The sequence below is a fragment of the Bythopirellula goksoeyrii genome (genome assembly GCF_008065115.1).
GTDB lineage: Bacteria > Planctomycetota > Planctomycetia > Pirellulales > Lacipirellulaceae > Bythopirellula > Bythopirellula goksoeyrii.
This window is the reverse complement of sequence record NZ_CP042913.1, coordinates 5,938,406-6,169,091: the sequence shown is the minus strand read 5'-3', so window position 1 is coordinate 6,169,091 and position 230,686 is coordinate 5,938,406. Positions and strand designations below refer to the sequence as shown.

Annotated in this window: 183 protein-coding genes, 1 other RNA gene and 2 pseudogenes (2 of these 186 cut by a window edge); 92 read left to right on the top strand and 94 right to left on the bottom strand. The window is 53.7% G+C overall.

The window, feature by feature from the left end; all coding sequences use genetic code 11:
- The 4 genes from Pr1d_RS24415 to Pr1d_RS24400 form a co-directional block, all read left to right on the top strand.
- Positions 1-495, top strand: partial view of a type 1 glutamine amidotransferase domain-containing protein gene (locus Pr1d_RS24415; RefSeq protein ID WP_148075971.1) — the 3' portion only. The gene continues 36 nt to the left of window position 1, outside the view; 495 of the gene's 531 nt are visible here — the last part of the coding sequence; the start codon falls outside the window, past its left edge; its stop codon occupies positions 493-495.
- Between the two features lie 103 nt (positions 496-598).
- Entirely contained in the window at positions 599-1,084 is a 486-nt protein-coding gene (locus tag Pr1d_RS24410; RefSeq protein WP_148075970.1) for an MGMT family protein, read from the top strand.
- 21 nt (positions 1,085-1,105) lie between these two features.
- Positions 1,106-1,492, top strand: coding sequence for a VOC family protein (locus tag Pr1d_RS24405; protein ID WP_148075969.1), 387 nt, complete (start codon positions 1,106-1,108; stop codon positions 1,490-1,492).
- Between the two features lie 228 nt (positions 1,493-1,720).
- Positions 1,721-3,031, top strand: coding sequence for a Gfo/Idh/MocA family protein (locus tag Pr1d_RS24400; RefSeq protein WP_148075968.1), 1,311 nt, complete (start codon positions 1,721-1,723; stop codon positions 3,029-3,031).
- A 42-nt stretch (positions 3,032-3,073) separates the two neighbouring features.
- Here Pr1d_RS24400 and Pr1d_RS24395 read toward each other — a convergent pair whose 3' ends face one another.
- Complete coding sequence (locus tag Pr1d_RS24395; RefSeq protein ID WP_210417829.1) at positions 3,074-4,267, bottom strand: CNNM domain-containing protein; 1,194 nt, start codon at positions 4,265-4,267, stop codon at positions 3,074-3,076.
- A 731-nt stretch (positions 4,268-4,998) separates the two neighbouring features.
- Between Pr1d_RS24395 and Pr1d_RS24390 the strand changes: the two genes are divergently transcribed.
- Both Pr1d_RS24390 and Pr1d_RS24385 read left to right on the top strand, forming a co-directional pair.
- A complete protein-coding gene (locus Pr1d_RS24390; RefSeq protein ID WP_238476585.1) occupies positions 4,999-7,269 on the top strand; it encodes a glutamine synthetase III family protein in 2,271 nt (756 codons plus the stop codon).
- Between the two features lie 48 nt (positions 7,270-7,317).
- Positions 7,318-8,379: a potassium channel family protein gene (locus tag Pr1d_RS24385; RefSeq protein WP_148075967.1), complete on the top strand. Its 1,062-nt coding sequence runs from the start codon at positions 7,318-7,320 to the stop codon at positions 8,377-8,379.
- A gap of 2 nt (positions 8,380-8,381) precedes the next feature.
- Here Pr1d_RS24385 and Pr1d_RS24380 read toward each other — a convergent pair whose 3' ends face one another.
- A complete protein-coding gene (locus Pr1d_RS24380) occupies positions 8,382-9,347 on the bottom strand; it encodes an alpha/beta hydrolase (protein WP_148075966.1) in 966 nt (321 codons plus the stop codon).
- A 151-nt stretch (positions 9,348-9,498) separates the two neighbouring features.
- On the opposite strand from Pr1d_RS24380, the gene Pr1d_RS24375 reads away from it, so the two are divergent.
- Positions 9,499-12,282 (top strand): hypothetical protein, encoded by a 2,784-nt coding sequence (locus Pr1d_RS24375; protein WP_148075965.1) that lies wholly within the window; start codon positions 9,499-9,501, stop codon positions 12,280-12,282.
- 44 nt (positions 12,283-12,326) lie between these two features.
- On the opposite strand, the gene Pr1d_RS24370 is transcribed toward Pr1d_RS24375, so the two are convergent.
- The 7 genes from Pr1d_RS24370 to Pr1d_RS24340 form a co-directional block, all read right to left on the bottom strand.
- Complete coding sequence (locus tag Pr1d_RS24370) at positions 12,327-12,518, bottom strand: helix-turn-helix transcriptional regulator (RefSeq protein WP_210417828.1); 192 nt, start codon at positions 12,516-12,518, stop codon at positions 12,327-12,329.
- A gap of 16 nt (positions 12,519-12,534) precedes the next feature.
- Entirely contained in the window at positions 12,535-12,945 is a 411-nt protein-coding gene (locus Pr1d_RS24365) for a DUF2178 domain-containing protein (protein WP_148075963.1), read from the bottom strand.
- 281 nt (positions 12,946-13,226) lie between these two features.
- Positions 13,227-13,469: a hypothetical protein gene (locus Pr1d_RS24360; protein WP_148075962.1), complete on the bottom strand. Its 243-nt coding sequence runs from the start codon at positions 13,467-13,469 to the stop codon at positions 13,227-13,229.
- A 655-nt stretch (positions 13,470-14,124) separates the two neighbouring features.
- Positions 14,125-14,580 carry a hypothetical protein gene (locus Pr1d_RS24355; protein ID WP_148075961.1) on the bottom strand — a complete coding sequence of 152 codons (456 nt, stop codon included), beginning with the start codon at positions 14,578-14,580 and terminating at the stop codon, positions 14,125-14,127.
- Positions 14,581-14,736: 156 nt separating this feature from the next.
- Positions 14,737-15,633: a hypothetical protein gene (locus Pr1d_RS24350; protein ID WP_148075960.1), complete on the bottom strand. Its 897-nt coding sequence runs from the start codon at positions 15,631-15,633 to the stop codon at positions 14,737-14,739.
- Between the two features lie 212 nt (positions 15,634-15,845).
- Entirely contained in the window at positions 15,846-16,976 is a 1,131-nt protein-coding gene (locus Pr1d_RS24345; protein WP_148075959.1) for a site-2 protease family protein, read from the bottom strand.
- A 65-nt stretch (positions 16,977-17,041) separates the two neighbouring features.
- On the bottom strand, positions 17,042-18,640 hold the full coding sequence (locus tag Pr1d_RS24340; protein WP_168205468.1) for an HDOD domain-containing protein: 1,599 nt from the start codon (positions 18,638-18,640) through the stop codon (positions 17,042-17,044).
- Positions 18,641-18,974: 334 nt separating this feature from the next.
- Between Pr1d_RS24340 and Pr1d_RS24335 the strand changes: the two genes are divergently transcribed.
- The 6 genes from Pr1d_RS24335 to Pr1d_RS24310 all read left to right on the top strand — a co-directional run bounded on the left by Pr1d_RS24335 (position 18,975) and on the right by Pr1d_RS24310 (position 27,266).
- Positions 18,975-21,956, top strand: coding sequence for a YCF48-related protein (locus tag Pr1d_RS24335; protein ID WP_210417827.1), 2,982 nt, complete (start codon positions 18,975-18,977; stop codon positions 21,954-21,956).
- A 59-nt stretch (positions 21,957-22,015) separates the two neighbouring features.
- Complete coding sequence (locus Pr1d_RS24330; protein ID WP_148075956.1) at positions 22,016-23,086, top strand: hypothetical protein; 1,071 nt, start codon at positions 22,016-22,018, stop codon at positions 23,084-23,086.
- Between the two features lie 44 nt (positions 23,087-23,130).
- Entirely contained in the window at positions 23,131-23,619 is a 489-nt protein-coding gene (locus Pr1d_RS24325; protein WP_148075955.1) for a SixA phosphatase family protein, read from the top strand.
- A gap of 129 nt (positions 23,620-23,748) precedes the next feature.
- The gene (locus tag Pr1d_RS24320) at positions 23,749-25,377 is read left to right on the top strand and encodes a phytoene desaturase family protein (protein ID WP_148075954.1); all 1,629 of its coding nucleotides are present in this window, start codon (positions 23,749-23,751) and stop codon (positions 25,375-25,377) included.
- Between the two features lie 210 nt (positions 25,378-25,587).
- Positions 25,588-25,986 (top strand): Fe-S cluster assembly sulfur transfer protein SufU, encoded by a 399-nt coding sequence (gene sufU / locus Pr1d_RS24315; RefSeq protein ID WP_148075953.1) that lies wholly within the window; start codon positions 25,588-25,590, stop codon positions 25,984-25,986.
- Positions 25,983-27,266: an aminotransferase class V-fold PLP-dependent enzyme gene (locus tag Pr1d_RS24310; protein ID WP_148075952.1), complete on the top strand. Its 1,284-nt coding sequence runs from the start codon at positions 25,983-25,985 to the stop codon at positions 27,264-27,266. The genes sufU and Pr1d_RS24310 overlap by 4 nt, the downstream gene beginning before the upstream one ends.
- Before the next feature lie 156 nt (positions 27,267-27,422).
- Here Pr1d_RS24310 and Pr1d_RS24305 read toward each other — a convergent pair whose 3' ends face one another.
- Positions 27,423-28,376 carry a hypothetical protein gene (locus Pr1d_RS24305; protein WP_148075951.1) on the bottom strand — a complete coding sequence of 318 codons (954 nt, stop codon included), beginning with the start codon at positions 28,374-28,376 and terminating at the stop codon, positions 27,423-27,425.
- A 287-nt stretch (positions 28,377-28,663) separates the two neighbouring features.
- Here Pr1d_RS24305 and Pr1d_RS24300 point away from each other — a divergent pair, with 287 nt between their 5' ends.
- The 4 genes from Pr1d_RS24300 (at position 28,664) to Pr1d_RS24285 (ending at position 33,142) form a co-directional block, all read left to right on the top strand.
- A complete protein-coding gene (locus Pr1d_RS24300) occupies positions 28,664-30,001 on the top strand; it encodes a prenyltransferase/squalene oxidase repeat-containing protein (RefSeq protein ID WP_148075950.1) in 1,338 nt (445 codons plus the stop codon).
- Positions 30,002-30,182: 181 nt separating this feature from the next.
- Positions 30,183-31,373, top strand: coding sequence for a prenyltransferase/squalene oxidase repeat-containing protein (locus Pr1d_RS24295; protein WP_148075949.1), 1,191 nt, complete (start codon positions 30,183-30,185; stop codon positions 31,371-31,373).
- Positions 31,374-31,686: 313 nt separating this feature from the next.
- Positions 31,687-32,643, top strand: a complete 957-nt coding sequence (locus tag Pr1d_RS24290; protein ID WP_238476584.1) for a M48 family metalloprotease — start codon at positions 31,687-31,689, stop codon at positions 32,641-32,643.
- Positions 32,615-33,142, top strand: a complete 528-nt coding sequence (locus Pr1d_RS24285) for a putative molybdenum carrier protein (protein WP_210417826.1) — start codon at positions 32,615-32,617, stop codon at positions 33,140-33,142. Before Pr1d_RS24290 ends, Pr1d_RS24285 begins: the two co-directional genes overlap by 29 nt.
- Before the next feature lie 349 nt (positions 33,143-33,491).
- Here Pr1d_RS24285 and Pr1d_RS24280 read toward each other — a convergent pair whose 3' ends face one another.
- Together Pr1d_RS24280 and Pr1d_RS24275 are read right to left on the bottom strand one after the other, a co-directional pair.
- Positions 33,492-34,583 (bottom strand): PA0069 family radical SAM protein, encoded by a 1,092-nt coding sequence (locus Pr1d_RS24280; protein WP_148075948.1) that lies wholly within the window; start codon positions 34,581-34,583, stop codon positions 33,492-33,494.
- Positions 34,584-34,650: 67 nt separating this feature from the next.
- Positions 34,651-35,073 (bottom strand): DUF805 domain-containing protein, encoded by a 423-nt coding sequence (locus Pr1d_RS24275; protein ID WP_148075947.1) that lies wholly within the window; start codon positions 35,071-35,073, stop codon positions 34,651-34,653.
- A gap of 220 nt (positions 35,074-35,293) precedes the next feature.
- On the opposite strand from Pr1d_RS24275, the gene Pr1d_RS24270 reads away from it, so the two are divergent.
- Positions 35,294-35,791, top strand: a complete 498-nt coding sequence (locus Pr1d_RS24270) for an FxsA family protein (protein WP_168205467.1) — start codon at positions 35,294-35,296, stop codon at positions 35,789-35,791.
- Between the two features lie 93 nt (positions 35,792-35,884).
- On the opposite strand, the gene Pr1d_RS24265 is transcribed toward Pr1d_RS24270, so the two are convergent.
- The 9 genes from Pr1d_RS24265 to Pr1d_RS24225 all read right to left on the bottom strand — a co-directional run bounded on the left by Pr1d_RS24265 (position 35,885) and on the right by Pr1d_RS24225 (position 46,234).
- On the bottom strand, positions 35,885-37,549 hold the full coding sequence (locus tag Pr1d_RS24265; RefSeq protein WP_238476583.1) for a cytochrome c peroxidase: 1,665 nt from the start codon (positions 37,547-37,549) through the stop codon (positions 35,885-35,887).
- Positions 37,550-37,678: 129 nt separating this feature from the next.
- Positions 37,679-38,206, bottom strand: a complete 528-nt coding sequence (tpx, locus tag Pr1d_RS24260) for a thiol peroxidase (RefSeq protein ID WP_148075945.1) — start codon at positions 38,204-38,206, stop codon at positions 37,679-37,681.
- Between the two features lie 115 nt (positions 38,207-38,321).
- Positions 38,322-38,843 carry a hypothetical protein gene (locus Pr1d_RS24255; RefSeq protein WP_148075944.1) on the bottom strand — a complete coding sequence of 174 codons (522 nt, stop codon included), beginning with the start codon at positions 38,841-38,843 and terminating at the stop codon, positions 38,322-38,324.
- Between the two features lie 158 nt (positions 38,844-39,001).
- Positions 39,002-41,413 (bottom strand): tetratricopeptide repeat protein, encoded by a 2,412-nt coding sequence (locus Pr1d_RS24250; protein WP_168205466.1) that lies wholly within the window; start codon positions 41,411-41,413, stop codon positions 39,002-39,004.
- Between the two features lie 61 nt (positions 41,414-41,474).
- Positions 41,475-42,383: a TIGR01777 family oxidoreductase gene (locus Pr1d_RS24245; RefSeq protein WP_148075942.1), complete on the bottom strand. Its 909-nt coding sequence runs from the start codon at positions 42,381-42,383 to the stop codon at positions 41,475-41,477.
- Between the two features lie 150 nt (positions 42,384-42,533).
- Positions 42,534-43,478: a formylglycine-generating enzyme family protein gene (locus tag Pr1d_RS24240; protein WP_148075941.1), complete on the bottom strand. Its 945-nt coding sequence runs from the start codon at positions 43,476-43,478 to the stop codon at positions 42,534-42,536.
- Positions 43,479-43,511: 33 nt separating this feature from the next.
- Complete coding sequence (locus Pr1d_RS24235; protein ID WP_148075940.1) at positions 43,512-44,357, bottom strand: rhomboid family intramembrane serine protease; 846 nt, start codon at positions 44,355-44,357, stop codon at positions 43,512-43,514.
- Between the two features lie 160 nt (positions 44,358-44,517).
- The gene (locus Pr1d_RS24230; RefSeq protein ID WP_148075939.1) at positions 44,518-45,774 is read right to left on the bottom strand and encodes a hypothetical protein; all 1,257 of its coding nucleotides are present in this window, start codon (positions 45,772-45,774) and stop codon (positions 44,518-44,520) included.
- A gap of 70 nt (positions 45,775-45,844) precedes the next feature.
- Complete coding sequence (locus Pr1d_RS24225) at positions 45,845-46,234, bottom strand: aminotransferase class I/II-fold pyridoxal phosphate-dependent enzyme (RefSeq protein WP_168205465.1); 390 nt, start codon at positions 46,232-46,234, stop codon at positions 45,845-45,847.
- Here Pr1d_RS24225 and Pr1d_RS26815 point away from each other — a divergent pair.
- Positions 46,147-46,416 carry a DUF4160 domain-containing protein gene (locus tag Pr1d_RS26815; RefSeq protein WP_148075937.1) on the top strand — a complete coding sequence of 90 codons (270 nt, stop codon included), beginning with the start codon at positions 46,147-46,149 and terminating at the stop codon, positions 46,414-46,416. The genes Pr1d_RS24225 and Pr1d_RS26815 overlap by 88 nt on opposite strands.
- Positions 46,417-46,434: 18 nt before the next feature.
- Positions 46,435-46,677 (top strand): DUF2442 domain-containing protein, encoded by a 243-nt coding sequence (locus Pr1d_RS24215; RefSeq protein WP_210417824.1) that lies wholly within the window; start codon positions 46,435-46,437, stop codon positions 46,675-46,677.
- 10 nt (positions 46,678-46,687) lie between these two features.
- Here the strand turns inward: Pr1d_RS24215 and Pr1d_RS24210 are convergent, their stop codons facing one another.
- Positions 46,688-47,869 carry an aminotransferase class I/II-fold pyridoxal phosphate-dependent enzyme gene (locus tag Pr1d_RS24210; protein WP_148075935.1) on the bottom strand — a complete coding sequence of 394 codons (1,182 nt, stop codon included), beginning with the start codon at positions 47,867-47,869 and terminating at the stop codon, positions 46,688-46,690.
- 78 nt (positions 47,870-47,947) lie between these two features.
- Between Pr1d_RS24210 and Pr1d_RS24205 the strand changes: the two genes are divergently transcribed.
- From Pr1d_RS24205 to Pr1d_RS24190, 4 genes are all read left to right on the top strand, one after another.
- Positions 47,948-48,526 (top strand): RNA polymerase sigma factor, encoded by a 579-nt coding sequence (locus Pr1d_RS24205; RefSeq protein WP_238476582.1) that lies wholly within the window; start codon positions 47,948-47,950, stop codon positions 48,524-48,526.
- Positions 48,514-49,887, top strand: coding sequence for an anti-sigma factor family protein (locus Pr1d_RS24200; protein ID WP_148075934.1), 1,374 nt, complete (start codon positions 48,514-48,516; stop codon positions 49,885-49,887). The genes Pr1d_RS24205 and Pr1d_RS24200 overlap by 13 nt, the downstream gene beginning before the upstream one ends.
- Positions 49,888-49,969: 82 nt before the next feature.
- The gene (locus Pr1d_RS24195; RefSeq protein ID WP_148075933.1) at positions 49,970-50,185 is read left to right on the top strand and encodes a CDGSH iron-sulfur domain-containing protein; all 216 of its coding nucleotides are present in this window, start codon (positions 49,970-49,972) and stop codon (positions 50,183-50,185) included.
- Positions 50,186-50,440: 255 nt separating this feature from the next.
- The gene (locus Pr1d_RS24190) at positions 50,441-51,271 is read left to right on the top strand and encodes a hypothetical protein (RefSeq protein ID WP_148075932.1); all 831 of its coding nucleotides are present in this window, start codon (positions 50,441-50,443) and stop codon (positions 51,269-51,271) included.
- Positions 51,272-51,314: 43 nt separating this feature from the next.
- Here the strand turns inward: Pr1d_RS24190 and Pr1d_RS24185 are convergent, their stop codons facing one another.
- The gene (locus Pr1d_RS24185) at positions 51,315-51,794 is read right to left on the bottom strand and encodes a hypothetical protein (protein ID WP_148075931.1); all 480 of its coding nucleotides are present in this window, start codon (positions 51,792-51,794) and stop codon (positions 51,315-51,317) included.
- A 360-nt stretch (positions 51,795-52,154) separates the two neighbouring features.
- Between Pr1d_RS24185 and Pr1d_RS24180 the strand changes: the two genes are divergently transcribed.
- From Pr1d_RS24180 to Pr1d_RS24170, 3 genes are all read left to right on the top strand, one after another.
- A complete protein-coding gene (locus Pr1d_RS24180; RefSeq protein ID WP_148075930.1) occupies positions 52,155-52,397 on the top strand; it encodes a hypothetical protein in 243 nt (80 codons plus the stop codon).
- A gap of 142 nt (positions 52,398-52,539) precedes the next feature.
- Positions 52,540-53,046 (top strand): DinB family protein, encoded by a 507-nt coding sequence (locus tag Pr1d_RS24175; protein ID WP_168205464.1) that lies wholly within the window; start codon positions 52,540-52,542, stop codon positions 53,044-53,046.
- Between the two features lie 108 nt (positions 53,047-53,154).
- Complete coding sequence (locus Pr1d_RS24170; RefSeq protein WP_148075928.1) at positions 53,155-53,706, top strand: MOSC domain-containing protein; 552 nt, start codon at positions 53,155-53,157, stop codon at positions 53,704-53,706.
- A gap of 33 nt (positions 53,707-53,739) precedes the next feature.
- Here the strand turns inward: Pr1d_RS24170 and Pr1d_RS24165 are convergent, their stop codons facing one another.
- Positions 53,740-55,215, bottom strand: a complete 1,476-nt coding sequence (locus Pr1d_RS24165) for a Gfo/Idh/MocA family protein (RefSeq protein ID WP_148075927.1) — start codon at positions 55,213-55,215, stop codon at positions 53,740-53,742.
- 168 nt (positions 55,216-55,383) lie between these two features.
- On the opposite strand from Pr1d_RS24165, the gene Pr1d_RS24160 reads away from it, so the two are divergent.
- Positions 55,384-56,013, top strand: a complete 630-nt coding sequence (locus tag Pr1d_RS24160) for a hypothetical protein (RefSeq protein WP_148075926.1) — start codon at positions 55,384-55,386, stop codon at positions 56,011-56,013.
- A gap of 65 nt (positions 56,014-56,078) precedes the next feature.
- Here the strand turns inward: Pr1d_RS24160 and Pr1d_RS24155 are convergent, their stop codons facing one another.
- A complete protein-coding gene (locus Pr1d_RS24155; RefSeq protein ID WP_148075925.1) occupies positions 56,079-56,615 on the bottom strand; it encodes a gamma carbonic anhydrase family protein in 537 nt (178 codons plus the stop codon).
- A 200-nt stretch (positions 56,616-56,815) separates the two neighbouring features.
- Here Pr1d_RS24155 and Pr1d_RS24150 point away from each other — a divergent pair, with 200 nt between their 5' ends.
- The 7 genes from Pr1d_RS24150 (at position 56,816) to Pr1d_RS24120 (ending at position 65,532) form a co-directional block, all read left to right on the top strand.
- Positions 56,816-57,850 (top strand): N-acetylmuramoyl-L-alanine amidase-like domain-containing protein, encoded by a 1,035-nt coding sequence (locus Pr1d_RS24150; RefSeq protein ID WP_168205463.1) that lies wholly within the window; start codon positions 56,816-56,818, stop codon positions 57,848-57,850.
- Between the two features lie 78 nt (positions 57,851-57,928).
- A complete protein-coding gene (locus Pr1d_RS24145; RefSeq protein ID WP_148075923.1) occupies positions 57,929-58,453 on the top strand; it encodes a nucleoside deaminase in 525 nt (174 codons plus the stop codon).
- Positions 58,454-58,849: 396 nt separating this feature from the next.
- Positions 58,850-60,805 carry a type IV secretory system conjugative DNA transfer family protein gene (locus Pr1d_RS24140; RefSeq protein WP_148075922.1) on the top strand — a complete coding sequence of 652 codons (1,956 nt, stop codon included), beginning with the start codon at positions 58,850-58,852 and terminating at the stop codon, positions 60,803-60,805.
- 390 nt (positions 60,806-61,195) lie between these two features.
- Entirely contained in the window at positions 61,196-61,852 is a 657-nt protein-coding gene (locus tag Pr1d_RS24135; protein WP_148075921.1) for a hypothetical protein, read from the top strand.
- 460 nt (positions 61,853-62,312) lie between these two features.
- Positions 62,313-64,430, top strand: coding sequence for a right-handed parallel beta-helix repeat-containing protein (locus Pr1d_RS24130; RefSeq protein ID WP_148075920.1), 2,118 nt, complete (start codon positions 62,313-62,315; stop codon positions 64,428-64,430).
- 437 nt (positions 64,431-64,867) lie between these two features.
- Entirely contained in the window at positions 64,868-65,113 is a 246-nt protein-coding gene (locus Pr1d_RS24125) for a type II toxin-antitoxin system Phd/YefM family antitoxin (protein ID WP_148075919.1), read from the top strand.
- Positions 65,110-65,532: a type II toxin-antitoxin system VapC family toxin gene (locus Pr1d_RS24120; RefSeq protein WP_148075918.1), complete on the top strand. Its 423-nt coding sequence runs from the start codon at positions 65,110-65,112 to the stop codon at positions 65,530-65,532. The genes Pr1d_RS24125 and Pr1d_RS24120 overlap by 4 nt, the downstream gene beginning before the upstream one ends.
- 164 nt (positions 65,533-65,696) lie before the next feature.
- Here Pr1d_RS24120 and Pr1d_RS24115 read toward each other — a convergent pair.
- Positions 65,697-66,022, bottom strand: a pseudogene (locus Pr1d_RS24115) (DUF2200 domain-containing protein).
- 801 nt (positions 66,023-66,823) lie between these two features.
- Between Pr1d_RS24115 and Pr1d_RS24110 the strand changes: the two are divergent.
- From Pr1d_RS24110 to Pr1d_RS24095, 4 genes are all read left to right on the top strand, one after another.
- Complete coding sequence (locus tag Pr1d_RS24110) at positions 66,824-67,558, top strand: helix-turn-helix domain-containing protein (protein WP_148075917.1); 735 nt, start codon at positions 66,824-66,826, stop codon at positions 67,556-67,558.
- A 926-nt stretch (positions 67,559-68,484) separates the two neighbouring features.
- Positions 68,485-69,555: a DUF3500 domain-containing protein gene (locus tag Pr1d_RS24105; RefSeq protein WP_168205461.1), complete on the top strand. Its 1,071-nt coding sequence runs from the start codon at positions 68,485-68,487 to the stop codon at positions 69,553-69,555.
- 638 nt (positions 69,556-70,193) lie between these two features.
- Positions 70,194-70,552: a transfer-messenger RNA gene (gene ssrA, locus Pr1d_RS24100) on the top strand.
- A 129-nt stretch (positions 70,553-70,681) separates the two neighbouring features.
- Positions 70,682-70,891, top strand: a complete 210-nt coding sequence (locus Pr1d_RS24095) for a hypothetical protein (protein WP_148075915.1) — start codon at positions 70,682-70,684, stop codon at positions 70,889-70,891.
- On the opposite strand, the pseudogene Pr1d_RS26810 reads toward Pr1d_RS24095, so the two are convergent.
- The 15 genes and pseudogenes from Pr1d_RS26810 to Pr1d_RS24020 form a co-directional block, all read right to left on the bottom strand.
- Positions 70,868-71,413: pseudogene (locus tag Pr1d_RS26810) on the bottom strand (tyrosine-type recombinase/integrase); the annotation flags it as partial. The gene Pr1d_RS24095 and the pseudogene Pr1d_RS26810 overlap by 24 nt on opposite strands.
- Before the next feature lie 469 nt (positions 71,414-71,882).
- Positions 71,883-72,098: a helix-turn-helix transcriptional regulator gene (locus Pr1d_RS24085; RefSeq protein ID WP_148075914.1), complete on the bottom strand. Its 216-nt coding sequence runs from the start codon at positions 72,096-72,098 to the stop codon at positions 71,883-71,885.
- Positions 72,091-72,336, bottom strand: a complete 246-nt coding sequence (locus Pr1d_RS24080) for a hypothetical protein (RefSeq protein WP_148075913.1) — start codon at positions 72,334-72,336, stop codon at positions 72,091-72,093. The genes Pr1d_RS24085 and Pr1d_RS24080 overlap by 8 nt, the downstream gene beginning before the upstream one ends.
- Positions 72,337-72,416: 80 nt before the next feature.
- Entirely contained in the window at positions 72,417-72,866 is a 450-nt protein-coding gene (locus Pr1d_RS24075; RefSeq protein WP_148075912.1) for a hypothetical protein, read from the bottom strand.
- A 252-nt stretch (positions 72,867-73,118) separates the two neighbouring features.
- The gene (locus Pr1d_RS24070) at positions 73,119-75,446 is read right to left on the bottom strand and encodes a TraM recognition domain-containing protein (protein WP_148075911.1); all 2,328 of its coding nucleotides are present in this window, start codon (positions 75,444-75,446) and stop codon (positions 73,119-73,121) included.
- A 9-nt stretch (positions 75,447-75,455) separates the two neighbouring features.
- Positions 75,456-75,938 carry a hypothetical protein gene (locus Pr1d_RS24065; protein WP_168205460.1) on the bottom strand — a complete coding sequence of 161 codons (483 nt, stop codon included), beginning with the start codon at positions 75,936-75,938 and terminating at the stop codon, positions 75,456-75,458.
- A 220-nt stretch (positions 75,939-76,158) separates the two neighbouring features.
- Complete coding sequence (locus Pr1d_RS24060) at positions 76,159-76,794, bottom strand: hypothetical protein (RefSeq protein ID WP_148075909.1); 636 nt, start codon at positions 76,792-76,794, stop codon at positions 76,159-76,161.
- A gap of 879 nt (positions 76,795-77,673) precedes the next feature.
- A complete protein-coding gene (locus Pr1d_RS24055) occupies positions 77,674-78,174 on the bottom strand; it encodes a hypothetical protein (RefSeq protein WP_148075908.1) in 501 nt (166 codons plus the stop codon).
- The gene (locus Pr1d_RS24050; protein WP_148075907.1) at positions 78,171-79,184 is read right to left on the bottom strand and encodes a phosphotransferase; all 1,014 of its coding nucleotides are present in this window, start codon (positions 79,182-79,184) and stop codon (positions 78,171-78,173) included. The genes Pr1d_RS24055 and Pr1d_RS24050 overlap by 4 nt, the downstream gene beginning before the upstream one ends.
- Entirely contained in the window at positions 79,181-80,041 is an 861-nt protein-coding gene (locus tag Pr1d_RS24045; protein ID WP_168205459.1) for a protein phosphatase 2C domain-containing protein, read from the bottom strand. The genes Pr1d_RS24050 and Pr1d_RS24045 overlap by 4 nt, the downstream gene beginning before the upstream one ends.
- Complete coding sequence (locus Pr1d_RS24040) at positions 80,041-80,934, bottom strand: VWA domain-containing protein (RefSeq protein WP_148075905.1); 894 nt, start codon at positions 80,932-80,934, stop codon at positions 80,041-80,043. Before Pr1d_RS24040 ends, Pr1d_RS24045 begins: the two co-directional genes overlap by 1 nt.
- 628 nt (positions 80,935-81,562) lie before the next feature.
- On the bottom strand, positions 81,563-82,138 hold the full coding sequence (locus Pr1d_RS24035) for a hypothetical protein (protein ID WP_210417823.1): 576 nt from the start codon (positions 82,136-82,138) through the stop codon (positions 81,563-81,565).
- 722 nt (positions 82,139-82,860) lie between these two features.
- Positions 82,861-83,760, bottom strand: a complete 900-nt coding sequence (locus Pr1d_RS24030; protein ID WP_148075904.1) for an FCD domain-containing protein — start codon at positions 83,758-83,760, stop codon at positions 82,861-82,863.
- Between the two features lie 1,224 nt (positions 83,761-84,984).
- On the bottom strand, positions 84,985-85,374 hold the full coding sequence (locus Pr1d_RS24025) for a hypothetical protein (RefSeq protein WP_148075903.1): 390 nt from the start codon (positions 85,372-85,374) through the stop codon (positions 84,985-84,987).
- 11 nt (positions 85,375-85,385) lie between these two features.
- The gene (locus Pr1d_RS24020; protein ID WP_148075902.1) at positions 85,386-86,075 is read right to left on the bottom strand and encodes a ParA family protein; all 690 of its coding nucleotides are present in this window, start codon (positions 86,073-86,075) and stop codon (positions 85,386-85,388) included.
- Between the two features lie 989 nt (positions 86,076-87,064).
- On the opposite strand from Pr1d_RS24020, the gene Pr1d_RS24015 reads away from it, so the two are divergent.
- Positions 87,065-88,537 (top strand): replication initiator protein A, encoded by a 1,473-nt coding sequence (locus Pr1d_RS24015; RefSeq protein WP_148075901.1) that lies wholly within the window; start codon positions 87,065-87,067, stop codon positions 88,535-88,537.
- Between the two features lie 528 nt (positions 88,538-89,065).
- On the opposite strand, the gene Pr1d_RS24010 is transcribed toward Pr1d_RS24015, so the two are convergent.
- Positions 89,066-89,326: a hypothetical protein gene (locus tag Pr1d_RS24010; protein WP_148075900.1), complete on the bottom strand. Its 261-nt coding sequence runs from the start codon at positions 89,324-89,326 to the stop codon at positions 89,066-89,068.
- Positions 89,327-90,341: 1,015 nt separating this feature from the next.
- On the opposite strand from Pr1d_RS24010, the gene Pr1d_RS24005 reads away from it, so the two are divergent.
- The 3 genes from Pr1d_RS24005 to Pr1d_RS23995 all read left to right on the top strand — a co-directional run bounded on the left by Pr1d_RS24005 (position 90,342) and on the right by Pr1d_RS23995 (position 94,986).
- Complete coding sequence (locus Pr1d_RS24005; RefSeq protein WP_148075899.1) at positions 90,342-91,199, top strand: hypothetical protein; 858 nt, start codon at positions 90,342-90,344, stop codon at positions 91,197-91,199.
- 322 nt (positions 91,200-91,521) lie between these two features.
- On the top strand, positions 91,522-92,508 hold the full coding sequence (locus Pr1d_RS24000; RefSeq protein WP_148075898.1) for an AAA family ATPase: 987 nt from the start codon (positions 91,522-91,524) through the stop codon (positions 92,506-92,508).
- A 15-nt stretch (positions 92,509-92,523) separates the two neighbouring features.
- Positions 92,524-94,986, top strand: coding sequence for a S8 family peptidase (locus Pr1d_RS23995; protein ID WP_148075897.1), 2,463 nt, complete (start codon positions 92,524-92,526; stop codon positions 94,984-94,986).
- Positions 94,987-95,105: 119 nt separating this feature from the next.
- Here the strand turns inward: Pr1d_RS23995 and Pr1d_RS23990 are convergent, their stop codons facing one another.
- The 3 genes from Pr1d_RS23990 to Pr1d_RS23980 all read right to left on the bottom strand — a co-directional run bounded on the left by Pr1d_RS23990 (position 95,106) and on the right by Pr1d_RS23980 (position 99,983).
- The gene (locus Pr1d_RS23990; protein WP_148075896.1) at positions 95,106-96,314 is read right to left on the bottom strand and encodes an McrC family protein; all 1,209 of its coding nucleotides are present in this window, start codon (positions 96,312-96,314) and stop codon (positions 95,106-95,108) included.
- Positions 96,311-98,941 (bottom strand): McrB family protein, encoded by a 2,631-nt coding sequence (locus Pr1d_RS26165; protein WP_210417822.1) that lies wholly within the window; start codon positions 98,939-98,941, stop codon positions 96,311-96,313. The genes Pr1d_RS23990 and Pr1d_RS26165 overlap by 4 nt, the downstream gene beginning before the upstream one ends.
- Before the next feature lie 214 nt (positions 98,942-99,155).
- Positions 99,156-99,983, bottom strand: coding sequence for an ArdC family protein (locus tag Pr1d_RS23980; protein ID WP_148075895.1), 828 nt, complete (start codon positions 99,981-99,983; stop codon positions 99,156-99,158).
- A 288-nt stretch (positions 99,984-100,271) separates the two neighbouring features.
- Between Pr1d_RS23980 and Pr1d_RS23975 the strand changes: the two genes are divergently transcribed.
- The 5 genes from Pr1d_RS23975 (at position 100,272) to Pr1d_RS23955 (ending at position 107,849) form a co-directional block, all read left to right on the top strand.
- Complete coding sequence (locus Pr1d_RS23975) at positions 100,272-100,484, top strand: helix-turn-helix domain-containing protein (RefSeq protein ID WP_148075894.1); 213 nt, start codon at positions 100,272-100,274, stop codon at positions 100,482-100,484.
- 326 nt (positions 100,485-100,810) lie between these two features.
- Entirely contained in the window at positions 100,811-102,388 is a 1,578-nt protein-coding gene (locus Pr1d_RS23970; RefSeq protein WP_148075893.1) for a type I restriction-modification system subunit M, read from the top strand.
- On the top strand, positions 102,385-103,569 hold the full coding sequence (locus tag Pr1d_RS23965) for a restriction endonuclease subunit S (RefSeq protein ID WP_148075892.1): 1,185 nt from the start codon (positions 102,385-102,387) through the stop codon (positions 103,567-103,569). Before Pr1d_RS23970 ends, Pr1d_RS23965 begins: the two co-directional genes overlap by 4 nt.
- Position 103,570: 1 nt before the next feature.
- Positions 103,571-104,755, top strand: coding sequence for an ATP-binding protein (locus tag Pr1d_RS23960; protein ID WP_148075891.1), 1,185 nt, complete (start codon positions 103,571-103,573; stop codon positions 104,753-104,755).
- Positions 104,748-107,849 carry a type I restriction endonuclease subunit R gene (locus tag Pr1d_RS23955; RefSeq protein ID WP_148075890.1) on the top strand — a complete coding sequence of 1,034 codons (3,102 nt, stop codon included), beginning with the start codon at positions 104,748-104,750 and terminating at the stop codon, positions 107,847-107,849. The genes Pr1d_RS23960 and Pr1d_RS23955 overlap by 8 nt, the downstream gene beginning before the upstream one ends.
- A 763-nt stretch (positions 107,850-108,612) precedes the next feature.
- Here the strand turns inward: Pr1d_RS23955 and Pr1d_RS23950 are convergent.
- The 3 genes from Pr1d_RS23950 to Pr1d_RS23940 form a co-directional block, all read right to left on the bottom strand.
- Positions 108,613-108,846, bottom strand: a complete 234-nt coding sequence (locus tag Pr1d_RS23950) for a hypothetical protein (protein WP_148075889.1) — start codon at positions 108,844-108,846, stop codon at positions 108,613-108,615.
- 268 nt (positions 108,847-109,114) lie between these two features.
- Positions 109,115-109,576 carry a hypothetical protein gene (locus Pr1d_RS23945; protein WP_148075888.1) on the bottom strand — a complete coding sequence of 154 codons (462 nt, stop codon included), beginning with the start codon at positions 109,574-109,576 and terminating at the stop codon, positions 109,115-109,117.
- Positions 109,577-109,620: 44 nt separating this feature from the next.
- Positions 109,621-109,986, bottom strand: a complete 366-nt coding sequence (locus Pr1d_RS23940) for a hypothetical protein (protein WP_168205458.1) — start codon at positions 109,984-109,986, stop codon at positions 109,621-109,623.
- Between the two features lie 339 nt (positions 109,987-110,325).
- Between Pr1d_RS23940 and Pr1d_RS23935 the strand changes: the two genes are divergently transcribed.
- From Pr1d_RS23935 to Pr1d_RS23925, 3 genes are all read left to right on the top strand, one after another.
- Positions 110,326-111,534, top strand: a complete 1,209-nt coding sequence (locus tag Pr1d_RS23935) for a serine hydrolase domain-containing protein (protein WP_148075886.1) — start codon at positions 110,326-110,328, stop codon at positions 111,532-111,534.
- Positions 111,535-111,866: 332 nt separating this feature from the next.
- Positions 111,867-113,189, top strand: a complete 1,323-nt coding sequence (locus Pr1d_RS23930) for a TAXI family TRAP transporter solute-binding subunit (RefSeq protein ID WP_148075885.1) — start codon at positions 111,867-111,869, stop codon at positions 113,187-113,189.
- A 56-nt stretch (positions 113,190-113,245) separates the two neighbouring features.
- A complete protein-coding gene (locus tag Pr1d_RS23925; protein WP_148075884.1) occupies positions 113,246-114,895 on the top strand; it encodes a dicarboxylate/amino acid:cation symporter in 1,650 nt (549 codons plus the stop codon).
- Positions 114,896-115,073: 178 nt separating this feature from the next.
- Here Pr1d_RS23925 and Pr1d_RS23920 read toward each other — a convergent pair whose 3' ends face one another.
- Entirely contained in the window at positions 115,074-115,877 is an 804-nt protein-coding gene (locus Pr1d_RS23920; protein ID WP_148075883.1) for a hypothetical protein, read from the bottom strand.
- A gap of 288 nt (positions 115,878-116,165) precedes the next feature.
- On the opposite strand from Pr1d_RS23920, the gene Pr1d_RS23915 reads away from it, so the two are divergent.
- Positions 116,166-118,517, top strand: a complete 2,352-nt coding sequence (locus tag Pr1d_RS23915; protein WP_148075882.1) for an arylsulfatase — start codon at positions 116,166-116,168, stop codon at positions 118,515-118,517.
- 132 nt (positions 118,518-118,649) lie between these two features.
- Complete coding sequence (locus Pr1d_RS23910) at positions 118,650-119,117, top strand: DUF1254 domain-containing protein (RefSeq protein WP_210417821.1); 468 nt, start codon at positions 118,650-118,652, stop codon at positions 119,115-119,117.
- Positions 119,118-119,140: 23 nt separating this feature from the next.
- On the opposite strand, the gene Pr1d_RS23905 is transcribed toward Pr1d_RS23910, so the two are convergent.
- The 8 genes from Pr1d_RS23905 to Pr1d_RS26805 all read right to left on the bottom strand — a co-directional run bounded on the left by Pr1d_RS23905 (position 119,141) and on the right by Pr1d_RS26805 (position 130,771).
- The gene (locus Pr1d_RS23905) at positions 119,141-120,394 is read right to left on the bottom strand and encodes an IS110 family RNA-guided transposase (protein WP_148075881.1); all 1,254 of its coding nucleotides are present in this window, start codon (positions 120,392-120,394) and stop codon (positions 119,141-119,143) included.
- Positions 120,395-120,842: 448 nt separating this feature from the next.
- Positions 120,843-121,130 carry a DUF1330 domain-containing protein gene (locus Pr1d_RS23900; RefSeq protein WP_148075880.1) on the bottom strand — a complete coding sequence of 96 codons (288 nt, stop codon included), beginning with the start codon at positions 121,128-121,130 and terminating at the stop codon, positions 120,843-120,845.
- A 46-nt stretch (positions 121,131-121,176) separates the two neighbouring features.
- Positions 121,177-121,932, bottom strand: coding sequence for an SDR family NAD(P)-dependent oxidoreductase (locus Pr1d_RS23895; RefSeq protein ID WP_148075879.1), 756 nt, complete (start codon positions 121,930-121,932; stop codon positions 121,177-121,179).
- A 97-nt stretch (positions 121,933-122,029) separates the two neighbouring features.
- Positions 122,030-122,914, bottom strand: coding sequence for an RNA polymerase sigma factor (locus Pr1d_RS23890; protein ID WP_148075878.1), 885 nt, complete (start codon positions 122,912-122,914; stop codon positions 122,030-122,032).
- Between the two features lie 535 nt (positions 122,915-123,449).
- Positions 123,450-124,427, bottom strand: a complete 978-nt coding sequence (locus tag Pr1d_RS23885; RefSeq protein ID WP_148075877.1) for a glycosyltransferase family 2 protein — start codon at positions 124,425-124,427, stop codon at positions 123,450-123,452.
- Positions 124,424-126,466 carry a tetratricopeptide repeat protein gene (locus tag Pr1d_RS23880; RefSeq protein WP_148075876.1) on the bottom strand — a complete coding sequence of 681 codons (2,043 nt, stop codon included), beginning with the start codon at positions 126,464-126,466 and terminating at the stop codon, positions 124,424-124,426. The genes Pr1d_RS23885 and Pr1d_RS23880 overlap by 4 nt, the downstream gene beginning before the upstream one ends.
- A gap of 1,275 nt (positions 126,467-127,741) precedes the next feature.
- Positions 127,742-129,526, bottom strand: a complete 1,785-nt coding sequence (locus Pr1d_RS23875) for an OPT family oligopeptide transporter (protein WP_210417820.1) — start codon at positions 129,524-129,526, stop codon at positions 127,742-127,744.
- Positions 129,527-129,574: 48 nt separating this feature from the next.
- On the bottom strand, positions 129,575-130,771 hold the full coding sequence (locus Pr1d_RS26805) for a peptidylprolyl isomerase (protein WP_238476581.1): 1,197 nt from the start codon (positions 130,769-130,771) through the stop codon (positions 129,575-129,577).
- Positions 130,772-130,966: 195 nt separating this feature from the next.
- Here Pr1d_RS26805 and Pr1d_RS26160 point away from each other — a divergent pair, with 195 nt between their 5' ends.
- Entirely contained in the window at positions 130,967-131,683 is a 717-nt protein-coding gene (locus Pr1d_RS26160) for an RsmD family RNA methyltransferase (protein WP_148075874.1), read from the top strand.
- Between the two features lie 28 nt (positions 131,684-131,711).
- Positions 131,712-132,665 (top strand): alpha/beta hydrolase, encoded by a 954-nt coding sequence (locus Pr1d_RS23860; protein WP_148075873.1) that lies wholly within the window; start codon positions 131,712-131,714, stop codon positions 132,663-132,665.
- A 68-nt stretch (positions 132,666-132,733) separates the two neighbouring features.
- On the opposite strand, the gene Pr1d_RS23855 is transcribed toward Pr1d_RS23860, so the two are convergent.
- Together Pr1d_RS23855 and Pr1d_RS23850 are read right to left on the bottom strand one after the other, a co-directional pair.
- Complete coding sequence (locus Pr1d_RS23855; protein WP_148075872.1) at positions 132,734-134,227, bottom strand: metallophosphoesterase family protein; 1,494 nt, start codon at positions 134,225-134,227, stop codon at positions 132,734-132,736.
- Between the two features lie 124 nt (positions 134,228-134,351).
- Positions 134,352-135,155 carry a DeoR/GlpR family DNA-binding transcription regulator gene (locus tag Pr1d_RS23850; protein WP_148075871.1) on the bottom strand — a complete coding sequence of 268 codons (804 nt, stop codon included), beginning with the start codon at positions 135,153-135,155 and terminating at the stop codon, positions 134,352-134,354.
- Positions 135,156-135,272: 117 nt separating this feature from the next.
- On the opposite strand from Pr1d_RS23850, the gene Pr1d_RS23845 reads away from it, so the two are divergent.
- From Pr1d_RS23845 to Pr1d_RS23810, 8 genes are all read left to right on the top strand, one after another.
- Positions 135,273-137,465, top strand: coding sequence for a bifunctional rhamnulose-1-phosphate aldolase/short-chain dehydrogenase (locus Pr1d_RS23845; RefSeq protein ID WP_148075870.1), 2,193 nt, complete (start codon positions 135,273-135,275; stop codon positions 137,463-137,465).
- Between the two features lie 15 nt (positions 137,466-137,480).
- Positions 137,481-138,995 carry a rhamnulokinase gene (locus Pr1d_RS23840; protein WP_148075869.1) on the top strand — a complete coding sequence of 505 codons (1,515 nt, stop codon included), beginning with the start codon at positions 137,481-137,483 and terminating at the stop codon, positions 138,993-138,995.
- Between the two features lie 2 nt (positions 138,996-138,997).
- A complete protein-coding gene (locus Pr1d_RS23835) occupies positions 138,998-140,254 on the top strand; it encodes an L-rhamnose isomerase (protein WP_148075868.1) in 1,257 nt (418 codons plus the stop codon).
- Between the two features lie 66 nt (positions 140,255-140,320).
- Complete coding sequence (locus Pr1d_RS23830) at positions 140,321-141,742, top strand: purine-cytosine permease family protein (RefSeq protein ID WP_148075867.1); 1,422 nt, start codon at positions 140,321-140,323, stop codon at positions 141,740-141,742.
- Positions 141,743-141,787: 45 nt separating this feature from the next.
- Complete coding sequence (locus Pr1d_RS23825; RefSeq protein ID WP_148075866.1) at positions 141,788-141,988, top strand: hypothetical protein; 201 nt, start codon at positions 141,788-141,790, stop codon at positions 141,986-141,988.
- Between the two features lie 327 nt (positions 141,989-142,315).
- Positions 142,316-142,660 carry a hypothetical protein gene (locus tag Pr1d_RS23820; protein WP_148075865.1) on the top strand — a complete coding sequence of 115 codons (345 nt, stop codon included), beginning with the start codon at positions 142,316-142,318 and terminating at the stop codon, positions 142,658-142,660.
- Between the two features lie 77 nt (positions 142,661-142,737).
- Positions 142,738-145,059: a heavy metal translocating P-type ATPase gene (locus Pr1d_RS23815; RefSeq protein ID WP_148075864.1), complete on the top strand. Its 2,322-nt coding sequence runs from the start codon at positions 142,738-142,740 to the stop codon at positions 145,057-145,059.
- Between the two features lie 106 nt (positions 145,060-145,165).
- On the top strand, positions 145,166-147,220 hold the full coding sequence (locus Pr1d_RS23810) for a PEP/pyruvate-binding domain-containing protein (protein WP_148075863.1): 2,055 nt from the start codon (positions 145,166-145,168) through the stop codon (positions 147,218-147,220).
- A gap of 44 nt (positions 147,221-147,264) precedes the next feature.
- On the opposite strand, the gene Pr1d_RS23805 is transcribed toward Pr1d_RS23810, so the two are convergent.
- Both Pr1d_RS23805 and Pr1d_RS23800 read right to left on the bottom strand, forming a co-directional pair.
- A complete protein-coding gene (locus Pr1d_RS23805) occupies positions 147,265-147,705 on the bottom strand; it encodes a ZIP family metal transporter (RefSeq protein ID WP_148075862.1) in 441 nt (146 codons plus the stop codon).
- Between the two features lie 134 nt (positions 147,706-147,839).
- A complete protein-coding gene (locus Pr1d_RS23800; RefSeq protein ID WP_168205457.1) occupies positions 147,840-148,259 on the bottom strand; it encodes an ester cyclase in 420 nt (139 codons plus the stop codon).
- A 441-nt stretch (positions 148,260-148,700) separates the two neighbouring features.
- On the opposite strand from Pr1d_RS23800, the gene Pr1d_RS23795 reads away from it, so the two are divergent.
- On the top strand, positions 148,701-149,555 hold the full coding sequence (locus Pr1d_RS23795) for a transporter (RefSeq protein WP_148075860.1): 855 nt from the start codon (positions 148,701-148,703) through the stop codon (positions 149,553-149,555).
- 628 nt (positions 149,556-150,183) lie between these two features.
- On the opposite strand, the gene Pr1d_RS23790 is transcribed toward Pr1d_RS23795, so the two are convergent.
- The 6 genes from Pr1d_RS23790 to Pr1d_RS23770 form a co-directional block, all read right to left on the bottom strand.
- Entirely contained in the window at positions 150,184-152,502 is a 2,319-nt protein-coding gene (locus Pr1d_RS23790; protein ID WP_148076514.1) for an arylsulfatase, read from the bottom strand.
- Between the two features lie 33 nt (positions 152,503-152,535).
- Complete coding sequence (locus Pr1d_RS23785) at positions 152,536-154,137, bottom strand: arylsulfatase (protein WP_148075859.1); 1,602 nt, start codon at positions 154,135-154,137, stop codon at positions 152,536-152,538.
- Positions 154,138-154,246: 109 nt separating this feature from the next.
- On the bottom strand, positions 154,247-154,369 hold the full coding sequence (locus Pr1d_RS26550; RefSeq protein WP_261343804.1) for a hypothetical protein: 123 nt from the start codon (positions 154,367-154,369) through the stop codon (positions 154,247-154,249).
- Between the two features lie 69 nt (positions 154,370-154,438).
- Positions 154,439-156,046, bottom strand: coding sequence for an arylsulfatase (locus Pr1d_RS23780; RefSeq protein WP_148075858.1), 1,608 nt, complete (start codon positions 156,044-156,046; stop codon positions 154,439-154,441).
- Between the two features lie 178 nt (positions 156,047-156,224).
- Positions 156,225-156,452, bottom strand: coding sequence for a LapA family protein (locus Pr1d_RS23775; RefSeq protein ID WP_148075857.1), 228 nt, complete (start codon positions 156,450-156,452; stop codon positions 156,225-156,227).
- A gap of 143 nt (positions 156,453-156,595) precedes the next feature.
- A complete protein-coding gene (locus tag Pr1d_RS23770; protein ID WP_148075856.1) occupies positions 156,596-158,947 on the bottom strand; it encodes an arylsulfatase in 2,352 nt (783 codons plus the stop codon).
- A gap of 458 nt (positions 158,948-159,405) precedes the next feature.
- Here Pr1d_RS23770 and Pr1d_RS23765 point away from each other — a divergent pair, with 458 nt between their 5' ends.
- The 10 genes from Pr1d_RS23765 (at position 159,406) to Pr1d_RS23720 (ending at position 175,693) form a co-directional block, all read left to right on the top strand.
- Positions 159,406-160,452 carry an acetamidase/formamidase family protein gene (locus tag Pr1d_RS23765; RefSeq protein ID WP_210417819.1) on the top strand — a complete coding sequence of 349 codons (1,047 nt, stop codon included), beginning with the start codon at positions 159,406-159,408 and terminating at the stop codon, positions 160,450-160,452.
- A gap of 26 nt (positions 160,453-160,478) precedes the next feature.
- Entirely contained in the window at positions 160,479-162,257 is a 1,779-nt protein-coding gene (locus Pr1d_RS23760; protein WP_148075855.1) for an N-acetylglutaminylglutamine amidotransferase, read from the top strand.
- 60 nt (positions 162,258-162,317) lie between these two features.
- Positions 162,318-163,985, top strand: a complete 1,668-nt coding sequence (ngg, locus tag Pr1d_RS23755; protein WP_148075854.1) for an N-acetylglutaminylglutamine synthetase — start codon at positions 162,318-162,320, stop codon at positions 163,983-163,985.
- A 24-nt stretch (positions 163,986-164,009) separates the two neighbouring features.
- Entirely contained in the window at positions 164,010-165,191 is a 1,182-nt protein-coding gene (locus Pr1d_RS23750; RefSeq protein ID WP_148075853.1) for an osmoprotectant NAGGN system M42 family peptidase, read from the top strand.
- Between the two features lie 170 nt (positions 165,192-165,361).
- On the top strand, positions 165,362-166,000 hold the full coding sequence (locus Pr1d_RS23745; RefSeq protein ID WP_148075852.1) for a Uma2 family endonuclease: 639 nt from the start codon (positions 165,362-165,364) through the stop codon (positions 165,998-166,000).
- A gap of 1,198 nt (positions 166,001-167,198) precedes the next feature.
- Entirely contained in the window at positions 167,199-168,173 is a 975-nt protein-coding gene (locus tag Pr1d_RS23740) for a LysR family transcriptional regulator (protein WP_148075851.1), read from the top strand.
- An 18-nt stretch (positions 168,174-168,191) separates the two neighbouring features.
- Positions 168,192-172,853 carry a glutamate synthase-related protein gene (locus Pr1d_RS23735; RefSeq protein WP_148075850.1) on the top strand — a complete coding sequence of 1,554 codons (4,662 nt, stop codon included), beginning with the start codon at positions 168,192-168,194 and terminating at the stop codon, positions 172,851-172,853.
- Between the two features lie 79 nt (positions 172,854-172,932).
- Positions 172,933-173,313: a GxxExxY protein gene (locus Pr1d_RS23730; protein ID WP_148075849.1), complete on the top strand. Its 381-nt coding sequence runs from the start codon at positions 172,933-172,935 to the stop codon at positions 173,311-173,313.
- Between the two features lie 79 nt (positions 173,314-173,392).
- Entirely contained in the window at positions 173,393-174,967 is a 1,575-nt protein-coding gene (locus Pr1d_RS23725; RefSeq protein ID WP_148075848.1) for a glutamate synthase subunit beta, read from the top strand.
- 78 nt (positions 174,968-175,045) lie between these two features.
- On the top strand, positions 175,046-175,693 hold the full coding sequence (locus Pr1d_RS23720) for an HAD family hydrolase (protein WP_148075847.1): 648 nt from the start codon (positions 175,046-175,048) through the stop codon (positions 175,691-175,693).
- A 34-nt stretch (positions 175,694-175,727) separates the two neighbouring features.
- Here Pr1d_RS23720 and Pr1d_RS23715 read toward each other — a convergent pair whose 3' ends face one another.
- The 3 genes from Pr1d_RS23715 to Pr1d_RS23705 all read right to left on the bottom strand — a co-directional run bounded on the left by Pr1d_RS23715 (position 175,728) and on the right by Pr1d_RS23705 (position 178,955).
- Positions 175,728-176,615 carry a PEP-CTERM sorting domain-containing protein gene (locus Pr1d_RS23715; RefSeq protein WP_168205456.1) on the bottom strand — a complete coding sequence of 296 codons (888 nt, stop codon included), beginning with the start codon at positions 176,613-176,615 and terminating at the stop codon, positions 175,728-175,730.
- Positions 176,616-177,335: 720 nt separating this feature from the next.
- A complete protein-coding gene (locus tag Pr1d_RS23710; RefSeq protein WP_148075845.1) occupies positions 177,336-178,586 on the bottom strand; it encodes a tetratricopeptide repeat protein in 1,251 nt (416 codons plus the stop codon).
- Positions 178,587-178,589: 3 nt separating this feature from the next.
- Positions 178,590-178,955, bottom strand: coding sequence for a DUF2089 domain-containing protein (locus Pr1d_RS23705; RefSeq protein WP_148075844.1), 366 nt, complete (start codon positions 178,953-178,955; stop codon positions 178,590-178,592).
- A gap of 90 nt (positions 178,956-179,045) precedes the next feature.
- Here Pr1d_RS23705 and gluQRS point away from each other — a divergent pair, with 90 nt between their 5' ends.
- Positions 179,046-179,981 carry a tRNA glutamyl-Q(34) synthetase GluQRS gene (gluQRS, locus tag Pr1d_RS23700; RefSeq protein WP_148075843.1) on the top strand — a complete coding sequence of 312 codons (936 nt, stop codon included), beginning with the start codon at positions 179,046-179,048 and terminating at the stop codon, positions 179,979-179,981.
- Positions 179,982-180,028: 47 nt separating this feature from the next.
- On the opposite strand, the gene Pr1d_RS23695 is transcribed toward gluQRS, so the two are convergent.
- From Pr1d_RS23695 to Pr1d_RS23685, 3 genes are all read right to left on the bottom strand, one after another.
- Positions 180,029-181,273: a prenyltransferase/squalene oxidase repeat-containing protein gene (locus tag Pr1d_RS23695; protein ID WP_148075842.1), complete on the bottom strand. Its 1,245-nt coding sequence runs from the start codon at positions 181,271-181,273 to the stop codon at positions 180,029-180,031.
- Between the two features lie 70 nt (positions 181,274-181,343).
- Positions 181,344-182,870: an efflux RND transporter periplasmic adaptor subunit gene (locus Pr1d_RS23690; protein ID WP_148075841.1), complete on the bottom strand. Its 1,527-nt coding sequence runs from the start codon at positions 182,868-182,870 to the stop codon at positions 181,344-181,346.
- A gap of 238 nt (positions 182,871-183,108) precedes the next feature.
- On the bottom strand, positions 183,109-183,852 hold the full coding sequence (locus Pr1d_RS23685; RefSeq protein ID WP_148075840.1) for a PEP-CTERM sorting domain-containing protein: 744 nt from the start codon (positions 183,850-183,852) through the stop codon (positions 183,109-183,111).
- A 669-nt stretch (positions 183,853-184,521) separates the two neighbouring features.
- Between Pr1d_RS23685 and Pr1d_RS23680 the strand changes: the two genes are divergently transcribed.
- The gene (locus Pr1d_RS23680; protein ID WP_148075839.1) at positions 184,522-185,526 is read left to right on the top strand and encodes a DUF2156 domain-containing protein; all 1,005 of its coding nucleotides are present in this window, start codon (positions 184,522-184,524) and stop codon (positions 185,524-185,526) included.
- On the opposite strand, the gene Pr1d_RS23675 is transcribed toward Pr1d_RS23680, so the two are convergent.
- The 3 genes from Pr1d_RS23675 to Pr1d_RS23665 form a co-directional block, all read right to left on the bottom strand.
- A complete protein-coding gene (locus Pr1d_RS23675; RefSeq protein WP_148075838.1) occupies positions 185,509-187,215 on the bottom strand; it encodes a DUF7901 domain-containing protein in 1,707 nt (568 codons plus the stop codon). The two genes, Pr1d_RS23680 and Pr1d_RS23675, sit on opposite strands and share 18 nt — an antisense overlap.
- A 173-nt stretch (positions 187,216-187,388) precedes the next feature.
- Entirely contained in the window at positions 187,389-188,147 is a 759-nt protein-coding gene (locus tag Pr1d_RS23670) for a VIT1/CCC1 transporter family protein (protein ID WP_148075837.1), read from the bottom strand.
- Positions 188,148-188,208: 61 nt separating this feature from the next.
- The gene (locus Pr1d_RS23665; protein WP_148075836.1) at positions 188,209-188,424 is read right to left on the bottom strand and encodes a hypothetical protein; all 216 of its coding nucleotides are present in this window, start codon (positions 188,422-188,424) and stop codon (positions 188,209-188,211) included.
- A gap of 237 nt (positions 188,425-188,661) precedes the next feature.
- Between Pr1d_RS23665 and lgt the strand changes: the two genes are divergently transcribed.
- Positions 188,662-189,720, top strand: coding sequence for a prolipoprotein diacylglyceryl transferase (gene lgt / locus Pr1d_RS23660; protein ID WP_148075835.1), 1,059 nt, complete (start codon positions 188,662-188,664; stop codon positions 189,718-189,720).
- A gap of 249 nt (positions 189,721-189,969) precedes the next feature.
- Entirely contained in the window at positions 189,970-190,992 is a 1,023-nt protein-coding gene (locus Pr1d_RS23655; RefSeq protein ID WP_148075834.1) for a PDZ domain-containing protein, read from the top strand.
- A 240-nt stretch (positions 190,993-191,232) separates the two neighbouring features.
- Here the strand turns inward: Pr1d_RS23655 and Pr1d_RS23650 are convergent, their stop codons facing one another.
- From Pr1d_RS23650 to sppA, 3 genes are all read right to left on the bottom strand, one after another.
- Complete coding sequence (locus tag Pr1d_RS23650) at positions 191,233-192,501, bottom strand: hypothetical protein (protein ID WP_148075833.1); 1,269 nt, start codon at positions 192,499-192,501, stop codon at positions 191,233-191,235.
- Between the two features lie 190 nt (positions 192,502-192,691).
- Complete coding sequence (gene rlmN, locus Pr1d_RS23645) at positions 192,692-193,744, bottom strand: 23S rRNA (adenine(2503)-C(2))-methyltransferase RlmN (RefSeq protein ID WP_148075832.1); 1,053 nt, start codon at positions 193,742-193,744, stop codon at positions 192,692-192,694.
- Positions 193,745-193,861: 117 nt separating this feature from the next.
- Complete coding sequence (gene sppA / locus Pr1d_RS23640) at positions 193,862-194,938, bottom strand: signal peptide peptidase SppA (protein ID WP_148075831.1); 1,077 nt, start codon at positions 194,936-194,938, stop codon at positions 193,862-193,864.
- Between the two features lie 166 nt (positions 194,939-195,104).
- Here sppA and Pr1d_RS23635 point away from each other — a divergent pair, with 166 nt between their 5' ends.
- The 8 genes from Pr1d_RS23635 to Pr1d_RS23600 all read left to right on the top strand — a co-directional run bounded on the left by Pr1d_RS23635 (position 195,105) and on the right by Pr1d_RS23600 (position 203,496).
- Positions 195,105-196,013: a sugar phosphate isomerase/epimerase family protein gene (locus Pr1d_RS23635; RefSeq protein ID WP_238476580.1), complete on the top strand. Its 909-nt coding sequence runs from the start codon at positions 195,105-195,107 to the stop codon at positions 196,011-196,013.
- A 237-nt stretch (positions 196,014-196,250) separates the two neighbouring features.
- On the top strand, positions 196,251-197,879 hold the full coding sequence (locus Pr1d_RS23630; protein ID WP_148075830.1) for a DUF7453 family protein: 1,629 nt from the start codon (positions 196,251-196,253) through the stop codon (positions 197,877-197,879).
- A 44-nt stretch (positions 197,880-197,923) separates the two neighbouring features.
- Positions 197,924-198,127, top strand: coding sequence for a hypothetical protein (locus tag Pr1d_RS23625; protein WP_148075829.1), 204 nt, complete (start codon positions 197,924-197,926; stop codon positions 198,125-198,127).
- Between the two features lie 349 nt (positions 198,128-198,476).
- The gene (locus Pr1d_RS23620) at positions 198,477-199,163 is read left to right on the top strand and encodes a PEP-CTERM sorting domain-containing protein (protein WP_148075828.1); all 687 of its coding nucleotides are present in this window, start codon (positions 198,477-198,479) and stop codon (positions 199,161-199,163) included.
- 463 nt (positions 199,164-199,626) lie between these two features.
- Positions 199,627-200,301, top strand: a complete 675-nt coding sequence (locus tag Pr1d_RS23615; protein ID WP_148075827.1) for a hypothetical protein — start codon at positions 199,627-199,629, stop codon at positions 200,299-200,301.
- Positions 200,302-200,316: 15 nt separating this feature from the next.
- Complete coding sequence (locus Pr1d_RS23610; RefSeq protein ID WP_148075826.1) at positions 200,317-201,087, top strand: Ig-like domain-containing protein; 771 nt, start codon at positions 200,317-200,319, stop codon at positions 201,085-201,087.
- Between the two features lie 124 nt (positions 201,088-201,211).
- Positions 201,212-201,865, top strand: a complete 654-nt coding sequence (locus tag Pr1d_RS23605; RefSeq protein ID WP_210417818.1) for an RNA polymerase sigma factor — start codon at positions 201,212-201,214, stop codon at positions 201,863-201,865.
- Between the two features lie 101 nt (positions 201,866-201,966).
- Positions 201,967-203,496, top strand: a complete 1,530-nt coding sequence (locus Pr1d_RS23600) for an anti-sigma factor family protein (RefSeq protein ID WP_168205455.1) — start codon at positions 201,967-201,969, stop codon at positions 203,494-203,496.
- Between the two features lie 70 nt (positions 203,497-203,566).
- Here the strand turns inward: Pr1d_RS23600 and Pr1d_RS23595 are convergent, their stop codons facing one another.
- A complete protein-coding gene (locus Pr1d_RS23595; RefSeq protein ID WP_148075824.1) occupies positions 203,567-205,051 on the bottom strand; it encodes a Gfo/Idh/MocA family protein in 1,485 nt (494 codons plus the stop codon).
- Positions 205,052-205,340: 289 nt separating this feature from the next.
- Positions 205,341-205,787, bottom strand: a complete 447-nt coding sequence (locus Pr1d_RS23590) for a hypothetical protein (protein WP_148075823.1) — start codon at positions 205,785-205,787, stop codon at positions 205,341-205,343.
- Positions 205,788-205,971: 184 nt separating this feature from the next.
- Between Pr1d_RS23590 and Pr1d_RS23585 the strand changes: the two genes are divergently transcribed.
- The 3 genes from Pr1d_RS23585 (at position 205,972) to Pr1d_RS23575 (ending at position 207,862) form a co-directional block, all read left to right on the top strand.
- On the top strand, positions 205,972-206,478 hold the full coding sequence (locus tag Pr1d_RS23585) for a hypothetical protein (RefSeq protein ID WP_148075822.1): 507 nt from the start codon (positions 205,972-205,974) through the stop codon (positions 206,476-206,478).
- Positions 206,478-206,933 carry a hypothetical protein gene (locus Pr1d_RS23580; RefSeq protein ID WP_148075821.1) on the top strand — a complete coding sequence of 152 codons (456 nt, stop codon included), beginning with the start codon at positions 206,478-206,480 and terminating at the stop codon, positions 206,931-206,933. Before Pr1d_RS23585 ends, Pr1d_RS23580 begins: the two co-directional genes overlap by 1 nt.
- Positions 206,934-207,058: 125 nt before the next feature.
- Positions 207,059-207,862: a hypothetical protein gene (locus Pr1d_RS23575; protein WP_148075820.1), complete on the top strand. Its 804-nt coding sequence runs from the start codon at positions 207,059-207,061 to the stop codon at positions 207,860-207,862.
- On the opposite strand, the gene lepB is transcribed toward Pr1d_RS23575, so the two are convergent.
- The 4 genes from lepB to Pr1d_RS23555 all read right to left on the bottom strand — a co-directional run bounded on the left by lepB (position 207,859) and on the right by Pr1d_RS23555 (position 213,854).
- On the bottom strand, positions 207,859-208,797 hold the full coding sequence (gene lepB / locus Pr1d_RS23570; RefSeq protein ID WP_148075819.1) for a signal peptidase I: 939 nt from the start codon (positions 208,795-208,797) through the stop codon (positions 207,859-207,861). The genes Pr1d_RS23575 and lepB overlap by 4 nt on opposite strands.
- A gap of 10 nt (positions 208,798-208,807) precedes the next feature.
- Positions 208,808-209,074, bottom strand: a complete 267-nt coding sequence (locus Pr1d_RS23565; RefSeq protein ID WP_148075818.1) for a hypothetical protein — start codon at positions 209,072-209,074, stop codon at positions 208,808-208,810.
- On the bottom strand, positions 209,071-209,613 hold the full coding sequence (locus Pr1d_RS23560) for an RNA polymerase sigma factor (protein ID WP_168205454.1): 543 nt from the start codon (positions 209,611-209,613) through the stop codon (positions 209,071-209,073). The genes Pr1d_RS23565 and Pr1d_RS23560 overlap by 4 nt, the downstream gene beginning before the upstream one ends.
- Before the next feature lie 425 nt (positions 209,614-210,038).
- Positions 210,039-213,854, bottom strand: coding sequence for a DUF7133 domain-containing protein (locus Pr1d_RS23555; protein WP_148075816.1), 3,816 nt, complete (start codon positions 213,852-213,854; stop codon positions 210,039-210,041).
- Positions 213,855-214,128: 274 nt separating this feature from the next.
- Here Pr1d_RS23555 and Pr1d_RS23550 point away from each other — a divergent pair, with 274 nt between their 5' ends.
- Both Pr1d_RS23550 and Pr1d_RS23545 read left to right on the top strand, forming a co-directional pair.
- The gene (locus Pr1d_RS23550) at positions 214,129-214,524 is read left to right on the top strand and encodes a GxxExxY protein (protein WP_148075815.1); all 396 of its coding nucleotides are present in this window, start codon (positions 214,129-214,131) and stop codon (positions 214,522-214,524) included.
- 43 nt (positions 214,525-214,567) lie between these two features.
- The gene (locus Pr1d_RS23545; protein ID WP_148075814.1) at positions 214,568-216,409 is read left to right on the top strand and encodes an ABC transporter ATP-binding protein; all 1,842 of its coding nucleotides are present in this window, start codon (positions 214,568-214,570) and stop codon (positions 216,407-216,409) included.
- A gap of 114 nt (positions 216,410-216,523) precedes the next feature.
- Here Pr1d_RS23545 and Pr1d_RS23540 read toward each other — a convergent pair whose 3' ends face one another.
- From Pr1d_RS23540 to Pr1d_RS23505, 8 genes are all read right to left on the bottom strand, one after another.
- Entirely contained in the window at positions 216,524-217,477 is a 954-nt protein-coding gene (locus tag Pr1d_RS23540) for a sugar phosphate isomerase/epimerase family protein (RefSeq protein ID WP_148075813.1), read from the bottom strand.
- Between the two features lie 527 nt (positions 217,478-218,004).
- Positions 218,005-219,021, bottom strand: coding sequence for a DUF1559 family PulG-like putative transporter (locus Pr1d_RS23535; RefSeq protein WP_148075812.1), 1,017 nt, complete (start codon positions 219,019-219,021; stop codon positions 218,005-218,007).
- Between the two features lie 129 nt (positions 219,022-219,150).
- Positions 219,151-219,801: an RNA polymerase sigma factor gene (locus tag Pr1d_RS23530; protein ID WP_148075811.1), complete on the bottom strand. Its 651-nt coding sequence runs from the start codon at positions 219,799-219,801 to the stop codon at positions 219,151-219,153.
- A gap of 535 nt (positions 219,802-220,336) precedes the next feature.
- Positions 220,337-221,449 (bottom strand): DNA-processing protein DprA, encoded by a 1,113-nt coding sequence (gene dprA, locus Pr1d_RS23525; protein ID WP_210417817.1) that lies wholly within the window; start codon positions 221,447-221,449, stop codon positions 220,337-220,339.
- 66 nt (positions 221,450-221,515) lie between these two features.
- Entirely contained in the window at positions 221,516-223,030 is a 1,515-nt protein-coding gene (locus tag Pr1d_RS23520) for a peptidoglycan-binding domain-containing protein (protein ID WP_148075810.1), read from the bottom strand.
- A gap of 515 nt (positions 223,031-223,545) precedes the next feature.
- A complete protein-coding gene (locus Pr1d_RS23515; RefSeq protein ID WP_148075809.1) occupies positions 223,546-226,344 on the bottom strand; it encodes a DUF2309 domain-containing protein in 2,799 nt (932 codons plus the stop codon).
- Entirely contained in the window at positions 226,341-228,926 is a 2,586-nt protein-coding gene (locus Pr1d_RS25920; protein ID WP_168205453.1) for a proton-conducting transporter transmembrane domain-containing protein, read from the bottom strand. The genes Pr1d_RS23515 and Pr1d_RS25920 overlap by 4 nt, the downstream gene beginning before the upstream one ends.
- Positions 228,927-228,990: 64 nt before the next feature.
- Complete coding sequence (locus Pr1d_RS23505) at positions 228,991-229,245, bottom strand: helix-turn-helix transcriptional regulator (protein ID WP_210417816.1); 255 nt, start codon at positions 229,243-229,245, stop codon at positions 228,991-228,993.
- Positions 229,246-229,552: 307 nt separating this feature from the next.
- On the opposite strand from Pr1d_RS23505, the gene Pr1d_RS23500 reads away from it, so the two are divergent.
- A complete protein-coding gene (locus tag Pr1d_RS23500; RefSeq protein ID WP_148075807.1) occupies positions 229,553-229,915 on the top strand; it encodes a carbonic anhydrase in 363 nt (120 codons plus the stop codon).
- Positions 229,916-230,446: 531 nt separating this feature from the next.
- On the opposite strand, the gene Pr1d_RS23495 is transcribed toward Pr1d_RS23500, so the two are convergent.
- Positions 230,447-230,686 carry the final stretch of a sigma-70 family RNA polymerase sigma factor gene (locus Pr1d_RS23495; RefSeq protein WP_148075806.1) on the bottom strand. It continues 714 nt past the right edge of the window, so 240 of the gene's 954 nt are visible here — the last part of the coding sequence; the start codon falls outside the window, past its right edge; its stop codon occupies positions 230,447-230,449.

Below are 230,686 nucleotides of genomic sequence, written 5' to 3'. Positions count from 1 at the left end.
TTCGTAGGAGATATCTATGAAGACCTCGAACTTTGGTACCCCAAGCTGCGCCTGATCGAAGCAGGGGCCGAGGTCGTGGTTGCCGGTCCGGAGGCTGGCGCGCATTATCAGGGAAAGAATGGCTACCCTTGTACGTCCGACGCCGCAATTGCCGACGTGCAGGCCGACCAGTTCGACGGTCTGTTGGTACCGGGTGGCTTCATGCCCGACAAACTGCGTCGTGACAACAAAGTACTCGACCTCGTGCGTCAATTTGACGCGGCTGGCAAACTGATCGCCGCCATCTGCCACGGTGGCTGGATCCCGATCTCCGCAGGCGTGTATCAGAGAGTGCGCGTCACAGGCTCACTCGGCATCAAGGACGATCTGGTCAACGCCGGCGCCATTTGGGAAGACGCCGCCGTAGTGGTCGACCGACACTTCGTTTCCAGCCGCAAGCCCGATGACCTGCCAGAGTTTTGTCGAGGAATGCTGGAAGTGCTGACAAAGGAGTGAGCCAAGTTAGTGTTGAGAATTTGAGACTAGTGGAAGGAAACCCATCTGGGTAGGATAAATAACACTCTTCTAACTTTTCTTCTTCTCAGGCCTGAGGTGAAACATGGCCCACAAAAAATCCTGGCGCGAAAAACTTGCTGACGACAAAGGGCTTCCCAAGGTCGTGAAGATCACCGGAAAAATGTCGCAGCGGCTCGGAACGGGGACAGTTGTTGTTCCAGCGCCATTGGAGGTCGATGCGGCGATGAAAGCGATTCGGCGGGGCAAGTTGACGACGATTGATTTGATTCGCAACTCCCTGGCAAAAAAACATCGTGCTTCCGTTGCCTGCCCCATGACGACGGGAATCTTCGCCTGGATTGCCTCTCATGCAGCGAATGAGTCAGAAGAGGAGGGACGAAAGCGGATCACGCCCTACTGGAGAACTCTCAAGAAAGATGGCGAGCTCAATCCAAAATATCCAGGGGGGATCACGAATTTGAAACGGCGGCTAGCTGCCGAAGGACATGCGATCGTCCGGCGGGGCAAACGTTACTTCGTCCAAAATTACGAACAGGCAGCAATACTTCCGAAGCTGGATTCATCTTAAAATTGAGGTATAGTGAAACTAATGGCAAGTCTATTGGCCGTGTCACCTGTGCTACTCGTGCATGATGTCGTAGCCGCTGCTGAGTACTACCGCGAGAAGCTGGGGTTTTCTTATGATCGCTTTTGGGGCGAGCCGCCGAACTTCTGTATGGTGCGGCGCGATGGCTTAACAGTAATGCTCAGCCAGGTGGGTTCTCACACAGAGATTGTTCCCCATTGGCAGATCGTCGACAAAATGTGGAACGCCAATTTTTGGGTCGACGACGTCGAGGCATTGTACACAGAGTTCCAACAGAACGACGCCAAGATCGACTATTCGCTCCATCTTAAACCTTACGGAGTGAAGGAATTCGGCATCCAGGATATCGACGGGCACGACATCGCTTTCGGCCAAATCGTTGAAGAGTGAAGTCTAGTTGGTTTGGGGAAGCTAAGGGATGAATCTAGGTTGACTGTGGCGAGCAACCTTGCCAGGCGCGACTGGCTTAGCCAGCCGCTTTTTGTAGAATGGTTTATCTACTCGCGTAATGAATGAGAGAATCATAATGTCTCACTTTACACCTCCTGCTGATCTAAGCGACTGTCGCCAGTATATTCAATATTTCAATCTGTCTGTTTGATTTCCAAGGAACACTCAATGAAAGAACTCTCACATAAAACGCGGCGTGAATTTATCCTTAATACTGCTACCACCCTGGCGACGAGTTCTTTGGCAGCGGGAATGGCAGTGGCCGAGACGACAGGCAGCAAGCCCTCGGTTGGGGCCAACGATCAAATCCGCTACGGCGTAATCGGCTACGGTTCTCGCTGCAAGTATGTACTCTCCTCGATGCTTACCCACGAAGATGCCCAGTGTGTTGCCCTGGCCGACGTCTGGAAGCAACATCGCGATGATGGCAAGGCGGCAATCGACAAACACTACGGCAACACCGAGTGTAAGACTTACACCGATTTCCGCAAATTGCTTGAGCGTCAGGACATCGACGCAGTGCTTATTGCCACCGGTGATCGTTGGCATGCTACCGCATCGATGCTCGCCGCCGAGGCTGGTAAGGATATCTATTGCGAAAAGCCATGTGGGTTGACAATGGGCTTGTGCCAACAACTCGACGATACAATCCAAAAGACCGGGCGGATCTTCCAGGCGGGTACGCAGCGCCGTAGCGTGCCGAATTTCCAAACCGCCGTGGAATTTGTGCACAACGGAAAACTCGGAAAGCTGCATACACTTCACGCCTCGGTCTATGAGCCGACACTGCAAAATACCTGGCTATCCCGAGAGGAATTTGATCCCGACTCGCTCGAATGGAATATGTGGTTGGGACCCGCGATGTGGAGGCCTTACAACCACGAATATGTCGAAGGCAAGTGGCGGAAGGTGTGGGATTTTGATGCGGGATGCAGTTTGCTCGATTGGGCTGCTCACACATTGGACCTCTGCCAATGGGCCAACGGCAGCGACGATACGGGACCCATTGAATTTGAACCACTCAGCGACAAAATCATGTGCCGCTATGCCAGCGGTGTGGAAGTATCGCTTGATTTCCTGCCAGAACCATTTGGAAAACGTGAGCCACACTTCATCACACGGCTGGGTACGTGCCCGGTGCGATTCGAAGGCGAGCGTGGCTCGGTTGAAACCGGAGATGAGGGAGAAATCGTCGCATCGACTGAAGCACTACAAGCAGAACTCCCTCCATCCCAAAAGCGCATACGGGGCATCGATGCTACGCTGCATACGCGCAACTTTCTCGACTGCATGCGTTCGCGCAAGGAACCAAACGCCAGCAACCGGATCATGCGCCACTCGCACGTAGCATCCCACGCCGCCGCGATCGCCTGGGTACTTCAGCGTAAGCTCAAGTTCGATCCACAGTCGGAGTCTTTTCCAGAGGATGCCGAAGCGAACCGCTTCCGTGAGCGGCCCATACGCGAGTGGGAGGTCTAGCATCGGAGCAGTGAGTTTAGGCAATTACTCGCAGGCCTTGACCTATTCTTCAAATTTCTCATCAAAACTGTCCACATCAATCCCGACGCGTTCCATGCGCTCGCGCCACTTCTGGCGGGCCAGGCGGCGCATATCATCGATTTGATCGGCTTCGTCGACGATCTCAATTCCGATGAGCGTTTCGACGACGTCTTCGAGTGTGACGATTCCATCCATGCCACCATGCTCGTCGACGACCAACAGAACATGTTCGCGCAAAGTGAGCATCTTATCCAGTGCGACATTCAGTGGCATTTGATCGGGCACGCTGCTGATGCCGCGCTTGAGGTCACGAAGTTGTGCCGCCCCCTCTCCGTTAACCATGTTGGCATAGAGATCGCTCTTGAGCACAAATCCTGTCACCTCATCCCGATGGGCCGCGTAGACGGGAATTCGCGAGAAAACCATGGTCGGATGCGCTGTGATGACCTCTGCTGCAGTGAGATCCTGTTGCAGAGCGAAGACGACCGTTCGAGGAGTCATGACGTCGGAGACCTGCAAGCCCGGCAGGCGAAACACGTTCTTGAGCATTCTCGATTCGCTCTCGTCAAGTTGCCCCGATGCCATGCCTAGTTCGGCCATGGCCGCAATTTCGTCACGACTAATTGTATGGACTGCTTTGCCGCGCGTGATCAGCTTGGTCAGCAAATCGGAAATCAACAACAATGGATAGAGTATCCAAGTCAGCAGTTGCACGAATCGAGCCGTCAGCGGGGCGAGCCCGCGCCAATAGAGGGCCCCAATTGTTTTGGGAATAATCTCCGAGACAAAGAGAATCAGCAGCGTGAGCACAGCCATCGCTACGCCGACGTATTCTGTGCCGAAATAAGCTGCCGCCTCGGCCCCGGCACCTCCCGCACCGACAGTGTGGGCAATGGTGTTGAGTGTGAGAATCGCCGCGAGCGAGCGGTCGATATTTCCCTTCACCTTGCCGAGACGACTGGCAGTACCGGGTGATGTCTGCTTGAGGTTCGCGATATACGATGGGGTTACGCTCAACAGAACTGCTTCAGCAACCGAACAGAGCGACGAGAAGAACAAGGCAACTGTCGCATAAACGATCATCAGCACCAGGTGTCGCGATGAATCTCCAGCTTCGTCCACCGAAGTCTCCGGCGCGATCCCTACGGCATAGACGGTCGCCGCCGTCGTAGCCATGGCAATGCAGATCAAAACAGTTGTGGCAGTGATTTTCATGAATGGTTTTGGAGTGTGGGGTTGAAAGTAAGGAAGCTAGGCAGCAAGGCTATCCGCCTTTCACTTCTGCAAAAAGCAGATAACTTGACTGGTCAACCTATCTTATTCGCAGTTGCACGACGTTCGTAGACATAGTCGGCGTGTTACATCTGAATTCCAGGCTTTTCTCCTGGGATTTTGCAGATAATGCGGCAGTTTACACTTGCCTGGTTGACGGAGCAGGCTTGATCTGAGGACTCGATCTCGGCTGGCGGCACGAGTTTTGCTTCTATTGAACTGAACTTGTTAGTTGGCTTGGTTTGGTGTTCAGAAATAATCGCGAGCTCTGAAGGAAGTCCGCCATTAATTTTTTAGACCGTGCGTGTGATATGTCTTGATTTACTGCCTACGTGAATCACTACCTCTCTCATCGCGGATTGATAGTCCTCGTGTTTTGTAAGTGAGGTCCATCAATGACGTGGAGAATGTGTGTCTGCAAAGAAAGCATAGTATGCCTATCAAAGTGGCATAAGCATAGATGTTGCTAGCTCGCAGAAATGGCAAGATCAAGACCGTTGAAAATAGATGTTGTCGTAAATAGATGAGCACGGATCTCGCTCGTCCCCGGCTTGCCACGGATTGGCGCTAATAGACTGGGGTATACCTCTGCCTAGGGGGTGGAGGTATATCCAGTCATTTTTGCACCTACGTATATGGTATAGGTAGGTCTCCTGGTAAGGAAAGGTGGTGCCATGAGCACAATGAGCTACGCTGAACCGTCTGTTGGGTCCGAAGAGAGAAAGAGCTTTGGAGCTGCCGCGGGCGGCGGTGGATTTTCCTCTGGAGGGATGTCTTCCCGGATGGCAGCAATTGCCGCGGTCACGAATTATCAGCCTTTTTCTCAGCCACTCGATTTTGCCAAGACACCTGCCCACCGACTCTTCGGCGAAAATGTGTTTAGCAAGTCGGTGATGAAAGATCGGCTACCCAAGCCAATCTACAAGTCTTTGATGAAAACCATTGAGGTGGGGGAGAAACTTGATCCGGAAATAGCTGACGTCGTGGCTTCAGCGATGAAAGATTGGGCGATCGAAAAAGGTGCCACCCACTATGCCCATGTATTCTATCCTCTAACGGGCGCCACAGCCGAGAAGCACGATAGCTTTCTCTCGCCGGATGGCAACGGTGGAGCGGTTACCGAATTTACCGGCAAGCAACTCATCCAAGGTGAGCCAGACGGTTCGAGCTTTCCTACGGGAGGCATTCGCGCTACTTTTGAAGCCCGAGGCTATACCATCTGGGACGTCACCAGCCCGGCCTATATTCTGGAAAATCCCAACGGCACAACGCTCTGCATCCCTACAGCATTTGTCTCCTGGACCGGGGAAGCACTCGACAAGAAAACACCTTTGCTACGCTCGATGCAGGCCCTCAATAGCCAGGCTCAGCGGATTCTTAGTTTGTTCGGTCACGCAGATGGGTCGTTCGTGTCATCGACTGCTGGTCCCGAACAAGAGTATTTCTTAATAGATCGCCACTTCTATTTTTCCCGCCCCGATTTATTCACCGCTGGCAGAACTCTGTTTGGAGCAACTCCCCCGAAGGGGCAGGAGTTCGATGATCATTATTTCGGTGCAATTCCCGAGCGAGTGCTCGCCTTCATGCTCGATTCAGAACGTGAACTACTCAAGCTGGGAATTCCCGTGAAGACGCGGCATAACGAAGTCGCTCCGGGGCAGTACGAGATTGCTCCGGTGTTCGAATCGGCGAACCTGGCCAACGATCATCAACATTTAGTGATGATTACACTCAAGCGTGTTGCCGAGAAATACGGCATGGCATGTCTCACCCATGAAAAACCCTTCGCAGGTGTGAACGGTTCCGGCAAGCACGTGAACTGGTCGCTCGGTAGTTCCTCCCAGGGAAATCTCTTGGATCCTGGTGAGACGCCGCATGAGAATGCCCAATTCTTGGTGTTTTGTGCTGCCGTCATCCGGGCCGTCTATCTGAATCAGGGATTGCTGCGGGCCTCGGTAGCTACGGCAGGAAACGACCATCGGTTGGGTGCCAACGAAGCACCACCGGCAATCATTTCCATCTTCCTCGGCGATCAGCTCACCGACGTCTTTGAGCAAATCAAGGCGGGTGGTGCAAAATCCTCGATTGCCAAAGGGACGCTGGGTGTAGGAGTCGATGTATTGCCTCCGCTTCCTAAGGATGCAGGGGACCGCAACCGCACGAGTCCATTTGCCTTCACTGGCAATCGCTTCGAGTTCCGCGCGGTTGGATCAAACCAATCAATCGCAGGTCCTTTGGTAGTGATGAACACAATCATTTCCGAGTCGCTCGACTATTGTGCGACCAAGCTGGAAAAGGCCATCGATGGTGATACCAGCAAACTACACGGCGCACTGCAGACTTTGCTTACCGAATTGATCACGGAGTGCGAACCTATCATTTTCAATGGCGATGGCTATTCCGATGCCTGGCACGAAGAGGCTGAGAAGCGAGGACTGTTGAATCTCAAGACGACCGTCGATGCACTTCCTGAACTCGAAGGCCCCGGGGTCAAGGAGATCTTCTCCAAGTACGGCGTTCTCAGCGAGCGAGAGCTGGAGAGCCGCTTGGAAACCTATTTGGAACAGTATTGCAATACGGTTTCTGTTGAGGCCAAGCTTACTGTGGAAATGGCCAAGACCCTGATCTTCCCCGCGGCAGTTCGCTATCAGAGTCAACTCGCCTCAGCCTGTGCGAATCTGGCTGCGGTGGGAATCGATTTTGATACCGACACGCTGGAGAAAGTCACGGAGTTAGTAAAGGCTTTGCAGGACAGCGTCTCCGTGCTGGAGGCATGTCTGGCAGATCCCATCGAGGACTCCACACAAGAGCACGCGAAATACTTCATTGAGGAGATACTCCCGGCCATGGCTGCCGTTCGGCAATATGCCGATTTGCTAGAAGGGTGGGTCGCCGACGATCTGTGGCCCCTGCCAACCTACCAAGAAATGTTGTTCATCAAGTAAAACTTGCCCATAAGATTCCAGATGGTTCTCTGAGAACGGTGCTGCGCAGTGTCCCCATCAATGCGTCGACTCGCTGAAGGCATCACGTTCTTTGTGTTGACGTGTGTGCTGGCGACCATCGGCTACATGATGGCCGGCTGGAATGTGATGGATGCCATCTATATGGTAACCATCACAATTTTCGGGGTCGGATATGGCGAGGTCCATCCCATCGAGACACCGCAACTGCGGATGATGACCATTTTACTCATCGTGTTTGGTTATGGGTCAGCCATTTATACTGGTGGAGGATTGGTACAAATGTTGATGGAAGGCGAGATCAATCGTGCGCTGAACAATCGTCGCATGACCAAAGGAATCGAAGAACTGCGAGATCACGCCATAGTATGTGGCTTTGGCAGGGCTGGCAGTATTCTGGTGAACGATCTGCAGGCTGCGGGGAAGCCTTTTGTGGTGATCGATCAAGATGATGACAAGCTTGCTGCCGCGGAGCAATTACATTGTCTTGTATTGCAAGGGAATGCTACCGAGGATGAAGTACTATTAAGTGCTGGAGTACAGAATGCATCGGTGCTGGCGACGGTTTTGCCTGATGATGCTGCGAATGTGTTTATTACACTCACAGCGCGGGTACTCAATCCTGACGTTGAGATCATCGCACGCGCTGAACATCCTGCTACCGAGAAAAAACTACTTCGCAGTGGCGCGACCCACGTCGTATCGCCCGCCGTTATTGGAGGGAAACGGATGGCCCAACTCATTACCCATCCCAGCCGCGAGGAGTTGCTGGCTGACCCCGAGCGAAATGAGCAATTGCAGCATGAGTTATCGCAGATCGGCTTGCAGATGCATGAAGTCACGGCCAATGAATTGATAGCCGGTCATCAGATTGCAGAAATCACCACGACCTCCGACCACAAGTTTCTCATTGTGGCGATCAATCGCCAGGCGGGGGAAGTCGTCGTCGATCCGGCGTTCGACTGCCAAATCGATCCAGGCGATTCGCTGGTCGTACTCTGTCGTGGAGAGCAACCTCCCCAGCTTGCCGTGAAATCAAAATCCGCCGCGGAGATTCTCTATCGCGGGGCAAAGCTGGCGGTTTCTGTGTAGTCCTAAGGTCTGTTGAAGCTCCGCTCGACGGTATCCTCCGGATCAGTACTCGCGCCGTGATCTCGCCAGAGCCAGCGCATCATTTCGGGAAGCATCGCACCACCCTGAGCGGAGCCGTGTAAGCCAATTCCCCAACAGTAATTGATATCGTAGCCTTTCTCGGTCATTGCCTCTACGAGTCGCACGTTTTGCAGAAACCAATCCCATGTGGGATCGTATTTGCCCTTGCCACGGCGCGTGCCACGAAGGTCGTTACGGCCATCCTGGAAAAACACACGGATTGGTTTTTTCTCGCTCTCCCGAACTTTTTCTGGATACACATGCCCGCCTCGAATGTTAGTAAAACTACCGACAATGCTGAGCACTTTGCTGAACTGGTCGGGCCGTTCCCAAGCGACAGTGAACGCGGCGATGGCACCGGAACTCACGCCGCCGATGCCATGCCGCTCCGCTTCCGGGGCGATGTTGTACGACTTCGTAAGCTCGGGCATCAACTCATTTATAATCACACGAGCGTAGCGGTCGTCGAGCGAGTTGTACTCCTCAGGGCGATTGGATGTCTTGTCACCCCATTCTTTCGGATTCGCTTCCGGTTGCTCCGGCATGCGGCCCGGATTGATAAACACGGCGATCATGACAGGGATTTCCCGTCGATGAATCAAGTTATCGAGCACATGCCGAGCGCGAAGTGGCCCTTTTTCATTGATGAATGCCTGCCCATCCTGAAAGATCATCAGACTGGCTGGCACCTCAGAGTCATACTGTGCAGGAACATAGACCCAATAGGTATGCTGAGTGCCGGGAAAGGCTTCACTTGCTATCACATGCGGACCGTTGATTTCTCCCTGGGGTACTCCCTCTTGTGGCAGCGAATCGGGACCAAGCTTGTAGAAATCATCGAGGCCCTGGCCGGTGGCAGAAGCGATGAAAGAAACAAAAATCCCCAGCGAACACAGGACGCGAATCATTTTGAGAACTCCTTAGTAGACCGTTGAAATACAGCGACAAGTAAGGCTGACCATTCTAGGGCCTTTGTCTCAAAGTTAAAAGCCAATACGATGAATGCCTGCCGTGGGGATTGTCCTATGGAATGATTGCTTGTCAAAGGGTCTCTAGTCTATGTCACTGCGAATCTTACTATGCTCGTTTGCGCTTGTATCAGTTGCTGCTACTGCCTTTGCTGACGGGATCACGCGATTGCCACTCGAAAATGGCAGGACCACGTTGGAGGTCCCCTCTGATGGGATCGTCTGTTTTCTCAAATTCGGTGATCACTCTTATGCACCGGATAGCGTTACGGATGACAAGGGGCTTGAAATCGCCTTCACTGAAATGACGGAGATTCCAATCGCTCCCTTTCAGGAGTTGCGAGCGGTTCAATGGCAATTGCCAGCACAATATCGCGGAAGGACTATTAATCTTAGTGTCGTCCCAAGTCGCGATTCTTTTTGGGATCAAATCCTGGTTGTTGATGAATCTTTTCTTCCAGAATCGCCGACGGTGCAGATCGATGAAGCTGGTAAGTTTGCGGAGAGCTTGCCGCCAGAGATAGGCGACATCTCGCTCAGCGAAGCAGAAATTGCCAGCCAGCAAACCAGCCTCATTGATCCGATTCTACCTGAAGGAATCTCTCAGGAATTGGCTTGGGACCAGCTCGCCGCCGCCGGCTTGCCGCTCGACTTTCAGAAAGTGTTGCTCGCCTCGCCACATGATGCGAGTCCAGCCTTTGCCTACCAGAATGGCCAGTGGTTGACCACTTGGAAGAGGCGCGATCTTAATGAGGGCGGCAAGGAAGATCACTGGTTTGCTCCGGCACTTAAGATTGGCGATCGCTTGATTCGTCCCGCACCCTTGTCGGCACGAACTAGCTTCTCGAAGACCACTGCAAGCAAGTTGCTTCCCCAATGGAACGTGGAATGGATGCATGAAGGGGCGACCGTCCATCAGTCCATGTTCTCCTTCCAATCAGCAGGAACTCCAAGTCCGATTCTCTTCGTCCGGTTCCACATCGAGAACACCTCTCCTGATACTCGATTAGCCGTTGGTATAGGGCGCCGACCAAATGCCCACTACTGGGACGATAAAACGCGCGAACGGACTCCGATTCCCTTTTTCACCTTGCAGCCAGGTTATCGCCAGCAAGGACGGAAGCTACTTGATGAATGGGATCGGGTCGTGCTCGGATCTCCACAAGACTTCTTGCTTGAGAATTGCGGACCTTTGGAGATGCTGCTGGTATTTACGCCTGACGAAAAGGGTTTCGTTGAGCTGGCTACTCCCCAGGAGGGGATACCGCATGAACAAAAATCATCTCTTCTTCCTGCTTTTGCACGTGCTGAAGCTGAGTTTCGACGTCAGTGGGATCGAATTCTGTCACTCGGCGCCCAGGTGAAACTTCCTTCGTCCCAGTGGCAGGATCGCATTGAAGCCTGGCAAGCCCAAGTCGAGTCGATTACGCGTGTGAACTACCAGGGTCGTGATCGGCTCAGTTACGGGGCGTATTTCTATCAGTACTACTTTGGCATCGAAGAGGCTTGGCCTGTAGTTGCCCTTGCCCAATGGGGCCGCGGCAAGGAAGCCCAGCGCCAAGCCAAAATCATGCTGGATCCTCAGAATTTGGATAAGTCGAATGTCCATCACCAGTCGCGAAATGGAGCCGCACCCTGGGCAGCGGCAGTCGTGGCTCGACTGACCAACGATCCCGAGTGGCTGGCCTCAGTAGCGCCAGCGATGATCGAGTGCGCGGAGTGGACCAGCCGAGTCCGCCGAGAAAATCAGCAAGAACGGTCTCCGCTAACTCGTGGCTTACTGCCACCCCATATCTATGGCGGCGATATTCGCGATCCAGCGACAAGTCTATACGCGACAGCCATCTGCTGGAAAGGCATCGTTGAGACGGCAGACGTCTTAGACCATCTAGGTGGCGAATCGTATCACGAAGTGGCTGACAAGTTGCGTCAGGAAGCAGAAGCTCTCCGCAACAGAATTGATGAGGTCATGCGCGAGGTTGCTTTAGAAGACGGTGAGGATGTTTTCCTCCCTTTGGCACTCGATTTGCCTTCGCTGGATGGAAAGCATGAGGGACCATATGAAGCCCTCACCGACACCCGACTAGGAAACTATTGGAATCTTTTCGCCCCTTCCTTGCTTCAGTTGCAATTGTGCGCTGCTGATCCCATGGCGTTTCCTGATCGTGAAGTGTACGAGTACATGCAGCACCACGGTGGACTCTGGGCGGGTCTGCCGCGATTTTACCACGGTCTCGACGTGGCCTATGCGGGGGGTACGATCGGCTATCTTCTCAACGCTTCGGCCCTCGATTTTCGGTTTCGACCCCAAGCCCTTGCATCGTTGGAAGCATTCTTTCTCCACGCCGCCAGCCGCAACGGATATACCATTCCAGAAGTGGCGAGTCTGTTTCCGGATCGTCTCGACGATGCTGCCTATGAACTACTTGTGCGAGAATCCCCCTGGAGCTTCGGCATGTACGAAGCCCAGAGATACCTCGAAGGGCATATCTCCTTCACGGAACCCCTAGGTGCCGGCGCAGGACAAGCTTTGTGGCTGATTCGAGATGCCCTGGTGACTGAAACTCGCACTGACGGGGGCATTCCCGATGGCGGGCTCGTCCTCCTGCCCACCGTCCCCAGCGCATGGTTCGAACAGGGAAAACACATCAAACTAAACAAATTCCCCACGGCTTACGGACTGCTGTCAGCGCGAATTGAGTCGCAGATCGAGCTGAAGAGAGAAATCACGATGGCCTATTCCTTCGAAAAGTTTGAAAATGGTCAAGCGTATGCTATCAAGAAATTCCGCGTCCGCTTTGCGCCGCCAGGGGAGGAGGTAGTCGAATTGAAATTCGCACCTCAAAGTACCGGTGAACTTCGGGCCAGCTTCTGACCATCGTAGTGCAAGAAGGTAGCTACTCCGAGCTTTCTTGCTCACTATTCATTGAGAGTGAATACTTGTTCGACCGACTTCCCGAAGGTGCGAGCGATTCTCAGTGCCAAGGTGAGCGAGGGGGTATAGGCCCCTCCCTCCAAGGCAATAATCGTCTGTCTGGTAACCCCGACACAATCTGCCAGATCCTGCTGAGTCATTGTTGACTCGGTGCGCAACTCGCGCACAGAATTCATTAGGTGCGGTTCCGACTTACGCGGCATGCTGCTGATCCCGATAAGATTTGACCGAGACAAAGCCTTTGATTGCGAAGCACAATGCGAATTGAATCCAAATCAGCCAATTCAAGACACCGAGAGAAACAGAGTCCCTGTCGGTAAAACTCGACCACATCACAATAGCTGCCAGTGACATAAACAGAGTCATCCAGGCGACGTTCACTCCAATTCTGGTAGCCCGCTGCTCAATATCCCGGTCACGCTCATCCACAACTACTTCTTTGCCCCTCTGACGCAGAAAGAGAACACTGAAACCAAGCAATCCCATTAGCCCAAACGCTCCAGTAGCCCCATCACCTAGCCAAGGGTACAGAAACGCAACCAGCACCAACGCAACCAGCGAGACCGACAACTCGGTCCAGGCAACCTTTTCCATTGCATTCATGAGAACCTCCGATCGCGGAAAAAAACGGGATTAAAACTCCACCAATGAATGTATGATATACTTTACATTGAAGATGTCAAGTATATTTTACATTTAATTTTGGGCAGGTCGAGCGGCGTACCTCGCCCACACGGGGCTTGTCCCCGTGGAGCGAAAGATTCGCTGGCTAGCATGGCCTCCTCACAGCTACCCTTCACGACCCCCGCGAGCTCGTCTCGTGGGAGAGGAAGATTGAAACATGCGCATGGGCCCTTTGATCCAAGGTGTTAGCCAATCGGCTCTCAGTTTCCACTTGCAATTTGTCGACCTATTCCACTGATAACATCACCAACGGTCTCCCACGAAGGATTCCAGACCCAAGAATCGCCGTATTTTTCCTTTAAGAGTTGGTAGAAGGCTTCGTCCGCGTTATCGGTCGTAGTATCCCCATCTAGCGATAGATCCTTCTTTAAACGGTCTTCCAGACGGATCTTTCCACAATCAACTTCGAGAGCTTCCTCGAATGCTCGAATGAGCGAAATCACTATATCATTCGGAACAGCTGCCTCATGGATTCCAGAGACCAATTCCGCATCGGCTAGAGTAGTGCGAGCATTTAATCGGTCTCTTCTAGCAGATTCGGCACGCGATAACAGAGAATCCGAGCGCAAAGAACGGAGAACAACTGCCAGTGATAGAACCACAACTGCAATTGGCACTGCATATGTTAGAAAGGTATTCATCTGCCCGCCGGTCTAGTTAAACACGAAGGTCGATGTGCACGCTGGTACGAACCGACATTCCAACAGTCGCGACGAACGATGAAGCTGACGCATCTTATTTCACATCGTCCTGGGGCTCTCGTTCATTGGTAAAGGGCCTATATGAGTGCGTCTTTGGAGCTAGTAGTGACCTGCGAATTTTGAGCGCAATCAAACAGCCGAGCCCAGCTCCAGCGACGAATCCAATCAAGTTAGGGAAAGTGTGTTTTGTGTGCAGTCCTTCGAGGACAAACACTATGACAACAAAAGCAACTACTCCGCCAATCAGTATTGAGACAAAGGTTGCAAGTAGAGAACGAGGCATGGTGCTATCAGCCGCTTTTCTTGAAGGCGTTCTCACGAATTGCAAAATAGTAAACTAGGAACTGGACAAAGCTCTTTTCAAGAGAAACTGTACGTTAATCACAAGGAAAATCGACTATTTGAGTTGCTGCTTGGTCAACACCCGCAACGGAAAAGCAAGAGGGTTCTGAGACCAGTCATACATGCAGATCAAGCAATCAGTCTTGTCTGTACTGTTGCAATATATTTCAGAGTGGAATCCTTGAACACATTCCCACACAGGTTCACTGCACGGCTCAAGAAGGACGATGACCTCACTACCATCCAATTTCACATTGTTGGAATTTCGAATAAATGACGAGTTAGCAAAAGTGTCGCTTTCAGGCAACAAAAAAGTGTAACCTACCGTCGCCCCTGACTTGTTGCAAAGTTCGTCCCAAAAGAAAAAGGTGTCCCCGTCCCTCAATGGCAAATACTCATTGCCGTTCATTGAAACACTTGGAGGCAACTTCTCTGTGATGCTTGTCGGTGCCTCAATGGCAACCACATTGCCAAATTCATGACGCAAAATGAAGTATCGTGATTTGAGCATTGCTGAACAACGCAGAGGATTATGGATGTATTCAATGAATAACGAGTGAGATTGATACTACCCTACGTACCTAGCTCGTGCAACAAGGTAACTGGAGTTGGCCCGTCCAATTTAGAGCCGATAGTCGACCTGCCCGACGCTAGTTGGCGTGCCTCCTTAGAACTCATCAAAGGGATCCTCTTCTGGCTTGCCAAAGTCGTATCCAGGTTTTTCAATATAGGACTTCTTGTCTCGTAAGAATCTGAGAAACTCTTTCGCGTACTTCGATTCGATCTCGTCCTCTGGCTGAGATTCAACTTTCTGTATGGCTTGTGTCAGGGCAATTTGCCGCATTTCGGTCAGCGACTTCAACGAATGATTGTTGACCCACTGAGTGATATTCGACTGGTCGAGAATGTGAAATTGAATCATTCCCTTTAGCCATCGACCCTCAATTTGTATTCGCAGGATTTCAAAACAAACTTGACCAATAGAGGGTAGATCGGTAGTAGAAACTGAACCAAGAAACTCTATATGTGTATAGGTCTGGTCGTTGAGACGATTCAATAGAACCGGAAAAGCTTGTTTACTTGCCGAAACAAGTTCACTTCGTGCGGCTAGAGCTTTCTCGATACTATGTTCTTCACTTAGAGCATCTACAAGCTTTGAGAATTCATTCATCTCTTCTCTGGATAGATCGAATGAATCTGAAGTCCGCAGGTTAGCTAGCCACGCTTCAGAATCTTCGCCAAAATCCTTGTTCGTGTATTCGCGTAATGCGGCAACGAATGCATCAATTGTATCCTGACGTTGAGATTCCAAGGCTGCCTCGATTTCGGGTGTGCTTCGATAACCTTCAGCCGGAACGTAGTAACCCTTGACATATTCGAGCATTTCAGCCGCACGGACTGCATCGTGTGATTCAATCTTACTATACTCGACTTTCCAATCTGAAAGCGATTGAGTAACGCTACGTTGGTGGACGCCAGTCATATAATCCGGAAGGGAAAACATCCCCCAGACTAGAGCGACACCAACTAGAATTAGCACAACGATGAGAATACGCCGCCACATGCCTAATCCGCTAATCGAATGAGTCGCAATCGAGAATATAGCCGATTCTTCCGATTGTACCTATTCAGCACAAAGAGAGCAAAGCTCTCCTGAATACTGCGGAGTGCTAATTACCGGCGTTGTGACTTACAATGATCTCGAATCGCAACAACGATAATCGTTTGAATCCCTCATCCCTTGCACAGATGAGACCTCTTCCATCTGCTAGCCATCTACTGCCGAAACCCTTCCAGCGGGAAACAGATCAACGGGATCGCCAGCGACGCGATACCGATTGCCCAGCGCACGGGGCCCAACGGGACGTTGTCATTGGCGGTCGGTGGATGATGGATGCCCATGAAGATTACCAGCACCAGCATCGGGGTCCACATCACGGCGTGGTTGAGATTGCTGACGACGTAAAAAATCGCCAGCGAGACGAACCATTTGGCCAGGGTGTGGGCCTTCTCCAGAAACAAAGCGTAGATCGTGTGACCACCGTCGAGTTGGCTGATCGGCATCATGTTGAGCCCCGTTATGAGCATGCCCACCCAGCCGGCCATGAAGAACGGATTGAGTTGCGAGATGGCAACCCATTCACGGCCAGCCCATTGAGGGTGTGCTCGTTCGAGCATCCATTGCGCAATCCAGGGGAGATAAAGTTGGAACTCGCCATGCTGTGGCACGCGCGTGAGATCCAAGTCAGTGATGCCCCACCATAAGACAGGGAACGCCACCACCAATCCTGCCAGCGGCCCGGCGATGCCGATATCGAAAATCTGCCGCCGATCCGCGCGCATGCCGTCCATGCCGATCACGGCTCCCATCGTACCGATGGCGTTAAAAGGAACTGGAATGCACAACGGATAACTTGCCGCGATGCGATTCTTGACCGTTTGCAAGAAGTGCCCCATCTCGTGAGTAAGCAAGATAGCCAGCACGGCGACCATATACTGTAAGCCAGTCGCCCAGTTGGTCTGAATAATACGCCCCATCGCGGCATAGGTGCCAATGTAGCGAGGCTCAAGCGGTTCCCAGTGGGTGACACCGACCCAGAAAGTCGAAGCACAGGTCGCGAGAAATAAGACGATCGGTAGCAAAACTCGCCGTTGAGGCCGAAAGTGCAGATCGGAGACCGTCAGTTCGGGTAAATGCGCAACCGACGGATCATCAAACGCATCAGTCGCCGCCACCAATTCCCCCCTAGCCGGACCGCCACGCGGTCCGGGACTCTCGGTTTGCTTAGCCACAGGGACAGCTGCCGAGGTCTTTGCCGGCGCGACTGCCGGGGGCTGCATCTCCGGCAGCGACTCTTTGGGCGGTTGGGCAGATGGGGTTCCGGGGGTGGGGGCCTCGCTCTTCATCGGGGAATCTTACACCCTTCGGAGTGCTGTGGCAAAGCCCTTTTCAGAATCCCCGTGAGCTGAAGTCAATAGATTTCCAGGCTTTTTACGCTGTTCGTTCCACAGGTGCGTGCTCCCGCCAGGCAACGATTCGCCGCTTGCAAGAGACGCGACGCATCGAAATTCCTTGAGGGCAACGCCGCACTGGCAACTCCCGCGCTGACATGGATTTGCTCTCGCCGATCAAGGGCGTTTTGCTGCTCAATGGCAGTCTCGATAGCTTGAAGTGCACCTCGTGCCGTGTGAACCGCCTCCTGACGATCGCAGCCTGGCAAGATCAAAGTTCGACGAAATGGAGTGCACTCTTGGATTTCTAACGGACAGCAGAATTCTTCTCGGCAGACGGTATCCAGTATTTCGCTCAGTATGGACTGGTGTTGTTTGTCGGATCGATTGTCTAAAGCAATTTCCAGCATCACGACACTCAGGGGCTGCCGCTGTGCACGACATTTTCCCAGAGCAACCACCAAGCGACGCTCGAAGGAATGGTCGTGGGTGCGCGTCTGCGAAGACGTTGCAACATCAATCGTAGGTGCAGATTGTCCAGCTTTTGCTGAGGGGCCTTGTAGAAATGCCTGCACGGCGAATCGAAGTCGAGCGGATTCCGCGTGAACTTGCGAGAGAACATCCCCAGTTCTCTCAGAAGCGGAGATTGATGGCAGAGGGTCTTCAATCGCGATCGCCGACATTTGCCCATGGGCGGCAATCAATATCTCGGAGTATTCCCGACCGTCTGGCAAGCGCAAAGCGAGAACCTCGGCAAGTTGCTCAACTCGCGGCTGCAGGTCGGAGACCAGTTCACACAAGCGAGATTTATCGAGGCCGCAATACTTGGCACCCAGGGTCAACAAATCAGGCAAGCTACTCAAACGATGGCGTCCCACGAGCTCACCAAGTAGCGTGGCCAATTGCAGCACGCGAGTAAGATGATCTGAGGACGTCTCACCACCTGCGTGAAATTCTCTCGTGCGAACATTCGCGATAGCCCTTCCCAGGGGGGCAGGCATGTTCCACTGCTCCAAGAGGGCGGCACTCAATTCGAGGTGGTCAAAGCCAAGTGATTCCGTTTCGAGTTCCTCTAAATTGGCTTCACTTTCGATTGCGCTTGCCAGGAAACAGGAGTACGACTCTTGAAACTGCCCCAAGAGGGCCAAGACACCAATGTCTTGCAGCAATCCAGCGAGAAAGGCTTCGTCGCCGGGACGTTCAAACAATTGTTCACTAATTTCCCGCGCGGCCACCGCACGAACTAGAGTCGTCGACCAGTACCACTCGAGTTGCTCCCGCGCAACATTCGCAAACAAGCCTTCCGGCAAACTAAATCCGAGTACCAGCAGTTTGAGCGGCTTGATACCGAGCATCGTGATCGCTTGGCTCAGATTGCTCACCGGATGACTCAATCCGAAGAGCGAACTATTCACCACACGCAGAATACGCACCGTCAGCGCAGGGTCTCGCTCGATGCACGCTTTGAGTGCCGAGGTATCAACTTGCGGGCAGGCGGTGAGTTCCAGCACTTCCGCCGCCACGACAGGCAAACTGTATAGCGATTTTACCCGACCAACGAACTGATCAATCGTTGGTGCTGTGGTCTCGAAGTTCGACGCTATGAGAGTGTCTGTCATATGGTCTAACGGGGGAGTGCAAGCAAGGAATGGGCGCAAAACGAGTGCATTCGAGAAACTCGCCCCCATACCGAAAATATAGCTCAGGAAAGGCCTTCGGGTGGGGTCGTCGGAATATCCCCTACAATGCGACACAGCATTACCAACGCGATAGAGCCATTGCGCTAGGCCAACTGAGAGAATTCAATAGAATAGGCTGTGGAAGTCCAGGAATTCACGTTCCTGTCATTTCGAGGTTCTCCGAGAAATCTGGCCAGATCTCGCCACGGCGAGTCGCCTGCGGAGACCCTCGGAGTACCTGGGGATGACATATCTCACGCGGCACAGGAAGCCCATGGTTCGCTTTAGTTTCATATTCTGGGTTACGCTTATTTGGAGCGTCGAACTACTGGCCCAAGAAGCCTTTCCTCCGGCGATCACGCCTGCTGCAGCCGAGGCGATTTCCGCTCCACTGGTCGATGATGCGTCGCTCAACGACATCTGTTTTGTTGACGCCACCTATGGCTGGGCCGTCGGAGAGCATGGTTGCATTTGGCATACCCTGGATGGTGGGGAACATTGGCACCAACAGGAGTCGCATGCAGACGTACACCTCGGCGGAGTCTATTTTCTAAATCGCGAACTTGGCTGGGCCGTGGGGGGCGCGACGCAGCCCTATCTCTGGACCAGTCAGGCAGTCGTCCTCCGCACCACCGATGGAGGGCAAACGTGGGAGAAGCAATTGGCTTTCGTTCCCGCCTTGGAGAGCGTGATATTCTTTGACCCCCATCACGGCGTGGCCTGGGGGCGCGGCTCAGAGGGCGAGCCATTGGGCGTGTTCGCTACCGATGACGGCGGTCGCAACTGGCGTGCATTGGGAGTCGCTGCACCTTCGGTATGGTGGGGCGGCGATTTTACCAGCCAGCACCGCGGGATGGTCGTTGGCCCCGGGGGCCAGATCGCTCGCATGGTGGCCGGCGATGCAGTGCCCATCAACTTAGAGAAGAATGTTCATGATGCCCATGCGGTGAAACTCGCGGACGACGGTACGGGCTGGATCGTTGGTGAGGCGGGGCTGATCGCTCACACCACCGATGACGGCGCCCATTGGGAGAGAGTGGATATGCTGCCCGAGGAAATCGTCGAATCTATCGAGTGGCGTACCGTGGCAACCAGGGGTGAAAATGTTTGGATCGCGGGATCTCCTGGCAGCGTCGTGTTGCACTCTCCAGACGCGGGTGAATCGTGGCAAGGTCTTGCCACCGGTAGTAAGACGCCGCTCAACAAGATTACGTTTATCGACGAGTCACATGGCTGGGCCGTCGGTGATCTTGGCACGATTCTGCACACCAGCAATGGTGGCCAAACTTGGCACACGCAGCGTGCTGCCGGTGACCGCATCGCAGTGTTGATGGTCTTAGAAGATGCCAGCCAACTACCGCTCGCCGCGCTGACCAAGCTCGCCAAGTGCGACGGCTATCGCACGGTCGTTCATCTGATGAATTCTTCCCAAGAAGCCTCGCAATTTGATCAGTTTTCGGCTTCGATGCGTACTAGGGAAGCGGTGCATTTTCTCGGTGGCAACACATTGACTAATGCCTGGCAGTTTCAGAATGAAATCACAGAGAATACTAACGAGCAGCTCGTTGCAGAGATCGTCCGTCAGGTCCGCACTTGGCGACCAGAGGTCCTTATAGTGCCCGAAGCCTCGGAAGAAAGTTCGGCTTTTGTCAGTCAGATTGCCACCGCAGCGGAGGAGGCCGCGTTAAAAGCTGCCGACGAAGAGCAGTTCTCGCAGCTCAGCGAGCAACTCGCCCTTTCACCCTGGCAAGTTAGCCGCGTCTATGCACTTCTCCCCCCAGGCAAGCGCGGAACCCATCGGGTGCAGTCCGAAGACAATGTGGCCGGCACGTCGCTGGCCGACTCCAGCATTGCCGCCGCCAGTCTGCTGCAGCGCCAGTTAGCTCCTCCCCGAGTTACAGACGAGTTTCGGTTGGTGGCAAGTCATGCTGGGCAGCCGACCGCTCAGGTCGACGATCTGATAGCGGGGCTGGGAGCGACTTTCGGCAGTGCCAGTCGCCGCGCGCAAGTTCCCCTGATGGATCCTCTCGCAGCACAGGCCCAGCAACATCTCGCCGAAAAACGGCGTAACTTGCGCAACATCTTCCGAGCCAGTGGTGGCAATCCCGCACTACTCGGCCAAGTGGGACAAATGCTTACCGACCTGGATCCCACCGCCGCCGCTTCGCTGCTCTATGAATTGGCGACGCATTTCCAAGAAGCCGGTCAACTCGACCTGAAGGCGGCCACGCTGGAACTCCTAGCCCGCCGGTATCCGAGCGATCCGCTGGTTGACGCAGGTTTGGTCTGGCTGGTGCAGTATTACGCCAGTGGAGAAACCGCCCAAGCCTACCGCAAGGTGACTCCGGCCGTCGCCCAGGCGATTGCCGTCGAGGTGCCGGAAGGTGATACCCCTGAAGGTTCCGTGCAACCGGCCGCTGCGACCAGTTATGAAGAGAGTATCGATTTCCAGCGATTCACCCGCGCAGTGCAAATCACCCAGCACATCGCCCACACACGGCCCCTCTTGTATGCGGAGCCGCAAGTTCGCGTTCCCTGGGCAATTGCTGAACGCAACCGTCTGGTACCCGCAGGGCATGAGAAATATCTCGAGTCGCTTTCACTTCGCTCACCAGGAGAAGCCTGGCAACGTTGCGGCAACATCGAGCGATGGCTCGCCGATGCGGGGCGAACTAAGCCCCGCGTGCCCCTGGTCGATGGCCGCTTTACTGCGGAGAAGCCCCACCTCGACGCGATTCTCGACGAGCCTATGTGGGAGCAAGAGTTCACGGGGTTGAGCCCCGACGATTCTTCCCTGTCATCCGAGTTTCTCATCTCGCGCGATGACGAATACCTTTACATTGCTATTCGTTGTGCGAAATCATCTGAGCTTGAGTATGAGGTCGACACACGGCCTCGCACTTACGACGCGGACCTGACGCCCCACGATCGAGTTCGGATTCTGTTAGACTTAGACCGCGACTACACCACCTATTTCGATCTCACAATCGACCAACGAGGTTGGACTAACGATGCCTGTTGGCAGGATCCCTCCTGGAATCCGCAGTGGTTCGTAGCAGCTGGCGGAGATGAAGAATCATGGACCATCGAAGCCGCCATCCCTTGGAGTGCGCTCTCAGACGCTCCGCCGGAAATCGGCGACACGTGGGCAATTGCCGCCGAGCGGCTCATGCCGGAGCGGGAATCGCAGAGCCTCGCCGCACCGCTGACAGGCGAGCCTAACCCCCTGAACTTCGGGTTGCTACAGTTTAAGTGAGTCCCCCTGCGATGCGTAGCATCGCGGCTAGGGGATTGTGATATATAAAAAAAGCCGCGATGCAACGCATCGCAGGGAATCCGCTTCTACGCTATACTCACCCCATGGCATGGCTCATCGGCATCGACGAAGCGGGATACGGTCCGAATCTAGGCCCCTTGGTAGTCGCGGCCTCGGCATGGTGGGTGGAGGATGAGTCGCGAGTTGCGAGTTGCGAGTCACGAGCCAATAAATCACCAAGGTCCTCAATAGCCCTCGCCGGAAGGCGGGGGTTGGCTTGCGACCTCTACACGCATCTTGCAGACATCGTCTCCCCCACGCCATCGACCACCCAGATTGCCATCGCCGACTCGAAACAACTCTACAAACCTGGCGCGGGATTGCGGCAATTGGAACGTGGAGTTTTGGTGGGATTGCGGAACGGGCTCGGGGACGAGCCGGCTCGCTGGAAGACGCTCATTGGAACTCATGCCCCGAAAGTACCCTGGTACGCAGATTACAATTGCAAGTTACCTCTCGACGCAGGCAGAGAAGAAATCACCGACCTCTCCTCTCGCTTCACAACCGCTTGCGTCTTCGCGGGCGTCCATCTACACGACCTCCGCACTCGCATGGTGTTCCCCCGAGAGTTCAACGAACTAACTACCCACTTCGGCACCAAAGGTGCCGCACTGTCCCATGTCTCAATTGGCTTGGTCCGCGACGTCTTAGAAAGTCTCCCCAGCTCCCATCCCCCAGCCCCCAGTCCCCTCTTCATCACATGCGACAAACATGGTGGCCGCAATCGCTATCTTGCACTCTTGCAACACTATTTCCCCGACCAGTGGATCGATACCCTTGCCGAGAGTGGCCCGGTAAGTCACTATGCTTGGGGGGCGAGCGACTCGCGGACCGAGATCAAGTTTCGCACCAATGGAGAAGCGGAACTCCCCGTCGCGCTCGCCTCGATGACCGCCAAGTACCACCGCGAATTGGCCATGCGGGCATTCAACGATTATTGGTGCCGCCAGATCCCCGGCCTGAAACCAACCGCCGGCTACCCCATGGATGCCAAACGCTTCAAAGCGGCAATTGCCGGTCGACAACGAGAACTTGCCATCGAAGAAGCTGATATCTGGCGTGAAAAATAATGACCACTAACCACTAACCACTGACCACTGACCACTTCCCTCCCATGCATATCTACATCGCACGACACGCCTGGGCCTATGAACACGGCGATCCCCGTTGGCCGGATGACAGCATGCGCGAACTGGAGCCGGAAGGTTCTGAGCGCTACATGCAAGTTGTGCAAGCACTCTCCGAGCGGGGATTCGCACCGGAACTGGTGGCTACAAGTCCCTATACTCGTTGCGAGCAGACAGCCGAATTGATTTCTCAGTACACCCGGCGTGAACCGGCCGTCGAGCGGTTGGAGGCCTTGGAGCCGGGCAGCGATTTCCAGGCCTTGCTCGACTGGACTCGCCAATCCGAGTGCGAATCGGTCTGCTGGGTCGGCCATGCCCCCGATGTCGGTTGGCTCACCGCGGCCCTGGTGGGGAACTCCAATGCCAACTTGCGGCTTGCCAAGGGTGCTGTCGCTTCTGTGCGAATGGACAACGAAATTGCCCCCGGCGCTGGCGAACTCATGTGGCTCGCCACGGCCAAGGTGCTGGGGATTTAGTCAAGGATCGAGAGCTAAGAGTCAAGAGCGAGATTTCTTTTCAGGCTCTTGACTCTCGACTCTTTGCTATCCGCTTCTGTACAATTCTCGTTGTACTAGTTCAATCATCGAGCATGGAAGTGAAAGACGATGGCCAAACACGGCGCGTACGATTGCATCATCATCGGCGGGGGACACAATGGATTGGTTGCAGCGGCGTATCTCGCCAAGGCAGGCCGCAAGGTGTGCGTGCTGGAGCGGCGGCATGTGCTGGGTGGTTGCGCATCAACCGAGGAACTCTGGCCCGGCTACAAAGTCTCCACCGCCGCTTATGTGATCAGCTTGTTCCAAACGCAAATCTTGCGAGAGCTGAGGCTCAAGGAATATGGACTGAAAATTCTTCCGAGGTCTCCGTCTTCGTTCACGCCGCTTCCCGACGGTCGCAGCCTGTTGATGGGTCCCGACGCATCGCTCAACCAGCGCGAGATCGGAAAATTCAGCATGCGCGACGCGGCAGCTTTTCCCCGCTACGAAGCGCTGCTGGAACGAGTTGCCGCGACGCTCGAACCGGTGCTTGGCGAAGCGGCCCCCGATCCGTTGCCGCTGCCGAAGTCATGGCGGAAGATTGGCGTGGGCAAACGGCTGCGCGACGGTAAGAAACTGCTTGACATGCACAATGCTATCAAGTCGCTTGGTGCCGACTTGCCAGAGGCAGTGGAACTCTTGACCGGTGCGGCGCGACCCATCCTCGAGCGCTGGTTTGAGTCGGACGTGTTGCGAGCCACTCTGGCCACCGATGCCATCATCGGCGCGTTCACATCGATCAGCTCCCCCGGCAGTGCGTATGTGCTGTTGCACCACGTGATGGGTGAAGCCGGCGGCGCGCGGGGTGTATGGGGTTACGTGCAGGGAGGCATGGGAGCTCTCTCCGATGCAATTGCCTCCGCTTGCACTGATCTCGGCGTCGAGATTCGTCGCGAGGCCCCCGTCCATGCCATCCATACCGACAAACATGGCACCTGTGGAGTGGGACTCGAAGACGGGTCGCAGCTTTCCTCGCGCATTGTGGCATCGAGCGTCGATGCCCACCTTACCTTCGAGCGATTGTTGTCACCTGATGCGCTGCCCGAGGAATTTCGCGAAGCGGTTGCGCGGATCGATTATTCTTCGGCCTCGGCCAAGGTGAACTTGGCGCTGAGCGAACCACCCAAGTTTTCTTGCCTACCCGGCGACGGCGTCGGTCCGCAACATCACGGCACGATGCATATCGGCCCGTCGCTCGACTATTTGGAACGCGCCTACGACGATGCCAAATATGGTCGGCCCAGTGAGAAACCGATTCTCGAATGCACGATGGCCACCAGCGTCGATTCGTCGATCGCTCCCCCCGGCAAGCATATTCTCTCGATGTTCGTACAATATGCTCCGTACAAGCTTGCCGATGGAAATTGGGACGATATCCGTGAGTCCTTCGGCGCTCGCTGTGTTGAAACCCTTGCCGAGTATGCCCCGAATGTCCCGGCTGCAATCGAACATCGCCAGGTTCTCACGCCGCTCGACTTGGAACGAACCTTCGGCATCACCGGTGGCAACATCATGCAGGGGGCCATGCCACTGCATCAGCTCTACTGCTTCCGCCCCGTCGCCGGTTGGGCTGACCATCGCACCCCTGTGCCGGGCCTCTATCTCTGCGGCGCCGCCAGCCACCCCGGCGGCGGCGTGATGGGCGCCTGCGGGAAGAATGCTGCCACCGAAATCCTGCGCGATAAGCCGTGGTAGTATTTGTCATCCCGAGGGAGCCTTGGCGACCGAGGGATCTGGCTTGCAATACCAGCCCCCATTGAGCGAGGAAAGGGATGGAACCCAGATTCCTCAGTCGCTAGGCTCCTTCGGAATGACACAACGAGGGACTAGAAGTTCCATGATAGATGTGAGAAGGTAGATATATTCCCCTTTGCCTTTCAACATTCCACACCTAACTTTCCCCCCATGCCTTCCGAAGAAGAACTCTACCAGGACCATATTCTCGATCACTACGAGGACCCGTTTCATCGCGGTTCGCTCCCTACGGCCACGCATGCCCACCAGGACAAGAATCCACTGTGTGGCGACGTGGTACGAATTGAGCTTCAACTCGACGGCGATGGCAAGATTGTCGATGCATTCTTCGATGGCGAGGGATGCGTCATCAGCCAGGCCTCTGCCTCGATGCTCCTGGAAAAACTTCAAGGCAAAACGGTTGACGATATCAAAGAATTCTCAGCTGCCGACATGCTCGAGCTTTACGGCCCGCGCCTAACTCCCAATCGGCAAAAGTGCTGCCTGCTTTCGTGGAAAGTGCTGCAATCGGCAGTGCATGCCCCCGTGGAAAGTTCGGACAAATCATGAACTCTCTGGAAACTATAGATCAGTCGGCAATGTTGCCTGAATCGCTTCGCGCTGACTTTCCGATTCTCTCTGGCGACATTATTAACGGTCACCCGCTGGTGTTTCTGGACAACGCCGCCAGTACCCAGCGCCCCCGCCAAGTGATCGACGCCATCGCGCGGGTCTACGAACGCGACTATGCCAACGTCCATCGCGGGATTCACACCCTCAGCGAACGCAGTACCGAGCAATACGAAGAAGCCCGCGAAAAAGTGGCTCGCTTCATAGGCACGGCCAACCCGCAGGAAGTTATCTTCACCCAGGGAACCACTGGTTCAATCAATCTGGTGGCGCGCAGTTGGGGGGAAACGAATCTCCGCCCCGGCGACGAAATTCTCACCACGGTCATGGAGCACCACTCCAACCTGGTACCCTGGCAACAGGTCACTGCCAAGACGGGTGCAACACTGCGGCATGTGCCCATGACTGAGGATGGCCAGCTCGACATGGAGGCGTTCGGTGAGTTGCTCAACGAGCAAACTAAACTTGTCGCCGTGACGAGCATGTCGAACACGCTCGGTACCGTGAATCCGATTGCCGAGATCATCGCCCAAGCACACGCTGTAGGAGCCTTGGTGTTGGTCGATGCCGCCCAGAGCGTACCCCACTTGCCCACGGATGTTGCCGCTTGGGACTGCGACTTCTTGGCGTTCAGCGGTCACAAAATGCTCGGCCCTTCGGGGGTCGGCATTTTGTATGGCAAGGAAGCGCTGCTCGACGCGATGCCACCATTTTTGGGTGGCGGGAGTATGATCAACGAGGTGTGCCTCGATGGGTTTACCCCTGCCGAGTTGCCCGCCAAATTCGAAGCTGGCACGCCTCCCATCGTGCCTGCCATTGCCATGTCAGCAGCCATCGACTACCTCTCGGCCATAGGTCTCGAGGAGATCCATCGCCACGAGCAGGCCCTGGTTAAGTATGCTTATGAAGGTTTGAGTCAGATCGATGGCTTGCGGATTCTTGGCCCCGCGCCAGAGTATCGCAGTAGTCTCGTGAGTTTTGCCTTCGAGAAGATCCACGCCCACGAATTCGCCCAAGTCCTCAACGACCAATTCGGCGTCGCCGTCCGCGCAGGCCACCATTGCACCCAGCCGCTGCACAAACTGCTGGGCATCTCGGCCAGCACGCGAGCAAGTTTCTATCTCTACAACCGCCCGGAGGAAGTCGACCGCCTGCTAGAAGGAATCACCGCCGTACAGAAGATGTTCGCCCCGCGGGGGCGGAAACGGCGGGCGCAATAATCGGTACCTATGCCCATAGATGGATCTGACACCCAGCGGAGCAGGTTTGTTAGCTAAGGGCGAAGGTGTGTCGTCCTACGCAGGATGGAGACCGCGTTTCGTGCGGGGGGTCGCTGTGACCGTGCTAGTTGGCAAAGAAGCATCCGAGGCTACCGATCATTCAAGGAAGTATGAATTCTTTTGCCAAGCGCCGTACGCGTCCACAGAAGCGGCCCACGTTAAGTTGCCACGGTCATCAAACAATGTCAACACATTTGTGTACAGTAATCCAGGTCGAACGTTTACCGCACTGGTTAATGGTCTGCCGAATAGCATATAAGTGCCACCTTCCACCTTGCCAGTTTTCACTGGTTCGCTGCCAAAGATGTTTTTAACTCGCTCTTCTGAAATTCCTATATTCAAGCGGGCCCCATTGAATTGCTCGCGTAATTGTGCATTCAACCGATAGTCATCTTCGGCGTTCGGGAATGGGTCAATACCAAGTGATTTCATGCCGAGGACTGCCGCGGTAAGTCCAGGATCGATTTGTGAAGGAGCAGTTCCAGCGGCTTCCGCCTTTTTTTTCAGAACATCAACTCTTGCCGGTTCGGCTTGTGATAGGAACTTGAGAAGTGCTGCATCGCCAATTCTCCTGCGCCTTATTTGCTGGTAACTTTGGCCACTCTCGTCCTCTACTTTCTCAAGAAGCTCCGCAGGAAGTCTATCTCTCACGTCCATCGTGAACGGGTTCTCCACGAACTTGACGAACTTGTCCTCTTCAAAGATAGAGTAGACCCATACACCAAGCTCGTCATTCTCGGCAGCACTAGGCACCACATTAAATAAGATTGCCGAGATATCTTTACCTTCGATTCCGGACGCCTCAAAAAACGCACCGCGCCACTGGACGTCTCGCAGAACTTCGCCCTTCGCTTTTCCCGGGATGAAATGGGGTAAGTCATCCGTCGCTATTTCGTTGTGCGCGGATGGCGTTTGCTGTGAGTCCAGATAAACTGTGACATTGTCTTTGCTTTGGAGGCCTTTTTCGCCGTCCTCGGTGCATCCCGAGGCGCAAACGATAAACATGAAGAAGCCACCAAACAGCGAAGCATTTGTCAACTCCCTGGCCATGATGAGAAACCCTTGTCATGCGTGGTAGCGATTGTGCCTAAATCATAACCAGTTGTATGTGCCGACGCTAACCAACAACGGTTTTTTGCACATCGCCGCTGGAAACGTATCCTCGCAAGACATGCTTAGGTTACATCGTTCTGTGAATTATCGTGCTTTCCAGTCTGTGGGCACATCCCAAAAAAATCCGGGGAACTCTTCCCCCCCGGCCTGCGTCCAAATTGTAGCCGCCCCACGGGTCGGCGCACTTTTCCATCCCGTAGTTCCCGATATGAGAGGAGCCCGTCATGAATGTTCCCCGTGTGTGCTGTGCTGCGCTGGCCCTGCTAGCGGTCGCCAGCTTGATTCATCCGCTGTCCGCCAAGCCCGTCGCGGACGACCCGGCAGCTGCGGCGACCAAGCAGGTCGTCGACCAGATTGTCGCTGAGAATCAGCCGAAACCTCAGCCACAACCAGTAGATCCCGGCAATCTGCCCGACTTCTTGCAGAAGGGAATCGCGTGGCTGATTGCCGCCCAGCATAACGACGGCGGCTGGGGTGGTGGCTCGCATGCCCAGCAAAGTGTTCGTGATCCCCATGCCATTCAAACTGATCCTGCTACGACCGCATTCACACTTCTGTCACTCATGAGGGCTGGCCATACTCCCGTCGAAGGTCTTTATCAGTCGCAAGCGAAACGAGGATTAGAATATCTGTTGACAGCCGTTGAGAAATCAAAAGTCGAAGGCCCACTCATCACCGACATCGAAGGGACCCAGCCACAGATCAAGCTGGGCCGCTACGTCGACACAGCGATGACGTCGCAGTATCTGTCGCGCGTGTTGCCGTTGGTCGAGAAGGATGAAGCACTGCACAAGCGTGTTGATGCGGCCATCGACAAGTGCCTTGCCAAGCTGCAAGTTTCGCAGCAGGCCGATGGCAGTTGGGGGAAGGGTGGCGGTTGGGCACCCGTGTTGCAGTCGTCGCTCTCCTGCTCGGCGCTGGAAATCGCAGCCGCCAATGGCAAAGAAATCGACAAGGACGTCCTTGAAAAGGCCCGCAATTATCAAAAAGGAAACTTCGACTCCAAGAGCGGCAAAGCCGATGCCTCGGCTGCCGCGGGAGTCGAGTTGTACGCCTTCAACGGCTCGATGCGCGCCAATGCTGCCGATGCTCAGGAAGCTCAGTCTCGAGTCGACAAGGCAAAAGCCGAAGGCAAACTCGCCGCGAGCGCTCCGGTTAGTGAAGAGTCACTCATGGTTGCTGGAGTCGGAGGTGCTGCTGCCCAGAAACTAGCCAAAGCCGCCCAGCAGAATGAGGCCCAGATGGATCGCCTCGGCGATGAGAACCTACTCAAAGGCTTTGGCAACAACGGTGGCGAGGAGTATCTCAGCTATCTGATGACCAGCGAATCACTGGTGATCGCCGGCGGCGACAAGTTCCAAAACTGGAACGGCAAGATGGCCACCCGGCTGGAAAAAGTACAAAACGGCGACGGCTCCTGGAGCGGCCACCACTGCATTACCAGCCCCGTGTTCTGCACAGCGGCAGTAGTGCAGTGTCTCACCACTGAGAACGACGCCGAGTTCCTGAGCGACATGGCTAAGCGTACGAATAGTCATCAGATGGCCGACGCAGGGAAGTAATCAAGCCCAATGCCCAGGGAAAGAATTCCACCAGAAAAAGATTCAACGCAGAGGTCTCAGAGGCGCTGAGGTTCGCAGAGATTTTATCAGAAACTCTTCTCTGCGCCTCAGCGAACTCTGCGTTGAAAGAATTACGTACGCTGATCATAGTTGAATTGTTGATAACACGGAGTTTCAAACCATGGTTCGCCCGCTGCTGCTACTGTTGTCGATTATAAATTCAAGTGCACTGCACCCTGCAGAAGCAACCTCGCCACAGCAGGCACTTACTCGCGCAGTCGACAACCTTTGGAGCCAACAACACGACGACGGCTCCTGGAGTAGTGAACAATATGCCGTGCTGCGCTCCGGGCAGGCGCTCACGCCCTTCGTGTTACACGCGTTGCTTGGGAGTACAGATTCACTCTCTACCGAAAACGCCGAGAAGGCCCAGTTGGCGATGCGATTCATCATCGAGCATCTCGATGCCGACGGCGCACTTGGTCGCAGCGATCCTGATATTCTCGAGTACCCCGTTTACAGCACGGCTTATGCGATCTTGGCGATTGAAAGATTGCGCGCACTCGATCCTAGCCTTGTTGGGATCGAATCTGAGCACGTGCTCTCAATGAGGACATTTCTACTCAACGCTCAGTTTGATGGGGACGATGGTTTTACGACAGCGATGGCTGCTTTTGGGGGTTGGGGATTCAACATCGCTCAGCAGCCGGGCGAATCTGGACATATGGACCTGGCCCATACTCGTCGTGCTCTGCAGGCATTGAGAACAATGCAAAGTGGTATCTATGCACTTGCGGATTATGATCTCATCTATAGCTACCATGCTCAACAATTCCTCCGAGTTTTGCAAAAGCAGTCCACAGCGCTTGCCGTCCAACCGTTGCCGGAGAGTGCTGAAACGATCATGTCATCACCCTTCGACGGCGGTTTCTATTTTTCGCCGGTTGTACTCGCAGCCAACAAGGGCCGCTTTGATGAAGAGGAGAACCAGTGGCGGAGCTACGCCACTGCTACGTGCGACGGTATTCTTGCACTGCTTGCTGCCGGGGTGCCGAAAGATGACGAACGCGTAACGGCAGCTGTCGGCTGGCTCAAGAAATATACCAATCTGGACTATCCCCAGGGGGTGCCGACCGACCATCCCGAACCGTGGGGCGAAGCGATCCGATTCTATCACTACGCCGCCCGGGCGGAAGTTTATCGGGCGCTCGATTTTCCTCCCGCAGAGCGTGACGCCCTCGCCGCCGCTGTGATCAAGCATCAGCGCACTGACGGTAGTTTCGTGAATACTGTCAGCCCGCTGATGAAGGAAGACGAGCCGCTGTTGGCCACAGCGCTCGCAGTGGTGGCACTCACGCATTGCCTGCCGTAATGCTCCGGTCACTTATGTTTACGGCTCGCCACGAATACGCCCAACGCCCCGGGATTCTGGTCCCGGGCAGGAGAACTGCAAAGTCATTTTTTCGCCTTGCCATCGGTGAAGCGAAGGCATTGCTGGCGTCTGGTAATTCGCGATGATTCCTTGTAACCATACCACTAGCTGGCGGCATTGAATGCTATGCCAATCGGCTAATAAACGGACTTTGCAGTTCTCCTGTGGTCCCTGGGCGTTGCCTTTTCAAGCGAGACGACCGTGTTATATTTAATGCTCGACGATATCTTCCTCTTTACGTTGAGTACCGACTATGGCACGCACAATTCCCCTGCGATTTCCATTTCCCCAGCAACAACGTCGCACTTCCAGCTACGGCCAAGAACGCCGTCCGATGTTCGGTGGTTCAGGAGGAGGTGGTGGTGCGGGCAGCGCTATCAAGATTCGGCTGCTGATCGCGCTAGCCATCGCGGCGTTTGCCTTTATTAGTTACTACACCAAGCCGGGCGATAAGAATGAAGTTACCGGTGAGACCGAGCGCGTCGCGATGACGGAAGAGGCGGAAGAAATCCAATTGGGAGTTCAAGCTGCTCCCGAGATGGTCGGCATGCATGGTGGCCCTTCCCGCAAGGTGGCCGCTCAGCAGCAGGTCCAGCAAGTCGGTTGGCGAATTCTGGAAGGTCTCGACCGTCAACTTGCCGAGTACAACAAAGAGCATCCCGACGCAAATCGCCACAATCCCTATGAGAAGGCTTTCCAGTTCACGCTTCTCGCCGACCCTCGAACAGTCAATGCTTTCGCCTTGCCAGGCGGACAGGTCTTTATCACCGAAGCACTTTATCGCGATCTAGAAACCGAGGGCCAGCTTGCCGGCGTGTTGGCGCATGAGATTGGCCATGTTCTTTCGCGACATGGCAACAAGCAGATGGCCCGCCAAGGAATGTTCCAGGGTTTAGCGGGGGCGATCGGCGTTTTGGCAGGGAGCCAGCAGGGAGCACAGATGGGACAGATGATCTCCTCGGCGATCGGCATGAAATATGGTCGCGAGGCGGAGATCGAAGCCGACGACTGGGCCGTTCGACTCACCTATCAAGCCGGCTACGATCCACGAGCCATGGAAGGGGTGATGCGAATCTTAGAGCAGGCTGGTGGCAGCGGTCCGCCGGAATTCTTGAGCACCCATCCCAAGCCGGCCAACCGCGTCGCCTACATCGAAGCCGCCATCAAGAAATATTTCCCCGATGGCATCCCCGACGGGTTGCGGCCCTAGTATGGAGTGGCCGCTCACGATTGTCTCGGGAGGCCAAACGGGCGCTGACCGTGCCGCCCTCGATTTTGCAATCCGTTTTGGATTGGATCACGCTGGTTGGTGCCCACTCGGTCGACGCGCTGAAGATGGTCCGCTCGACTTGCAATACAACTTGCAAGAGTCAAGCAGTGCAAAATACGACCAGCGTACCCGCTGGAATGTGCGAGACTCCGACGCCACTCTGGTCATTACTGCTCAAGCAAATGCCACCGGCGGTTCGGCACTCACGCTAGCCGTTGCCGAGCGTGCGGGAAAACCTTGTCTGCACCTTGCCCAAGAAGAAACCCCCTCGGTCATCGAAGCCGGAGAGCGCATCGCGGATTTTATCCTGGAGCATCGCGTCGAACGATTGAATGTGGCAGGTCCTCGCGCCTCGCAAGAGCCAGAGATCGGCACCTATGTCGCGGCAGTACTTTCCGCTGCCTTAACGTCGGAAGCGTTCTCTCAGTCCGATCAATAGACCCGCCAGACATCCGATCCCCCCTCCAATCGCGAGCGTCATTAAAGGAGGGTAGGGCGACAAGGGCTCGGTCTGCAGCAGCGTGGCATAAGAGAGAAACATGCCAACCAATAAGCCAAGCCCAGGAGCAGCCCAACTCGGATACCCAGCACGTGATGGTTTTTCGCCCATGCGTGCATTGTAGCATTACGCAGCCAAATGGGTAGTAATTCTAGAATTCAAAGATTTTAAACGCAGAGGCGCAGAGAAGAGATTTGAATTGAGATTTCTCTGCGAATCTCTGCGGCTCAGCGCACTCTGCGTTTAATCGAATTCTGAGAACTCCAGGCGCTTATGCTTCTGGCTCGCCTTAAAACAAGGACATCTGCCCGCTCTTCGCGCGTGGTGGGTGGAATTGCGAGCAGTCCAACGGCGGCAACTTGCCCGCTAGCCCGTACTTTGCCGCGAAGACACGAAACGTCTGTGCGATCTGATCGGCGATCTCTCCCGTGCCTCGCATCCGTTCACCGAAACGCGCACTATTAACGCGCCCACCGCGCGTGGAGCGAATTCGATTTTTCACCTTTTCTGCCTGGTCCGGAACCTGGCGCTCGAGCCAGTCAAAAAACACGGGACGAACGGTCGTTGGTAGTCGCAGCAGGACAAATGCCGCGCCTTGAGCACCCGCTTCGCTTGCCGCACGTAAGATGCTCGGTAGTTCGCTATCATTGAGACCGGGGATCATGGGGGCAGCCATCACAAACGTCGAAACGCCTGCTGAGGAAAGTTCTTCTACCGCAGCAAGTCGTGCCGCCGGGCTGCTAGTGCGGGGTTCCATCACGCGAGTAAGCGATTGATTTAGACTCGTGATACTCACCGCCACACGAACCAGATTCTTAGCCGCCAGTTCCCTCAATAGATCCAGGTCGCGCAGGACCAAGGCATTCTTGGTGATCAGATGCACGGGCTGATTCGCCTCCAGCACCACCTCCAGGCAAGCACGCGTCAAACGAAACTCACGCTCGGCGGGCTGATAACAGTCGGTTACACCCGAGAAGGTGATCGGCTCCGGTCGCCAGGCAGGCCGCGCCAGCCAATCGCGCAGGAGGTCACCGGCGCGATGCTTGACCATCACCTTCGTTTCAAAATCAATCCCCGCCGAGAGCCCTAGATATTCATGCGTTGGCCTCGCATAGCAATAGCTACACCCATGGGCACACCCGCGATAGGGATTCACACTATAGCGAAACGGAATGTCTGGACTGTCGTTCTCGCTAATGATCGATTGCGAATTGTCCGGCAAGTACACCGTGCGCGGCCGCCCCAATTCGGTGAGATACTCCTCGTCCTCAGCCACATGTTCCCAGTCGGCCTCCTGCAAAACGTGCAGATAGGGATTGGCCGGCTGAATACCGGAGCCGCGTCCGTGGATTTTGGGTGATTGGTTTGGTTCGTTCGCCATGATGTATAGTATACATGCGAACACATTCCCAAGGTCAAGATAGGTTTTGCAGGGTAACACCTGCTTCTCAAATGTTGTTAGGATTAGCCCCCATGAGACCAACATGGACTCCACGCCTTTGTAGATACGTGGTGGCTTTCTGATTAATCACAAGTAACGTGATAAGCCCAACAAGAGGAACCAAAATTAAGATGGCACATAATACCGCGATTCCGGTACTGAACAGTTCTCTCGCCAACTTGAAAATGGCATAGATCGAGAAGAAAAAAACGATAATCGACAAGATACGGTCCGCAAACTTAAGTGCTGGGGCTTCGTCGTTTACACTTGCAATTATGAACAGAATATACAGGGTGACATTTGCGAGTACTGCAAAGAGAACCCAGCGTTGATACTTTGCCACACGTCGCATCTCGTCGAATCGATCGCCAGTTTGCGAGGGCGTGTCCCTCTCGATGTTCTCGGGGTCGCCAGAGAATGGATAGCTCATGTTTCACTTTTTCCGATCTGTCCAATGGAAAAGAAACTTTAGCATGATTCCGACGGAGCCGGTTCGTGCGATTCTGAGCCGTAGAGTATGGGCAGACAAGAAAATCGCGTCAATTTGTATTCCAACATCAACTATCAGAAATAATCGCGAAGTCCGAAAGAAGGCTTGTCTTTCTACGGGCCTACTAATATACACCCCAACCCCGTACCATGAAGACATCATGCTACAACTCTTACTCCTATTCACGCTCCTACCCCTTACCGAGCTTTGGCTCCTGGTTCAGTTGAGCGGTGTGTTTGGCTTCTGGACAACGATAGCTGTCGTCTTGGCCACGGGAATTGCAGGCGCGGCATTGGCCCGCTGGCAGGGCTTTCAGGCGCTCAATCGCATGCAGAGTGAAATGCAGCAAGGGATGCTCCCGGCCAAAGCCTTGGGCGATGGGGCACTGATCCTGGTTGCCGGACTGCTGCTCATCACCCCCGGTGTACTCACCGACATCTTCGGACTGTCTCTGTTGATTCCACCGTTGCGTTCGCTGGTGATGAAAGGCGTACGCCACTGGTTTGCGAAGAATGTCCGAGTGCAGTCGGTCAACGTTTGGGATGGCACCGGCGAGGATACGGTGCGCGGCAATTCGACCGTGGTCGAAGGTCGCGTGATCGATGCCCATGTCGTTGATGAAAGCGAAGCCAAAGCGCCAGCGGACCAACAGCCATAATAGCCGTCGGCGGAAGCCGATGGTTTTCTTCTCTGGCATTCAACCATCGGCTTCCGCCGAAGGCTGTTAAAGAGAATAGGAAGTTTATGAGAACTACTTCGGTAGGCGACCCGTTTCCACGGGTGGCAGCGAACCGGTGAGTCCTTCTTTCATGAACGCCACGAGGTCCGCTTTGTCCTGATCGGTGAGATCGAGCTTCTTCACCTTCTCGCTCAGGTGGGGATTCGGATGTCCTCCTTTGACGTACCATTCGACTACCTCTTCGAGCGTCTCCTGCGAACCATCGTGCATGTAGGGACCCGTCTGTGCAATATTGCGAACCGTGGGTGTCTTGAACGCCCCGCGCTCGACGTCTTCTTTCGTCACTTCATACCGACCTAGATCGGGTTCGTCGGCATCCATCCCCACGCCGAGATTGTGGTATTTCTCGTCGGTGAAGTTGGCACCCACGTGGCAGGCGGTGCAGCCAGCTTTGTCGCTAAAGAAAAGTTCTCCACCGCGAACTGCCGACTCGCTGATGGGGTTGGCTTCGCTTGCCTTCTTTAGCTCCATGTAGTCGTTGTAGAGTTCTTCATCCTCTTCCTGCAGGGCATCGAGGTCTTCGATGTCAGCCGCGTAGGCCCGCTCGAAATTCTTGAGCTCCTGGTAATGGTCCCATGGCGCGGGGCCGGTCACTAGCGTTCGCTCAAAACTGGCAATCGCTTTACCCGCGTTTTCAATCGTCTCGCCATCTTCAAAAATAGCTGTAAATTGCTTTTGATAACCGGGAACCCCGGAGATTGTTTGCATTACCACTTCATGGGTATTGCCCATTTCAATGGGATTGGCCATCGGACCGATCGCCTGGTCTTCGAGCGAGGCGGCACGACCGTCCCAGAACTGCGCACTGCTCACTATGCGGTTGTAGGCGACCGGCGAGTTGCGATTCCCTTCCTGTTTTTTCACGCCCACTCCAAAACGCGTATCTTTGGCATAACCATGCTCCGGATCATGGCAACTTGCACAGCTAATGGTATCGTCAACGGATAACCGTGTGTCAAAATACAGTTGCCGACCCAGTTCGATTTTCGCCCGAGTGAGTGGATTTTCTTCAATCCCTGCAATCGCCGAGGCACCGGCCTCAAGCCCCAGGGGGAGTTCCGGTAGCAACACGGCGTGATTCTTAGGATCGCCGAGCCAGGTTTCGATTTGCTCCATCGTGAGATCTCCCTCGCCAGGAATGCCGCCTAGGAGTGCGCCGTCGCCAAGCTTTACATTCTCGGGCTCGGTACTGGGTTTAGGTGGGGCGCTGGTTTCGGGTTGAGATTTCGGTTTGGGATCGGTACTGGGTTTGGTTTCAGGTTCAGTGGAAGGGGTTGATTCCGATTTGGGTTCGGGCTTTGGGGTGGGTTTCGGGTTCGCTGAAGCGACCTCCGCCGTTGGTTCTTCTTTTACCTTGGGGGCTTCTGCTTCTGGTGACGATGGTTTCGCGTCGTCCGTCGCGAGTTCCCCCTTGGTATCCCTATTGTGCAAGAGCTTCTTGAGTTTTCCGTCCACGGTATCGAGTTTCTTTGGAGAAGCACCCTCAACTGCCGTATCCAGTTTTCCAGAATACTCGGCCAACTTCTTCGGAGAAATCTCATTGGGCGGATCTTCATTGGGAGCAACGACCGCGGCATGGTCCCCCTTCTCGGCGGCGGCCCTCCTTTTGCTCTGCCAGTTGTTGATCACCAGCGCAACGATGACCAAAGCGATAACGATCGCCAGAAATCTACCCATGGTTCTTCGTTCCCAATAAGAGTTTGTCGTCCTTAGCCGGAGGGCCACGCCCTCCGGGAGTCAAGCACGTGAGATCTCGGAGTCAGGTGTGCCTCCGGCTAAGGTTTTTCATCGTGAACACCAGCGCAATTAAGCAGCTTGCAGTTGGCCTTGCAGGGCTTCCATTGCTGCATCGTAATTGGGTTCGCTGGTTACTTCAGGCACGTACTCGGCGTAAACCACGTTGCCATCGGCATCGAGCACAAAGGTTGCCCGGCAGAGAATCTTGAGTTCCTCGATCAGAGTGCCCCAGTTGTTGCCAAAAGTGCGATCTTGGTAGTCACTGGCCGATTGGATGTTGGTGATGTTTTCGGCACCACAAAAGCGATTCATCGCAAACGGCAGATCGAGACTCACCGTGACGGCATTCACGCGGTCGCCAAGTTCTCCAAGGGTTTCGTTAAACTTCTTGGTTTGCGTCTGGCAGACAGGCGTGTCGAGCGAAGGAACCACGCTAAGAATCGTGGGCTTGCCCTTCATGTCGGCCAGCGTGAGTTCTTGCATGCCCTCCTTGAAGAAGTGCAGTTTGAAATCAGGGGCCGGCTTGCCCGTCTCGACGGCATCGCCTGCGAGAGTCATAGGATTGCCTTTGAACGTAATTGCTCCGGAACGTGACATGGTGGGACCTTTCATATGGGTAATTGGGGGTGGGAGATTCGATTTGAAACAACCCTCAGTATCGACTTTTGAGGGCTGCTTTCAAGGGCCTGCTCCCGTGGAGCGAACTCCTGTACTAACGCCCAACCGCCGCCTGGTAACAGAAATCGAACAACATCTGCCATTCCAGATGTTGCTGAGAACGCAAAGGCGAGATTTCAGCTTGATTACCGCTGCCCACGGCCCGCTCGCAGTCGTCGACAAAACTAAACGGATCCCAGTTATGTGAGTGCTCAGCCATCTCGTCAAATACCGGATGTTCGCCGACGCGGCGCATCCAGTACTTGGCATTGGAATAATCCCCTTCGCGGCGATGCATGATTCCATGCCAGTAGCTTCCCGAGGGCGTAGAGATCCCTTGGCTGATCGTGTGGGACTCATCAAGAAAATTGTGCAGCAGCCACACTCCCGACAAACAACACCGAGCCATGTCGGTGTCCACAATCGAGACATGCTCAAAAGTGCTCTCAAGCGATAAAGCGGAAAGGGCAGGGCGGTTTGCGATATCTGCGTCGCCCGCATCCAGAGACATCGGCTCGGCCGACGCGATCAGTTCTGCCAACGCCGGGCCATACTTCGTAGGATCAAAGTTCGACATGTGCTCAATGGTAACCCATTGAGCCAAGAATTTCTACACAGGCACATTCCTAGTAGCCGTTGGCGCCAGGCCTGCGGATTTCCTGCTACTTCAACCATGGGCTCCCGCCAATGGCTAGAAAAGATCAGCGAGCCCTGAGAGTAAACCTACTCACCTACTCACCTCCGCGAACTCTCCAGTCCCTCTCCGCTGCCGAGTTTGCGGGCAAGCAGCTGATAACGAGCGGCTGGTTCATCTTTGCCCAAGGCCTGATACATGGCCGAGAGATTCTCATAAGGAATGGCAAGCGACGTCGATCCGAGTAACCCGGCGTCGACTGCTTGCTCAATTAAATCGACTCCAGCAAGCGTCAGTTCTACGGCGCGCTCTCGCTCGTTAGTGCGCCAGTAGGAAACTCCCATGCTCACCAAGGCATCACCATGTTGTTGAGGCACGGCCAATGTCGTTACTGGCACAGGGTTGAGCAACAAATCAGCAGCCTGATGATACCATTTGCAGGCAGCCTCATGGTCGTCTTCATGAATCGCATAGACGGCACCGATCTGAAAGTACAGCCGTCCCATGGTGTAACCCGTATCAGGCAATTCGTCACGTTGTCGTGATAGCTCACTGAGTTTTTCTTCGGCCAGCTCACCGAATCGCTTGGCCGACGCCGCCTGGCTGCGGACATGTTCTATATCGGCAGCATGCAGATAAGCCATTCCCAATTGCCAATCGAATTGGCTACAAGTGAGTCGATCCGTGATCGCCTCTTCCAACAGGCGCACAGTCTCTTCAGATTCTTCGATCCACAATTTGGGATCGATCGGTTTATCCAAATTTGTTGCAGCCGCCAGGCCACTCACCGCGACTTGGAGTCGTCGTGGCAGATAAATAGAATCCTCAGCAATCAGGGCTTCAGCCAGTCCAGATGCCCGTTCGAGCCACTGGGGTACGGCGCGGTTCTTATCTTGGAAATTCCCTTGGGCAATCTGCATAGCAATTGCCAGATGGGCGTCAATCAACAAACATTGTGCTGCGTGGCGTGACTCCGTGTTTTCGCTATTGGCCAGTTTGTCAGCAATTTCGATCGCCTTGGTGTGCAAGGGAATTGCCTTCTGGGCAACATCATTCGAGCCAAGCGAAGCCAACTGTGCCATTTCTTCCAGGGCACGCGCCTTATCCATCGGTTTGACACCGCTCCCTTCGAGAACCTGCTTAGCTTGATCCACGGCCTGATCGTAACGCGCCAACTGGCTCAAACACTTCGCCCATTGCAGTCGGTTGGGATGGTGGTCGGGCTCCAAGTCAACAGCTTCGGCGGCATAGCGCTCCGCGGTGATGGCTTTGCCGACGGACAAGTAGTAATCCGCCAATCGTCGTCTTGCCTCGGCGGAATTGCGATCCATCATCACCACTTGTTCCAAGTCAGCAATGCTCTGGGACAAGTTCGCGCGTGCGGTCTCTTTGGCCCGCAGCAGAAACGCTGCCGGGTTGATGGTCTCTAGCAGCACATCGCTCACTTGCTCTTCGAGAGTGTCGGTCTCTTCATCCGAGGCGACCACCATGCCGGCGGTGCTGGATACCGTCAGCACGACACCCCGTTCGGGATAGACATGAGCAAATTGCGACTTCTTGGCGTCACTCACAGTCACCGGTCGGCACTCTTCCAATTCCAAGCTGGCTATCATCTCGCTCGTCGGCAGAGGTTTCTCGAGGATGATGGCGATAGATTTCACTCGGTCTTTTTCAAAAGTAGCATCCACCGAGCGCAGACCTTCGAATTGATAGTGGAGTGTTTCTCCCTGGGTATCGCCAGATTCGGGAGTTCCCCAATCGGCAAGGACCTCGCTGCGAAGTGAGACTCCAGGAGTAATACCGTGGAAAGTGACTGCCTCAAGTCCGACCAGGCCTTCAACCGAAAGTTCTTCGTCCGTGCTTTCAATAGAGAGCTCGGTTTCAATGTCTTCCGCTTCTTCCGCTAGATCAGATATCAGCGGGTGCCTATCGTTTTCGGGTTGGGAAATCCTCTCGGGGGTCAAATCGGTTTCGGTGATTCCCGTTTTGCGAGGTTCTGCCAAATCGGGTTCATACTGCGAAATATTCGCGATCGGTTCGAGCCGCCTTCGCTTGCGAGTCTTCGCAGGGGCAGCAGTAGGTTCTGCCTCGGCAATGGCGCCTTTGGCGACGAGAATGGACTTTTCGGCCTTGGGTCGTTCGGCTATTTGTTCGTAGCCTACGTCGTCCTGCTCGGCGAAAGCAGTACCAGCCAATAGCAACCCCGCGAACGATAACCCCGCTAGTCGCGTGGCTCCGTTGGCAAACATCTTTTTCGAATAGCCCCCTCGCATGGAACGCTCCTCCTCAGCGTGTAACCCTTCGCCAACCGCGTCGAATGGCGAGAGTGTTTCGTTCAACAACCTCGTAGGGTTGATTTGGTCAAAGACCACCTGCGAGTACGCCCATTGCGCACCTCCGCTTCCTCCCTTATCGACTTTGAGGATAATTGCGCCTGCAAAAAATATCGCGAATGCAGAAAAAAGTCTGCTTGCAGAGAAAGCCCCGCTGGCAATGCTAGCGCTTCGTAGCATATCCCTGGGCAGGCTTCCAGCATGTCGCTGACGCTCGGCAGGCCAGAAGCCTGCCCCACGATCATTTCAAGAGATGTTCTAGCGCTGTTTTCAATTGCGGATACTGAAAGGCAAACCCCTCCGCGACCAATCGCTGCGGAATCACGCGAGTGCTGGAGAGCAGCAACGCCTCGGCCATCTCGCCAAAGGCCAACTTCGCAGCAAAGGCGGGCATCGGCAGAACCGTCGGCCGGCCCAACACCTTGCCGAGCGTCTTGGTAAACTCGCGATTAGTTACCCACTCGGGAGAGACCAAATTCACCGGGCCGGAAAGAGTGTCATGGGCCAAGGCAAACTGCATCGCACCCACGACATCGTCAAGAGCAATCCAGCTCATCGACTGCTTGCCATCGCCGATCACCCCTCCGACTCCCATCTTGAAAGGGAGTAGCATTGTTTTCAGTGCCCCACCGTTGGGGCTAAGTACCACACCAATGCGTGTATTGACGGTGCGAATACCAGCCTCCTGGGCCGGCAGAGAAGCGCGTTCCCACTGCAAACAGACTTCGGCGAGAAAGTCACCCCCGGGGGAACTCGTTTCATCAAGCTCTGTCGTGCCGCGGTCACCGTAATACCCGATCGCCGAGGCACACACAAACGCCCGAGGTTTGCGTTGCATCTTGGCAATCGCTTCACTGATCAGGCTAGTTCCCTTTGTCCGACTTTCAAGAATCTGTTTTTTATACGACTCGGTCCACCGCTTGCCAGCGATGTTCGCGCCGGCCAGATGCACGATCGAGTCAATCCCCTCGAGTTTCTGCTGGTCGATTTCTTCTAAGACAGGGGACCAATGGATTTCTTCCTGGGGATTCTGAACATTCTCTCGAACCGCGCGCAGTACTTTGTGCCCATCGGCTTCGAGTGCCTTGGTCAAGGCAGAGCCGATGAGCCCTGAGGCACCAGTGATCAGGATCGTTTGAGATTCAGACATGTTTTCTATCCCGTTGTGTCAGGCTCCTAGTATAACCGATTTCGAGGGAGGCAATTAACCCAGGCAGAAAAACGAACTTTCATGCAATTTAGTAGCCATTGCTGGATAGCCATGGGTGCATTGAGGTGAACCACCGCCCCCCGGCGATGGCTATTCCTTCACATCCCGAGCACAGCGAAAGCCGATGTAGTCGCTGGTCGTTGTCGGAGCAGCATGTTCGCGGTCGCCAACTTGCAAGCCGTTTCCTTTCTCGCTCGTGGAGCGCCAGCTCCCGCCACGCAGCACACGTTCGGTGCCTGTCGTGGGACCATCGCCGGTATCCGCACGGCTACTTCCATAAGCATCGTCTGCGTACCAATCAGCACACCAACAGGCAGCATTGCCCGCCATGTCGAACAAGCCATAGGAGTTTGCAGAGAACGATTCTACGGGCGACACTCCATAAAAACCATCAAGCTGCAAGTTGGTAAACGGAAACTTGCCTTGCCAGTAGTTGGCTTGCAGCCGATTACTCAAAGTCAGTTCCCGACCCCATGCGTAGGCCGTGTCGCTAAGTCCCCCTCGGGATGCGAATTCAAATTCCGCCTCGGTGGGAAGACGTTTGCCTGCCCAGGCGGCGTAAGCCACCGCATCAGACCAGCTCACATGCACCACGGGGTATTCAGCTTTGCCTACCAGCGAACTATCGGCGCCCGTCGGATGACGCCAGCTTACTCCTTCGGTTTCATTCCAACGAGCCCGATTGCGATCGAACAAGAGCGACCAACCTTGTTGTTCGGCCGTGGTTGTGTAGTCCGTCGCTGCGACAAACGCCTCGAATTCCCGGTTCGTAACAGGAGTCCTGTCGAGCCAGAATGATTTCAACCGCACTCGATGCACGGGGCGTTGGTCAACCGGGCCAGGGCGTGGCGTCCCCATCAGGAAGACGCTTTCGGGCAACCGTACCATGCCGTCGGCACGGGGAAGAGGAACGATTGTGACAGCAGCAACGGACTCCGGATTCGGTTCGTTATCAACATCGCGCAGACCGTACGCAAAGGGAAGCGGCAGCAGGGCCGCTAGAAGCCAAAGCAATCTCTTTCGCTGTCGAACCATACTTGTGCGATTCCTTTCGCGCGAGCAGTTTGCCTACAAATTGCGGCGATTCTGATACTGACGACTGGCCTTTTCCAAAATTCGTCTCTCACGCCAGGTGAGACTCTCACGACCTTGCTCTTGGATCTTTTGCAGCACGCGATCGACTTCGAGGTCAGAGGCATTCTCTTCATCTGGCTCATGAACTCGCAACGAAGGACCTTTCATCTTCGGCAGGCCACCAAAAAGTCGATGGAATAGCGTAGCGGGGGTCCACTCAGTCATGAAGAATAACCAGCCATAGAGGGCTCCACCTAAATGGGCAGTGAAGGCGATATCGCCCCCGCGCGACATGGCGCCTTGCAGATCCATCAGCACCAGTCCAATTGCCAATACCCACATGGGAATCGGAATGGGAATCGGGAACACCATTCCCTTGGCGTGGGGGAACTTCAGTGCAAACAGAATCACAACGGCGACCACACCCCCCGAGGCACCCATGACGATTCCGGCAGGTCGGCCCATGCTTGCCTCAGATAGCGACCAAATTAGCCCAGCCACCACAATCGCTGTCAGATACAGCCACGTGTATCGCTCCCTGCCATAGACGCGTTCCACCTGGTTGCCAAAGCTCCACAGGGCAAACATGTTGAACCCAATGTGCCAGAGAGAATTAGGATCATGCAGGAAGCCATAGGTAAGCAGCCGATATGCATTCCATGGCCTGCTGTACCAATCAGGATACAAGACAAACTTCTCGGTAAATGGCATACCGAGGAAAAGCTGCAAGAGATAGCAGCCTATCGTGATCAGGATAATTCGGTTGGTAATCGAACCAGGCAATCGGAGTTGCACTCCCTGCTGAGGTTCATGAGCATAGTCGCGATCGTAGAGTCCCATGCAATTAATCGTAGCTTACGATGGACTCCGAGACTACGCCAAGAAATGTCAAGTCATCCTCGCGCAGGCGGGTATCTAGTAGGCGGCACGTTGCTTCTAGGTTCCCGCCTGCGCGGGAATGACACTTTGAGCCGATGGATTGTTCACTCTGCTAGCGACACTAGGGAATCCCAATCGCCGCCGTCGCCGGGACTGTCGAGTCGATGATCTGACGCAACTCTTGCACCCGTGCCGCCAGCCGATCGGCTAAAGAGGAGTTCTCAGCCAGCAGGCTGTCAATCAACTCTCGTGCGTTTTTGAGAGATTGGCTCACCGCCTTCAGATGCTCGTCAATCGCCTTGCGGTCTTTTTTCATGCCGGCTAAATCTTCCTCGAGCAGCTTGATTTCTTGCTCACGAAACTCCGAAAGCTTCTCGGCACTGGCCAGAGTAGCTGCCCATTTTGCATTGTCCTCAATGAGGGCATCTCGCTTAGCCAAGAGCACCGCCTTTTGACGTCCCAGTTCGGCAAACAGAAACGTGTAATCTCGTAGCGGCCTGTTGTAGACCTTTTTCACCGCTTTGTCCATTTCGTTGGGACCAAGCCGCACATCGTTCTCATCAAAACCAATCACATCGCTAGGGTCATCATCAGGAGTGGCTTCTTGGCCATGCCGCAGGTACTGTTCGACGACCGCAGCAGGGAGTCGTTTACGAAGTTCGGCTTCCTCTATGCCGGCAAACGTATCGTACTTATCGGAGGGCATGGACTCATAGAGACTCCACGGGCCTTCGCTCCGGGCGAGCCGTTCTCCAGTGCGTTGATCCAACAATTGCGTTGACTCGAGGACAACACCAGTTTCGCTGGACTCGACGACTTTGAATTCTCCCAGAAACTGGCGGCCATCCGCTGGGTTGGCTGGATTGGCGTTCCCAGACTCAAATAAATAAACAATGGTCTCGGCATCTAAGCCGTGAGGCTTGGGGTTGGCAATAGAGACTTCAATTTGCCCTTTTTCGTTCAAGGCACCTGCCGGTGCAACCTGTCGCCAGGCACGACCCCGATCACGGGTAAGCATCTGCAGGCGATGCTCAAGCTGAATGATCCCCTTGTCTTCTTCAATTCCTCGCAAGAGGACTTCGTTTTGTTGTTCGAGCGAGGCGAGTTGGCTTTCCATGCCTGGCAGCTTTGCGCGAAGACCACGATGAATTCGCATGGTTTCGGCGGCGAGTATGAGGAAGCCGACCGCGGTGAGCATGATAAACAAGATGAGCACGAATTGGCTCCAATGCCAATTCTTAGCACTCAAGAATACCGACACCAATCCCAGCAACAGGACGATGGCCAATACGATTTGCAGAATGAGTGCCAACAGAGTCTCCTCATCGATCTGTGTGATCGAGCGGTGTAGTTTCAGGGAGGGACGTTGGAAGTACAAAAAGTCCCCTAATATCGATCCTAAGTAGCCAAATGGCCAGCGTCAAGTTTTTACTGGCGGGGAACTTACGTCAAATCGGTATATCCCTCATATCTGGTCCAGGGTGCCGTCCAATCACCTTTAACGTCTCCAGAAGCCGCTCAACCAACTCCCCGGTATGCCCCGCAGTAAAACCAAGCCGCAGCAGCGACTCTCCCGCCGGTACCGAGGGTGGCCGAATGCTCGGTGCCCAGATTCCGCGGTCGCGGAGTTTCGAGGAGATCTCCATCGTCCGTTCAGGCGAGCCGAGAATCACGGGAACAATCTGGCTCTCACTGCGGCCTGTGTCCCAGCCCTCTGTGGCGAGACGCCCTCGCAGGTTATATTGAAATAATGCCTGTATTGTCCAGATTTTATGGAATAGTCGTCTCCATGTATTTTTTGGACAACAAACGGCACAATCTCCCCCATATCCACGCAAGATACCAAAGCGAAGAAGCAGTGTTCGCCATTCCCGATGGTGAGATACTGGAAGGCGGGCTGCCTCCTGGTAAAATTAGATTAGTACAAGCATGGATAGAAATACATCGCCAAGAGTTACTTGACGGTTGGCAGCTTGCGGTTAACGGCGAACTACCCAATAAAATTCCGCCATTGAAATAGGCCGACATGAATCCCCGCGTGAAAACCGTTGTAGCCAAGGATGATCACACACTCGAACTCCAATTCGAGAGTGGTGAAGTTGGCATCTACGATTTCAATCCTCATCTAGAGTTTGGGATTTTTCAAGAGTTGAAGGATCTTGACTATTTTCGCCAAGCGCGGGTTGAAAATGGGACAGTGGCTTGGCCCAACGAACAAGACGTTTGCCCCGACACCCTTTACGAAGGTTCGCTGAAATTAGCGAACCGTGATCAATCTTGACGTGACATCCTCATTCGCTTCGACGCACTTTCTTGAGTGTCTCCAGAAGCCGCTCAACCATCTCCCCGGTATGCCCCGCGGTAAACCCTAGCCGCAACAGCGACTCTCCCGCTGGCACCGAGGGCGGCCGAATGCCTGGTGCCCAGATTCCGCGGTCGCGGAGTTTCTCGGAGATCTCCATCGTCCGTTCAGGCGAGCCGAGAATCACTGGAATAATCTGGCTCTCACTGCGGCCGGTGTTCCAGCCGTCGGCTGTGAGCCGTTCACGCAATTCTGCGGCCCGTTCCAAGAGGCCCCGGCGACGTTCTGGTTCGCGATCTACCAGATCCAGCGCCACTAGCGCCGCGGCACTCACCGCGGCTGGGTGTGCCGTCGAGAAAACATAGGTTCGTGCGGTGTTTGCCAACCAGGAGATGAGCGCTGCCGAGCCGCAGACGTATCCCCCCGCCGCTCCCAAGGCTTTGCCGAACGATCCTACCCGGATATGAACTCTCTCCGGCAATTTAGGATGTGCCGCGGAAAAATGTTCGACCACACCCCGGCCATTCGCTCCGAACACCCCTATCGCATGGGCTTCGTCAACCATCAACATCGCATCGTGTTCGTGAGCCAACTCGGCAATCTGCGGTAGGCGTGCGAGATCGCCATCCATGCTGAACAGCGTGTCTGTCACGATCAACCGCCGCCGATATTTTTTCCCGGCCTCTAAGAGCGTTGCCAGCGCATCGATCTTCGCGTGGGGATAGATGTGACGCTCCGCCCGCGCGAGTCGGCAACCATCGATGATGCTGGCGTGATTCTTCTCATCGCCGTAGATTGCATCCCCCATACCAACCAGTGCCGGGATGATCCCCGCATTGGCGGCAAAGCTGGTTGGAAATAGCAGGGCAGCTTCAGTGCCGAAGAAAGCGGCAAGCCGCTTTTCGAGGGCCTCGTGAACCATCGAGCGACCACTCACGAGCGGACTGGCTCCGCGGCCCACTCCTTGTTGATGGAAGCTTGCGATGGCAGCCTCAGAAAGCCGCTTGTCCGCGGCGAGCCCCAGATAGTCGTTGGACGCAAAATTAATAATCGATTTTCCTGCGACCTCCACGACCGCTCCCGCCGTAGTAAGGGGAGGGGGGAGTGTGCGCAGCAACCCGGCACGTTGCCGCTCGCCAAGCTCGTCGTCTATCCACTGAAGTGGTTCCATGCTTCAATGGTAGCAGATTCGCCCCTGCGGGAACTATTCGTCGCCGTCCTACGTCAAAATAGTAGATGAGTTAAGAGTGTGACCCAGATTCGACCCAGCGACGCCGAGTTGGTGGCAGCTACCCAAGGGGGGGACCGTCAGGCCTTCGGAACGCTTGTGGAGCGGCATCAGGATAGGCTGTTCAATACCTTGCTCCGAGTGCTGGGCAATGCCGAGGATGCCAGCGAGGTGCTGCAGGATGCCTTCGTTCAGGCGTACACCAAGCTCGACACGTTCCGTGGCTCGTCCCAGTTTTATACCTGGATGTATCGTGTGGCATTGAATCTGGCCTGCTCCCATCGCCGGCGGCACAGGCGGCGCGATGAAGAACTGTCGATTGATATGATGAAAGCGAATGTTGGACAAGAGCCGATTGATAACGAAGTCGCACCCGATGAGCGATTGCTGCGAGTCGAACAGGCAGAAGTTATCCAGTCCGCTTTATTGAAGCTTAGCGACGAGCATCGCCAAATATTGGTCCTGCGCGAAATGGAAGACTGCTCCTACGATACCATTGCCGAGATCCTCCAGTTGCCAGTCGGCACCGTCCGCAGCCGCCTGTTCCGCGCTCGAATGCAAATGAAAGAGCTACTAGTTGGAAGTCCATGTCAGAACTAAACAACCAACCCGATTTCGACGACTCTTTGCTGAGCGCCTATGTTGATGGCGAACTCACCGACGAGCAGCGCGCCATGGTCGAGGCACGGTTGGCTGAGGATCCACAGGCCCGGCAGTTGGTCGCCGAATTGGAGGCCGTTTCTTCGAAAGTGCGGTCTCTGCCTCGAGTTAAAGCGACTGAGGACATGCGTGCCGCCGTTTTCCAGCAGATCGACGGGCCCTCAGTTCCCCTTCAACCGAGTGAACTAACTATGCGCAAGCGTCTACTCTGGCCCTTGCTGGCCACGGCGGCGCTATTGATGCTGATGTTCTACCAGCCAGCAGGCAACGAGAAGGAAGTCGAACTTGCCCAAATCGACAAGGCTCCAGTCGGCAAAGAACGAGCTAATGCAAAGGACGAATCCGCTCCCCAGGCATTATCAGAGTTAAAGGCGATCGAAGAGGTACCGAAAGCCGACGCATTCGGCGCGCCCCGTTTGCGAGACGAATCTTCAACGGAGGGAATTGCCGCCGCGCCGAGTGATGAACGGTCTGATATAGTACGGGAAATGGCAACCGATTCCGCTGTTGCACTCGGCGTCGACCACGTTGCAGGCAGCTTGATCGCGCCAGAATCCAACGTGGGACTCGTACATGTCACACTCAAAGACCTGCGTTCGGGCGCAGAACATTTCGATCGTCTACTTGTCGCTAATGACATCCAAATTGTTGACGAGCCCGTCGAACAGGATGCCAAAGCATCATTCCGTGGTTCAGGCTTGTATGCCGAATCTCGTGATGGCGGAGTGGCGGGAGCTGCCTCGCAGAGTGATTCGAGCAAAGATGAATCGAAATCTCTTCAGCCTAAGGGAAAGACGCAGACCCCCGCAGCAGAGATGGTTTTCGTGGAAGCCCCTCCTGAACAACTTGCCAAGTTTTTCTTCGCGTGCAGTCAAGACACCGAAGCGATCCAGTCGCTCACAATCGATGAACCCGCGAATGCGGTCAGCGGTGGAAAACCCACTGAGCAACTCGAACAGTATCGGCAATACGAAAAACCAATGCGTCAGCAAGCCGCCCCACAAAATTATGTCGTCACTCCCGAGCAGCAAGGCGTGATCGCCGCGCTCAACTCGCTTGACCTTGCCTCGGAACCTACGGCGGGCTCCGCTTCAGCGGGCCTGCAACAACAAGCCTGGGCCACCAAGCTACGAAACAATCAATCGCCCGTCGAACGAAAACAACTTGAAGAGCAAATCCAATCTAGACGCAATTTGGATTCTAGCGACAAGAAACGGAAACTTGCCAAGAAAGATGCGGACTCTCCGCCGCCGATGCGCGTACTGTTCCTCCTGCACGAGAGCGAGACGTCAGAGAAATAGTAGGTGACTACGCGCTTGCGCCGTTTTCGAGTATTCTGAACCCTCTAAGCGGTACCTCCTATCTAGAAAGGCAGAGAGTTCTATGTCTGAAGTCAAAATTCGTATGCGTCCCAATGGCCCCTTCGTCGTCGAAGGCCCGTTTCAGTTGTTCGATTCTCAGGGCCAAGCATTCACACTCAATCCCGAAAAACCGGCGATCGCCCTCTGCCGTTGCGGCCACTCAGAAAACAAGCCGTTTTGCGATGGAGCGCACAAGAACTGCGATTTCCAATCGGATGAACGACCACCAACGGTGTAAGTGTTTGCCGACAGGTTTTCCCCAGAAGACGATTGGTTCTGTTGGTGCTGTTCGTCGTGGTCAGAGCACCATCGTGTGTTAAATTCTGCTAGGCGTAGCGGTTGCATGGCTCTGTGGACAAAGTTGCCCCAGAATTCTTCTCGGTGAAGTGGCTGTTAGTGGTGGTGAGTCGGTTGGTAGCCATGCTAGAATCCGCCCCCCGGAGATCGCTTATCCTCTCCGTGCGACTCACACTTCGAAAGGAATCCGCTTCCCATGACACCAGATACCGAGAATACTTCCACAGAAACGCAGACGATTGCTCCTTCGCAAGAGGGTGGCCAGCTTGCCGAGCAGTTCGTCGGCCAGTGGAATCGCTTGGTCAGCACGACCAACTGGGAAAAGGGTCGCATCATCTGTGAATGGCGCGAAGCCCTCATGACCGAGGGCGCCGCCGTGACCGACTACTCGGATGAATCCTGGGCCCAACTCGTGGGTGGCGTCACGAGCCAACATGTTGGTCGCCTGCGGCGAGTTTCCCAGCGCTTCGGCCAAGAGTGGGAACAATACCCGGGCCTTTACTGGAGCCATTTCCAAGCCGCCCTCGACTGGGACGATGCCCCCATGTGGCTCGAAGGGGCGATTCAAAACGAGTGGTCCGTCTCGCAAATGCGCGGCAAACGTTGGGAAACTCTCGGCACCCCCGAATCCGAACAAAAAACTGAACTAGAGCAGTCTTCAGAATTCGACTCCCCGACGGCGGGACCCGCTTCAGCGGGCCTGCAAGAATCAGAACCCGCTCAAACTACCCCCGCCAAATCAACCCCCGTCAAATCCCTCTCCACACCTGATTCAACACAAGAGAAGACCGTCTCCCAAGATTCCGCTCCCGAAGAGAACGACGAACCTGCCCCCGCCACGACGCAAGCGAAACGCACACGCTTGAATGTCGACGTGGAACTGCTGCCCGACGACTTGGCCGACGCGTTCGAGCAATTCAAACTGGCAATCATCGCCCATCGCCGCGAAGGTTGGCGAGATGCTACCCCAGAAACCGTGTGCGAATGCCTCGACGCCCTCCGCGAGCTGACCCTGGCCGAAGCTTAAGCAGTAGCTTGTCGAACATCCACCGTGGCGGGTGGCTTAGCGGTCACGCACCCGCATATTGCTCGGCATACTCCAGCACCCAGTGCTCGATGAGTTGCCGGAAGTGGTCCAGGTCCACGTCCTTGAGCATTTGATAATGGCTGCGGGTGAAGCTTTCCTTGTTGCGGATTGCTCCACGGGCTTCGATCGAGAGTACATGATATTGATTGTGGGGGGCGACGGTGATTGTCAAGCGACTGAAGAGATTGTCGCGTTTCCCCTCGTTGAGCGACAAATCATCGCGACTCAGCGCAGCACCCCAACCTTTGTCGTCGGCAACCGAGGCAAAATTGAAACCCGGAAACTGATCGGCAAGTTGTTTTAGGCAGTTTTCGATGTGGTCGGTGAGTTCCAGGCGGTAGCCGCTGTGAACCCGGCGGCACTCTTCCTCGCTCATGGCCTTGGCCGCTTCCACCCGTTCCTTTTTGTCACGGGCATGTTGGCCACGTTCGGTCGCTTTTTGTAGTCGTTGTTTAAAATCCATAGTTCTCTTTGCGATGCAATCAGTGCTGGCACTGCGTGTTTGTGAACTGCCGATCTTCGCCCCGATTTGCAATCCTGACAACCCCTACATGGGGCAGCCATCTTGGACATCTAACTGAACTCTATGGCAGCCAAAACGGCTGCCCCACGAGTCGGCTATCTCCCACGCCAGCAAGCCTTTCTCAAATCTGCTAGCAGGCATTGTCGGAAAAATCGTTGTTTTCTTCAAATTGGTTCCAAGTCCATCAACCCGTGCCGCCGATACTTCGAGTACGGACCGGGGGGCGACACTGAGACGGTGCGCGGCAAGGATGCCTGCGCTCACTAATTCGCCCTTATGCGCTGGGAAGGAACCCTCGTTATGCCTACTCATCTGAAGATTTACCGTGGTCCTGTTGAGAACGACTCGCCGGTCGTTACCAAGAACGAAACCGGCGAAGACTGCGTCACAGTCTCGTTTGGCGAGGTCTTGCCCTTAATCGTTGACGCGGTGACTAGCGAGCGAACGTGGCTCAGCGATTTCGATAACGACGATATTACGATCTCACGTGACTTGTACGAAGTACTCTCCGCCTACCAATATTTCCGTCGACCAGGTGCCTGACGAGCACGAATCATATAGTAATAGTTCAACAGCCCGCTGCGTTCTTGCAGCGGGCTGTTTTGCTGCGCGGATTGCAGTTTGCCGGACAAAGGGGATAATGGCTCTACAATTCAGTGCAACTTTCGTCCATGAGGAACCTCCCATGTCCCGCGACCGCATCCAAACCGCAACCGAGCGAATCGAGTTCGCCCGTGGCTACACCAAGCAGTTTCTCACGGAACTCTCCGATGAAGAGTGGTTTTGGACTCCGCCAGGGTTTGTCACCCATGTCGCCTGGCAGGTAGCCCATCTAGCCGCCTCGCAATATAGCCTCTGCCTACTGCGAGTGCGGGGCCATCGAGACAGCGACGACGCAATCATCCCCCAGGAGTTTTTTGAAAATTTCCGCATCGGCTCAACTCCCCTGGCCGGCGCAGCGAACAATCCCCCGCTCTCCGAGATTCAACGGATCTTTGACGGCGTCCAGGCCCAGGTCCTCAGCGAAATCGCCGAGTACACGGATGCAGAATTGGATGTTCCCCTTGATAAACCGCATCCGGCATTCGACACCAAGCTGGGTGCCATCGAGTACAGCCCCCAGCACGAATTGGTTCACGCAGGCCAAATCGCACTGCTGCGCCGCCTGATGGGGAAAGAGTTCAAGCGGTGAACCCCCTTCATGGTAAACATGTCATCCTGTAAGCGAGCCGGGTCGTCCTCGACCCCGGCAATGATCGAGGGCGAGGACGCCCCGGCTCGCCTAATGGAGATTCTCACTATGCATCAAACCTTGCACCTAACCCTCGACGAAATGGAATCGCAGCTCGAGCATATCCGCCAATCCCCTTCCGACAACGGCGTGCTGGAGATGATCGTCTGCCGCCCCGATGTCGACCAGAGACAAATGCTGTTCGAAGCGAAAGTCGACCCCGAGCAAGGTTTGCTCGGCGATAGCTGGCTCACCCGCGGCGACTACCGCGGGGGACCGGCAAATGCCGACACTCAGATCAACGTCATGAACAGTCGTGTGATTTCGCTCTTGGCGCAGGACCGCGAGCGGTGGCAACTCGCTGGGGATCAACTCTATGTCGACTTCGATTTGAGCGACGAGAATCTCCCCGTTGGTTCGAAGCTCACCATCGGCTCGGCCGTGCTGGAAGTGACTGCCGAGCCCCACACCGGCTGCAAGAAATTCGCTCAGCGCTTCGGCCCCGATGCGACCAAGTTTGTAAATTCCCCTGAAGGCAAGCGGCTGCACCTCCGTGGCATCAACGCCCGCGTGGTCCAAGGGGGCACCGTGCGCACCGGCGACACCATCCGCAAGCTCTAGCCAACCGCTTGCGGCTTAGCGATCCCCTCGCGTTCAAACTTCCTTCACCACAAACTCGCCACGTCCAAGAGTACGCAAGTATTGATTCGCCACTTCGGCGTGTTCACCTGTGAACTGCTCACTTGCTGAGTCGAATGTGAGTACGGGACCCAGGGTAAGTTCGAGAGCATCAATGCCTTGTTGGTTGTTGGCTGCCACTTGGCTGAGTTGCTCTAGGATCGTAGCCGCCGCGGCAGAGAGCCTAGCGTCCGCCCCAAGTTGTTCAACCAAGACGCTAGGATCTGTTGAATCACTTGTCGCCGTTTCCTGGGCAGCGCGGTAGGCATAATTCGCTAGTGTGCACCAAGCCGTCGAGTGGTGTCCTTCGTTCACGGGCCCGTTAAGTGAGTCTGGCGAATTGTTTCGGATCGCTTCAATGAAGTTTACCTGATGGGCGCCCATGCCATCGTTCCCGGAAAACTCTTTGATCAGTTTACCTTCGGAGTCGAAGAATTGGGCTTTCCCTCGCTGGCCTTCCAGGCGTCCACCTTCGCAATACGCAATGTATCCACTGCCAGGCCCTGGGCATTTTGGCGCCGATTCGCTGCCGGGCTTGTCTGGAAGATTGGTCAAGGCAATCACCACAGGAATCGTTCCCGTGTCCAAGAGAGCAAAATGCACATTGGGCGTGTTGCCCGCATCGTGCCAGCCGAACCGGCCTCCTGCTGCAATCGCCCGTTGAGGAAAAGCAACAGAATCTTGAAACACATTGTTCCGCACATCATCCAAAATGTGGACGCCCCAGTTGCCCATCTCACCAGCACCGGTGTTCCAATCCCAGTGCCAATCATAGTGCCACTTTTCGCGATAGATTGGCTGATCTTCCGCTGGGCCGAGCCACAGGTTGTAGTCGAGCGTCGCTGGAGGCGCCAGCGGTGCCTCTCGCTTGCCAATCGATGCTCGCACTCCGAAGCGATTCACTCGGACCCACTCGATCGGTCCCAGTAGTTTCTCCTCATGCAATAATTGCTTGAGCTCACCCAGGAAAGGGGCTGAACGCTGTTGCGTGCCGATCTGGCAAATCTTTTTGTACCTGTCCGTCGCGTTGACGACCTGCACTCCTTCCCAATGGGCATTGCACAGCGGCTTCTCGACATAGACATGCTTCCCCGCTTCCATTGCCCACAGCGCTGCCAGACAGTGCCAGTGGTTGCAAGTGGCAATCGCTACGGCATCGATCTCAGCCAGATCGAGCAGACCGCGAAGATCCGAAAATGTCTGGGCATCGGGTACTTTCGCAGACCATTCATCAACGAGCGAACTATCTGGATCACAGATAGCAGCAATCTTCACCCCAGGAACTCGGCCAAAGGCATCAATAAGTTGCCCCCCGCGCCACCCCAAACCGATAACACCCAAATTCACTTGCTCATTGGCACTTGTCGCGCCAAAAGCTCGAGAGCCAAGCGCGAGCGCTCCACCAACCAAAGCCCCTTGTTGCAAAAAATATCGACGAGTAGTAGTTCGCATTAAATCAGGCTTCCCTGGGGCTAGAGGTGAAGAGTTGATTGGACGATTAGTATTGACCTCAATCATCTTACACCCTTTTCTAACGAATTCAAAACCATAAAATGTATATAGTGATCCTGGCACATGGCTGCGGGGGGGATGCCGTTGGCCGCGACAGGAGACGCTTCCATGAGCGGTTATCGATATCTACTCTTCCCTCGTGGGAATCAGCCAACCATTGGCGAAGTGGGAGAACTGCAGAATTACGCTGGCACGCTTTTGGGCCGATTCGCCTACGGCACAGATCGTAAGACCAACAGCCTCGCCATCGCCTTCGAAGCCGACGCTTTCGCACAAGCCCTCCAAACTCACAAAGGCTTTAAAGCGCTCATCCACAAATGGGAACTCCGCGGGGCAACGGTCTGCGAGCATCTTGGTTTTGTGAAAGATTCCCAAGCACTGCGACCAGCCCCCTCGAACCAGTGGTCTCCTAGTCCTCAACACTCAACTCTCTTCCCTCAAACTACTTCCACTGTCACAGCTCAGGAGAAGCTGATCGCTGCCAAAGAACTAGCCGCCCAAGAAGCCCTCGGTCGCTCCCTCTTGGGCGTTCAGCACACCAAGGAACAACACAAGCTCCTGACAAGATTCGCCGGCTGGGTGCTGTATTTCTTTATCGCGGCGGGCTCACTTATGACTATCGTCGCTGGCATCTACACCTATCAACGCTTGCAAGGTGCACCCGGTGAACGTCGCAAAGAAACAATCGAACGCGTCGCCGAAGACGCAATCAACGAACCCCTCGAAGCCCAACGATAACCGCGAGGCAGATCGAATTGTTAGCCGCGATGCGGAGCCCCAGCGCAGCAGAGTGCGTTCCTCCGCTACTCACCGCCAGCCAAATACCGATCCTTCAACCGCACATAATTCCCCGCCGAATAACTGAAGAACTCCCGCTCCACTTCCGTAATCGGTCGCAAGACTTTGCAGGGATTCCCCACATACACAAATCCGCTCTCCAACACTTTCCCCGGCGGCACCAAACACCCCGCCCCGACGATCACCTCGTCTTCAACCACCGCCCCATCATTCACAATCGCCCCAATGCCAATCAGCACCCGATCACCCACCACACAACCATGCAGCACGGCCCGATGGCCAATCACCACGTCGTCGCCAATCGTCAGCGGCCACCCGTCCGGGTTGAATTTGCTCTTGTGCGTGGTGTGTAACACAGAATTATCCTGCACGTTGGAGCGATGCCCCACCTTGATCGGCAGCAAGTCCCCCCGAATCACGGCCCCCGGCCAAACGCTCACATCGTCGCCAAGAGTGACATCGCCGATAACAGTGGCGGCTGAATCTATGTAGACCCGCTCGCCGAGTTGGGGAGAGATATTGTGAACGGAGCGAATAGTCACGGCTTTTCATTCCCAATGCAAGTAACAAGTAAGTAGTTGCTGGTCCCGACAGTATTCTATCGGTACCATAAATGGGAGAGTGAAGCTAGGAACCTCACCCGAGGGGCTCGGACGCAGTTGCGTTCGGGATCAGTAGTAGGTTGAATTGTAAACCTTTAGCAGCAAGTGCGAACTAGTTCAGGAATATCAGGATGGGACGAGTGCTAACTTTTTTAGATATCTTTGCCTTGGTCGCAGGTCTGGTCGCTCTTGTGCCGGGCAGTGAATCGGTGGCCCAGATCAACGAGCAATTCGCCGCCTGCGAGCGACTCGGCCTCGACGCTGACCAAATCGCCAGCCTCCAGGACCAGCCACTCTATGAGTTCACGGAATCTGAGGTCGACACGTATTTAAGATTCCTCAGCGCCACCGAACCTGATCTCCGCCAGCGCATTATCCACCTCGCCCGCAAAAACATCGGTCAGCCTTATGAACTCTACTTGCTTGGCGAGATGCCTTTCGAACCCTACGACCCGCAGCCCATTTACTGCCTGGGTAAAAGCGATTGCGTCGTTTTCGCCGAGCACACGTATGCAATGGCGCTCGCGCAGAACTGGCCCAGCTTCATGAAGATGCTGCAGCGCATTCGATATCGAGATGGCCAACTGGGTGTCACCACCCGCAACCACTATACCGAGGTCGACTGGAACATCTCGAATCGTTGGCTCGTGGAAGATATCACAGCACCACTGGCCGGTGACAAGGCTGTAGACTTCAGTGAAACGATCGATCGCGCCAGATTCTTCAAGAACCGCTACCAGTTGCAGGTGGATGTCCCCGTCGAAAAGCATGAAGACATTTATTTGCCGTATGTCGAGATCGACGAGGCAAAACAGGAATTACAAGACGGCGACTTCGTGAACATCGTCCGGGCGACCGTCAAACCAGACGCCCCGCCCAACGAAACCTTTGGAGGCAGCGTGTTTGTGGGCCATGTGGGACTGATTGCCCACGGCCCCAATGGCGAGGTGCATCTGATCCATTCCACACCGCCACAGGTACGCGAAGAGCCGATCGATGAGTACATTGCCCGTTCGACCGAGGATAATGCCATCAAGGATGCCGCCGGCAAACCGCGCCTCGTAGGATTCAAGTTCCTCCGCCTACGCGAGAAACCACTCGAGCACCTTCAACAAATCGACGGCCCCGCCGCCCCCCGCGTAACACTCCCCTCCGGCAACGAAGCGCAGTTTTGATTGTGTTAGCCGCGTTGCGGAGCGCAGCGCAGCAAAGCGCGAAGTCTCTCACCCCTCACCACCAACCACTATCCCCCCATGACCACGTCGGATGATCTTCAGCACCGTGAGCGGATGATTGCGCTCGTCGAGTTCACCTCGACCTCGTTGGCAACCGAGTTTCCGTCCCCCTTCGGCTCGTCGATCTACGATCTCCAGAGCGGCCAACTAGTGGCTCAGGCTTACGATACGGTCATCCAACATTCCGATCCAACCAATCACGCCGAGATGAACGCCATTCGCCTGGCCACAACCAAGCTCGGCCAACTCTCACTCCACGGCCAAATTCTCTACAGCACCTGCGAGCCGTGCCCGATGTGCATGTCCGCTTGCATCTGGGCCGAATTGGAAACGGTCGTGTTCGGTGCGTCCACCATGGAGGACGCAAACCACTACTGGCCCCAGGCCTCGGACCTCTCCCCCGCCCAACTTGTCACCCACATGCGCCGCGAGCCAAAGTGCCAGATACTCCCCCACGTCGAACGCTCCAGCTGCCAGGAATTATTCCGCCAATGCGACGAAGTCCTCCAGCAACGTAGTCTCCGGTTGCCGCCAAACCGCTAATCACCTTCCACCAACAACCAATCCACACGTTCTCCACACGAGTTGCCTCAGTCGACAATATTCAAGGGACCGATCCTGTCGCTGCGAGGATCGAAATTCTAGATACTTCGATCACCGCCGCAGAATTCGGCCAGAGTTCTGTTTTTCTCGCAGCAATTTTTGAACTCAAAAAACTTTTGGATTTCAAAAAACTATTTGCTTGCAAAAATCTCATCCTCGCTCCATGGTAGGTGATAGGGGAGAATTTCTATGGCCACTTCCTGATTTTTATCAGGGCGGTGTCCTTTTGTGACACGCATCAGTGGCGGACGGAGCTGTCTTCATTGAGTTCGCAGTCGTGGTACGGCTGCATGTTCACTCAACTTTTTGTCTTCTTTATGGAAAGCCGAGACTACAATGACCCTGTTTAGTAATGAGCCGAATTGTGAACAAGAGGATTCCAACGACGAATTTGTTTTCGACCCCACGGACCCGCATGTGATGCGGTCCCAATCACGGTCGGAGGTCCCTCCGGAGGACTATTGCGGCTATATTTCGGGAACCCGACACCCTACGCCGGCCGATATTTCGGCTTATACCTCCCCAGCAGAACCTGGTGCTATTCTGCTCCCTGCTACGATTCCCCTTCTGAATACCCAGCCCCGTGACCCCCTCTCCCGCGAGCCGATCTATGGAGTAGACCTCGTGTTACAAACGCAGGAGCGGGCAACGCATACGATGGTCTTGGGGGTCACCGGTGCGGGCAAGAATACGCAGGTAATCGACCCGTTGCGGTATTCCGCGATTTCTGACCCGCACCAGAGTGTGATCACGTTCTCCTTAAAGTCATCGGATTATGGCCCCATCGCCCAGCTGTGTCGGCAGACCAACAAGCAGCTGGTGGTGATAAATCTCAATAATTCCTGGCGAAGCGTGGGTTGGAATCCCCTTGCTACCAAAGACAAAAACGAGGCATTCGCGCGGATCAGCCGCTTTGCCGACTCGGTAAAGAACCCCCATTCCCGAGATTCCGAGTTCTGGACCCAGTGGATCAAGACGGCGCTCAAAGGGGCCTGGGATGCTGGGTACCGTTCTTTTCCTGCCATGTTCAACCTTTTTTCACTTTCCTTCCAAGAATTGCTAAGTGAGCTGCGCGGACACCAAAATCCAAGTTCTCGACAACTGGCGAATTTTCTGACCGGCAGTTCCGGCAATGCTGAGACGGTGTTGGCGTCGATTATCGGGGCCCTGAGTTCGTTTCTCTCTGAAAGCGCGATGCGAGTGATGTCGCGAGACGATTTGAAATTGGATCGACTCTTCAAGGAACCCGTCTGTCTGCTTATCGAAATGCCGGAAACGAGTCTCGAAACCCAGCGGGTGCTGTACCAGATGTTGGCGCTCAGTGTGACGGACGAACTCATCAACACGGCCGAGCGGTCGGCGAATCGAAAGGTGGATGCTACGATCTTCTACGACGACATGCCCTCCTTGGGGTATCTGCTTTCGCCGGAACGGTTGATGACCATGCGTTCCCGCGGAATCGGGATCGTAGCAGGTGTGCAGACTATCTCTTCGCTGGAACTTGCGTACGGTCCCAGTTGTCGGGCGCTGATGGACAATTTTTCCAACAAGATCGTTCTCCCGGGTGGCCCGGCTTGCGATGCCGACTACTTTTCCCACGCGAGTGGGGAACAAATGGTTTCGCTTCCTTGCTACGAAGGAGAGAATTCCTCATTCTGCACTCGACCGCTAACATCTTCGGCGTCGATTCGCTCTCCAAACTACTCGCACCCTCTCTTTGGTCGACCTGCCACATTGATGTTTGGATCGCTCTCATTTCAGGCCTATTTGCAGAAATCCTATGAGCTGCGCCCGATTGCTGCCCTCCTGCGCACTACCCGAGCAATCACGGGTCATGAACGATTACGGACTAGGCAGTTGCCTATGCCTAGGTTCAAACAGGTGAAGCCGGCTGCTAACTCAGGCGACACGGAAGAGAAAAGTTTCATGGATGTCAGCAACTGGAGTGAGCAGCGAATCCGAGTCACACTGGAAGAAGTTAGGAAAACGATCGACTGGGACAACACAACGGGTTCCGCCAGAAAATGGTGGAAGGCATTTGAGGAGGATAATGCGAATAAGTTGCCTATGGTCCTGCGCTTGGCGGAAGAGCTGAAGGCTCGCAAAGCAACGATCACGGAGTTTTTCTTGAGCTATGTCTACAGCAATACGGATAACATTCAAGCCAATTTGCACTACCTCGACTACACTCGTGTGAAGAAGAAGGATCAAGAAGCGAAGAAGCGCAAGCGGGCCGAAGAATCCACTGAAGACGTTCCGCCCCCATCGGAATCAGGGTCCGCGCTATTTTAGGGACAAGCACAATCGAAGGCGAAGCACTTGGCGAAAGGCTCCGCACTGAATTACCAACAGGCCTTTACGGCAATTGAGCCTGCGACAGCAAATCAAGTGCTCTCCGAATCGGTGGCTGTCTCAATTGCCCAATATGCTTGCGAGAGAACAGGTTGAAGGCTCACGGAGTTCTTAGCCTTAGCGAAAAATGCCTGTCCTTTCCGTCCTTTCCGTCTTCGGCCACGCACCATCCAAAAATTCCTTGCTTCCCCCTCAGCCCACCATTAGAATCGAGTCTCGCCCGTATGGATGGTTTCATCGGATGTCCAGCGATTCCCAGCAGCCGCCTGCAAATAATGATGCGTCGTTCCCCGGGGTCCCTCAGCGTAGTCCGCCACTGGAGAAAGTACCATGATTCGCATTTTGCGCCGCATCTTGCTTGTCTTCGTTAGTGTGATAGTCCTGACCATTGCAACGCCTCCCACTGCCAGCGGTGGCGTTGCCATCGATTCGGTGCTTTTGGAAAGTGAGGCGGTTGCTGGCGAGGATATGGACTCGTTCTCGGAAACGGAGTTTGGTTTTTACAACGCTATTGCGTCTTTTAGTGTTGGTATTGGGGAAGATTATCTTGCATCAGGCGTCGTGTCTGCCGATTTCTATCAAAGTCCCTTGGGCCCCACGCTGGGAGTTCAACTGGACGCACTGGCAACGGCGTTTACACGACCTGGATCGAGTTATTCTGCCAGTGTTTCGGCTTCCGCGGCCATTAGCTTTAGTACGAACATTGATTCCACACTCTTTATTCCTGAGCCGACCGTGGGAGTTATCCTCACGCGAGTGTCTGATAGTTTGCCTGTAGATTTAATCGACGGTGCGTTTCTGTCGGCGGGAAGTTATCAGCTCTTCGCAGAGATATACGCCTCCCCAAATCCAGACGGTGAAAGTACAGACTCCGCCACGGGTCTGATCACACTTCGCTTGATTCCCGAACCGAAAGCAGGGGTAATGCTGGTGCTCTTTGGAATGATATTCTTTTCCCAGCGTCCCCCCGCCGGGTGCGACTGTTGACTTGCTCAGTAGTGCTTCCCGCTCGCCCAAGCCAAGAAGTTATAGCTAGTCGCTTTATCTCTGAGAATCATCCACGCAGGCACTCGAAGAAACTACCATCAGTTTCAAACGAACCATTATTGAAACAAATTGCACTGGCACAATCGAAGTCGAAGCACTTGGACAAAGGTTCCAAAAGACTTTGGGGCAATTGAGCCTGCGACAGCAAATCAAGTGCTCTCCGAATCGTGGCTGTCTCAATTGCCCAATATGCTTGCGAAAAAATAGGTTGAAGGCTCGCTGAGATTTTTAGCCCAAGCGAAGCATGCTTAGTATCTTCCCGTCTCCTTCAATCGCGACAATCTTCTTTTTGCAATAGTCCGAGATCACACTATAATGGCTCTCAAGGCTTCTCCTCTCGACTAGTGCCTCCGATGCGTCGTGCTTCCAATTCAATAGCAATTGACTGCAAGCACATCAAATGAAACATGAAAGAATGTTCTCGCGGCCCACTTCAAACGATCTCCTTCTTCACATCGAATCGCTCGAAGACCGCCGGATGCTGGCTGTCTTGACAGTCCAGAATAATCTCGACGACTCGCTGGCCAACCTCGCAGGTGACGGACAGCTCAGCTTGCGTGAGGCGATCGAGATCGCCAACAACCCTGGCACGGTCATCGATGGCTTTGTGAGCAACGACGTTGCTGATGATATCCGGTTCGATTTCGGCCACGACGGGCCTGAAATTATTTTGCTCAAAGATGGCGAACTTGCAATCACCTCCGAGTTATCCATCACCGGCGACGGTCCACAACTGCTCACGATAAGTGCTGGTAACGGCCGCGATCAGACTTTCAACACGCAGGATGGGTCTCGTGTTCTGCAGGTCGACGATGGAAATGACGCGACTTGGATTACTGTTCAGATATCCGGTGTCACCCTGACCGGCGGTGACTTGGAGTATGGAACGGATTACCGTGATGACTCCGGAGGAGCGATTTCTAATCGCGAGCACCTGACCGTTGCGGACTGCTCACTCTTAGGCAATGCTTCCCCGAGCTACGGCGGTGCCCTTTTTAACGAGAAGGGCTCGCTGACGATCACCAACAGCACCATCACCGGCAATGTTGGAGGAGAAGGTGGAGGGATCGCGAACGAAACATCGGATGCCGCAGGCATGGCTCTTGGCTCTGTGTCGATCATTGACAGTACCGTCAGTGGAAACACGAGTTGGGGAGTTTTTAATTATGGTCTGGCATCGATCACGAACACGAATATTACCAACCATACTGAAGGAAGTGGTATCTTCAATGGCGAAGCCGCGACCCTGAATATCTTGAGCAGTACCCTCAGTGAAAATCACGCCAGCAACGGTGGCGGGCTCACCAATCGAGGCCAGGCAACGATCACCGATAGCTCAATCATCGGGAATCGAGCTGACGGTAGCGGAGGCGGGATCAACCAATTTAGTCGCAATCCGAACGTCAGCTCGTTGACGCTCCTGCGAACGACGATTGCCGAGAATCATGCCAGCTCCGGCGGAGGCATTGCCAACGACAACGGCATGGTCACGATCACTGGCAGCACGATTAGCAACAATGATGCAGATTCGGGAGGTATCGGAAACGGCGGGGGAATTTACAGCAGAGGCGACGTTGCACTGAGCATTAGCCATAGCACCATCACCGGCAATTCAGCCAATAGTGGCGGAGGAATCCACACGTTCAGTGCACAGGCGGTACAGCTTCATCATTCGATCGTGGCGCAGAATGACTCCAATTTCGGTGATATTCATGCTTATGTAAACGGATCCTTTAACCTGATTGGGGATGGCAAAGCCCTTACCGGCATTACCCATGACATGAATGGAAATCGAATCGGGACACAGGTAAATCCCATCGACGCATTACTCGGCCCACTAGCTAACAACGGCGGCCCAACGAAAACACACGCCCTGTTGCCAGATAGTCCGGCGATTGATGCGGGTGACCCGTCGATTCTCTTCGACGCGAATGAGTTCGATCAGCGTGGCGATCCTTTCACCCGAGTGGCCATTGGAGTCCTTTCAGGGGTTACACCCACGCCGCGGATCGACATCGGCAGCTACGAAGCCCAAGCCCCACCCTCGGCGGATTTCAACAACGACTTGCGGGTTGACGGCAGAGACTTCCTGAATTGGCAACGCGCGTTTGGCCAAAGCGGTGCTGCTGCAGCCGGGGGAGACAGCGACCACGACGGCGACGCCGATCTGAGCGACCTGGCTGCCTGGCAATTGAGCTACGGCGAGACAATTATCCTTCCTCCGCAAACCGCCGCCGTTGCTTCAGAAGAAGCTGAGACTTCTGCAAAAGTCAGTACGGTCGATGCGGCACTGAGCCTGGACATGTTCGAAGAAGTCACAGAAGTTGAAAGCTTGTGGCGCGACGAGTCGCTAAGGATTGAAGAGCCGCGCGACGCTGTCTTCGACCGCTACGAATCCCTCCCGAGAGAAGTGCGCCATTTCTCGGCCACCCATAACGATGCTCCGGAAGAAAGCAGCGAGGACGAAGCGACAACTGCATTGCTTTCAGCTGTTTTCACCAGGGCATTTTCAGATTAAGAGTCTAACTCAATACCCTCCCTCCGGGAGGGTCGGCCTCTCAGGGCCGGGGAGGGCAATGGAACTGGCACAATCGAAGTCAAAGTACTTGGACAATTGTTCCACACTTATCAACCAAAAGACTTTGGGGCAATCGAGCCTGCGACAGCAAATCAAGTGCTCTCCGAATCGAGACTGTCTCAATTGCCTAAAATGCTTGCCAGAGAACAGGTTGAAGACTCACTGAGATCTTACCCTAAGAGAAAAATGCGTGTTCTTTCCGCCCCAGTACCGATGGTCCTAGAATCCCTCCACGGTCGCTACCAAAGAGAGGCTGCTGCAGGTGAGAATTTACTATAAAAGCCGCGTCGAGGCCCCCTCGAAAGCAAAATGTCTTCTTGACTTCTTTCTCGACATAAGCCATAATTTGACTAGTTTAACTAGTCAAGGAGAGTTCCATGTCCCTATCCCATTGGAGCATTGCCGACGCCAAGAGCAAGCTTAGCGAGGTGCTCAATTTGGCTCAGCAGCAGCCCCAGATCATCACGCGCCGCAACCGTCAGTACGTTGTACTCGATGGCGACGAATACCAACGTCTGAAGGGAAAAACTCCGAGCCTCAAACAACTCATCTTGCACGGCCCGAGCCTCGAAGGTGTCAAACTAGAGCGAGATCAGTCGCCCGGTAGGGAGATTGAGCTTTGAGAGCCCTTGTCGATACCTGTGTCCTGTCAGAAGTGCAACGACGGCAGGGAAACCCTCAGGTTCGCAAGCGATTTGAAACGTTTGCCGACGAAAACATCTTTCTCAGTGTGCTCACACTCGGTGAGCTTAAGAAGGGGATCGATAGGCTGAAGACGAGTGCCAGGAAGCGTGCGCTCGCAGACTGGTTAAACCAACTTGCACGCTCCGCGCAACCCCGCATCCTGACTGTCGATCGAGAGACGGCCCTGATCTGGGGGGAGATTACCGCCAAGGCCGAAAAGAAAGGCAAGCCCCTCCCTGCAGTGGACGGCCTGATCGCCGCGACCGCACTGCGGCACGGACTCCATTTGATGACGCGCAACGTCGCTCATTTCGAGTCAACTGGCGTCCTCCTCATCAATCCATGGGATGACGATTGAGGTTGCAAAGCATCTTGAACCCACGATGCGAAGCGAGAACTGAGACTCGCGAGACACACATCTTATGATGCCCCTCACAGGACTGACGCAATTGCCCTTCCCAGAGCTACTAAACCAGCAGAAACGCCCATGGCAGCCCTTGCATAGGGGACTTTCATCTTCCGTCACTCGGTACGCAATATTTTTTCCATCTTGCGACCCTTGGCTAACTCGTCCACGAGCTTGTCCAGGTAGCGGACCTGCTGCGTGAGTGGATTCTCAATCTCTTCCACTCGGTAACCACAGATGACCCCAGTGATGAGGTGCGCATGGGGGTTCAATTTTGCCTGTTTGAAGAATTGCTCAAAAGTCACCTGCTTCTCAATCAATTTTTCAGTTTTGCCTCACCAAAACCCGTGAGCCACTCGATCACCTGATGGAGTTCTTCTCGGGTGCGGCCCTTCTTCTCAACCTTGGCGAGATAGTGAGGATAGACCGACGCGAAGGTCATTTTTGCAATTCGTTCATCGTGGTGGCTGGTGCTTTTCATGGTTTGTGACTCACTCCAAAAAAGATTTTAACGCAGAGGCGCCGAGTCGCAGAGAAGATATGAGAGAGGATTCTCATTCTTTCCTCTGTGCCTCTGCGTTCTCTGCGTTAAAAACCATTCTTGCGATGCCCAAAGATTCTGATCGATACTCTTGGAAGAATACCCTAAACCCCTCCCCGGCCGCTACCGCGTCCGACCCTCCCGGAGGGAGGGTGGTTTTAGATTACCTTCCCTCTGGGAGGGTCGGACGCGGTAGCGGCCGGGGAACGTAAGGAGGGTAAAGGAACTGTCACAATCGAAGTCGAAGCAATTGGCCAATTGTTCCACACTTATCAAGCAAAAGACTTTGGGGCAATCGCGCCTGCGACAGCAAATCAAGTGCTCTCCGAATCGTGGCTGTCTCAATTGCCAAAATTGCTCGCGAGAGAACAGGTTGAAGGCTCACTGAGTTCTTACCCTAAGCGAAAACGCCTAGCGAAAAATGCCTGTCCTTTCCGTCTAGTTACCTTGATTTCATACCTAGTTCAACTGTCGATGAAAAAATAGAAGCTCAGCGGGTGAGCTTCGGCACGACCACTGATAATTCGCTGGAGCAGAGGGATACTCTTCTTTCTAATCTGACTCAATATGCTTATGTTGTGATGCCAGGAGTAGCTACTTCGTCTAGGATGCGTATCCTGTTTGCCCCTAAAGAAACCGGGCATGAAATGCGATTGCGTGAGAACGAATATTATGGCACTCAGCAAGGTTTAGCGCGCCTCAATGGATGACCCAATCGGAAAAGAGATCGAGGCCGCCGCGCGAGCAATCGCGACGATGCTTCGATCAACTATTACTCAAACCATACGTGAATTTCTCGCCGAAAACGGTGCTTCGAGGTCGAACCCTCGTCAAGGCGATTTCGCGTCCGTAGACAATCACACATGCAAGCTCTACACCGGAGATGAAGTTGCAGATCTATTAGGCGTGAGTCGACGCCATGTGCACTCACTAACCAAGAACGGCAAGTTGCCGAGTGTTCGCCTTGGAACGCGGGTACGTTATCGTCAATCTACTCTCGCGGAGTGGCTGGCTCAGCAAGAAGCTACACCGCAGCAGGCACGGCATGAGCGGACCACTTCGAATGTCCGGAAGACAACCTCCGCGTCGAAAAGCCGTACGGTGAAGGAACTCGCTCGGAAAAGCAATGCGAAGGCAGACTGTTCCTCGAAGTCAAACCCGCGAGGCAAGCCGCAGCAAGCGGATAACAGCGCAAAGGAATTCGTCGGCGGCTTGCAAATATTAGCTAGGTCGCTAGGTGTTGATTACGAATCCCTTCCACGTATGACTAACGGTGACATACGGCGCATCGCCGACGTAGAAATTGCTATCCTCCATGGCTGGCAGTATCTTGGACGAGAACTGCCGCCAGAAGCCTTGGAGAACGTTACCAAGTGGTTGAGGAATCAAGGCAGCAAATCTAGCAACAAAGAACAGGGGGAGAATCCTTCTTCCTGATCCTACTTGGTTAACTCAAGTCGTTGCGATTCCAAGAGCTACCAAACCAGCAGAGACACATTTCTTCTTTGGCACTAACTTAGCCCGTGAAGGGATGGACCGGATGGCAAGCTTGCACGTCGGGACGGCATATCGAAGGTTTTGGCAGCCCGTCACTGCACACCGCTCAACTGTTAAGAATAGACGCTCGGCCCGATGCAATTTCTTCAGGTTTATACGTGGTGACTTGCACGCACCGGACAAAATCTTTGTCGTTGAATGTCACAAACTCGGATAAGCCGTAGGCTCGGAAAAGGGGCTCAAAGATTAAGCCACTGATTTCCACTGATGAGACACGGATAAAGAAACGCACGAGCATCATCCGTGCATTTCCGTGACCATCCGTGGCTAACACTCCCCCACATGCCGCCAGTACTATTCAACAGAGCGCGTAGAGCTTGTTCGCGACCTACAAACCCCGTCCCTCTTCTCACATCTCGCGCCTCGAAACTCAAAACTTCTCCTAACTTCTCCTAACTTTCCTATAGAAATTGGGCCACCCGGTTAGGTAAACTGCGAGCCGGGAGTCAAGCGCTTAGATTTCGATTGATGGCTGCAAGCACATCCGTTCCGTGAATTCCCTGTCCCCAATCCGACTGCAGCGGAGTACGATAGAGAGCCCATGCGAAGAATATTGCTTTACAAAACTCCCCCGGAAAGAAGACGTCGACAGCTTCGTAAATCTTGTCCCACCAACGAGTTGAAGCGATTCGAACCGGCGGCGAAGGAGGTAATTAAATAATAAAAAAACGAACGCGCACAAATTTTCAAAAAGGCGAAGCATCCCTGGCCCAACCTCCGCGCGCATGATCCGCCTCACCATCCAGCATCCACCAACCACCATTCCCCCCCATCCTTTCTCAACTCATTCTGTCTGGAGTCCTGCCTTGAAAACCCTCATCATGATCAGTTGTGTTTTTCTAGCGACCTGCTTTGTTGCCATCGTTGCTGATGCCCATGAGGCCCATGAGCCCGTGGTTGTGGTCGATAGCGATGCCATGCGCCAGGCCGTATTGGCGTGGCGCTCTACCTTAGGGCCCGAGTTGACCAGGCAAGCGAGCTTTGAGTTTGCGGGACCCGTGCGGACCGATTGGCATTTTGTTCCCAAGGATCGGCTAGGAGTGAATTGGCACGACATGAATCTGGAGCAGCGGCGGGCGGCACACAACTTGTTGCGAATCGCGCTCAGTAGCCAGGGTTATTTCAAAGCACTCGCGATCATGTCTTTGGACGAAGATTTGCGTCGGTTGGAAGCCAGTCGTCCCAATGCTCAAAATGTTCGCGATCCCGAGCGCTATTGGTTCGCTTTGTTTGGTGATCCGAGTTCCGACGAGCCGTGGGGCTGGCGCATTGAAGGGCACCATTTGTCGCTCAACTTTTCCTCGGTCACGGGGCAAGTCGTCTCGGTCACTCCCGCCTTCTTTGGCACGAACCCGGCAGAGCTGCGCGACGGACCCCGCGCGGGGCTGCGTGTGCTGGGCACCGAAGAAGATTTGGCCCGTGACCTGATCACCAGTTGTACCCCTGCACAACTCAAGACGGCGATGATCGCCGAAACGGCTCCAGGGGATGTGATTGCGCTGCCCGGCGTTGAAATTAACTTCGGCGAGCCCGAAGGACTCAGCGCCGAGGAAATGACCGACGCCCAGCAAGCGCTGCTGCGAAACCTTCTCGATGAAATTATCGGCAACTTCAACGCAGAATTAAGAGAGCGTGCGCTGGATGAACTGGAGGACGCCGGTTTCGACAAGTTGCACTTCGCCTGGGCGGGAAGCGTGGAAGTGGGAAAGGGCCATTATTTTCGCATTCACGGTCCGACCCTAGTCATTGAATATGACAACACCCAGAACAACGCCAATCACGCTCACTTGGTGTGGCATTCCCCGGACAACAATTTCGGCGCCGACTATCTGCAGCGGCACTACGCCGAAAGCCCGCACCATCAGTCCGCCAAGTGATGGTAATATCCCCCACCTCGCTCAAATATTTGGCCACTGATTTCCACGGATGAAACACGGATGAGAAAACCCCCGGCCCCATCCGTGCATTTCCGTGACCATCCGTGGCTAATACTTCTCTTCAACATGCCGCCAGTATTATTCAACAGAGTGCGCACGGCCTGTTCGCGGGCTACAAACCCCGTCCCCTCTCTCTTCTCGCAACTCACTACTCGCAACTTCTCCCCATTTTCTTGTAGTAATTGTGCCACCCCATTTGCTAAGGTGGGATTCAACACAACTGTTTCAGAGGAAAGTTAAGCTCAGAGAACCCAGAGGCGCGGAGAGTCGCAGAGAATAGGCAGGCACTCCATCCTCTGCGCCTCAGCGCACTCTGCGTTTCACACCATTATTCGCCGAATGTGAAAGACACAAGAGTTGCAAGTAATGGCCACAAGAAACACAAAGAATCACAAAAGGGGATAAAGTCTTGGCGATAGGTTTTCGTGCCTTCTCGTGCTTTTCGTGGCTATCTTCAATTCATCTTTCCTTTCCCACCTCCCACTCACCACTGACAACTGACCACTTCTCCCCCAATTCCCCTCACTTTCCTCCCAGCGTCTGCCGACGTATAATAGGTTCTTGCGTCTTTACCGCACGGGGGCGAACTGGGTTCGACCGGGTAGATGAAGCGTAAGTCGCGTGTCGTGGTTGATCAGTGGGCCACGTAAAAAGCTGATCACAATGTCAATTGCCAATGGCAATTACGCTTTGGCTGCCTAAATAAAGGCGCCCGGACTAAGGGCTGAAGTCGGATTGGCCCGGACGTCCGTCACCAAATCCGAACCGCTGCGAGTCACTGCCGGGTACGTTCGCAGTTAAAAAAGTTCTTGGCTAGCAAGCAGGTAACCTGGTCGACTGGGTGACCCGCAAGTGAAATTAAATCAGTCGGCTACACACGTAGAAGCTTGCGTGGAGCTATGTCGGGACGCGGGTTCAATTCCCGCCGCCTCCACTTTTGACAACTGTTGTCAGACGACGAATTTTGATGATAACCCCTGTCAGCGGCAGGGGTTTCGTCGTTTAGTGGCGAACACTTCCCATTGCCACCAGTTGCCACATTTTGACAGGCAGAGTCCACTGGCGCGTGGCCAGAACGTGGACACTTTTCTGTCGACCCATTTTGCGGGTCGCCAGAGTCCCCGGCTTCCGACTGCTCGACCGTGACCCCTTTGAGTTTCTTCAGTGCCTCTGCCTGATCGCCCAGGCCGATGTGGGTGTACTTCATCGTCATCCGAACATCACTGTGCCGGGCCAGCTCGCGGGCCTCAACCAACGAGACCCCGTTGCGAAGTAACTCGGTGATGTAGGTATGACGACCAGCAGCATGAAAGTCAGCAACTCCTTCAGCCGTGTTGTAGGGAATCCCTACCCTCTCCAGGTCGAGCTTGACCATCTTCCAGGTACGGCGTTTAGCCAAGTGCGGGAACAGTGGATCGTTCTCGTCATATTCCTGGAGCCATTCGCGAAGCATATTGACTAGGTCGGGATGTAATGGGAGTACGTCTTCGCGTCGATGCTTCGAGCAGGCAGCTTCGACTTTAAGTGTTGGCTGATCGGTATCGAGATTGAAGTTTTCACGGCTCAGACTTGCCAATTCTTGCCGACGAAGTCCGGTGAAGTACGCGAGAAGGTAAATTCGTGCTCGGGTTTCCCCGTCGTAGCATTGAATCTCAATGCCACTTTGGCGGGCAGACTCTACCAGCAAAGCTATCTCATCGGCGGTGAGCGCTCGCCGCTTCTTGCGTACGTCCACTTCTGCATTTAGACGTTCCAGTCCTAAAAGTGGATTGCTCCCAATCCGCTTCGTGAGTAGCATCCAATTGCAAAAGCTGTCGATGGCCTGCACGTAGTGATTGTACGTCTTTCGACCAAGATTCTTGCTCTTGCAGTAGTCTCGCAAAAAAACTACTACCGCATCCGGTTCAAGGTCCGCGACAGTCTCAAACTTACATCCATCGACCACGCAGCGTATCCGCGAAATGGTCAGTTTCACGTGCTTAGGCGTATTGTCACTGAGACTCTTCTCGAAGTCCTGGATATGCTTCTCAAGACTGCTCGCCTGAACTTGAAGCCTACGCTCTTTCTCCGGGTCAATCAGACCGCGTTTGCGGAGCATGACATCATGCTCCACCTTGGCAGCCATCTGCTCGGTTGCCCGTCGGTCAGTGAATCCTTTTACAGTCCGCCTCTTTCCAAGATGGTCCGTGTAATTTACGTACCAAGAGGCATTCTTCTTTCCCTTGTCGCGTTTCTTCTTATAAATGCTAGCCATTGAAAAACCTTTCTTACTTGGTGACTACCGGACATCCATTATTGATCCATTCTTGCACCTCGTCGATCCTCCAGCGGACACTACCGCCGATTCTCAAGGGCTGCACCAGCTGGCCCGTGCTCAGCAATCGCCAGACAGTTCGTGTGGAGACGTCGAGCATTTCTGCAAGCTCTTCAGCAGCAATGAGTTGGACACTCTGCTTGGGTGGGACTAAGTTCTCCTTATTCATGGGTCCTTCCTTTTTCCGAGTGTTGTTGCTCACAAATCCAGGTGTGCGCCAAATCTGATGCCTTCGACACGAGCAGCAGATCATCGCGGCCAAAGTGGGAAGACTCGACCCAACGGTCGCCGTTCTTATAGATACGACTGACGGTGATGTTGAATCGCTCTCCGTTCTTCGTCTGATTGTGCCAAATGGATGCTTTGATCATTCCAAAGCGGACTTCGTGAACTGGCGGTTTGGGCATTGCAATCTCCCTTTTCAAATAATCAATGTGATGAAAAGTGTTCCGGGCCTCGGATGAGGCCCGGAACGGGGTGTGGTTACCTAACTGATTAGTGCATCGGTGAAATGTTCATCGCTGAACAGGTCATCTTCGACAGGACGAAAACCAACAACGGTCACGAACTGTGCATCTCCTTCCGGTGAGACGAATACATCACCAGTGGAGCCGGGTGAGGCATCTGGCCGAAGCCAAATGACCCGCTTGGCCCTCTCATCACTATCCTCATTCACATTCAGGCAACCAAAGACGTCGTCCATGTCTTTGGCCACGACAAATGCGGCAAGGTTGAAGTCCTCAGCGAACCTCAAGTGATGGGTAATGCATCGCAATCCTTTCGGAGCCCTCATTTTTTCCGTGAATGCACGAAAGAAGGCTTCCTGGTTAGGTTGCCAAACCTTGTACATTCCAAATGACGATTCACTACAATCATGCTCAGGTAACACGATTTTATTGACGTCGATGTCGCGACGTGTTAGCGTTTTTTGTTCCATAACACTAACTCCTATGCTTCGTAGCCTTTCAGGGGAACGGGCTACGAAAGGTTGTAAACAGAATCCGCCAGCATGGCGGATTCTGCTTCCCCCTCGTTCAAGACCACAGTGGCCCTCAGCGAAAGGTCGCTTCATCAAAATCAAAAAAACCTTTGAGTCGAAGTCGCTACAAGCAACTGACTCGGTGTCGCACTCATCTCTGCGACGGGAGCGGTAGTCATGTTCTCCAGGGGTGGGGATGGATGCGGGAACTTATCTGGGTGGATTTAAGGGGGTCGTCTTTCGCTTCCGCGATGACGTGGGATTAGGCCTGTCGCGTCCTACCAGGTCTTTGTTGGTCGGTCCTTTCGACGGACGATGTTCACCGTTTACCAGCATGCCTGGCACGGCATCAGGCCACGGACGCGTCATGCGGTCGTTGTATTCTTGCTCGGTGGCCGTGTGGTAGCCCGACTGCGCGATGAAGAGCTGACTGCCGTAAGCGGCGTATCCGCCATCGTCGGAGATTCTTAAAAAGTATTGGTCATGAGAAGCATTCACCCGGTCAATCAGACCTGTCGAGACGCGGTCGAGAACATGTTCGCTAGTAGTGCGACTCGTTTGCGGTCCGTTCTGGGATGATGAAACAGTTGTCGAATAGAGGTGCTCGATGTACTGGCCACCGAAGTTGCGAACCTGGTCTACGCCAATATTGTCGGTTGCCTTAATCCACGCCTGGAAGGCTGTATTCCCTGCTATGGTGTCCGGCATGTTTTGGTCAACAGCCCGTAGGTCCGCAGAACTCTGGTTGGTAAGAATGACACCGACACCTCTAGACCGGGCCTGCTGGAGGATTATGTCAAGTGAGCGAGAAACCATGCGTTGGAACTCGTCGATCAGGACCACGACTCTCACAGGGCGATGCTGCGTATGCGTGGCAGTCGCAAGCAGCGATGAAAGAATCACCCGACCGACTTCAGGATTTCCCACGGGGTCAGTAATCGATGGCAGGCCGCAATACAGAACGCTTGGAGTTTGGAATAGCTGTACGAGGTTAATGGCTCTATCGAGAATTTTTTGAGAGTAACCTGACCGAGCATTGAGAGCATCGAGCATGCCGAGGCGATTGAGAATCAATCGTGGATGCTCACCATCCTGCTTGACTTGACGAGAAAGCTCCCAAGGCTTGGCGTATTCCAACTCTTCGCCAAGCCGCTGAGCCGCCTCATGAAAGCTCTTGAGATTTTGGTATTTGGAAGTCAAATGCTGTTTCACCGTCCAAGCCGCATCGCGATACCAGGACTCCCCGTAGACCTGTGCTCCATTGAGGCCAAAGAAACCGAGCATGATACTAGCTTTCTCTTCGGGAGAACGTGCCGACCAAAACTTCTGCGAGTAGATGTCCAACAAGTAGCTGGCTTTGCCGCAAACGGACGTGAACGGATAGATGGGAACGTTTCGACCCTGTTGCTGACGCACTCTCTGAGCGGCGGCGTGTGCTGAATACATCAACTCGAAGCTAGAAGCTTTTAAATCGAGCACGACGACCGAATAACCAAGCTCAATGAGTTGCTCTTGCGTCTGCATCAAGGAGAGTGTCTTGCCTGAGCCTGGCGAGCCTTGAATCCACCCACCTCGCATCAGGCGTTCTGCCGGATAGAGAATTGGCGAGCCGTCTCCATGTACGCGGCCGAGAAAGATACTGTTGCGGACAACGCTGTTCTTGGAGGTTTGCAAATCGCGAATGAACGGCGTCCAATTCTTGGGATCGAATTGGTGCTCGATAATCCCATGTGCTTTGCCGAGACTTGCTCCGGCCGATAAGAACATCGACAGCAAGGGAAGTGCGAAGGGAATGGTAACGAGAGCAAGCGGCCAAAAGATAACCGGGTTGCCAAGTAGCCTTATCCAAGACAGAGCTTGAGGGGTTACTAACACTCCGGCCCAAAGCACGGCTAGCGAAAGAGACGCTGCGACTCGGTTCTGTGCTTCGCCCATTGAGCATTTGAACACCCCTGCTGCTTGGCTGTTAAACGGGTCGTAGGTAATCCAGCTTCGTAACGCTGCGGCAAACGCCGGGAGCGTTGGTTTGGATTTCACACCGGCAGGTAGTTTGCCAGATTGAAGAAACTCTTTGATATCAGTTCTGGGTAGCATTCCGCAGGCAGCTCGCTGATTCCAATGCAAGCGAAATTTTCTAGCAACGTGCAGTGTGTAGGCAACGGTGCCGAAAAACATGAGCGTTACGAAGCCTCCAAACCCGTTGAAGGAGAGGAAGCATGAAAAATGGGCAATCAAGTAGGCCGTAAAAAGTTTGCCCGCTACTTTGGTGCCCACGCGTTTGTAGGTGCGGTGGACGTAGCTAATTAGTAGACACAAAGAAACGAGGCCAACAAGGTAAGCGTCGTAGAGTAGAGAGAGTGGTGCGACGAATCCAAACAATGAAACGAGTGCTAAGCGGAATAGAAAACTGCGAAGTGTAAAAGGAGCACCCGGCTTGGTTGTGATGGGAAACTGGAAGTCCAGCGGTTCCTTTGGCAACTTCTCCGGTTGAGTTGGATTGTCGTTGGCGGGGGTGCGGTAGAGGTCTAGTTTGCTCATCGTATCTCCTTAGAGAAACATGGTCAGGCTGGTGTCATGAGACGTTTCCAGCGGGGCGGGAAAAGCGAGATGCTCAGCAGCATCCCAGAGAGATTCTTCTTGTTGAGGCGTGGCTGTGACGACGTGCAAGATGAAGCGGCCGCTATCGAGCAGCTCATTGATGCAGTCATGCTGGCGATAACTATGGAATTGCTCAGCAACTCTATTAATGACTGCGAATCCACCAACGCGATATTCGACGCGTATAGTGGCAAGGCGGTCTACGCCTGTTGAGCTGTCGAGATAGTAGGCCCATTGCTGCAATTCGTTGGTCTGGGGAAAGCCTGGAAAGTATGCCTCTAGTTCAGAAGGCAGCAGCCTTTTAGGGGTCTCTTTTTTGAGCGTGGTGAGCGATAAGCAACCCAGATGGTACGGCAGTATTTGCGGACCGAGTCTTCGGGAGTACTTTTTCGGGTACTGCCAACGTGCAATCGCTGCTTGGCCAAGTCGCAAATAGGTTCTACTCGAATGCAATGGCCATCGTTTCAGTAAGCCCCGTCGAATAGCTCGGAGAATGAGTTTCTGGACAGTCGCCGGGTTCATGCCCGGAAACAGTATCCGGAGCATGGAAGAATTTGTACCGACATGATTCCGGAGGAGGAATCGAATCATCTTGTTGGTGCGTTCGTGAGCCAAATCTGGCTCTGGAAGGTGGGTATTGGTAATCATTGGGCTAATAAATTGCTATGGGGACATTGTGTTCTTGTGCGTGACACATCAGGTCTTTTACCCTATCTGGTCTATATGCTCCGGCGTAGTCGACCATTAGTAAAACTTGGTGGTTGCGGCAGAGCATGGCGTCCTCGACTTTGACGCAGTGTCCGCGGTGATGGGCGTATTCCGATTCATTGAGCCAACACCTGGCGGTGAGTTTTGGCCATCGTTGTCTGTAAGCAAGGTAGACATCCGATAGGCCTAAATCATGTGTGGCCTGGATATCTCGGGGGGGCTTTATTGGGGGTCTGCCCAGGAGCCCGCGTCCTAAATCGGTTGCGAAGTACACGCGATTGACCACAACGGGTATAGACTTCCATCTTTGACGGGCTTGGTAACTGACCCGGCCAGCAGTATGCGGAATCTCTTGCTCAGGCTTGAACACGCACAGTGGCCCGTGGATGGGTGGCGGAGTGGCGGCCAACACACTGCGACTCCTGAGAAGCCCTTTGCGTTCGAGCTTTTCAAGTCGCCTTTTGGCGGCGATACTCGAAACCTGCCAATACCTTTTGGCAAATGACGACGTAAATTGCGTCACGCAGGTGACCGATACGTTCATCAGGTCGAGGTCATTGCTGGTCAGCTCACTGCTCATTCTCAAACTCCAATCATGGCCTAGGCTGTGTTTTGATTCTGTAGTCCAAATCGATTAGTTTTGTCGTCGCCTACGTCTCCTTGCGACGTACTCTTCCACGACACGAAGAACGTAATAGACAGGCATGCATGTCAATAACATCACGAGTAAGACGGTGCCGATAAGAACCCAGATGTTTTCGAATGGCCAAGCACGTGGCAACACCATTGCCTGTATCGAAGCGTGTATGACAAAGAGCCATGTTTCAAATGTGGGAGAAGTTTCACTATTTTCCATTTTGTTCCACGCAACTTTGCAAATACTCAGTTCTTTAACAGGGGCCAATGGCAGCGGCGAAGTCGGGACCGTGTTTAGAGTTGACTTGGTCGCTGAGTTACTTCGCTTCCGCTTCTTCGTTGTTTGTTTTGCAGTAGGTGTGTCCCGGCGTTTAGTTTCAAGAGTGCTAGACGTAGTTGCAGTTCCTTCACGACGAGTCACTGGCTCGACGGGGCATGCATTGAGTGGGTCTTGATTCATTGAGTTACTTACTGAGGCCGTTTGGCGGCTTGATGAGGTACGGGAAGAGTCTGATTTTGTGGTCATTTGAAACTCCATTCATGGCCGAGACCTGCCAGTAAGAATGGGCAAAGGGCTTGCTGAATTGCGTCTGGTGTTGGCGAAGTTCACTTCCCACGTTCAGCCCCCTTTCGCCCAGCCGTCCAATCTCGTGTCACCTGCACGCAAACTCTCCAGCAGACGATGAAGGCACAGTGAATCAACAGACCAGCGAAAAGGCCTTTCTCCAAAACAGCGTTCGTTGTGGCGGTGAGCACGAAGCAATTTAAAAAGAAGGTGACTATCGGGTTGTTGAAGATGTCACGTTGTTTGACGCTGTCGTTTCTATTTCGCATGACGTGAGACCTTTCGCCTTTTGAAGAATTCTTCGATGGTATGAATCAAGAACCAGGCAGGGACGGCTATCACAAAAAACGCGAGCCAAATGATGGCAGGAATAATCCAGAAGGCATCGTGTAGCCAAGCAAGTAACGCCAGCACCACTATGCAAAAGAGATTCGATAGAAGCGTGTCGAGTTCTTTATCATCACGAAACTTCTTCCACACGGCTTTGCGGATACTCAGTTCTTCAACTGGGGCCAATGGCAGCGGTGAAGGCGTGGCCGTGTTTAGAGTTGCCTTGGTTGCTGAGGTTTTTCTTCGTCGTATGCGAGCTGCAGCGGCAGAGCTATTTCGCTTCCGCTTATCTCGTTTCTTCTTCGTTGGATATTTTGCAGCAGTAGGTGTGTCCCGATGTTTTGTTTGAGAGCTGCTAGAGGTAGTTGCAGTTCGCTCACGACGCGTCACTGGCTCGACCGGGCATGCATTGAGTGGGTCTTGATTCATTTGGCTTTTCTTTCACGAAGCACCACGGGCTTTGAACTCTCTGGCACCTTGACGGTGAACGGAGCGAGTTGGATTTTGCAATCGGGCATCTGGCATTGAGCTTTGACTGCCAATTCACGACTGCACGGTCGGTGTTTTTCAGGAAGCTCAAATACATCGGGGCGTAACAGGTGGGTGAGACTCAATTCGCGACAGTTTTTTTGGAGCTTCTGCTGTGTAAGCCCTGGCTCTTCCCAAAATTTTGGAGAAGCATCAATTGGGTCACCCAACTGAAAACCAAGTAGCTCTATCAGCAACATGTCGCGGGCATATCGGTCGGAGAATGGAAACGCCTCACCCGCTGTGCTCTCTTCCAATTCGGGCGGCATGTAACCGATGGTTCCTTTGACGCCCCCTGCTTCGAAACTGAGACGAGGAAACTTCAAAGTGTCGGAAGTGGTGTAGATAAATGCATCAAAGTCGATGAGGTAGGCCTCACCAGTTGCAAGGTCTATCATGAAGTTGCCATCGGAGACGTCGCCGTGGATAAAGCCGTGCCTGCCAATGGACTCAAGAATTGCTAGGTGTGAAATCAATTGTTTTGCTGCCGCTATCCGTTTCTTCATCAATGGCAGTTTTTGCTCGTTGTCACAGCGACGTTTTATTGCACGCCAACTCTCACCCCGCACAGCGGCGTGCAGCGTAGCGACGAAATCAATGCTGACTCCATCCGGCCGCCCTTGCTGAAACGTACTCAGCCATGAGTAGGGTGCCGCTTTGAAAACTGGTGTCTTTTCATCGAGTCTCTGACCAATGAGCCACTGCGTGCGTTGCAGACGTTCTGGCGTTAAAACGCGTAAAGAAAACCGCACGAAGGCGACAAGCTGTTCATCGGAGTCATAGAGCGGATAGACAAACGCTTCGCTGCCCAGCATAGGTCTTTCACCGAAGCGAAACTCTCTATCGCCGAGCGTCCATGTCTTGTTTGCCAAGACTCTTGCTTCGCCTGGAGTGATGACGGGATAGCTCATTGCTGGTGCCTCCGTGCTGCAGTAAGTAAAGTAACGTTGTCATCAATGAGGTGTGGGTAGACGCTGAGATAGTTATCCAGCGTGCTAGACGCCAGGTTCTCTTCCTTGGCAGCATTCGTTGGAACAATCAGACCTTCCATCGATACGGCTGGGGTCACGCCGTCAGTAAACAGAGCGAGACTTTCCCAGTGTTGGACTTCAATGCGGAAGTCGCGGCGAAGACAAACACCGCTAGGACTCAGGCAATTCACGGGACCGTCTGAAGACGGCAAATAACTTAGTGAAGGCCCATCGATATTGAGGATGTAACCACCATCGCCAATACCCTCGATAGTCAGCCCACGGTCATCTTCCCATGCAACCATTAGTGTGGTTTGAGCGAATCGCCCATCTCGAAGCACCCGCTTCCAGTTTCCCTTACTGAGCATTTCTGGGCGGAGGTGGTCGGCATACTCGCCTACTTTAGTCCCCAGCTTGGAAAAGTATTTCAGGCATTGTTCGATTGGCTGAGCATTCGGTTCTTTCTCTTGTTGGTAGCTTTGCAACAGCACGGTTAGAGCCGCATAGCAGGCGAGTTGGCTACCGTGTTCCGATTGAATAGAAGTTCTTACACCATCGGAAATCGCAGCAGCCCAACGCACTGGCGAGGGCTGCTGCGGTATCCAAATCAAGGACGCATCTTGATTGTTCCTCCTTCCACCTGCTTCACTTGCAGTCGAAATACCAAACTCGTTGCACTCAATATGTCCGTGAGACTCGTAGAGAGAGCCAGCACGTGCAAGTCTCTCACCAAATTGCAGTGCGTAGTGCTTGAGCAATCGACTGAGACGGTCAGCAGGTTTCGGAGGAGCAATCACTATTGGTTTGCCCCCTTTTCTTGGTTCTTAGTCGCTTGATAAAGCGTGGTCGCAGACGTCGCTGCAGAACTTCCCAAGGTCGCGAGAACGTCGGCTAGTTCCCCAGCATTCTGGATATCGAAATACAGAGGCTTTCCGCGTTCGTCTTTGCTGGCGATATCCGTCATCAACTCGACATGAGGTTCACCACCGCCATACTCAATGCCGACCGTGGCAATGATGGGAGAGACGCCTATTGAGAGGGGCATCTCTTTGATGCGAGCGGCAACCGGTCTGGGATTTCCATCGCCGTTGTAGCCATCGCTTATCAACACCACTAATGGTGGTGGGACACGCTCCGGGTCCTCGTTGTGAGCAAGAACATCTTGGTCATAAGTGACGAGAAGGTCTTCGACAAATCCCATGGCCAGTTTAATCTTCGTACCACCTGAGTTTCCTTGAAAAACGAAGGTGTCTTCATCGACTTCATCCACGGGCACTAAAAGATTCTCTTGAACGGCAAAGACCTTGTCACCGTATTTGAAGATAGCGACATCGAAGACTGAAACACCGTTGCCTTTGAGCACCATCTGGTAGAGGGTTTCTACCATTGCCTCTAAAGCAGCCAAGCATTTTTCAAACCGCTTCATCGAAGCAGAATCGTCTACTGCGAAGATGACCAGTTGCTTGCGGCCCTCTGCGGCTGAGCGGTGCCCGACGCATTTTCTTCTTGGGCCTTTCGGCAATGGTTTGGGGCGTCGACCTTTGAGAACTAACGGTTGACCACCTCCACCGTAATCGAGTTCCGGTTCGTCGTAGTTTGGGTTTCTGGATATGTGAGAACTACCAGCTTTGGTGACTAATTGCTGACTGCTTCCCGAGACAACAAGTTGTCGATTGTTGGTTTGGGTCATCGCTATTTCTCCTGATTAAATTAAGGGATGGTAATTTGCCTAGACCGTAGGCCTAGACAGGCACACGCGGGGTGCAAAAGAGAGGAAAGAATTCCTCAAAGAGGCTGGCACTCAAAGAGATTGCGAGTAAGATGCAGGTTCCACACTGGTTGATCGCTTTCTCAGAAAGTGCCGGCCTCTAATAAGGCTCTGGCTGCTCTTTAGAACAGTCAGGGTCTTATTTTTTGCCCACACTGGTTAGCTCATTTCCTCCTTGTGGGTTAGTGATGTACGCGAGTTTGTTTTTGTGTTGGCCATTGAACTCTTTTCCTCCGATACATTTTTTCTGGCGGGGCTTTGAAGGAATGCATAGCTCTGTCCCATCGCTTCAAATCTTCCATGAGCTTTTTCTTGTTTGACTTCAGTAACTTTTCTATTGCTTTTAGATTCTGTATCATTGCAATTAGAAGAGTTACTCCCTCTGGCATCTTCGAACGGCTCACATAGGGAGCCACCGAGTGCTTTATTTTCAGCTCATACGGCATTTCTCTAGTCGCTTCCGTAGAAGCTTTGGTTTTGCCGGGCTTTGACATCGAGCCCATAGTTCTGTGCATCACATTCATCGTGGACCCCTTGGGTGCTAGGGTTATTAGCTACGTTGATAAAACCCGTAGACGCAACGCGTCCCGCCACGGCTACAGTCCTTGGTGTCATAAAGCGTGCCGTCAATTACAGCTGCAAGGTGCCCTGATAGCCGAACAACTAGGCGGCCCGTGGGGAGTTCGTCAGGATGCAAGTGAAAACGGCAGCCGGTGCCGATACCCATCGTCGGAGTCCAGGTAAATCCCAGGTCAAGCAGGTAGGGGTCATAGACGCGTTTGTTGGTCCCGTTTCGCGGAGTGGAAGATTTCATTCTTCTAGCTGCACGGCAGCGACTCGTTCGTCGGAAATGCTCGTTTCTTCGACGCAACTCAGCATAAACCAGTAGATAAGAAAGCCCGGCAGCAATTGCAATTGCCCTGATGACGTAATCCCCAGCTTTCCCGCGATACCCTGCATCGCTTCTACCACCGTCATGCTTTACGAAAGGCATTGGCGACGGGCTTGGCCACGTAGCTGAAGTAGTTTTCCTGGCGGTGGCCGCACCACCAAGGACGATGACTTTCGATGGTTGCTGGTCGGCCGCATCGGCGGAACTGGAGATGGCTTCGTGAGAATTTGTCATTTAATGCACTCCGTACTATGAGGTCAGGCACAAAAAAAGCCCCACCAATTTGTCCGTTCAGACAAATCAACAGGGCTATGTAAATTCTAATTCTGCGTAAGCGTTAGGCGATGTCGCGTCCTGCTACCGATGCTGGTTCTACAATCCTTTGCTGAGGTCGTTGTTCACCTCGATGACAAACACGACCGCTGAATCACTCTTGTTCGCGTCACGCAGGGTTTTAGCAAGCCCTGCAAGGTGTTTCGCAATAGGCCGGTTGACGTGGCCTTCTGCTATGCCCGAAGGCATAGTTGTGAGCATATAGTCTGGCGAACAGCAATCAACGTAAATCCTTATAGAACAAATGCTTACACGCATCGTTGCGACAATGCGATATTGCATCGACGCAATACGTAGTTTGGTACTTTATCGCGTAATGTGGTAGTAGAATCTCTTCATCACGCTCTATCTCAGCACACATATGGGTGAGTCTGATACGACGTTTTACCGGCATTCTGCCGACAACCGAGCGTACGTCTTAGCGGGTCGAAATAGTAGGCTTTAGCACCCTACTGTGGAGGCCAGGTTCAAGCCTTGGGAAAGTTGACGTTTCCCATTGCTTGGCGTGCGAGACGGGGGCATCTGTTCTGTTTGCCAGAGCGATGTCCTCATCGCTACCGGTTGCAAACAGGTGCCTTTTTTTTGTTCTAGTGAAGGTTCTTTTTCCGACTTGCCCCTCTTCTTCACACGCAAAATCCAAAATCTGTATTTGAAGAATCGAAGTGCGCTTTCACCGCCTTTTCGATTCCACTGCGAGAACCAGCTATGACTGCTTCGATGATAGCCTCATGCTGCTCGTGTGACCTCGGTATCCGCTCGATGATAGTGGCACGATTAGAACCAGTGAGACGAATACGCTCCAACAAGATGCTTAGGATGCCGGCATTGACGTTCATGCCCACGCCTACCGAAGCTGCAATGTGGAAATCTCTATCGTGAAGCCAGAAGTCTTCGGCGTACTGGCCGATTCTCGGCGCGTAATAAAGCGGTTGTACCAAGTTCCTTCTTCGGTCTTCCGGTGTGCCGCCGTGCAAGTAAGATGACACTGCGGTAGCCACTTTCCCGATTGCTTCGTGATGCTTCTGCATCTCATCAATGACTTTTGTCTTCTCCTTGTCTCCTGAATTGAGCAACATTAGCAAAGCGTCAAGTTCTAGCTTGCCCCGCATTTCGTTAATGGACTCAAACTCCCTTGCTCCAGTCAAAGCAGGTTCCATGTCGAACTTTATCTCTAATCGTTTTTTAGCCTCTTTGAGTGTCTTCGGTCCTTGAATAGGAGGGGCCACCAGGCCAAGCGTTCCGCTATGTCTATAGAGAGCGTCTCTGACGTCCCACTCGTCCGCACCAAAAAGGTCTGCGATGAACTCCTTGGAAAGCGGGGAGCCGTTCTTAACGTGCCAGTTGAATGGGCAATTCTCGTCGTTAATAACAAATGCCAATGTCAGCACGTAGTCAAGAGTCGTAGGAGGTTTTGCCTCGTTTTGGTCACGAGCGATGATATCCGCCATCATATCTTTGTACTCGTCTCGATACGCATTGATTGCGTCTGCTTCTTCTCCCTTAGGCTTCTTTCGATTTCCCATGGCTTACTCGTCACTTCGTTGGCTTGGATAGAAAGCAATTTGGTCGCGAACAACTGTGACTCCAGTAGCGTGAGTAGCTGGTTTGCGACTGTCGAATTCTAAGCGAAAAAGAGCTTGGGAAATAGCTCAAAGCTGCTCGGTCAAGAAGCAAGTGCAAAGCGAAAGTGGAACACTCGCCAGGCAATGGTAACTTTGTCTGTAGATATAAACCGCAATGCGAGGCGGTGATTGTTTATGACAGTTGCGGCGGGTGACTCGTTGCCGTGAGAGCGAACCCTTCAACACGTTTGGCGTTTTTGCTAGTGCATTCACGACCGTTACAAAACCTAAGTGCGAACACGACTCCATTTGACGGGAACAAAACAACAACCCTCGAAACGTACATTTCAAGCTACGTTTACCGAGCTTTGGCCAAACGCCTCCTACCCTCCAGCAAACTGGCTTAGCAGAGACAGCAGGAAGACACGCCCCCAGCGTGTCGGGGGGACCCGCGAGAGGCCCTAGCCTCGAAGCGTGGGGGTTCGCTTCCTAAGCGAACCCGGCGTAGCGGGTGCCCCTAGCACCCCGAAGCCGTGCCCGAAGGGTGTGAGCCCCCAGGCGAACATATTGAGGACATGCCCAAGCATGTTCTCAATGCATAAAAGAAGACTCGTTTTTCGACGGTGGGCGGAGGCGGTCTCCCTGTGGGAACCGCGAAGCGAAGGGGTGGTTGTGTGGGTGGTGTTGCAAGTGAAAAGCAGTTTTTCACTGGGAAACCACATAAGGTAACGTGATAACAGAACCGGGAACTGCGGCTTTGCCGCACCCGGTTTGGTTTACTTAACCGTCACCGAAGACCAGGCGAGGAGCGTAGCGATCGAGACAATCTAAGAAGGGCAAAATTTGATGCTCTCGGCATCAAAAAATAAGAAGTAGAAGTGCGAAGCACTTTTCCCTAGCGGTGGCGGTAGGCCGGGCGAGCGAGCATTCAAGGTGTCCCGTAGGATATAAAAATTCCATCATCGGGAACCGCAGGATGCGAGCGGATATACAGCCGAGCCAAAAGCGGAGCGGGTCAAGGTGGAGAGCAAAGCGGACCTTGACGCGTGGGAGTGTTGGCGAGTCCATCAAGGGGTGGTAGAAGCAAAGTGGTTAGCGGCGGTGTGTTATAGCCGGTATTGCTGGCTCGAACGCAAGTCGTCGTGAAACCGCTTGCTGGCGGGGTGGCGGTGGCAACAAGCTACCCTAAAGGTGCCCCTCCCCTTTAAGCCAAGGCTCAAGGGCTTCTTCTACGAGGTCTTGCTGGGTATAGATTTCTTCACCAGCAAGTTGCCGTTCTAAAGAAGCCCGCTTGAGGGCTGCGGCAATTTCTGGTTTCAGCCGAACCGTAACGGGAATGAGCCCTACGGGAAATGCGGCCTTCTTCCCTTTTCGCTTCTTCGGAGTCCGGACTTCTTCAGCTTCAGGCTCTTCCTCGACTGCTTGTGTCACCTTCTTAGTCTCAGTGGCAGGAAGCTTGGCTTCCGTCGCTGGTGGAGGTGTTCTTTCTTGAGTAACGAACGCGCGAACGGCATCAGCGTCAGCTCCGGGAGGAACAACGGTAAGTCCAGCGGTAAGTGGTTTTCGTTCAGCCATCTGATGTACTCCTATCCGTTAGCCCGTTTCTTTCGTCCCCTCACCCGCCGCATCGGAACTACGTTCTCGGTGCAAGCTTCGGGTAGAAGTTCACGAAAAAGAGCATCAATTTCCTCTGCAGCGTCACGGGCCGATGAACCCATCTTCCAAACGAAGGTCGCCTGCCCTGGCGCGTCGGCATATGCCTGACGAAGTCCAATTGGTGCTTCAGCGACTGTCAACTCTAGTGATGCTGCCGCATCTCGCATGTCTTTGGTCAGCCGGTAATCACGACCAACCATCGTCAGAACTGCAATTGCATCAGGCTGACCGTTTCGAATGGCCTGAGCTTGGCGGACGAACGCGGTGTTCATCGCCAGTGCACGAGCTTCAAACATGCTCGCCTTACAAGGAATTACCGCAAGGTCTGCCCACATTAGAAGTGCCCGACTTGTCTCGGTCTGGCTTCCGGGGCCATCGGCAACGATGTAATCGGCCTTGTCTCGGAGCACTGGAAGGCTGTCGAGAATCTCGTCTGAGTTAGCGAAATGGAAGACCTGAATGTCTGGCTTTGCCTCCTGAACCCATTGCGATGAAGACTTCTGTGCATCGCAATCGGCCAGGATCACACTATGGCCTTGCTCGTGGAGCCAGGCAGCTAAGTTGCCAGCAAGAGTAGACTTCCCTACTCCGCCTTTGGAATTTACTAGCGCAATAATCATCAAAGAAACCGTAAAGTAGTTGCACCAAAGTTGGCAAGTAATATTTCACGCAAGATGGCTGCGCATATTGTCACGCAGCTGACGGGCTGGCCAGCAATATTGTTTGCTGTAGTGCAGGCAATACGGCCTGCCTGCAATCATGCTGCGCAGCCGACATGCTGGTGTGTTTTCTTGCCGCACAGCAAACTTGCTTGCTGACCTGTAGGCTTGCAACGCAGGAAGCAAGCCAACCGTCTGCGCAACCCGCAGGCCTGCCAACCAGCAATCATGCTTGCAGGCTGACATGCTGGCCAGCTTGCAAGTAGCAAGTAGCAAGAAGGAATGCCTACGGGGAGTTGGTGAGAAAGAGGGTAGGGAAATTAGTGGCCGGTCAGTTGCCAGCCCGCAGGATAGCTTGCAAGCATGCTGACATGCTTGCTGGCCTGCATGCTTGCCGGAAAAGAAAATCAATTGTCAGAACTCGGCGGTACTGAGAATGTTGAGTTGGTTCAAAGCGCTTAAAGCGCTAGGGGCTACTTGTGGTGTGGAGTGGGTGAGGGGGTTAGATTTTAGGCACAAAAAAACCGACTTTGGCGAGTCGGTCTTTTTGCGGAACCAGGCGAAACGAGTCGCGCGGTCTTTGGAATGTTGTAGCGACATCCAGACTACCGCCCACCAACTCGATTCGTCAACGAATTCTTTCGCTCAAAATCTAACACTAATGCTCGGCAGGAAATGGCCGCAGTGATGACGTATTTCGCTACGCTATAGGACCTCAATTGGGGACCGTGAAATGAGACATGTTTTACCGTGAATCGAAACATCTTTGGGCCGTGAAACGAAACACGTTTTACCGTGAGACGAAACACCAAAGAATGGCGGATTACTGTGAAATGAAACACGTTTTCAGTGGGTAAGCTGCCGAAAGCATGGATAAAAAGGCCGAGTTAACTCTTGTAGTAAAACTCTAAACTACAACAACAAGTGTTGTTGATTTTTGGTAATAGGATTTGAATCAAAGCGAAAAGCAATTACGGCAGCATCGTCTAGAGAACTTCGGTCAGGGTCGTGACGAACTGAATTTTGCTGAGTTCCCACTTGCTGCCATCTGCGACCGCTTTCTCGACGGCACAAAAACCGTTGTCTTTGAAGATACCGTCTGGGATGAAGAAAAAAGAAAGCACCTGCCGAGGAAGTTGACCATTTCCGGTTCTGACCGATACGGCCTCCCGACCTCAAAAGACGATGACGTGCTCCTTGCCTGCATTCAACTTTCAAGCCTTGGCGATTTCCATAGTAGGGAAGTTCACTTTAGCCGCTACGAATTGCTAAAACTCCTTCGCTGGCCAGATGAAACTCGTTACTACCGCAGAGTTGCTACATCGCTTCGCCGCTGGAAGGGACTGACGGTCTATTCTGATCGCGCCTTCTACGATAAAGCACGAAAGAGTTGGGTAAATCGAGACTTCGGCGTATTCGATAACCTCTTCGTCTACGAGCGTGAGGAAGAAGAGAAAATCGCTTCGCCTGCAGACTCTTGGTTCGTATGGAATGAAGTGGTCTACGAGAGTTTTCAGGCGGGCTACCTCAAGAAACTCGACTGGGATTTGTATTGCAGGCTGAAAGACCCCGTCGCCAAGCGCCTTTACCGCTTTCTCGATAAGCGGTTCTATCGCTCAGACCGACTAACGCTTGATCTGCACGAGCTTGCCTACGACAAGGTTCGTGTCAGCCGGAATTACAACACGGCACAAACGAAGCGAGCCTTGATGAAAGGAATTCGCGAGCTTGAAGCCCTTTGGGACCTGCGTCCGATGGAGGCCGACGAGCGATTCCGCAAGATCTCCCGTGGAAAATGGGAGGCGGTTTTCCAAAAGAAAAGGAAAACCGCAAGGAGGCAAGTTGCGGCGAAGCCGCAGTTGAGTGGCGCTAGCTTGGAACTAACGAAGCGCGGCGTTGGTGAGAGGGTAGCCGCGAGCCTTGTTGCCAATTATCCAGGCGAAAGGGTGCAGAGCATGCTTGAGCTTTTTGATTGGCATAACGAACGCGGCGAAGCGAGGGGAGCAGGGTTCCTCGTTGCTGGAATCAAAAGCGAGTCTGAATATAAGAAGCCGAAAGGTTTTAGGAGTAGCAAGCAGCAGCGCGCTGCAGAGAAGCAGTCTAAGGATGCAGACGTAAAGCAGCTGCGACAACGAGAGCAGAAAGACGCGAGAGAACGAGCTGTGGAGGCAGCACTAGACCGCAAATTCCGAGTGTTCTGGAGTGGCTTGTGTGAAAGCGAGAAAGCTCGGTTCCAAGACGACGCCCTAGCGCGGGCGGATCGCACCAAGCGAGACGGCTATTTACGTGCCGAAAAAGTAGGAGGGGTAATTTTTGACCAATATTGTCAGTTAATATTGCGAGACCACTTCCAACGAAACGGACAAGGCGAGAACGCGACAATAAGTTGTGGCAGCCGCTCCAGCTTTCAAAACGGCGCTTAAGACGCTCCAGCTACGCTATACTCCTACGCTTTGGAGCACCCATCGCTAGTTTTTTTCTAAGTAATCCCAGACTTTCATGTGTATGAATATCTTGTACTTCGTTGCCTCGTACGGTACGCCGATCTCATCATTTGGAGGTCGGAGCCAAGCGGTAAACAGTCGCATCGGACGCGGAGAACGCATGTTGCGGGAAGGCGGCATCAAGAAGGTGTCGCCGAAGCAGCATTGCTGATGTCCACATCGCTAGGGAGTTGCGCCTAGGATTTGCCTAACCAGCAATGAAAGGGGACGGGAGTTGTTATCCGTCACGCATTTTCTCAGTAGAGCCGGATGCCATGAGAGTGGCTTGTCCGAGGGCGGTTCGGGGAACGCAAGTTTCTGGAACCCTCACAGCAAGAACGCATGAAGCGTCTATTGCTGTGAGTAGACCCTGTAGCTCGACGGAGGCTGTCGGTGAGTAATCTCGGCAAATGCGCTTAAGCTGACGTTGTAGGTCAGAAAAACGCAGTTCGAAGTAATCCACCACTTCTATCCGATGCCGCAAAGCGGCGCGGGAACACGGGCGACTCGGAAACGGCATTTAGTAGTTATTAAATGCTTGTTTCGTCGCAAAGCGGGTGAGAAAGCGGAGTCTTTCAAATCCCGTCGACGGGGATCGGGGCTTGCTTCGATAGCGAGTTCGATCAACGTCGCTGGCGTGGGGACCAGCAGTTTGGTGACAAACTGCTTCGGATGAGTGACTTCATCCGGCGACCGAGTTAAACGCTCGGCGGGAAATAGCTCAACCACGAAAGGCCCAAGGAACCACAGGGTCCAAGGGCTTGCCAGTAAGTTCAGCAGGAGAGTTGGTAAAGAGCGAAAATCTGATCGTTGATGGGTAGGGGAGGAGCTTGTTGGTTCTACCCCCCGAAAACGTTCAACAACAGTTGAACGGTGACTATGGCAGGCGGGAGCCTGCACATACAACGATGGACCGTCGTTTAACAGCGACTAGCAAGCTTACCTGCGCCGAACGATTCGGCTAATTGAACGAAGGGCGAAACTAACGAGGGAACCGCTACGGTGGCCGGAGTGACATCCGGTGCCTGACAAAGTCAGTCAGGTGTTTCAAATACCGTAGTGGGGGAGTGAGGCTTAAGTACGAAGGCCGGAAGGCCGAGTCCGAGCGGCTACCAGTCGTAAGGGCTTTCGCGTATCAGGCTGGTTACCTGATGCGATGGCGAAAAGGAAAGAGCCGACTGAGTGCGGAAACGCACCCAGCGATGTGGACATGCCGCTGGTCAAAAAAACCAGCGGTTCATGGAAGTGACGGTGAGCGGCTAAGGCAGTTCAAGCCGGAGGGCTTGGGCTGCCGTGGCCGTGTACCAGCGACTCACAGTCTACGTGCGTCTTGCACCAGAGGACTGTGAGTAAGGTTTGGAAAAAGGCAAAAAACGTGTAGCCACTATAATTGTGGCTACTCAACAGGAATCAACCCTGCGCGGGCGCAGAAAGCACCGCAGGGCAAGGCTTGCGTCACGATACGTGACTCCGCTATGGAATTAGGTAGCTCGCATTTATGAGCTTGAGCACCTGATGACCAAGCGTTTGAGATGCGTTCAAACGCGCCTGAATTTCTGAGCGAGAAGGATTTCGCCTTCGACGGCTTTCCGAGGAGTTGTGCCACAACAACTCCTCATCCGATTTGTGTTGATTTATGAAATGCCGAGGAGGATCGTGAATAACAAAATACTGATAGAACACTATATTTGGATTTCTGATCAAGGACTGGCTGTTGTGCTCTCTGAGCAGGGGACCGGCTAGTTTGCAGAGGCCGAAGGCTTATCGCTGCCAAGCGACAAGTATTGATGGCCTCGTACAGCAGGTCGCCGTCAGCTATTTGCGACACGGCTACTGGTATTACGTCACCGGGATGATTCCCGAGGAAAAAGATCCGGAAGAAATCGACAGCAAACTAATCGCTCGCTACCAAATCGATGTTACCGAACGGGAACGGGCGAGTCGAAAGCGTTCTGGACTGGCAAACATGCAGTACATTCGGCACGAGAGTTTCTTTCTCCTGATGTGCAGTCAGGGCCTGCATGAATTCAGACAGCGTGAGGAGGATTTGATCCGCGACGCGCGGAAGGTGCCGATTCTCATCCCTAAAGTCGCCCGTCTACGCAGAAAGAAAAAGAAGCATGCTGATTCAAGATTGTTTGAAGGCTACGCCGTGAGCTACCGGCGCGGCCACTGGGCGAGAAAATCCGAGGAGGACAAAACGCTCTACAAAGAACTCCGTGGGCGAGGGGAGCGCCCTGCTCGCGGCGAGCGCGACCATGCCTGGCGCTCTCGCGTGGAAATCGAAAAGCGGACCTACCGTCGATTGCGGGCGTATTTTCTGAACATTGCGCCGCATCGCTCCGTGCAGAATCTGGCCCATGAGTTGGACGCAATTTCCTACCAACCGTATGCACCAGTGCGGCAACAGCTGCTGGCACTTGTACGCGACATCAACAAAGTGCGAAAGATTGCTGGCGTCAAACTGCCAGTGCCCTACGAGGTGCTCAACCTGAAGCGAGTTCAGATTCATCCCTTCGCCGAACGGAATGCCGAGAGCAATGAGAGCCGCGTTAGGGATGTGGAGGGTGCAACGCAGTCTCGTATGAGACCGAAGCGTTAGCGGAGCCTGGAGCGAGCCCGACCCGCAGGGAAACGCCCAACTACGCCACAAGCGGATTTCAGGAGTTCAGGGACCAAGCTGGGACCAAGCTGGGCACGCAGCGTAGCGTTCAACAGCGGATCTCTAGACCGTGAGGAGCCCGCTAGCGTCAAAACAGAGAGAGTTGGCGGACTGTGCCGGCAATTGTTCACTGATCTGGCCAAAATGCCGATTTGACCTAAGTGACTGGCGGGTAAGGATCAATTACGATACAGAGCAGGAAGGATTAGCGTCCAAGACCTCAACAGAGCACGCTAATTCTTGAGTAATCAGGACGCGACTTATGGCAACAGGTGAGCAAGTAAAAGCATTGGTGAGGAGCTTTTCTGCGGGCGACGGGGAGCATTTTGTATCCGTCGCAATGCAGATTGCGTCTCAGGCTGCGCGCACCGGGAAGGAGAAGCTTGCTAAAGACTTGCGAGATCTGGTCGACGAGATCAAGAAGCAGCAGTCATCCGGCACCCTAACAAGGCCAGTACCCATCGCTCGCCCATCAGGCGAACTTGCTGGGCTACTGACGGTTTCATACCCGAAGACCCTACTGAGTGAAATGGTCTTGAGCGAGGAAGTGGAGCCGCGACTCAAGCGAGTACTTAGAGAGTATCGGCACCAGAATCGTCTCCGCGAACACAGTTTGTCAGCACGACGGAAGCTCTTACTCGTTGGTCCACCTGGTTGCGGAAAGACGATGACGGCCTCGGCCTTAGCAGGGGAACTTAAGCTCCCACTGTTTAGTGTGCAGCTACATGGCCTCATTACCAAGTTCATGGGGGAGACGGCTGCAAAGCTTCACGTAATTTTTGAGTCGATGCACGAAACTCGCGGCGTGTACCTGTTCGACGAGTTCGATGCGATTGGCTCGAATCGAGGAGCGAAAAACGACGTAGGCGAGATTCGTCGAGTCTTGAATTCGTTCCTCCAGTTTCTCGAACAAGACGATTCAGACAGCCTCGTGGTTGCTGCCACGAATTATGTAGAGATGCTCGACGACGCGTTGTTTCGTCGTTTCGACGATGTGATTGAATACGTCATCCCGACCCCAGAGCAGGTTAAGGCACTCATCGAGAATAGACTTAGCTCCTTTGGCCTAGGGCGAATCGCGTGGACCAAAGTCAAAGACGTTTCTGCGGGACTTAGTCATGCGGAAATCTCACGAGCGTGCGATGACGCCGCGAAAGATTGTCTTCTTGCGGGCAAGAGCAAAGTGACAACACAGTTGCTCGTTCAGGCTTTTTCTGAGCGGAGTCGAGGCGGAACTATAAGGCTCTAACGTGTGTGAGAAAGCATGACTCAGCATCCGCATCTTGTCCTCCGCGACACGGGAGAAACGAAGACCTACACGTCTACTAGCGGGGGTGGTAGCGCGCCGTTCAAAACGCCTCCACGAGATGACCGTCGCAGCCACGGCACAGGTATTGTCAGTAGCATTCGCACAGCAGTAGCCGATTCCTCTTCCGAAACCGAAGAGGAAGACGAATCCGAACGCCCCGAAGGCATCACATTAGAGTTTGAGAGCGACCCAGGGTTTGCTCTCAAGATCGAAAGCCTCGAACGGGAGCGAAGCGGTATTGAGCTGGTCAACGTCCGTGAAGATAGCGGTAAGATGTTCGCCGTTGTGTTCGTGCCGACGAACAAGGCGGCGATGTTCCTACGAATCTTTGAACGTTATATCGACGAAGACGCAGATAGCGGCGCTCCTAAGAATCAGGCGTTGGTAGAGAGTATTAGTTTCGTGCGACAGGCTACGCTTCGTTCGTTCTGGACGGACTCGAAGCCATACCCTACTCAGACGGATAGAATTTGGTGGGAGATCTGGCTGCGAAACGACGGCGAGGTTACGGGAGTCGTAGAGAAATTCCAAGCCGAGGCGCAACGGATTGGCATTACGGTCAGTCAACGCTTGGTGCGGTTCCCTGAGCGGATCGTGCTTCTCGCCGAAGCGAGTGCAGAGCAATGGGAGCAGTTTCACAATTTGTTTGACTTGCTGGCGGAGCTACGGGCGGCGGCAAAGGTGCCGACCGAGTTCGTCGAATTAACACCAAAGGAACAAGCGGAAAGGATTCGATCCGCGTTGGCACGGATCACGCTGCCCAATGAGGACGCGCCAGCGGTATGCCTACTCGATACAGGCGTGAATCGCAGCCATCCGTTGCTTGAGATCGCACTCGACGAAGAGCATTTGCTGACTGTTGACCCAAACTGGACGCCCGCTGATCGCAAGGGACACGGCACGGAAATGGCAGGCCTAGCCTTGTATGGCTGCTTGACTGAAGTCCTTGGAAGCGAAGAACCGGTGCAACTTTCTCATCGCCTGGAATCGGTGAAAATCCTCCCTGATGAAGGTTCAAACAGCCCAGAACACTACGGAGCAATTACGAGCGAAGCAGTTGCGCGCGCGGAAGTGCAGTCACCGACACGCAATCGCGCAATCTGCCTGGCGGTAACCGCTGAAAAGTGCGACGAAGGCTTGCCAACCTCCTGGTCGGCTTCTGTTGATCAGCTTTGCAGCGGAGCTTTGGATTCCAATCAACGTCTGATGTTTGTTTCCGCTGGAAACACTCCTTCCGAAACTCGTCACGAATATCCGGCAAGTAACCACCTAGAAGGTGTTGAAGACCCTTCGCATGCCTGGAACGTTGTGACAGTGGGGGCCTACACCGAACTTTGCGTTATTCGTTCGCAGGAATACGTAGATTGGGAGCCTGTTGCAAAAGCAGGATTGCTAAGTCCTTGCAGTCGCACTTCCGTGATCTGGGAAAAGAAGGAATGGCCACTGAAGCCCGACATCGTCATGGAGGGCGGCAACAGCGCCCGCGAATCGGGCAGCGGGCATGCTGATTCCATTGATGATCTGGCTTTACTAACGACACGATTGAGTCCTACAGGAGCGTTGCTGACGACAAGTGGCGACACGAGCGGAGCCACAGCGCAAGCAGCTCGGTTTGCGGCGATGGTCAATGCCAAGTACCCGCACCTCTGGCCAGAGACAGTGCGAGCATTGATGGTTCACTCGGCAGAGTGGACGGGCGCAATGCTTGAAGAGTTTCCTCACAGAGAGCGTCACAAGCGAATCCGTTGTTATGGGTACGGCGTACCGAATATCGACCGGGCTCTCTGGAGCGTGTCCAATGCCGCCACGATGATTGTGCAAGATTCGTTGCAGCCATTCGACCGAGTTGATGGGAAGATTAAAACGAAGGACATGCGAATGCACGCGCTACCTTGGCCGAAGGAAGTCCTGGAGAGCCTCGGAGAGACGCCGATCAAGATGCGAGTGACTTTATCCTACTTCATTGAACCGAGTCCTGGTCGACGCGGCTGGCAAACGAAACATCGTTATCAATCTCACGGCCTGCGTTTTGACGTGAAGCGACCGGTTGAGACCGTAGAGCAGTTCGATCAACGTCTGAGCAAGGACGCCTGGGAAGATCGAGAGGAACGCCCTGATTCAGTTGCTGAGGACCGTAGTTGGCAGCTTGGTAAGAACCTTAGAACGCGTGGTTCGGTACATTCTGATACCTGGACGGGAACGGCGAGCGAACTAGCAGCTTGTGGAGTGATAGCGGTTCATCCTGTTACCGGCTGGTGGCGAGAGCGTCCTCACCTAGAACGATGGAGCCGTTCGGCTAGGTATGCATTGGTCGTATCGCTGGAAACCGATGACGCCGAGATCGACCTCTATACGCCAATCGAGAGCCAAGTGGTGACCGAGGTCGAAACGGAAGTCGAGATCGAAGACGACTTCTAAGCTAGAGTGAGCACGCAGGACAGTGCCGCTGCGGCATGCACGTGGGCCATGTTGCCAAGAGTCACCCGCAAAGTGGTATTGATGGGGCTTTGGAATCGGCTAGCTAACTCATTACCTGCTTAGGTAGGCGTTGATCGCTCAAGTTGGGCTAGTAGCGAGACCAAAAACTTGCGGCCATTTTCGTCGATATCTCCTGTGAGTGCAAAAGCTGCTGTCCAGACGTGGATGTCGCCTCCCACGGTATGGTCAAAGGGAGTGGGCAGCTCTTGAGGATATACGAGCATCGCTCGTTCACAACTGATCGCTTTGGCGTAGGCAATCACTTGCTCCAAATCGCTTGCGCTCGGTGAGTTCGGGGTCTTGTACTTCGTATCGAGTAACACAAGCGGTTGCCCTGTGTGGCGGTCGCAGATTAGTAGATCGATCTCGAAACGGACTGCGTTCTGATGCCCGAGAGGAACTCCGTACTGCTCAGAAATCGTCAAGTTGTCCGGAAGGTGCATGCGGAGCCATTCAGCGACGAACAGCTCATAGAGTCGGGGCATGTTCACAAGAAAGGGCAGCATGCTTCGACTGCCCTGCTGATGGCCAGGGCCGCCATGTTCAAGAAAAAATCGGCAGAGAGCGTGCATGGGCGAGTAATCATTGTTTAATCTCGTATATGCCCTGTTCGTGCAGACCGAAGGTGAACAGGGATTCAAGCTCGCTGCACTGTGCACCGCGCGAAAAGCTCGCCTGACGAGTTGGGCTACTTCAGACCTGCCAAAGCCGTGTCTCGCGATGCAGTAGAGAGTCCAGGCCAGGATCTGATTGTCTTCGATATCCGCCGTGTTCTCGTGATAGCTACAGTCTAGCGAGACTTCTGTTGGAGTCCTAAGCATTGAATCCAAGTTTAGCTTGCCGCGCAGATAAGGAAGCTTGTTGGAACGAGCGACATACTCGCGGTGAAATCCTTTTCGGCTTCGATCAAGTATTCTAAGTGCAAGTACCTTTGCTAAACGCTCATAGAATTCAAGCATGCTGCTGGCACCAACCATTTCGCCAGGTGCAAGAAAAGTAAGTCTGTAGGCATACTCCAGCATTTGGAAGAGACTACTGATCTCAACTTTTGGCTCGATGAACACGCGGTGGTCATGATCGATTGGAATGTGGCCAGCCCAACCTTGGGGTGTCAACAACCAATGGTTGCCCGTCTTGAAAGAGGGGGGCTCGACGAGAATCCTATCGCTATACTGAGTCCATAGCTGCTCTCCCAATGAAGCCGGAAGCTCATCTGGCGCGAAGCGAGTCGTCTTATGTTCCGTGAGATGGAGAACTGATAGGGTCATTCGCAGATACGATCCCCTACCTTTTCCCAGCGGAACTGGTCTGCCTTGGGTAGATTGTCAAAAAAGTACTCCTCCAAGTAGGGTACGATCTCCATGACCCAAATATCTTCGAGCTGCTCCTCAAGGTTATCGACTAAAAAGAAAGAGATGCCGATCTCGTAGTGCGGATCGCCGATCTCCTGGTTAAGCTCTTTGAGCACTGCCACGAGCCCGGCAACATCGAAACCAGAATCGGTGTGCGCGCGGGCCAGCACGTCATAGTCTGGTGACATGCGAATAAATGCGAATCGACGTCTTAGAGCGTAGTCTACCAGCGCAATTGAACGGTCTGCCGTATTCATCGTGCCGATGATGCGAACATTTCTGGGAATACGAAACACCCCACCGCCTGCAAGATCAATCTCTTGGTCACGGTATTCCAGCAAGTACATCAGCTCACCGAACACGCGAGAGAGATTGGCGCGGTTGATTTCGTCAATGATCAAAACACATCGACCTTTTCGCTGTGCGGCTTCAGAGCAGAAGTCTTTGAATAGTCCCGCTACGTTTGCGTAGGAAAGTTGAGCACCATCAGTCAATTGAGGCCGAATTCCTTGCATGAAATCTTGGTAGGCGTATTCGGGGTGGAACTGGACAATCTTGAAAAAACCATCCGTACCGCCAATCAGGTGTCGAGCTAACTTATCTGCGAGATAAGTCTTTCCGGTTCCCGGAGGACCGTAGAACACGGCCTGCTTTTTACGATCAAGGGCACTCAGCCAACGTTCTAACTGCGCTACAGTGAAACTCGTGTCAGCCGAGCACTGGTCAATCGAGTAATCCGGATTGAGCGGCGAAGGCTTAGGGTCTGCCGGTGCGGGGGGATCTGAGGGATCGCCAAGAGGTTCGGCGTCTCTCAATTGCTCGAATCGTTCGGCACTTACTTTCTGGACGGTGCCTGACCAGCTAGGTTCATTGACTTTGCGTGCCGTTACATCGTCCCACATGACAGGAAGACGATGGCCATGCTTCGTGTTGGGCAGGTAGTAGTAGGGGCCAATAACGGTGCCATAGCCGAGAATCTCTGACTTTCCCTTGTTTGCAATAATCCGGTCACCTTCTCGAATGCGCGAGAATGTCCAGACTTGGCTGAGCCCCCGCTTCGTCCAGTCCTCGTGTTCAGTTAGTAAAGCCGCCCGGCGATTATTGAATTCTTCTCTGGGTATGCCAGTCAGATCTCCCAATTCGTCCCAACCGATTGTGATGTAGCCTTCGTCGCGACAATTCACCCAGTTCCAGGCCTCAGCTCCTGGGGAGATCTTGTAGACGGTCGACTTCTTGAAGTCGAACTTGCGAACGGCTACCAGCCAGTGGCTGAACATATCGAGCACATCGCCTGCAAGTGCGTCATTTTGACCGACTTCGTCGAATAGCGCCTTATGCTTCTCTTGGAGTGCGAAATGCACGGCATTTAGCTTTGGGTAATCTTGCAGGCTGTTTGAGTAATCGGAGCCTGTAATGTGATTGAGCGTCTGGCGAGGCTTGTTGTTGATGATATTGAAGTGGGCTGAATCGAGCGCATTCAAGATGGGCGTGAGCATGCCCATTTGGAACCCTTTAGAAGGGACGTTTTCTGCAAACCACTCGCAGTTCTCTGCTAGCTTCATTGGTGACTCAATTGACCGGCGAACAAACTCAAGGATGGTCGTTGCGACCTCTGGCCAGTCTTTAGGATCTGTCCATTTGGCCCCTTCAAACCACTGTCTAATGTCTTTCGTGATCGAAGGAGCGATGTGTATCCAGACTCCTCGCTCGCGATTGCCCTTCGTATCGGCATATGGAAGCAGTTCGCAGAGTACTGCATCGGTGACATCTTCACCGCGACTGTGGGCCTCGCAGATTTTCTTGTAACTCTGTTCAGCTTCTTTTCGCTGAGATGGGTATCGTCGGAGATGCGACTGCCCCTCTTTAGAGTCAACAAACGACGCGACGAAATCTTTAAACAGAGACTGGAAATCATCGGCTGCCACAACATCGGCTTCTTTTGCGGCTAACGAAAGCACGACGTCCATACTCTGCGGAGTAAGGCCAAGCTGCTCTCTGACGCCCTGAACACCTTCGTTATATGTTAGGTAACCTTCGGCTGTTCGTCGCTTCTTGAATTTAATCTGTGGTTGCACGATCTTCAGCCCGTGCTCCATAGCGGGAATCCAAACGGCGAATCGCTCCGGGTCGCGCAAATAGAGAATGGCTGAGGGAAGGGAAGTGCCTGCTCCAGATATCTCATCTTGCTTCCATAGTTCATTGAGAATCTCATCGCGGTTCTCATCGGTCGCATTCCAGAGCTTCGATATCCATTGATTAAAGGCATCGGGCACCTGGGCAATCTGGTTAGCAAGATGTCCATAGAACGCGGGCATGAAGCGGTCGGCGCGTTTCTTGTCCGCACCGTAGTCGGCATTTAGGGCCGCGAGAAGAGCCCTAATGTCCTCTTCGTCGAATGAGCCAAGCTTTTCTTCAAGCAGCTTTCGAGCTTCGCCTTCACCTTGCAGGCGTGATTGCAGTCTAACATCTGGCATGTGCTGGCGATTGTAGGAGAGTAATAGATCATGCCAGCCGGAAGATATGTTCTGAGAAGAGTGGCTCATATGGGTTGCTTCTTGTTATTTCTAGGTTTCTGCAATAGCACCTCATGGTTTCATCCATCAGTGCATGGTGCGGGACGATGCCAATGAGTATCGAGCATTATCTGCGTACTTTCAACGCGTATCAATTCCAGCAAAAAAAAGTGCGTCGATCACCGCATGAAGCCGGAAAACAGCATTGCAGTGACCAAACGCACTGTGAGTGCCTTTAGACGCCTCACGCAGCAGCCTCTGCGTCAGCTACTTGAGCTGATTCCAACGCCTCAAGTATCTGTGCAGCAGCCTTCTGGATTCCGTCAAGCGATCCAGCCAGCACGTCCATGTCACCGCTATAGAGCCGGATGTAGTCCGCACTGTGCGTGGTGGAGTCTAAACCCACGGCTCGGCAGACGACGTGAGCAACTGCTTCTGCTTCCGTTTCACGGATAGTCTTCGTCGTTTGCAATCGCTTCGACTTGTCCGTATGCAGCAACTCGTGTGCAAGCTCGTGCGTGAGCACCGCGAATCGCTCGGCACCTTCCACCTTGGGGTCGATGATGATCTTCCCCTTGCAAGATACTCCATCAGCACCGGAGTCAAGCTCTTCGTAAACAAGCTCGATTCCTTTCGCTTGAATCACTCGCTCTACGGCTTCGATGTAGTGCCCAGCATCTCCGGTGACGCTGGCAAACTCAGGCATCTCCTTGCCCTCAGTCTGGCTTACATCATAGACGTGCACGACCTTGAACCCTCGCAGGGCCCGCTCTTCGCCGTCTTCTGAAGATTCTTCCTCCTTGTTGCGATAGACCATTGGTGCAACGATGCCGATGCCTTTTTCGCCTTTTGTTACCCAGCGTCCGATCTTCTTCCAGGCATGAAAGCCTTGCACCATCTGCGCGTCCGGTTTCTGCATCGCAATGAGTAGGCAGTTATTAAAGCTGTAGCGGGGGAACCTCGCCATTACCGCCATGAACTGCTTCAGCTGTTCGCTGTCTCCCATTGCCAGCGCCTCGTTTAGCTCACGTACGCCTTGCTCGATTAGCTTCTTTATTTCGTCTTTCTTCATCGCTCTAACTCCTTACGTTCGCACTGCTCCCGGCACAGCAGCGACGTGCTGAATTAAGCGGCCTTGCCGGCGGCCAGAAAGACCACGGCACGGCAAGTCAAGGTGGAGTCTTTCCCGTAGGGAAAGCAGCAGAGAGGGAAGGAGCGAAGCGGCGGCCCGAACGGACCTTTACGCCGTGATAAGATCCAAGAAGCCGCAGGCAGGCAAAGCCCAAAACCACACCGGTGTTCTTGTAGGGAATGGGGACGCCTGGTAAGGTTTGGTGTGCAATGCAACGAGGTGCTACAAATGTCCAGCGAAGACTTTCTACTTGTTCGAGAAGCGGCAGAGGCACTAGGCGTGTCGGCGAACACTATTCGCGCATGGGCCGACAGTGGAAAACTCACGGAGTACAGACATCCCATCAACAACTACCGCTTGTTTAAGCAAAAAGATGTCGCGTTGCTAAAGAAAAGAATAGATAATCCCCCAGCAACAGGTCGAAAGACGCGAGCCAAGTAGTGCAATAAGTGACGACAGAATGACCACGCCCTATAACGCAAACTACTTCACGCATGATTTGACTCGGCGAGCACAGCCGAAGGGCTTAGATCGTTTGTCGATGAAGTGGGTCTTGGCAAGACCATCTAGGCAGGTCGCGTACTTTGCCAAAACTGGGCCGAACGGAAACGAAAGCTGCTCACCACATTCACGGCTAGTCTGCGGAAACAGCGGACGCTGGAACTTTGAAAATGGGCTAAGCAGCGAATGATCCCGGCTGTTTCCGCCAAAGCGCAGGCTGTCTCCCAAAGAACGGGAAAGACAATTCGAGAAGGAGAAACAATTGCATGAATGGAAGCCAACAACGAGCAGCCTTGCAACGCCAAATCTGGCAAATCGCCAATGACGTTCGCGGTGCTGTGGATGGATGGGACTTCAAACAGTATGTCCTGGGCACCTTGTTCTATCGCTTTATCAGCGAGAACTTTGCCCAGTACATCGAAGCAGGCGACCAAAGCATCGACTATGCCTCGCTCCAGGATTCCGTGATCACGTCCGAGATCAAAGACGACGCCATCAAAACTAAGGGTTACTTTATCTACCCAAGCCAGTTGTTTTCCAAAATCGCCAACGAGGCGAACACCAACGAAAGCTTGAACACGGATCTGGCGAACATCTTTACCGCGATTGAAGCCTCGGCGAGTGGATACCCGTCCGAGCCAGACATCAAGGGACTCTTCGCCGATTTTGACACAACCAGCAACCGTCTGGGCAATACAGTCACGGACAAAAACACTCGCTTGGCGGCTGTGCTGAAAGGGGTCGCAGGTTTGAATTTCGGCGAATTCAGCCTGGGTGACTTCAATGGCAACCAAATCGATTTGTTCGGCGATGCCTACGAGTTTCTGATCTCCAACTACGCGGCCAACGCGGGCAAGTCGGGGGGCGAGTTCTTTACGCCTCAGCACGTGTCCAAGCTGATTGCCATGCTGGCGATGCACAAACAGACCAGAGTCAACAAGATTTACGACCCGGCCTGCGGTTCTGGTTCATTGTTGCTGCAATCCAAGAAGCATTTTGACGCCCACATCATTGAAGAGGGCTTCTTCGGTCAGGAGATAAACCACACGACCTACAACCTGGCTCGGATGAACATGTTCTTGCACAACATCAACTACGACAAGTTCAATATCCGACTGGGCAACACGCTTATTGACCCAGCACTAAGCGACGAAACACCGTTCGATGCAATCGTCTCCAATCCACCGTACTCGGTGAAATGGAAGGGCAGCGACGACCCTACGCTCATCAACGACGACCGTTTCGCTCCGGCGGGAGTGCTGGCCCCGAAATCCAAAGCAGATTTTGCCTTCGTGCTTCATGCCCTGAGCTATCTGTCTAGCAAAGGTCGCGCGGCCATCGTCTGCTTCCCAGGAATCTTCTACCGAGGTGGCGCCGAGCAGAAAATCCGGAAGTATTTGGTAGACAATAATTTTGTTGAAACGGTAATCTCACTGGCCCCGAATCTGTTTTTTGGCACCACCATCGCAGTGAATATTCTGCTCCTGTCCAAGCACAAGACCGACACGAACACTCAGTTCATTGACGCCAGCGGTGAGGACTACTTTAAAAAAGAAACGAATACCAATGTCCTCACAGATCAGCATATCGAAGCCATTATGCAGGCCTTCGACACCAAGGCGAACATCGATCACTTCGCTCAATCTGTCGCTTTGGACAAGATCGCTGACAACGATTACAACCTGTCGGTCAGCAGTTATGTTGAACCCGAGGATACCCGCGAGAAGGTGGACATTGTCAAACTTAACGCCGAGCTGAAAACGACCGTGGCCAGGATCGACAAGCTGCGTTCGGAAATCGATTCGATTGTGACGGAGATCGAAGGAGAGGAGGTCGAGGCGTGAGCAAGGTGACCTTTTTAAACAAGCTGCTGGATGGTGCTGATGTGGATTGGAAGCCACTAATGGAGGTGGCGGAGTACTCACAGACGCGAGTAGATGCTGCTGAACTCGACGCGACTTCGTTTGTGGGAGTGGATAATCTCGTCGCCGACAAGGGTGGGCGCGTTGACGCAAATTATCTGCCGAACACAAACCGCTTGACGGCTTATGAGCCAAGAGACATCCTTCTCGGCAACATCCGTCCGTACCTGAAGAAAGTGTGGATGGCGACCAACTCAGGTGGGTGCAGTGGAGATGTCCTTGCTGTCCGGATTCAAGATGAATTCAAACAAACTGTTGACTCAAAGTTTCTCTACTATCTGTTGTCTTCAAACGAATTCTTCTCGTACAGCATGCAGCATGCAAAAGGCGCGAAGATGCCGCGAGGGAACAAAACGGCAATTCTGGGCTACCAGATACCCATTCCATGCCCATCGAACCCGAGAAACTCGCTTGAAATCCAGGTCGAAATCGTCCGTATTTTGGACACCTTTGCCGAGCTAACCGCCGAGCTAACCGCCGAGCTAACCGCCCGAAAGAAGCAATACGACTATTATCGCGATCAGTTGTTGAGTTTTGCAGATGGCGAAGTTGAACGGAAACCGCTTGGAAGATTAGCAACGATCACGATTGGTGAGTTTGTGCGAAAAGACAAACAGGATGCCGCTGCTCAGTATCCGGTTTACAACGGAGGACGGACGCCGACCGGTTACTACGAGAATTACAACAATACTGGAAACAAGATCATCGTAAGCGCCAGAGGGGCAAACGCTGGGTTTGTGAATCGGATCTCAAGTCCATATTGGGCCGGGAACAGCTGCTACTCAATTGGAGTTGAAGATGGCCAGAACATGAACTGGAACTTCGTCTACTATTTCTTGAAACGATCAGAGCGAAAGCTGATAGGAAGTCAACAAAAAGGTGGAATTCCTGCTGTTTCGAAGAAGCAGATGGAAGATTTCTTAGTGCCAATTCCGCCAAAGCCGGAGCAAGATCGTATCGTTTCCGTCCTTGATGATTTCGACATCCTTACCAATTCAATCACCGAAGGTTTACCTCGCGAAATCGAATTGCGGCAGAAGCAGTACGAGTACTATTGCGATTTGCTGCTGAGCTTCCCTAAGCCCGAAGAGGCGGAAGCGTAAAATGAGCAAGACCCTGACAGAAATCGCACAGCAGCTCAAGGAAGCCGATAAAAAGGTGCAGTTGATCTACGCCTTCAATGGAACGGGCAAAACCCGCTTGTCACGGGAGTTTAAGGACCTGATCGCCCCTAAAAACGATACCGACGAGGAAGAAGCCGGACTCTCGCGGGATAAGATCCTCTACTACAACGCGTTCACCGAAGATCTGTTCCACTGGGACAATGACCTAGAGGAAGATATTGAGAAAAAATTACGCATCCAGCCGAATACGTTTACCGACTGGATTTTACTAGAACAGGGACAAGACCAAAATGTTGTCGCAAACTTTCAACGCCTGACTAATAAACAGTTAACACCGTCTTTCAACCAACATTATCGGGTCGTTGATGGCAGACGTACTTACCATATCAGAGATGTGACCTTCTCGATCGAAACCGGCGATGAAGATGGCACTGAGAGCATTAAGATTTCCAAAGGCGAAGAGAGTGTTTTTGTCTGGAGCGTTTTTTACACAATACTTGAAGAAGTGGTTGATGTGCTAAGCGTTCCGGAGGCTGGCGATCGCGGCACCAATCAATTCGATAATTTGGAATATGTATTTATTGACGACCCGGTAAGTTCGCTTGACGACAGTCACCTGATTGAGCTGGCGCAACGATTAGCGGCCCTGATTAAATTGTCTCCGCAAGACGGTCCGAAGTTTGTCATCACGACTCACAATCCACTTTTCTTTAACGTGTTGTTCAATGCAATTAAGAAGGGGCTCAAGTATCGGTTGACATATAATGAAGACGGTACTTTTTCTCTTGAACCTCTGAGAACTGACAGCCCATTTTCTTATCATCTACATTTGCTGGAGAAGCTTAGGCTCGCCTCGGAGCAAAACGGTTTTGAAAAGTACCACTACAATTTTTTGAGAAACATCCTCGAAAAGACTTCTACCTTTCTTGGGTATGACGATTGGGCAGACTTGCTTCCAAGGACGGCTGAGGGAACAAGCGACCCTTATCTGAAACGTATTATCGATATTTCGAGCCACTCGAAACATTCGGGATATGAGCTGTCCGAGCTATCGCAAGATGACAAGCGGGTCTTGAAATTCCTTCTGACTGACGCAGCAAACAAGCAGTACGTATTTCCAGAAAAGTACAGAATGGCTTTGGAGGAAGATCATCCCAATGGCTGAGCAGACAAAAACCATCGCCGAATCGAATAGCTTCATCATCCTGGAGAAATACACCCGGGAATGGACGGCAGCCGAAAGCTACCAAAGCGAAGCGGACTTGGAACGAGAGCTTATTGTCGATTTACAGAACCAGGGCTATGAATTCCGGACCGACTTGAAATCTCAAGAGACGTTGCTTGCTAATGTGCGAGTTCAACTGCAGGCACTAAATGGCGTGGAGCTCTCCGATGATGAATGGCAGCGGTTCGTGAAAACCTATCTGGATAAGCCCAGCGAAAGCATCGTCGACAAGACTCGCAAAATCCACGATGACTATATCCACGATTTCGTCTTCGACGATGGCCATATCCAAAACATCTACTTGCTGGATAAGAAGAACCGGACTCGCAACAAGCTGCAAGTGATCCAGCAGATCGAGCAGACTGGCAGCCATGCCAATCGATACGACGTCACGATTCTGGTAAACGGGCTGCCCCTAGTGCAGGTGGAGCTAAAGAAACGTGGCGTGGCGATTCGCGAGGCATTTAACCAGGTGCATCGCTATAGCAAGGAGAGCTTTAACAGCGAGCATTCTCTGTATAAGTTTCTTCAGCTGTTCGTCATTTCCAACGGCACCGATACACGCTATTTCGCCAACACCACGCAACGCGACAAGAACAGTTTTGACTTCACCATGAACTGGGCGAAAGCAGATAATAGCCTGCTTAAGGATTTGAAGGATTTTACCGCGACCTTCTTTCAAAAGAACACGTTGCTAGAGGTACTGCTGAAGTACTCGGTCTTTGATGTCAGCAACACGCTGCTTGTGATGCGGCCCTACCAAATCGCCGCTACCGAGCGGATCATGTGGAAAACCAACAGTTCGTATACTGCTAAAAGCTGGAGCAAGCCGGAAAGCGGGGGCTATGTCTGGCATACGACCGGTTCAGGCAAAACGCTGACAAGCTTCAAAGCGGCCCGATTGGCAACGGAGCTGGACTTTGTCGACAAAGTGTTTTTTGTGGTGGACCGGAAAGACCTGGACTACCAGACGATGAAGGAGTATCAGCGTTTTTCTCCCGACAGCGTCAACGGCTCCGACAGCACGGCAGGGCTCAAACGCAACTTGGGCAAGGACGACAACAAGATCGTCGTGACAACGATTCAGAAGCTCAATAACTTGATGAAGAGCGAATCCGACCTGCCGATTTACGAAAAGCAAGTCGTCTTTATCTTTGACGAGTGCCATCGCAGTCAATTTGGTGAAGCACAAAAGAATCTCAAGAGGAAGTTCAAGCGATATTATCAGTTCGGCTTTACTGGCACCCCGATCTTTCCGCAGAACGCCCTTTCCGCTGAAACGACCGCCAGCGTGTTTGGCCGCGAATTGCATTCCTACGTGATCACCGACGCGATTCGCGACGAGAAGGTGCTCAAGTTCAAAGTGGATTACAACGACGTCCGTCCTCAGTTTAAGGATATTGAAACTGAACAAGACGAGAAAAAACTAACCGCCGCCGAGAACCGTCAGGCTCTATTGCATTCGGATCGCATTCGAGAGATTTCGCAATACATCCTGACCCATTACCGGCAGAAAACGCATCGCTTGCGGGCGAGCGGGACCGGCTTCAACGCGATGTTCGCCGTTAGCAGCGTGGATGCCGCGAAGCTGTTTTACGAAAAGCTGAACGAACTTCAAGCTGATAGTGACAGACCACTGAAAATCGCCACCATCTTTTCGTTTGCCGCTAACGAAGAGCAGGATGCTGTGGGGGATATTCAGGACGAGAGCTTCAACGTGTCGGCGATGAACAGCAGTGCGAAGGAGTTCTTAGACGCGGCGATTGCCGACTACAACGCCTACTTCAAAACGAGCTTCAGCGTAGATAGCAACGGCTTTCAGAATTACTATCGCGACTTGGCCAAGCGTGTGAAGTCGCAAGACATCGATTTGCTGATCGTGGTGGGGATGTTCCTAACGGGTTTCGATGCACCGACGCTAAACACGCTATTCGTAGACAAGAACCTCCGTTATCACGGACTTATTCAAGCGTTTTCACGAACAAATCGCATTTATGACGCCACCAAGACGTTCGGAAACGTTGTTACTTTCCGCGATTTAGAGAAGGCCACCGTCGATGCGATCACGCTCTTTGGCGACAGCAACACGAAGAACGTGGTGCTTGAAAAGAGCTACAAGGAATACATGGAAGGCTTCACTGATGTCGTCACCGGCCAAGCCCGGCGTGGCTACAAGGAAGTCGTAGCAGAGTTGGAAGAACGATTTCCTAATCCGGACGATATCGTTCGGGAGAAAGACAGGAAAGACTTCGTGAAGCTGTTCGGCGAGTATTTACGGGTTGAAAATATCCTGCAAAACTTCGATGAATTTGCAAGCCTGAAAGCCCTGAAAGACATTGACATCGATGATCAAGAGCAAGTCGAAGCATTCAAGGAAGAGCATTACCTAAGCGATGAAGACCTGGAGCCGTTGCAGAGCATCGACGTACCGCCTGATCGCAAGGTTCAAGATTACCGATCGACGTACAACGACATTCGAGACTGGTTACGGCGTGAAAAAACGAGCAATGAAAATGAGCAATCGACTGTCGATTGGGCAGAGGTGGTGTTCGAGGTCGATTTGCTGAAGTCGCAAGAGATCAATCTGGATTACATCCTAGAGCTGATCTTCGAGCACAACAAGAAGACCAAGAATAAAGCGAATTTGGTTGAGGAAGTGCGTCGACTGATTCGTGCCAGTGTTGGCAATCGCGCCAAGGAAAGTTTGGTGGTTGACTTTATTAACCAAGCAAAACTGGATGAAATCCCAGACAAATCCGGTGTGATCGAAGCTTTTTTTGGTTTTGCACGGGTCGAGCAACAGCGAGAAGCTGGAGAGCTGATCGCTGACGAAAACCTCAACATAGACGCGGCCAAGCGGTATCTCAGCACATCACTACGGCGAGAGTTTGCTAGCGAGAATGGCACCGAGCTCAATGCCATTCTTCCCAAAATGAGTCCGCTTAATCCGGAGTATCTGACGAAGAAGCAGAGCGTGTTTCAGAAGGTCGCTGCGTTTGTGGAGAAGTTTAAAGGGGTAGGCGGGGACATTTGAAAATATCAGATAGAGAGCTCGGAGATCATACAGTCGTCCGGTCGCGGGGTTCGGCTGAAGGGTCACGGAATGACCTGAAACTTATAAATGGCTAAAAACACTAGAGAAAATTAACGCCCGATAAGAAGGCTTATCGGGCATTTGTTTGACATGCCGAGCATGTGCTAGGCTACCCAAGTAGTGCCAAAGCCGGAGCTTGATTGGCCTTGTCTCGCGTAACCTCTAGCGACTACGAATAAGCTCTCACTAAACGGCATGTGCTGAGATACAAACCCCTAACCGCATAGCCCGTGTAGCAGCACAAGCCCCGGATGGTTCGCACCAATGGGGCTTTTTTCTAGCTTCCAACAAGAGGAAAGAAAACCAAAAAGGGCTATGCGGTTAAATGTCTAATCAAATCCAACGCCACTGACGTGGCCAGACCTCGCTTGGAAGCCATGCCATTAGAAATAGCAATTTCTTCGGTAATTGCAAAAGCCGCTTAGGTACCGACTCCTTACGTGCTGTGCTTCGTTCCCTTCATCTCGTATGGCCTCGTCGCTCCGCGCGGCCCGCAGGGCTATGGGCCATACGTGAGGAAGGGATAAGAAGCACCAGACGCTGCTAACCGGCTAGCCATTTGGCAAGTCCCCTACTCCCAACATCCCAGGTGCTTTGTTTAGCTGATTCTTGGAGGCCTCAAAAAGGTTGGGTCTCCGAAGGGGCCCCAGACGATAGAAAGAAATTGCCGAGCGGCCCGAAGGCCGCCCGGCTCTCGCTTCTTCTAAGAAGCCTTCTTCTGGTCGTAGATCCAAGTGTGAGCCAAGTCAGCGACCTTGGCGACCAACAGCAGATCATCGCGACCAAAGCTGTCAGAAGTTTGCCACTCTTCCGAGCCCTCTGGACGGTAGATCCGCTGAATCTGGACGTTGTGGCGAATGCCCACCGAGGTTTCGTTCTCCCAAATTACTGCCTTGATACGACCAATTCGGACTTCGTGTGCGCTTTTCTTTGCCATTGTTTTTCCTCCGTTTGAGAAAGGTTTAGTTTGTTCACTCACCCAATGCTGGTGGACAACAAAAGCTTTCAGCGGAGGATATTCCTCTTGAGTTCATCGGGGATGGCGAGTAGCCGGTATTACTCAGGTCAAATGACAGGTTTCCTGGCATGCGACCTGACCGGCCGCTAGCACCGGTGAACAAGGTCTTAGGGGCAATGGCTTGAGAAAACGCAGAACGAATCATTGGTAGCTTTTTAAGGCTGAATGGGAACAACCCTGGGCTACGCTACGAACTGGATTCGGCAGCGTTCTCTTGAAGCTCGGAAGTCGTGCTCTTAGCAGCTGGGTCTTGCAGCATGATTAGCTGGTCGTCATGTGATGCTCTGGTGAAGCGGTCTTCACCAAGGACTTCTTTGAGACGAAGCGAGAGTCCCATTCGGGAGTAGCCGCGTTCGACGACTTGACGCTCAACCTCAACACGAAGTGGTTCCAAGTGAAGCGCCTGCTCTTGAAGAGAGGCGGTGACCGCATCGCGGACCAAGTGCTTGTCTGGTGAGGGCTTGCTAGGGCCCTTCTTACTTTTTGTCCTAGTGGCTGAAGCGACTCCCAAGGCCGAGAGTGCTCCCCGTATCCGTTTCAGTGCGGCCTCAAGTTCAGAGGCCTGTTGGTCCAGGTCTGTTTTGCGGCTAAGGAGTGTTTTTTCTTCGTCTTGCAAACTCGCAATAACTGTGTCGATGCGTTCTGGCATGATGCTTCCTTTCAGGTCTTATGGTGAGGTAGAGATTGAGCCCACTAGCAGCCCTTTGCACAATCAATCAGCGTGATGATTGCTTCGCGAATGTGCGGCTGTAGAAGAGGCCATCGCTCGGCGATATAATCGAGTGTCGGCGAGCTGTCTTCCGACTCGGTTAACGCCACCGGATGACGTTTGGTGCCGCCAGTACGTGGCCCAGATGTGGACACGGAAGTGAGTGAATCACCTAAATCGTTTGCAGCATTGCCGTTGCGATTGTCGGGATTCTCATTCGATTCCCGCCGCCTCCACTTAACGTCGCCTTTGTCAGGCGGCGTTTTTTTATGCCGTTTGGTGTCTGAATGTGACGCACTCTCAGTACAATCGTCATCGCTCAATCCGATGCACTTGCGACGCATTGGCATTGATCGGGACGATTGCAATGCTCGGAGCGCCGTTTTAGACTTGGATAGGTTGTCTGCTCCCGGTATTGGCGAGAGATCATCTGGCAACTCAGCTCGCCCATTCCGAATTCAGCTCTCGCGTCAGATTTCCAACCGAACTATTCAAACTACGGGGTCCGGCACATTAACGACGACCAGAATAAGAAAACGAAATTCTCGATTGGCGACTTCGGCATTACGTTGGCTTTGCTATGGCTCATCCAGCCACTTGTCGTTGAACACGTCCACGAAATTGCCCAGCAACATGCCAAGAATTGAATCAAGAGGGTGGCCCCGGCATGAGCAACGGAGCCACGACCCATGCGAACCTTCATCTTGTACAAACGCTCTCGAATCCTGCTTGTTGTCATCGCACTCTCAATAGTGGGGACAGCTTGCTTCGGCTATGTGAATGCCAAGGAGCTTTCAAATCTTGCTCCAGCTGCCGAGGCAAGCGCCCAGACCAGCGATCAAGTTCCGCAAGGCAACGACAAAACGAAGGTTCAACTTGCTGAATTGATCACGGACCTTCGGAACGAGAAGAATCTCGTTGGCCTTGCCGCGATGGTTGTGGTCGATGGGCAAGTCGTTGCTTCTGCGGTCGATGGGGAGCGAAAGCTGGGGAGCGGCGTGCCGCTCACGATCGACGACCGTTGGCACCTGGGATCGATCACTAAATCTATCACGGCCACGATGATCGCGCGCTTGGTCGAGTCGGGGAAGCTGAATTGGTCCGACACGGTTGGTGAGTGTTTTGCTGACGCGCCAATCCATGCGGACTGGAAGCCGGTCACGCTCAAACAACTGCTCACACACACGGCGGGAGCCCCAGCGGATTTCTCTTTTCTGGTGGCACTGAAACAACCCGCGCTCGGGCCCGAATGCACGCAGGCGCGCAGAGAAGCGGTGCTAGATGTTCTTGCTGAAGAACCAGCAAATACACCGGGTGAAAAATTTCTCTATTCCAACGTCGGTTTCACAATTGCAGGTGCCATGGCTGAGATAGTGACTGGCCAGCACTGGGAAGATCTCGTGAAGCAAGAAGTAGTTGAGCCGTTCAAGCTCACGACCGTGGGGTTCGGCCCGCCGAAGAGCCCAGACGATACGCTCGATCAGCCGCGAGGTCACAAGAGGCTGCTTGGTTTGAAAATCTCGATGAGTGACGACGCCGACAATACCCCCATCATCGGCCCGGCTGGCACCGTGCATATGTCGCTCGGAGACCTTTGTACTTACGCGATGGAACACCTGCGTGGTGAGCTTGGCCAGGGCAAACTGCTCTCCGCCGAAACTTACAAAGTCCTCCATACCCCGGAGCTTGAGAATTATGCCTGTGGCTGGGTGAAGCAAGAACCAGGAGAGAAGATCCCGCACAAGGTGTACTGGCACAACGGTTCGAACACGATGTGGTACGCGCTGGTTGTATTTATCCCTGACGAAAACAAGGTGATCGCCGTCACATCAAACGACGGCGAGATTGCAGTCGCAGCCTCAGTCGCTTGGGAAGTCGTCAACGCCAATGCAGAGTAGACAGGTGACCGCGAGAATTCCAGAAGTCTCAAGTGCGGGCATGGGTTGAACTAATCCATGAGACCAGCAGGTGCGGGTCGCCAGTTGTACTTCTAGTGGGGCAGCCAGAACCCCATCCTGCCAAATACTCAATGTGGAGCACCAAGGAGTAGCGTTCAAGATCACACTAATGATATGAAACGAGAAAAACTTTGTGAGTGAGGGCTTAAGTGGTAGTGCATTGATAAGCAAACACTATAATCGGAGAGCTTTGCTGAAAGTCACGACCAGTTTGATTATCTCTGTTCTCTTGCATTCTCGATGCTGATTCAGCCGGATGAGTGGTCAGAATAATGGTGCAACCACTATCACGTATCTTACGTAAATGGTTTGCTTGGCTAATGGCCGGGGTCTTGGTGGCCTCACTCGTGACCTGGTTTTTCTTGCGAGACACTCTGCCACCTGTGATCCGAATCGGAACTGCCATGGAAGGTGGTTTGTACTTCGAAGAAGGTGAACGTGTGGCGGACGAAATGCGCAAACGCACCAGCCACGAGATTCAGGTCATTCCCACCTCAGGTTCTCTAGACAATCGTGCTCGGCTGCGTGACGGCGAGATCGATGTCGCGATCGTACAAGCAGGGTCCGTTTCATTAGAAGGTCTCGCGATTGTTACTCCCTTGCATCGTGATGTAGTGCACCTAATTGTACGCAGGGAGCTTCTGCTTACACCGGATGAAGAGCTGCACGTTGATTCAGTTCGTGACCTGGCAGGGAAGACGATCATCATCGGCGTTGCTGGATCGGGCATTCAGAAAAGCGCTCTCGACGTGCTAGAGCATTACGACTTGACTCAGCGTGCCGATCTTCGAGAAGTGCATTTCACGGAATTATTGCGCGATGTATCAAGTGAATACGACGCTGCGATCGTCACTTCAGGGCTAGAAAACGAAGACTTAAGAAAAGTCTTAGCTACGGGGGAATTCGATCTCTTGCCTTTGGACGCAGAGGCTTTGAACATGCGTTTTCGCCATTTCGAAACCTATGAAATCCCAAAGAACTTGTGGCCACCCGTGCCTCGACAGACGGTGCCAACTGTGACCGCGTCAGCATGGGTAGTGGTCAACGAGGATGCTTCGTCAGCTCTCGTAAAGTTGTTGCTAAACTCGATATTTGAGGAAGGTCTGCTGACTCACTTTTCGACCTTGTTCTCTCCGCAACAGGCGCGAGAACTCTCTCCTGCCCAACTGCATCCAGTAACGAGACGCTATCACGATCCATTTGGACAATATGGAGTATTGCATTCTGTGTTGGAAGGACTGGCAGCGGGCAAGGAGTTATTATTCGCTTGCGGAGCGGCCATCTACCTGATCTGGGATCGTTGGCGCCGACTAAAGGAAAAAGAAAGTCAGGAACAGATCCGTCTCCAGAAAGAGCGTCTCGATTCCTATCTCGAGAGAACGCTCGATATAGAACGCCAACAAATGCACGTTACCGATCCGGATAAACTACAGAAATTCCTGGATGATGTCACAGAGATTAAGCTCCAGGCCTTGGGTAACTTAACTCACGAGGATCTCAGGGGTGACCGCACTTTTTCGATCTTTCTCATGCAATGCGCGAACCTGATAAGCAAGATACAGATGAGAATCATCAATTACACGAGAAATCTGTGAGGTCTTGGCTTGTCCGCAGACATCGCAATTCTGGCTCATGAAAGCGAGTGCTAAAAATGCCAGAGAGCAACAAATCGAAGAATCATCGGCATTCCACGCTCTACATTGTTGGCGCGATCGTCTTAGCAGTCGTTCTGGCGATCGTCGGCCCCGCACTCTTCGGAGAGAGTCTTCGACCTGTTGTTGGTCTGCTTGAGGTCGGGGGGGAAGTCTTCTTGAGGATGTTGCAGATGGTGGTCGTCCCGTTGGTGATGGCCAGCGTGATGAGTGGCATCTTGGGATTAGGCGATGTCCGCAAACTCGGTCGACCTGGAGCCTATGCGGTTTCTTATTATCTAAGCACTACGATATTGGCTGTTGTTACCGGACTGATTGTCGTCAATATCGTAAATCCAGGCCGCGGGATTGATCCTGCCTTGGTGGAAGATGCCCGAAAAGAGGGCGAGCAGACACTTGCTCATGCCGCAGGTCGCAACGAAAGACAAAGATTCGAGTGGCACAATGTCACTGGCGATCGTTCGGCAACTGCCGGAGAAAGTAAAAACGTTTCGATACCAGCGAAGGGAGTCTGGGGTGTACGCATCTCAATCGATCAAGTGGGGCAAGCGGAGACACCAGCTCGGGCACTTGTGCAGTGGAGCGAGGATGGCAACGAATTTGACGAGTTGCCCGACGGTGAATTCGTTGCCGGCACGGAAACGGGCATCTACACTACCAATCCAGCTATCCCCGTGTCGGAAAAGGTGCGATTCGTAAGAATCGATTTTCAGCCACAAGAAGGGGGAACTCATAGTATTGTTGAAGCTTATTTAGTCCCGGGGGCACCCTCTATTGGTGCCATCTTTCGGAACCTTGTGTTAATGTTATTCACTAACAATCTGCTAGGTTCCATGGTTGAAATCAACCTCTTGCCGTTAATCATATTTAGCATTGCGTTTGGGGCGATGCTCACCACGCTTGGTAGCAGAGCGGAGACGATCACTAGTCTTGTCTTGAGTATCAACGATGCCTTGATGAACTTCATCTTGTTGCTGATGAAACTGGCACCCTTGGGAATCTTTTGCCTGGTGGCCGCGCGATTTGCCAGAGCACAACTAGACGGACAGTTTCTTACTTTGCTCAAGACGCAAGCTTGGTACATGACCAGCGTGATCGTTGGACTAAGCATTCATGCTGTATTTACTTTATCCTTCCTGCTGTGGTTCTTCACTCGGCGAAGTCCATGGACATTCTTTGTACAGATGTCACAGGCCATCTTGACGGCCTTCTCGACATCCAGCTCGACGGCGACTTTGCCCGTCACGATGGAATGCGCGGAGAAGAATGCCGGGGTGTCCTCACGCTCAACGGAGTTTGTGTTGCCATTGGGAGCAACGATCAACATGGATGGCACGGCTCTCTACGAAGCAGCGGCAGCCATTTTCATTGCTCAGGCTTATGCTCTCACCGACCCCTCGTTTGTGCTCACTTTCGACAAGCAAGTGGTGATCGCGATAACCGCCACGCTGGCAGCAATTGGAGCAGCTGGTATTCCCGAAGCAGGCTTGGTAACGATGCTCATTGTACTCAATGCGGTCGGTTTGCCCTTGGAACTAATCGGATTGATACTCCCCATCGACTGGTTACTTGATCGCTTTCGCACAGCAGTCAACACTTATGGTGACTCGGTAGGAGCAGCGATTGTCGATAAGAGTTTTACATCTTGATCTTCTTGCTTCTATTCAGTCGTGGATTCATCGGTTCAGCAACTGCGTTTGAACTTAGCACTACGGATAGGAACACTCGGCGAGGTAAGAATCCTAGCCCGCATCGCCAAAGAGGCGAGAGTTAGCTTTGTGCAAAGGCACAGGAGTCGTCGCACCTGGTGCAGCCGGAGTGCTCCAGCTAGGATGCGTTTCGCACGAGCCGATAATTCTTCATGCCATGACGCAGCAGTGCCACTTGGCCTGCCGCCATCCATGCAATGAGCAGGAGAAACATCAACTTCCCAAAGACGATCCGTGAATGTATTTTCGCTCGCACCTTCTTAGCGTTGGCTTGAGTGTCGGACAGCGCAGACGCTGCCGAGTTTATTCGAGAATCAATCTCGCCAAGCGAAAGTGCGACACGCAGTGCCAACTGCACGACTTGCTGTTTCCGTTGATGGGCAATGTCACCCTCCGCCAATTCGGCCACGCCCTCGCTGATTCCGTTGATCGTATCTGTCGCTTCTTGCAACTCGGCGCGCAAGGTTGCAATTCTCTCAGTTAGGGAAGCGACCAACGAACCGTCTAAAGGTATACCCAATGATCCGCCCAGCTCCAGTGCGTTCTGGAGAACTTCCATAGAAGCCGCCGCGACATCCAGCCCGTGGTCAGCTTGCTGAATTCCTGAGAGCAAACGCTCCGACTTCGCTTCTAGCTCCAATCGCGAAGAGAGTTGCTCGGCAGCTTTATCGAGAGTTCGATTTCGTAGAGTCTCGCCAAGGGATTCGGCCGTGATCTTGGACTCTTGAACAGACTTTCCTGCATCAAGGGTCCGGTCAACAACGGCAGTAAGTGCCTTGTCTATTGCGTCGAAGGCAGTGTCATTCGCAGTTGTTAGTCGCGAAGCCAGAAACCACAAACCTAAGGCAATCACAATACATACTGCGATTCCGACTGCCCCCAAACAACTAGCGATCAAAGCAGAAGTGCGATTACAACGCATCAAGAAAGTCTCGCTTCTCTCATAGTGGCCAAACCTAATCTCGGGTTGCGAAATCCATGACAAAATGTCGTGAGTATCGGTCTATCACAACCGTTTCTTAACGGTGGTCGCATATACCTCGTTGAACCCCTCTCAAAGAGGGTATAAAGTGAGGTGCGGTGCAAGTGTTCATCGCGGGGTTTCTCGATCGAGTAGCTAAATCTATCTTGAGAAAGCACCCCATAAGTCTTGTTTTTCAGCTCACCAGTGTACGCGGCAACTTATCCACCCCAAACAGGAGTTTCAGCGATGCTCAAAAGAATCGTACTTACACTCACCTACTTCGCTTCATTTCTGGCGATTCAATTGTTCACAGGAGCCTACGCCGACGAAGTCCTGCCTCGTCCCGAAGAGCCGTTTACTGGTAAGATTGGCCTGACCTATAAAGATTCGGAAGCCGTCAAACCGAAACTCAAGATTCCCCAGAACTTTGGCATCGAAGACGCCCCGAATATCCTGATCGTACTCATTGACGATTGCGGATTCGGTCAAATGGGAACCTTCGGTGGAGCCATCCCTACTCCCACGCTCGATCGCGTGGCAGACAATGGCCTACGCTATAATCGTTTTCATACCACCGCCCTTTGTTCGCCAACGCGAGCAGCGCTGCTCACCGGACGCAACCACCACTCGGTAGCAAGCGGTGTCATCGGCGAGGCCGGCACGGGCTTTCCTGGTTACTCGGGGATCATTCCAGCCTCAGCTACCACGTTCGCCGAGGTGTTGCGAGAATATGGCTACATGAATGCCTGGTTTGGCAAGAATCACAACGTGCCCGACTGGGAAACGAGCATCGTTGGTCCCTTCGATCGCTGGTCTGGTGGACTCGGGTTTGACTACTTCTATGGTTTTGTCGGTGGCGATACCGATCAATTCCACCCAGCGTTGGTCGAGAACAAGAAGCGGATCGAACCTCCCAAGACGAATGAGGATGGCTCGCCTTATCACTTTACGACCGACATTGCCGATCACGCGATTCGCATGATGCGTGCCAGCAAGGCAGTCGCTCCCCAGCGGCCTTTCTTTGTTTATTTTTCAACCGGGGCGACGCATGCTCCGCATCAAGTCCCTGCAGATTGGGTGGATAAATTCAAAGGGCAGTTTGACGGCGGCTGGGACAAGTACCGCGAGGAGACATTTGCCCGGCAAAAGAAACTAGGGGTCGTGCCGCAAGATGCCAAGCTCACCCCGCGACCCGATTCCCTGCCTGCCTGGGACTCGCTTCCCGAGAACGAGCGGAAAATCTACGCCCGCATGATGGAGGTCTTTGCTGCATTCACGGCCCACACAGACTATGAGGCGGGGCGAGTCATCAACGCCATCGAAGAGATGGGCGAACTCGACAATACGCTGATCTTCTACATCGCTGGCGACAATGGATCCAGCGCCGAGGGCGGACTCAATGGCCTGTTGAATGAAATGACCTTCTTCAACGCGATTCCCGAGCCTTTGGAAATGAAACTCGCCTCGCTCAAAACGTTAGGCAGCGAAAAACACTACAACCATTTTCCTGCCGCTTGGGCCTGGGCCATGGACACCCCTTTCCAGTGGACCAAGCAGATTGCCAGCCACTTCGGTGGTACCCGCAACGGCATGGCCATTTCCTGGCCAAAGCGCATCAAAGCCCACGGCGAAATTCGCGATCAATTTCACCATGCGATCGACATTGCCCCCACGATTCTCGAGGCGGTGGGCGTCGAAATGCCTGCCCAGTTCAATGGCGTGGCCCAGAAGCCGGTTGAGGGGATCAGCATGATGTATACCTTCGATGACGCAGATGCCAAGGACCGTCGCACGTTGCAATACTTCGAGATGCTTGGCAATCAAGGCATCTACCATGATGGTTGGATGGCCAGCGCGATTCGAGGAATCCCCTGGTACAGTGAACCAGTACCCGGGGACCTCTTGAACATGCCCTGGGAGCTGTACCACATCGACGAAGACTTTGCTCAGGCCAATGACCTCGCGAAGGACAATCCTGAGAAACTCGATGAGATGGTAAAACACTTCTTCGCTGAGGCGGCCAGATACAACGTGCTGCCGCTCGACGATCGCAAGACCGAGCGGCTCGACGTCGCCAATCGGCCCAGCCTCACGGAAGGACGCAAAAGCTTTACCTATCCCAACCTTCTTCGACTCCCCGAAGGTGCCGCACCCGACCTCAAGCATCGCAGTCATTCTATTACTGCCAAGGTGGTTATTCCTGAAGGAGGAGCGGACGGAATGCTCTTTACCCAGGGAGGACGGTTCGCCGGCTATGGTTTGTATGTGCTCGATGGCAAGCTGGTCTACGATTACAACCTCGTCGGCGTGGACCAGTACACCGTCAAGTCAGACGAAGCGATACCCACCGGCGAGGTTACGCTTAAAGCCGTCTATGTGACAGATGCCGATAAGCCATTCGCAGGTGCGGATGTGACGCTCTATGCCAACGACAAGAAAGTAGGCGAAGGAAGAGTTGAAAAGAGCATCCCCAACCGCGTGACGCTCGACGAAACGATGGACTTCGGTTTCGACACCGGTACACCCGTCGCGGAGGGATATAAAATGCCTTTTAAGTTCAAGGGGAAGTTGAACGCGGTAACGATTGAGTTAGATTAGGCGCATTTAATTCGTGATACGACTGTTCTCTTGGATAGACAATCAACTCTCTTTTTACCAACAGCCGAGAAAATCTACTTCGGATAAGTATTTCCTCCGTTCAAATCACTCCTAATGAAAGTAGAGGTTGCTTTGCAATACAGCTCCCGCGATATTCGACTAGTTCTCCTCACATCAGCGCTGACTTTAGGTCTGGCTCCGATCGCTTTCGGGGATGGAGCCCCTATCAATCTGGCCGATGCATCCTTGCAGGGTGACGAGACGATCTCCACGCCCATCGGGGAGATCGAACTCGAAGACAGCTACTTTGCAGACGACGTCTCGCAGCGGCTGTTCGACGAGATGGACTACCAGCGGGCCTGCCAGCTTTACTTGTGGTCGACCCCACTGGTCAGCATCACCGCGTGGCGCGACGCCCAGGGTGATGCCTTCGGCGTCACCAAGGATACCGATTTCGTGGTTCTCCGGTCGCTCAAGGAGAAACGCGGAATCGTCACCGGTAATTTGACCACTCCCTACATCTTCAATTTCTCGAATCTGCAGGATGGCCCGATTCAGATCGACTACCCGGCCGGCAGACCGCAGACATCTGAGTTCTAGGCAAGGGATCTTGGGGATAATTTTTAGCTTTCTTGGGCGAGGTAGGGAATGATATCTGGGCAGCGTTGTTTCAGGTTGGCGATGTAGCGATCACAGTCGAATGGTACTCGTGTCTTCCAGACGCGAAACAGTATTCTGATCCAGCTACGGGCTATCTTTCGCAGCGCCGCGTGATGCTTCATGCCGCGGAGCATGCGATAGCGGGCTTTGCTCCACGGACAAAACCGTCGTGCACAGTCGGCAAACTCGTGAAACGTCTGCCGGAGATACTTGGGACAAGCGAATCGCCGGTGGACGTGGCGTTGTTTGCCACTCTGCTTCGTCACAGGGGCAATCCCACTGAACGACGCTAGGCTGTCGGCATCTTCCCAGCGATCCCGCTGCGAGCCGAAGGCACAGAGGAGGCGTGGCACCAGCGCGCTGCCGGCGCCACGCAGATTTGTGAACAAGTGCGCGTCGGGATGTTGCTTCATCGCTTCGTCGATCGCGGCATCAAACTCCTCAATCGTCTTCAGAGTTTGTTGGATCTGATGGGCCAACAGCATGACCGCCATCGCCGATGGGGTAATCTGCGCGTCATCGCGGGTCAGTAGCTGGGCCGCACGAATCCGCTCGAGGATTTCCTTCTGCTGATGTTCGTTGCGTACGGAGTGCTCACTCAGGACGCGGCGAATGAGCCGACGATCGGCGCGCCGTAACTGGCGAGGGTCGGACCATCGACACAGCACACTGAGCAACAGGGGTAGCTGGTGCTGCTTGCCGAAAAGCTCCAAAACGACCGGAAAACACGACTTCAAGAGGGCCGTTAGCTGCAGTCGCAGTTTCGTTTGACCGTCGACGAGCTTACGCCGCTGCTGGGACAAGTTGGCGATCAGCCGCGTGTTTTCATCGTCCGGCTGCCAGGCCTTCAGCGTCGTGATTCGTTCAAGCAGCATCCGTGCCAGATACATGGCGTCCGTGGGATCGCTCTTGCCGCCGCCAGGGTAGCTGTCTCGATAGCGGGCCAATTGCTTCGGATTGACCGGATAGAGTAGCACGTTCTCGCGAAACATGAGCGCATAGATCAGAACTCCACGAGACTGCTCCAGCATGATGGCGATGGGCTGCCCGCCGGCGAGCTTGAGCATCTCGGCGACCCAGGCGTCAATGCTCTCGGCCGAGTGCTCGAGTTGTTGGTGAAATCCCTTGCCCTCTCGATCAATGGCATGGATGTCGTGCTTCTGGTCGGCCCAGTCGATTCCGATGAAGAGGCCACGTTGTGCGGTTGGTTGATTCATGATCCGACTCCTTTGTAAGATGGCCAGTTGGTAAATCGGTAGTCCATGCTTCGTCCGGCGGAGTCCTTATAGGGAGCTTTGCTGAGCGTCATCTGAGTGATCCGTTTGGGGCGAAGCGAGCGTGGCGTTCGGAAGTCTGCAGTAAGCCGTCGGGCGGCTGGCGGTGATATCCGTAACGCCACGCTGGCTACCAATCTCAAAGAATACCGCGCGCGGCTTTGTGATTCCGCACCGCAGAAACTCCAGGCCGGTGAAAGGCCACCGTTCCTGCGAGACGCACAAAGCCGGGGGTAATGGAATGCTATAAGCGCCTTGGGGAGATCCTTTCCAGCGGGCGGATGATGCACGTTCTGCATGTTGAATACTTGCGATTGTGCTCCGATCAACTCGGTCTGGACAAGCACACAGGAAATCCCTCATTTCTCTGAAGGGGACCGGTCCTGACTGTTCACACCCCCTCCACGATTAGACCACGGTAGACTGCACCACGGAGTCGATGCTGAGCTGCTTCTTGGTAGGCCGGGCTCTCGTACCAAGCGCGTGCTTCCTCCAAGGTCGGAAACTCTGCGATGACAATGCCCTCGACATCTGGCCCTTCTATCGTCATGTGGCGACCATAGGCCGCCAGTGCCTTGATCGGCTGGTTCTCCATCGCAGCAGGTGCTTTCTGCCAGTACGTTTCCAGCTCCGATTTGTCGAGCGTCTTCTCACGAATGAACACGATGTAAGCTGACATGGATTCTCCTTTATTGATCTTAACTGCATTTCATAATCAACGCCGACTATCGCAGGCCGCCGGATGCCAGGATCACCTCTCCGGTCAGCCAGCCGGAATTGTCCGAAGCGAGGAAAGCGATAACCTTTGCGATATCCTCTGGCGTCCCCACGCGGCCAAGCGGTGTCATCGCAACCAGCTGGCGCTCGAACTCACTGCCAGCTCCATACAATCCAGCCGACTTCGTACCCTCACTCAACGTGGCCCCGGGGTTAACAGAATTGACTCGGATGCTGCGCGGGGCCAATTCTTTGGCGAGGACTCCCGTTACAGCATCCAGGGCACTTTTGCTGGCGGCGTAGATTGAGTAGCCGGGCGGGCACATCCGTGATGCTCCGGAGCCCACGTTGATAATGCTGCCGCCGTTTGGTCCGAAGTAGTCGAGCGATTCCCGGATCATAAGCAACGGGCCAAGCACGTTCGTGTTGAATTCCCGGTAGAATTCTTCCTCGGTTAGTTCCACGATCGGCATCGGCTTGTAAACGCCAGCGTTGTTCACCAGAACATCGAGCGAGCCGAAAGCATCTGCAAGTTCCGCAAACAACCGACGCACATCTTCCGACTTCGAGACATCCCCCTGAATTGCCACGGCCCGACCATCGGAGTCGGCAATCTGCTTCACCACGGCATCCGCGCCGGTGCGGTCGGTCGCGTAGTTCACGACGACCGCCGCCCCGTCCAGGGCCAGTTCTTTGGCGATCGCTGCGCCGATGCCCTTCGATGCCCCGGTTACCAGGGCAACTCGCCCCTTTAGCTGTAACATGATTCATCTCCTTTGTAATCAGCAAGAAAGTTTCTTCTTGATTACCTAGACGCGCACTGCTGCAGACTGTGACAGGCTCGGCGGGAATTTTCTCAATTTAATTTAAATGAAGGGTCGCACGAACATCCGGCCGATCGAGAATTCGCCGAAGCCATTGAGCTTGGTTCGAGGGCTTCAGGAACGGATGATCGCGATAGATGGCCGCAAAGGATCGATCGGCCACTTCGTCGATCTCGCGAACAGTGTCGGCCGCGGCGTCGCGAATCTGTTGGACGCGAGAAGAGGAGAAAAGCAGATAAGAGGGATCGACGTGTCCTGCGTCGATGAAGCCTTTGGTCTTCTTGGGACAGCGACAAGGATTACTCGCATTAACGAGTCCGCATTGGTGATTCATGAATTGATAGAGATCGCGGCGAGCACGTGCCAAGCACTGTCGGAAGTTATCTGCCGACATGTCCATGACCTCACTCCCGACCGTGTCGCAAACGCCGATAATTTCCCCGAGTGTGAAGATTAATCTCTGCCTTCGATCAAGGCAAAGCAGCATGCCGGTAGTGCAGGCGATCTTGGTTTCGTCTATCAATAGTGATACGTCAACCGGCACACTCTTTGGATCGGGCAAGTCGAGATCAGGTGTGTTATTGATTGCATCCGCGTAGGAGGAGAAGGTGTGCGGAATCGTCTCACCTCCGCGGCGTTTCATATTGAGCACATGATTTGCCGTAATGCGATAGAGCCAGGTGCGGAATTTACTTTCGCCCCGAAACGTGCTCAGACGGGTCACGGCCTTGATGAGTACCTCCTGGGTCACCTCCTCGGCATCCTGTGGCTGAAAGACCATGCGAACGGCAATATTGTAGATCCAAGCTTGATGCCGCAATATCAGCCTTTCAAGAGAGTCACGATCGCCGTTCTTGGCCTGACGCACTAACTCAACATCTTCAGTATCATGATCTGTAGCTTCTACGAAGGGATTGTGCATAATCGTCCTCATCGGGCATTGGATTGGGTCATTCTACGCGAAGGCAGCTCGCACCATCCACTTGGACACTTTCCGGGACGGACTGTGACAGAAAGGCGGCGATTTTGACACCGCGGGCTGGGATTCTACTGCTCTAAAGTACGCAAGGGAGGACAGACATTAGAAGCCAGCGGCCTCTAAGGAGCGAGGCCAAGTCGGTCTATCCAACTGCACATACTTGATGGACTCTCGCATCTCCTGAGGTTGCACCAGGGCCGTGACTTGCAGGACACGCGCACGCTCAGGCCGCTCGCTGCAAACCGATGAAGTCTCTTCCGCCAAAGTGCTTCCTTCGCCGGATCTCGCTGTTGTTTCGCCATTGCTTAACTCCTGAGTGGAAAACAGGCAGCTTGACTTATCAGCGGCTCAGCAAGAAGATGTGGTTAGCGAAACGCACACTATTATGCTGGTTGAAACATTTACTCGCATTCCGTTAGTCGCTGTAACTCTACTTCTATCAGCAAACACGATATCCTTATCGCCCTACTATACACAGCTATTGCATTGAGTCCCGCTTTATCGACTCGATAAGAAACAAGGGGCGACTTTTAGATTGTTCGTAGACGCGTCCCAGATACTCACCGAGGATGCCAAGCACAAAGAGCTGCATCCCCCCCAGCATAGAGACAACCACCATAAGACTTGCCCAGCCACGTGGTGCGTCCGGGAAAAAGTACCACGAGATAATCGCATAGATAAACAGCAACAGTGAAAACAACAACGCTCCTAGTCCTGAAATAAATGACAGGCGTAACGGCTTCACTGAAAATGTAGTAATCCCGTCGATCGCGAGTGCGATCAGTCGTCTGAGCGGGTATTTTGTCTCTCCCGCAAAACGACTGTCACGATCATAGTGGATGGGTACCTGATTGTATCCAATCCAACTGATCATACCCCGCAGAAACCGATGCCGTTCAGGCATGGAATTCAACGCATCAAGCACTCTTCGGTTGATCAAACGAAAGTCTCCCGAATCGAGCGGGATCGGGTAGTCTGATAGCAATAGAAGACAACGATAAAAAACCGTGCAGGCAGTTCGCTTGAGAAACGAATCGCCGTACCTGGTACGACGAACACCGTAGACAACTTCTGCACCTTCATCCATCTTTCTGAGCATATCTGGCAAAAGCTCGGGCGGGTCTTGAAGATCCGCATCGATGATCAAGATGCGTTCACCTCGGCAAACACTCAGCCCGGCCGAAAGTGCCAGCTGGTGGCCGAAATTGCGAGAAAGATTGACAGCCACCATATGCTCTGGATCATTTGCACAGAGCTGCTGATGTATCTCCCAAGTGGAGTCTAGTGAACCATCGTTCACGAGCACAATTTCGTAGCTATAGCCATGCTTTTGACATAGGGATGTAACTCGTTTGTACAATTCCTCGATAACGCTTTCTTCGTTGTAGCAGGGGGCTACAACAGAAAGGTAGAGCCTATCTTCTTCCGGTGGCAACGGAGCTTGAGAAGAATTCATGGGTGGGTCTCCTCGATACGATTAGCTGCCTTCAGCCAGCGCTCGTACTTTTCTTCGAATTCCAAAACAATTGATTCAGCACCACTTTCGCGTGCAGAGGCAATCGCGCGTTCTTGAGTCGCGAGAGCTTCTGTAGTCATGTTTGCTGCATAATAGGCTGTCGCCAATGTATCTAGAATGGTTGGTATCTTACCCTCTGATAAGGCGACTGCTTTCTCCGCCAATTTGATCGCATTCGCAGTTTCGTCTGAGCTGGAATTCTCAGCCGTTGCATAGAGCCACGACAAGGAGTTGAGTGCGATGGCGTAATCGGGCTTGAGTTCTATAGATCGCTTAAGATGCTGCTTCGCTTCCTGCAACTGGCCAGTTTCAGCGAGGATATCTCCCAAGCTACAGTGTGCATAAGCGTTGGTTTCGTCGAGTGAGATCGCCAGTCGATAATGTTCAGCTGCCAACTGAAGTTGTTCCAGCTCTCGTAATGCGTTCGCTAAATTAAAGTGGGCCGCGGCTGAGTTCGGCAGCAGTTTAACCGCCAGCTTGTAATGCTCAACAGCTTCTTCGGTGCGTCCTAGTTTGCGTAACGCGACTCCCATGTTGACATGGGCATTCGCATAGTCAGGCCGATACTCCAACGCAATTTTATAGTGCACAAGTGCTTCTTCTACTCGGTCCATCTGCCGGAGAGTCACTCCAAGGTTGTTGTGTCCCCGTGGGTTCTCGGGCTCGATGCGAATGGCTTGTTGGTGATGCTCAATCGCTTCTTCCAACTCGCCATGCTCTGCCAAAGCAACGCCAAGGTTGTTATGGGCAAGCCAGCAGCCGGGATTCGCTGCCAAGGTATGCGAATACAGAGCTTCTGCAGTTTCATAGAGCGAAGCTTGTTTCCAGCTTAGGAAACTCAGCGCAAGCACAATCACGCATGCCGCGGGCATGGCGATCCGAGGCAATAATTGGTAAGCCCCATGCCAATACCCAGCCACTAGTGCAACAACCGAAATGATAGCGATGTGCTGGTAGTGATCTGCTACCAGCGAAAATCGCATGTAGCCAATGTCGGCAAAGCTCATCACGGGGACTAGAGCGATACCAAACCAACACCAAGCAACCCACCAAACACGTGCCCAACGATTGCGATACCACCACAGCATGAACGTTGTGGCAACACACGCGATAAGCGGTATCCACCACATCAGTTGCGACTCGTCAATTTCCCAGCGTGAATAGACGAACTGCAATTTCAGGGGCCACAGTGCTTTGTACAAGTAAAACCAAACCGTTGTGCCCGCACAAAGGAGCCTCTGTAAATTGCTTTCGGGTAATAGGGCAATCTCGGGACTTTGCAACTGAAACCAAGTATGTATTTTAGTGGCAATGGCCCCAATAACAAAGAACGGGACGGTAGCGGCTAGGTCCCAGTACGAAATCTTGCGTTTCCACCAAGTGAGTAGCACCAATAGTGCGGGCAATATGACTGCGGAGCCTTTGCTGAACGATGCCAACACGAAGAAGAAAATGGCCAGCGCATACCAAAGCCCTGTGCCTTGTCTGAAAAACACAAGCCGATCAGAGGGCTCCGGAGGAATGGTTCTGAGGAAGCAAAGTATCGAGAGTAGCATAAACACCAGAGCCAAGAGCCCTTTGTGCTGGGAAATCCAGGCAGCGGTCTCAACATTTACAGGATGCACGGCAAACAGCAGGGCTGCAAAATAGGCCCAGGGTACTGATAGCCTGATCAGCACTCTCCACAGGAGTAAAACCGAAACAATATGCAGGCCCAGGTTGACAACATGGTATCCCGTTGGCGTATCCCCCCACAGTCGCCATTGAAACCAGAGCGAGGAATTGCTGATCGGGTAGTAGTCGACCGGCTCTGTGCTAAACCAGAAACTGGAGAGCCCATCCGAAGCCTTGATGAATTCATTTTCTGTGATGTAGTCGTCGTCATCGAGGATGAATTCACCGTGCAGCGAAGGATAGTAGATTACGCAAGTCGCCGCGAGAATGATAGCAATTCCAAGTATTGTTTGCTTTCGATTCATCGTCTTCAAATTGAATCTACAAAGATCGGGAGAAGTTAGTAGACAGCACGCATGACTATTTTTGGGGATAAGCAAAATGCAGTCGCATTTTGGAAACGAGCCTATATAGACCCCAATTATACACAGCTTGCGTTATTTGCTGAAACGTAGAGAGAGAGGTCATACATCGAAAGGCCATCAGTACTCCGCATAATCGTTACGACCCTACGTTTTGTCTCCAACTTCTTCGAACCCGGCTAGTTCACCAAGTGCAGCGCGTGGTCAAGCTGTTCACGACTATACGGCAAACGCAGCAGCGGACACGCCACCGATTGCAAATTGTCGGATCTCGAACTAAGCGAAGGTTAACCAGCCGAAGCGGAATACGCTCTTAAATAAGTCGCAGAGGTCTGTCTTCCGCGCAGACACCTCATACAGATACGCAGACTTCTTCGAGTCAGCGGGTGCACAATCCTCGACAGTCTCGAGCGTGCCGCATCTCCGAGTGGTGTTCCTAACCGCTGTCAATAACTGAAGTTCGATTTCGACCTGCGGGAACAATGAAGGCAAGGTCGACAGTGTAATTGAAGACTCCGCCAGAAACATAGAGGCCGTAAAACATTCTAACTCGATTCGCCAAACAGGCGACTGTGTGCCGGGTCGCAGACCTTCACCGCCAACGACTCTCTCCTCTACTGATGAAACTACACGCTGCTTAACCATCCGTGTATTTCCGTGACAACCCGTGGCTCAAGAATTCTGGCTAAATCTCCGACCGCATTCAGCCCGTAACGGGTCTCATCGCTATGTCACAAGTCGTTTCATGTCTAGGCACTTTTCCAAGAAACTCACAAGAGGCACAGTGCCCGTTCTACGGGTTGGTACTCCGACAAGCTCTGAGTATCCCGCTCGGCAAGCGGGATCTACTGGCACAAACATTCTTATAGAAATTGGTCACTCGAATCGCGATAATAGGGGTTTGCAGCAGAGGCTGCGCGATCTTTGAAAACTTGAACCATCTCTTTGCTCGATATGACACTCTTTGGTCGTTTGGGAGAGTAATCTCGGTGCGTATTGCTCTCTCGGGGGACCGTTGCAGTCTGCAGTTGCAGAGGATTTCATTGGAGCACCCGCGCACAACACTCAAAGTTCTGCACTGCCAATTGGGACCCCCAGTATTGAGTGCATAAATGGAGTTGCCTCAGACCACCTTTACCGAGACTTGTCTTGCCGACTTTCGATTCGAGAGGGTACCTTTGCACCTGACGGTGTATCTACTGGTCAAAAGACTTCTCATCAGGAAGACGAAAAGAGTAGAGTCGCGAGTGCACTAGCGACTCCCGCTAGACTTTCGCCCGCTACTAAGCCTGCGGCTATCGGCAACACAAACCTGCGCGACCACGTCGGTGCAACGCGTGTTGCGATCGCGGCCGCAATCGCCCCGAGACACAGCGAGATACTATTGAAAGCGGGAATCACAAATGCGAGCCCGAGACTTACAGCGCTGGGACACCAATGAGCGTATTTATCTGGCAACAGTTTCTGCAAGATTGAGAAGCCTATTCCCACGATCGCTCCCACAATTGAAGCAAGCAGCGCCCCCGAGGGAGCGGCATCGATGCCATCGCGAAACAACTCGGCAACAGCTTTCCAAGTTGCCACCGCCGGGGCAGGCCACTCTTTGGTGAGGAGCATTGCCGCGGGATCGGGAATCAGCACCAAGTAGGCAGCACTGCCCGCTACTGATCCGACAAGCACGCCCAAGAATTGCGCTGCTGCTTGGGCTCGTATGGAAGCTCCGAGAAGAAGTCCCGCTTTCAAGTCATGAAGCAAATCGGAACACTGCCCGGCTGCACCTCCGGTGACATTGGCGGTCATGAGGTTTTCAGTGACGTTGGTGGGATTGATGAATCCGAAGGTTAGCTGCGTGACTTTGCCAAGCGCCCCGATCGGAGGAATCCCAGTTTCCCCAGAAACCCGAGCCGCCACGATTGCCAAGATAAAAGTGAGTAGCACTGCCAAGAAGCCCATGTGGGGTTCGATCCCAAAGATGGTTACCTGGGCCACAGTCGTTGCGATGGTTGCCAGCAAGAACCCCACAACCAGCAATTTTGTGGGCACACTGGGCCCCGCTTCGACATCGACGAGCTCTTCAGAATCCGACTTGGGAATCAACAAGCTGCGAAAGATGCCTGGGAGTGAGAACGAGAACGAGACCAGAGCCGAGGTAACCATCATGGCCACGCCGGGCCAGAGCAAGAACTCTACCGCGTTGCCATAAACGGTTTGATCTTCGACAGGCAGCGGGACACGTCCCGAGGCAAACAACCACGGAGCCAATATCCCCCAGGCTACGAAAGCTCCCACGACAAGCGACAACCCCACTCGCAAACCAACGATCGCCCCAAAACCAATCATTAAGAACGAGGGATCTAGCACAAAGCCAAGACTGCGTGTTGTGAGCGTCGACAGTCGAAGTGTCCCCAGTCCAATGACCGGGCCAATCTGAGGCAGCTGATAGATGAAGTCGGCAAAAAGTTTGGTTAAGCCGGACAGAAAACCCGCACCCAGCAAATAGCGTACGCGATTTGTTGCTTCGCGACCTTCAGCATAAATCTCACGAACCGTTTCGGCAGTCGCTATCCCAGAGGGAAACGGAAGTGACTGGACGATCAACATCTGTCGGCGAAGTGCGAGACCGACGAGCACCCCGATACAACTGACCGTGAACAGCCAGACCGAGAGCACAGGCCAAGTGAGTGTTTGGCCAGTGAGGATCGCGAGCGCCGGAATCGGTGCCACGAGGCCGGCGGAAATAATCGAGGCTGCGGACGAGGCGCAAGTTTGATTGATGTTGTTCTCCAGTAGCCCCCAGGTGGCAATGCGCCGCTCACCCAGCCCGCGACGAGCAACTCCCCAGAAGCCACAGCTGAGCAAAGCCGCAGCGATGGACATATTAAACGACCAGCCGATCTTCAACCCCGAGTAGACATTGCATGGTACGAGGATTGCTCCCAGGAGCGCTCCGGTAACCGCCGCACGAATAGTTAATTGTCGAGGTGTGTCGTGTGGTACGCTCAAAATGAAAAATTCGTTGGAGAAAGAAACACATGGTCCATGAAAGAATAACTACCTCCCCGGCAGCTTCTCAAACTTGTACTCGTGCCCCCGATCGCGGAGGACCGTGGCTTTGATAATCTTGTCTGGCTTCGGTCCACTGGGGTTGTCGGGGTCACGGCGTTTGATGGATGCAGCCACGTCCATGCCTTCGACCACGCGGCCGAAAACCGTGTGGCGACCATCGAGATAACTGGTGGGGACAAAAGTGAGGAAAAACTGCGAGCCACCCGTATTCCGCCCTGCGTGGGCCATGCTGAGACTACCGCGGAAATGTTTGCGATAGTCGTCGCCGTGGCACTCGCAGCGGATGGAGTAACCGGGGCCGCCGCTACCCGAACCGGTGGGATCTCCCCCTTGGGCCATGAAGCCAGGCAACACACGATGGAAGGGCACGCCATCGTAGTAGCCCTTCTTTGCGAGTGTGAGAAAGTTGGCCACCGCCTGCGGGGCCTCGTTTTCGAAAAGCTCGATTACGATATCACCGTCTTTCGTGGTGAATTGCACGCGCGGAAGATCATCAGCAAGCCCTTCCGCTTCGCGAATTCGTTGTTCTATCTGCCAGTTCTGTTCCAGGTCGGGCAAACCGTCTCGCATACTTTGGGCCAATTGCATCAACCGGCCTTGAGACGCACTTTGAGGTGCACTGCGAAAGGCCCCGGCGGCTTCGGCCTGAGCGAAGTATTCTTTGGCCAAGTTAAAGTCGTTCAGGCTAACTGCGCTCACCGCTCCGAGCAACCACAGTTGAGGAGCTTCTGCCCCCGCGCCGGCGGCGAGTAAGTCCTTAATCAGCGGCAATGCCCGTTCGAATTGGTCGCCGCCATTGCCCTGGGCGTCTCCCAAGACATGGAACGTGGCCATGGAAATCAAAGTCTCTTTTACTTGGGGATTTCCGTCGGGATCGGCCTTATAGACTGCCAACCCCGTTTCTATTAATTCGCCAAGTTGCTCAGCGGCCTGGGCCCGCAGGGTATCAATCTCGGAGTCGATCTGTTTGAGCTGGTCACCCGACTTGCCAGCCTTATCTTGCTGCTTGGCTTGGATTTTTCCGTAGAGTGCGACCCATTCGTTGCGCGCCTTTTCGAAACTGGCAACCAGGGCATCCGTCGAGTTCTGGGCCACGGGCTGCTGAGCTGTGACGACTTCAAGACGGATTGCGCCTATATTTGCGAGAAGAAACCAACAAAAAACAAATAAGAAACGTCCCATGGGATAGTACCTCTAGCAATTCAATGCACAATGGTGGCAAGTAAGAACTCTGTGGAAGGAAGTTTTCTCGCAGAGACGCGGAGGCACAGAGAGGCGAAGTAGTTTAACCTCTGCTATCTCCGCGTCTCTGCGAGAGCCTATCTTTTTAACAAATAGGTACGTATTTTGGCACCCGCAACTTTATAAGGCACCTCTGTGGCCAAACCGACGAAAAACAAACGCAAGAAGAAAACAGACCTCGCTGATAGCACTGAACTGCGGATCATTGGGGGCAAGCTTCGTGGGAGTAAGTTGCGTTATGAACCCTTCCAGCAAGGGGGGGCCGCAGTTACGCGACCAATGAAGCATCGGGTTCGCGAGGCAATCTTCAATCTCATTAGCATCGACTCCGCTGGTAAACACGCCATCGATCTCTTTGCTGGCACGGGGGCACTCGGGCTGGAGGCGTTAAGTCGAGGTGCGGTGAGTGCGACCTTTATCGAGCGACATGTTCCCACGGCCCGTGTGATCGAAGAAAACATCGCAATGCTTGGGTTGGCCGATAAAGCACAGCTCTTGGTCACGAGCGCTTTCTTATGGGCGAAGCGAGACTTGGCGAATGCGGAGTGCGGAATGCGGAGTGTGGAATCCGAAACCTCTCCGCAATCCGAATTCCGAATTCCGAATTCTCTCCCTCCCTGGCTTGTCTTCTGCAGTCCTCCCTATTCCTTTTACGGCGAACGGCAAGCGGAAATGTTGGATCTCATCGAAAGGGTACTCGACCACGCACCGGCAGAGAGTATCTTTGTGGTAGAAGCGGACACGACGTTCGACTTCAACTTGCTGCGCGGAGGTGTGTCTGACAGTCGTGAAGAAGAAAGTTGGCTCGTGCGGTCGTATCCACCGGCTGTGGTTGGTGTTTGGCGGAAATAATCCTTGTTTCTCATCAGAAGGAATCGCTATGTCTCGTTTATCATTTTATCTTTACCCTATTCTCTTGTTCGCTATGACTACATCATTTACGAACGGCCAGGAAGTCGCCACGCAACAAGTCATTGACTTGTGGAACGGCATTGCTCCTGGATCAGAAGATATCACTGACGTCGAACTAAGCGAAGAACGTGGCGAACCGGGCGTTCCAAATAGTTGGGTCACCCGCGTCAAGGTTCCTACGCTAACCGTGTTTCCTGCCAGCACCAAGGAAAAAGGCGAAACTGCGGTCATCATCTGCCCTGGTGGCGGGTATGGCGGACTTGCCTTCGACAAGGAAGGGACGGAAGTCGCCCAGTGGTTTGCCAAACGGGGAGTCACCGCGTTCGTCTTGAAGTATCGCCACGGTGGCGGGCCGCACCAGCATCCGGTGCCCTTGAGCGATGTTCAACGTGCCGTGCGGATAGTTCGCGAAAACGCAAGCGAATTTGGATACAATACAGATCGCATTGGAGTCATGGGGTTCTCTGCCGGGGGGCATTTGGCCTCATCGGTAGGAACACACTTCGACGGCGGGGACGCTAGCGCTGAGGATGCTATTGATCAGCAGTCGTGCCGCCCTGACTTCTTGATGCTTATCTATCCGGTGATTTCGTTGGATTCGGATATCACGCACGGCGGTTCGCGAAAGAATCTGCTAGGCGATCAGCCTACAACGGAGATGGTGGAGCTGATGTCGAACGATCTGCAAGTCACCGACGACACGCCGCCGACGTTTCTCGTACACGCTACAGACGATGGAGGTGTGCCGGTGGAAAACAGCCTACGGTTTTATCGTGCGCTAGTGAAACACAAGGTCCCTGCCGAGTTGCACGTTTTCGACGAAGGTGGCCATGGATTTGGAATGCGGCGGAAAGATAAACCTGTCGTCGAATGGCCGAATTTATTGGGGAACTGGCTGCAGAGTCGCGGATTGATCGAGTAAGAGAATTCGCCGAAACTGCGCACGGCTTGTTTATGGCCTACGAGAAAGGTGGTCCGAAACACAATGTCTTATCCCGCTGCTCGTATCCGCTCTATTGCACTCGGTGCCAGCGGCACTGCGAAATGCGGAGCGCGAATGGGAACACGTGGCGTCGAGATGGGTTCGCTGTTGGCGATAGGCTCGGGACCTGGATCGAAGCGCAGCATGTTGGGCGCCTGGGGATGAATTCCCAACGATCCGCTCCACGTTTCATAGGGCCGACCGCTGCGTTCGTCATCTTGGAAGAAAGCCAAATAGCTCATCGTGTCGGCGGCCATGAATTCGTGTTCGCGGGGTGCAAACTGGGTTTGGCTATAGACTCGCCGCCAGGTGCCGGCATTGAAATACGTTTGATGCAGCACGTAGCCGTCGGCAGAACTCGCATCTAGCGGTACGACCTCGGCTGCGTGCGTGTGGCCATAGACAATATGTCGAGCCCGTCGATTGCGAAAATCTTGCTCTGCCAGGGCATGCGAATAATACGAAGCGGAATTTGAGCCGCTCAACTCGGAGACTACTTGGGCGATCCAACTGGCCCAGTTCATCGAGAGCCGTCGGCTGAATTTTAATGCTTTCTCCAGCTTGTCGACGATGTCGACGGGGCTCCAGGTATCTCGCTGGCGGACGAATGGATGCTCGAGAAACTCGTCTGCCAGGGTATCCCAGATGCGTTTCACTTCTTTGCGATACGCTGGTTGGGGACAGCTTCGCTCCAAGAGCCCATCAATCCACACCGGAACCAACAACAGTGGACGAATGTTATCGATCTCACGAAGTCCCATAAGTGCCGTTTCCGGCAAGTCATTACCCAGTTGTTGCTCGACTTGTTTGCCGAAGCGATTTAGCAATTCGAGTACGATCACATCTCCCAGGCTGCTCGTGTCGCGATCTCCTTCGAAGTTGAAGGGATCGTAGATGTCGCCATGACGTGCGAAGACCTTGTGGCGGCGCATTACTTGCACCAATTCGTTGCTCTCCCACACCTCGTGTGGAAACGGGGCATCGGCGTAGGTGGCCAGCCCCATGTGGGAGGCAATCGCGCGGCGGAGTTGATTGTAGTCTTGACCCGACAGATGATAGGGCCAGTCGTGATTGCCAACCATATAATGGATGCGTACCGGCACCTGCAAAGATTCTCCTGCAGCGGGCCGACCGTTGGCCAGAGAACAAGGGACGCGCACCCCTTCCTCCGCAAGCTGCCGAAAAACGCGAAGGGAATCTGCATTCTGCCGGATGATATCACCCGTAATCTTGGAGACCATTTCGAAAAGCTGGGGCGACTTGGAATCGTCCCAGGGTCTAGCTGGACGATTGAGCCACTGGGTTGAGCGGATCACGTCAAGCACATCACCCAACAGGACCAGATCGATCTGCTGTATCGGCTTATAGTGGCCGTCGCGACGCTGTGATGCACTGAGCGCCAGGTCGGAGAGCCTATCGGCGAGCAAACGAAACGCCCCTGCCGAGATGGTCGTGCCACTCGTGCCATCGGTCAGGTGCAGATCGCTGATGATGACCAACATAGGATGCTCGCGCGCATTGAAATCGTAAAAAGAGATTATCGCTATTCCACTCCTTTTGATCGGAATGCTAGGCAGCGGAGATTGAGGATTAATCCGACTCTGCCTACGCTAGCATCGCTATCAATTACTGAGCGATGCGTTCTCTAAGCGAAACGACTTCCGTTTCGACTCCTGCCTGAGCAAGGGCATCCAGATAGACGGCGTCGGTTGCGTTGTCGGTGATCACGACGTCAGCACTTTGCAATTTGCCAGTGTAGGTCATCGAACGAACGCCGAACTTACTGTGGTCGGCCATCATGAAGACACGATCCGCGAGTTGCATTACCAGCCCCTTGATGGAGGCATGCGAAGTGGAGGCTTCGCTGAACCCCCGCTTCAAATCAATGCCTTTGGATGAGCAGAAGAACTTGTTGATCGAAAAACGCCTGATGGTTTCTTCGGCCACGGGGCCAAGCAAGCAAAAGGAGTTGGCCTCGAGTTCGCCGCCAGTAGAGATGACTTTGATTTGCGGACGGTCGGCCAAAAGCCGGACCGCGTCAAGGCTATAAGTAATGACCGTCAGTGGCATATCGGGTAGCAGACAAACCAATTCAAGCACTGTCGTAGAGGCATCGAAAGCGACAACATCGTGGGGCTCAATGTGGGATAGCGCCCGCTGCGCGATTTGCTGCTTCTCCGTGGAATGACTGCTCTTACGAACTGCCGAAGGGAGATCGAACCGCTCGCTGCGTACGCTTAAGGCTCCACCATGCGTGCGTGACAAATGGCCTTCTTCGCTGAGTTTGTCGAGATCGCGGCGAATAGTTTCCTCGGCGACGCCAAACCGCTCGGCCAGCGCCGCCACACGAACTGCCCCCTCTTGCTGCAATTCTGCGAGGATTTCGAGGCGTCGCTCTTTAGGAAGTGACAATATGTTGGTTTTTTTCATAAAATGTCACATTTTACCATGTATTTTTGCCATTAGATCCTTGACGACTTCTATTATAAGTGAGAATATGTGGTTTATCAACTATTTCTACTCCAGAAAATACACAAAAAGCCAATCATGTCTGCAACTGCTACTAAAGAAAACAAGGTCGACAATCTCTGGGATGATTCTGCCACGAAGGGACTCACTGGGGTCGAACGGCTCGTCTACCGTTCCAATTGCCTCGGTGCGGACCAACGCATCACTAATACGGGTGGAGGAAACACTTCTGCGAAGCTGCGCGAGATCGACCCGCTGACTGGCAAAGAGGTTGATGTCATGTGGGTCAAAGGTTCAGGGGGAGATCTGCGGACCAGCAAGCAAGAGAATTTCTCGTCTCTCTATTACTCCAAGTTGCTAGCGCTGCAGGAAATTTACGACAACCAGCCAGAGCGTGGGCCGAAGACTCCTGCGGAAGATGCCATGGTAGGCTACTTTCCCCATTGCACATTTAATCTAAATCCCCGCGCTAGTTCGATTGACACACCACTGCATGCGTTCTTGCCGGCCAAGCATATTGATCATATGCATCCCAACTCGGTGATTGCCATTGCTGCTAGTCGCCGTAGTGAGGAATTGACCAAAGAGATTTTTGGCGACAGCGTGGGTTGGGTCCCTTGGCTGCGACCCGGGTTTGAGCTTGGTTTGCTGATGCAACGCAAAGTCCAAGAAAATCCCTCGCTCGATGGCCTCGTCATGGGACAGCATGGGCTGATCAACTGGGCCGACGACGATCGCGAGTGCTACGAGTTGACTCTATCGCTGATCGACAAAGCCGCGGAGTACATCGAATCGAAAGACAAGGGCGAGGCGACCTTTGGCGGTCAGAAGTATGATTCATTGGGTGAGGAAGCACGTTACAAGATTCTCGTCGACTTATTGCCCTGGTTGCGAGGCCAGGTATGTCAGCAGAAGAAGTTCGTCGGTACCCTGCAGAGCGATCCAAAAATTCTGCGGTTTGTGAATTCCAATGATGCTGCACGTTTGGCGGAATTGGGCACGAGTTGCCCGGACCACTTCCTACGAACCAAAATCAAGCCACTCTATGTCGATTGGAATCCACAAGAGGAATCCACCGATGTACTCAAGGAAAAGCTCGCTGCGGGTCTTACTCAGTATCGTCAGGACTACAAAACTTACTACGAGACATGCAAGCACGAAAACTCGCCTGCGATGCGAGACCCCAACCCGACGGTCGTGCTTATCCCTGGCATCGGCATGATTGCCTGGGGCAAGAACAAGAGTGAATCACGCGTGACGGCTGAGTTTTACAACTGTGCCGTCGAAGTAATGCGTGGTGCCGAGGCGATGGACGAGTACATCGCCCTGCCCCAGCAAGAGGCCTTCGACATTGAATACTGGCTTCTGGAAGAAGCAAAGCTCAAGCGGATGCCGCCGGAGAAAGAGTTGGCGCGCAGCATCGTGTTGGTCGTGGGTGCTGGGTCAGGGATCGGCAAACAGGTGGCCCATCGCTTGGCCAAGGAAGGTGCCCACGTGGTGTGCGCTGACCTGAACGCCGAGATGGCACAAGCGACCGCCAATGAACTCACTGAGATTTATGGTCAAGGCATCGGCGTGGCTGGCACGGGGATCTCTGGGTGTGGGCCGGCAATTGGCGTTGGGGTGGACATCACCAACCGGGAGTCCATTCAAGCGGCCTTGCAGCAAACACTCTTGGCCTACGGTGGACTGGACAACATCGTCGTCACAGCAGGTGTGTTCTTGCCACCTAGCCGCGAAGGAAAACTTTCCGACAAGGCCTGGCAACTCACATTCGATGTCAATGTGCGAGGGAGCTACAACCTCGTCGATGAGGCCCGTCGCATCTTCGAGCAGCAAGGCCTGGAAGGCTCCATCGTGCTTACGACCAGTGTCAATGGTGCCGTATCGAAAAAGGGCTCGCTCGCTTATGACACATCCAAGGCCGCTGCCAATCACTTGGTGCGGGAATTGGCCATCGAGATGGCACCCTTGGTTCGAGTCAACGCCATCGCCCCTGCGACGGTAATCGAAGGCTCAACCATGTTCCCACGAGATAGGGTGATCGCCTCTCTGACCAAATATGAAATCCCTTTCGAGGAGTCGGATTCGGATAACCAACTGTGTAGCAAACTTGCCGATTTTTATGCCCAGCGAACTTTGACCAAGCGTCCGATTACCCCTGCGGATCAGGCGGAGGCGGCCTACTTTCTCCTGTCGCAAAAATCGAGTAAAACTACAGGGCAGATCATTAACGTCGACGGTGGTTTGCATGAAGCATTCCAGCGTTAAGAGACTCTTCGATTTATGTCGCTTGCCCATCTAGCTATTGACCTCGGTGCCAGTTCTGGTCGCGCGATTCTGGGTGTGTTGGAAGAGAGTCCGCTTAAGCTGCGGCTTGAGGAAGTTCATCGCTTCGAGCATTTTCCCTGCCCCACTCCGGTAGGCCCCGTGTGGGATCTCACGGGAATTTGGCTTCATATTCTCAACGGCATACGCGCAGCAACCACTTGGTGTTGTGAGAATGGAGTCGAACTCAAGAGTGTGGGCGTCGACACTTGGGGAGTTGACTGGACCCTTTTGGGAAAGAGCGGCGAGGTGCTGGGACTGCCCCATTGCTACCGCGATCCGCAAAACGAAGTGGCTTGTCAACGAGTGATCAAACAGCTTGGCGGATTTGAGAATCTCTATGAGCGGACTGGCATTCAGTTGATGCCGTTCAACACGCTTTTTCAGGTTGCAGCGCGCTTCGAGACTGAGCCAAGAATGTTCGACGCAGCCACGCGTCTGGTGTTTCTTCCCGATCTACTGCACTACTGGCTTTCAGGAGAACTCTCTACCGAACGGTCTATCGCCTCGACTAGCAGCATGTTGGATGTCAAATCGGGACAGTGGGACCTAAGGATGCTGGAGAAACTTGGGATACCAACTCATCTGCTAGGCCCGATCGTGGAACCAGGTACTGCGTTGGGAACGCTACGAGATGAGGTTGCCCAAGCGACGGGGGCGCCTACGACGGTTCAAGTAATCGCACCTGCGGCACATGATACGGGTTCGGCAGTGGCTGCGGTGCCGACCAGCGGTGATGCGAATTGGGCCTATCTTTCCAGCGGAACCTGGTCGTTACTGGGGGCTGAACTAGACAAACCGATCACTTCAGAAGCAGCACGTAGTGTACCGCTTACCAATGAGCGGGGTGTGAATGGTACGATTCGACTTCTCAAAAACATTGCCGGCCTGTGGTTAGTGCAAGAACTGCGGCGCGAACTGCAAGAACAAGGCCAACTAATTGATTTTGCCGATATGGTGCAGGAGGCTCGCCAGACTGAAGCGGGACGCACGATAGTCGATCCCAACCACGCAGAGTTCGCATCCCCCGACAACATGGCAGCGAAAATTCGTAGGTTCGCCAAAGAGTCGCAGCAACCTGAGCCGGAAACTACTGGACAACTCGTCCGGTGCTGTTTGGAAAGCCTGGCTCTCTGCTATCGAGCGACACTTGATCAGTTAGAATCGGTCCTCGGCAAATCAATTGGCGTGTTGCACATCGTTGGTGGTGGTACTCAGAACAACTTGCTCAATGAGTTCGCTGCGGCGGCGGTTGGACGACCGATTATTACAGGACCCATCGAAGCAACCGCGATTGGCAATTTACTCGTACAGGCGATGGGATGCGGTGAGTTATCCGATCTGACCGAGCTGCGACAGATTGTCGCCAACTCGTTTCCGCATAATACTGTCGATCCTGATTCAGCTACACATTGGGAAGAATCTCGCGGCAAGTTTGCTGAGCTAACCGCCTATCCGATTGAGGCTACTTGAATATGCCAAACATTGAACAAGCATACCAATTCGCTCGAGATCAGTACTCAGAATGGGGAGTCGACACCGAGAGCGCCATCAAGCAACTTGTTCGGATTCCGATCTCTATGCATTGCTGGCAAGGTGATGACGTCAGCGGATTTGAGAATCCTGACGGAGAATTGACAGGCGGTATCGCAGTCACGGGCAACTATCCGGGTAAGGCGCGCACGCCGGATCAATTGCGAGCCGACCTCGATCAGGCGATGGCTCTGATCCCCGGCGCGCACCGTTTGAATCTCCATGCGAGCTATGCCGACACCGGTGGCAAGAGAGTAGAACGGGATGAGTTGCAGCCTGAACATTTCCAGAGCTGGATTGATTGGGCTAAGCAAAAGGAAATCGGGCTCGACTTTAATCCCACGTTTTTTTCTCACCCGAAGTCCGCCGATGGGTTTACACTCTCGCACCAAGACAAAGGGATTCGCGAATTCTGGATTGAGCATGGGATCTGCTGCCGGCGAATCGCTGCCGCGATGGGCAAGGCTCTGCAGAATCCCTGCATCACAAACTTTTGGATGCCCGATGGCTCCAAAGACACGCCGATAGACCGCAAAGGCCCTCGCGAGCGCTTGGCCGCATCGCTGAACACGATTTTTGCTGAATCCATCGACCCTAAGCTCAACAAGGACGCCGTCGAATGCAAATTATTCGGGCTGGGATCGGAAAGCTATGTCGTAGGCTCGCATGAGTTTTATCTTGGTTATGCGGTTCGCAATAAGAAACTGCTCTGCCTCGATGCCGGTCACTTTCACCCGACGGAAGTCATTTCGGACAAGATTTCAGCCGTTCTCCAATGGGTCGATGAAATCCTGCTGCATGTGAGCCGTGGAGTCCGCTGGGACAGTGATCATGTTGTGACGTTCACCGACGAGCTGCAGGCGATCATGCAAGAAATCGTGCGAGGCGGATATCTCGAACGGGTACACATCGGGCTCGATTTCTTCGACGCGAGTATCAATCGAATTGCTGCGTGGGTCATAGGCACTCGGGCCACAAGTAGGGCTTTGCTACACGCGTTGCTAGAGCCCACTGCAATACTCCGCAAGTTTGAGGCGGAAGGCAATCTCACGGCGCGCCTGGCGTTGCTCGAAGAAATCAAGAATCTACCAGCAAATGCGGTTTGGGACTACTATTGCCAAAATAATGACGTACCTGTGGGGCGTGCGTGGCTTGATGAAGTCCAGACTTATGAGCAACAAATACTCAGCAAACGGTGAGCAGGGTTTGTTAAATGGTTCGATATTTAGCGACGTTCCGCTCACGATTTAGGCGAAAGACATAATATGGCGGATGATCAATCGCAACCTACTGGGGAATTTGAACGCGAGCCGGTGACTCAACGTTCTCTGTTGGGGTTCAAGAGTTTTATTGGAATGTACGCCGGCGAACATTGTGCTGGCACAGAACTGATGCTTGGTCCACTCTTCGTGGCGGCGGGGGTTAGTGCCTATGATCTCATCGTGGGTTTGCTTCTGGGGAATGCACTAGCCGTACTGAGCTGGACGTTGCTCACGGCACCTATTGCCGTGCGGGCACGCTTGACGCTCTATTACCAACTCGAAAAGATCTGCGGACGAAAACTCGTCACGCTCTATAACCTGGCCAACGGCGTGATGTTCTGCTTCCTAGCCGGGTCGATGATAACCGTCTCTGCAACGGCCTTGGGCGTATGGTTTGATTTTCCTATGCCGGGGCTAAATGATGTTTATCCCAATAGCGTTGGTTGGGTGTTGGCCGTGCTCGCTATTGGAACGGCAATATCGATCGTAGCTGCGTATGGCTATGAGATGGTATCGCGTATCGCCAATATTGCCGCCCCTTGGATGGTGTTAGTATTCTTGGCATTTGGACTCGTCGGCCTCAAAGAATTTATCGACGTCAACAACTCTCAGATCAATTCGCTCAGCGACCTCTGGCACCTGGCACAAACTTCGATCTGGAAAGGGGGCGAACCCCTGGAAGGCCAAGTAAAATTTACCTTTTGGTACGTGACTTTCTTTGCCTGGTTCTGCAACATGGCTATGCACATTGGCATGAGCGATCTCTCAGTGTTTCGATTTGCCAAATATTCTTGGTATGGAATCGCTACCGCTGCGGGCATGTATGTCGGCCACTTCATGGCCTGGATTTCCGCGTCGATGCTTTATGCCTTGCAGCTTCATAATGACCCTGTTAATACCGATGTTCTGCCGGGGCCGTTAGCCTACAAGGCCTGCGGCATTGCGGGATTGATTTGTGTGATCATCGCGGGTTGGACCACCGCCAATCCGACGATCTATCGGGCTGGTCTCGCGTTTCAAGCCATTGTGCCGAATAAGTCGCGCTTCGCCGTCACCTTGTTCACAGGCGCTGTCGCCACTATAGCGGGAATGTTCCCGGCAATCGCCATGCAGCTTTTGGGATTTGTTGCTTTGTATGGTTTGCTACTCATGCCTATGGGAGCTGTCGTGTTTGCCGACTTCTGGCTGCTCAAGCGATTAGGATTGCAACCCTACTATGCGGATCACCGTGGATTGTCATTCAACTGGGCCGCAGGGCTAACTTGGTTCATTACCCTTGGTATCTGTCTGGGTCTAGTGAAATCGGGCATCAAGATCAACGGCTTTGAACCTTTTCAGATCTGGTTCGTGGCTCTACCGGGTTGGTTTATCGCAACAGCCATGTACATCGCCCTTAGCAAGTTTTACCAGCAACGTACTACCTAACCCTAGTCGGACTGCAACGCAGTCCGGGATCGATCGAGTGAAACCATGAGAAAACTCCTCCAACTCGTATCTGCTGCGGCCCTCATCGCCACGATTGTACCATCGGTCATGTTCCTAACCGGTTCGCTAGATCTATCCCAAACGAAGCTGGCCATGCTGATCGCTACCATCGTGTGGTTCATTGCCACGCCACTCTGGATGGGGCAGCCGCCAGAGCAACTCGAACACGAAGAAGTCGTGCTATAGAGATTGGTGGTTATTAGTAGCCGTCGCCGGAAGTTCTTCTCTTTGGCCTCTATATTCACTGTCAAATAGTTCTTACGGGCACGTTGCACCCTGCTGGACATGCGTACTTCAAGGGAAGAACGCCGTGAAGACAAGATAGTGCACGATAGTGTAGAATGAATCTTGTCAGAGGGAATGAGGGAGCTTCACGCCGCTTCCGTCCATCTGGGCAAGTACATTGATTGATCGGTTCTCAACAACACCATTGCAATCAAAAGCCAAGACTGGCCGAAGACTACAGGCGCCCAGAACTAAGAACAATTAACATTTAGCCGTCAGAAGTGATTCATGTCCGTTACGTCAACTCGCGCTCAAGCCATTGCTCACATTCTTTGGGAACTTAAGAAAGCAGAAAAGCTGGCAACCTTGTCCTCGATTGCCACTCGTGCTGGATTCTCGCCAGGTGTCAACGGTCGGACTGTCAGCACATCGTTGAAAACGGTTCGTCGCGACTGGCCGCAATTGCAATGGTGGCGGGCCGTTGCTGACAACGGCCAGGTCGATGAAGAGCAACAATCCTTTTTGGCGGAGGCCGGCTTTGAATCGGAACCAGCCGAGGATGGTGGTGCCGCAATCAAATCATTCGAATCGCATCTGATGACTTGGGAAGAACCGAGTGAAGTTGTGGAGTGATGAGGTCCACAACATCGCTGATTCTATGCGAGGGCTATTAAATACTCCTTATTACAAATCTCTGGAGTAATAAACCCATGGACCAGGCAACCGATCCGATTTGTGGGATGCAGGTCGATACTGAGACGGCTCTCTCGCTGACCGAGGACGGCACGACGCATTACTTCTGCAGCGCCGGCTGTCGCGATCGCTTTGCCAAGCAGCATGCGACAGACCAACAGAGCGACGAACATTCCTGTTGTCACGATAAACCACAACAGCGCGACGCTGCCACCCAGGGCAACAATACTCGACTTTACACTTGTCCCATGCATCCCGAGATCGAGCAGGTCGGGCCGGGGAGTTGCCCCAAGTGTGGGATGGACCTGGAGCCAAAGACCGTCTCAGCTGAGGAGGAAGAGGACGGGACGGCGGACGATATGTCGCGGCGATTTTGGGTCGGTGTAGCGCTGAGTGTGCCGCTCTTGATTCTGACCATGGGGCCAATGGTGGGGCTCAGAATGGATCCTTGGCTGTCGGCCACAGCTGCCGGTTGGCTGCAATTGACGCTCGCATCACCTGTGGTTTTATGGTGTGGTTGGCCGCTGCTGGTGCGTGGTTGGCAATCGATTGTGCATCGCAGTCCTAACATGTTTACGCTCATCGCGATCGGCACACTCACAGCGTTTGCTTTCAGCTTGGTGGCCGTGATGCTGCCTTCGTTGATCCCGGCTGCGTTTTATGAGCATGATCGACCTCCGCTTTATTTTGAAGCAGCGGCAGTCATCATTACACTTGTCCTCTTGGGGCAAGTGCTCGAACTGCGAGCGCGCAAGCGCACAAGCGGAGCTATTCGGGAGCTGATGCAACTCGCGCCGAAAACTGCCCATCGCGTAACGGACGGCGGCGAACAAGATGTGCCTCTCGATCAGATTCAGGTCGGCGATTCTCTCCGAGTCCGTCCAGGCGAAAAAACGCCTGTCGATGGAGTCGTGCGCGAAGGGGAAAGCACCGTCGACGAGGCAATGCTTACCGGGGAGCCGTTGCCAGTGGAAAAGCGACTGGGCGACAAGGTTTCCGCGGGCACACTCAATCAGACGGGAACTCTTCTCATCGAAGCCCAGCAGGTGGGAGCGGGGACAGTGCTGGGCCGAATCGTCGACATGGTTGCGGCTGCGCAACGGAGTCGCGCGCCGATTCAGCGTTTGGTGGATGTCGTTGCAGCCTGGTTTGTGCCGGCGGTGATTGTCGCGGCACTGGTTGCCTTTGGAGTCTGGGCGATCATCGGCCCCGAGCCGCGACTTGCGCATGCGTTGTTGGCTGCCGTGTCGGTGCTGATCATCGCCTGCCCGTGCGCGCTGGGACTGGCAACGCCGATGTCTATCATGGTAGGCATCGGTCGGGGTGCCCGAGATGGCGTGTTGATCAAGGACGCCCAAGTACTCGAAACGATGGAAAAGGTTGATACGATTATCGTTGACAAGACGGGTACGCTCACCGAAGGCCGTCCGCGGGTGGTCGATGTCGTTACGGTGGAAAGCAGTAGCAAAGATGAATTGCTGGCGCTCGCCGCCGCCGCGGAAGGTGCGAGTGAACACCCGTTGGCACGGGCGATCGTAGATGCAGCTGGCGAGCGAAATCTACAAATTGACGAGGCCTCCGATTTCCAGAGCACCACCGGTGGCGGCATCGAAGCGAAAGTAGGTGGTCGCCTCGTGTTGGTTGGAAAACACGATTATCTAGCGAACTCCAGTGTGCCGATTCCCCAGTCGATCACGGAGAGAAGCACTGAATTACAGTCAACGGGTCGCACGGTAGTATATGTGGCAGCGGACAAGAACCTGCTTGGCGTAATCGCAATTGCCGATCCGATCAAAGAGACAACACCAGACACTATCAAGAAGCTCCACAAGCTTGGGTTGAACCTAGTGATGCTCACTGGCGATGCCCAGGCCACAGCTCAAGCCGTCGCCAACGAACTTGGAATTGACGATTTCAAGGCCGGAGTTTCGCCGGAGGACAAACACGACTTTGTCCAGCAACTTCGCCAGCAAGGAAAGATTGTTGCGATGGCTGGGGATGGCATCAACGATGCCCCTGCCCTGGCGGCGGCGGATGTGGGAATTGCCATGGGGACCGGCAGCGACGTGGCCATCGAGTCTGCCGGGGTTACACTCGTGGGGGGCGATCTCAGCGGAGTCGTCAAAGCGGCCTCATTGAGCCGAGCAACGATGAGCAACATCCGCCAGAATCTCTTCTTCGCGTTTGGCTACAACGCCATCGGTATCCCTATCGCCGCTGGAGTGCTTTACCCTGCATTTGGTTGGCTACTAAGCCCTATGATCGCCGCCGCGGCGATGAGTCTCAGCAGCGTCTCGGTGATCGGTAATGCGCTGCGTTTGCGCTCGGTGAAGCTTTAAATGGTACACACGCTTCGTGGTCGTGTTCCACTTAATACATTATGCTATCCTGTGTTCGCATTCTGGGTTTAAAATATCATTAATACTTTTCAACGAGGCGAATTCTATGCCATCGCCCTACACACTCCGACTCGATGAAATTGACGGCAGCAAGGTAGCGCTCTGTGGAGGTAAGGGTGCTTCATTAGGTGAGCTTGTGCATGTTGGTATGCGGGTGCCGAAAGGTTTTGTCGTTACGCGCCCGGCATTTGATACTTTTATGGCGATGGCTGATCCGAACGGTCAAGTCGCTCGCTGGCTGGCCGATGTCGACACTGGAAAAATACCGGTTGCGGAAGCAGCGCAGGCGATTGTTGAGTTGCTTAGCAGTGCGACGATTCCAGCAGAAATCAGCTCGGCGATCATAGCAGGCGTTAACTATCTTGATGTTCTCAGCGTTTCGGTACGCTCGAGTGCGACTTGTGAAGACGGCACCGCCAATGCTTGGGCGGGTCAACTCGATACGTTCCTTGACGTTGCCCCCGAGAATATCGAGTCGCAAGTGCTGGCCTGTTGGCTTTCCATTTTTCGAGCCCCCGCGTTGGCCTATGGAGCGGCGCACGGCTACGGTGCCGGCCAATTCGGCGTGGCGGTTGTTGTGCAAGAGATGATTTCTAGCGAAGTCTCCGGCATCGGTTTCTCGGTTCATCCAGTCACTCAAGAACCTGATCTGCGACTCATTGAGGCCTGTTTTGGACTGGGGGAGGCGATAGTATCGGGCAAGATAATGCCAGACCAGTATGTGGTTCGGCGCGGCGCACAAGAAATCGTCGAGAGTACTCGGGGCAAGCAGCGCCAAGGATTGTTTCTCGAACATGGCCAACCTGAGCCACAGTGGCGCGAACTTGGTGAACGTGGCGGCGAGCCCAAAATGAGCGGCGAGCAGGTGCTTGAGTATGCCATGCTGTTGGATCGAATCGAAGACCACTACGGCATGCCCATGGACACAGAGTGGGCATTGACGGATGACACGTTTCATCTTCTGCAAGCTCGTCCAATTACGACACTCGCGCAGGAATATCGTGATCCAATTGTCGATCATTCCGAGCCCTGGATGCCGTTTGTGCGGCGGCCACTATCGCTACTCGAGGCCTCGATCATCAGCCATTGGCTCGACAGCCGTCACGCGGGTGAAGATTTCGGCTTTCATTGCGATCGATTCTTGTCGATTCAAGATGCGGCCGGAATGACCACGATGTTTCCTCCGAAAGTAAGCTTCGAAGCAGTCCTCGATCATATTCGTCAGCTTGATCGTACGGATCGAAATCAGTTGATCGCTTTCTTGGAACGCGGCCGTGAGATTTATCGGCGCGGCTTCGAGCGGATCGAACGAGGGGAGGGCTTCAGCAATCTAGATGAGGCAATCGAACACTTTATCGAAGTGGGGCGCTACACCACGAGTTTACCGGCTTCAACCTTAATTGCTCTGGAACAAGGCCACATCGACGACCCGCGCGTCCGCGAGTTGGCTGAGGAACTCCGATCGCATTCGTTGTATCCTCGCTTCTTGAGTCGACTAATTGAACCGATTGTGAAAGACTTGGCAGATCGCCTGGGTTTCTCAGAGCCCGATCGTGCTCCCGAACTTGTCACCTGGCGAGAGTTGCATCAAAACAGCATCAACCGCGAAACACTGGAGAATCGCCTCGAACAGGTTATTGCCGGTCGACTGTTTGTTTATCAGATGCTTGGTGACGAGGAGCGAGTGGATTTCGTCACGGAAACGGGCTACCTACTTATGCGCGAAATGGGTCAGCGGCAGATTATCCCGCCGGACGATCCTGACCGAATTGCCGGTCAGGCCGCTTGGCCAGGTGTGCATCGTGGCCGGGCGCGAGTGGTGCTGACATCCGAACCCGACGGGATCGAACTCAATGACGGTGAGGTACTTGTCTCGATCCAGTCGAATCCTAATCTCATGCCGCTCCTTCGGCATGCAGGCGCCATTGTCACGGATGATGGAGGAGTCGCCTGCCACGCCGGCATCATCTGCCGCGAACTCAAGATTCCGACAATCATTGGTACAGGGCGAGCTACCTCGGCGATTCACGATGGGGACTTGGTCGAAGTGGACGCTACGCAGCAGTTGGTACGCATATTGGAACGGGCGAGGATAGGATAGTCTTGAAGAGCATCATATAGCTCGGCTTTCGCAATCCACGCATGTCAAGTTCCGTTCGGACGCGCCAGACAACTGCACGAGCACCTTTGCGCAACACCCAAGAAAAAAGAGGGGGCAGCAATCATGCTAGTCATGATCAGAGGGATTATCGCCGGTATCCTCACACTTGTCTCTGCCGACAGGGTGTGACCTACCAAGTGACCCATCAAATGTTCGAGTGCCAGCAAGACGAGGAACGCCAAGATCGCTATCACCGACGCAATGGGGTACTCAAGATCAGGCAACACTTGCCGAAACACCGCAAACGATGACGGAAGTAGCATCGTCAGCGCAAGGGCCAGGAAAACCCCGGATGAAAAGGCTTCGCCATTGGGAAATCCTTGCGGACCGCGCGCCTGATCGGGTCTGGCCAATGGCAGATAACCACCGGCAAAGGCGCACAACAAGATCACAAATAGATACGCCCATTGAACGGGAGTCAACATATCTCTACGAGCCTGGCGAGAGCAACATTCTATTAAAGCTGCTTAAGGATTGAAACGATCTCGATGGACATCAGAAATACTATCCCGATTCTTTGAAGATCACTTACTGAATTATCAAACTCAAGCTGAGGTCGTCACTTGATTACACCCAAGCCTTCGAGAAAACTGAATTTATCCCAATCGACCCAACTCTCGACGAGTTGGTCTCCTTCGTAGCGATCGGTGTGGACACCGGTCCACGTCGTTGTCTTGCCAGTTGCCTCAAGCGCCCCAAAGGTTCCCGTGTGCTTGCCCGTCATTCGCCAGCGGGAGCAAACGAAGTCTCCTTCTGCCACTTGCTGGAGTACTTCCATGTTCACGTCGGAAAAGCCCTGATGAAAGTCGGTGACCAAACCTTTCCATTCCGCCAGCAATTTGCTGGAAGTGCCCCCCGCCGCATCGGGCATCTGATGATTGACATAAGCAGCCGAGAGATGGTCGTCGGCTTTGTGAACGGAGTTATCGCCCCACAATTCGAGGAGTTGCTTTGATGTCGCTTTCTGGTCGATAGCCATGAGAGTCTCCTTTATGTTGAGTTGTTGGCCTCCAAACTTCCGGTCGATCGCATACCATAATCGACCCGCGGCATGCAGGCCACACACGCCCTGTCCGGATCGCGTCGTGGATTTTCTCGCCGAACTCGAGTGATAATTGTGACTGCACTGGCGAATTCGACGAGAGACAAAAATCGATTTTCGCATGATTTTTGGCTTTGTGAAGTCCTTGGAAACACTGAGCAGATTATCTGCTATCCGACAAAGCTCAGATCATGGCTTAGACCTTGCTACAGCATGGATTTGCGATTCACGAGGATTACTTCCACCGGCCAAGAAAGTGATACTCGATTGTGCTTTGGAAGTTGGGACAGGTAATAGTTAAGTCCGGTACTGCACATCGTCGATGACGAAAGATACGCCGGTAACTCTCTACCCCGCCAACTGCCGACGGAAGGCCCCATGTCGATGCTAGCACTACGCCCGTTCCTCTCGCTACTGATAGTGGCAATAGTCTTGGGTAGCTCAGCGCGCGGCCAGGGAATCTTAGGATTTCCTTTTGGTGGTTTTGAGGGGGAAGAATCTGAGGAAGCAGGCGAGATCGAGACTGATCGCGACTCTTTCACTCCTGCAACGACGACCGCTGGCAGCGGGCTCACGATATTCGAGGCAGCGTATTCGTTTATCGACAACCGCTCTGTTCCAGAAACGCATAGCTATCCCGAATTCGTCGCGCGTCGAGGTATTGGGGACTGGTTCGAACTGCGACTGGGATGGAACTACGAAGTTGGCGGTGCTGGGAGCCCGGTCTCGGGAAATGTACCCAGCGATTTTGGCGAGGACGGAGAATTAGAACGGGCGTCTCGGTTGTTGTATGGCTTTAAAGCGCGAGTGACCAAACAAGGGGAATGGCTGCCTGAGAGTGCCGTCATCTTGCAGGGATTTACCCCAACCAGCGGTGAATCGAACGATACAGACATGTCGGCGACTTACGTCTGGGGTTGGACCTTACCCTGTGAAGCAGTTTGTGACTCGGCCATCCGCTACAGTACGAGCAGTCAGGAAGAAGACGATTTCAATGTGTGGGCCCCTTCGACCGTTGTGAAAATCCCCGTCGGCGAAAGCTGGAAGGTGCATGCGGAGTACTTTGGCATTTTCTCTCAGGGTCGTGAGGACGAGACGACTCAACATTTCTTTAGCCCGGGTGCGCATTACTTGATCAACCCGAATCTGGAAGTGGGTGTGCGCGTGGGTTGGGGTCTCAACGATGAGGCTCCAAATTTCTTCTCCAACGCGGGTTTTGGCTGGCGGTACTAGGGCATGCCTTCCATAGTTATCGGCGCCGTTGTTCGTCTTTAGGAAGACGAACCAGCAGACGCTGATTCCTCCTGATTATCGTTCGCTAGTTGTCGTTGCGTGGGCGGTGGAAAGCTCACGATTCTTTCTAGATCCTGCGCACTGCAGGAAGCGATTTGCCCCCACACATTTTGTCGAAAACTTTTTCTACAAAACAAAACCCCCTCTCATTCTGTCGGTCCGTTGGGCTTCAACTCATTGGCCGATCAATACTTACACAAATCACGTTGCCTCGGGAGCGGCGAGGTTTTGTAAATAAAACCCCTCCAAACTGGCCGCTACTTGGTCGTCCAATCCGTCAAATTTATTGAGCGCGCAGACCTAGCGCGAGCAAACCTGCAGTACTTTGCGGGCGCTGGCGAGTTCCGGTGACACGTCGCACGCTCCATTATCAAGATTCCGGGGAGAACTTCCACAACTTTTCTTGGGCCAAACGGAAAACAGCCGCGCAGCGACCTTTGGCCAGCCGCGAACGTTAGTGACCGGAATACGCGCAAGTCAGACGTGGCTTGAGATAGGGGGTTGGGAGTCGTTTTCGATCAAAGACTCTTGACGCTTTTGAATTACGAGAGCATTCATTGCATGACCGTTACTTCGAGAGCTCAAACTTGATCTCATCTATGGTGCCCGTGAACTCGAAGTCCCCCTTGTCTTTGTAGGTGGGTACAATCGAAGTAATCGAATCCCGACCCACTTCAAATGGTTCGAGCCCACCACTGCGGAATCCGACCCGTTTAATCTGGCCTTCTCCGGCAGGTTGGCCGTTGACAAAGAGTCGCAGCTTACCACCCTTTTCCATTGGGCCAACTGCCTCGTACTCAGATTTGATCGTGACTTTGCCTGTGGGAAGTTCCATCGTGCCGTCGACTTGTGAATTGGCCAGGTCGAAGAACGTGTACGCAAAATGCGGCTTGTTGTCCTGAATATAGAGAGTCCAGCCAGAGGAGTAGCCGCCGCAGCAAGCGATCACGCCTTCCGCTCCTGCTTCGGGAACTTGCACTTCCGCAGTAATAGTGTGAGATGATGGAAAGATCAATGGGCTGACCGGTTCTGGTAACCTCACGCGATTGCCGTAGTAGGTCCAGTCGGACTTCGGTTCACCTTCCAGGCGGTTACGCGGATCCATACGTTCCGCCATTCTTGGATCGAGCGGCAGCACGTCGTATTTTTCGGCCTCGACGAGAAACTCTGCTTGCAACTCCTTGAGCTTCTCCGGCTCTTGGGCGGAGAGGTCGTTGGCCTGGGAAAAGTCTTCGTCCACGTTGTACAACTCCCAAGGTGAGTCAAGGAAATCACCCTCTTTACCGGCAGTTGTCCATGGTACGCCAAAGCGGCTGCAGGCAAGCCAACCCTCTTTGTAAAGAGCACGATTCGTCATCATTTCAAAGTATTGCGTGGTCCGCCGATCTTTGGCGTTCGCATCATCGAAGCTATAGCGCATGCTTATTCCTTCAAGCGGCTTTTGTTTGATACCATTGACTTCGTCAGGGACGGTAATTTCGCATGCTTCGAGAATCGTAGGGACGACATCGATGATGTGGTGGAATTGCGAGCGCTGTTCTCCCTTGGCTTTGATCCCCTTGGGCCAATGGACGACCAGCGGATTTCTCGTACCGCCGAAATGGCTGGCAACTTGCTTAGTCCATTGGAAAGGAGAATCCATCGCCCATGCCCACCCAACCGGTACGTGGGGTTCGCTCGTAGGTCCACCGATCTCGTCAATGCGCTTGATTGTGCTCTGAAGTCCCAATTGCACACCCATGAGACTGGCCAACTCGCTAAAAGTACCTTCAAGTCCTCCTTCAGCGCTTGCACCGTTGTCCCCGACGATGTAGATAACAAGCGTATTATCCAGTTCACCTGATTGCTCCAGGCTGTCAATTAAACGCCCCACATGGTGATCTGTGTGTGCCATAAATCCGGCATAATTTTCCATCAGCCGAATGAATACTTTTTTCGCATCGTCGGATTGCTCCTTCCACGCAGGGAGTTCCTTGGGGCGTGGTGTGAGTTTCGCATCGGCAGGAATTACGCCCATCTTTTTCTGATTTTCGAACGTGAGCTCTCGTTGGCGATCCCAACCGTGGTCGAACTGACCTGAGAATTTCTCACGCCATTCGGCAGGCACCTGATGAGGAGCGTGAACAGCCCCGGTGGAAAAATAGGCGAACCAAGGTTTCTCGCGATCAGCAGCCCGCACGTTCCTAGTCCATTCAATCGCTTCGTCGGTCATGTCGGCAGTGAAGTGATACCCTTGCTCGTAAGTCTTAGGTGGTGCAACCGGCGTCGTATTCCGATAGAGCGTAGGGTGATACTGATCTGCTTCCCCCTGATTGAATCCGTAGAAATAATCAAAGCCAAGTCCCGTCGGCCAGCGATCGAAGGGACCCGCGGGGCTAATCTCCATTTCTGGGGTGTTGTGCCACTTGCCGAACATTGCCGTGGCATAGCCGTTGTCTTTTAAGGTCTTGGAGACAGGCGCGGTGCTTAGAGGGATGATCCCCGTATAGCCAGGATAGCCTGTGCCCATTTCAATGATGACGCCTGTCCCGCAACTATGGTGGTTCCGACCGGTCAGCAAGGCAGCACGCGAGGGGGAACACAAAGCCGTCGTGTGGAATCGGTTGTACTTCAATCCGTTCGCCGAGAGCTTTTCGAGGTTCGGCGTCGGCACAGGCCCGCCAAAAGTACTGCACATACCGAAGCCTACGTCGTCGAGCAGAATGATCAGAACGTTGGGACTGCCCTTGGGTGCCCTGACTGGCGCTGGATAACTTGGCGTCGATTCCTTATAGGTCTCGCCGATTTTGCCTTTGAACTCGGGATCGCGCTGGGGGAGTTGAGATTGAGCGTAACAGGGACATGCGATCACCACAGTAAGAATTGCGAGAGCATGACAAGCCTTCATATTTAGACCCTTAAGCATGTAGGAGTGATTCGTTTAAAGACCAATACTCTTCGGTGGATACTTCTTGAAAGTAGCGCCGTGGGCTTTGAGCTTCGCGGTCACACTCGCCAGCCACGGATCGAGACGGTGACCCACGGTCATTTCTTCCTTGGGGTCGAGATACAGATTGAAGAACCAAGGCGACAGCCCCACATCTTGCACCGTTGCCAAATCGATGTGCATGTGCGGCGCCTGCGGCAGCACGACTTTTACGTGAACTTTGTACTCGTGCATCCGGCAGGCCATAAGTGTTGTCCCCCACCAAAAATACACCGCTTCGCGCTTGGAATGGCCATCATCACTTAGCAGAAAAGACGTCTGATCGACAAAGTCATAATAACGATCTGCCGGAAGTTTGTCGCTGCTCACGCCAGCGAGATTCATTGCAACGCCAAAAAGGTCCATCAAATCAAATAACTCGTCGCTTTCGCGACCGGCAGTGATCATCCCTTTCCAATACGCGATTCCCGGCACACGTACGCCACCTTCGAATGTGGTTCCTTTCGCACCGCGAAACGGCGTGTAACCGGCATCGGGCCAGCCATCCATTTGCGGGCCGTTGTCGGAAGTGAAGAACACGAGCGTATTTTCCAGCACGCCCGCTTTATCCAAAGCATCCACAATCTGACCGACCAGCCGATCCACTTCATGGACGGCATCCTTGTAGGGATACTTGGCTTCGCTCTCGCCCACATGATCGCTGTTGGGAAAGTTGTCGCAATGGACTTTCATGAAGCAATGTTCGAGAAAGAAAGGTTTATTTTGTTTAGCAAGCTGGGCGATTCGCTGTAAAGTATGCTCCGTCAACACTTGGTCGGCGTTGCCCATATCTTCAATCGATTTGATCTGGCTAATTTCTTTCGTTTCCCCACCTTTATGGCCTTCGATCAGATGATCGCCGGGGCCAATCGCCTCAAACGCGGCGAGCCGTTCGGAATTCAGCACCAGCCCAGGATAACGTCGCCCATCGACACGCTGCGAAATTTCCTTTTGCGCCGGGTAATAGCCATAAAACTCGTCGAAGCCCACATCGTGCGGTCGCATTCCCTCGGATTCGCCTACGTGCCATTTACCGGTGATCAGCGTCGTGTAACCCGCGTCGCTCAAAAGTTTGGCCAGGCTCACCTCATCTTCCCACGGATTCTGGGTAACCTTGTCGCCAGCCAGAATAGGCCGGGTGAGACCCGTGCGCATCGGCAGTCGGCCCGTGAGAATCGCCGAGCGCGTGGGCGTGCATGTCTGCTGAGCATAACACGACGTAAGTTTGAGTCCTTCCCGGGCCAGCCGGTCAATGTTCGGCGTAGATGCGCCCGCGAGTAAGCCACCGCCGTAACAACCCGGGTCGCCAAAGCCCATGTCGTCGACCACGAGCCAGACAATGTTAGGCTTCTTGCCGAATTTCTGTTCCATCGCGGCCAGCTTTGCGGCAACGGCCTTGTCTTGTTCCGGGCGCGGGATTGCCGGCTCACGATTGTCGGCGACTCGCACGGAGCGGTCGAAGGAAGCACCCGTTCTCGAGGAGGCTTCTTCAGCCCGAAGTGGAAGAACGAAACCTGGAACAGAAAATAACAGCAACACCAAGGAAAAAAGTCTCATAGTCAATTACTCCAGTTCAATCGTCACCACGCTGAGCTTGCCGGCGAAATCAAACGGCATGTCGTAGCCATCCATCATGGGTGTGCGGGAAGTCCTTGTCGAGGGGCAACTAATTCACAATCTCGAAATCAGGCAGCTGGAACGTCTTGTCGAAGACGGCAATCCGAGCGGCCGACGGCACATGGTCGGGCGATCCATCTGTGGTCACTCTCTCGACACAATCAATATTCATTTACCTTCTCCATAAAAAGGCCGCCGTCTCCGAAACGGAGACGGCGGCCCTGGTTTCCGAGTCACAGAATTACTTACTGCCGGCGTTCTCCTGGAGATTCTTCATTACCTCTTCGAGGTTGAAGGAATCGGCCTTTTGACGTGGCGGATACTCCTTAAACGTCTCCAGGAATTTTCCCACATAGGTCTGGGCCGGGACGAGCAGATAAATCCGCTGGAACAACCAGTCGTAGTACGTGTTCGAAGTGATGTCGGCACGCTCATACGGGTCAGTCCGGAGGTTGAAGAGTTTCGGCACACGGAGTGTGGTGAACGGCTCGGCCCATACCTGCAGTGTGCCTGGCACGCGTTGTTCCATGAACAGTAGCTTCCAATTGTCATAGCGCAGTGCTGCGACTTGTTGCTCGTCCGTGCAATAGAGGAATGACTCTCGCGGGCTCTTATCTGTTTCACCGGTGAGATACGGCATCAGATTGTACCCGTCGAGGTGGACCTTATAGTTCATGTCCCCGACCTGATAGCCCTTGAGCAGTTTCTGGGTAACGTTGGGGTCACCGGCCATGGCCAGTAGTGTGGGGAGCCAGTCGAGGTGCGAGACGATCCCATTAGCTATCGTTCCTGGTTTGATCTTGCCCGGCCACTTGACCATGCAGGGCACGCGATAAGCGCCTTCCCAGCTGGTATTCTTTTCGTTGCGGAACGGCGTCATGGCGCCATCCGGCCAAGTGTTCATGTGCGGGCCGTTGTCGGTTGAGTACATGACGAACGTATTGTCTTCGATGCCAGCATCTTTGATGGCCTTGAGTACCGTGCCAACATTCTTATCGTGGTCGATCATTACGTCGTGGTATTCACTTTGCCACCGCCCGGACTGGCCGATGCTCTCAGGCTTCGGATGGGTAAAGGCGTGCATGTGGGTGAAGTTCACCCAGATGAAAAATGGTTCGCCGGCTGCCGCTTCCCTTTTAATGAAGTCAGCCGAACGTTGGGCGATGTCGTCGTCGATCGTTTCCATCCGCTTGCGGGTCAGCGGGCCGGTGTCTTTGATCGTCTGTTTGCCTACTTTGCCAAACCGCGGATCAACGGTCTCGTCGTCCGTATCCGTTGCTTTACATTCGAGCACTCCGCGAGGGCCGAACTTCTTGCGGAATTCTGGATCCTTCGGATAGTCGACATGCTCGGGCTCCTCTTCGGCGTTCAGGTGATACAGGTTGCCATAGAATTCATCGAAGCCGTGGACTGTTGGCAGAAATTCGTTGCGGTCACCTAAATGATTTTTGCCGATCTGAGCGGTCGCATACCCTTGCGCCTTGAGCAGACTAGCGATGGTAGGATCTTCTTTCTGCATGCCCGCCTTGGCACCGGGCATGCCGACCTTCGTTAGTCCGGTGCGCATGCCGTGCTGACCGGTGATAAACGACGCGCGCCCGGCAGTACAGCTTTGCTCAGCGTAGTAGTCGGTGAACATCATCCCGTCTTCGGCAACGCTGTCAATGTTCGGCGTCTTATACCCCATCATTCCACGGGAGTAGGCGCTTACGTTTGACTGGCCAACATCGTCGCCCCAGATGATAACAATGTTTGGCTTTTTACCGGCGGTATTCTGCGCTGCGCATTGTTGTGAATGCGCCCCATAGAACGCAAACGAGGCAAACAGCAAACTCCATAGTAATCTCATGAGTAAACTCCTCTAAAGAACGTAAGATGTCGCTCGCCAGCCCAGCGCCAGCGAACTAATCAGTAGTTTTGAAAGTAAGTGTATAACATTCGAACGGGCAATGGCATAATGTTACTAGGGCTAATTCCAAGACTTCATATTCCAGCTCCTATAGCTCCCCAGTGCTTTCAGGAAAGTATCATTGGCTCGCATTTGCCGGGTTCGACCTAAAAAGCATCTTAAGAAAATCGAACAACCACGCCCCGGTGATCATCCCCAGAACGTAGGTTCCCACGATCACCATAAACTTGGGCACCGACATGGCCCAGGAAAGAAACTTGACGTTGATCACGTCCAGATTCTGAACTGCGAAAATGATCATGATCAACATAACCAGGAGGGCAAAGGCACCTTTGACGTAATGCATAGCAATTCCAGTTCAATTCAAATTAGGATTGAGATAAGGGGTCGGAAGTCATTTTCAATCAAAGACTCCCGACCCTTTTGATTTCTCTACTAGTTATTCTCCTTCAAAGGTGAAAATACGGCTTAAGAATTCGTGCGATTTCTTTAGTTCAAATCAATCGTCACAGCAGTAAGCTTCCCTTCGAACTTGAACGGCATGTCATAGCCTTCGGCGACTGGTGTCCCGGTGTCGAAGCCAAAGTCCATCGTTTCGTCGAGCGTCACGCGGTTAGGGATGCTCTTTTCAACTCTTCCTTCGCCTACTTTTTTGTCGTTGGCATAGAGCGTTACATTTGCGCCAGCAAATGGCTTGTCGGCATCCGTTACATAGACGGCCTTGAGCGTTACCTCGCCGGTGGGTATCGCTTCGGTTGACTTGACGGTGTACTGGTCCACGCCGACGAGGTTGTAATCGTAGACCAGTTTGCCGTCGAGTACATACAAACCATAACCAGCGAACCGCCCTCCCTGCGTGAAGAGCATCCCGTCAGCTCCCCCCTCGGGGACGACCACTTTGGCAGTGATGGTGTGACTGCGGTGCTTGAGGTCCGGCGCGGCACCCTCGGGTAGTCGAAGGAGGTTGGGATAGGTAAATGTCTTGCGCCCTTCCGTCAGGCTTGGTCGATTGGCGACATCAAGTCGTGCAGTCTTGCGACCATCGAGAGGCAGCACCTGATACTTGGCTGCCTCAGCGAAGAACAGTTTCACGAGCTCAGCGAGTTTCTCAGGATTCTTCTTGACAAGATCGGTGGCCTGCGAGAAATCTTCGTCGATGTGATAGAGCTCCCAAGGCATGTTGAGCAAGTCGATCGGCGGTGACTCGCTAGCCCAGGGAATCCCTCGAATCGCGCTGGCCATCCAGCCGTCGTGATAGATGCCTTGATTGCCAAGCATCTCAAAGTACTGTTTTGTGCGACGATCCTCCGCATCGGCATCGTCGAAGGTGTACATCATGCTGATCCCCTCAACCGGCTTCTGGGCCACGCCATTGAACTGGGCAGGCATTTCGACGCCCACCGCCTCGAGAATCGTCGGTGCGATGTCGATCACGTGGTGAAATTGATCGCGAATTTCGCCATGGGCTTTGATACGCTTCGGCCAAGAGACAGCCATGCCGTTGCGAGTTCCGCCGAAGTGGCTAGCAATCTGCTTGGTCCACTGGAAGGGCGTGTCCATGGCCCAGGCCCAAGCGGCAGGGAAATGGTTGTAGTGTTTTTCGCTGCCTAACGTTTTGAGCGAGGCGAGTTTCATTTCCAAAGGCTCAGGAATCGCGTTAAAGAAGGTCATTTCATTCAAGAGGCCATTGAGGCCGCCTTCGGCGCTGGATCCATTGTCGCCGGCGATGTAGAAGATCAGGGTATTGTCGAGTTCACCCATCTCTTCGATCGCATCGATGACACGGCCCGCCTCGTAGTCCGTGTGTGCCGTGAATGCTGCAAAGACCTCCATCATACGGGCGTAGATTTTGCGTTCGTTCTCGGGAAGCGAGTCCCAGGCAGGCAGTGACTCGGGGCGTGGCGTTAGCTTGGCATCTTGTGGCACGACCCCTAGTTTCTTTTGCCGGGCAAATGTCTCCTCGCGGTACTTGTCCCAGCCGCCGTCGAACTGACCTTTGAATTTATCAATCCAATCTGCGGGAACTTGATGCGGGGCGTGCGTAGCCCCGGTCGCAAAGTAGACAAAGAAGGGCCGCTGAGGAGCGACTGCCTTGCTGGCACGCATCATGCGAATCGCATGATCGGCGATGTCGGTCGTAAAGTGATAGGGTGAGCCATCCTCATTTGTCTCTGGTGGTTCGATCCGCTTCTTGTTCTCGACCAAGGCTGGGTGGAATTGATCGGTATCCCCACCCACAAAGCCGTAGAAATAGTCGAATCCGAGACCAGCAGACCAGCGATCGAAGGGACCGACTATGCTTGTCTCCCAGTCGGGCACATTGTGGTTCTTGCCAAACCAGGCATTCATATAACCATATTCGCGTAGTACCTCGGCAAACGTGGCGGCCGTGGCTGGAATGATGCCTGAGTAACCAGGGAAGCCCGTACCGGCTTCGCCAATAACACCACTCGCCACGGAATGGTGATTACGGCCGCATAATAAGGCTGCCCGCGTCGGCGAACAAAGCGCGGTGGTATGAAAACGATTATAGCGCAGGCCATTGTCGGCCACGCGATCAAGCGTTGGCGTAGGAACGGCTCCACCAAAGGTTCCCATTTGACCGAATCCGCAATCGTCTATGAGTACGATCAGAATATTCGGGGCGTCTTCGATTCCGAAGTTCTGGGGAATCTTGAGTTTCGGTTTGACGGCTTCTGAATCTTTGTAGGTCAACCCGATCTTACCAGCAAACGGCTCTTCGGGACGAGGCAGGACTTCGTCGGCGTAGGCTCCTGTGAACAATTGAATCGTTAGAAATGAAGCGAAGAAAGTGTCTGTAAGTACAATTCTTTTGAGCATCGCTGAAACTCATGTTTGGAATGGATAAGTTGACACGTACACTGGTGAGCTGAAAAACTAGGCTGGTGGGGTGCTTTCCTAAGAGAGAAGATATGAGCTAACCGATCGAGAGTCCCGCGGTTTAACCGTTGCCCCTGCTGCAATTTAACTTTATACCCTCTTTTGGAGGGGATTCAACGATGTATATGCGACTACCATTAAGAAAAGGTTGAGATAGCCCGACACCGATGACATTTTGTCATAGTTTTCACAACCCGAGATTCAGATCGGCCACCATGAGAGAATCGAGACGTTCTTGATGCATTGGAATCGCACTTCTGCGTTGCTTGCCAGTAATAAATTACAAGAGGAGAATAAGAGTGCCTATTCAAGAACCTCGTATCGGGCAGGAGTGCCCAATCTACGACGAGGTTCTTTGATAGGGTCTGATTCAAAATAATCTTCCGACCCTGACTCACATGATCCTGCCTTGTGCTGCACGTTCTCAACGGGTTGAAAAACTCGCGGATTATGCGACACTATACGCTTGCAATAGTTTCCAAGAGGCGGAGGAAGACCACAAGCGGATGCGGACTATTCGGCAGCCAGATGACGCTTATGTGTACACTCTCAGCGCTCTGCATCCGCCTATTGCTACGGTTGCCTGCCATGAAACCGTCTTGATCAAAACGGTTGATGCCTTCGAAGGTAAGTTGAATTCATCGGACGATTTGTACTCGCAAAAGTGCCCCGGTCCTCCCCGGGCGAATCCACAAACGGGGCCATTTGTTATCGAAGAGGCCGAGCCGGGTGACACGCTGGTGGTTCAGATCCACAACATCGAGCCGGCTGAATCGTTCGCGGTCACAGCCTTGATTCCTGAATTTGGGGGTCTAACCGGAACAAGCCTAACGGCAACGCTGGATGAACCCCTGCCTGAGAGTACTCGGATCCTGCCAATCGAGGACGGCGCGCTTCGGTTCAACGACACGATATCGCTTCCCCTGGAGCCATTTATCGGGACCTTAGGTACGGCTCCCGACCTTGAGGCAATTTCAAGCCTCGTGCCTGGCTATTGGGGAGGCAACATGGACTGTGTCGAAACCTGCGCGGGAAGCAGCGTTTGGTTGCCGGTTCGCAACGAAGGCGCGTACTTTTTTGTGGGGGATGCGCATGCCTGTCAAGGGGATGGCGAATTGACCGGCGTAGCCGCTGAAATGTCGGCACGCATCACATTGAGTTTTGCTCTGCTAAAGAATCGCAGGATCCATTGGCCTCGCATCGAGACGGACGAGTACCTCATGGCGGTTGGTAGTGCAAGGCCTTTGGAAGACGCGGCAAGAATCGCTTGGAAGGAGTTGATTTTTTGGCTCGAGGAAGATTACGGTTTCAACAAACTGGAAGCATATCAGTTGCTCGGTCTGGCAGGAAAGATGCGGCTTGGCAACATGGTTGACCCCAACTATTCCATGGTGGCGAAAATAGCGAAGCGCTGGCTACCCACCTCAAAAGCTGACAGTGATTAAATAAAAATAATAGGAGTTAGCAATCCGTGTGTGGCATTTGTGGTGAGATTCGATTTGACGAGACAACGGCCGACGTAGGCGCCGTCGGTCGTATGGCCGACAGCATGGTTCGTCGGGGCCCCGATGCCGATGGCATTGTTTCCCACGGTCGCGTGGCGTTTGGGCATCGGCGACTAAAGATTATCGATCTATCGGAAAACTCGCAACAGCCGATGGTCGACTCCCACCTCGGGCTTACGATTGCTTTCAACGGAGCGATCTACAACTACCCTGAACTCCGCAAACAACTCGAGCAGAAGGGCTACCAGTTTTTCAGCCACGGCGATACCGAAGTCATCCTAAAAGCTTATCACGCTTGGGGAACCAAGTGCGTCGATCACTTCAACGGGATGTTTGCCTTTGCGATTCATGAACGCGATAGTGGTAGAGTTGTGCTAGCGCGCGATCGACTGGGAATCAAACCACTGTACTACTCAGAGGCACCGGGGCGGCTGCGGTTTGCCTCGTCACTTCCTGCAATACTGGCCGCCGGAGACGTCGATACCTCGATCGATCCGATCGCGCTGAACTTCTATATGTCGTTTCACTCGGTCGTTCCTCCGCCGAGAACGATTCTATCGGGAATCAAAAAGCTCCCCCCCGCGACGATTGCCGTAGTCGAACCCGACGGCACGATGAAGTCGAGTCACTATTGGGATCTGGAATTCGGACAACGCCCTGATCAGGCAGGATATAGTTTCGAAGATTGGTGCGACGAAACTTTGGAAGTAATGCGACGGGCGGTGAAACGTCGCATGGTGGCCGACGTACCTGTGGGTGTGCTGCTCTCGGGGGGGCTCGATTCCAGTTTGGTGGTCGGTCTGCTCTGCGAAAACGACGGAGCGAATTTGGAGACATTTTCAATCGGTTTCGATTCCGTCGGTGACGAACTAGGCGATGAGTTTAAGTATTCGGACATCATTGTCGAGCGGTTTCAAACCAAGCATCACAAAATGTACATCGACACCAGCCGCACGTTGCCGGCATTGAGAGATTGCATTTGTCAGATGTCGGAGCCGATGGTCAGCCACGACAATGTTGGATTCTACTTGCTATCCCAAGAGGTCGCCAAATCGCTGAAGGTGGTCCAGAGCGGCCAGGGAGCCGACGAAATCTTCGCAGGCTATCATTGGTATCCTCCAATGCTCGACACAGACGATGCCTTTTCAACCTACCAAAAGTACTTCTTTGATCTCGACTACGAGAAATACAAACAAGTGATCCAGGAGCAATATCTTAGCGAAGATGCAGTGACTTCGTTTACCAGGGACCACTTCAACAAACCGGGCGCCGAACTCGCAATCGACAAAGCCCTGCGAATTGATACGCAGGTGATGCTAATTGACGATCCAGTCAAACGCGTCGACAATCACACGATGTCAGCCGGCTTGGAAGCTCGGGTGCCGTTTCTTGACCATGAAGTTGTCGAGTTCGCTGCGACAGTTCCTGCCGAGTTGAAGGTAAAAGACGGGGGGAAATACATTCTCAAGGAAGCAGCCCGCCGTGTGATTCCCGCGGAAGTAATCGATCGCCCGAAAGGCTATTTTCCTGTGCCGGCATTAAAATACCTTCGAGGACAATTTCTTGAAATGACGCGAGATGCACTGTCCACGCCCGCTGCGCGTCAGCGCGGACTTTTCAAACAAGACTATGTCGACCTCTTACTGGCCGACCCCGAAGCCCACATTACGCCGCTACGTGGTTCCAAGCTTTGGCAAATCGCGTTGCTGGAACTCTGGCTACAGGAGCACCTACCGGCGAGATGAGTGGAAAAACCGCAGCAAGTCGATTCTCTCCCGACCAACCCCGTTAATAGACGTATCGCTATGAGCAACCCAAGTACAACTATTGGTTCATTCGTCGATGTCGGGTGGGGCCGACTCATCTTCGCTCACACTTTTCCCGATCCGCAGTCGGTGGCAGATATTCTATTGCAGGAGCAGCTCAATCGAAGAGACATTGCGTTCTATGTGAATGACCCCCAGTTGGTGCTGCGCGTGGCCCCGCAGGATTTGTTTCTCGATCCATCGACCACCTATCGTTTGGATCTGAAAACATGGAAACGTCAGAGCCAAATCGACTCTCCTATCAGAGTTACCGGGGTCGAATCCAAGAAGGACATTGACGAGATCAATCGAATCTATAGTGCGAACGGTATGGTTCCCGTCGATACGGAAACGGTTTGGCAGAGTCGAGAGGACGATCGCTTCAAGTACTTCTTAGCCCGCCCCCAGGACTCTCAGGAGATTGTAGGGGTTTCTCTGGGAGTCGATCACACAAGCTGCTTTGACGACATGTTCAACAGTAGTAGCCTGTGGGCGTTGGCGGTCGACCCGCAGACGAAATATCCAGGGGTAGGTACTGAGCTTGTAAGCCATCTCGCCGATTTCTTTGCACAACGCGGACGCCACCTCATGGATCTCTCGGTACTGCAGGAGAGCGAAGCCGCGATTCGTTTGTATGAAGGGCTAGGCTTCGAGCGTGTGCCGGTATTTACCGTCAAGCGACGCAATCAGATCAACGAGCCGCTGTTCGTCGCTCAGGATGTTCAGGAAGGCTACAATCCCTATGCGATGATTATCATCGAAGAGGCTTTGCGACGTGGAATCATAGTTGAGCCTATTGATCCCCCTCGCGGTTATTTCCGCCTGGGCCACGGCAATCGACGAATAACCTGTCGTGAGTCATTGAGCGATCTTACTTCCTCAATCTCTATGAGTCGGTGTGCGGATAAGCAGCTTACGGCAGAGTTGCTTTCCAACGTCGGTCTTAGTGTGCCCGATCAGATAGCCTATACCAACGATCAAAAGGCTTCCGAGTTTTTGAAGGAGCACGGACGCGTGGTAGTGAAACCCTTGGAAGGAGAGCAAGGAATCGGTGTCGCTGTAGATCTGCAAGAACTGGAAGAAGTCCTGAAGGCCGTCAAAGCAGCAAGTGCCCATGCCGATACAGTTCTCTTAGAGCAGTTTGTCGCAGGCATCGATCTACGGATTATTGTAATCAACATGGAAGTGGTCGCCGCTGCGGTTCGCAAGCCCGCGGAGATCCTAGGCACCGGGCGGCACACGATCGCGCAATTGCTGGAGAAAGTCAGTCGCCGCCGTAAGGCCGCTACCGGAGGCGAGAGTCAGATTCCTCTTGACGAGGAAACGCTTCGTTGTATTCGCAGCGAAGGATTCGAATACAAGGACATCCTCCCCGAAGGAATGCCTTTGCAAGTCCGCCGCACTGCCAATCTCCACACGGGGGGAACCATTCACGATGTCACGCCTCAATTGAGCGACACTCTGCGCGAAGCTGCCGTGCGTGCAGCCATGACTTTGGAAATCCCCGTCGTGGGGCTAGATTTTCTTGTCCCCTCGGTGGAGGGTGAGCAATACTATATTATTGAGGCAAACGAACGTCCCGGGCTGGCTAATCACGAGCCTCAGCCAACGGCCGAACGGTTCATCGATTTACTGTTTCCTTACACCATTAATGATCCAAGCGGATAAACTCTGCGAATAGCACCCAACCCAATGAAGCATATCCCACTCGATAGCGAATACCTTCTTTCCAATTTGCTGGTTCTTCTAGGCATTCATAGCCCCACAGGTTACACGGACCCCATAGTTCGCTGCGTCTGCCAGATGCTTGATGAGCTCAATGTTGAATATGAGTTGACCCGGCGCGGTGCGATTCGTGCAACTCTCAGAGGAAAACAAGGGAGTCCCGACCGGGCGGTCGTCACGCATCTTGATACGATTGGCGCTATGGTAAGGGAACTGAAGGAGAACGGCCGCCTCGGGTTGGTCCCCGTCGGCACTTGGTCGGCTCGATTCGCCGAAGGAGGGCGTGTCTCCATCTTTACCGACGACCAGATCTATCGTGGGCAGGTCCTTCCACTCAAAGCATCCGGACATACGTTTAACCATGATGTCGATACACAGCCGGTCGGGTGGGACAATGTCGAACTTCGCGTAGACGAAAGGGCTTGCACGAAGGAGCAATTGTTGGATCTTGGAATCAACGTTGGCGATTTCGTGGGTTTCGACAGCTCTACCGAGGAATTTCCGAACGGTTATATCTGTGCCCGCCACCTCGATAATAAAGCAGGGGTCGCGGCGATTCTCACCGTGGCCAAGTACCTCGTTGACAACGAGATCGAACTACCCGTTGATTTGCATTTGCTGTTTACAATTTCCGAAGAGGTCGGCTCTGGTGCGTCTGCAGTGCTTCACGGCGATGTTGCAGAGATGATCACGGTCGACAATGGGACCACGGCACCTGGGCAAAGTTCGAGCGAGTATGGCGTAACGATCGGCATGGCCGACTCGAGCGGGCCGTTCGACTACCATCTGACGCACCATCTGATCCAACTTTGCCAGGCAAATGAAATTCAATTCAGGCGGGACATTCTGCGTTATTATCGTTGCGATAGCGCGTCGGCCTTAGAGGCGGGCAACGACATACGCACTGCACTGGTGACCTTCGGCGTCGATGGTTCCCATGGCTACGAGCGCACCAATACCGACTCGCTAATGAGTGTCGCGAATCTAATTGTGGCTTATGCAACCCAACGCCCACTCTACGCCTCGCAACGGGATTCGCTCTCCACCCTAGAAGATTTCCCCAAGACTCGTGATACCGACGTGGAGGGCATAAGATTTCTCCCGCCGAATCCTATTCAGCAAGTCGCCGAAAGCATCGAGGACGAGTGATGCTCTCGTGGCTCTGTTTGGAGGATAGCGACACTTATCCGCCAGTCGCCTTTCCAACTAGAGAATATAAGACGTAACTTTGTGTGCTACCCCAGCAGTCATGAAAGCTGCTATAATATACGGAGTCTGAGACTTCGATTGAATCTATGCCTTTTCTGTAGGTATTTGCCATGTCGCACGCCCCGCTTTCACACTTCCAAGGCACTGGTGATTATGCGTGGGAATTGGCCACCCTCTATCCCGAGCAGGGAGAGTGGTCCGAAGTGGAATATCTGGATTTGACCGATGAGACGAACGGACGGGTCGAGTTCACCGATGGCCGACTGGAGTTCTTGCCGATGCCAACTGAAACACACGAAGCGTTAGTTCAGTTTCTCTATATTGCATTGTACAACTTCGTAAATCCGAATAATCTGGGCAAAGTTTATTCAAATGGCATCCGGGTACGGGTCCGCCCTGGCAAGCTTCGCCTTCCTGACGTACTGTTCCTGCATAGAGATCACTTTGCGGTGCGCCACAATCGAGTTTGGGATGGCGCAGACTTGGTGATGGAAGTCGTAAGCGACGATCCCAAGGATCGTCAACGCGATTACGAGCTGAAACTCAATGACTATGCAGAAGCCAAGATTGCCGAGTATTGGATTGTGGACCTCGACCGGGAGCTGGTGATCGTTCATCGTCTTGAAGGAGAGCGATATGCGGTGCATGGTGAGTTCGGCGCCGGTCAACAGGCAACCTCTGTTCTCCTAAGCGACTTCAACGTGGACGTCTCAGCCCTGTTTGCGGTAACAGAAGACATTCCGGAGTAATCGGCCACGGTCTCCCGTGACCCGGGAGCACGAGTGCAAATTCGAGAAGTTGCCGGGGAAGTGATGAACGCAATTCGATGGCTCATCCGGAGGAAGTGTCTGCCGGGTACCTGAGACTTGCGCAAAGCCAACAAACTTTGCCAGATCCTGCGCACCAAGACGGGAGTTTTGTCGTGGCCAATTTATCGAAACCGAAAACAAAAATATAAAACTCGGCGTCCCAAGCTCGTTTCGCACTAGTTTTGCAGTGGTTTTCTGAAATTCGCGAATTAGTTTTGTAAAACAAAACTCGGCTTGTCGCTGACAAAACTCGTGTTGCTTCGAGTCATCGATACACCGGTGAGGACCAACGGATCCCTAGCCGTCCCGGCGCGCCGATAGTCGTGCCGAATCGGTTGGATAGTTGCATCAACGGTTGAATTGTCAAGGATCGGCGCAGCACAAAGGTGTGCTTCGGCAACAAGTGCCAAGAGGACTCTAACATAGCGCGTGGCACAATTTCTACAAGAAACTTTGAGGAATGAATGAGAGGGAATTCAAATGGGTGGGGATTCCTTCACAACCAAAAACACCGGACCTCTTTTGCTCGCGAACGAAGCGCGCTCTTTCAGAGCTAGGATCGTGTGGGGTGCTTGGCAACCCAGGGCGGCGTTCCAGTCTCGCTGTCGCTCGTTGGAACTTGCTCTGGGCTATCACAGCGCGGCCGTACCGGCCTGAAGAGTGCCGAAGGCACGCTAGTTCTGAAAGAGCGCGCTGCGATAGTCTAGCGGCGTCGGTACTCCGGCGCATCCTGGCTAAGTTGTTGGTGTGACTTGAGAGCATTGGTGACCGGCGGCGCTCCTCTCATGCCGAGCGGGGCTCGGCTTCGAGTCGCGGCTAAACTCTGGCAAATCCTGCGGTATGGCATTTCTGCCGCGATTTCCGCCTCCTTGACGGCGCGAACCTAGCCGGATAATCTAGTATCTGAATTTGAGATTCTGGAAGGCAGCGGTATTTGTAACCCTGATAATCCAGGGTGCCAGCATCCGGTCCTCCAGCCAATTCAAGCGATTAGGCGGTACTTTTCGTAGTTCGATCGTAGTTCAAACACAGCGAATACGGCGATTCGCTTTTTGGCGGCGGAAACCCGCAAGGGTATTGTTGCGCCCCTTGGGTGAAATTGGATTTCCCCTCCCGAGCTGAAACTTTGGTAGACACCATGCATATCAAGTCCCTAAAAATATATTGCGATATCGTTGAGCGGCGGAGCTTTTCGCGCGCTGCCGATGATAATGGCATTAGCCAATCCAATGCCAGTCAGGTGGTTCACCAACTCGAAGAGCGTCTGGGGGCTCAGTTGCTCGACCGCTCGAAGCGACCATTTGTGCTCACGCCCGAAGGGAAACGCTTTTTCGAGGGGTGCCGCCAGATCGTCCGCGAATACGACGAACTGGAGAACGATGTCCGCACGCTCCGCGATGCTTCGGCGGGACGGTTGTTAGTGGCGTCGATCTATTCCGTTGGGCTGGCGCACATGAGTCTGTTCATGAGGCAGTTCTCGGCCAAGTATCCCAGCGCCCAGGTGCGACTGGAGTATCTGCATCCCGACCGGGTGTTGGAGGTGGTCGAACAGGGGGACGTCGATCTGGGGCTCGTGAGTTATCCCGAGGAAACACGCACCCTCGCTGCAATTCCTTGGCGCGACGAAGCGATCGTGCTGGTATGCCATCCCAATCATCGCTTTGCCACAGAGCGCTCAGTCAACTTTGCCGAGTTGTCCGGCGAATCTCTTGTTGCTTTCGAAGAGGGACTCAGAATTCGTGCAGAAATCGACCGCCTGCTGATGGTCCACGATGTGGATGCGACCATTGCCTTTGAATTCGACAATATCGAAACCATGAAGCGGGCCATCGAAATCAACGAGGGGATCAGCTTGCTCCCCGAACCGACGGTCGCCAAGGAGATCGCATCGGGCACACTGGTCAAGGTTCCGCTCGAAGGGGAGCATCATTCCCGCCCGTTGGGGATCGTGCATCGCCGCGACCGCCCCTTAAGGGACTTGGCTCGCAATTTTGTCGAACTTTTGCAGGCAGATTCGGAATTCTCCGATCGATGCCCGGTCGAGCAGACGCTTGAAACAGCAAGTTCGAACAATGGAAACAATCACTGGCATCAATCGGCTCCGGCCAGGTAATTTTTTGGGAAGTTTGCCATGGAACAAGCACAACAATTCTCTCCTTTTCCGCCTAAGCAAGGTCTTTATGATCCGGCCAACGAACGCGATTCGTGTGGCGTGGGTTTCGTTGCACACATCAAAGGTGAACGAAGCCATCAGATTGTCGCCGACGCCGAAGAAGTGCTGCGCAATATGGACCACCGGGGTGCCTGTGGTTGCGAGGCCAACACGGGCGACGGGGCTGGAATCTTGACTGCATTGCCGTTTGAGTTTCTTCAGAAAGTGGTCAAAGCCGACCTGGGAGCCGACCTCCCCGAGCCGGGTAAGTTTGCCGCTGGAAATGTGTTCCTTCCTAAGAATGTCGAGGAGCGTGCGGTCTGCAAGTCGGTAGTCGAAGAACTCATCAAGGAGTGCGGCCAGCAATTAGTCGGATGGCGCGATGTGCCTACTGATGTCAAGAAAGCGGACATTGGCCCAACCGCTCTCGCCGCGGAACCGGTCGTCGAGCAATTGATTGTCGCCAGCGGGAAGAAGTTCTCGGGAGACGCTTTTGAGCGCCAACTCTACTTGATCCGGAAGCAAGCCAGCAATCGTCTTCGCGGCGATAGCAAGCTCACCCAGGCAAAGATGTTCTACATCTGCTCGCTGTCGAGCAAGGTGATCATTTACAAGGGGATGCTCACTACGGAGCAATTGTTCCAATACTATCCCGATCTCCGCGACGAAGACTACACCAGTCACCTGGCAATGGTGCACTCGCGGTTTTCGACCAACACGTTCCCCTCCTGGGATCGTGCCCAGCCATGTCGCTTCATGAGCCACAATGGCGAGATCAACACCGTGCGCGGCAACAAGAACTGGATGTTTGCCCGAGAAGGTGTCCTTAAGAGCGAGTTGTTCGGCGACGATTTACCAAAACTCTTTCCCGTGGCAGAGCCCGATTGCAGCGACTCGGGCACCTTCGACAACGTCCTCGAATTTCTGTTGATGAATGGCCGCAGTTTGCAGGAGTCGGTCATGATGATGATTCCCGAGGCATGGCAGAATCACCAAACCATGTCCGAAGAAAAGCGGGCTTTCTATGAGTTCAATTCCGCCCTGATGGAACCCTGGGACGGTCCCGCCTCAATTGTATTTACCGATGGCAAAGTGATTGGTGCCGTACTCGACCGCAACGGACTCAGGCCCTCGCGATACTATCTCACACATGACGACCGCGTCATCATGGCGAGCGAAGTTGGAGTACTGCGCTCCGTCGAACCGAAGAACGTCAAAGCAAAGGGTCGCCTGCAACCCGGCCGCATGTTCCTCATCGATTTTGAAGAGGGCCGCCTGATTCCCGATGACGAACTTAAAAGCGAGTTCGCCTCGCGTCTCCCTTACAAGACCTGGCTGAACAATCAGCGTATCGATCTCAATGAGCTTGAGCCAAACAAGGAACCGCATGGTTTCGACAGTCCCACACTCTTGGAGCGGATGCAGGCTTTCGGTTTCACGATCGAATCCATGAGCTTCATGCTGCTGCCATTGATTAAAGCAGAGAAAGATCCCATTGGTTCGATGGGCAATGACTCCTGCTTGGCGTGTCTCTCGGACAAGCCACGCTTGATCTACGACTATTTCAAGCAGCTTTTTGCCCAAGTCACGAATCCAGCGATCGATTCGATCCGCGAAGAGATCATCATGTCGCTGGAGTGCTATATTGGCCCCGAACAGAATCTGCTCGAAACCACCAAGGAGCACGCGCACAGGTTACGGTTGCCGCATCCGATTCTCTCCAATGAACAGATGGCCTCGCTCAAGCACATCGACCATCGTGGCTGGAAAGCCAAAGTGATCGACATCACTTGGCCCAAGAGTGAGGGAAAAGCTGGCATGGTGGCGGCACTTGAGCGCGTTTGTGCTGAGGCCGAATCGGCTGTCGACGAAGGATTTTCACTCGTTGTCCTTTCAGATCGCGATATTTCAGCCGACCGCGTGCCACTCAGTTCGCTGTTGGCCACCGGGGCCGTGCATCACCACCTCGTGAAGCAAACAAAACGAACTCAGATCGGGCTGGTTGTCGAAACGGGCGAAGCACGCGAAGTGCATCACCATTGCCTGTTGATCGGCTACGGTGCCGACGCGATCAATCCCTATCTGGCTTTCGAGGCCCTCTGGCAAGCCCGACGTGACGGTCTGCTCGATTCAGGCGAACCGACCGTGAGCGACGAAGAAGCGGGCGAAGGGCATGCCCATCCCGCCATTTCAGCAGGTGCCAACGGCGAACTCTATGACCCAGTCACCAAAGCGGACCACGATCTGGTGAAGAAATATCGCAAGGGTGTCGCCAAGGGCATGCTCAAGGTAATGGCCAAGATCGGCATCTCGACGCTGCAAAGCTACAAAGGTGCCCAAATCTTCGAAGCCGTCGGACTTAAGAGCGACGTTATTGATCGCTGCTTCGTAGGAACTGCCAGCCGAATCCAAGGGGTCGACTTCGACATCCTGGCTGAAGAAGCTTTGCGCCGTCACACGCTGGGATATCCCGAGATGAAATCTTCCCAGCTGCCAGTTCTGCCGAATCCGGGCGAGTTCCATTGGCGAGCCGAAGGGGAGCGCCACATGTGGGATCCCCAGTCGATCGCCGACATCCAAGTTGCTGCCCGCGCCGGCGATCAGGATGCTTATAAGCGATTTGCCGAGCACATCAACCATGATGCCGCCACTCGCTGCCAACTCCGTGGATTGCTGAAATTCAAGCCCGCCGCAAAGCCGATTCCGCTCGACGAAGTCATGTCTGCCAAGGAGATCGTCAAGCGATTCTGCACCGGGGCGATGTCCTTCGGCTCGATTTCAGCGGAAGCCCACGAGAGTCTTGCGATTGCTATGAATCGACTCGGTGGCAAGAGCAACACGGGTGAAGGAGGCGAAGACCCAATTCGTTTCCAGACCCTGCCCAATGGAGATTCCAAACGGTCGGCCATCAAGCAGGTCGCCTCGGGTCGGTTCGGTGTGACGATTAATTATCTCACGAACGCCGATGAATTGCAGATCAAAATCTCGCAAGGTGCCAAGCCGGGTGAGGGGGGAGAGCTTCCTGGCCGCAAGGTGGACGACACCATCGCCAGGATTCGCTATTCGACCCCCGGGGTCGGCTTGATCAGTCCGCCGCCTCATCACGATATTTACTCTATCGAGGACCTCAAGCAATTGATCCACGATTTAAAGAATGCCAATCGGGCGTCTCGAGTGAGTGTGAAGCTGGTTTCCGAAGTGGGCGTCGGCACGATTGCTGCTGGAGTTGCCAAGGGCTATGCCGACCACATCCTGATCTCTGGAGACGGCGGTGGCACCGGTGCCTCGCCTCTCACGAGTATCAAGCATGCCGGCCTTCCCTGGGAATTGGGTATTGCCGAAACACACCAAACCCTGGTACTCAACGACTTGCGGAGCCGTGTCATTTTGCAGACCGATGGCGGTCTAAAAACAGGGCGCGATGTGGTAATCGCGGCCATCTTGGGAGCTGAAGAATTCGGTTTCGCCACGGCACCCCTCATCACACTCGGTTGCATCATGATGCGTAAGTGCCATCTCAATACCTGTCCGGTCGGTATTGCGACCCAAGACCCCGAACTCCGTGCCAAATTTGCCGGCAAGCCTGAGCATGTGGTGAACTATTTGTTTATGGTAGCCGAGGACACCCGCCAGATCATGGCCGAGCTGGGGTTCCGCACCATCGACGAGATGGTTGGCCGCGTTGATTGCCTGGAAACCGATGCCGCGATCAAGCACTGGAAGGCGGATGGCTTGGATCTCACGTCGCTGCTTTCCCCAATCAAGAAGCCGCGTCCCGATGTTGGCACTTACTGCACCCAGGCTCAGGACCATGGCTTGGAGCTTTCGCTCGATATGACCAAGCTTCTTGATTTGGCCAAACCTGCCCTGGAGCGGGGGGATAAAGTCCGAGAGGAATTGGCCATCGTCAACACCGATCGCACTGTCGGCACGATTCTCTCCAACGAGATCTGCAAAAAGTGGGGTGAAGAGCTTCTCCCCGACGACACCATTCATTTCAAATTCCACGGATCAGCGGGACAAAGCTTCGGCGCATTTTTGGCCAAGGGGGTCACGCTGGAACTCGAAGGGGACGCCAACGACTATGTCGGCAAAGGCCTCTCCGGCGGACGTATCATCCTTTATCCGTCCAAGGATGCAACTTTCGCTGCCGAGGAGAACATCCTGGCAGGCAACGTTTGTTTGTACGGTGCCACGAGTGGCGTGGCATTTTTCCGCGGCCGAGCTGCCGAACGATTTGCCGTCCGCAACAGTGGAGCCCGAACGGTCATCGAAGGAGTAGGAGATCATGGTTGTGAGTACATGACAGGTGGTCGCGTCGTCATTCTCGGCCCTACTGGCCGCAACTTCGCTGCCGGCATGAGTGGTGGTATCGCATATATATGGGATCCGAACGATGAATTGTTAGCCAACTGCAACCTGGGGATGGTCGAATTGGAGAAGGTTGAAGAGGAGGAGGACATAAACGAGCTACGTGAGCTAATCGAAATGCACCAGAATTACACAGACTCCACAGTGGCAGGCGAAATCCTCGACCGCTGGGACGAGTCCCTACCGCAATTCGTGAAAGTTATGCCCACCGACTACAAACGAGTCCTCCAGGAACAAAAAGCAGCCAACAAACAACCAGCGGTGGTATGACACTTCAAGTAATGCCTCTCGCAAAGGCGCTAAGGCGCAAACTAAGGCATTTCATATTTAGTAGGAGTCATCCACTAAGATGCATGAGAACCCGATTTCTAAGGAGATTGTAGACGCCGCGTATCGGATTCATACCACCCTTGGTCCGGGGCTCCTTGAGTCAGTTTATGAAAGAGTATTGGCATATGAGATCGAGATACGTGGTCTTTCACTCAAACGACAGGTACCAGTATTAGTAGAGTATGACGGTAGATGCTTCGAAGAAGGCTACCGATTGGATTTGTTGGTGGAAGAGAAAGTTATCGTTGAGATCAAGTCGATTGAGAAAATAGAGAACGTTCACAAGAAACAACTCCTAACCTACCTTCGGCTATCGAATAAAAAGCTGGGGCTACTTATCAACTTCAACGAAGAATTGATACGGAATGGAATCACTCGGATTGTGAATGGACTCGAATAGTAATCTAATAAAGGGTTCTCGAATTTGCGCCTTAGCGCCTTTGCGAGAGATACTTCAAACAGCAAGTTAGTGGCGAATCATGGGAAAACCTACCGGATTTAAAGAATTTCAGCGAGAAGTTGTGCCTTACCGCGACCCCGTCGAGCGGGCTGGTGATTTCTTGGAGATCTACACCGAGCCGATCGTAGAGCAACTGCGCACTCAGGGTGCGCGATGCATGGACTGTGGGGTGCCCTTTTGTCAGTCAAATTCGGGTTGTCCGATCGATAATCTCATTCCCGAATGGAACGATCTGGTCTACCAGAATCGCTGGCGCGATGCGCTGGATCGGCTGCACAAAACGAACAACTTCCCCGAGTTCACTGGCCGCGCTTGCCCTGCGCCTTGTGAAGGATCTTGCGTTCTGGGGATTACCGATCCGCCGGTTACGATTAAGAACATTGAAAACGCCATCATTGACCGCGGCTTTGAGGAAGGGTGGGTCGTAGCTCAGCCTCCCAGCGAGCGCACCGGCCTACGGGTGGCCATTGTCGGCAGTGGCCCCGCTGGTTTGGCCGCTGCTGCTCAACTCAACAAAGCAGGACACGCCGTTACTGTCTTCGAGCGTGCTGACCGCATTGGCGGCCTGTTGATGTATGGCATTCCGAACATGAAACTCGACAAGGGTGTCGTCGAGCGACGCGTGAATCTTCTGCGCGAAGAAGGCGTCGAGTTCGTCACCTGTGTTCATGTCGGCCGCGAAGAGGATTTTCCCTCGGGCCACATGACCCAAATCATGCAGGAGCGTGGCTGCGAGATGCAGTTCATCGATCCGCAAGAACTCATCGACGAATATGATGCCGTTCTCATGGCCACCGGGGCAACCAAGTCCTTCGATCCTACCGGTCGCTGTCCAGGTCGTGATCTGGGGGGAATCTATCTGGCGATGGATTTTCTCACGCGCAATACCAAGAGCCTGCTCGATTCCGAATTAGCCGACGGAAAATTCCTCTCGGCCAAAGACAAGCATGTAATCGTCATCGGTGGTGGCGATACGGGTGCCGACTGTATTGGCACCTCTTTGCGTCACGGTGCAAAGAGCATCGTTAATTTTGAACTCTTGGACACGCCTCCCGCCGAGCGGGCTCCAAACAATCCCTGGCCCCAATGGCCGCGCGTCTATCGAGTCGACTACTCCCACGCAGAGACAAAGGCGCGCCTGGGAGCAGACCCTCGGCAGTTCAATGTGCTTACCAAAGAATTTATCGACGACGGCAACGGTCGCATCAGTGGTGTGAAGACTGTCACCGTGGATTGGTCGAAGCCCGGCGATAAGGCCCCGTTCAGCGAAGTCCCCGGCAGCGAGAAAGTTTGGCCCGCCGACTTGGTATTCTTGGCAACCGGATTCGTCGGCCCTGAACTTGAGGTCGGCGAAATGTTGGGACTCGAAACACAGAACCCACGAGGCAACTGGCAGACATTCGCCGCCGAGCATGGTGCTTTTGCCACGAACCTAGAAAAAGTATTCGCTGCCGGCGACTGTCGACGCGGCCAAAGCCTCGTTGTATGGGCAATCAATGAAGGCCGCGGCGCAGCCCGCGCGATCGACGAATTCCTTCGGGGTAGCACCGTGCTATCCGCCCCGGGGCTCAACTTGCCACAGCAAGTGGTGTAGTTCGGACAAGTTGCGCCAAGTCTGCTAATAGCCGTGGGCGGAAGCCCATGGTCGAATCTGAACAGGAAAAAGTTGGCCATGCCACGCTCAGCCGTAATTTTCGATGTCGATGGGGTACTCATCGATTCCTATCAGGCTCACTACGAAAGCTGGTTGGCGATGTTTGCTGAGCAGGGCGTTTCGTTTACCGAGCAGGACTTCCGCGCCACCTTTGGTCGCACTAGCCACGACATTATCGCTGCGCTCTATGGAAAGGATCTCAACGACGCCGAGATCCGCGAGTGGGACAACCGCAAAGAAGCCCTTTACCGCGACATCATTCGCAAGTCGTTTCCTGCCATCGACGGTGCAGTCGAACTTCTTGATTCCTTGGCAGCCGACGGATTCCGACTCGCAGTCGGCTCATCGGGGCCCCCTGAGAATATCGCACTCACCCTCGATTGCCTGGGACGCTCCGAATTGTTCGCCGCTAAAGTGACCCGGGTAGACGTCACTCGCGGCAAGCCCGATCCACAGGTATTCCAGATCGCGGCTCAGCGACTGGGCGCTGACCCGAGCGAGTGCGTGGTCGTCGAAGATGCCCCTGCTGGTATCGAAGCCGCCAACCGTGCGGAGATGGCCAGCGTAGCACTCACTGGCACCGCCACCCGCGAGGAACTATCCCACGCACTCATGGTGGTGGATAGCCTGCGAGAACTCACACCGACAAAGTTGCGTGCACTATAATGCCCCTCCGCTCGCGTCTTCGCGCCAAATCTATCTATCGTACAACCATCGGCTTCCGCCGACGGCTATGATTGAGAATAGCCAGCGCACTCACCAGCAACACGATCCCACTCGGCTCTGGCACTACTGTGAATCCCAAGTCGCGCAGTGATTGGATCGTCGTCATACTCAAAAAGGGTTGGCCATAGTCGGGATCGAGCGCACCAGTCATCCATTCCAAGGCAAAATCACGCCCCTCTGCGTCGGTAATGCCAGTCAGCGGCGACTCATTCCAGGGATCACTCGGATTGCCTTCTTGCGTGCTGCTCCGCATGACTTGATCCCAGTGGTTGTCTGGTGTACCAGAGCCACCTGCTTGTTCGACAGGAACGAAAGTCGCCAAGGGATCAAACTCCCTCTGGTAGGCCAGCACTCCATAGGTCCCCGTGTATTGTCCCGTTCCCGCAGTCGAGACTTCGTTTGCCGACCAGAGGGTTCCAATGCCTAGCGCATGCCCAATTTCGTGGCCCAGGATATCGTCGAGGTAGTTCTGACCGAGGTAGTCTGGATTCGGATTGGTTGGCCCCACGCCATTCCAACTGGCATAGGCGTCGATCACAGCAGGATTCACAAACAGTCTTCCACTCGTGGAAACAACAAACCCACCTTGGGATACGGACGAACCAACGGAAGCTGCCGCGAAGGCTGACCCTGACTGCACACTGATAGGAACGGAACTGACGCTGATCCCGGGTTGGTAACCGGTGATGACATTCTCCCAACGAGCCTTTGCCAGATCGAGGGAAGTATTGAGAGTTGTCACTTGGGACGCCGTAAAGCCGCTCGTGTTGACATTGAACGACAAACTAAAGGCTGCCCAAGTTGGTGGACAGCCAACCAGGCAAGCCAGTAGGCAAAGTTGTAGTTGAAATTTACTAAACATAGATTCTCCAAGGTGCCTCTTCACGTAACATCGACACATGACGATGCGTGAAATCAAGATCAGTAATTAGAATTCACAATGGCAACAGCCGATTGTGTGCGCATAAGAACGATCAATGAGCAACACTCTGTTTGATCAATAGCGCGATGAAAGCACGAGCAACAACCTGCGAATAGGCGGGTAGGGATGGATTTTGCATCTGAAAGCCGGAGCCCTTCTCCGGCTCACTCCATTGTAAACACAATCCAAGATATGGCAATGATTTGGCAGCTATTCGCTGTTTTTGTCGCTTATTCTCGCTATTTGAGCCGCGATGATCGCCGACCCAAAATAGATGCTGCTAGTCAACAAAAGCACCTCTCCTCTAGGATTCAAACCAAAGAAAAAGGCAAGAACTCCTAGAACAGCAGCCATAGCAGGGCCATGGCGAACAAGAATTGAATTCATAATTACCCCATTCTACTTCCGTCTCATGTATTCACATTCTTCCCAAACTTCATTGAAAGCGCAGAGGACACGGAGACGCAGAGTTTCGCAGAGCAGAAATTCATGTGTATTCTCTGCAAATCTCTGCGCCTTGGCGCACTCTGCGTTAAACTCGTCAATTCGCGGCCTCTCATCGCTAGCATTTTATCATCGGGGCGCAGCCAGCCGCAGAGCTGGACACGGCACATGTTTTCCCTCGCACGGCTTATGGCCACGCCCCGGATTGAATCACGCCTATTCGACGAACTCTAGCACCGGCAAATTATTCTCCTTGACGATCTCTTCGGCAGAACGATCGTTGTTTGCCTCCCACCACTTGGCGTATCCTTCTTGGTTGTTGGCGAAATTCGGTAGCCCCTGCATTTCCAGGTAGGTGGAAGCGTACTCCCGCACAGTCGGATTGGGGTCGCTCATCCCCAGATGCATGACATCGAAGAAGCTCCTATTCATCTTCTTGTTGCCCATCATTCCTGGAGAGAAACCTTTGAGTAGTTGCGGCCGGACACTGTCGGCGATCTCTGACCAGCAGGGTTCCAGAATCCGCAATGCCTCATCACCCGGCAGCGCGGCGAGCGTCTTGCCGAAGTTGGCCCCTACAAACCATTTTGAACTTTCTCCTGCTGATGTGAGTTGATCTCGCCACTCAGCAAATTCGTCGCCAGCACCACTTGTTGCCTGGGCACTCTCATCAGTCGTTGGCTCTTCGGTCTCTGATTCAGATTCCGCACCTTCTGGTTTCCCTGCGGGTTGGAGCATGATCTTCAAGTCTTCGGGAAGCTCCTGGTTCTTTACCGCTTCGAGCATCCTCTGCGCCTCAGCATTGTTGGGATCTTCGGCCAGCCGCTCGACCCAAGGCTTCGCCTTCTTGAAATCGCCTTGGATCAAATACAGTCTTGCCAACCCGAACCAAGCGGCAGGCGCCTGGGGAGCAGCTTTCTTGAGATACTTCTCCGCCTGAGGCAGGTCCCCCCACATGAGATAGATCTGCCCCAGTCCATTGAGACCCGCCGGGTGTTTCGGCTTGAGCTTCACGCACTGTTCAAACGTTTTGACTGCTTCAGCACTCTGGCCACTATTGAATTGAGTCCAGCCGAGGCCATTCCAGGCGTCAGCATCCTTAGGGTTTAATTCGACCGACTTGGTAAACTTTTCTTCCGCATCAGCGAATTGTTGCTTCTGCCAAAATTGCCAACCTTCCTTGCTCAATTGCTGCGCTTCATTGACGTCTGCGCGAGACACGGTGACCGTTGTCAGACCGGTCATCACCAACCAAAGTAATGTCGACATCGCTACTCCTCCAAATAGAATTACAGACAACCAGATTGCCCGCTTGCGGCGGCGTTGTTGGTCGTCATGAAGTGACCGGACCAACAGTTGGTCCGATTCCAGGAGTGCCGAGTCCAGGATTTGTTGTTCGTCAGGAGGGAGTGAGCTCTTATTGCTGCTCCCTGAACTTGGTAGACTGTGTGCCATAGTGCTGACCATGAGTTAAATAGCCTTGATCAATTGTGCCGCTGTTTCCGCGGACAGTTTTCCCGCGCTTACGGCGTCCAGAATCGAACCCTTTGTCTTCTGAGTACGGCCAATTTCGTCGCGCAACGCCGCGATCACCTTGTCGAGCCGCGATCGCACGGTCGGATAGCTGACCCCAGTCTGCTCCGCGATTTCCTTGAGGCTGCCGCTGGCGAGGACAAAAATTTCAATAAACCGCTGATGTTCGACAGGCAGGTTGGCCAGTCGGGCAGTGGGAAACGTCGCCTCCACTGCGATCTGGCAGGCATGGCACGTCATCCGACTAACGGTCATTGCTTGCTGGCAGTAGGGACATTCAGCGTTGGGGGTTTTTTGATCCATGTTTCACTTTATGTATTGATCTCCTTCTGAATATGAATATAATTTATTTCCATGTCAATTGGCTTTCACTAAATTTATTTCTTGGGATTCATGTCACAACATCGCACGCGACTGGCTCCCTCTCCTACGGGTGCCTTGCACTTGGGGAACGCGCGCACTTTTCTTGTGAATTGGGCGCTCGCTCGGCAGCAAGGCTGGCAGATTGTGCTGCGGATCGAAGACCTCGACGGACCTCGCATCAAGCAGGGTGCGGCTGAAGAGGCGATTGACATTCTCACTTGGTTGGGGCTGGATTGGGATGAGGGCCCTTTTTACCAACTCGCGGACTTAACGCCCTACACAGCAGCTCTCGAAAAGCTTGGTTCCCAGGGAGACATCTATCCCTGCGCCTGCACGCGGAAGCAGATCGAAGAGGCAAGCCTCTCGGCACCGCACGACGACGATCACGAACGGCGATATCCGGGGACCTGCCGACCGCCGAAGCGCGTTCCCATCTCAAATCAACAGTTACTCCAAGAGGGCACGGCACTACGACTGCGCGTCCCACCAGGCGACGTGACCTTCGTCGATGAGTTTGCGGGGGAACAAGCGTGGAACGTTGAGCAATTGGTCGGTGATTTCCTGGTAGGCACCAAGCTGGGTCTGCCCGGCTATCAACTGGCAGTGGTGGTTGACGACGCTCGGCAAGGCATCACACAGATCGTGCGCGGCGACGATCTTTTGAGCTCAACGCCACGGCAATTGATCCTCTACGAGAAGCTTGGTCTAGGACCGGTGCCACTATACACGCACCTCCCCATGGTGGTCGGCGAGGATGGTCGCCGGCTTGCCAAACGCCACGGCGATACCCGCCTCTCGTATTACCGAGAGAAAGGAGTGACACCCGAACGCATCCTTGGCTTGCTGGCCCACTGGTGTGGACTGGACGAACAACGTGAAATGACCGCCAAAGAGTTCGCTCAAAACTTCGAGCTATCTAATCTCCCTCGCGAGCAAATCGTCTACACCCCCAGCGACCTCCGTTAACCGCGACGCGTAGCGCCAGCGTAGCGGAGCGCGCCCCCGTGGCCCCTCTAATCCTGCTGACAATGCCTCAGCGAATAGAGCGCCATAGCCGTTCCATACTGCTGGTGATAATTGTAGAACGGGTAGTCCCACCAACTCCCATCCTTCTCTTGCAGCGGTAATAGGATGTGGGCCATTTGATTCTCGTGATCCTGCCGATCCTCTTCGGGAAGTTGTTCGATACACATTGTTGCGTAGTAGTGGCCGTAATAATAGAAATACCCAGCCACCATGAAATAGCTTTCATGAGGAATCGGCAACTTGCGCCCATACCCAAGCCAATTGTTGCGGGCAAACAACCGATCAAGCCAGGTTTGAATCACCTCGTCGGTGACATGTTCGTCTCCGAACAAACGTAGTGCCAGGTTACACGCCTGGCTTCTGCCGAGACTGCCAGCAGGACGGTTGATCTCCATTCGTGGCATCATCCGCAGGTATTCACCATAGGCATAGCTGAAGTCGGGGTTCCGCTGCCGATTGATCGAAGCGATGGCTTTGTCGATCAACTTCTCAGGAAACCTGACACCAATCTCCTTTGCATTGTGGAGTGCCACCAACATCGTTGCCGTGGTGAAACTCGTTGGGCTGCTGGCAGGGACTTGTGTGCGATGATCGAAATCGTAGTAGCCCCAGCCACCGCTAAGAAAGGAATAGCGATTGAGCTTGTCCGCCTGAATTTGGGCTGCAGCGAGCAGCTTTTCCTCTAGCTCGTCCTGCCCCAATAGCTTGGCTCGATGATAAAGGTCTACGAAACTCTGCAAGCCGTAGGCATGCCCCCAGACATTGTAAATGGCCATCGGTTCGGCACGGCGTACTCTTTCGTGATTTTCCAACATCCACTTCGTACCACGGTCTATTGCTTTGCTCACCTTGGCGGCCCGTTCGGCATCAAGCGTCGACTCGCATTCAACCAGCGATGAGAGTACCAACCCCCCCACGGCCAGTTTGAATCCCTGGTGAGCGCCTGGCACGGGCGCGTAGATGTTGAGCCCTTTGGTTTGCTCTGCGCTGCCCCAACCTCCGTCCGGGCGTTGGTCTTGCAACAAGAAATCCACACCTCGATCAATTGCCGACTGCAAAGCACCTTCCGCAGGAGGCTCTACGATTCTCGGTTGGGGGCCGCTCGTCGCCAGCGGGGAGTTTTCCGTCTCCGCTTCAAGTAACTCTGTCTGCGCTACGGCAGGAACAGAGTCAGTCGAGATGACAAAGAGTAGTATCAGTGCGATCGAGAGCAATCGATGTGGAATTAACATTGCACCAAATCTTAGAAAAAGGAAATCAGGTCTCGTGGCGATGCGTCGGAAGTGTCTTTGAAAAGATCCTTCATTCCTCCTGTTTCTCATCGTCCAGGGATACAACGTCTCCCGTGCTCAAGCCCGAAGTGATTTCAACCTTGTCTCCTTTTTCGCGACCCGTCTCGACCCACGTTTTTACAGGTTTGTCGTCCTCAACAGTCCACACATATTTCTTGTCTTTAGATTCATCATCGTGAATCGCTTTCTTTGGCACAAGCAAAGCATCTTCGTTTTGGTAAGTGACTACCTCCACTTTGCACGACATCCCAGGAACTAGCCATTCAGGCAGATCGTTTGTGGTCAGATCAAATAGTGCTTCAAACTTTCCATCAGCGACGGGCATCGCAGAAATTGACGCAACTTTTCCAGCCAAAGCTTTAGAGCCTTGAGCAGCAGGCTGAATCTCGACCTTCTCACCTTTCTTGAGAGAAATGCGCAATTTCTCATCCAAGAGAGTCATAACTTGCAACTTGGTCGTATCAAGCACTGTCAAGAGGACGGTCTGTTTATCAGCCGACTTGCCTGGGAGGAGTTTTTGTTTTTGAGTCGCGATCTTGCTCCATTTTCCGTCAGAGGCGTCTCCGTAGTAAACGACCCCAGCAAGAGGGGATGTGATCGCCATCAAGTCGCGATCGGCAAGCAGTTTGACATGCTTATCTAAAGATGCCTTTCGCGCTGACTTGAGCTTCTCCAATTCGTAACGGGCAGTGCTGACATCGATTTGATTGGCGAGTTCGGCACTCTCGACGCGATCCTCTGCTTGATCAAGAGATTCTTTCATATCGCGATCGCTGCGCGGGATGCTAACATTCAAAGTCCGGTCGTGATAGTGCTTGGATAATTCATAGTTGAATTCTCCATACTCGACCATGAACTTTTGACGCCGCAAGACGATCTCCTCGGTCTCTTCGGTCAGATCGTCGGCTTCGTACATTTTCTCCAGTTGCTCAAGCTCATCCTTGTAGTAGTCCAGATTAAACTTAGCCATTTTCAGGTTCATGTTCGCCGAGTCAATTGCCTGCTCACGCTCTGTCTCTTGGTATCGCTCATAGTCCTCCTTGGCCCGTTTCAAAGCTTCTTCCGCATTTGCCAGGGTTCGCTTGAGGGAACGCTCTTGGCGAGGAAGCGCTTGCTCCATGCGGTTGATCTTCAGTTCACCTAGGTGCAGCTCCAGGTCCAAATCGGCAATTGCCTTGTTGAGATCCTTGTCTTCGAATTGGAACAGGGTCTCACCCTTCTGAACTTCTGCGCCATGCTCGACCACGTCCTTGATTTTGAAGTCGGACCAGGATTCTGGCCACAAGGAGATTTCCGCCCTCTCCGTGGCGACAAAACGCCCATCTAGCGACTCCTCAATTTTTAGGGGCCCAGAGCTGACCGTGAAGGTCTCGCGACTCTGTTCGCTCTCATCTTTCTTGTGGGCTTCACTTTCTTTCCCCGTCACCTTCTGTGACTCTTCGGCTTCCTTCGAATTGTCCTCGGCAGCAAGACTGGGCTGCATGCTAAGGCTTAGGAATCCAAGTAGAAGCATCGCACACACAATCGAACGATTCATCGTGAGCCTCCTCAATCAAAGCAAATTGTCTAAGAGTAGAACTGAGACATGGTCTATGAAGGGCCGTTCAACCCTTTCGCATTCATTACCAAGACCCTGTGTAAGTTCTATTCTCACCCCTGAGAATTCATAATGCAACCAGATGAATTAGAAGTCCTGACCAAGTCAGGTTCGAACTAGACAAAAAAAGGGGTGCCAAAGCACCCCTGAGCATGGATCCAGAATTGTAAACTTCGACTTAAGCAAAAGACCCGCGGCGACTTCCGGCAAACGCCAAAATACCTGCGACTCCCAGCAACAGGGTATGCGGTTCGGGGACTGAGGTTTCAACGTCGATTTCAAACGCTTTCTTGTCGATAAAGGCTCTCGTTCCCTGACCTGTCGACGAAGCAAATAGATTGTTGTCAAGCGTAAGATTTACCTTCGTCGTGTTTTGCGGTAGTCCTACTAATGACGATGCCTGCCAGCCGGCTGCATAGGAAGATCCTCCGATCACCGACAGCTGATACTGACCTCCCAAGGGAGATGCACTCAGGAAAAAATTAATGACCGGAATGTTGACTGGAACTCCTGAAACCTCAACCACTTTCGCAATTCCAAATGCATTCACCGAGGCAAATGCATCGCCGCCAAAGGGAGCGTCTAGCAGAACCAATCCCTCCTCGCTAATCGTAAAACTGTCGAGAAAGAAACCCGATTTGGCAACAATCATCAGGTTCAGCTTTCCGTCAGTCTGGTCGGAAGCGTTTCCATCGAGTGAGGAAGCCGAGAAATTACCTGTCGTGGGAAAGATGAGTTCATCGCCATTGGTTCCCGGCTGACCATAGAGTGGCAGCGGATCGCTACTTGGCGAACTTTCTTCAATGTTCTTGAAGGTGACTGTGGCACCCATCACATCGGGATGAATCAGAGATGCCTGGGCAAGGGGTGCAATTAACAGCGAAGCCAGTGCCGAAAGAAGGATTTTCTGAAAGCGAAACATTAGTTCTTCTCCAAAGAGGATTCCATCTAAGTTGAAATGAAAGGGTAAGTATTCTTGGTGTGTAAGATTATTTCGTCGGTGCAGACTCGTGAGACCATTAAAAAACGATTCACAAAAACTACCCAAGCACGCCACCCGGATATGCCGGGGATAAGAAGGGGAGGATTGGTGAATCGTTTGACTAATTAGCGTTTTCCTGGGGGGATATTAGCTGCTAGGGTTCGGTTCTATCTAAAACTTGTCGCCAAGAGTCGAATTTCTTGCAGTTCACTAAAAAAGCGACTCCCTAATGCCTCTAACAAATCAACCAAATGCTTGGCTGACGAAAGAAGAATTGGGGAGTCGCTCGTAAAATTAGCGGTATCCTGAGGATAATCGAGGTGTTTAAACTGTCTTCAGTATTAGATCAGACTCTAATTCAGTTGTTGGATTGTTGGGGGAAACGCTCCCACTAGTTCCTAGAGTAACCTGGGTTTCACAGATTGTCAACAAATTTGTGGCGAATAGACAACAGAATCCCTCGGTATCAATGGCATGCGAATGCCCCAGACTTTTTTTCGCGTTTTTGCCGGGTTTTAGCCTGTTTGCCCCCTCACACGGTGAGAAAGCCCTGCTAGTAAGTTGGCCCCTGCCGATATTCCCATGAAATAGCAACTTCCCAGAAACCCAATGCCACCAGCTGTTCCCCCAATAGCCTTGGACGCCCCCGACCGGCGGCTGCAACTCGTGCGGCAGTTCGGATCGTTTACGCAGGCCTATTCCACGGCGGTGCAGCCAGGACTTGAGTACTTTTGGCATGGCGAAGCGTATCTCGCCTTCCGCCGGAAATGGGGCATTGCCTGCGTGTTGGCCGATCCCGTAGGTGCTCCTGAGTTGCATGCGCCCTTGCTCTCGGCCTTCACAAAGGAATTTCCCAGGAACTGTTTTTGGCAAATCTCAAAGGGGACAGCCATCCTGCTCCAAGAACGGGGCTTTTGGATCAACGAGATGGGTTGTGACACCCGGCTGGATTTGGCCAGTTACAGCTTTGCCGGCAAGAAAAAGGAACGACTCCGCCACGCCACCAATTGGCTCGCCAAGCACAGCTACGAGATTCGCGAAGGAACCTTTGCTTCGGACGTTTCTGTAAGCGAGATACGTGAGCTCTCTGCACGTTGGCAAGCCGAGCGACGCACGACACGCGATGTCTACTTCTTCAATCGACCAATCGTGTATGCCGACGAGATCGATGTACGCAAGTTTTTCCTGTTTTCACCCGCTGGCGATCCCGAGGCATTCATTTTCTTCGATCCCATTTGTCAGGCTGGCGAAGTCGTGGGCTACTCGCCCGCCATCAAACGTCGCCTCCCGGAGGCACCTCTCCGGGCTGAAGAAGGAATTATGAAGGTGGCCATCGAGCAGTTTCAGAGCGAAGGGGTCGAGTGCGTCATGCTGGGGCTGTCGCCCATGGCTGCGATTACCGACGGTGAGTTTCGTGCTAACCCGCTGCTCCATTTCAGTTGGAGCCGCGCACTGAACGCCTGGTGGATCAATCGCTACTTTTACAACCTGGCGGGTCATGCCGACTTCAAACGCCGTTTTGCCGGCCAAGAAGAACAGACCTATTACTCATCGAAGTGCCTATTCAACGATGTGCGCATCATTGCCTCGCTGCGTCTAGCAGGGGCCTTGTGACGAGGTCCTCCGCAGTGCGATACAAATGGCAAGACCCATGCACAGCAAGAGGCTGCTCGGCTCGGGGATGCTTGTCAATAGTTCGAATGCGAAATTATCATCACCGTGCAGAGGAGGGAATGGTCGCCAGTTGTCGTAGTCCCAATCGGTAGGGGGATTATACATATCGAGCGTTCCCGTAACCCCCACGTCGTTCCAGCTATCAGGGCTCGTATGCCAGCCCCAAAGGTGATCTATGTCGATGACAACTCCCGTAAGAGGGTCGATGGTAACTTTGCGCACTGGTTCACCCGAATCGACGGAGGTTCCATCAGGGAGGAGTCGGTGGCCATCCCAAGCGGCGATGGACATCCAATAGATGTCGCCGGCCACTTCATAAAAAGCCTCCGGCTCAGAAAGGCCGGCAATCGCGTGATCCAGAAAGGCATCTTCCAGTTTTGCCTCATATTTCACAATGTTGTGTCCGTCCCAACCCAGCATGTCGGTTCCCGTGAGCTCTACTTTCTCAATGGGTAGTTTGTAAGTCCCCAGCAATTGACCAGGCTTGCTAAACGATCCTGGAATGCTCGGGTCGACTGGGATATCGGAGAAAAAGGAAATCGCGAACCCCAGTTCACGAGGCGGAATATGCTCTGGCTCAGGGTAGGGGAGATCACCAAAGTACGAACCCCACCAACGAATCGCCTCAATCGGCCGACCATCCGATTGGAAATCATCAGCCGCGGTAATCGCAGGGACACCCATCGGATCGCGATCTGCGGGTTGCTTCATAATTTCGCGCCAGTCGAATTCAGAGGGTATATTTTCCCCCTTCATGTTCATGGGCAACTGCGACCATTTGGCGTAAGGCGTGCCGGTCGTAGGTCCACCGCGTGGATTGAGATTCGTTTGGGTCCACCCATTCACACTCGCAGCGGCTAGGAAGTCGATGTCGCTAGGAAGATATCGTACCCCCGTACGAATCGTAGGCGCCATTAGCGAACGAGGCTCATTCGGCAGTGACCCGGGCGGAATCGAGGGAGGTAATGTGATATTGAAGTGATTCGATCCTACGAGCGGAACTTGCGAGCCGGCGAACGGTAGGGGGGGATTGATCACATACGGAGAGGGGCCCAGATTCTGAATACCCAATGCGTGACCAATTTCATGGTTGGCTACCGACAAGATATCGAAGGTCGAAGCGTCTGGAATGTTGGGTTGGTAGTGGACTCGGGCCACGTTGACCGTGCCTACACCTAGGTCGGCCTCTTCTTTCCAAAGATGATTGTACTCGATCTCGTCGGTCGGCACAGGGTCCATGTACAAAGCGTAGAATCCGCCGCTGTTGAAGCTGCTATTAAAAGCGATGTCGAGTCCTTGAGCGATCGCAAGTGGTCCACTTCCAGGTATTCCGCCATCGAGATCAGCCCATCCGTAGCGCAGATTTATGGTGTCAATATCGAGAATTCCTTGTTCCCACAAATCGGCAGCCGTATTGAAAAGGCTGGCCAGAGTCCCCCCACCTTGAACAAAAGGTGAGGGAGGAGTGACGGGTTGACCGGCAATCGTTCCCCCAAGAACTTGGGTCCCGTTGATTGTAATAGCATTGACGTAGCTCAAAGAACTGAGCGATAGGAGAAAAATTAATGTCAAACAACCAAGATGCTTTGAAAAGTCGGAAGAGATTCTCGCATTCGATGTGGCATTCATGAGACCCACTCCTCTCGGGAAAAGAAATCAAAAGCCGACATCTTCCAGATGGAAGATGCCTTGAAAAGATACAGGAAGAGATCGGCTCCTATTCTAACTAGCAGTCTTCGACCATGTCCATCCTTTGGTGCCTTTCTGCCAGGAAGATTTTTAGTCCCCCCCCATGTGGCGTGCTAACCCAGTGCACCTCCTATGAGGTCCCCAGCTAAATACGCCAACCCCGCCGCAGTACCACCAATCGCCAAAGTGATCAGCCCTTCGCGGTACCAAGGCCGCTGGATAAACCAAGACTTGGCGGCTCCTACTCCGAAGAAAGCTACACTGGTAAGAAGCGTGCTCCACAGGTAGGGATTATCTATCGTATCGAGCAATAGCCACTGCCAGACGAAAGATAACAGAGGAATAAACCCCACCGTAATAAATGCCACAAAAGTCGTCGCTGCGGCAATACGAGGATCAGGGCCCTCCAGCGCCAGTCCATGCTCGTCGGTGAGCATCGTATCGATCCATTGATTTACATCCGAAGTGATGATCTCCACGGCCCGGTCCAAGTCCTCGCCCGTGAATCCTTTCTGGCGAAAGATCTCACGAATCTCTGCTCGCTCCCCCTCTGGGTAGTTCTCGATATGAAGCTTCTCAGTGCGTCGAACTCGCTCCTGCAATTCACGTTCAGCACGAATACCCAGGTAGTTGCTGGCCGCCATACTGAATCCATCGCCAATCAGATTCGCAATCCCCAGAATGATGACCACACTCGAGCTAAGCCCCGCCCCCGCCACACCGGAGACCACTGCAAAGGTCGTCACGGCACCGTCGATCGCCCCATAAACGAAATCGCGCAGATAACTGGGTCGCACACCTTCAGTGAGCCGCCGACGAATTTCTGCCGGTAGATGAGACTCGACGTGTTGCTGAGAGAGGGATTGTTTCATGGCGTACTAATCCCAATCTCTACGCGATTATACTTTTAGGATCTGCTAGCCCAGCGAGTTGCTATCGTCGTCGATATCTAAAGCTATTCGAACGATGCCGATAGTTCGTCCGCCCACGATTCGTACGTTCCCATTGCATCGAGCCGTAGTTGATCCCGCTGATGTTGAAGCTACGGTAGGGATTCCCTGGGCTGATCATGCGTGCAGACGAATAACTCGCTGCAAAGATTTCCAAAAGAACCAATACCGCCGCCGTGACAAATGCTTTGCGAAACATGGTACACCTATTTTTTCATTAGAGATTCGCAGGCAACACGTCCTATTCTATCAATCTTGCGCCAAAACTCAAACCAAGCCCCACAGAGCCTCAACCGCTAATTGAGCATACATTGCCACCGACGATTGCCCTCGATTGATTCTCCCCTCGCCACTAGAATTTCCTAAGGTTAATCCCGTGAATCGAGCTTAGTCGTTCACTGGTCCTTAGTCATTGGAAATTGGTCATCATTTCCCCATGCGCTCCGAACTACTCCGCATCCCGCTTGAAATCTCCGGCGTGCCGCTTTTTGGCATCGGTGTGTTGCTGGCGCTGTGGCTCCTCGGCGGCATCGCAGCCATGGTGGTGTACGCCAAGAAGTCCGCCCAACACAACTGGAAGGAATTCGTCCCCGGTTGGATCATCGGGGCACTAGCAATCGCGATCCTCCCGCGCTTCTTCCCTGAAGGCTTGCCTCTTCGCGGTTATGGACTGATGGTACTTTGTGGTTCTGTTTCGGGAATCCTGATGGCCATCCATCGCGGCAAACAGATGGGAATCCATGCGGACACGCTCCTCTCCCTCGCATTCGGCATGTTCATCTGCGGCATCCTGGGCGCCCGTTTGTTCTACGTGATCGAGTATTGGGACACCCGCTTTCAATTCGGCGACTGGCCGTCGACACTTCTGGCCGTTGTGAAATTCACCGAAGGGGGTCTCGTAGTCTATGGCGCCCTGATCGGCGCCACACTGGCATTTCTTGTTTTCACCTACCGACACAAACTGCCGCCACTTGCGCTGGCCGATTTGATCGCCCCTAGCTTGCTTGTCGGGCTTGCCTTCGGACGCATCGGCTGCCTGTTGAATGGCTGCTGTTATGGTGGTGAGTCTGATTTGCCCTGGGCTGTGACCTTCCCCCGCGACAGCTTGCCGTATATGGAGCAATTCGAAAGTGGCAAACTCGTGGGCGAGAACACGCCTATCGACGCCGCAACGGGGCTGCCCGCTAATCTGCCGCCACGGAGTCTGCCGGTGCACCCCACTCAGATTTATAGCTCGATCGACGCGGCTCTGTTGTGCTGGTTCCTGTGGAGCTACTATCCTTTCCGCCGCCGCGACGGCGAAGTTACCGCTCTGATGCTCACAATCCACCCCATCTCGCGATTTCTGCTGGAAATGATCCGTATCGACGAATCGGCTGTTTTCGGCACAGGGCTCAGTATCTCGCAAAATATCAGCATTTTGCTGCTAGTTGCGACCGCCATCGGCTGGGTTTTTCTCCTCCGACAGACCCCTCGCCGGGCTTCGTTCGTATAGGAATGTTGAGGCCATCGGTGCCCAAGGAGTCCCCTCCCACAGTCGTGCGGGTTGAAGCCGCACGCCCTCGCAGCTCCCTGCACGGCTTGTGAGGTGGCTCCCGCCTGGCTACGAGTACGCCAAAACAGCCAGTCAGATGTCAAGCCGAATCTCTTCGCTTGTCGTATATCCCTAGGGGGGTATGACAGCGAGCAATCAAATGACACATAATTGTATTTGACTCTCAACTTGAAATTGGAGGACCAAAAAATGAAACGCACACATTGGGTCTGGGAAGCTATTTTTATCCTTGGGGCGACGGCAGTTGCTGCGTTGATTCTACAGACATTGCAATCATCGCAATCTCACGCGGAAGAACTCGAAGGAAACATTGTGCAGATTGGCCCGGCGGGTGCTGAGGAAACCGACCTGCCCGCCGCTACTGAGGAAGCGGCCCCCGTCATGTATTGGATTGGCCTGCGAGGCCGCAACGTCGACGACCCCGTGCTTCGCACACAGTTGCAGCTTGCCGAAGATATGGGCGTTGTGGTTGAGGACGTCGTTGCCGATAGCCCCGCCGAGAAGGCGGACTTGCGTAAGCACGACATCATCCTCAGAGCCAATGGCGACATTGTCGATTCGATGTTGGTTCTTCAGGACCACGTCAGCAAATCCCAGGACAAACCCATCGATCTTCAGATTTTGCGATTGGGCAAAGAAACCTCTGTAACCGTCACACCCGAGGTGCGGCCTGACAACATCGAACAACTTTCTGGTGATGACATGACCGTTCCATTAGGAAGCCCCGATCAGGCACTGCAACGATTGCTGCAACAGTTTGGCGCGGGCGGCGGCTTCCCTGGTGGCATTGGCGGCCGGCGGATCTTCGGTCCCGGAATGGCGTTTAACAACAATCGTATCGACCTCAACGCGATGCCCAACGGCATGTCGATCTCGATCATGCGCGACAACGACGGCCCCGCTCAGATCACCGTCAAAAAGGGCGACCAGACTTGGACCCTAAACAGCGACGACGCCAAGGCCCTTGCTGAATTGCCTGAAGGAGTTCGCAAGTATGTCGAAGGGATGCTCCAAGGCCAGGGGGGCGGCTTTGATATTCAAAAAGAACTGGGCAATCTCGACTGGCAAGCCGAGCTAAAGCATATGCTCCCCGACAACCTAGGCAACCTGCCCGGTATCCAGGAGCACGAAGACGAGGTAATCCAGCGGATGCAAAAAATGGAAGAACAACTCAAGCAGTTGCAGCAGAAGCTCGACGAAGAGTCGAACTGATTTTCAGCCCGAACCAAGGGTCTCCTACCGAAAGCCGGTCGAGTCGTCTGCGTTTCGCAGCGACTCGGCTGGCTTGTTTTTTGCTTCCTCTTATATAGCCGTCGACGCCAGGCTGATGTTTTTCTCTTCGGTATTGCTCAACCTACTTTGTCACAACCAGCAGAGTTAAATTGAGTAGTTGTATCCGTCTGGCAACAGGAAGAAGTGTTAGTAAAGAGTCAATCCTAACAGGGGCCGCTTTCAGGCACGCCTCACCTGACGCTTATTTAAGGCGACTGGAGTTTTCTTCACCATATCGGCGGATCGGTGACGGTATGCCTTGTTAAACAATAGACTGACTAGCAGGCACATGATCAGAGTGGACGGTTCCGGTATCGGGGTCGCAAGATAGATTCGCGTGTTGGGGAGAGGGTCTGTTGTCCGCCCGATTCCGAGAATTTGTCCACGGTCGTTAATGTCAACGGCTGCTTCCAGCCAGCTCCAACCCTCAGGATTATCTATAAGGTCGATGAGCCGTTGGCGACCATCCTGCTCGGTGTAAACAAAAGGCGCGTATCCTTGATAGGATGATTCGTACGAGCCAATGATGACGCCTGAGTTGTTTATGTCCGACGCACCGCTGTCCTCGTCTTCGAAACCAAGATCACGAAATCCGTTCTTCTCGTCCCATATGAATGCGTGCCACTCTTTACCGGGTTTCGTGGCAAATCCACCTACGACAACACCCTGGTCATTAATCGCCGAGCCATTGGTGATCCCAAACTCTGGACTCGGTACCTGCGTGATTGAACCATTGTTATAAATTACGGTTTGGGTGCCGTTGTAGTAGTAGCTGTCACCATATAACAAGTTCTCACGGCCTCTCAATTGCAGCAGGATGTCGCTTCGTTCATTAATGTCAATCACATCAAGATATTCGACACCGAAGTTGCCCAGATCCGTGTATCCCTCGAACTCGCTCCACTTGAAAGCCGTCCTTCCATTGGATCCTGAGGCCGAGCCAACGACCTCCCCCAAGTTGTTTGCGGCGCTAGCAACCGCGAAGCCACGCTCGGGAGTTGGGATCGCGATGGTATGACCGTACTGGCTAACGAACGGCTCGGTATCTCGCAACTCGACATTAGGCAAAATGGGCGAGATATGTGAATCTGCACTGCTGGCAGCTCCAACTACTAGACCAGAATCAGTGATGTCTAGAGCGTGGGCACTTTGTCCACCCAGGTCGAGGATGCTAACTACTCCTGTAGCCGTGCTTACAAAGGAGTCACTTACACTCCGAGAAGCAGTTGGAGTGATTTGGATAGGCCGATTATAGCTGAAAGCAACTTCACCCCGATTGTTCAGTCCTCCAACAGATTGGATCCCCACAGATTGAAACAGCTCGCGGTTTGGTTCAGGGCCAATCAACTCAATGCGGTATCGCGGGGCAGCGGTCGCAGAACTCAAAGCACTAATAAGAATTAGTGCTGAAGAGAGCGTTTGGCTTGACCTGCTTTGTTTGTTGGACATTCTGGTTTCCTGGGAAGGCTTGAGATTGGCGATAGATACCAAATCCTGCTGACTGAGTCCATGTCATGACCGAGGATTTCACCTTGAGGGAGCGACCGCACATGGCCTATTTGCTGAAGAGATCCTGACCATATACTCGAATCGTAATCCACCCCAATGCTTCAAACCGCGGGCTTAGGAAAGAAAGTTCTTACCCCAACTCCACCATCTGCGACCTCCGCAGCTGTCCACACGCCGCGTCGATCTTGTCCCCCTTGCGATGGCGAAACCGCACTCGCACGCCAGCATCTTCCAGAATACGGCGAAACTGTTGCTGACGCTCCGCAGTTGGAGTGCGATACGGCAAGCCGGCCACGGGGTTGTAGGGAATCACGTTGAGCAGCGCCTCGCGATCGGAAAGTAGTTTCCCCAACTCACGAGCATGCTCCGGTGCATCATTCACATCTGCTAGCAGCACATATTCGAATGTCAGACGACGCCCCGAGGCGGCAAAGAAAGTGTCCGCCGCTGCCATGATCGCCGCCAGCCCTATTTTGTCGTTCACCGGTACCAGTTCGTTCCGCAGCAGATCGTTTGGCGCATGTAGGGAAATCGCCAGCCGATAACTTGTTTCTTCGCGGGCTAACCGTTCAATCTGTTGCGGCAAACCCACCGTCGAAATCGTAATCCGTCGAGCACTAATATCGAGTCCCTCCGCCCGATGCGCCTCGGCCAACGCGGGCAGCAACGCATCCAGATTGGCCAGCGGCTCGCCCATCCCCATCACTACAATGTGGCTCAGCCGCTCTTCGGGGCCAAGCAGCAATTGCAACCGCAGCATCTGCTCCAGGATTTCACCCGTGGTGAGATTCCGCTCTACTCCATCGAGTCCGCTCGCACAGAACACGCAGCCCATGCCGCAGCCCACCTGGGTGCTGATGCAGATCGTGCGGCGGACCGTGTCACGCAGTAGCACACATTCGACCTGCCCCCCACCGGGGAGTCTTAGCAGCAGTTTCTCCGTGCCGTCCTCTGCCTCAGTGTGTTTCAAAATCTCGCTGGTCCACAATTGCCAGTCGGCAGCCAGCTGAGTCCGCAGCGACTTGGGCAGATCGGTCATCTGGTCCCAGTCCTCGGCGCGCTGCTTGAAGAGCCAATTGCGAATCTGCGCACCACGAAATCGTGGCAGGCTATTGTCTTTGAGCCAAGCCTCCAGAGGTTCGCCAAAGGCGTTCAATAGATGGGGCGGAGGTGTAGTTGTCATTCCGATGGGAGTTCCACGACTAGAGGAATCCGGGTTGCCCTCTGAATGGGTGTCAGTGCATGTTTGTTGTGCTGTCCAGATCCCTCGGTCGCAGAACTTCTTCGGGATGGCAGGAAGCTACCGCCCCGCATTGTCCAACAACCCAGGCAACCACGTACACAAGTAATACGCCCGCGGGACCGACAAATCTAAAATCGCTCGCAAGCTCCCCAGTGCTGTCTCAGGTGGATTTGCCTTCACGCTCATCAGCGCGTCGAGCGGTGAGGCGGGCTGCATATATTTGATACAACGCAGGTCGTCAGGTTTCCGCTTTGCTAATTCCGCGGCCCGTTCAATGGCCGCTTCCACGAAATCAATCTGATCTACCAAACCTAACTCCAGTGCCTGGCTTGCGGTGAAGATCTGACCAGTGGTTGCCCTTTTGAACGCATCTTTGTCCTGCTCGAACTTAGGGCGACCTCCCAGAACAATCTCTTTGAACCTAGCAAAGCTACTTTCAACTAAATCTTGAAATAGCTTGCGTTCCTTAGCCCGCTCCGCGTCGCTTAGTTCACGCGTCGGACTTCCCATCAGTTTGTCTTGGGCGCTGGCGATAGAATCGTCTTCGACGTGAAAATCTGCCAGCATCCCCGAGAGATCGTAGTGAGGAATCACAACGCCGATCGAACCGGTCCAAGTCGTCGGCTCGGCGAAGATGACATCTTCCTCGTTTCCTACAGCCATTGCAATGTAATACCCTCCGCTGGCACAGATGCCCCCCATGCTCACTACGACAGGCAGTTTGCGCTCCTTGGCAAGCTCTATTACATGATGATAAAGATAGTCGCTGGCGGTGACCGTCCCCCCGGGTGAATCGATCCGCAGTACCAGGGCCACCACATCATCGTCGTTACTGACTCGGTCGAGTTGCTTTTTCACAAACCCATCCGTGTCCATAATCGTGCCCGAGATATCGATGATGGCGATCTTTTCGCTGGCAGTTTTGCTGAGGGAATGATACTTCTCTTGAGGCTCGCCAGGTGGGCTAAAATAGCTCTGATATTTAGCACTCATGCCGATGAGTGCCATCACGGCCAGCACTAACGCAATAAGCAAAAACTTGCCGTAGCGTCCAAACGCCGTAGGAGGCTGCTGCACAATGATCTGTGGTGGAGGAGCAACATGATGTGGGGTAAGGGGGGGCGTGTCAGGCATAGCAGGGATCTCGATTGGGTCAGTAACGAAACGGGCTTGGGATGCGTAGGTTTCTGCAGCATTGAAGCCGCAAACAGTTTCCTCATTCTACTGCCCTGGTTTTCAGAGACAACGAGGCAGGGAAATGTGCGAGTAAGAATGACCAATCACGAATGTCCAATGACCAATGCCTAGAAAAACGCGAGTCACAGCGTCTATTTGGACATTGATCATTGGACGTTGGTCATTTAATGTTGCCAGCTGGCCCCGATTGCCGTTACAGTATCCGGTACGAATCGTCGATTTGGACGCGCATTATCCCTCGGGTAAAGGAGTTAGCGGCTTGATAGTTTGTGCAGCGGCAGAGTGTTTTCCCGAAATTCCTCAGGAGGATGTCCTCCCCCTGTTGGTCGATTTGGAGTTTTCGTCCGTCGAACTTCCTCTTCACGAAGAAGGCATCTCTTGGGGAAAGCCTTCTACCGTGCTAGCAGAATTCGACAAGTCAGTCGAAGTTGTCCGCGATACGAGTCGCTTGGCGATCGCCGCCTTCTCGGTCGATCCGGGCCCTTGGGGCGGCGACTACTACGACCGCTTCAATGCCTGCTGCAAGCTTGCCAAGTCACAGCGGGTTGTTCCGTTGGTAGTTCCCGCTGCCGAATTGGGCACCCCGTTTAACGAAGAGATTGAACGACTCCGTGACCTCGTGCGACTCGCCTCGCTCGAAGGTTGCCTCGTCGCGATGAAAACTGAGATCGGCACGATGACCGAGGACCCCGACACAGCCGTCGTCCTGTGCGACAACGTCAAAGGTCTCGGCTTGGCCCTCGACCCTTCGCATTACACCTCCGGCCCGCGTCAAGGCCGCGACTATTCCAAGGTGATGCCCTACGTCTATCACGTGCATCTTCGCGATTCCACCAAGAGCGATCTCCACGTCCGCGTCGGCCAAGGCGAAATCGACTACGGCAAACTCATCTCGCAACTCGAACAAGTCGGCTACGACCGGGCCCTCTCAATCCACATGCCCCCGATAGAGGGCCAAGACCACCGGGCCGAAATGCGTAAGATGCGGTTGTTGTTGGATAGCTTGTTGTAGGTGGATCTGAAATACTTGCTATTCTCACCGCTATCGAATAGGCTAAATGAGGCTCGTGTGCAGAACAGAGGTAGCGCTGCTATTATCTATCAACGCTTGGAAGCATAGCCGCTGCGGTTCTTCGCACAACACGGAACAGAACGAAGGCGACATTTCATTGGCTGGTCAGAAATGATCCGCCGCGCGGGCTAGAGGGCATTGCTTTCGCTCGGTGTTCCTTTTGAAAGGAACGAGTACATGAGAAGTATCAAAGGCATTCTGCGGGGCGCATTACTGTTCGCTCTTCCTCTTGCAGTTGTGGTAATGGTCACCCTGGGGACTTCGGCAGCGGCCAATGCGGGGTCGAATACCAAGGTCGTGGCCGTTACCCTCGATCCCGCCCCCGATGGTAATGGAATTATTGTTATTGGCCTGACGTTGCCAAAGCTCAATGACATAGGCCAAGCGGCTTTTTCAGGATTCATTTCCAATGGAATGGGGGGGAACCCTTCAGATAACGCCACCCTCCTAAGTGATGGCAATACACTGGCCCAAGTCGCGCGCGAGGGGCAGTCTGCTCCCGACGGCAACGGAATACTTGATGACTTCATCGATCTGAACTTTCCCATTCTCAATGGTTCTCTCAACAACACAGGCAAAGTGGCGCTTCGCACCAGCTATATTGGCAGTCATGGAGGCAGCAGCGAAGATAGTGGAATCGTCGTAGGTAATGGCAATACGCTGACGCAGATAGCCCGTGCGGGCCAACCCAGTCCCGACGGCAACGGAATACTTTCCTACGTATCTATTCCCGACATCAACGACGCGGGACAAGTTGCCTTCGCGGCTACACTTATCGGTTCAAATAGCAGCCTTACATCTGACGTTGGTGTCTATCGCAACGATGGAAATGTCCTGACCCAAATTGCCCGCACGGGCCAAGCCGCTCCGGATGGCAATGGGATCATTGGTAGAACTACTACCTTCCATGGAAGTTCTCTCAATGCATTAGGACAGGTAGCTTTCGGGGTCGCAATTACACCCACCCCTGACGGCATTGGCGGTGACGAAGCCCTCCTGCTGGGAGACGGTGACAAACTAATCCAGATCGTCCGCTCGGGTCAGCCAGCTCCCGATGGCAATGGCGACCTCGTTTATGGCCAGACTTTGGGCCTCGCTGCTCCGGCACTTAATGAGATGGGCCAAGTAGCATTTTCGGCATATGTGACCGGTACCGTGGATGGCCTTAACGACGGTGGTGGTGTGTTTTTGAGCGATGGCAGCTCATTAACGACAATTGCTCGTAGAGGACAGCCTGCCCCCGATGGGAACGGCAGCTTCGGAACATTCAGCACTCCTAGGTCCCTCAATAACTCGGGACAGGTAGCATTTCGAGCTGGATTTATTGACAGTAGCCTCGGCTTCACTGATAGGGGAATCGTGCGCGGTGACGGAGTCACTCTGGAGCAAATTGCCCGCCATGGGCAGCTCGCGCCCGATGGTGATGGGACGTATAGAGAGTTTTACCATCCTGCCATCAACGATGCTGGGCAGGTCGTATTTGGTGCCGTATTTCTAGGTGGTCAGAACATCCCTCGCGAAAGCAGAAACGGAGACCGAGCTATAGTTTTTTACGATGACGAACTTGGTCTTGTCCCCGTAGCGCGAGTGGGCGATCCTCTACTCGGCAGCACTATCGTTGATTTTAATTTTCACGGCACCGAAAAGCTGGGATTCAATGAGCGAGGTCAAGTGGCTTTCCAGTTCTTTCTTGAGGACTATCGTCGCGGCATCGCCATCTGGTCTCCCGTTCCCGAGCCGGGGGCTATCACATACTTAGCGCTCGCCGGTGGGGGCCTGTTCACCTGCTTCCGCCGGGGGCTGTGAATCACGTCTAGCCTCTCCATTTAATTCCAACATTTAAAAGGCAATTGTGTCTTGATGTCAGTGATTCCACCAACAGCGATCTCCACGTCCGCGTCGGCCAAGGCGAGATCGACTACGGCAAACTCATCTCGCAACTCGAACAAGTCGGCTACGACCGGGCCCTCTCGATCCACATGCCCCCAATCGAGGGCCAAGACCACCGCGCCGAAATGCGCAAGATGCGGTTGCTGTTGGATAGCTTGTTGTAGGCTTTCTACTGAACGGTCTGATTGAGGATGCCGACTTAAGAACGTGACATTTTGTCGCAGTGGATTAGTGCTACATGAAGTTACCAGGCGACTCAGTTCCGTGTTCTCGACAGCATTCTTTGTTTGTAAGTCAAAAGCCTGTGATAAGTTGCGCGCCGTAGAGGCTATTCAAATTGTCGCGAAAAGCTTTTTCGCCTCGTCTGACAATATGAGAATTTGTGATGAAATTCTTGCCTGACAGTTAACCGTGAGTGAGCGTATCGGTTTTATCGTGCCTGTAGTTTTTGCGGGAGCGGTTCCCTCGTCAGATGGCTTATTCAGGCAAACTTTCACACAGAGGAGACTTACTATGCGCGTTGGTATGTATCTTTTGGCAGGCTTCCTATTGGTGAACTGTCAGACGGCCTTTAGCCAGTCACTGGTGGTGGGAGGTCAAACGAATGTGGCTATAGACTTTGACACACTCAGCTCAGCGGCCGGATTGGATTTATCGAGTGTTTCCCCAGAAGTGATCAGTCCTGGATCTATTCCTGACTCGGTCGCTTTTCCCATCAATGCCCGTGATGGGTCGCTGCCTACAACATTTGAGTATGATGCGACAACTTTTCCTGCTGGTGGAAGTTTTATGGGCACCATCGAGCACTCTGGTAGTGTGCTCTTTAACACGGACACGATCGAGATTGGCGACTTTACAATCGGGTTCGATGCAGGCCGTACCGGTACGCTGGGTGGTTTAGCAAGCGGGTTCTTTGTTGCCAATAATGTGAGCGGCGTAGTGCCGGCACCTGTAGCGCTTTTCGACATTGAGGTCACCGGCGCCAATCCGCAAGTGACAAGCCTCACGGTCGACGGTAATCTGTTGGTCTCTCCTGAGCTTGGGACGTTCCTCGTGGACAATGCCCTGGCATCGACGAATCTACAGGGCACGCCTGTGGGAGTGGCCCGTGTAGAAGCAGTCGCAGTCCCTGAGCCAACTGCCGCCCTGCTTCTAGGAGTTGGCGTTCTTGGGGGCTTCGCCATTCGCAGGACCCGTTGATCTCCATCCCTTGCCGATTTCCAATTAATAGCTGCAACTTGAGTCAGAGATGTGAATTTCGAGGAAGCATCTCTGGCTCGAGTTTTCTTAATGATGCGGCGGAACGAAGTTCCAGGTACCCTGACGCGCATTTATCCCTTGAGTCGCAGTGAGTTAGCCTTCTTTATTGCGAGACGAAATCTAGGTGAGGCAACCGATTGGCCAGATCTCAAAAAGTCGGGGTGTTGCTTCTGCTCAGTCTTGTATTGTGGCTCGAATGTGATCCGGCAGATGCTTGGCAGTGATCGTTTGTCCGGATATTGGAGCCGCCGAAAAATTTGCTGCTGGTAGGTTTTTCTGGTGGAGGAACTCAATTTCAATCACAATTGCAGCTACGCTAGCGGTCTCTTGTCAGCGGCATTCGGTTGGGAGATACTATCCTCATAGCACTTGATTCGTCTATGTCACTGCCGGAGCGATTTACATGATCGATCGCACTGCTCGAAACGATCTTGCTGCCTTGATTCGCAGTTACCTTAGTGAACAGCTCACGGCTTTTGAGTTTGACGAGGCCTTGGACGAGTTTCGCGTTTCGGGTGACGATGCCGTGATGTACGTTGCCGACGCGGTCTGGTATCACTACGACGATTGCGAAGACCATCTTGTGGTGCTCACTAAGCCAGAATGGAACTACTTCCAACGGCTGCTATTGCTGCTTGAGTCGAACTCCACAGTTCGCTTTACAAAAACGCGATATTGGAATTGCTCTCAAATCATCGCAGTTGTTCTGCTGCTTTGCTGCGGATTGATCGCCGCCCAGACGGGCATCGGGGCACACCTTTACCTCTACTTCATTCCACTGGGAATCGGTTCGATTATATTGTCCTTTTTACGTCGCCCTTCAGGAGAATGCGGTCCCTACGCTGCAATCGTGTTTCCCTTTAGCTCAATCCAAGATCTACGGATCGCCTACGACAATGCCCAGTTTCATAAAGTTAGGTATCCGAAGCATCTTTCCGACCGATCTCTCCGTTCGCCATTCATGAATTGGTTTTGGGTAGTTCATAACTATGTGTGTTGGTCGATCTGCGCTCCGATCCCGTTGCTGGCACAATGTTTTCCCGTGACAAACTCAGAGGTCAGCATTGATCCGTCATAAGACTTGGAGGAAATTATGAATTATCAATTTGCTCAAACACGCAACAAAACCTGGTGGTACGCAACTTTATTGGGTGTGATACTCGCTTACGTACCGATGACGGACGTCACCAGTGCGACCAACGAAACTGACGATCCGCCCAACGAGCTTCCCGCGTGGGTCGTGGCAACATCCCCTGATATCGGCGCTGCTGGTGTCGATCCCAAGAAATCGGAGATCACGATCACCTTCGACCGCGACATGCAGCAGGGCATGAGCTGGACCGGCGGACCGCCTCTCTTTCCCGAGGTTCCGAAGGGCGCTGAAGCACATTGGCGTGATAAACGAACCTGTGTATTGCCGGTAAAACTCAAGGCTGGCAAAAAGTACCGCGTGGGAATCAACTCCACAAGCTATCAAAACTTCCGCAGTGAAGAAGATGAGCCAGTGCCGCCTACGGTCATCTATTTCTCCACGACTGGTATGCCGCAAATAGTCAAGATGGTTCCTGAGAATGGCGCGACCGACGTTGATCCTAAAACCAAGGCGTTGCGAGTTACATTCAACGTACCCATGAGTAAGGGGATGAGTTGGATGGGTGGAGGAGACAAGTTTCCAGAATTGCCTGAAGGAAAAAAGGCCAAATGGTCTTCCAATGGGAAGACCTGCATTCTTCCTGTGATTCTCAAGCCGAATCACGAGTATCAACTGGGAATCAACAGCAGGTCGCACATCAACTTCCAGTCCAAATCGGGCGTGCCCGTTGAACCGGTGGCTTATAGTTTCAAGACCGGAGAAGGCAAATGAGGCTTTAGAGTCAGGAAGTTTCTCGCAAGCGCGAAACCTGAACCACTTACCGGGGTTTCAAGATCCGCAGGCTTTTCGTCTATAATAAGAGCTAACCCCATCATTCCCTTCGCGGAGCCTCCCATTGGCCATCAGCCAGTCCACCGCAGCACGCTACACCGCGCAAGATCCTGACGTGCGGCTGATGCTGCGCGTGCAGCAGGACGACGCGGAAGCGTTTGAGGAGCTGATGCTGCGCTATCAGGATCGGGTCGTGTCGCTAATGACGCACTTGGTCGGCAAGCGGGATTTGGCCGAGGACCTTGCCCAAGATATTTTTATGCGGGTCTATCGCTCAAGAAAACGCTATGTGCCGGGAGCGAAGTTTTCGACTTGGCTGTACACAATCGCCAACAATGTAGCATCGAATTCGCGTCGCGGACTGGCGCGGCGTCGTGAGGTAAATCTTGTCGCCCAGGATTCAGGCGAGTTCACGGGTAATCCCCTCGATCAGGCTGCCCTCGAAGCAAGCGGTTTGATGCCAACCCGCCAGTTGGACAAGGCCGAGTTGAGCCAAGTGGTGCAAATGGCCGTCGCGGCATTGAATGATCGGCAAAGGATGGCGGTGCTGCTCAACAAATTCGAACACATGAGTTACGAAGAAATCGCCGAGGTGATGGAACTTACCCCAGCGGCAGTGAAATCGCTTTTGTCGCGCGCCCGTGGAAACCTCCGCCAGGTGCTTGAGCCTTACTTGGAGCAGGGAACGAAGATTGATACGCCGAGAGAGAGTGAATAGGAAGTATGTCATCCCGAAGTACTCTGAGGGATCAAGCCAGATTTCTCGGAGTACCTCGAAATGACAGCAAAATGAATTCTCGAACGCCCTCAAGTAGTTCAATGAACAACCCACCCACCAACCACGATCCAAGTCGCCTGGAGCAAATCGTCGCCTATCTCGATGGCGAGCTATCGCCTGAGGATGAGGCGATTGTCCAGCGGCAGCTTGCCGACGATGATGCCTTTCGCCAAGAAGTGCAAAGCATTGATCGAGCCTGGGGGGCTCTGGATGCATTGCCGGGGGTGACGGTGGATGACAAGTTCTCTCAGACCACAATGGAAATGGTGGTGGATGCTGCCCAGCACGAAGTCTCGGCTCGAACAATTGCCCAACCCATTCACCAACGTAATCAGTGGCTTGCCAAAGCACTAATGGCAGCGGCGGCAGCGGCGTTGGGTTGGTTAGGCGTGCAACTAGTCCGCGAGAATCCCAATCGCACCTTGCTTACTGATTTGCCGGCAATTGAATACATCGACATCTATTCCCAATTCCAAGACGTCGCTTTTCTGCGAAAACTCCGTAGCGAACTGGGGGGCACACCGTGGGCAACGGATCTATCGGAAGCCGATCTAGCAGACCGAGTGCAGGAGTTCAATGAGATCGCTTCGGACACCGATCGCCCACAATGGCTTTCCAGTGAGGAAGATGAAGAACGGACAGCCTTGCGGGGGCGGTACAATCATTTTCTGGCGGTCTCGGCGAAGGAACAATCCCGTCTACGAGACTTACACAAAGACGTAGTCATGGCAGAAGACCGCGACCAACTCGTCGAAACATTGCTTGCTTATCAGTCATGGCTCAATACACTCTCCGCCAGCCAGCAATTTGAACTACGAGAAATGCCACTCGACAAGCGGGTGAGCGAAATCGTAAATATCCAGCTTCGTGAAGGCGAGAACAACTGGATCGAACTTTCAGCAGAAGAGACTCGGCAACTTCGCCTGGCTTTTTTTGAGATACGTTCTCGGCTTATTAATAATATGACAAGTGAAGAGCGTGACCAATTTAATTCTGCTGGTGTGGAGGAAAGAAGGTACATGGTTTTTCGCCAGATCGGACCTTCCCGGGACGAGTGGCGGAGCAAGACCGTCGAATTACTTTCGCCGGAAAGCAAAATACAGTTTGAGAAACTCTCCTTAAACCAACAGCAGACTCAACTTCGCCGCTGGATGAGGGATCTTACAGAGCGTGATAAACGCGAGCGTGGGCCAGGTAAACGCCGTCGTTTTGATGGGATTTCACAAGAGGAATTGGAACGATACTTCGCTGAGGAACTCGATGCAGCCACGCGAGAACGCCTACTAGCTCAACCACGTGAACGCATGGAGCAGCAACTCAAATCGCTCTATTTGCGGGGTGAATTGCCAAGCGACGACGATTTTCGTGCGGCGCGAGATCGTCAGGGGCCTCCAGGGCGCGACCGCCTGGGACCGGGGCCTCCTCCCAGAGGCGATCGAGACAGACGCGGTCCGCCGCGAGGGGGTCGGGGCGGACCACCAGAGGATCGACCAGGTTTCGGACATCCGCCGCGTCAAGGTGAGGACCTTAGGCCAAGAGATCCGCCTCCTCGCCCAGAAGGCGGATTCTGATCGAATGTCTTCTCAGGGCCAGGGAGGGTAAGCTCCCCGGCCAGACGGAAGATTCAAGAGCCAAAACAGCCTACAGCGAAGCCACTGGGTCTCGACCGTCGACCCAAGGTCCTTCGAGACGCTGATACTCAGGGTCAACCAACTTGCTCCCCTTGTCGCCAGCATTCCAGCCAGCGATGTGGTGTGGGTTTCCCCGTTCGTGGGAAATCTTTTCCCACTTCTTGGCCCAGTCGGCATTGCCGTCGCTGACCGTGCTCGTTTCAGGGTCAAAGTGGAATACTTTCCCTTCACGGTAGCTGCGAGATCCCAGGGAGACCGTCACGATTGCTGCTGCACCTAGTTCAGGCGAGCAATTTACTTTATCTGGAGTTCCCGCCAGGCAGCAATCGACGAAGTTTTTCTGGTGTGCTTCGGTCGTGTTATTGATCTTGCCCACTTCGTATCGCTTGTTCTTGATGCTGCTATCGTGGGTGACCTGAGGACGTTCGGCCTCGAAGTCAAAGCCTGCGAACTCTTCCCCGTTGCCAAACACGAGGGAACCAAAGTGCCCGCGAATTAACTGCTTGATGGGAGTGTCTGCACACGACATCGTCGCTGTGATCAATCCTTGGACCCCCTCATCGTAGTCGGCAACAACGGTTGCCACATCTGGCACGTCGCGACCGTCGTATTCCAAGTAAATACCCCCGGCCCCCACAACTCGCCGTGGGAAACGCAGGCCGGTCGCCTTGAGCATAGAAGTTGTGCGGTGAACAAACAAGTCGGTGTACATGCCAGAGCCAAATGGCCAGAACCGTCGCCATTGAGCATAAATGGCCCGATCAAATGGCATGTCCGGGGCGAGGCCTTCATCAACTCCGAGCCAGGACTTCCAATTAATCGTCTGTGGTGTCATCTCCTTGTGCAGTGGATAGTATCGCCATTGACCCATGTCCGAATTGCGGAAGTATTCCGTTTGGAACATGAGAACTTTGCCAAGTTCACCACTCTTGAGCACTTCGTTTGCTTCTCCCCATACGGGCAGGGCGGTCGACTGCACACCTACCTGCATCACCTTGCCGGTGTCCTTCCACGTATTCACCACATCGAAGGCTTCTTCGATGGTATGAGTCATCGGCTTTTCGCAATAAACATGCTTTCCTGCCTTCATGGCATCGATTGTTTGCTTAGCGTGCCAATGGTCGGGAGTGCCGATGCATACCGCATCGATATCCTTGTCGGCCAAAAGATCACGATAATCGTCGTACCGTTTTGGCGAAGTCCCCGTTTTTTCTTTGATTGTGTTCGCCACCTTATCTGCCTGATGGGTATACACGTCATTCACAGCAACCAGATCAATCGACGCACCATCTTCACGGAGCTTGGCAAGAGGGAGGACATGGCCAGACAATCCGCGTCCGCCGGGACCAATGAATCCAATTCGCAGCCGTTGGTTGGCGCCCGCCGCTTGGGCCGATGCTGGTGCCGCAAACGTACTAGCAGCACCAAGCACCGCAGCGCCTGTGGCGCCCTTTTGGATAAAATCTCGACGAGTAACTTGACTCTCTTGTGCCATGGGGGAGGGTCTCTCTATTTGCAGGTTGAAGGTAAAACGATTGCTACGCAAGCTGGCGCATGGTGCCTAGCGTATATAAGTCAGAAGGAGCAGATCCATTGATTTCACCGGGAGGCGAAAAGGCTAATGAGATACTCTTCTGATTCTATGCCCAACGACGCTGAATATAAAGTCGGTCCAGAAAAAAAGCAGTCGGATCTTGCTGGTTCGCAATCCAGCAGCCGAGGATTTCTTCCCTCTAGATGAAAATGGGCAGAATTGGGCAAGAAACAAGCCGAAAGACAATCGTTCAGTAGTTCGAGAAGGTAAAGCTATAGAATCCCACCGACTTGACGGGGTCCCCCTCGACCATTTCGTTGACAGCTTCGGCAATACTCGTACGAAGTAAATCCAGTGAAGGGTCGGCGATCTCGGACATTCTCATCTGCCTTACGGCGAGCAAGAGCCGGTGTCGCAGGTCCGGAGCAACCTCATCCAACGTTTTCTTGGCTTTCTGCAGATCTCGATGAGCAATCTGGCCAAAAGCATGGAAATTCACCTCGGCTCGTTCTAGCTCCGTAAAGGGCTTCGGCAAAGTGACTCGATAGGCACCCAAGTCGACCTCGACCAACTTCGCACGAATGGCGACTTCCCGCCGAGCGTCAATCAGCGCTTTGGCATCGTAACAGCCAGGCAGCGTAACGCACATTGCGAGGGCAATGAGCGCCACCAGTCGAGATGACAAAAATAGAGACATGGAGTTTTGCAGTTCGCTTCTTTGCGGCTAAAGAATCAGAACGAGAGTCATCAACGATCCAACCGTCAGAATCGTTCCCAGCAGAATCTGAATACGTAATTGCTCTGCAGAACTATAGGTCACAAACCACAGTGCGCGTGTCCTATGCTTGGGAAGAGAATCAACAACAAAACCACTCAATACCATGACTAACAAATTTCTCTTAATCGGCACCTGTTTCTGCGGGAAGTGCATCGTGACTGCCGTCATGGTGTTTGCCTGTGTACTCTTGGTAGGTTGCGGCGGCGAAGAAAAATCGCAGCTTGATGTTTACCTCGACGAACTTGAAGTCGAGCGGACCCTCGAGCAGGTGAGGGAAGTTCCCGTCGGTACCTATGGAATTGCCAGTGCGTTGCCATTGAAAGGCAATTCTCGCGAAGAGGCGAATACACTCTGGGTCCACTTGCGATTCCAACTCGTCGCTATCGTCGATCCGGCGGACGCTAAGACCGTTTTGGCGGCAGCCGAGCGCCACCGAGGGATGCTCGACGATACTATCATCACCGTCTGCCGCAAGGCGACGCGAGAGGAGTTGGAAGACAGTCGTTGGGCAACGCTCAAGTCACGCATGATCGACGCGGTGCGCCCCATCCTGGGGGACGAACGAGTGCGTCAACTCACCTTTGTCGACTTCAGTTGGGAACCGATCTAATGCCACAGAATCGATATCGTTTGATTGCCATCACAACAGGACTCGTATTATTACTGCTGTGCCCATTCGCAGTGGCCGAAGACGCACCACCTCAGGAGCAGAATACCGATGCTTCACCAGCCCCTGAGGTAACGGTCATCCCCAAGCTGGACCTGGGTCTCTTGGAGGTCAAGAATCTGGAGCCGACTCGCAACCAAACCTCCAAAGTGACCTTCGGCATGCACCTGACGTTTGCCCCAGGGACCGACCCCGCGATCGTCTCCGCCCTCCAACACTGGCAACATCGCCTCCGAGAGCAGGTCATCGTCGCAATTCGTGTGGCAGAGCTAGGAGACTATCTCGACCCTGAATTACTTCGCTTGCGCAAACAGATTCTCTACCGAATCAACCGCGTCCTGAAAGGCGTCCAAGCCGAGGATATCTTGCTCGCCGATTTCACGTATTCAACCGAGTAAGCCGCCGCAGGGCGAAGCGATTCCAAAACATACTGCCCGCTACACAGGCGAGGGGTCCGCTGTCGTCAAAGGGGCTGGAGCCTTTCTCGCTTGTTCCCTCAAACGCACAATATTGCCCTGATCTCATGATATTCAAGCTCCTCAAACGCTGCATTCTGTTTTGTGTACTAGTAGCGATGTTCGTATTTGGGACGGTGGCCGTTTGTTGTGTGCTAGCTTGCTCGGCACCCAGTTTCTACGCATCGGCCATCGCCAAGCCCGTGGATGGGGCCGATAACGAAGCCGCGCTGAAAGAAATGGAGCAGATTGTCAGTTCAATGGAGATATTCCTTAAACTGAACGCATCGGACTTTCAGAAGTTGCAAGCTTTACCCGAAAATGCGTTTGCCGAGTTGGCAGAAGATCAACAGCATGCGCAGCGCAGTGTACCTGCTGCTTTAAAGAGAATGCTTAGCTCGCCGGGTGTGACACAGGATACGTTTGCGGTTTCGTTGACTGAACGGCATATCAACGCACTGCTGAGTAAGGAGGTGGGCAAGGATAGTGGAGAATTGCGGCGACCACATGTTTCGCTGCAAGCGGATATGATCCGATTCGCGTTCACCTTGGCTACGCCTGTGGCCGAAGTCGTGTTGTCTTGTGACTTTGAGTTTGAAAAGACGAACCCGACCGACCTGACTTTCGACTTGCACGCCGCCCGCGTCGGCAGGCTACCCTTACCCATCATGACAGTTCTGAAACAGTACATGCGGACCAATCCAGTTCTACCACATGGCATCAAGCTGAATATCGACGGCGAGCGACCAAAGCTCACGATAAACGTAATACCTGACGAAGGGGTTCTTCGACTGGACAATCTCTACGTAGCAGATGGCGAAATCCACTTTCTGCTCCGCAGTGCGATCGATAAAGTAGTTGTGGCAAACTAAGGCAACCGGTCGTTTAGGACACCAAAACGTGACCAGGATTCGGATGGCCAGTAGATGTAGTCGACGTAGCCAACGATATCTCCGACTGGAATCGATCCAAAATGTCGGCTGTCGTTTGAGCGATCGCGGTTGTCACCTAGCACAAAAACATGGCGTTCCGGTATTGTCGCATCAAAATCACCCTCTGCGCGTCCACCTTCTGAATAGTCACCGTAGGCAACCAAATAACGATGACCAGAGTTCACTTCAAATTCGACTCGCCCGCTTAGTTGTTTGCCAAGAAACTTTAGGATCTCATCAGGAACACGATCTCTTTCCAGTTCCTTGCCATTGATGAGCAATCGCTCGCCACGGATCTCGATGTGGTCACCGGCTACCGCAACAACCCGTTTGACGAATGCGTCGGCGATCGACGGTGTTGGATTGCGAAACACGATCAAATCGCCGCGTTCGGGAAAGTAATTTGCCGGCAACAGTTTTCTGGCGAGGATGCGATCCCCATTGAGGATGGTAGGACTCATGCTGCTCGCTGGAATCAAATACGCCTCGTAGACGAAACCGCGCATTCCAACTATCAGGCCGATCGAGTAAATCAGTTGGACGACAATGAGGAGCCAGTAAACTCCGGCGTGATTGTAATCACGGAGAGAATAGTCCGAACCGATCTGAGAAGCGAGTCGCCACGCATCGATGGCTGCGTACAGGTACACGAGAAGGACAGCGACAGCAGGCAGCAGCAATAGCAACATGAGAACTGTTACTGAGGGGGGCACCAGCGCTGCTAAAACTGCACAGAGTGGCACGAGGAGCCACGCAAAGTAGAGCGGAAGTCCCTTGGCAATCCGTCCACAGTATATGTGGCCCACTCCCGGAGATAAGAACGAGAGCGCCAATGCAACCCAAGGTACACGTCGCGATGTCATATCACTGGCCATACTAATCTCCTCAAAATGTCACAAACTGGGCAACGTGTGCTAGAATGACAAATGGCAATCCGCCAACGGCTAACGCTCCACCGCACACGGCCCAACGAGCAGCCCGCGAGTATTCGATCCGCTGAAACAAACGCAACCACCAAATGTCTTGGCGCTGGCGGTCCAATTCCGCAACTTGGCACATGATTTGAACCGCCAATGTCGCAGGTGGCGTGACCTCGCGACATTCCACAAGCCACCGTTCGTATGGTTCATCTTCATAGGGTGTATCTGTCATTTCGACTCCCTCATTGCGGACTTCAGCAGGGACTGAAGTCGTTGTTTTGCTCGATGGATACGGGATTTCACGGTTCCTAGAGATGTTCGCTCTATCCGAGCAATCTCGGCATAAGGCAATTCTTCGATTTCGGCCAGAACGAAAGCTGATCGTTGTTCCACCGGCAACGCTGCCAACGCTCGATCGAGTTGTTGTGAAAACTCTCGGCTAGCTATTTGATCCGCCGACGGGACGTCTGCGATCGAATCCAGTTCTTTCAATGCGATCGGTCGACTCTGTTTGAGCAAATTGATGCAGCGGTTACGAACAATGGTGAACAGCCAAGTCGAGAAGGCAGCGCGTGAAGAATCGTAACCGGACAAATTGGAAAACGCGGCAACTAAAGCTTCTTGCGTAACATCCTGAGCGTCCTCCCGATTCCCCAAAAACCCTTTAGCGAAGCGAAAGATCGGTTGCTGATGACGGTCGACAAGCTCGCGAAAGTTTTCCGTTTGTCCAGCAAGCACTCGCTCCACCAGCTCTCGATCTTCAATTTCCACGTGCTGCAATCTCAGTTTTTCTTGCTAATTGCGGTATCTGAAGTGTTATACAGCTCGAGGCGGGGAAAGTTCCATGCTTTATCAGATTCTTCAGAGATTGGAGCGTCCAGTGTGCCGCTCACTTCGCAACGTGCTATTTTCTCCGGTATTTGCGGCCACTTTCATAGTCGAAATAAGAATTTCAATTGGAAAAGACCTGAGAAACAATACGAAATTATGGCCCAGGGCGATGCATCCCAGTGCTCAGACTGCAATGTACAAACTCGCTACGGCTGAGCACACCTGAGCGTCGGATGGATCACCAGACAGCTGCCTTGCCCATAGACCTGTGTTCTGGGGAAGCTAGTCGCCATAAGTGTAGGGAATGACCTTCTTCGACTGCTGAACGAGTAAACCTGACTTACTCCGAATAGCCGACGGGTGGTTTAGCGACTCTCAGCGCCTGGCCGCCGCGCCAAACTCGTCTCCCCTGCTGCTTCCAGATAAGCGAACAACTGTCCCACTTGCTCCAGGCTCAGTCGATTCAGCAGCCCGCCGGGCATGGCGGAAGTAGGGCTCTCGCGGATTTCGTCGATGTCGCTTTGGGCGATGTCCACTTTCTCGCCGTCGGTCAAGAGAATTGTCACGCCCTCAGCACCGCGCGGGACGACCAAGCCTGCAAGGGTACGGCCGTTGCTCATCACGATGCGGCTCGCATATTGGTCAGATATGTTGTGCGACGGGTACACAATCGCTTCTAAGATTTCCTTGCGATGGAACCGACGCGAAATGTTGGTCAGATCCGGCCCCAGCGTCTCGCCCACAGCATTGCACCGATGGCACTTCACACACTGGGCAGCCTCGAATGCCGCGCGGCCTTGCGTTGAGTCTGCCGACCGGGCCGCATCGCTTTCCAGATAGCTCAACAACTCGCCGTAGCTCCATTTGTCCGTCCCCGCGTCAGCCGGTAATTCAGCAGGGGGTGCTGCAGGGAAGTTCGTGCCGTACCATTGTTGCCAGCCAGCGAGTTGCGCGTTCCAATCGGGATAGCTCTCAGCCGCTTCTTTTCCTGCCCAATGATCCAGCAGGGCCAGTGCTAGGGAAGCACCTTCGTCGCCAAGTCGGAGTCCCTGCAGGATGACTTGCCGATAGGGCTCCGGCTCTTGTGGACGTTGAGGCACCGTGCCGAGCGATCGCAAGATTTCCTGCGCCACCCGGCCATCGACAGTTCTTAGCGCATCAACCAAGTAAGCCCAATTTTCCCCTTCCGGGTGTTGCGTGAGACTCATGGCCACTGTGGGACGATCTTCAGGAGTTGTGCTGTAAACTTCCCGCAGATAAGCCGCACTCTGCGGATCTGTACTGCGACCCAACACGGCAAAGATCCCCACGCGCAACCGGCGGAACGCATCGCTCTCGGCGCACAGGGGTTGAACTTTAGCGTCAAGAGCACGCAACTCGGCCAATAAGTCCGCAGGTAGCTCGGCTGGCAGCTTCGCCAGAACCGAGAGCGACGAAGTCGGCCACTTCTCACCAGCAGCAAGCACTTGTTGTCGCTCGGCCAGGGAGAACTTCGTGAAGAAATCACGAGAGAAGTTTTCCACATAGGCGCTCACACTGTAGCCACCTTCCTCACCGCGAATCTCCTCAAAGAATTTCATCAGCACCAATTTGGTGTTAATCGTCCAGCCGGTTTCCAAACGACTCGCATAGGCGGCGATATGAAGTTTCTCTCGCTGATGGAGTTCACTGGCAAGTTGCTCCGCAAACTTGTCGGCCGCACCGGGAACCTGCAAGTACACCAGCAACCTGGCAAGTTCGCGATCGACGGCAACATTACCTGAAGGGTATTTGCTTAGCAAAATCTCACCCAGTTCAGAGCCTTGTTCCGCAGGGAGTTCTCCCAAGGTAAGTGCCAATTGCGAAACGCGCAGCAGATTCACCAACCACTGTGGAGAATTCGCACTCGATAATTGCAGTTTCGCTTGGCAGCGATCGAGGATCGCTTGGGCAACTGCCGGTTCACGATTCTCGGCCAGCAGGGCAACAGCTCCACGGCAAAAGGTGTTTAAATCATCGCTATTGGCAACCACTTGCGCCCATTCAGCTTGTGATTGTTGCTGAAGAGCCCGCTGGGCGGCAAACGCCACGAAGCGGTCCTCATCACCCAACAACTCAACCAGTTTCTCGGCAGAAGCATTGCCTCCCTGTTTGGTAAGTGATTCACAGGCCAAACGACGTACCAATGGATCGCTGTCAGCGAGCAAACGATTGAGTTGTTCAGCGCAGGCAATCGAGTCCGCATTCATCAGGCGAGCCGCTTGGGCCCGAATTTCTGCAACCGGATCGCCCGAGAGACGCAGGAGTAGCTCGTCCGTGGGACGCGGTCCAAAGGTGACCATCAAATTCACGGCTCGCTGTCGGTCAGCAAGCCTTCGACTTGCATCGAGGGACACCTGCTGTAGAGCGGCGTTCCAGTGGTCTCCCAGGACTGCTTTCGTCTTGGCAATTTTCGCGCGGGCCCAATCGGCATCGAATTGAGGTTGCTTTAGCGCTGAAGTGATCGTACCTATCGCGTCATCCGTGGCCAGCGGTGTTGCACCGGTCCAACGTACTCGATAAACACCGCCATCGGTGCCTCGACCCCCCGTGCAAAAATAGAGTGCACCATCCGGTCCCACGGCCAGGTCTGTTGCGTTGAGTGGACGTCCGGCAAGGAAGACTTCGCTCGCAGCATTGTACGTTGAGCCGTTCCGCTTGAATCTGATCGCGTGGATCAGACCGCTCGCCCAGTCGCAAGCAAACATGGCACCATGATAGCGCTCAGGAAACACATTGTGATCATAGAACTCGACACCTGTGGGCGATCCTGCACCCAACTCCAGGGCAGGGGGTAGGCTGTCTAGATAATAGCTCGGCCACTTCGCCCAACCACTCCGCCAGCCAAGCTCCGCCCCGGCCGTGACGTGATTCACACGAGTGGGCCGATACCACGGGGCACCCATGTCCCATTCCATGTCCGCATCGTAGGTGAACAATTCCCCTTGGGGGCTAAAGCCGAAGTCATACGAATTGCGCATCCCGCCGGCGACGAGTTCGACAAACGTTCCGTCTGCATCAGTGCGAAATATCGTACCTCCAGGGGCAGGGATCCCCACGGCATGCCCGCGAGGATCTTCAAACCGAGGTTGAATCAAATCTCCTTCGTACGCACTACGGAAAGGACTTTGAGGCCCAGGCTTCGCGCCTACCCGAGCGTGATTGCCCACCACCACATAGATCAAACCGTCGGGACCCAGTCGCACGGCATGGGCTCCATGTTCGCCTCGCGAACCGCGAATCGGCACCAGTGCTTGAATTTCTTCCGCCGACCCATCCCGATCCGCATCACGCAGTCGATAGAGGGCCACACCTTCAGGCCCATCGCCGATAGCAAACACTCGCGTCCCCAGCGGTAGGATGCCTTGTACATTCTTGAGCTTGTCGCAGAAGACCTCCACTGAATCCGGCGTGCCGTTGTCATCGCTGTCGGTGATCAGCAGCAGATTGCCCCCTTCGCGCGATGCGAGTATATCTCCCTGCGAATCAAACGCCATGGCAATCAGCGAGCCGACCTCGTCGTCGCGCATGAGTCGTTCGATGACGAAGTCCTTGGCGATGTTAAAACGCGCTCCGACTCCTGCGATTACGATCTCGTCACCCCAAGGTAGCGCGTTTCCTAAGATGCCATAGCTGGTCGCATTGACCCACTGCTTGTCGTTGAATGTGGTCGCCGTCCAGTCGGTATAGTTTCGCACACTCGTCCGCCAGCTTGCATTGGTAGGGAAGTCTGCATACGTACCACCCTTTTCTTTGGTGATCACACGACCAACGAGCCCGGCAGAACCTTCGTCCGTATTGCTCACGCGAATGGCAATACTATTGCGTCCAGGAACCAACAGCTTGGTGACTTCGAATACCTGTAGCTTTCGCCAGTCGGCGCCTGTTCCCACAGACTGACCGTTGACGAATAACTCAAACCCATTGTCGGCGGTGATTTGCACTTCACCAAACTCGGGATCGCCCAGCTCAAAAGACTTGCGGAAGAAGCAGTCCCCTTGGGGAACTTCATTGCGAGTATGCGCAGGGGACCAGATCCACTCGGCGCTGCCGAGTTCATTCGTTACGTTCTCTGCAAGATCCGCACCAGCAGACATGCTTGCCGGCAAAGCGGCAGATAAGAACGCCGCCAGACATACCGATTTCTTCGTCACCTTCTTCATGGCGATCTCTCAATCCTTTGAGGTAGAAAACACGTAGGTCCGTCTCTCCGAGACAGACGATGCGACACGGGTCACCTAAAATCCGCATCTCTCAGGAAGCCGCGGCTACGAGCAAAGAAAAATCTACCCTCAAACGCCCTCAGCAGGCAACACGAGCTTGGTGGTTGTGCTAGCATGTGAGAATTGTCGACGAACTTTGGGTGCATAGCCCGGCAAACGAAGTCAAGAATTAGCCACAAAAATCACTAAGAGGCACTAAAAGGAGGCATGTGATATGGTTGCCCAATGGGATAATATTAATCAGCTCTGCGACATAGTGCGGGAAACGAGTTTTGCAATTCACAGCTACCATCGAAACGGACATCTGGAAAAGATCTACGAAAACGCATTGGTCCACCGGTTGCGAAGTCAGGGGCTTTGCGTACTGCAGCAACACCCTCTCAATGTGTTGGATGAAGATGGAACGATTCTTGGTGAGTATTACGCAGACTTGTTTATTGAAGGACAACTCATAGTCGAGCTGAAGGCCGCCAGATCTATCTGCGATGAATATGTTGCTCAACTCTTGGGTTATCTAAAATCATCAAGAATCGAAACAGGTTTGCTCATCAATTTTGGCAGCCCAAAGCTCTACGTAAAAAAATACCTCATGACGCCCCAAGATATCTAAATCTTTTCGTGCCTTCTTGTGCTTTTTGTGGCCAATACTATTTATGACCAACACCCTCGCCGTCGAAAACTTGCGCACCTATTTCCGCACCGACGCCGGCATTGTCCGCGCCGTTGATGGTGTCTCCTTCCAAATCCCCGTTGGCCACACCCTTGGCATCGTCGGCGAGAGTGGCTCGGGCAAGAGTGTCACCTCGCTCTCGATCATGCGACTCTTGGCAACATCAGCACAGATCGAGTCGGGGAAGATCGTTCTCTTAGGCCGCGATTTGGTAAAGCTTCCTGAACCGGACATGCGTTCGATTCGCGGCAGGGATGTCAGCATGATCTTTCAAGAACCGATGACCTCGCTTAACCCCGTTTACACGGTTGGCAGCCAAGTGGCCGAGGCAATCATTGTGCATCAACGTGTCTCGCGGCGAGAAGCACGCCAGCGCACAATTGCCCTCTTCCGCGAAGTCGGCATTCCCCAACCCGAACAGCGGGTTGATTCTTACCCGCATCAGATGTCTGGCGGTCAAAAACAACGCGTCATGATCGCGATGGCCTTGTCTTGTAATCCAAAACTATTGATTGCCGACGAACCAACCACGGCCTTGGATGTGACCGTCCAGGCGCAGATCTTGCAGATGTTGCGTCGGCTTCGCGACCAACGCGGCATGTCGATACTCTTCATCACCCACGATTTGGGCGTCATCGCTGAGATCGCCGACGAAGTGCTGGTCATGTATCGGGGCGAGATGGTCGAGCAGGGCCCCGTTCTCGACATCTTTGCCAAACCGCATCATCCCTATACCAAGGGGCTCCTGGCCTGCCGTCCGCGACTCGATACCAAGTACCGACGCTTGCCGACAGTCGACGATTTTATGGAAGTCAAGATGATCGATGGCCAACTGGAAATCCGCGAAAAACCGATGTCCGACGATCGCTACCGTGAATTGACCGCGGAAGGTCGAGGCGCGGTGCTGCACCCCAAGTCCGAACTCGCTGCGATGGGCCATCCCTGGGAAGAAACATCTCGCGCGGCCGACACAGTCGCTGTAGAAGAGGGCACTCGACCCTTGTTGGAGGTCGTAGACCTCGCTGTCCATTTTCCCGTGAAGAAAGGAATTCTCTCGCGCACTCATGACTACATCCGTGCCGTCGACGGTGTGAGCTTCCGCATCTATCGCGGACAAACGCTTGGTTTGGTCGGCGAAAGCGGTTGCGGAAAGACGACCTCCGGCCGAGCCATCCTGAGGCTCGTCGAACCAACCGCCGGCAAGATTCTCCTCGACGGCACCGATGTCCGCGCGCTCGGCGTACGCGAATTACGCCGCATCCGTAGTCGCATGCAGATCGTGTTCCAGGACCCCTATGGCTCGCTCGATCCTCGCATGACTATTGAATCAGCGGTGACTGAACCGATGGTGATCCAGGGACTCTATGGCAATCGCAAAGAACGCCGCGATCGGGCGGCATCCTTGCTCGAAGAAGTTGGCATGTCGGCAGCCCACTTGCGGCGCTATCCCCACGAGTTTTCAGGTGGCCAGCGTCAACGCATCTGTATCGCTCGTGCCTTGGCCGTCGAGCCAGAGCTCTTGATCTGCGACGAGTCTGTCTCAGCCCTCGATGTCTCGGTGCAAGCGCAGGTACTCAATCTGCTCAACGACTTGCAGCACAAACGCGGTCTCACGTATCTCTTTATCAGCCACGACTTGAGCGTCGTAAAATTCATGGCCGACATGATGGCCGTGATGAACCAGGGAAAGATTGTCGAGTTCGGCCCGTCGCAAGCAATCTATGCCGCTCCGCGCGAAGCATACACTCGCGGGCTGATCGATGCGACGCCGCAGGATGATCTGGAGCATATCCGCCAGTTGGTCACGGAGCGGGAACGATCTTGACACATTATTCACATGCAGACGGGAATTCAGAGGGCAACGCTAACACACCGGTTCCCCGTCCTTGCCTGCGCGAAGGGTAAATTCTGCGCGGGAATAACGAGAAGGCAGTGCTAATCAACTAGCAAGGGCGGCTTCGACGGCGGTGCGCATTTTTTGGAGGCCCGTTTGGGCAACTTGCAAGGGGTCTTGCTTCCAGTAGATCGGGTTGAAAAGCTCCAAGGAAAACGCGCCGCGGAAGCCGGTTTCGTGGAGGTCGCGGATGATTTGCCCAAGTGGTGCGACGCCGTCACCGGGGTAGATGCGGTGTTGGTCGCTGATTGTATCCCGCGGAGGAACTGCGGGATAATCGTTCATGTGGAAGACGGCGATGCGCGGTCCGGCGATCATGCGCAGTCCATCGAAATCGGAACCACCCTTGTACATGTGATAGACGTCGGGCAAGACGTAGGTTTTAGGTTTGCCCGCGGCAATGGCGATGTAGGCGAGTTGGCTGAGGTTGTGGATAGCAGGGGAGTGTCCCCAGAGTTCGAGTTGAGGAGCCACACCAGCCCTTTCGCCGACTTCCAGGAGAGCTCGATAACGCTCGGCGATGAGGTCGAGCTCCATGGGACCCGTGGCACCCACAGGGGGGGCTGCAATCCGGCTGCCGCCGATGCCCTTCACAAGTTGCATATCGCGCTCAGCATCACGCAACCCTTGTCTGCGCTTGGCGTTGTCGTCGACGATCCAACGGGCAAACCCGATCGCACTCTCGATGGTGAGCCCCTGATCAGCAATTTCTTGCTTGAGGTCAGCAAGGCTGCCTCCCTGATCTGCGTAGGTTTGAATATCACCGAGCCAAGGTTCGATTCCATCGTAACCTGCTTTAGCTGCCAAATCGATCTGCTCGGGTAGCGACAGCTTTTGGCCGCGAATGGTGCTTGTGTTCAGACAGTAACGAAACGGCTCGCCAGAAGATTCTCGTTTTTTAGTTGGCGGAGTTTCTGCTGCGTTCGCCTTCACGAGAGGAGAGAGAGCCAGTGCGCCGGCTGTTAGGAATACTTGTCTGCGATCGATGCCATTTGCCATGGTAGGATTTTCTTTAACAGAAGAGAAGGAATCAAATACTTTCTATTTTTGGTAGCAGTTTGCAATTGGAACAAAGCACTAGCGCGATAGAGTTGGTTGTCTAACCTAGAGTATAGCGAAAACCGGCATTGGGATATCGGGGATCGGAGCGGCTAAGCAGGCGGGCCAACCCTTAGGAGAATAACCCATTATTAGCCAACCTGGGAGAAAGCGTTGGGCGCTGGTTGCTTGGCGATAGTCTGAAATGTGAGCACCGCGGAAGGGGCAATCCGATTCGGGAAGAGGGTCTGGGACGAACCGGGCCGCTTGGGGCATTTCGAATCACCAACCATTGCATGAATACAAACAACAAGACCGCGTGAAAAAGCCCGGAGGGAAGGCTCTTTCACACGGTCAAGTGCTTGGGAAAGGAGGTACCGGAAGCAGAAAGCACATGGTGTGCCAGTCGCAAAACAGCGAGATTCTCAGTGCTTAGGCCGGTGTGCGAAGCGAAAAGTCAACGCTCCCGTTGAATTCCTTCGACGAGGTTACCTCTCGCCCACTTCCAATAGCGGCGTTGCCTCGCTGGGGGCAAGCACTATGTCCTTCGATCGGCAACCGGCTGCAGGCTTGCCATCGTCGTTCAGATACCAGTGATCTTGCTGGCTATGAGCCTGAATACACCGAATGTACCGGCAGCTCAAATCCTGGAAGATCACATTCTGTCCACAACCCCCATGGTTGGCGCTTTGATAGCCGGCTATTGCCAAGCTCGGGGCGTCGGATAAGAGAGGCAAATGGGAACTTCCTTCGAATCGAATCTGATGGATACTTCCTGAGGGAGTGCGATAGCCAAGATTGTAAGCGTAGTCCCCCGCCATGAGTTTGCGGAGCAAATTGCCGGCAGCTCCATCGGAACGCAGATACTCTTCTCGGTTGGGGATATAGATGCGGATGTGACCGCTGGCGACCTTGTCCGCTAATTGCGTTGCAGGACAAACGACCAGTTCAGCAAGTTCTTCGCGCGTGAGAATGCCCTTCTCGTAGAGCTCCACCACAAAGAAACCCGCGTTCTGATCGGGCTTGATCTGGGGAAGTCCACGCTGGAACCGCTCATTGTATTGTGTAAGTGCTGCACCCAAGCGGAGCAAATTGTTCTGGCACTTGAGTTGGCGTGCTGTTTCTCTGCTCTCACCTATTGCCGGTAACAACAGAGCCCCAATCGCCAATAGGATGCATGCCCCAATGATGAGATCCGCGTAGGACCACTTGCTGCGTGCGGAAAAACCATCATGCGATTCGCTCAAGCTGGCAGCGCTGGGGGATGATTTGCAGAACGACTTCGAGCGTTCAACGGCATGCTCGACAAACGAACAAGTGCGCGAAGCAAGCTTGGTTGGTGGAGTCACCGCCGGTTCGGCTTCCTGTTCACTCCCCGCCAAGCACTCGCGGAGATGCTCCAATTCCTCGGCCAACTTCGGATCGGCGGCAATCGCGTCTTCCACGCTTTTGCGCTCGGCAGGATCTAGATCATTCAGCAAGTAGGCTAGCAGTTGCTCTCTCATCGAACCGGAGCTTTCGCAGTCTGATAACAAAAAACGAGCCTACAACCAATGGTCGCAGGCTCGTGATAAGTAGTCTTAATGTGATTGAAACATGTCTTCGCCAGGACGAAAACGAGACCCGCTGGACCACTACTGGTGATTCGCGACTTGCAAATCGCGCCAAGACTCTCCGAGTCGTTTGAGCGCTGCGTGGAGTCGGCTTTTGACTGTTCCCACAGGTATCGACATAATCTTGGCAGCATCACGGTATTTCATCCCTCGGAAGTAGACCAGGTTGACCGCGTTCTGCAACGGTTCGGGCAAGGTTGCCACTTCGTTGCGGACCCACTCGGCCTGCTCGCCACTTTCCACGGTGTCGTAAGGGCTGGCATCGCTCGTCGCGACAACTTCCATTAGCGAACCGACTTCCTCTCCTCCAGCGCTGTGTGCTCGATCCAGACTCAAGCGACGATGTCTGCGATTGCGGCGTTGGGCGTCGATCGCCTGATTCGTAGCAATCGTGTAGAGCCATGGGCGGAACTTGCGCCCCAACTCAAATCGATCTCGCTTCGTATGGACTTGGAGGAAAGTTGTCTGAAACACATCTTCGGCCAACACGGCGTCGCCCAGATATCGCTTCAAGTAATTGTACAACTCACGCTCGTAGCGAGAGACCAACTCGGCAAAAACCGAGCTATCTTCCGCTTTTTGGTACGAGGCGATTAGCTGCTCATCACTGAGGTTCGCTACTTCGCTTGTCGCACCGTTATTCTTCAACTGTTCCTTGGGTTGCCTAACCATCTTTACGAACTCCTCATTCCGAGAGTTCGACGCTAATCAGGAGAAAATCCTTTCTCCCTGCCGTCCAAAATAGGAATCCGCGTACCCTCGCAACATACATGTGCGATTCCATGGGTGGCGGAACACCAGGCTCTGCCGGTGGCATCTGCCGAACTCAGGTATCCATTGTAGCCGCTAATTCTTTCTGTGAAGCTTGGGCTACTCACTTTTGGGGATAGACCCGCGTCGAGCAGTTGCGTAGGGGGTAATCGCAACTCCTATGCCGAGACTTGGCATTTTGGACGGTTTAGCGGTGCTAGCAATCACCCAAACCCTATAGTGCTAACATTTTACGTAAAAAGAAGCCATTTGGTTCGCCTTCGAAGTCACCGTTCTAAACTGCCAGAATTGCAGAATTTGCCAGTTTCTTGGCAGATTCTTCTCTCGAATGTCCCAGGAAAAAGTGTCTGATTTTGCACCACTGGTCAAAAATCATGCAGTTGGGTGGACAATTGAGCGGGAGCCTAAAAGGCTATAAAGCGACACTTAAGTACCTTTATACCCGCACCACCCGATTGCCGCTCACTTTGCGGACCAGACCCCGCATCTCCAATACGCTCACCGTCGCCAAAACTCTCTGCACGGGCATCTGTGTGCTAACGGTGATTTCATCAATAAGCGAGCCACCCTTTTCGATGGCCTGCAACACCTGCATCTCGATCTCATTGAGGGCCAACTCCGCCGGGGAGCGGATCGTCGTGCCATCCTCGCGCTGCGCCTCGTGAGCTAGCGGCCCCAGTTCTTCCAGCACATCGTCGATCGAAGTCACCAGTCGGGCCCCGTCACGGATCAGCCGGTTGGTGCCGGTCGCGAGCCGATTGTCGACTTGCCCTGGGACGGCAAACACCTGTCGATTCTGCTCCGTGGCATGGCGGGCCGTAATGAGTGCCCCCGACCTATCAGCGGCTTCCACCACAATCGTCCCCAGGGTAAGCCCACTAATGATCCGATTCCGCTGTGGAAACATCCCGCTTATGGGCGGCATCGTAGGCGCCGCTTCGCTCATCACGCAACCCTTAGCAGCAATCTCGTCGGCCAATCCCTTGTTCTCCGGAGGGTAAGGGGCCAACACCCCACTGGCCAGCACCGCAATCGTCCGCCCACTCGCTTTGAGCGCCCCGCGATGGGCCGCCGTGTCGATCCCCCGCGCCATGCCACTCACCACGGTGAATCCCGCGCTAGCCAAACTCGCTCCCAACGTCTCGGCCTGCTTCAGTCCATAGCGACTGGCATGCCGCGTACCTACAATCGCCACAGCCAGTCCATCAATTTCCTTGAGCTCCCCCCGCGCAAACAGCACCCCCGGCGGATCGGGGATTTCTTTCAACAGAGCCGGATAGTCAGCGCTTTGCGGCGTAAGAATCGCAAGGTCATTTTCCGCAGCGATGCGCAGTTGCTCATCGACATCGATCTCAGCCCGAGCCCCAGCGATTCTCTTGGCGATGGTCGGCCCAATGCCAGGAACACAAGTCAACTCACCTGCAGAAGCCGATAGCACCCGCCCAGCAGAACTAAAATGCGAAAGCAGTCGTTGAATGCCTAGCGGCCCCACCCCCGACACCATCGAGAGGCAAAGCTGATCACGGACGTGGGGGTCAGTAGTTTCCACCCACCCAGCTTACACCATGAGCCAAGAGGTTTCGAGTATTTTCAGTTACCGCGCTATTTTTCTGTGTTAGCCACGATGCGGAGCCCCAGCGCAGCAGAGCGAGTTCCTCTTCCTCCACCACCCAATCGCCGCCAGCATCCACAGCCCCACCAACATCATCCCACTCCCAGGCTCAGGAACAGTGACAACCGAGGCCGTCAAACTTGCATTGTAATGTCCTTGCCACAGCGCAAGATCCGATCCACTGTGGGGACTGCTCGACCCGCCACGCTGCCACACCAGAAAATCGCGGCCATCCACCTGATCATCGAAATTGAAGTCTCCCGGTCGATCTGCCAATCCTGCAATACGTGTGGGCGATCCAACATCAAGGTGCAAATGATTTTGATGGGCACCACTCGAATCGAACCAAGTCGCTGTCGACGGACGCTGCGAATTGATTCCATCGAGGATGTCCTGATTCGAGCTGATAATTCTAATCACGCGTCCGCTCTGTGATCCACCGCTGGCTCCAGAGTCGATGTACTCCACGGCAATGTCGATCACATTTTGCTCCGCTGTGCTGGTAACGCCATTGCCAAAGTTCCAAGTGGAAACATCGACATGCATGTCAATATCCATGCCCACGCGGTGCGTACTGTGGGCCGATGCCGAGCCATAGCCATCCGCCGTCGACATGGCGTTCATGAGTTGTGTGATCCCGGTTTCGGTCTTGGCACTGGCCGAACCGGCCTTCCACAGGGTGTGAGCCCAACTTGTGCCAAACCGTTCAATTTGCGGCGTGAGCCCCGTTCGCTGATTCGTGCCCGGGTCGCGACTGGGCAAAATATCGAAGTCGCCAATCATGTTGTTCACGCTGAACGTGCCGGGAACTTGCGGGTCGGGATCAATCAGTTCTTCCCAGGTCGGGGCGTTGGCGGCGTTGAGCCAACCAGCCGTGTTCGGCCCGACAATTCCATCCACGCTACTTTGCGTGGTGTTAATCCCTGCAACGAACGCTGCTTGGAACGTGCGCAGGGCGGCATTGGTATTGGGACCAAAATCCCCATCCACTGCAATCGGTGCCCCTCCTTCCCGCACAAAACCCAAGTAACGCAACCGCTGCTGTTGTTGGGCGACAAACAGGGGATTATTGCCTGGTTTGTTGAGCGATTCCAAGCTCTGTCCCACCGAACCGGGTCCCGCTCCCGTATATCCTGGCTGCACGACGACCGAGAAAGTTTTCTGCTCGCCGTTCACCAGGACGCTTCCCGTGAGCGCCCCTTGGAAACCCCGTGCAGCAGGGTTTGTGTCCCCCAAGCCGGGTGTATTCCGCGCTGGATTCGCAAACACCCACAACTGTCCATCGCTGGCAAAATTGCCCTGGTTGAGATCGGAACTAGTGAGAACCGTATGGCCTCCAAATCCGCTCAGCGACAACCCTGAAAAGGAAGCACCACCAGGCACCCCCAGTCGCGAACTGAAATCAAGCTCGATTCCATTGCCCGTGCGACCGTAAAACTCAAAGTCCACGGCCTCACAGAGTCCCGCGAACGAATGAATGAAACCAACCAAAAAAAGTGCGGCGATTCTCTGCCCCATAAAACTTCTCAATCTTCTCAGGCGCTTAGGACCTTGTGTTGTTCCGAATAGCAATACTCGTATTTTACTCCGAAACCAGCCAACGCCCAGGCAATTTATTGCGCAAGAGAATCTCGATAACTCGCATGCAGTCGGTACAGGTTCAGGACATGCTACTCCGCACCAACCACCAATTCTTCAACACTTCTCCCAGAGTAGCACCACTCTCCGAGTGGTATTTCTCCTGCCATCTCCACCCACCCCCTCGAATCCCTCGAACGGTCTGGCAATGCAACCGAGGTGAGTTTAGGAAATGCCGAATTGAGTACAGAGTGTCGGGATGAGGCAGTTTTGGCGTAGGGCCGATGGGCACAGATTGATTCGGCGGTTCGCAACCTTCTGACGCTCGGAAATCACTGAGCGTCATCATTCTGGCGATGTTCGCCGTCCCTACCCAGTGTTGTCGGTGGCCAACACCTCAGCGCCGAACGGTGATTCCTTTCAGAATTTGGATGATGCAACCGCCGTAGTTATGGCTACGAAAGGCTCACCCACTTGAGGCCGGGTTCGTAGCGATAGAGCGGGTTCTCTTGCTCGGGATCGACGGCGACGAGATGGATCCACTGGTTGTCGAAAAGTGCCTGCACGTGTGGCAGGTTTTCCAAAGCTTTGATGAGACGCTCGCGTGGGGCTTCGGCCACGACAAGTAACCTTAGTGGTTCGTGATACGGCATCGTGCTCTTCATGACAGATTGCCGAGCCAGGCCGGTGCGCAAATCGCTTTGCGGTCCCGCCATGATGCCAATCCGTCCCACGACGTTGTGGTAGATTTTGCTGCCGGCACCGTAGACCTCCGGGTCCGTTGCCGAGAAATAATGCTCACTATTGATCCACTGACCGACAACGCAAGGAGCGCCCAAAATGCCCTGCAGCAGCGTGCCCGTCGGGTCTAGGCGATAGTCGTAGTTATTGAGAAACGCTCGACCCTCGAGGTCGATGTCCTGCGTCAAACTGCGGCGTCCGATGATGAATGCCGCATTGCCTGACAACCCCCACTCCGGTCGAACTTCGCTCCAGTCCCCGGCTCGGCGATCAATTTCCTTTTGAACGGTGGTGGCACTGGGGTTGTTGCCGATGAGCGGCAGCCGGGCGCATCGTTCCTTGTTCGTGCGGATGGCGGCTTCACGAAGGTCTTTCTTGAAGCGTTCCATGTCGCTCTGGTGTGTCGAGGGAATATCTTCCTCATCGTAGAACGTGACGCCGTCTGTAGTTGTGTCATGGAGTCCCGCGAGGAAGTGTGTGTCTGCGGGAATCACAATTCCGCGGCCAGCGAGTTGTGAGCGAACTTCAGGCTTATTGGCGATCGAGGCAAAGACTCTGGCATTCGGTGTGCCGGCATTGCCTCCGCAGGCTCCACAGTTGAGTGCTGCCTCGTACGGATTGTTGTCCGAAGAACTGCCGTGCCCGCAAGCCAGCACCAGTCGGGCGAAATTGTCAGTCAGTCCGATCGAGCGGAGTGCGGTCTCCAGCATCGAGACCTGTTCGTCGAGCGTCAGCCCGAGTTTGACACCGTCTTCTTCCGTTTCGTCGAAGGTGACGTTCGTGCCGACCGGAGGTGCCACCTTTTCAGATATCTTCTCACGCGATCTGCGATAAAGGGTCGGAAACAGAGTCCGACCGAACAGTTGCACGCCGTACAGCCAGCCCAGCGCCTCGACAGTGATGTATGGTGTCAGAACGTGCGCTTTCAGGTCGTGAAGCAGCTCGTGTGCTATGTGGAAGAGATCCTTCCCGGCTTGGTGTCTGGCCAGCTCTTTTTCCTGATTCTTCCGGACAACGTCAATCGTGGTGTGCTGCGCCTTTCCAATCGCCGGATACTGCTCGGTGAAGTGATGATCGCCAAGTGCCTGGTGGCGGATGAACAACGTGAAGAAACCGGCGAATCCGATGGTCTCGTAGTTTCCAACGGACTCGATACTCCGTCGAAATGGTTCAGAACGGACATCGATACAGAACATCGCCTGAGCGGCCGGACGCGTTTTCGTCTCACCGGACCGAGCCAAGTTCTTTGCGCTCGCCCCGATCTTGCCAAGCACATCCTCGTGGTAACCGGCCTCGAACGCCTTGAGCCAAACCGGCCCGTGCTCGGTTAAAGGAAAAACGTTGATCCAGTCGAGCAATGTCCGCAACTGCTCGGGCGCCACGTCAGTAAGTCCCGTTGGCGCGATCTCCAGAGCACTCGCCAGGTCGTGCAGACGGACGGCCGCAGAGAGTTGTGCGAAGCGGGCACGTCCTTCGACATTCGCTGTGTTCCGTTGATGCTCTATCCAGGAAGCTATGTGCTGGTAACTTCCTTCGATTCCAAGTTCGCTCTCGCAAGCTTGTTTGACCAGTTCTCTCTCGTACCAAACGCGCACGGCAAGATACTGCGTGAGGTCGATGGGATAAGTCTCCTGCCATTCGTATCCCTCGCTCAGTTCACCCCGCCAGTTAATGAAGCTCGCCCAGCCGCATAAACCCGTAAGTTGCAGCGACAAATACTCTTGTCTCATTTCCTCGGGAATGCCGAGCACATCGAGGTGCTCAAGCAATGCTTCCTCGGGCGACTCGGGAAGTTGCTCAATCTTGCCTCTGCTGTTGGCAATGCCGCATGGAGACCATTCGAGCGCTGCAAGGGATTTCCACGTGTGGTAGAAACCTTTCTCTCGTTCCGGCATTGCCCAAAATGCGTGGCCTTCATCGAGAAACGCTTCGCACCATTTGATGACCTCGCGATTGATTGGATCGGTTAAGTGGGTTTGCAAATATCTGTCGCACCACTCCGCGAGAGTCATATCTCGACCCAGCGGAGATTCATCCGGTTCCGGATCCGGAAGGACAGGAGCAAGATAGTTCGCGAGTTTGCGCAGCGAATCCGCGTTCGGAGAGCGATCAACAAAAGCCTGAAGCGTTTCTTCGGCGGGAGGCATGTTTCCGGATAGCAAGTATGCCTTCAAAACATCGAAGTGGCTGACAGTGCGTTGACCCAGCGTGATTGACTGATCTTCAGTGTTCGGTCGAAGCGCTGCGTCAATGTGATCCGGCTGAATCCTCCCGGATTGAACGTATTCGCGAAACACTTCGTTGGGGAGATAGCCGTTTCCGCCGACGAAGCGTTTCCCCAGCCGCACAGCTTCCTCGAAATGCATCGATTCGATGTTATGCAACGGATTGTGATGCACGAACATCGACATTGGCCAGTAATGGGCAATGACTCCGCTCGCCTGCGAGACGAGTTCGCGGATTTCGCTGGGTCTCGTGCCAGCTTCCGCTGCATTTTCAGTTACACTGTTCATTTCATCTCCATCGCGATACGAGCCACTTCTTCCGAGCCGAACGCAAACAGTCCCTGTGGCGCGATGCTAAGCGCAACCAACAACAGGAGTACGCCTGCGATAGCTGCGATCTCTACAGGTTTAAGATCGTCATAGCGAATATCTTCCCGGTGGGGACCGAACAGGAGTCGCTGCATTAACTTGAACAAGTACCATGACGCGCCGAACCATGTCAGCAAAACGACGAACGTTCCGGCAGTCACGGTCGGCGAACCAAGCATCAGACCGACAAAACCGAATCCCAGACCAAAGGGAGGCAATCCGACCGCCGCCATCACCAGCAGCGCCAGACACAATCCGAACTTTGGCATGGGACGAGCAAGACCACCGATCCTGTTCATCGGAAGGTTACCGTAGCGAACCCGCAAACGGTCCCAGGCCAGCAGAATCCCACCGATCACCAGTACGACAGAATAGGCATAGACGATAGCTTCTCGAGTGACGCTGCCGACACTCGCGATTTGCCACCAAAGAATCGAATAGAAGGCAAGTCCCGCATACGCGATCAGATGCGGAACGCTCTTTTGAATCACCGCCTTGATCGAAGCGTACATCGCCCCGACCAGCGCGAGTGCCGAGACAACGGGCATGAGAGTCGGTGGAATCTTCGGAACAAGCTGCATCAGCCCAAACAGGCCCGCGAGCGGCATGATCGCGGACATCAGGAAAACCAAAACACGAGGCAATCTGGTCAACGCGGCGACATAGGCCGAGTGAAGTGGAAAGAGCGGGAGCAGCAGGCCCATTGCGAGCAGTGCCAGTAGATCTCCAATCGATACGTCTGCAGGGGACGTCCATCTGGCTCCTGCCAAAGCCAGCGCGAACACCGCCGCGCAGGGAAAGAAAAACCGGTTGCGATTCAGGGACTCGGCGACTTTCTTGACGACCAGACGCAGCCTGAGGGCAACGCCGTCCAGATAGAGGCGGTTCACAAAGAACATATAAAGCGTGTTCCGGATGTTTGTGATCGCCTTTGGCCAATGGAAACCCTGGCCTTGCCGCTTGGGGAATGCGACGACCCATCCAAGAATGACGATTACCGCACCGCCGATGACAATCGCCGCGAATAGGCCGCTTGGCAAAGCGGCAGCCTGGAAGTGTTCGATCACAGTTTCCGGCGAAGGATAAAGGAAATTGGTAAAAAGTTCTGCCGCGAACAGGTAAACTAACGTGACCACAGCAATTACACCCAGCAGTAAGCATTGCGCCTTGAACGATCCTGTCCGATGTAGCCGATACAACGTCAACTTCGCTTGCGATACTGTGGCCCAACTAAAGAACACAAAGATCACCAGTCCCTGGGAGTCGCGCAATGGAACGTGTAGTAACTCGTGTGCTCCAAGCAGAATGAGTAACGGCAAGACGAGAGACATGACAAACCCTACCGCCCAGTTTGAGGCCGCCAATGCCTCCCGCTCTGTCGGTGTGAACGGCCGCTTCGGTTCTTGCCGTGTCTCGTGGATCACGTTGCCGCAGTTGAGAAAGATCGTGGCTTTGAACAGGCCGTGTGCGATAAGGTGGAAGATCGCCAGCGAAAAGGCTCCCAGCCCGCACTCCATGATCATGAAGCCCATCTGTCCAATGGTCGAATACCCCAGCGTCTTCTTGATGTCGTTTTGAACAAGCTTCATGCTTGTACCCAGAACCGTGGTCATCAGGCCGACAGCAAATATGAAGTGAAGTGTGGGGCGGCTCAGCACGAACAACGGTGCGAGTTCCATCAGCAGGAAGCCGCCGGCATTGATGATCCCGGCATGCAGGAGTCCGTGGATTGGTGTGGGGGCGTACAGCGAATCGGGCAACCACATGTGGAGCGGAATCTGGGCCGACTTGCTCATGGCTCCCACGAAGATCAGCAACGTCACAACCGTGGCTCCACTTATTTCAAAGCCGCTGCCAAACGGTCGCAACGTGATCGGAGTTGTCTGAGCTCGTTCGAAGAGCTGTGAGAATTCGACGGTCCCATAGAATTGAAATGCCAATACGATACCCGCGAGAAAGGCGATGTCTCCCACGCGCATCATAATAAACGTGCGAAACGAACTGCGCGCCGTCGGCAGATGCGAGTAGTTATGGACCAGCAGGCACAGTAGCCAGCTCAACAATTGCCAGGCCAGAAACAGTAGTACCAGATCGCGACTCGACACCATGACCAGCAGCGTCGAAATGGTGAGCGACAGCAATGCCAGGTAACGCGACTGTCCGAGATCCGACTGCAGATAGCGGATGGAATAGCGGTACAAAACCAGACCGATGCTGGAGATCACGACCATCATCACAGTACTCAAGCGGTCGATGGATAGCTCGATGGTCGGCAAGAAACTCCAGGAAGTCTCGCAGAGCAACAAATGCCTGGCCACATGGCCTGCCGCGACTGCTTCGCCGAGCGCTACAACCGCCGCGACAAAGGCCACGATGTGAGCAAACATGCCGAATCCGTACTTCCTATCGCCCGCGCTCCCGATCGAAAACGCGTTGTAAATCGCCGCCACGAGCGGTGCGAGAGGAATGAGGATCGGATAGTTGTGCAACATAAAGTCCATCAAATGCTCCGTTACGCCGCTTTTGTTCGTCTATTCAATTCGGCACACGCCATTCGGGTGCCGTCTAGTCGTGAATGGCTCGGATCAGATCCGCGATTGTTTTGCGTTGTTCGATGGGATGCCGCAGGTGCAGTGATTTGTCAATTCGATACGAATTGCGGCGGCCGATGCGTACACGTTCGACGTAACCTGTTTCTTCAAGATCGGAGATAATATTCCGAATTGCCCGCTCGGTAATGCCGACCTCCAACGCGATGTCGCGTATTCGCATTGTCGAATCACGCGTCAGGCATAACAGCACATGCGCGTGATTGGACAAAAACGTCCAACCTCGGTGTTGAAGATCGTCCGCACTCATCAGCGATACAATAAAAATAGTTTCAGTAGTTCCAAATTCCGTGGCGCCGGTCTCACTATCCCTGAGCCGTAAACGCTAGCCTCGGGTGTTCTCCGGTTCCACCCGAGGCTAGCGCCTCACGACCTATTTGGAGCTACTGAGTTTTCCTTGGTTGAGGCATTCGCCGAACTAATTGATCAGCTAGCCGGGAGAAAACAGAGGAAGCAGAATACGGGAAATGCGCTTCCGCAGTCAAGTCTAACTTGCTTTATTTCTGCGGGAATCTCCGGTGAGCCCTATTCCTCCCCGCCCAGGAAAATTGCACATTGGTCATTATCCAGCCTGTGCCGATGACTTTTCAGTCCTCCTGCCCCCCACCACCGATGGACTCCGAGCTCGGTTTCGAGCAACGGTGTTCGGAGCAGTTGATGATACGTATCCCGAGTTGACCGGTCATGACCACATCGAAGGACTTGTTGGCGAACACGCACTATTCCAGTTGGAAAACTTGCAGATGCACCCGTTCATCCGTGACCGGCTTGATGCCAAGCTTTTGAAGCTGCACTTGTGGATCGTCAACGATCAGACTGCCCGAACACTCGCTTACACCCCTCACCTTGGCGATCTCGTGCCAATCGAGGAAATGCGGTGAGGCCCCTTGTAGTCTACCCCATCTATCCGCACGCGATTTCCTCATCCCGCAACACACTTCAGCCTCTTTCAGAGATGGACCAACACCAGCAAGTTGCGCCTCCTCCAAACTCACAGAGGTGGCCTCCAAGATTTGGCACCGATGCGAGTTGGCTGCAGCCCTTAGCCGCCGCGGCAGATGCTCCCGCTGCGTCGTAGCAATTCGGAAAACTCTCGTTGGTCGCAAACACCTCTGTTGAGAACGACCCATGGTCTGTGGATTCAGTAGCTGGACTGGCAGACACTACCGCAGGTGCGGAAGGCGACTGGATAATGTAGATTAGATGTGTCTTCTCAATTGCTCCCTGGTTTAGAACTACCATATGACGACGATTCCCAATCTTGAGAGGCTCCCAAGGTGGGGTCAACCGTTCCAAAGTACCTGGACAGTTGTGCCAAGTGAGTGCTTCTTCGGCGGTCGCAGGAAGTTTCAGATGCTATCCAAAAAACTCAACCATGAGTATTATCTTTAAAGTCAGCGCGAGGCAGTTTCCTAGACCATTGCAGCCGCCCAAAAATCGTCATTTGCAGACTCCGCAGCAAGCGTCTGTAATTTCGAGACGGCTCTGCTTTCCAGTTGCCTGACTCGCTCCTTCGATACGCCTAACTTGTCGGCCAAGTATTGAAACGTTCGTACCTTGCGATGAGATCCTAGCGCATACCGACTGCGGATGATAAATCGTTCGCGACGGTCGAGTTGGTCAAGCAGCGTGGTCATCAAGACCCGGAGATT

Excerpts from the sequence above, each read along its gene's own strand:
- Pr1d_RS24410 (WP_148075970.1), top strand. The coding sequence starts at position 599 with ATGGCCCACAAAAAATCCTGGCGCGAAAAACTTGCTGACGACAAAGGG.
- Pr1d_RS24405 (WP_148075969.1), top strand. The coding sequence starts at position 1,106 with ATGGCAAGTCTATTGGCCGTGTCACCTGTGCTACTCGTGCATGATGTC.
- Pr1d_RS24400 (WP_148075968.1), top strand. The coding sequence starts at position 1,721 with ATGAAAGAACTCTCACATAAAACGCGGCGTGAATTTATCCTTAATACT.
- Pr1d_RS24395 (WP_210417829.1), bottom strand. The coding sequence starts at position 4,267 with ATGAAAATCACTGCCACAACTGTTTTGATCTGCATTGCCATGGCTACG.
- Pr1d_RS24390 (WP_238476585.1), top strand. The coding sequence starts at position 4,999 with ATGAGCACAATGAGCTACGCTGAACCGTCTGTTGGGTCCGAAGAGAGA.
- Pr1d_RS24380 (WP_148075966.1), bottom strand. The coding sequence starts at position 9,347 with ATGATTCGCGTCCTGTGTTCGCTGGGGATTTTTGTTTCTTTCATCGCT.
- Pr1d_RS24375 (WP_148075965.1), top strand. The coding sequence starts at position 9,499 with ATGTCACTGCGAATCTTACTATGCTCGTTTGCGCTTGTATCAGTTGCT.
- Pr1d_RS24370 (WP_210417828.1), bottom strand. The coding sequence starts at position 12,518 with ATGAATTCTGTGCGCGAGTTGCGCACCGAGTCAACAATGACTCAGCAG.
- Pr1d_RS24365 (WP_148075963.1), bottom strand. The coding sequence starts at position 12,945 with ATGAATGCAATGGAAAAGGTTGCCTGGACCGAGTTGTCGGTCTCGCTG.
- Pr1d_RS24355 (WP_148075961.1), bottom strand. The coding sequence starts at position 14,580 with ATGCTCAAATCACGATACTTCATTTTGCGTCATGAATTTGGCAATGTG.
- Pr1d_RS24350 (WP_148075960.1), bottom strand. The coding sequence starts at position 15,633 with ATGTGGCGGCGTATTCTCATCGTTGTGCTAATTCTAGTTGGTGTCGCT.
- Pr1d_RS24345 (WP_148075959.1), bottom strand. The coding sequence starts at position 16,976 with ATGAAGAGCGAGGCCCCCACCCCCGGAACCCCATCTGCCCAACCGCCC.
- Pr1d_RS24340 (WP_168205468.1), bottom strand. The coding sequence starts at position 18,640 with ATGACAGACACTCTCATAGCGTCGAACTTCGAGACCACAGCACCAACG.
- Pr1d_RS24335 (WP_210417827.1), top strand. The coding sequence starts at position 18,975 with ATGGTTCGCTTTAGTTTCATATTCTGGGTTACGCTTATTTGGAGCGTC.
- Pr1d_RS24330 (WP_148075956.1), top strand. The coding sequence starts at position 22,016 with ATGCAACGCATCGCAGGGAATCCGCTTCTACGCTATACTCACCCCATG.
- Pr1d_RS24325 (WP_148075955.1), top strand. The coding sequence starts at position 23,131 with ATGCATATCTACATCGCACGACACGCCTGGGCCTATGAACACGGCGAT.
- Pr1d_RS24320 (WP_148075954.1), top strand. The coding sequence starts at position 23,749 with ATGGCCAAACACGGCGCGTACGATTGCATCATCATCGGCGGGGGACAC.
- sufU (WP_148075953.1), top strand. The coding sequence starts at position 25,588 with ATGCCTTCCGAAGAAGAACTCTACCAGGACCATATTCTCGATCACTAC.
- Pr1d_RS24310 (WP_148075952.1), top strand. The coding sequence starts at position 25,983 with ATGAACTCTCTGGAAACTATAGATCAGTCGGCAATGTTGCCTGAATCG.
- Pr1d_RS24305 (WP_148075951.1), bottom strand. The coding sequence starts at position 28,376 with ATGGCCAGGGAGTTGACAAATGCTTCGCTGTTTGGTGGCTTCTTCATG.
- Pr1d_RS24300 (WP_148075950.1), top strand. The coding sequence starts at position 28,664 with ATGAATGTTCCCCGTGTGTGCTGTGCTGCGCTGGCCCTGCTAGCGGTC.
- Pr1d_RS24295 (WP_148075949.1), top strand. The coding sequence starts at position 30,183 with ATGGTTCGCCCGCTGCTGCTACTGTTGTCGATTATAAATTCAAGTGCA.
- Pr1d_RS24290 (WP_238476584.1), top strand. The coding sequence starts at position 31,687 with ATGGCACGCACAATTCCCCTGCGATTTCCATTTCCCCAGCAACAACGT.
- Pr1d_RS24285 (WP_210417826.1), top strand. The coding sequence starts at position 32,615 with ATGGCATCCCCGACGGGTTGCGGCCCTAGTATGGAGTGGCCGCTCACG.
- Pr1d_RS24280 (WP_148075948.1), bottom strand. The coding sequence starts at position 34,583 with ATGGCGAACGAACCAAACCAATCACCCAAAATCCACGGACGCGGCTCC.
- Pr1d_RS24275 (WP_148075947.1), bottom strand. The coding sequence starts at position 35,073 with ATGAGCTATCCATTCTCTGGCGACCCCGAGAACATCGAGAGGGACACG.
- Pr1d_RS24270 (WP_168205467.1), top strand. The coding sequence starts at position 35,294 with ATGCTACAACTCTTACTCCTATTCACGCTCCTACCCCTTACCGAGCTT.
- Pr1d_RS24265 (WP_238476583.1), bottom strand. The coding sequence starts at position 37,549 with ATGGGTAGATTTCTGGCGATCGTTATCGCTTTGGTCATCGTTGCGCTG.
- tpx (WP_148075945.1), bottom strand. The coding sequence starts at position 38,206 with ATGTCACGTTCCGGAGCAATTACGTTCAAAGGCAATCCTATGACTCTC.
- Pr1d_RS24255 (WP_148075944.1), bottom strand. The coding sequence starts at position 38,843 with ATGTCGAACTTTGATCCTACGAAGTATGGCCCGGCGTTGGCAGAACTG.
- Pr1d_RS24250 (WP_168205466.1), bottom strand. The coding sequence starts at position 41,413 with ATGCTACGAAGCGCTAGCATTGCCAGCGGGGCTTTCTCTGCAAGCAGA.
- Pr1d_RS24245 (WP_148075942.1), bottom strand. The coding sequence starts at position 42,383 with ATGTCTGAATCTCAAACGATCCTGATCACTGGTGCCTCAGGGCTCATC.
- Pr1d_RS24240 (WP_148075941.1), bottom strand. The coding sequence starts at position 43,478 with ATGGTTCGACAGCGAAAGAGATTGCTTTGGCTTCTAGCGGCCCTGCTG.
- Pr1d_RS24235 (WP_148075940.1), bottom strand. The coding sequence starts at position 44,357 with ATGGGACTCTACGATCGCGACTATGCTCATGAACCTCAGCAGGGAGTG.
- Pr1d_RS26815 (WP_148075937.1), top strand. The coding sequence starts at position 46,147 with ATGCCTGTATTGTCCAGATTTTATGGAATAGTCGTCTCCATGTATTTT.
- Pr1d_RS24210 (WP_148075935.1), bottom strand. The coding sequence starts at position 47,869 with ATGGAACCACTTCAGTGGATAGACGACGAGCTTGGCGAGCGGCAACGT.
- Pr1d_RS24200 (WP_148075934.1), top strand. The coding sequence starts at position 48,514 with ATGTCAGAACTAAACAACCAACCCGATTTCGACGACTCTTTGCTGAGC.
- Pr1d_RS24195 (WP_148075933.1), top strand. The coding sequence starts at position 49,970 with ATGTCTGAAGTCAAAATTCGTATGCGTCCCAATGGCCCCTTCGTCGTC.
- Pr1d_RS24190 (WP_148075932.1), top strand. The coding sequence starts at position 50,441 with ATGACACCAGATACCGAGAATACTTCCACAGAAACGCAGACGATTGCT.
- Pr1d_RS24185 (WP_148075931.1), bottom strand. The coding sequence starts at position 51,794 with ATGGATTTTAAACAACGACTACAAAAAGCGACCGAACGTGGCCAACAT.
- Pr1d_RS24180 (WP_148075930.1), top strand. The coding sequence starts at position 52,155 with ATGCCTACTCATCTGAAGATTTACCGTGGTCCTGTTGAGAACGACTCG.
- Pr1d_RS24175 (WP_168205464.1), top strand. The coding sequence starts at position 52,540 with ATGTCCCGCGACCGCATCCAAACCGCAACCGAGCGAATCGAGTTCGCC.
- Pr1d_RS24170 (WP_148075928.1), top strand. The coding sequence starts at position 53,155 with ATGCATCAAACCTTGCACCTAACCCTCGACGAAATGGAATCGCAGCTC.
- Pr1d_RS24165 (WP_148075927.1), bottom strand. The coding sequence starts at position 55,215 with ATGCGAACTACTACTCGTCGATATTTTTTGCAACAAGGGGCTTTGGTT.
- Pr1d_RS24160 (WP_148075926.1), top strand. The coding sequence starts at position 55,384 with ATGAGCGGTTATCGATATCTACTCTTCCCTCGTGGGAATCAGCCAACC.
- Pr1d_RS24145 (WP_148075923.1), top strand. The coding sequence starts at position 57,929 with ATGACCACGTCGGATGATCTTCAGCACCGTGAGCGGATGATTGCGCTC.
- Pr1d_RS24140 (WP_148075922.1), top strand. The coding sequence starts at position 58,850 with ATGACCCTGTTTAGTAATGAGCCGAATTGTGAACAAGAGGATTCCAAC.
- Pr1d_RS24135 (WP_148075921.1), top strand. The coding sequence starts at position 61,196 with ATGATTCGCATTTTGCGCCGCATCTTGCTTGTCTTCGTTAGTGTGATA.
- Pr1d_RS24130 (WP_148075920.1), top strand. The coding sequence starts at position 62,313 with ATGAAACATGAAAGAATGTTCTCGCGGCCCACTTCAAACGATCTCCTT.
- Pr1d_RS24125 (WP_148075919.1), top strand. The coding sequence starts at position 64,868 with ATGTCCCTATCCCATTGGAGCATTGCCGACGCCAAGAGCAAGCTTAGC.
- Pr1d_RS24110 (WP_148075917.1), top strand. The coding sequence starts at position 66,824 with ATGGATGACCCAATCGGAAAAGAGATCGAGGCCGCCGCGCGAGCAATC.
- Pr1d_RS24085 (WP_148075914.1), bottom strand. The coding sequence starts at position 72,098 with ATGAATAAGGAGAACTTAGTCCCACCCAAGCAGAGTGTCCAACTCATT.
- Pr1d_RS24080 (WP_148075913.1), bottom strand. The coding sequence starts at position 72,336 with ATGCCCAAACCGCCAGTTCACGAAGTCCGCTTTGGAATGATCAAAGCA.
- Pr1d_RS24075 (WP_148075912.1), bottom strand. The coding sequence starts at position 72,866 with ATGGAACAAAAAACGCTAACACGTCGCGACATCGACGTCAATAAAATC.
- Pr1d_RS24070 (WP_148075911.1), bottom strand. The coding sequence starts at position 75,446 with ATGAGCAAACTAGACCTCTACCGCACCCCCGCCAACGACAATCCAACT.
- Pr1d_RS24060 (WP_148075909.1), bottom strand. The coding sequence starts at position 76,794 with ATGAGCAGTGAGCTGACCAGCAATGACCTCGACCTGATGAACGTATCG.
- Pr1d_RS24055 (WP_148075908.1), bottom strand. The coding sequence starts at position 78,174 with ATGAATCAAGACCCACTCAATGCATGCCCGGTCGAGCCAGTGACGCGT.
- Pr1d_RS24050 (WP_148075907.1), bottom strand. The coding sequence starts at position 79,184 with ATGAGCTATCCCGTCATCACTCCAGGCGAAGCAAGAGTCTTGGCAAAC.
- Pr1d_RS24040 (WP_148075905.1), bottom strand. The coding sequence starts at position 80,934 with ATGACCCAAACCAACAATCGACAACTTGTTGTCTCGGGAAGCAGTCAG.
- Pr1d_RS24035 (WP_210417823.1), bottom strand. The coding sequence starts at position 82,138 with ATGACAAATTCTCACGAAGCCATCTCCAGTTCCGCCGATGCGGCCGAC.
- Pr1d_RS24030 (WP_148075904.1), bottom strand. The coding sequence starts at position 83,760 with ATGGGAAATCGAAAGAAGCCTAAGGGAGAAGAAGCAGACGCAATCAAT.
- Pr1d_RS24025 (WP_148075903.1), bottom strand. The coding sequence starts at position 85,374 with ATGGCTGAACGAAAACCACTTACCGCTGGACTTACCGTTGTTCCTCCC.
- Pr1d_RS24020 (WP_148075902.1), bottom strand. The coding sequence starts at position 86,075 with ATGATTATTGCGCTAGTAAATTCCAAAGGCGGAGTAGGGAAGTCTACT.
- Pr1d_RS24000 (WP_148075898.1), top strand. The coding sequence starts at position 91,522 with ATGGCAACAGGTGAGCAAGTAAAAGCATTGGTGAGGAGCTTTTCTGCG.
- Pr1d_RS23995 (WP_148075897.1), top strand. The coding sequence starts at position 92,524 with ATGACTCAGCATCCGCATCTTGTCCTCCGCGACACGGGAGAAACGAAG.
- Pr1d_RS23990 (WP_148075896.1), bottom strand. The coding sequence starts at position 96,314 with ATGACCCTATCAGTTCTCCATCTCACGGAACATAAGACGACTCGCTTC.
- Pr1d_RS26165 (WP_210417822.1), bottom strand. The coding sequence starts at position 98,941 with ATGAGCCACTCTTCTCAGAACATATCTTCCGGCTGGCATGATCTATTA.
- Pr1d_RS23980 (WP_148075895.1), bottom strand. The coding sequence starts at position 99,983 with ATGAAGAAAGACGAAATAAAGAAGCTAATCGAGCAAGGCGTACGTGAG.
- Pr1d_RS23975 (WP_148075894.1), top strand. The coding sequence starts at position 100,272 with ATGTCCAGCGAAGACTTTCTACTTGTTCGAGAAGCGGCAGAGGCACTA.
- Pr1d_RS23970 (WP_148075893.1), top strand. The coding sequence starts at position 100,811 with ATGAATGGAAGCCAACAACGAGCAGCCTTGCAACGCCAAATCTGGCAA.
- Pr1d_RS23960 (WP_148075891.1), top strand. The coding sequence starts at position 103,571 with ATGAGCAAGACCCTGACAGAAATCGCACAGCAGCTCAAGGAAGCCGAT.
- Pr1d_RS23955 (WP_148075890.1), top strand. The coding sequence starts at position 104,748 with ATGGCTGAGCAGACAAAAACCATCGCCGAATCGAATAGCTTCATCATC.
- Pr1d_RS23950 (WP_148075889.1), bottom strand. The coding sequence starts at position 108,846 with ATGGCAAAGAAAAGCGCACACGAAGTCCGAATTGGTCGTATCAAGGCA.
- Pr1d_RS23945 (WP_148075888.1), bottom strand. The coding sequence starts at position 109,576 with ATGCCAGAACGCATCGACACAGTTATTGCGAGTTTGCAAGACGAAGAA.
- Pr1d_RS23940 (WP_168205458.1), bottom strand. The coding sequence starts at position 109,986 with ATGCCAATGCGTCGCAAGTGCATCGGATTGAGCGATGACGATTGTACT.
- Pr1d_RS23935 (WP_148075886.1), top strand. The coding sequence starts at position 110,326 with ATGCGAACCTTCATCTTGTACAAACGCTCTCGAATCCTGCTTGTTGTC.
- Pr1d_RS23930 (WP_148075885.1), top strand. The coding sequence starts at position 111,867 with ATGGTGCAACCACTATCACGTATCTTACGTAAATGGTTTGCTTGGCTA.
- Pr1d_RS23925 (WP_148075884.1), top strand. The coding sequence starts at position 113,246 with ATGCCAGAGAGCAACAAATCGAAGAATCATCGGCATTCCACGCTCTAC.
- Pr1d_RS23920 (WP_148075883.1), bottom strand. The coding sequence starts at position 115,877 with ATGCGTTGTAATCGCACTTCTGCTTTGATCGCTAGTTGTTTGGGGGCA.
- Pr1d_RS23915 (WP_148075882.1), top strand. The coding sequence starts at position 116,166 with ATGCTCAAAAGAATCGTACTTACACTCACCTACTTCGCTTCATTTCTG.
- Pr1d_RS23905 (WP_148075881.1), bottom strand. The coding sequence starts at position 120,394 with ATGAATCAACCAACCGCACAACGTGGCCTCTTCATCGGAATCGACTGG.
- Pr1d_RS23900 (WP_148075880.1), bottom strand. The coding sequence starts at position 121,130 with ATGTCAGCTTACATCGTGTTCATTCGTGAGAAGACGCTCGACAAATCG.
- Pr1d_RS23895 (WP_148075879.1), bottom strand. The coding sequence starts at position 121,932 with ATGTTACAGCTAAAGGGGCGAGTTGCCCTGGTAACCGGGGCATCGAAG.
- Pr1d_RS23890 (WP_148075878.1), bottom strand. The coding sequence starts at position 122,914 with ATGCACAATCCCTTCGTAGAAGCTACAGATCATGATACTGAAGATGTT.
- Pr1d_RS23885 (WP_148075877.1), bottom strand. The coding sequence starts at position 124,427 with ATGAATTCTTCTCAAGCTCCGTTGCCACCGGAAGAAGATAGGCTCTAC.
- Pr1d_RS23880 (WP_148075876.1), bottom strand. The coding sequence starts at position 126,466 with ATGAATCGAAAGCAAACAATACTTGGAATTGCTATCATTCTCGCGGCG.
- Pr1d_RS26805 (WP_238476581.1), bottom strand. The coding sequence starts at position 130,771 with ATGGGACGTTTCTTATTTGTTTTTTGTTGGTTTCTTCTCGCAAATATA.
- Pr1d_RS23860 (WP_148075873.1), top strand. The coding sequence starts at position 131,712 with ATGTCTCGTTTATCATTTTATCTTTACCCTATTCTCTTGTTCGCTATG.
- Pr1d_RS23855 (WP_148075872.1), bottom strand. The coding sequence starts at position 134,227 with ATGTTGGTCATCATCAGCGATCTGCACCTGACCGATGGCACGAGTGGC.
- Pr1d_RS23850 (WP_148075871.1), bottom strand. The coding sequence starts at position 135,155 with ATGAAAAAAACCAACATATTGTCACTTCCTAAAGAGCGACGCCTCGAA.
- Pr1d_RS23845 (WP_148075870.1), top strand. The coding sequence starts at position 135,273 with ATGTCTGCAACTGCTACTAAAGAAAACAAGGTCGACAATCTCTGGGAT.
- Pr1d_RS23840 (WP_148075869.1), top strand. The coding sequence starts at position 137,481 with ATGTCGCTTGCCCATCTAGCTATTGACCTCGGTGCCAGTTCTGGTCGC.
- Pr1d_RS23835 (WP_148075868.1), top strand. The coding sequence starts at position 138,998 with ATGCCAAACATTGAACAAGCATACCAATTCGCTCGAGATCAGTACTCA.
- Pr1d_RS23830 (WP_148075867.1), top strand. The coding sequence starts at position 140,321 with ATGGCGGATGATCAATCGCAACCTACTGGGGAATTTGAACGCGAGCCG.
- Pr1d_RS23825 (WP_148075866.1), top strand. The coding sequence starts at position 141,788 with ATGAGAAAACTCCTCCAACTCGTATCTGCTGCGGCCCTCATCGCCACG.
- Pr1d_RS23820 (WP_148075865.1), top strand. The coding sequence starts at position 142,316 with ATGTCCGTTACGTCAACTCGCGCTCAAGCCATTGCTCACATTCTTTGG.
- Pr1d_RS23815 (WP_148075864.1), top strand. The coding sequence starts at position 142,738 with ATGGACCAGGCAACCGATCCGATTTGTGGGATGCAGGTCGATACTGAG.
- Pr1d_RS23810 (WP_148075863.1), top strand. The coding sequence starts at position 145,166 with ATGCCATCGCCCTACACACTCCGACTCGATGAAATTGACGGCAGCAAG.
- Pr1d_RS23805 (WP_148075862.1), bottom strand. The coding sequence starts at position 147,705 with ATGTTGACTCCCGTTCAATGGGCGTATCTATTTGTGATCTTGTTGTGC.
- Pr1d_RS23800 (WP_168205457.1), bottom strand. The coding sequence starts at position 148,259 with ATGGCTATCGACCAGAAAGCGACATCAAAGCAACTCCTCGAATTGTGG.
- Pr1d_RS23795 (WP_148075860.1), top strand. The coding sequence starts at position 148,701 with ATGTCGATGCTAGCACTACGCCCGTTCCTCTCGCTACTGATAGTGGCA.
- Pr1d_RS23790 (WP_148076514.1), bottom strand. The coding sequence starts at position 152,502 with ATGAAGGCTTGTCATGCTCTCGCAATTCTTACTGTGGTGATCGCATGT.
- Pr1d_RS23785 (WP_148075859.1), bottom strand. The coding sequence starts at position 154,137 with ATGAGACTTTTTTCCTTGGTGTTGCTGTTATTTTCTGTTCCAGGTTTC.
- Pr1d_RS26550 (WP_261343804.1), bottom strand. The coding sequence starts at position 154,369 with ATGAATATTGATTGTGTCGAGAGAGTGACCACAGATGGATCGCCCGAC.
- Pr1d_RS23780 (WP_148075858.1), bottom strand. The coding sequence starts at position 156,046 with ATGAGATTACTATGGAGTTTGCTGTTTGCCTCGTTTGCGTTCTATGGG.
- Pr1d_RS23775 (WP_148075857.1), bottom strand. The coding sequence starts at position 156,452 with ATGCATTACGTCAAAGGTGCCTTTGCCCTCCTGGTTATGTTGATCATG.
- Pr1d_RS23770 (WP_148075856.1), bottom strand. The coding sequence starts at position 158,947 with ATGCTCAAAAGAATTGTACTTACAGACACTTTCTTCGCTTCATTTCTA.
- Pr1d_RS23765 (WP_210417819.1), top strand. The coding sequence starts at position 159,406 with ATGATCCTGCCTTGTGCTGCACGTTCTCAACGGGTTGAAAAACTCGCG.
- ngg (WP_148075854.1), top strand. The coding sequence starts at position 162,318 with ATGAGCAACCCAAGTACAACTATTGGTTCATTCGTCGATGTCGGGTGG.
- Pr1d_RS23750 (WP_148075853.1), top strand. The coding sequence starts at position 164,010 with ATGAAGCATATCCCACTCGATAGCGAATACCTTCTTTCCAATTTGCTG.
- Pr1d_RS23745 (WP_148075852.1), top strand. The coding sequence starts at position 165,362 with ATGTCGCACGCCCCGCTTTCACACTTCCAAGGCACTGGTGATTATGCG.
- Pr1d_RS23740 (WP_148075851.1), top strand. The coding sequence starts at position 167,199 with ATGCATATCAAGTCCCTAAAAATATATTGCGATATCGTTGAGCGGCGG.
- Pr1d_RS23735 (WP_148075850.1), top strand. The coding sequence starts at position 168,192 with ATGGAACAAGCACAACAATTCTCTCCTTTTCCGCCTAAGCAAGGTCTT.
- Pr1d_RS23730 (WP_148075849.1), top strand. The coding sequence starts at position 172,933 with ATGCATGAGAACCCGATTTCTAAGGAGATTGTAGACGCCGCGTATCGG.
- Pr1d_RS23725 (WP_148075848.1), top strand. The coding sequence starts at position 173,393 with ATGGGAAAACCTACCGGATTTAAAGAATTTCAGCGAGAAGTTGTGCCT.
- Pr1d_RS23720 (WP_148075847.1), top strand. The coding sequence starts at position 175,046 with ATGCCACGCTCAGCCGTAATTTTCGATGTCGATGGGGTACTCATCGAT.
- Pr1d_RS23715 (WP_168205456.1), bottom strand. The coding sequence starts at position 176,615 with ATGTTTAGTAAATTTCAACTACAACTTTGCCTACTGGCTTGCCTGGTT.
- Pr1d_RS23710 (WP_148075845.1), bottom strand. The coding sequence starts at position 178,586 with ATGGTCAGCACTATGGCACACAGTCTACCAAGTTCAGGGAGCAGCAAT.
- Pr1d_RS23705 (WP_148075844.1), bottom strand. The coding sequence starts at position 178,955 with ATGGATCAAAAAACCCCCAACGCTGAATGTCCCTACTGCCAGCAAGCA.
- gluQRS (WP_148075843.1), top strand. The coding sequence starts at position 179,046 with ATGTCACAACATCGCACGCGACTGGCTCCCTCTCCTACGGGTGCCTTG.
- Pr1d_RS23695 (WP_148075842.1), bottom strand. The coding sequence starts at position 181,273 with ATGTTAATTCCACATCGATTGCTCTCGATCGCACTGATACTACTCTTT.
- Pr1d_RS23690 (WP_148075841.1), bottom strand. The coding sequence starts at position 182,870 with ATGAATCGTTCGATTGTGTGTGCGATGCTTCTACTTGGATTCCTAAGC.
- Pr1d_RS23685 (WP_148075840.1), bottom strand. The coding sequence starts at position 183,852 with ATGTTTCGCTTTCAGAAAATCCTTCTTTCGGCACTGGCTTCGCTGTTA.
- Pr1d_RS23680 (WP_148075839.1), top strand. The coding sequence starts at position 184,522 with ATGCCACCAGCTGTTCCCCCAATAGCCTTGGACGCCCCCGACCGGCGG.
- Pr1d_RS23675 (WP_148075838.1), bottom strand. The coding sequence starts at position 187,215 with ATGAATGCCACATCGAATGCGAGAATCTCTTCCGACTTTTCAAAGCAT.
- Pr1d_RS23670 (WP_148075837.1), bottom strand. The coding sequence starts at position 188,147 with ATGAAACAATCCCTCTCTCAGCAACACGTCGAGTCTCATCTACCGGCA.
- Pr1d_RS23665 (WP_148075836.1), bottom strand. The coding sequence starts at position 188,424 with ATGTTTCGCAAAGCATTTGTCACGGCGGCGGTATTGGTTCTTTTGGAA.
- lgt (WP_148075835.1), top strand. The coding sequence starts at position 188,662 with ATGCGCTCCGAACTACTCCGCATCCCGCTTGAAATCTCCGGCGTGCCG.
- Pr1d_RS23655 (WP_148075834.1), top strand. The coding sequence starts at position 189,970 with ATGAAACGCACACATTGGGTCTGGGAAGCTATTTTTATCCTTGGGGCG.
- Pr1d_RS23650 (WP_148075833.1), bottom strand. The coding sequence starts at position 192,501 with ATGTCCAACAAACAAAGCAGGTCAAGCCAAACGCTCTCTTCAGCACTA.
- rlmN (WP_148075832.1), bottom strand. The coding sequence starts at position 193,744 with ATGACAACTACACCTCCGCCCCATCTATTGAACGCCTTTGGCGAACCT.
- sppA (WP_148075831.1), bottom strand. The coding sequence starts at position 194,938 with ATGCCTGACACGCCCCCCCTTACCCCACATCATGTTGCTCCTCCACCA.
- Pr1d_RS23635 (WP_238476580.1), top strand. The coding sequence starts at position 195,105 with ATGCCTAGAAAAACGCGAGTCACAGCGTCTATTTGGACATTGATCATT.
- Pr1d_RS23630 (WP_148075830.1), top strand. The coding sequence starts at position 196,251 with ATGAGAAGTATCAAAGGCATTCTGCGGGGCGCATTACTGTTCGCTCTT.
- Pr1d_RS23620 (WP_148075828.1), top strand. The coding sequence starts at position 198,477 with ATGCGCGTTGGTATGTATCTTTTGGCAGGCTTCCTATTGGTGAACTGT.
- Pr1d_RS23615 (WP_148075827.1), top strand. The coding sequence starts at position 199,627 with ATGATCGATCGCACTGCTCGAAACGATCTTGCTGCCTTGATTCGCAGT.
- Pr1d_RS23610 (WP_148075826.1), top strand. The coding sequence starts at position 200,317 with ATGAATTATCAATTTGCTCAAACACGCAACAAAACCTGGTGGTACGCA.
- Pr1d_RS23600 (WP_168205455.1), top strand. The coding sequence starts at position 201,967 with ATGAACAACCCACCCACCAACCACGATCCAAGTCGCCTGGAGCAAATC.
- Pr1d_RS23595 (WP_148075824.1), bottom strand. The coding sequence starts at position 205,051 with ATGGCACAAGAGAGTCAAGTTACTCGTCGAGATTTTATCCAAAAGGGC.
- Pr1d_RS23590 (WP_148075823.1), bottom strand. The coding sequence starts at position 205,787 with ATGTCTCTATTTTTGTCATCTCGACTGGTGGCGCTCATTGCCCTCGCA.
- Pr1d_RS23585 (WP_148075822.1), top strand. The coding sequence starts at position 205,972 with ATGACTAACAAATTTCTCTTAATCGGCACCTGTTTCTGCGGGAAGTGC.
- Pr1d_RS23580 (WP_148075821.1), top strand. The coding sequence starts at position 206,478 with ATGCCACAGAATCGATATCGTTTGATTGCCATCACAACAGGACTCGTA.
- Pr1d_RS23575 (WP_148075820.1), top strand. The coding sequence starts at position 207,059 with ATGATATTCAAGCTCCTCAAACGCTGCATTCTGTTTTGTGTACTAGTA.
- lepB (WP_148075819.1), bottom strand. The coding sequence starts at position 208,797 with ATGGCCAGTGATATGACATCGCGACGTGTACCTTGGGTTGCATTGGCG.
- Pr1d_RS23565 (WP_148075818.1), bottom strand. The coding sequence starts at position 209,074 with ATGACAGATACACCCTATGAAGATGAACCATACGAACGGTGGCTTGTG.
- Pr1d_RS23555 (WP_148075816.1), bottom strand. The coding sequence starts at position 213,854 with ATGAAGAAGGTGACGAAGAAATCGGTATGTCTGGCGGCGTTCTTATCT.
- Pr1d_RS23550 (WP_148075815.1), top strand. The coding sequence starts at position 214,129 with ATGGTTGCCCAATGGGATAATATTAATCAGCTCTGCGACATAGTGCGG.
- Pr1d_RS23545 (WP_148075814.1), top strand. The coding sequence starts at position 214,568 with ATGACCAACACCCTCGCCGTCGAAAACTTGCGCACCTATTTCCGCACC.
- Pr1d_RS23540 (WP_148075813.1), bottom strand. The coding sequence starts at position 217,477 with ATGGCAAATGGCATCGATCGCAGACAAGTATTCCTAACAGCCGGCGCA.
- Pr1d_RS23535 (WP_148075812.1), bottom strand. The coding sequence starts at position 219,021 with ATGAGAGAGCAACTGCTAGCCTACTTGCTGAATGATCTAGATCCTGCC.
- Pr1d_RS23530 (WP_148075811.1), bottom strand. The coding sequence starts at position 219,801 with ATGGTTAGGCAACCCAAGGAACAGTTGAAGAATAACGGTGCGACAAGC.
- Pr1d_RS23520 (WP_148075810.1), bottom strand. The coding sequence starts at position 223,030 with ATGGGGCAGAGAATCGCCGCACTTTTTTTGGTTGGTTTCATTCATTCG.
- Pr1d_RS23515 (WP_148075809.1), bottom strand. The coding sequence starts at position 226,344 with ATGAACAGTGTAACTGAAAATGCAGCGGAAGCTGGCACGAGACCCAGC.
- Pr1d_RS25920 (WP_168205453.1), bottom strand. The coding sequence starts at position 228,926 with ATGGACTTTATGTTGCACAACTATCCGATCCTCATTCCTCTCGCACCG.